The sequence below is a fragment of the Streptomyces sp. NPDC051636 genome (genome assembly GCF_044453765.1).
Classification (GTDB): Bacteria; Actinomycetota; Actinomycetes; order Streptomycetales; family Streptomycetaceae; genus Streptomyces.
Genome location: NZ_JBITDA010000012.1, coordinates 1 through 227,940, shown reverse-complemented (window position 1 = coordinate 227,940; position 227,940 = coordinate 1). Strand labels below are relative to the sequence as shown.

Annotated in this window: 204 protein-coding genes, 1 tRNA gene and 8 pseudogenes (1 of these 213 only partly in view); 135 read left to right on the top strand and 78 right to left on the bottom strand. The window is 71.9% G+C overall.

The annotated features are described in order from the left end of the window. Both ACIBBH_RS22565 and ACIBBH_RS22560 read left to right on the top strand, forming a co-directional pair. On the top strand, positions 1-733 hold the 3' portion of the coding sequence (locus ACIBBH_RS22565; protein WP_399407239.1) for a FecCD family ABC transporter permease. Its footprint begins 323 nt before the window's first position; only the last 733 of its 1,056 coding nucleotides appear in the window; the start codon falls outside the window, past its left edge; it ends in the stop codon at positions 731-733. After that, positions 730-1,593 (top strand): ABC transporter ATP-binding protein, encoded by an 864-nt coding sequence (locus ACIBBH_RS22560; protein WP_399407237.1) that lies wholly within the window; start codon positions 730-732, stop codon positions 1,591-1,593. The genes ACIBBH_RS22565 and ACIBBH_RS22560 overlap by 4 nt, the downstream gene beginning before the upstream one ends. On the opposite strand, the gene ACIBBH_RS22555 is transcribed toward ACIBBH_RS22560, so the two are convergent. Further along, the gene (locus ACIBBH_RS22555; protein WP_399407235.1) at positions 1,577-1,924 is read right to left on the bottom strand and encodes an SCP2 sterol-binding domain-containing protein; all 348 of its coding nucleotides are present in this window, start codon (positions 1,922-1,924) and stop codon (positions 1,577-1,579) included. The two genes, ACIBBH_RS22560 and ACIBBH_RS22555, sit on opposite strands and share 17 nt — an antisense overlap. Positions 1,925-1,966: 42 nt before the next feature. Between ACIBBH_RS22555 and ACIBBH_RS22550 the strand changes: the two genes are divergently transcribed. From ACIBBH_RS22550 to ACIBBH_RS22525, 6 genes are all read left to right on the top strand, one after another. Then, a complete protein-coding gene (locus tag ACIBBH_RS22550) occupies positions 1,967-2,254 on the top strand; it encodes a hypothetical protein (protein WP_399407233.1) in 288 nt (95 codons plus the stop codon). 7 nt (positions 2,255-2,261) lie between these two features. Further along, positions 2,262-3,077: a TlyA family RNA methyltransferase gene (locus ACIBBH_RS22545; protein ID WP_399407231.1), complete on the top strand. Its 816-nt coding sequence runs from the start codon at positions 2,262-2,264 to the stop codon at positions 3,075-3,077. Next, the gene (locus ACIBBH_RS22540; protein ID WP_399407229.1) at positions 3,074-3,979 is read left to right on the top strand and encodes an NAD kinase; all 906 of its coding nucleotides are present in this window, start codon (positions 3,074-3,076) and stop codon (positions 3,977-3,979) included. Before ACIBBH_RS22545 ends, ACIBBH_RS22540 begins: the two co-directional genes overlap by 4 nt. A 58-nt stretch (positions 3,980-4,037) precedes the next feature. Further along, on the top strand, positions 4,038-5,780 hold the full coding sequence (gene recN, locus ACIBBH_RS22535; RefSeq protein ID WP_399407227.1) for a DNA repair protein RecN: 1,743 nt from the start codon (positions 4,038-4,040) through the stop codon (positions 5,778-5,780). Positions 5,781-5,783: 3 nt separating this feature from the next. Beyond that, entirely contained in the window at positions 5,784-6,539 is a 756-nt protein-coding gene (locus tag ACIBBH_RS22530; protein WP_399407225.1) for a hypothetical protein, read from the top strand. Positions 6,540-6,768: 229 nt separating this feature from the next. Further along, positions 6,769-7,905, top strand: a complete 1,137-nt coding sequence (locus ACIBBH_RS22525; protein WP_399407223.1) for a glycosyltransferase family 4 protein — start codon at positions 6,769-6,771, stop codon at positions 7,903-7,905. On the opposite strand, the gene ACIBBH_RS22520 is transcribed toward ACIBBH_RS22525, so the two are convergent. The 3 genes from ACIBBH_RS22520 to ACIBBH_RS22510 are packed head-to-tail and all read right to left on the bottom strand — an operon-like array spanning position 7,862 to position 12,804. Next, positions 7,862-9,553: a PucR family transcriptional regulator gene (locus ACIBBH_RS22520; RefSeq protein ID WP_399407221.1), complete on the bottom strand. Its 1,692-nt coding sequence runs from the start codon at positions 9,551-9,553 to the stop codon at positions 7,862-7,864. The two genes, ACIBBH_RS22525 and ACIBBH_RS22520, sit on opposite strands and share 44 nt — an antisense overlap. Positions 9,554-9,605: 52 nt before the next feature. Next, entirely contained in the window at positions 9,606-10,943 is a 1,338-nt protein-coding gene (locus ACIBBH_RS22515) for an FAD-binding oxidoreductase (RefSeq protein WP_399407219.1), read from the bottom strand. 58 nt (positions 10,944-11,001) lie between these two features. Beyond that, the gene (locus tag ACIBBH_RS22510; protein ID WP_399407258.1) at positions 11,002-12,804 is read right to left on the bottom strand and encodes a glycoside hydrolase family 15 protein; all 1,803 of its coding nucleotides are present in this window, start codon (positions 12,802-12,804) and stop codon (positions 11,002-11,004) included. Positions 12,805-13,326: 522 nt separating this feature from the next. Here ACIBBH_RS22510 and ACIBBH_RS22505 point away from each other — a divergent pair. From ACIBBH_RS22505 to ACIBBH_RS22455, 11 genes are all read left to right on the top strand, one after another. Further along, the gene (locus ACIBBH_RS22505) at positions 13,327-14,994 is read left to right on the top strand and encodes a CTP synthase (RefSeq protein WP_399407217.1); all 1,668 of its coding nucleotides are present in this window, start codon (positions 13,327-13,329) and stop codon (positions 14,992-14,994) included. 98 nt (positions 14,995-15,092) lie between these two features. Continuing rightward, on the top strand, positions 15,093-15,719 hold the full coding sequence (locus tag ACIBBH_RS22500; protein ID WP_399407215.1) for an NUDIX domain-containing protein: 627 nt from the start codon (positions 15,093-15,095) through the stop codon (positions 15,717-15,719). A gap of 171 nt (positions 15,720-15,890) precedes the next feature. Continuing rightward, the gene (locus ACIBBH_RS22495; RefSeq protein WP_399407213.1) at positions 15,891-17,957 is read left to right on the top strand and encodes a tetratricopeptide repeat protein; all 2,067 of its coding nucleotides are present in this window, start codon (positions 15,891-15,893) and stop codon (positions 17,955-17,957) included. Between the two features lie 136 nt (positions 17,958-18,093). Beyond that, positions 18,094-19,218: an alanine dehydrogenase gene (ald, locus tag ACIBBH_RS22490; protein ID WP_399407211.1), complete on the top strand. Its 1,125-nt coding sequence runs from the start codon at positions 18,094-18,096 to the stop codon at positions 19,216-19,218. A gap of 402 nt (positions 19,219-19,620) precedes the next feature. Then, on the top strand, positions 19,621-20,757 hold the full coding sequence (locus tag ACIBBH_RS22485) for a ParA family protein (protein WP_399407209.1): 1,137 nt from the start codon (positions 19,621-19,623) through the stop codon (positions 20,755-20,757). Then, on the top strand, positions 20,742-21,299 hold the full coding sequence (locus tag ACIBBH_RS22480; RefSeq protein WP_399407207.1) for a hypothetical protein: 558 nt from the start codon (positions 20,742-20,744) through the stop codon (positions 21,297-21,299). Before ACIBBH_RS22485 ends, ACIBBH_RS22480 begins: the two co-directional genes overlap by 16 nt. An 18-nt stretch (positions 21,300-21,317) precedes the next feature. Beyond that, on the top strand, positions 21,318-22,454 hold the full coding sequence (locus ACIBBH_RS22475; protein ID WP_399407205.1) for a segregation/condensation protein A: 1,137 nt from the start codon (positions 21,318-21,320) through the stop codon (positions 22,452-22,454). Continuing rightward, entirely contained in the window at positions 22,451-23,125 is a 675-nt protein-coding gene (gene scpB, locus ACIBBH_RS22470) for an SMC-Scp complex subunit ScpB (protein ID WP_399407203.1), read from the top strand. The genes ACIBBH_RS22475 and scpB overlap by 4 nt, the downstream gene beginning before the upstream one ends. Beyond that, the gene (locus ACIBBH_RS22465; RefSeq protein ID WP_399407201.1) at positions 23,125-24,189 is read left to right on the top strand and encodes a pseudouridine synthase; all 1,065 of its coding nucleotides are present in this window, start codon (positions 23,125-23,127) and stop codon (positions 24,187-24,189) included. The genes scpB and ACIBBH_RS22465 overlap by 1 nt, the downstream gene beginning before the upstream one ends. Positions 24,190-24,228: 39 nt before the next feature. After that, on the top strand, positions 24,229-25,254 hold the full coding sequence (locus tag ACIBBH_RS22460; RefSeq protein WP_399407199.1) for an ADP-ribosylglycohydrolase family protein: 1,026 nt from the start codon (positions 24,229-24,231) through the stop codon (positions 25,252-25,254). 3 nt (positions 25,255-25,257) lie between these two features. Then, positions 25,258-26,010 carry a DNA polymerase beta superfamily protein gene (locus tag ACIBBH_RS22455; protein ID WP_399407197.1) on the top strand — a complete coding sequence of 251 codons (753 nt, stop codon included), beginning with the start codon at positions 25,258-25,260 and terminating at the stop codon, positions 26,008-26,010. Here ACIBBH_RS22455 and ACIBBH_RS22450 read toward each other — a convergent pair. Both ACIBBH_RS22450 and ACIBBH_RS22445 read right to left on the bottom strand, forming a co-directional pair. Then, a pseudogene (locus ACIBBH_RS22450) lies at positions 25,936-26,678 on the bottom strand (DNA polymerase beta superfamily protein). The gene ACIBBH_RS22455 and the pseudogene ACIBBH_RS22450 sit on opposite strands and share 75 nt — an antisense overlap. A gap of 22 nt (positions 26,679-26,700) precedes the next feature. Next, a complete protein-coding gene (locus ACIBBH_RS22445) occupies positions 26,701-27,096 on the bottom strand; it encodes a Rieske (2Fe-2S) protein (RefSeq protein ID WP_399407195.1) in 396 nt (131 codons plus the stop codon). Between the two features lie 172 nt (positions 27,097-27,268). Here ACIBBH_RS22445 and aroH point away from each other — a divergent pair, with 172 nt between their 5' ends. From aroH to der, 5 genes are all read left to right on the top strand, one after another. Continuing rightward, entirely contained in the window at positions 27,269-27,631 is a 363-nt protein-coding gene (aroH, locus tag ACIBBH_RS22440; protein ID WP_399407193.1) for a chorismate mutase, read from the top strand. Further along, on the top strand, positions 27,628-28,713 hold the full coding sequence (locus ACIBBH_RS22435) for a prephenate dehydrogenase (protein ID WP_399407191.1): 1,086 nt from the start codon (positions 27,628-27,630) through the stop codon (positions 28,711-28,713). The genes aroH and ACIBBH_RS22435 overlap by 4 nt, the downstream gene beginning before the upstream one ends. A gap of 117 nt (positions 28,714-28,830) precedes the next feature. After that, on the top strand, positions 28,831-29,517 hold the full coding sequence (cmk, locus tag ACIBBH_RS22430) for a (d)CMP kinase (RefSeq protein WP_399407189.1): 687 nt from the start codon (positions 28,831-28,833) through the stop codon (positions 29,515-29,517). 62 nt (positions 29,518-29,579) lie between these two features. Beyond that, positions 29,580-30,170: a lysophospholipid acyltransferase family protein gene (locus ACIBBH_RS22425; RefSeq protein WP_399407256.1), complete on the top strand. Its 591-nt coding sequence runs from the start codon at positions 29,580-29,582 to the stop codon at positions 30,168-30,170. A gap of 109 nt (positions 30,171-30,279) precedes the next feature. After that, entirely contained in the window at positions 30,280-31,761 is a 1,482-nt protein-coding gene (gene der / locus ACIBBH_RS22420; RefSeq protein WP_399407187.1) for a ribosome biogenesis GTPase Der, read from the top strand. 60 nt (positions 31,762-31,821) lie between these two features. Here der and ACIBBH_RS22415 read toward each other — a convergent pair whose 3' ends face one another. Then, on the bottom strand, positions 31,822-32,217 hold the full coding sequence (locus ACIBBH_RS22415) for a hypothetical protein (protein ID WP_399407185.1): 396 nt from the start codon (positions 32,215-32,217) through the stop codon (positions 31,822-31,824). Between the two features lie 66 nt (positions 32,218-32,283). Continuing rightward, entirely contained in the window at positions 32,284-33,072 is a 789-nt protein-coding gene (locus tag ACIBBH_RS22410) for a hypothetical protein (protein ID WP_399407183.1), read from the bottom strand. A gap of 537 nt (positions 33,073-33,609) precedes the next feature. Between ACIBBH_RS22410 and ACIBBH_RS22405 the strand changes: the two genes are divergently transcribed. From ACIBBH_RS22405 to ACIBBH_RS22390, 4 genes and pseudogenes are all read left to right on the top strand, one after another. Continuing rightward, complete coding sequence (locus tag ACIBBH_RS22405) at positions 33,610-34,296, top strand: transglycosylase family protein (RefSeq protein ID WP_399407181.1); 687 nt, start codon at positions 33,610-33,612, stop codon at positions 34,294-34,296. A 90-nt stretch (positions 34,297-34,386) separates the two neighbouring features. Continuing rightward, a pseudogene (locus ACIBBH_RS22400) lies at positions 34,387-35,366 on the top strand (helix-turn-helix transcriptional regulator). A 14-nt stretch (positions 35,367-35,380) separates the two neighbouring features. Next, positions 35,381-35,560 (top strand): hypothetical protein, encoded by a 180-nt coding sequence (locus ACIBBH_RS22395; protein ID WP_399407179.1) that lies wholly within the window; start codon positions 35,381-35,383, stop codon positions 35,558-35,560. A 31-nt stretch (positions 35,561-35,591) separates the two neighbouring features. Next, positions 35,592-35,807, top strand: a complete 216-nt coding sequence (locus ACIBBH_RS22390) for an I78 family peptidase inhibitor (protein WP_399407177.1) — start codon at positions 35,592-35,594, stop codon at positions 35,805-35,807. Positions 35,808-35,924: 117 nt separating this feature from the next. Here ACIBBH_RS22390 and ACIBBH_RS22385 read toward each other — a convergent pair whose 3' ends face one another. Together ACIBBH_RS22385 and ACIBBH_RS22380 are read right to left on the bottom strand one after the other, a co-directional pair. After that, a complete protein-coding gene (locus ACIBBH_RS22385) occupies positions 35,925-36,947 on the bottom strand; it encodes a phosphatase PAP2 family protein (protein WP_399407175.1) in 1,023 nt (340 codons plus the stop codon). 238 nt (positions 36,948-37,185) lie between these two features. Further along, entirely contained in the window at positions 37,186-38,490 is a 1,305-nt protein-coding gene (locus ACIBBH_RS22380; protein WP_399407173.1) for a mannosyltransferase family protein, read from the bottom strand. Positions 38,491-38,751: 261 nt separating this feature from the next. On the opposite strand from ACIBBH_RS22380, the gene ACIBBH_RS22375 reads away from it, so the two are divergent. Together ACIBBH_RS22375 and ACIBBH_RS22370 are read left to right on the top strand one after the other, a co-directional pair. Continuing rightward, the gene (locus ACIBBH_RS22375; protein WP_399407171.1) at positions 38,752-40,353 is read left to right on the top strand and encodes an MFS transporter; all 1,602 of its coding nucleotides are present in this window, start codon (positions 38,752-38,754) and stop codon (positions 40,351-40,353) included. Between the two features lie 195 nt (positions 40,354-40,548). Beyond that, positions 40,549-41,739: an acyl-CoA dehydrogenase family protein gene (locus ACIBBH_RS22370; RefSeq protein ID WP_399407169.1), complete on the top strand. Its 1,191-nt coding sequence runs from the start codon at positions 40,549-40,551 to the stop codon at positions 41,737-41,739. A 41-nt stretch (positions 41,740-41,780) separates the two neighbouring features. Here the strand turns inward: ACIBBH_RS22370 and ACIBBH_RS22365 are convergent, their stop codons facing one another. Then, on the bottom strand, positions 41,781-42,218 hold the full coding sequence (locus ACIBBH_RS22365) for a cell division protein SepF (protein WP_399407167.1): 438 nt from the start codon (positions 42,216-42,218) through the stop codon (positions 41,781-41,783). A 312-nt stretch (positions 42,219-42,530) separates the two neighbouring features. Between ACIBBH_RS22365 and ACIBBH_RS22360 the strand changes: the two genes are divergently transcribed. Then, on the top strand, positions 42,531-43,700 hold the full coding sequence (locus tag ACIBBH_RS22360) for a DUF5685 family protein (RefSeq protein ID WP_399407165.1): 1,170 nt from the start codon (positions 42,531-42,533) through the stop codon (positions 43,698-43,700). A gap of 16 nt (positions 43,701-43,716) precedes the next feature. Here ACIBBH_RS22360 and ACIBBH_RS22355 read toward each other — a convergent pair whose 3' ends face one another. Further along, complete coding sequence (locus ACIBBH_RS22355; RefSeq protein ID WP_399407163.1) at positions 43,717-44,667, bottom strand: ABC transporter substrate-binding protein; 951 nt, start codon at positions 44,665-44,667, stop codon at positions 43,717-43,719. 404 nt (positions 44,668-45,071) lie between these two features. Here ACIBBH_RS22355 and ACIBBH_RS22350 point away from each other — a divergent pair, with 404 nt between their 5' ends. The 10 genes from ACIBBH_RS22350 to ACIBBH_RS22305 all read left to right on the top strand — a co-directional run bounded on the left by ACIBBH_RS22350 (position 45,072) and on the right by ACIBBH_RS22305 (position 58,239). Continuing rightward, positions 45,072-45,929: an amino acid ABC transporter permease gene (locus ACIBBH_RS22350; protein ID WP_399407161.1), complete on the top strand. Its 858-nt coding sequence runs from the start codon at positions 45,072-45,074 to the stop codon at positions 45,927-45,929. After that, positions 45,926-47,689: an FAD/NAD(P)-binding protein gene (locus ACIBBH_RS22345; protein WP_399407159.1), complete on the top strand. Its 1,764-nt coding sequence runs from the start codon at positions 45,926-45,928 to the stop codon at positions 47,687-47,689. The genes ACIBBH_RS22350 and ACIBBH_RS22345 overlap by 4 nt, the downstream gene beginning before the upstream one ends. A 38-nt stretch (positions 47,690-47,727) precedes the next feature. Beyond that, positions 47,728-48,489: an amino acid ABC transporter ATP-binding protein gene (locus ACIBBH_RS22340; RefSeq protein WP_399407157.1), complete on the top strand. Its 762-nt coding sequence runs from the start codon at positions 47,728-47,730 to the stop codon at positions 48,487-48,489. A gap of 32 nt (positions 48,490-48,521) precedes the next feature. Further along, positions 48,522-49,601 (top strand): LLM class flavin-dependent oxidoreductase, encoded by a 1,080-nt coding sequence (locus ACIBBH_RS22335; protein WP_399407155.1) that lies wholly within the window; start codon positions 48,522-48,524, stop codon positions 49,599-49,601. Beyond that, positions 49,598-50,725, top strand: a complete 1,128-nt coding sequence (locus ACIBBH_RS22330) for an LLM class flavin-dependent oxidoreductase (protein WP_399407153.1) — start codon at positions 49,598-49,600, stop codon at positions 50,723-50,725. Before ACIBBH_RS22335 ends, ACIBBH_RS22330 begins: the two co-directional genes overlap by 4 nt. Before the next feature lie 41 nt (positions 50,726-50,766). Then, positions 50,767-51,078, top strand: coding sequence for a hypothetical protein (locus tag ACIBBH_RS22325; RefSeq protein ID WP_399407151.1), 312 nt, complete (start codon positions 50,767-50,769; stop codon positions 51,076-51,078). Between the two features lie 255 nt (positions 51,079-51,333). Beyond that, entirely contained in the window at positions 51,334-52,233 is a 900-nt protein-coding gene (locus ACIBBH_RS22320; RefSeq protein ID WP_399407149.1) for a S1 family peptidase, read from the top strand. Between the two features lie 234 nt (positions 52,234-52,467). Then, positions 52,468-53,547: a S1 family peptidase gene (locus ACIBBH_RS22315; protein WP_399407147.1), complete on the top strand. Its 1,080-nt coding sequence runs from the start codon at positions 52,468-52,470 to the stop codon at positions 53,545-53,547. Positions 53,548-53,734: 187 nt separating this feature from the next. Next, a complete protein-coding gene (locus tag ACIBBH_RS22310) occupies positions 53,735-57,268 on the top strand; it encodes a DNA polymerase III subunit alpha (RefSeq protein WP_399407145.1) in 3,534 nt (1,177 codons plus the stop codon). Continuing rightward, a complete protein-coding gene (locus ACIBBH_RS22305) occupies positions 57,265-58,239 on the top strand; it encodes a DNA polymerase thumb domain-containing protein (RefSeq protein ID WP_399407143.1) in 975 nt (324 codons plus the stop codon). The genes ACIBBH_RS22310 and ACIBBH_RS22305 overlap by 4 nt, the downstream gene beginning before the upstream one ends. A 17-nt stretch (positions 58,240-58,256) precedes the next feature. On the opposite strand, the gene ACIBBH_RS22300 is transcribed toward ACIBBH_RS22305, so the two are convergent. Beyond that, entirely contained in the window at positions 58,257-58,631 is a 375-nt protein-coding gene (locus tag ACIBBH_RS22300; protein WP_399407141.1) for a cupin domain-containing protein, read from the bottom strand. Between the two features lie 108 nt (positions 58,632-58,739). Between ACIBBH_RS22300 and ACIBBH_RS22295 the strand changes: the two genes are divergently transcribed. Beyond that, a complete protein-coding gene (locus ACIBBH_RS22295; protein WP_399407139.1) occupies positions 58,740-59,186 on the top strand; it encodes a MarR family winged helix-turn-helix transcriptional regulator in 447 nt (148 codons plus the stop codon). A gap of 170 nt (positions 59,187-59,356) precedes the next feature. Next, positions 59,357-60,226, top strand: coding sequence for an esterase/lipase family protein (locus ACIBBH_RS22290; protein ID WP_399407137.1), 870 nt, complete (start codon positions 59,357-59,359; stop codon positions 60,224-60,226). Positions 60,227-60,434: 208 nt separating this feature from the next. Here ACIBBH_RS22290 and ACIBBH_RS22285 read toward each other — a convergent pair whose 3' ends face one another. Continuing rightward, positions 60,435-60,569, bottom strand: a complete 135-nt coding sequence (locus ACIBBH_RS22285; RefSeq protein WP_399407135.1) for a hypothetical protein — start codon at positions 60,567-60,569, stop codon at positions 60,435-60,437. Between the two features lie 158 nt (positions 60,570-60,727). Between ACIBBH_RS22285 and ACIBBH_RS22280 the strand changes: the two genes are divergently transcribed. Beyond that, positions 60,728-61,321, top strand: a complete 594-nt coding sequence (locus ACIBBH_RS22280) for a class I SAM-dependent methyltransferase (RefSeq protein WP_399407133.1) — start codon at positions 60,728-60,730, stop codon at positions 61,319-61,321. Positions 61,322-61,343: 22 nt separating this feature from the next. On the opposite strand, the gene ACIBBH_RS22275 is transcribed toward ACIBBH_RS22280, so the two are convergent. Together ACIBBH_RS22275 and ACIBBH_RS22270 are read right to left on the bottom strand one after the other, a co-directional pair. Beyond that, a complete protein-coding gene (locus tag ACIBBH_RS22275; protein WP_399407131.1) occupies positions 61,344-61,844 on the bottom strand; it encodes a DUF402 domain-containing protein in 501 nt (166 codons plus the stop codon). Next, entirely contained in the window at positions 61,825-62,754 is a 930-nt protein-coding gene (locus ACIBBH_RS22270) for a GNAT family N-acetyltransferase (protein WP_399407129.1), read from the bottom strand. Before ACIBBH_RS22270 ends, ACIBBH_RS22275 begins: the two co-directional genes overlap by 20 nt. 70 nt (positions 62,755-62,824) lie before the next feature. On the opposite strand from ACIBBH_RS22270, the gene ACIBBH_RS22265 reads away from it, so the two are divergent. Continuing rightward, entirely contained in the window at positions 62,825-63,196 is a 372-nt protein-coding gene (locus ACIBBH_RS22265; protein WP_399407127.1) for a GntR family transcriptional regulator, read from the top strand. A gap of 31 nt (positions 63,197-63,227) precedes the next feature. Here ACIBBH_RS22265 and ACIBBH_RS22260 read toward each other — a convergent pair whose 3' ends face one another. After that, positions 63,228-64,004: a DUF72 domain-containing protein gene (locus tag ACIBBH_RS22260; protein ID WP_399407125.1), complete on the bottom strand. Its 777-nt coding sequence runs from the start codon at positions 64,002-64,004 to the stop codon at positions 63,228-63,230. 28 nt (positions 64,005-64,032) lie between these two features. Next, a complete protein-coding gene (locus ACIBBH_RS22255; protein ID WP_399407122.1) occupies positions 64,033-65,142 on the bottom strand; it encodes a DUF5925 domain-containing protein in 1,110 nt (369 codons plus the stop codon). A 131-nt stretch (positions 65,143-65,273) separates the two neighbouring features. Between ACIBBH_RS22255 and ACIBBH_RS22250 the strand changes: the two genes are divergently transcribed. Next, positions 65,274-66,704 (top strand): xylan 1,4-beta-xylosidase, encoded by a 1,431-nt coding sequence (locus tag ACIBBH_RS22250; RefSeq protein ID WP_399407120.1) that lies wholly within the window; start codon positions 65,274-65,276, stop codon positions 66,702-66,704. Positions 66,705-66,725: 21 nt separating this feature from the next. Here the strand turns inward: ACIBBH_RS22250 and ACIBBH_RS22245 are convergent, their stop codons facing one another. The 6 genes and pseudogenes from ACIBBH_RS22245 to ACIBBH_RS22220 all read right to left on the bottom strand — a co-directional run bounded on the left by ACIBBH_RS22245 (position 66,726) and on the right by ACIBBH_RS22220 (position 75,155). Next, positions 66,726-70,463 carry a lipopolysaccharide biosynthesis protein gene (locus ACIBBH_RS22245; protein WP_399407118.1) on the bottom strand — a complete coding sequence of 1,246 codons (3,738 nt, stop codon included), beginning with the start codon at positions 70,461-70,463 and terminating at the stop codon, positions 66,726-66,728. Next, the gene (locus ACIBBH_RS22240; RefSeq protein ID WP_399407116.1) at positions 70,456-71,256 is read right to left on the bottom strand and encodes a polysaccharide deacetylase family protein; all 801 of its coding nucleotides are present in this window, start codon (positions 71,254-71,256) and stop codon (positions 70,456-70,458) included. The genes ACIBBH_RS22245 and ACIBBH_RS22240 overlap by 8 nt, the downstream gene beginning before the upstream one ends. A 211-nt stretch (positions 71,257-71,467) precedes the next feature. Next, a pseudogene (locus ACIBBH_RS22235) lies at positions 71,468-72,445 on the bottom strand (glycosyltransferase); the annotation flags it as partial. Continuing rightward, on the bottom strand, positions 72,442-73,263 hold the full coding sequence (locus ACIBBH_RS22230; protein WP_399407114.1) for a glycosyltransferase family 2 protein: 822 nt from the start codon (positions 73,261-73,263) through the stop codon (positions 72,442-72,444). The pseudogene ACIBBH_RS22235 and the gene ACIBBH_RS22230, both read right to left, overlap by 4 nt. Positions 73,264-73,633: 370 nt before the next feature. After that, positions 73,634-74,728 carry a GNAT family N-acetyltransferase gene (locus tag ACIBBH_RS22225; RefSeq protein ID WP_399407112.1) on the bottom strand — a complete coding sequence of 365 codons (1,095 nt, stop codon included), beginning with the start codon at positions 74,726-74,728 and terminating at the stop codon, positions 73,634-73,636. Between the two features lies 1 nt (position 74,729). Next, positions 74,730-75,155 carry a hypothetical protein gene (locus ACIBBH_RS22220; RefSeq protein WP_399407110.1) on the bottom strand — a complete coding sequence of 142 codons (426 nt, stop codon included), beginning with the start codon at positions 75,153-75,155 and terminating at the stop codon, positions 74,730-74,732. Between the two features lie 304 nt (positions 75,156-75,459). Between ACIBBH_RS22220 and ACIBBH_RS22215 the strand changes: the two genes are divergently transcribed. Next, complete coding sequence (locus ACIBBH_RS22215; RefSeq protein WP_399407108.1) at positions 75,460-76,266, top strand: SGNH/GDSL hydrolase family protein; 807 nt, start codon at positions 75,460-75,462, stop codon at positions 76,264-76,266. 25 nt (positions 76,267-76,291) lie between these two features. Here the strand turns inward: ACIBBH_RS22215 and ACIBBH_RS22210 are convergent, their stop codons facing one another. The 4 genes from ACIBBH_RS22210 to ACIBBH_RS22195 all read right to left on the bottom strand — a co-directional run bounded on the left by ACIBBH_RS22210 (position 76,292) and on the right by ACIBBH_RS22195 (position 82,649). Continuing rightward, a complete protein-coding gene (locus ACIBBH_RS22210) occupies positions 76,292-77,917 on the bottom strand; it encodes a serine/threonine-protein kinase (RefSeq protein WP_399407254.1) in 1,626 nt (541 codons plus the stop codon). A gap of 27 nt (positions 77,918-77,944) precedes the next feature. Continuing rightward, positions 77,945-79,483, bottom strand: coding sequence for a sulfite exporter TauE/SafE family protein (locus tag ACIBBH_RS22205; protein ID WP_399407106.1), 1,539 nt, complete (start codon positions 79,481-79,483; stop codon positions 77,945-77,947). Then, positions 79,480-81,006, bottom strand: a complete 1,527-nt coding sequence (locus ACIBBH_RS22200) for a tetratricopeptide repeat protein (RefSeq protein ID WP_399407104.1) — start codon at positions 81,004-81,006, stop codon at positions 79,480-79,482. Before ACIBBH_RS22200 ends, ACIBBH_RS22205 begins: the two co-directional genes overlap by 4 nt. Positions 81,007-81,107: 101 nt before the next feature. Next, positions 81,108-82,649, bottom strand: coding sequence for a DUF4331 domain-containing protein (locus ACIBBH_RS22195; protein ID WP_399407102.1), 1,542 nt, complete (start codon positions 82,647-82,649; stop codon positions 81,108-81,110). 220 nt (positions 82,650-82,869) lie between these two features. Here ACIBBH_RS22195 and ACIBBH_RS22190 point away from each other — a divergent pair, with 220 nt between their 5' ends. The 3 genes from ACIBBH_RS22190 to ACIBBH_RS22180 all read left to right on the top strand — a co-directional run bounded on the left by ACIBBH_RS22190 (position 82,870) and on the right by ACIBBH_RS22180 (position 84,621). Beyond that, positions 82,870-83,412 carry a sigma-70 family RNA polymerase sigma factor gene (locus tag ACIBBH_RS22190; protein WP_399407100.1) on the top strand — a complete coding sequence of 181 codons (543 nt, stop codon included), beginning with the start codon at positions 82,870-82,872 and terminating at the stop codon, positions 83,410-83,412. Beyond that, entirely contained in the window at positions 83,409-84,230 is an 822-nt protein-coding gene (locus ACIBBH_RS22185) for an anti-sigma factor domain-containing protein (RefSeq protein WP_399407098.1), read from the top strand. Before ACIBBH_RS22190 ends, ACIBBH_RS22185 begins: the two co-directional genes overlap by 4 nt. A gap of 115 nt (positions 84,231-84,345) precedes the next feature. Further along, positions 84,346-84,621 (top strand): hypothetical protein, encoded by a 276-nt coding sequence (locus ACIBBH_RS22180; protein WP_399407096.1) that lies wholly within the window; start codon positions 84,346-84,348, stop codon positions 84,619-84,621. A gap of 48 nt (positions 84,622-84,669) precedes the next feature. On the opposite strand, the gene ACIBBH_RS22175 is transcribed toward ACIBBH_RS22180, so the two are convergent. The 3 genes from ACIBBH_RS22175 to ACIBBH_RS22165 are packed head-to-tail and all read right to left on the bottom strand — an operon-like array spanning position 84,670 to position 87,646. Further along, the gene (locus ACIBBH_RS22175) at positions 84,670-85,866 is read right to left on the bottom strand and encodes a CaiB/BaiF CoA transferase family protein (RefSeq protein ID WP_399407094.1); all 1,197 of its coding nucleotides are present in this window, start codon (positions 85,864-85,866) and stop codon (positions 84,670-84,672) included. Between the two features lie 44 nt (positions 85,867-85,910). Next, positions 85,911-86,693 (bottom strand): ABC transporter permease, encoded by a 783-nt coding sequence (locus ACIBBH_RS22170; protein WP_399407092.1) that lies wholly within the window; start codon positions 86,691-86,693, stop codon positions 85,911-85,913. Further along, entirely contained in the window at positions 86,690-87,646 is a 957-nt protein-coding gene (locus ACIBBH_RS22165) for an ATP-binding cassette domain-containing protein (RefSeq protein WP_399407090.1), read from the bottom strand. The genes ACIBBH_RS22170 and ACIBBH_RS22165 overlap by 4 nt, the downstream gene beginning before the upstream one ends. 64 nt (positions 87,647-87,710) lie before the next feature. Here ACIBBH_RS22165 and ACIBBH_RS22160 point away from each other — a divergent pair, with 64 nt between their 5' ends. Continuing rightward, on the top strand, positions 87,711-88,430 hold the full coding sequence (locus ACIBBH_RS22160) for a TetR/AcrR family transcriptional regulator (protein ID WP_399407088.1): 720 nt from the start codon (positions 87,711-87,713) through the stop codon (positions 88,428-88,430). Here the strand turns inward: ACIBBH_RS22160 and ACIBBH_RS22155 are convergent. The 3 genes from ACIBBH_RS22155 to hmgA are packed head-to-tail and all read right to left on the bottom strand — an operon-like array spanning position 88,427 to position 91,747. Beyond that, positions 88,427-89,593 carry a type ISP restriction/modification enzyme gene (locus tag ACIBBH_RS22155; protein ID WP_399407086.1) on the bottom strand — a complete coding sequence of 389 codons (1,167 nt, stop codon included), beginning with the start codon at positions 89,591-89,593 and terminating at the stop codon, positions 88,427-88,429. The genes ACIBBH_RS22160 and ACIBBH_RS22155 overlap by 4 nt on opposite strands. A gap of 26 nt (positions 89,594-89,619) precedes the next feature. Continuing rightward, positions 89,620-90,369, bottom strand: a complete 750-nt coding sequence (locus tag ACIBBH_RS22150) for a GntR family transcriptional regulator (protein WP_399407084.1) — start codon at positions 90,367-90,369, stop codon at positions 89,620-89,622. A 28-nt stretch (positions 90,370-90,397) separates the two neighbouring features. After that, a complete protein-coding gene (gene hmgA, locus ACIBBH_RS22145) occupies positions 90,398-91,747 on the bottom strand; it encodes a homogentisate 1,2-dioxygenase (protein ID WP_399407082.1) in 1,350 nt (449 codons plus the stop codon). 151 nt (positions 91,748-91,898) lie between these two features. Here hmgA and ACIBBH_RS22140 point away from each other — a divergent pair, with 151 nt between their 5' ends. From ACIBBH_RS22140 to ACIBBH_RS22095, 10 genes and pseudogenes are all read left to right on the top strand, one after another. Next, the gene (locus ACIBBH_RS22140) at positions 91,899-92,468 is read left to right on the top strand and encodes a hypothetical protein (RefSeq protein ID WP_399407081.1); all 570 of its coding nucleotides are present in this window, start codon (positions 91,899-91,901) and stop codon (positions 92,466-92,468) included. Positions 92,469-92,546: 78 nt separating this feature from the next. After that, the gene (locus ACIBBH_RS22135; RefSeq protein WP_399407079.1) at positions 92,547-93,164 is read left to right on the top strand and encodes a TetR family transcriptional regulator; all 618 of its coding nucleotides are present in this window, start codon (positions 92,547-92,549) and stop codon (positions 93,162-93,164) included. Between the two features lie 443 nt (positions 93,165-93,607). Next, positions 93,608-95,860 (top strand): molybdopterin oxidoreductase family protein, encoded by a 2,253-nt coding sequence (locus tag ACIBBH_RS22130; protein WP_399407077.1) that lies wholly within the window; start codon positions 93,608-93,610, stop codon positions 95,858-95,860. Positions 95,861-95,993: 133 nt separating this feature from the next. Further along, complete coding sequence (locus ACIBBH_RS22125; protein WP_399407075.1) at positions 95,994-97,412, top strand: CitMHS family transporter; 1,419 nt, start codon at positions 95,994-95,996, stop codon at positions 97,410-97,412. 41 nt (positions 97,413-97,453) lie between these two features. Next, positions 97,454-98,682, top strand: a pseudogene (locus ACIBBH_RS22120) (MFS transporter). 102 nt (positions 98,683-98,784) lie between these two features. Further along, positions 98,785-99,504: a hypothetical protein gene (locus ACIBBH_RS22115; RefSeq protein ID WP_399407074.1), complete on the top strand. Its 720-nt coding sequence runs from the start codon at positions 98,785-98,787 to the stop codon at positions 99,502-99,504. Next, the gene (locus ACIBBH_RS22110) at positions 99,491-100,132 is read left to right on the top strand and encodes a class F sortase (RefSeq protein WP_399407072.1); all 642 of its coding nucleotides are present in this window, start codon (positions 99,491-99,493) and stop codon (positions 100,130-100,132) included. Before ACIBBH_RS22115 ends, ACIBBH_RS22110 begins: the two co-directional genes overlap by 14 nt. Positions 100,133-100,507: 375 nt before the next feature. After that, positions 100,508-101,845 carry an ABC transporter ATP-binding protein gene (locus tag ACIBBH_RS22105; protein WP_399407070.1) on the top strand — a complete coding sequence of 446 codons (1,338 nt, stop codon included), beginning with the start codon at positions 100,508-100,510 and terminating at the stop codon, positions 101,843-101,845. 84 nt (positions 101,846-101,929) lie between these two features. Further along, a complete protein-coding gene (locus ACIBBH_RS22100) occupies positions 101,930-103,318 on the top strand; it encodes an aldehyde dehydrogenase family protein (RefSeq protein ID WP_399407068.1) in 1,389 nt (462 codons plus the stop codon). 14 nt (positions 103,319-103,332) lie between these two features. Beyond that, entirely contained in the window at positions 103,333-104,415 is a 1,083-nt protein-coding gene (locus tag ACIBBH_RS22095) for a zinc-binding dehydrogenase (protein WP_399407066.1), read from the top strand. A 3-nt stretch (positions 104,416-104,418) separates the two neighbouring features. On the opposite strand, the pseudogene ACIBBH_RS22090 reads toward ACIBBH_RS22095, so the two are convergent. Together ACIBBH_RS22090 and ACIBBH_RS22085 are read right to left on the bottom strand one after the other, a co-directional pair. Beyond that, positions 104,419-104,697, bottom strand: a pseudogene (locus ACIBBH_RS22090) (DMT family transporter); the annotation flags it as partial. Positions 104,698-104,775: 78 nt separating this feature from the next. Then, complete coding sequence (locus ACIBBH_RS22085) at positions 104,776-105,429, bottom strand: TetR/AcrR family transcriptional regulator (RefSeq protein WP_399407064.1); 654 nt, start codon at positions 105,427-105,429, stop codon at positions 104,776-104,778. A gap of 90 nt (positions 105,430-105,519) precedes the next feature. On the opposite strand from ACIBBH_RS22085, the gene ACIBBH_RS22080 reads away from it, so the two are divergent. From ACIBBH_RS22080 to ACIBBH_RS22070, 3 genes are all read left to right on the top strand, one after another. Beyond that, a complete protein-coding gene (locus ACIBBH_RS22080; RefSeq protein WP_399407062.1) occupies positions 105,520-106,671 on the top strand; it encodes an acyl-CoA dehydrogenase family protein in 1,152 nt (383 codons plus the stop codon). A gap of 18 nt (positions 106,672-106,689) precedes the next feature. After that, positions 106,690-107,031: a YiaA/YiaB family inner membrane protein gene (locus ACIBBH_RS22075; protein ID WP_399407060.1), complete on the top strand. Its 342-nt coding sequence runs from the start codon at positions 106,690-106,692 to the stop codon at positions 107,029-107,031. Between the two features lie 72 nt (positions 107,032-107,103). Next, complete coding sequence (locus ACIBBH_RS22070; RefSeq protein ID WP_399407058.1) at positions 107,104-107,727, top strand: TetR/AcrR family transcriptional regulator; 624 nt, start codon at positions 107,104-107,106, stop codon at positions 107,725-107,727. A gap of 6 nt (positions 107,728-107,733) precedes the next feature. On the opposite strand, the gene ACIBBH_RS22065 is transcribed toward ACIBBH_RS22070, so the two are convergent. Continuing rightward, positions 107,734-108,195: a MaoC family dehydratase gene (locus ACIBBH_RS22065; protein WP_399407056.1), complete on the bottom strand. Its 462-nt coding sequence runs from the start codon at positions 108,193-108,195 to the stop codon at positions 107,734-107,736. 121 nt (positions 108,196-108,316) lie between these two features. Between ACIBBH_RS22065 and soxR the strand changes: the two genes are divergently transcribed. Then, positions 108,317-108,781: a redox-sensitive transcriptional activator SoxR gene (gene soxR / locus ACIBBH_RS22060; protein WP_399407054.1), complete on the top strand. Its 465-nt coding sequence runs from the start codon at positions 108,317-108,319 to the stop codon at positions 108,779-108,781. A gap of 30 nt (positions 108,782-108,811) precedes the next feature. On the opposite strand, the gene ACIBBH_RS22055 is transcribed toward soxR, so the two are convergent. Further along, a complete protein-coding gene (locus ACIBBH_RS22055; RefSeq protein ID WP_399407052.1) occupies positions 108,812-109,522 on the bottom strand; it encodes a 3-keto-5-aminohexanoate cleavage protein in 711 nt (236 codons plus the stop codon). Between the two features lie 80 nt (positions 109,523-109,602). Then, positions 109,603-110,205, bottom strand: coding sequence for a hypothetical protein (locus tag ACIBBH_RS22050; RefSeq protein WP_399407050.1), 603 nt, complete (start codon positions 110,203-110,205; stop codon positions 109,603-109,605). A 262-nt stretch (positions 110,206-110,467) separates the two neighbouring features. Here ACIBBH_RS22050 and ACIBBH_RS22045 point away from each other — a divergent pair, with 262 nt between their 5' ends. Continuing rightward, entirely contained in the window at positions 110,468-113,251 is a 2,784-nt protein-coding gene (locus ACIBBH_RS22045) for a penicillin acylase family protein (RefSeq protein WP_399407048.1), read from the top strand. Between the two features lie 36 nt (positions 113,252-113,287). On the opposite strand, the gene ACIBBH_RS22040 is transcribed toward ACIBBH_RS22045, so the two are convergent. Then, positions 113,288-114,601, bottom strand: a complete 1,314-nt coding sequence (locus ACIBBH_RS22040) for a serine-threonine protein kinase (protein ID WP_399407046.1) — start codon at positions 114,599-114,601, stop codon at positions 113,288-113,290. An 81-nt stretch (positions 114,602-114,682) separates the two neighbouring features. Then, positions 114,683-115,924 carry an exo-beta-N-acetylmuramidase NamZ domain-containing protein gene (locus ACIBBH_RS22035; protein WP_399407044.1) on the bottom strand — a complete coding sequence of 414 codons (1,242 nt, stop codon included), beginning with the start codon at positions 115,922-115,924 and terminating at the stop codon, positions 114,683-114,685. Positions 115,925-116,107: 183 nt separating this feature from the next. On the opposite strand from ACIBBH_RS22035, the gene ACIBBH_RS22030 reads away from it, so the two are divergent. Genes ACIBBH_RS22030 through ACIBBH_RS22020 form a run of 3 tightly spaced genes read left to right on the top strand, consistent with a single transcriptional unit; the run spans position 116,108 to position 119,176 of the window. After that, positions 116,108-116,893, top strand: a complete 786-nt coding sequence (locus ACIBBH_RS22030; RefSeq protein ID WP_399407042.1) for an SDR family oxidoreductase — start codon at positions 116,108-116,110, stop codon at positions 116,891-116,893. Continuing rightward, a complete protein-coding gene (locus tag ACIBBH_RS22025; RefSeq protein ID WP_399407040.1) occupies positions 116,890-118,557 on the top strand; it encodes a class I adenylate-forming enzyme family protein in 1,668 nt (555 codons plus the stop codon). The genes ACIBBH_RS22030 and ACIBBH_RS22025 overlap by 4 nt, the downstream gene beginning before the upstream one ends. Positions 118,558-118,582: 25 nt before the next feature. After that, the gene (locus tag ACIBBH_RS22020) at positions 118,583-119,176 is read left to right on the top strand and encodes a TetR/AcrR family transcriptional regulator (protein ID WP_399407038.1); all 594 of its coding nucleotides are present in this window, start codon (positions 118,583-118,585) and stop codon (positions 119,174-119,176) included. A gap of 272 nt (positions 119,177-119,448) precedes the next feature. Here the strand turns inward: ACIBBH_RS22020 and ACIBBH_RS22015 are convergent, their stop codons facing one another. The 5 genes from ACIBBH_RS22015 to ACIBBH_RS21995 all read right to left on the bottom strand — a co-directional run bounded on the left by ACIBBH_RS22015 (position 119,449) and on the right by ACIBBH_RS21995 (position 125,369). After that, entirely contained in the window at positions 119,449-119,655 is a 207-nt protein-coding gene (locus tag ACIBBH_RS22015) for a hypothetical protein (RefSeq protein ID WP_399407261.1), read from the bottom strand. An 11-nt stretch (positions 119,656-119,666) separates the two neighbouring features. Next, positions 119,667-121,031, bottom strand: a complete 1,365-nt coding sequence (locus ACIBBH_RS22010) for a diaminopimelate decarboxylase (protein WP_399407036.1) — start codon at positions 121,029-121,031, stop codon at positions 119,667-119,669. Between the two features lie 232 nt (positions 121,032-121,263). Further along, positions 121,264-122,892, bottom strand: a complete 1,629-nt coding sequence (locus tag ACIBBH_RS22005) for a PucR family transcriptional regulator (RefSeq protein ID WP_399407034.1) — start codon at positions 122,890-122,892, stop codon at positions 121,264-121,266. Positions 122,893-123,126: 234 nt separating this feature from the next. After that, positions 123,127-124,341 (bottom strand): acyl-CoA dehydrogenase family protein, encoded by a 1,215-nt coding sequence (locus ACIBBH_RS22000; RefSeq protein ID WP_399407032.1) that lies wholly within the window; start codon positions 124,339-124,341, stop codon positions 123,127-123,129. Between the two features lie 5 nt (positions 124,342-124,346). Continuing rightward, positions 124,347-125,369 carry a phosphotransferase family protein gene (locus ACIBBH_RS21995; RefSeq protein ID WP_399407030.1) on the bottom strand — a complete coding sequence of 341 codons (1,023 nt, stop codon included), beginning with the start codon at positions 125,367-125,369 and terminating at the stop codon, positions 124,347-124,349. A 345-nt stretch (positions 125,370-125,714) separates the two neighbouring features. On the opposite strand from ACIBBH_RS21995, the gene ACIBBH_RS21990 reads away from it, so the two are divergent. Next, on the top strand, positions 125,715-126,689 hold the full coding sequence (locus ACIBBH_RS21990; RefSeq protein WP_399407028.1) for an NADP-dependent oxidoreductase: 975 nt from the start codon (positions 125,715-125,717) through the stop codon (positions 126,687-126,689). A 19-nt stretch (positions 126,690-126,708) separates the two neighbouring features. Here the strand turns inward: ACIBBH_RS21990 and ACIBBH_RS21985 are convergent, their stop codons facing one another. Genes ACIBBH_RS21985 through ACIBBH_RS21970 form a run of 4 tightly spaced genes read right to left on the bottom strand, consistent with a single transcriptional unit; the run spans position 126,709 to position 128,900 of the window. Continuing rightward, positions 126,709-127,032, bottom strand: coding sequence for a DUF202 domain-containing protein (locus tag ACIBBH_RS21985; protein WP_399407026.1), 324 nt, complete (start codon positions 127,030-127,032; stop codon positions 126,709-126,711). After that, positions 127,020-127,412: a YidH family protein gene (locus tag ACIBBH_RS21980; protein ID WP_399407024.1), complete on the bottom strand. Its 393-nt coding sequence runs from the start codon at positions 127,410-127,412 to the stop codon at positions 127,020-127,022. The genes ACIBBH_RS21985 and ACIBBH_RS21980 overlap by 13 nt, the downstream gene beginning before the upstream one ends. Positions 127,413-127,433: 21 nt before the next feature. After that, positions 127,434-127,946: an NUDIX hydrolase gene (locus tag ACIBBH_RS21975; protein WP_399407022.1), complete on the bottom strand. Its 513-nt coding sequence runs from the start codon at positions 127,944-127,946 to the stop codon at positions 127,434-127,436. A gap of 42 nt (positions 127,947-127,988) precedes the next feature. Continuing rightward, the gene (locus tag ACIBBH_RS21970; RefSeq protein ID WP_399407020.1) at positions 127,989-128,900 is read right to left on the bottom strand and encodes a DMT family transporter; all 912 of its coding nucleotides are present in this window, start codon (positions 128,898-128,900) and stop codon (positions 127,989-127,991) included. A 549-nt stretch (positions 128,901-129,449) separates the two neighbouring features. Between ACIBBH_RS21970 and ACIBBH_RS21965 the strand changes: the two genes are divergently transcribed. From ACIBBH_RS21965 to ACIBBH_RS21955, 3 genes are all read left to right on the top strand, one after another. After that, a complete protein-coding gene (locus ACIBBH_RS21965; protein ID WP_399407252.1) occupies positions 129,450-130,358 on the top strand; it encodes a hypothetical protein in 909 nt (302 codons plus the stop codon). Positions 130,359-130,479: 121 nt separating this feature from the next. Next, positions 130,480-131,205 (top strand): molybdopterin-dependent oxidoreductase, encoded by a 726-nt coding sequence (locus ACIBBH_RS21960; protein WP_399407018.1) that lies wholly within the window; start codon positions 130,480-130,482, stop codon positions 131,203-131,205. Next, complete coding sequence (locus ACIBBH_RS21955; RefSeq protein ID WP_399407016.1) at positions 131,189-131,815, top strand: cytochrome b/b6 domain-containing protein; 627 nt, start codon at positions 131,189-131,191, stop codon at positions 131,813-131,815. Before ACIBBH_RS21960 ends, ACIBBH_RS21955 begins: the two co-directional genes overlap by 17 nt. Before the next feature lie 91 nt (positions 131,816-131,906). Here the strand turns inward: ACIBBH_RS21955 and ACIBBH_RS21950 are convergent. The 3 genes and pseudogenes from ACIBBH_RS21950 to ACIBBH_RS21940 form a co-directional block, all read right to left on the bottom strand. Beyond that, a pseudogene (locus ACIBBH_RS21950) lies at positions 131,907-132,047 on the bottom strand (hypothetical protein); the annotation flags it as partial. A gap of 264 nt (positions 132,048-132,311) precedes the next feature. Beyond that, positions 132,312-133,709 carry a GntP family permease gene (locus tag ACIBBH_RS21945; RefSeq protein ID WP_399407014.1) on the bottom strand — a complete coding sequence of 466 codons (1,398 nt, stop codon included), beginning with the start codon at positions 133,707-133,709 and terminating at the stop codon, positions 132,312-132,314. Positions 133,710-133,751: 42 nt separating this feature from the next. Then, positions 133,752-134,273: a gluconokinase gene (locus tag ACIBBH_RS21940; protein ID WP_399407012.1), complete on the bottom strand. Its 522-nt coding sequence runs from the start codon at positions 134,271-134,273 to the stop codon at positions 133,752-133,754. A 140-nt stretch (positions 134,274-134,413) separates the two neighbouring features. On the opposite strand from ACIBBH_RS21940, the gene ACIBBH_RS21935 reads away from it, so the two are divergent. Then, a complete protein-coding gene (locus tag ACIBBH_RS21935; RefSeq protein ID WP_399407010.1) occupies positions 134,414-135,115 on the top strand; it encodes a FadR/GntR family transcriptional regulator in 702 nt (233 codons plus the stop codon). A 222-nt stretch (positions 135,116-135,337) separates the two neighbouring features. On the opposite strand, the gene ACIBBH_RS21930 is transcribed toward ACIBBH_RS21935, so the two are convergent. Both ACIBBH_RS21930 and ACIBBH_RS21925 read right to left on the bottom strand, forming a co-directional pair. Then, complete coding sequence (locus ACIBBH_RS21930) at positions 135,338-135,733, bottom strand: YchJ family protein (RefSeq protein WP_399407008.1); 396 nt, start codon at positions 135,731-135,733, stop codon at positions 135,338-135,340. 224 nt (positions 135,734-135,957) lie between these two features. Beyond that, positions 135,958-136,045, bottom strand: a tRNA-Leu gene (locus tag ACIBBH_RS21925). A gap of 211 nt (positions 136,046-136,256) precedes the next feature. Here ACIBBH_RS21925 and ACIBBH_RS21920 point away from each other — a divergent pair. From ACIBBH_RS21920 to ACIBBH_RS21910, 3 genes are all read left to right on the top strand, one after another. Next, a complete protein-coding gene (locus ACIBBH_RS21920; protein WP_399407006.1) occupies positions 136,257-137,582 on the top strand; it encodes a M20/M25/M40 family metallo-hydrolase in 1,326 nt (441 codons plus the stop codon). 146 nt (positions 137,583-137,728) lie between these two features. Continuing rightward, entirely contained in the window at positions 137,729-137,962 is a 234-nt protein-coding gene (gene chpH / locus ACIBBH_RS21915; RefSeq protein ID WP_399407004.1) for a chaplin ChpH, read from the top strand. Positions 137,963-138,074: 112 nt separating this feature from the next. Next, on the top strand, positions 138,075-138,884 hold the full coding sequence (locus ACIBBH_RS21910; protein WP_399407002.1) for a chaplin family protein: 810 nt from the start codon (positions 138,075-138,077) through the stop codon (positions 138,882-138,884). Between the two features lie 96 nt (positions 138,885-138,980). Here the strand turns inward: ACIBBH_RS21910 and ACIBBH_RS21905 are convergent, their stop codons facing one another. Then, positions 138,981-139,169 carry a DUF5703 family protein gene (locus tag ACIBBH_RS21905; protein WP_005485166.1) on the bottom strand — a complete coding sequence of 63 codons (189 nt, stop codon included), beginning with the start codon at positions 139,167-139,169 and terminating at the stop codon, positions 138,981-138,983. Positions 139,170-139,216: 47 nt separating this feature from the next. Here ACIBBH_RS21905 and ACIBBH_RS21900 point away from each other — a divergent pair, with 47 nt between their 5' ends. Beyond that, positions 139,217-139,912, top strand: a complete 696-nt coding sequence (locus ACIBBH_RS21900; protein ID WP_399407000.1) for a hypothetical protein — start codon at positions 139,217-139,219, stop codon at positions 139,910-139,912. Positions 139,913-140,101: 189 nt separating this feature from the next. On the opposite strand, the gene ACIBBH_RS21895 is transcribed toward ACIBBH_RS21900, so the two are convergent. Then, a complete protein-coding gene (locus tag ACIBBH_RS21895; RefSeq protein WP_399406998.1) occupies positions 140,102-142,582 on the bottom strand; it encodes a helix-hairpin-helix domain-containing protein in 2,481 nt (826 codons plus the stop codon). Beyond that, positions 142,579-143,562: an aldo/keto reductase gene (locus ACIBBH_RS21890; RefSeq protein WP_399406996.1), complete on the bottom strand. Its 984-nt coding sequence runs from the start codon at positions 143,560-143,562 to the stop codon at positions 142,579-142,581. Before ACIBBH_RS21890 ends, ACIBBH_RS21895 begins: the two co-directional genes overlap by 4 nt. Before the next feature lie 164 nt (positions 143,563-143,726). Here ACIBBH_RS21890 and ACIBBH_RS21885 point away from each other — a divergent pair, with 164 nt between their 5' ends. Beyond that, the gene (locus ACIBBH_RS21885; protein ID WP_399406994.1) at positions 143,727-144,782 is read left to right on the top strand and encodes an LLM class F420-dependent oxidoreductase; all 1,056 of its coding nucleotides are present in this window, start codon (positions 143,727-143,729) and stop codon (positions 144,780-144,782) included. A gap of 231 nt (positions 144,783-145,013) precedes the next feature. Beyond that, on the top strand, positions 145,014-145,802 hold the full coding sequence (locus ACIBBH_RS21880) for a ferritin-like domain-containing protein (RefSeq protein WP_399406992.1): 789 nt from the start codon (positions 145,014-145,016) through the stop codon (positions 145,800-145,802). A gap of 9 nt (positions 145,803-145,811) precedes the next feature. Here ACIBBH_RS21880 and corA read toward each other — a convergent pair whose 3' ends face one another. Beyond that, the gene (gene corA / locus ACIBBH_RS21875; protein WP_399406990.1) at positions 145,812-146,807 is read right to left on the bottom strand and encodes a magnesium/cobalt transporter CorA; all 996 of its coding nucleotides are present in this window, start codon (positions 146,805-146,807) and stop codon (positions 145,812-145,814) included. Positions 146,808-146,869: 62 nt separating this feature from the next. On the opposite strand from corA, the gene ACIBBH_RS21870 reads away from it, so the two are divergent. From ACIBBH_RS21870 to mshC, 4 genes are all read left to right on the top strand, one after another. Beyond that, complete coding sequence (locus ACIBBH_RS21870) at positions 146,870-147,556, top strand: histidine phosphatase family protein (protein ID WP_399406988.1); 687 nt, start codon at positions 146,870-146,872, stop codon at positions 147,554-147,556. A 118-nt stretch (positions 147,557-147,674) separates the two neighbouring features. Continuing rightward, on the top strand, positions 147,675-148,265 hold the full coding sequence (locus ACIBBH_RS21865) for a DUF3090 domain-containing protein (protein ID WP_399406986.1): 591 nt from the start codon (positions 147,675-147,677) through the stop codon (positions 148,263-148,265). Then, the gene (locus tag ACIBBH_RS21860; RefSeq protein WP_399406984.1) at positions 148,229-149,047 is read left to right on the top strand and encodes an SCO1664 family protein; all 819 of its coding nucleotides are present in this window, start codon (positions 148,229-148,231) and stop codon (positions 149,045-149,047) included. Before ACIBBH_RS21865 ends, ACIBBH_RS21860 begins: the two co-directional genes overlap by 37 nt. 104 nt (positions 149,048-149,151) lie before the next feature. Then, the gene (gene mshC, locus ACIBBH_RS21855; protein ID WP_399406982.1) at positions 149,152-150,381 is read left to right on the top strand and encodes a cysteine--1-D-myo-inosityl 2-amino-2-deoxy-alpha-D-glucopyranoside ligase; all 1,230 of its coding nucleotides are present in this window, start codon (positions 149,152-149,154) and stop codon (positions 150,379-150,381) included. A gap of 99 nt (positions 150,382-150,480) precedes the next feature. On the opposite strand, the gene ACIBBH_RS21850 is transcribed toward mshC, so the two are convergent. The 6 genes from ACIBBH_RS21850 to ACIBBH_RS21825 form a co-directional block, all read right to left on the bottom strand. After that, positions 150,481-151,461, bottom strand: coding sequence for a PAC2 family protein (locus ACIBBH_RS21850; protein WP_399406980.1), 981 nt, complete (start codon positions 151,459-151,461; stop codon positions 150,481-150,483). Between the two features lie 176 nt (positions 151,462-151,637). Continuing rightward, a complete protein-coding gene (locus ACIBBH_RS21845; RefSeq protein WP_399406977.1) occupies positions 151,638-152,309 on the bottom strand; it encodes a FadR/GntR family transcriptional regulator in 672 nt (223 codons plus the stop codon). Positions 152,310-152,513: 204 nt separating this feature from the next. After that, positions 152,514-154,130, bottom strand: coding sequence for an FAD-dependent oxidoreductase (locus ACIBBH_RS21840; protein ID WP_399406975.1), 1,617 nt, complete (start codon positions 154,128-154,130; stop codon positions 152,514-152,516). 39 nt (positions 154,131-154,169) lie between these two features. After that, on the bottom strand, positions 154,170-155,708 hold the full coding sequence (gene glpK / locus ACIBBH_RS21835; protein ID WP_399406973.1) for a glycerol kinase GlpK: 1,539 nt from the start codon (positions 155,706-155,708) through the stop codon (positions 154,170-154,172). A 102-nt stretch (positions 155,709-155,810) separates the two neighbouring features. Further along, on the bottom strand, positions 155,811-156,605 hold the full coding sequence (locus ACIBBH_RS21830) for an MIP/aquaporin family protein (protein ID WP_399406971.1): 795 nt from the start codon (positions 156,603-156,605) through the stop codon (positions 155,811-155,813). 340 nt (positions 156,606-156,945) lie between these two features. Beyond that, complete coding sequence (locus ACIBBH_RS21825) at positions 156,946-157,710, bottom strand: IclR family transcriptional regulator (RefSeq protein ID WP_399406969.1); 765 nt, start codon at positions 157,708-157,710, stop codon at positions 156,946-156,948. Positions 157,711-157,992: 282 nt separating this feature from the next. Between ACIBBH_RS21825 and metH the strand changes: the two genes are divergently transcribed. From metH to ACIBBH_RS21805, 4 genes are all read left to right on the top strand, one after another. Then, entirely contained in the window at positions 157,993-161,508 is a 3,516-nt protein-coding gene (metH, locus tag ACIBBH_RS21820) for a methionine synthase (RefSeq protein WP_399406967.1), read from the top strand. Positions 161,509-161,638: 130 nt separating this feature from the next. After that, entirely contained in the window at positions 161,639-162,340 is a 702-nt protein-coding gene (locus ACIBBH_RS21815; RefSeq protein WP_399406965.1) for an HAD family hydrolase, read from the top strand. Positions 162,341-162,772: 432 nt separating this feature from the next. Then, positions 162,773-164,377, top strand: coding sequence for an ABC transporter substrate-binding protein (locus tag ACIBBH_RS21810; RefSeq protein WP_399406963.1), 1,605 nt, complete (start codon positions 162,773-162,775; stop codon positions 164,375-164,377). Positions 164,378-164,446: 69 nt separating this feature from the next. Further along, on the top strand, positions 164,447-166,027 hold the full coding sequence (locus ACIBBH_RS21805; RefSeq protein ID WP_399406961.1) for an ABC transporter substrate-binding protein: 1,581 nt from the start codon (positions 164,447-164,449) through the stop codon (positions 166,025-166,027). Positions 166,028-166,104: 77 nt separating this feature from the next. Here ACIBBH_RS21805 and ACIBBH_RS21800 read toward each other — a convergent pair whose 3' ends face one another. Together ACIBBH_RS21800 and ACIBBH_RS21795 are read right to left on the bottom strand one after the other, a co-directional pair. Next, on the bottom strand, positions 166,105-166,776 hold the full coding sequence (locus ACIBBH_RS21800; protein ID WP_020141342.1) for a response regulator transcription factor: 672 nt from the start codon (positions 166,774-166,776) through the stop codon (positions 166,105-166,107). 14 nt (positions 166,777-166,790) lie between these two features. Further along, positions 166,791-167,786, bottom strand: coding sequence for a RecB family exonuclease (locus ACIBBH_RS21795; protein WP_399406959.1), 996 nt, complete (start codon positions 167,784-167,786; stop codon positions 166,791-166,793). A gap of 185 nt (positions 167,787-167,971) precedes the next feature. On the opposite strand from ACIBBH_RS21795, the gene ACIBBH_RS21790 reads away from it, so the two are divergent. The 3 genes from ACIBBH_RS21790 to ACIBBH_RS21780 all read left to right on the top strand — a co-directional run bounded on the left by ACIBBH_RS21790 (position 167,972) and on the right by ACIBBH_RS21780 (position 171,527). Beyond that, on the top strand, positions 167,972-169,732 hold the full coding sequence (locus ACIBBH_RS21790) for a site-2 protease family protein (protein WP_399406957.1): 1,761 nt from the start codon (positions 167,972-167,974) through the stop codon (positions 169,730-169,732). 52 nt (positions 169,733-169,784) lie between these two features. Then, positions 169,785-170,687 (top strand): tRNA (adenine-N1)-methyltransferase, encoded by a 903-nt coding sequence (locus ACIBBH_RS21785; RefSeq protein WP_399406955.1) that lies wholly within the window; start codon positions 169,785-169,787, stop codon positions 170,685-170,687. Positions 170,688-170,945: 258 nt separating this feature from the next. Further along, entirely contained in the window at positions 170,946-171,527 is a 582-nt protein-coding gene (locus ACIBBH_RS21780) for a hypothetical protein (protein WP_399406953.1), read from the top strand. A 77-nt stretch (positions 171,528-171,604) separates the two neighbouring features. Here ACIBBH_RS21780 and ACIBBH_RS21775 read toward each other — a convergent pair whose 3' ends face one another. Further along, positions 171,605-171,910 (bottom strand): ferredoxin, encoded by a 306-nt coding sequence (locus ACIBBH_RS21775; protein WP_399406951.1) that lies wholly within the window; start codon positions 171,908-171,910, stop codon positions 171,605-171,607. Between the two features lie 243 nt (positions 171,911-172,153). On the opposite strand from ACIBBH_RS21775, the gene arc reads away from it, so the two are divergent. From arc to prcA, 6 genes are all read left to right on the top strand, one after another. Further along, positions 172,154-173,920: a proteasome ATPase gene (gene arc / locus ACIBBH_RS21770; protein WP_399406949.1), complete on the top strand. Its 1,767-nt coding sequence runs from the start codon at positions 172,154-172,156 to the stop codon at positions 173,918-173,920. Between the two features lie 232 nt (positions 173,921-174,152). After that, positions 174,153-175,664, top strand: coding sequence for a depupylase/deamidase Dop (gene dop / locus ACIBBH_RS21765; protein WP_399406947.1), 1,512 nt, complete (start codon positions 174,153-174,155; stop codon positions 175,662-175,664). Between the two features lie 199 nt (positions 175,665-175,863). Beyond that, positions 175,864-176,082, top strand: a complete 219-nt coding sequence (locus tag ACIBBH_RS21760) for a ubiquitin-like protein Pup (protein ID WP_361440735.1) — start codon at positions 175,864-175,866, stop codon at positions 176,080-176,082. Positions 176,083-176,113: 31 nt separating this feature from the next. Next, positions 176,114-176,707 carry an endonuclease VII domain-containing protein gene (locus tag ACIBBH_RS21755; protein ID WP_399407250.1) on the top strand — a complete coding sequence of 198 codons (594 nt, stop codon included), beginning with the start codon at positions 176,114-176,116 and terminating at the stop codon, positions 176,705-176,707. Continuing rightward, complete coding sequence (gene prcB, locus ACIBBH_RS21750; RefSeq protein ID WP_399406945.1) at positions 176,659-177,504, top strand: proteasome subunit beta; 846 nt, start codon at positions 176,659-176,661, stop codon at positions 177,502-177,504. The genes ACIBBH_RS21755 and prcB overlap by 49 nt, the downstream gene beginning before the upstream one ends. Positions 177,505-177,563: 59 nt before the next feature. After that, positions 177,564-178,310: a proteasome subunit alpha gene (gene prcA / locus ACIBBH_RS21745; RefSeq protein ID WP_399406943.1), complete on the top strand. Its 747-nt coding sequence runs from the start codon at positions 177,564-177,566 to the stop codon at positions 178,308-178,310. A gap of 54 nt (positions 178,311-178,364) precedes the next feature. Here the strand turns inward: prcA and ACIBBH_RS21740 are convergent, their stop codons facing one another. Further along, positions 178,365-179,384: a LacI family DNA-binding transcriptional regulator gene (locus ACIBBH_RS21740; protein WP_399406941.1), complete on the bottom strand. Its 1,020-nt coding sequence runs from the start codon at positions 179,382-179,384 to the stop codon at positions 178,365-178,367. 111 nt (positions 179,385-179,495) lie between these two features. Here ACIBBH_RS21740 and ACIBBH_RS21735 point away from each other — a divergent pair, with 111 nt between their 5' ends. The 17 genes and pseudogenes from ACIBBH_RS21735 (at position 179,496) to ACIBBH_RS21655 (ending at position 196,238) form a co-directional block, all read left to right on the top strand. Then, entirely contained in the window at positions 179,496-180,755 is a 1,260-nt protein-coding gene (locus ACIBBH_RS21735) for an MFS transporter (RefSeq protein WP_399406939.1), read from the top strand. Between the two features lie 9 nt (positions 180,756-180,764). Continuing rightward, entirely contained in the window at positions 180,765-182,126 is a 1,362-nt protein-coding gene (gene pafA / locus ACIBBH_RS21730) for a Pup--protein ligase (RefSeq protein WP_399406937.1), read from the top strand. A gap of 160 nt (positions 182,127-182,286) precedes the next feature. Further along, positions 182,287-183,285 (top strand): FKBP-type peptidyl-prolyl cis-trans isomerase, encoded by a 999-nt coding sequence (locus tag ACIBBH_RS21725; RefSeq protein WP_399406935.1) that lies wholly within the window; start codon positions 182,287-182,289, stop codon positions 183,283-183,285. Positions 183,286-183,380: 95 nt separating this feature from the next. Beyond that, positions 183,381-183,761, top strand: coding sequence for an FKBP-type peptidyl-prolyl cis-trans isomerase (locus ACIBBH_RS21720; protein WP_399406933.1), 381 nt, complete (start codon positions 183,381-183,383; stop codon positions 183,759-183,761). Positions 183,762-183,890: 129 nt separating this feature from the next. Beyond that, complete coding sequence (locus tag ACIBBH_RS21715; RefSeq protein ID WP_399406932.1) at positions 183,891-184,844, top strand: helix-turn-helix transcriptional regulator; 954 nt, start codon at positions 183,891-183,893, stop codon at positions 184,842-184,844. A gap of 18 nt (positions 184,845-184,862) precedes the next feature. After that, positions 184,863-185,912 carry a helix-turn-helix transcriptional regulator gene (locus ACIBBH_RS21710; protein WP_399406930.1) on the top strand — a complete coding sequence of 350 codons (1,050 nt, stop codon included), beginning with the start codon at positions 184,863-184,865 and terminating at the stop codon, positions 185,910-185,912. After that, a complete protein-coding gene (locus ACIBBH_RS21705) occupies positions 185,909-186,202 on the top strand; it encodes a hypothetical protein (RefSeq protein ID WP_399406928.1) in 294 nt (97 codons plus the stop codon). The genes ACIBBH_RS21710 and ACIBBH_RS21705 overlap by 4 nt, the downstream gene beginning before the upstream one ends. A 10-nt stretch (positions 186,203-186,212) precedes the next feature. Next, the gene (locus ACIBBH_RS21700) at positions 186,213-186,407 is read left to right on the top strand and encodes a hypothetical protein (RefSeq protein ID WP_399406926.1); all 195 of its coding nucleotides are present in this window, start codon (positions 186,213-186,215) and stop codon (positions 186,405-186,407) included. Positions 186,408-186,667: 260 nt separating this feature from the next. After that, complete coding sequence (gene tatA / locus ACIBBH_RS21695) at positions 186,668-186,946, top strand: Sec-independent protein translocase subunit TatA (protein WP_399406924.1); 279 nt, start codon at positions 186,668-186,670, stop codon at positions 186,944-186,946. 46 nt (positions 186,947-186,992) lie between these two features. Then, positions 186,993-187,943: a twin-arginine translocase subunit TatC gene (gene tatC / locus ACIBBH_RS21690; RefSeq protein ID WP_399406922.1), complete on the top strand. Its 951-nt coding sequence runs from the start codon at positions 186,993-186,995 to the stop codon at positions 187,941-187,943. A gap of 84 nt (positions 187,944-188,027) precedes the next feature. Beyond that, positions 188,028-190,880: a DEAD/DEAH box helicase gene (locus ACIBBH_RS21685; protein WP_399406920.1), complete on the top strand. Its 2,853-nt coding sequence runs from the start codon at positions 188,028-188,030 to the stop codon at positions 190,878-190,880. Between the two features lie 129 nt (positions 190,881-191,009). Then, positions 191,010-191,320 (top strand): annotated as a pseudogene (locus tag ACIBBH_RS21680) (TetR/AcrR family transcriptional regulator); the annotation flags it as partial. A gap of 334 nt (positions 191,321-191,654) precedes the next feature. Next, positions 191,655-193,280: a sensor histidine kinase gene (locus ACIBBH_RS21675; protein WP_399406918.1), complete on the top strand. Its 1,626-nt coding sequence runs from the start codon at positions 191,655-191,657 to the stop codon at positions 193,278-193,280. Beyond that, a complete protein-coding gene (locus ACIBBH_RS21670; protein WP_132853723.1) occupies positions 193,277-193,684 on the top strand; it encodes a roadblock/LC7 domain-containing protein in 408 nt (135 codons plus the stop codon). Before ACIBBH_RS21675 ends, ACIBBH_RS21670 begins: the two co-directional genes overlap by 4 nt. After that, positions 193,681-194,094, top strand: coding sequence for a DUF742 domain-containing protein (locus tag ACIBBH_RS21665; protein ID WP_399406916.1), 414 nt, complete (start codon positions 193,681-193,683; stop codon positions 194,092-194,094). Before ACIBBH_RS21670 ends, ACIBBH_RS21665 begins: the two co-directional genes overlap by 4 nt. After that, entirely contained in the window at positions 194,075-194,695 is a 621-nt protein-coding gene (locus tag ACIBBH_RS21660) for a GTP-binding protein (protein WP_399406914.1), read from the top strand. The genes ACIBBH_RS21665 and ACIBBH_RS21660 overlap by 20 nt, the downstream gene beginning before the upstream one ends. A 49-nt stretch (positions 194,696-194,744) precedes the next feature. Beyond that, positions 194,745-196,238, top strand: a complete 1,494-nt coding sequence (locus ACIBBH_RS21655; protein WP_399406912.1) for a cytochrome P450 — start codon at positions 194,745-194,747, stop codon at positions 196,236-196,238. Here ACIBBH_RS21655 and ACIBBH_RS21650 read toward each other — a convergent pair. The 4 genes and pseudogenes from ACIBBH_RS21650 to ACIBBH_RS21635 form a co-directional block, all read right to left on the bottom strand. Continuing rightward, a complete protein-coding gene (locus ACIBBH_RS21650) occupies positions 196,213-197,235 on the bottom strand; it encodes an RluA family pseudouridine synthase (protein ID WP_399406910.1) in 1,023 nt (340 codons plus the stop codon). The two genes, ACIBBH_RS21655 and ACIBBH_RS21650, sit on opposite strands and share 26 nt — an antisense overlap. A 110-nt stretch (positions 197,236-197,345) precedes the next feature. Then, positions 197,346-197,849, bottom strand: a pseudogene (locus ACIBBH_RS21645) (amino acid permease); the annotation flags it as partial. 62 nt (positions 197,850-197,911) lie between these two features. Continuing rightward, positions 197,912-198,757, bottom strand: a complete 846-nt coding sequence (locus ACIBBH_RS21640) for a siderophore-interacting protein (protein ID WP_399406908.1) — start codon at positions 198,755-198,757, stop codon at positions 197,912-197,914. Between the two features lie 86 nt (positions 198,758-198,843). After that, positions 198,844-199,773 (bottom strand): 5'-3' exonuclease H3TH domain-containing protein, encoded by a 930-nt coding sequence (locus ACIBBH_RS21635; RefSeq protein WP_399407249.1) that lies wholly within the window; start codon positions 199,771-199,773, stop codon positions 198,844-198,846. Between the two features lie 153 nt (positions 199,774-199,926). Between ACIBBH_RS21635 and ACIBBH_RS21630 the strand changes: the two genes are divergently transcribed. The 4 genes from ACIBBH_RS21630 to ACIBBH_RS21615 all read left to right on the top strand — a co-directional run bounded on the left by ACIBBH_RS21630 (position 199,927) and on the right by ACIBBH_RS21615 (position 204,640). Beyond that, the gene (locus tag ACIBBH_RS21630; RefSeq protein WP_399406907.1) at positions 199,927-201,009 is read left to right on the top strand and encodes a glycine betaine/L-proline ABC transporter ATP-binding protein; all 1,083 of its coding nucleotides are present in this window, start codon (positions 199,927-199,929) and stop codon (positions 201,007-201,009) included. Further along, complete coding sequence (locus tag ACIBBH_RS21625; RefSeq protein WP_399406905.1) at positions 201,002-202,828, top strand: ABC transporter permease/substrate binding protein; 1,827 nt, start codon at positions 201,002-201,004, stop codon at positions 202,826-202,828. The genes ACIBBH_RS21630 and ACIBBH_RS21625 overlap by 8 nt, the downstream gene beginning before the upstream one ends. 486 nt (positions 202,829-203,314) lie before the next feature. After that, complete coding sequence (locus ACIBBH_RS21620) at positions 203,315-203,884, top strand: helix-turn-helix domain-containing protein (RefSeq protein ID WP_399406903.1); 570 nt, start codon at positions 203,315-203,317, stop codon at positions 203,882-203,884. 36 nt (positions 203,885-203,920) lie between these two features. Next, positions 203,921-204,640 carry a helical backbone metal receptor gene (locus ACIBBH_RS21615; RefSeq protein WP_399407247.1) on the top strand — a complete coding sequence of 240 codons (720 nt, stop codon included), beginning with the start codon at positions 203,921-203,923 and terminating at the stop codon, positions 204,638-204,640. Here the strand turns inward: ACIBBH_RS21615 and ACIBBH_RS21610 are convergent. After that, entirely contained in the window at positions 204,552-204,971 is a 420-nt protein-coding gene (locus ACIBBH_RS21610; protein WP_399406901.1) for a hypothetical protein, read from the bottom strand. The two genes, ACIBBH_RS21615 and ACIBBH_RS21610, sit on opposite strands and share 89 nt — an antisense overlap. Before the next feature lie 25 nt (positions 204,972-204,996). On the opposite strand from ACIBBH_RS21610, the gene ACIBBH_RS21605 reads away from it, so the two are divergent. Next, on the top strand, positions 204,997-205,929 hold the full coding sequence (locus ACIBBH_RS21605; protein ID WP_399406899.1) for a LysR family transcriptional regulator: 933 nt from the start codon (positions 204,997-204,999) through the stop codon (positions 205,927-205,929). Between the two features lie 12 nt (positions 205,930-205,941). Here the strand turns inward: ACIBBH_RS21605 and ACIBBH_RS21600 are convergent, their stop codons facing one another. Both ACIBBH_RS21600 and ACIBBH_RS21595 read right to left on the bottom strand, forming a co-directional pair. After that, a complete protein-coding gene (locus ACIBBH_RS21600) occupies positions 205,942-206,628 on the bottom strand; it encodes a gamma-glutamyl-gamma-aminobutyrate hydrolase family protein (protein ID WP_399406897.1) in 687 nt (228 codons plus the stop codon). Between the two features lie 67 nt (positions 206,629-206,695). Continuing rightward, on the bottom strand, positions 206,696-207,430 hold the full coding sequence (locus tag ACIBBH_RS21595) for a FadR/GntR family transcriptional regulator (protein ID WP_399406896.1): 735 nt from the start codon (positions 207,428-207,430) through the stop codon (positions 206,696-206,698). A 94-nt stretch (positions 207,431-207,524) separates the two neighbouring features. Between ACIBBH_RS21595 and ACIBBH_RS21590 the strand changes: the two genes are divergently transcribed. Genes ACIBBH_RS21590 through ACIBBH_RS21580 form a run of 3 tightly spaced genes read left to right on the top strand, consistent with a single transcriptional unit; the run spans position 207,525 to position 211,073 of the window. Further along, positions 207,525-208,895 (top strand): glutamine synthetase family protein, encoded by a 1,371-nt coding sequence (locus tag ACIBBH_RS21590; RefSeq protein WP_399406894.1) that lies wholly within the window; start codon positions 207,525-207,527, stop codon positions 208,893-208,895. A gap of 8 nt (positions 208,896-208,903) precedes the next feature. Then, positions 208,904-210,283, top strand: a complete 1,380-nt coding sequence (locus ACIBBH_RS21585; protein ID WP_399406892.1) for an aldehyde dehydrogenase family protein — start codon at positions 208,904-208,906, stop codon at positions 210,281-210,283. Positions 210,284-210,290: 7 nt separating this feature from the next. Beyond that, the gene (locus ACIBBH_RS21580; RefSeq protein WP_399406890.1) at positions 210,291-211,073 is read left to right on the top strand and encodes a 3-oxoacyl-ACP reductase; all 783 of its coding nucleotides are present in this window, start codon (positions 210,291-210,293) and stop codon (positions 211,071-211,073) included. Between the two features lie 25 nt (positions 211,074-211,098). Here ACIBBH_RS21580 and ACIBBH_RS21575 read toward each other — a convergent pair whose 3' ends face one another. After that, the gene (locus ACIBBH_RS21575) at positions 211,099-212,301 is read right to left on the bottom strand and encodes an amino acid deaminase/aldolase (protein WP_399406888.1); all 1,203 of its coding nucleotides are present in this window, start codon (positions 212,299-212,301) and stop codon (positions 211,099-211,101) included. 207 nt (positions 212,302-212,508) lie between these two features. Between ACIBBH_RS21575 and ACIBBH_RS21570 the strand changes: the two genes are divergently transcribed. The 3 genes from ACIBBH_RS21570 to ACIBBH_RS21560 all read left to right on the top strand — a co-directional run bounded on the left by ACIBBH_RS21570 (position 212,509) and on the right by ACIBBH_RS21560 (position 216,327). Beyond that, the gene (locus ACIBBH_RS21570; RefSeq protein ID WP_399406886.1) at positions 212,509-214,164 is read left to right on the top strand and encodes a hypothetical protein; all 1,656 of its coding nucleotides are present in this window, start codon (positions 212,509-212,511) and stop codon (positions 214,162-214,164) included. Next, complete coding sequence (gene mycP / locus ACIBBH_RS21565) at positions 214,161-215,336, top strand: type VII secretion-associated serine protease mycosin (RefSeq protein WP_399406885.1); 1,176 nt, start codon at positions 214,161-214,163, stop codon at positions 215,334-215,336. Before ACIBBH_RS21570 ends, mycP begins: the two co-directional genes overlap by 4 nt. A gap of 211 nt (positions 215,337-215,547) precedes the next feature. Next, a complete protein-coding gene (locus tag ACIBBH_RS21560; protein WP_399406883.1) occupies positions 215,548-216,327 on the top strand; it encodes an SseB family protein in 780 nt (259 codons plus the stop codon). 1 nt (position 216,328) lies between these two features. Here the strand turns inward: ACIBBH_RS21560 and ACIBBH_RS21555 are convergent, their stop codons facing one another. Next, complete coding sequence (locus ACIBBH_RS21555; RefSeq protein WP_399406881.1) at positions 216,329-216,706, bottom strand: DUF1844 domain-containing protein; 378 nt, start codon at positions 216,704-216,706, stop codon at positions 216,329-216,331. A 367-nt stretch (positions 216,707-217,073) separates the two neighbouring features. Here ACIBBH_RS21555 and infC point away from each other — a divergent pair, with 367 nt between their 5' ends. The 10 genes from infC (at position 217,074) to ACIBBH_RS21505 (ending at position 227,849) form a co-directional block, all read left to right on the top strand. Continuing rightward, complete coding sequence (gene infC, locus ACIBBH_RS21550; RefSeq protein WP_399406879.1) at positions 217,074-217,766, top strand: translation initiation factor IF-3; 693 nt, start codon at positions 217,074-217,076, stop codon at positions 217,764-217,766. Positions 217,767-217,877: 111 nt separating this feature from the next. After that, complete coding sequence (gene rpmI, locus ACIBBH_RS21545; protein WP_004933563.1) at positions 217,878-218,072, top strand: 50S ribosomal protein L35; 195 nt, start codon at positions 217,878-217,880, stop codon at positions 218,070-218,072. A 98-nt stretch (positions 218,073-218,170) separates the two neighbouring features. Beyond that, the gene (gene rplT / locus ACIBBH_RS21540; protein WP_004933571.1) at positions 218,171-218,554 is read left to right on the top strand and encodes a 50S ribosomal protein L20; all 384 of its coding nucleotides are present in this window, start codon (positions 218,171-218,173) and stop codon (positions 218,552-218,554) included. Positions 218,555-218,674: 120 nt separating this feature from the next. Then, the gene (locus tag ACIBBH_RS21535; RefSeq protein WP_399406877.1) at positions 218,675-219,532 is read left to right on the top strand and encodes a TrmH family RNA methyltransferase; all 858 of its coding nucleotides are present in this window, start codon (positions 218,675-218,677) and stop codon (positions 219,530-219,532) included. A gap of 50 nt (positions 219,533-219,582) precedes the next feature. Continuing rightward, the gene (locus ACIBBH_RS21530; RefSeq protein ID WP_399406874.1) at positions 219,583-220,722 is read left to right on the top strand and encodes an ATP-binding protein; all 1,140 of its coding nucleotides are present in this window, start codon (positions 219,583-219,585) and stop codon (positions 220,720-220,722) included. A 129-nt stretch (positions 220,723-220,851) separates the two neighbouring features. Further along, entirely contained in the window at positions 220,852-221,976 is a 1,125-nt protein-coding gene (gene pheS / locus ACIBBH_RS21525; RefSeq protein WP_399406872.1) for a phenylalanine--tRNA ligase subunit alpha, read from the top strand. Further along, positions 221,976-224,480, top strand: a complete 2,505-nt coding sequence (gene pheT / locus ACIBBH_RS21520; RefSeq protein WP_399406870.1) for a phenylalanine--tRNA ligase subunit beta — start codon at positions 221,976-221,978, stop codon at positions 224,478-224,480. Before pheS ends, pheT begins: the two co-directional genes overlap by 1 nt. 188 nt (positions 224,481-224,668) lie before the next feature. After that, positions 224,669-225,757, top strand: a complete 1,089-nt coding sequence (locus ACIBBH_RS21515) for a PP2C family protein-serine/threonine phosphatase (RefSeq protein WP_399406868.1) — start codon at positions 224,669-224,671, stop codon at positions 225,755-225,757. A gap of 166 nt (positions 225,758-225,923) precedes the next feature. Then, positions 225,924-227,264 carry a transcriptional regulator gene (locus tag ACIBBH_RS21510; protein ID WP_399406866.1) on the top strand — a complete coding sequence of 447 codons (1,341 nt, stop codon included), beginning with the start codon at positions 225,924-225,926 and terminating at the stop codon, positions 227,262-227,264. Positions 227,265-227,321: 57 nt separating this feature from the next. Next, the gene (locus ACIBBH_RS21505) at positions 227,322-227,849 is read left to right on the top strand and encodes an NUDIX hydrolase (RefSeq protein WP_399406864.1); all 528 of its coding nucleotides are present in this window, start codon (positions 227,322-227,324) and stop codon (positions 227,847-227,849) included. The last annotated feature ends 91 nt before the right edge of the window (positions 227,850-227,940 follow it).

Sequence of the window (227,940 nt, the reverse complement as noted above, 5' to 3'; positions counted from 1 at the left end):
CAGCCCGGACGTGCTCGGCCTCTCGCAGGGCTCCACGGCCGGGGCGCTCACCGTGATCGTGCTGCTGTCCGGAAACGCCACCCAGGTCACCGTCGGAGCGCTGATCGGCGGCCTGGTGACCGGGTTCGCCATCTATCTGCTCGCCTGGAAGCAGGGCGTGCACGGCTACCGGCTGGTCCTGGTCGGCATCGGCGTCTCCGCCGTCGCCACGGCGGTCAACGGCTACCTGCTCACCAAGGCCGACCTCGTCGACGCGGCCCGCGCGGTCGTGTGGATGACCGGTTCCCTCAACGGCCGCGACTGGGACCAGGTCTGGCCGCTGCTCGCCCTGTGCGCCGTGCTCGTACCGCTCGTCCTCGCCAACGCGCGCGGGCTGCGGATGACGGAGATGGGCGACGACATCTCGTACGCGCTCGGGGTGCGTGTGGAGCGCGTACGGCTGGTGCTGATGGTCTCCGCCGTGCTGCTGACCGCCGCCGCCACGGCCGCCGCCGGCCCCGTCAGCTTCGTGGCGCTGACCGCGCCCCAGCTCGCACGGCGCCTGACCCGCTCGCCCGGGCCCAGCCTGGTGCCCTCCCTCTGCATGGGCGCCACCCTGCTGGTCACCGCCGACTGGGCCGCGCAGCGCGCCTTCGGCGCCGACCAGCTGCCCGTGGGCGTGGTCACCGGCGTCCTCGGCGGCCTCTACCTGCTGTGGCTGCTGGTCACCGAGCGCAGGGCGGGCCGGATATGAGCACCACCGGCGAGACGAACAACCGAAGGAGCACCGTGAACCGCCTGTCCGCCGAGAACGTCACCCTCGCCTACGACCAGCGCGTCATCGCCGAGCAGCTGTCGGTGGAGATCCCCGACAACTCCTTCACGGTGATCGTCGGCCCGAACGCGTGCGGCAAGTCGACGCTCCTGCGGGCGCTGTCGCGGATGCTGAAGCCGAGCGAGGGCCGGGTGCTGCTCGACGGGCAGGTCATCCAGTCGATGCCCGCGAAGAAGGTCGCGCGCACGCTCGGTCTGCTGCCGCAGTCGTCCATCGCGCCGGACGGGATCACCGTGGGTGACCTGGTGGGCCGGGGCCGTTACCCGCACCAGGGGATCCTCAGGCAGTGGTCCGCCGAGGACGAGCGGGTCGTGCGGGAGTCCATGGCGCAGACCGGGGTCGCCGAGCTGGCCGACCGGTACGTGGACGAGCTGTCCGGCGGTCAGCGGCAGCGCGTGTGGATCGCGATGGCGCTCGCCCAGCAGACCCCGCTGCTGCTGCTCGACGAGCCGACCACGTACCTGGACATCCAGCACCAGATCGACGTACTCGACCTGTGCGCCGAGCTGCACGAGACCCAGGGCCGCACCCTGGTCGCCGTCCTGCACGACCTCAACCACGCGGCCCGGTACGCCACCCACCTCATCGCCCTGCGCGGCGGCCGGGTCGTCGCCGAGGGCACGCCGGACGACATCGTCACCGCCGCACTGGTCGAGGAGGTCTTCGGCCTGCGCTGCCAGGTCATCGACGACCCGGAGACGGGCACGCCGTTGGTGGTGCCGGCGGCGCGCAGGGCGCGGGCCGAGGCGCTGAAGGCGGCCGCTACAGAAGCTTCCTGAGGCGGAACACGTCGAGCAGGCTCGCCTCCAGCTTCACCCGGCCCGAGCCCCACGCCTTCGCGAAATTCAAATCGCCGCCGACCATCGCGACCAGGTCGTCGCCGGTCATCGTCAGCCGGATCTCGGCCTTCTCCCGCGGAGGGCCCTGGAGGGTCTCGTCGACCTCGATCCGGCCGCCGGTGAGCCGGCCGACGAAGGTGACGTCCAGGTCCGTGATGCGGCAGCTCACCGAACGGTCCATGGCCGCGGCCGCGCGGACGTCGCCCTCGGCGCCCTGCATGTTGTCCGAGAACTTCTCCAGTGCGGCACGGCACTCTTCAATCGTTGCCATCGCGACCGACGGTACCGCAGCGGTTCGAGGTAGCGTCTGGGCATGAGCGAGTCTGTGCCCGAGGCGGAGGTGCGCGAGGAAGCGGAGGTTGCGGTCGAACCCGAGTACGCCCCCGCCGTCCCCGCACCGCTGAACGTGCCCCGCACCCCCACCGGCAACGCCGACGTCGACGCCCAGCTGGAGCGGCTGGCCGACGCCGACCACCTCGCCACCGACGGACACGTGGAGGTGTACGAGGATGTACACCGGGGGCTGCGCGACGCGCTCACCGCGCTCGACGCCCGTCCGGGACCTCCGGCGCCCCCGTCGGCTTATCAGAGCAGGAGCTGAACCGAACGTGGCAGGAGTCGCACGCCGCCGTCTGGACGCGGAGCTGGTCCGCCGGAAGCTCGCGCGCTCGCGCGAGCACGCCAGCCAGCTGATCGCCGCCGGGCGGGTCACCGTCGGCAAGACCGTCGCGACCAAGCCGGCCACGCAGGTGGAGACCGCGGCGGCCATCGTGGTCTCGGCCGACGACAGCGACCCCGAGTACGTCTCCCGGGGCGGCCACAAGCTCGCCGGCGCGCTGAAGACGTTCGTCCCCCAGGGGCTGGCCGTCGAGGGGCGGCGCGCGCTGGACGCGGGCGCGTCCACCGGCGGCTTCACCGACGTCCTGCTGCGGGCGGGCGCCGCGCACGTCGTCGCCGTCGACGTGGGATACGGACAACTCGCCTGGTCTCTGCGCAGCGATGAACGCGTCACCGTCAAGGACCGTACGAACGTACGCGAGTTGACGCTTGAAGCGATCGATGGGGAACCTGTGGATCTTGTCGTGGGTGATCTGTCCTTCATCCCGCTCGGGCTGGTGCTGCCGGCCCTGGCGCGGTGTGTGAAGCCGGACGCCGACCTGGTGATGATGGTCAAGCCGCAGTTCGAGGTGGGGAAGGAGCGGCTGGGCAGCGGGGGCGTCGTGCGCAGCCCGCAGCTGCGGGCGGAGGCCGTGCGGGGCGTGGCCGAGAAGGCGTGGGAACTGGGGCTCGGGGTGAAGGGTGTCACCGCCAGTCCGCTTCCCGGGCCCTCCGGGAACGTCGAGTACTTTCTGTGGCTGCGTTCCGGGGCACCCGCTCTGGACCCGGCCGACGTTGACCGTGCAGTGGCGGAGGGGCCGCGTTGACACAGAACCGAGCTCGTACTGTTTTCCTGCTCGCGCACACCGGGCGGCCCGCGGCCATCCGCAGTGCCGAGCTGGTGGTCAAGGGGTTGCTGCGGTCCGGCATCGGGGTCCGCGTCCTGGAGGCGGAGGCGGCCGACCTGCCGCTGCCTGAGGAGGTGGAGCTCGTCGCGGAAGCGACCCCGCACAGTCTCGACGGGTGCGAGCTGCTGATCGTGCTCGGCGGTGACGGCACGCTGCTGCGCGGCGCCGAGTTCGCGCGGGCCTCCGGGGTGCCGATGCTCGGCATCAACCTCGGGCGGGTCGGGTTCCTCGCGGAGGCCGAGCGGGACGACCTCGACAAGGTCGTGGACCGGGTGGTGACGAAGTCGTACGAGGTCGAGGAACGGATGACCGTCGACGTCGTCGTGCACCGCAACGGGGACATCGTGCACACGGACTGGGCGCTGAACGAGGCGGCCGTGCAGAAGGTGTCCGCCGAGAAGATGCTCGAGGTCGTGCTGGAGATCGACGGGCGGCCGGTCACGGGGTTCGGGTGCGACGGGATCGTTCTGTCGACTCCGACCGGGTCCACGGCGTATGCGTTCTCCGCGGGTGGGCCTGTGGTGTGGCCGGAGGTGGAGGCGCTGCTGATGGTGCCGATCTCGGCGCACGCGCTTTTCGCGAAGCCGTTGGTGACCTCTCCCAATTCGGTGCTCGCGGTGGAGGTTCTGCCGAACATTCCGCCGGGGGTGCTGTGGTGTGACGGGCGGCGGACCGTCGAGCTGCCGCCCGGGGCGAGGATCGAGGTGCGGCGGGGGGCCGTGCCGGTGCGGTTGGCCCGGCTGCACCACGCTTCGTTCACGGATCGGCTGGTGGCGAAGTTCGCGTTGCCGGTTTCCGGGTGGCGGGGCGCGCCGCACTAGCCGTCCGTCCACTCACCCGGGTGACAGGGCACCTCGCACTTGTGTGGCCGGACCTCGTATGGTCTTCTCCGTGTTGGAGGAGATGCGGATACGGTCGCTCGGAGTCATCGACGACGCTGTCGTCGAGTTGTCGCCGGGGTTCACCGCCGTCACCGGTGAGACGGGTGCGGGCAAGACCATGGTGGTCACCAGCCTGGGGCTGCTGCTGGGCGGCCGGGCGGATCCGGCGCTCGTGCGGATCGGGGCCGCCAAGGCGGTCGTGGAGGGACGGATCGCCGTGCCCGCGAACGCCTCCGCCGCCGTACGGGCCGAGGAGGCCGGGGCCGAGCTGGACGACGGGGCGCTGCTGATCAGCCGTACCGTTTCGGCCGAGGGGCGGTCTCGGGCGCACCTGGGCGGGCGCAGTGTGCCCGTGGGGGTGCTCGCCGAGCTGGCCGACGAGCTGGTGGCCGTGCACGGGCAGACCGACCAGCAGGGGCTGCTGAAGCTGTCCCGGCAGCGGCAGGCGCTCGACCGGTACGCGGGCGACGCCGTCGCGGTGCCGCTGGCCAAGTACGGCGAGGCCTACCGGCGGCTGCGGGCGGTCTCCGCCGAGCTGGAGGAGATCGTCACCCGCGCGCGTGAGCGGGCCCAGGAGGCCGACATGCTGCGCTACGGGCTCGACGAGATCGCGGGCGTGGAGCCACGGGCCGGGGAGGACGTGGAGCTCGCGGAGGAGGCCGAGCGGCTGGGGCACGCGGAGGCGCTGGCGTCCGCCGCCACGGCCGCGCATGCCGCTCTCGCGGGCAATCCCGAGGACCCCGAGGGCATCGACGCTGCCACGCTCGTCGCGGGTGCGCACCGGGCCCTGGAGGCCGTGCGGTCGCACGACCCGGCGCTGGCGTCCCTCGCGGACCGGATCGGGGAGATCGGGATCCTGCTCGGTGACGTGGCGGGCGAGCTGGCGGGGTACGCCGACGACCTGGACGCCGATCCGCTGCGGCTGGCCGCCGTGGAGGAGCGCAGGGCCGCGCTGACCGCCCTCACGCGGAAGTACGGGGACGACGTCAACGCCGTGCTGGCGTGGGCCGAGCAGAGCGCCGCGCGGCTGACCGAGCTGGACGGCGATGACGAGCGGATCGGTGAGCTGACCGCCGAACGGGACGCGCTGCGGGCCGAACTGAGCGGGCTGGCGCAGGCGCTGACGGACGCGCGGACGGAGGCCGCCGAGCGGTTCGCCGCCGCGGTGACCGCCGAACTCGCCTCGCTCGCCATGCCGCACGCGCGCGTGTCCTTCGACATCCGGCAGACCGAGGACCCGGAGGGCGTCGAGGTCGGCGGGCGTACGGTCGCGTACGGGCCGTCGGGCGCGGACGAGGTCGAGCTGCTGCTCGCGCCGCATCCGGGTGCGCCGCCGCGGCCCATCGCCAAGGGCGCGTCCGGCGGTGAGCTGTCGCGCGTGATGCTCGCCGTGGAGGTCGTCTTCGCGGGGACCGACCCGGTGCCGACGTACCTCTTCGACGAGGTCGACGCCGGTGTCGGCGGCAAGGCGGCGGTCGAGATCGGGCGTCGGCTGGCGCGGCTCGCGAAGACCGCGCAGGTCGTGGTCGTCACCCACCTTCCGCAGGTCGCCGCCTTCGCGGACCGGCAGCTGCTGGTCGAGAAGACCAACGACGGCTCCGTCACCCGGTCCGGCGTGAAGGTGCTGGAGGGCGAGGAGCGCATCCGCGAGCTGTCCCGGATGCTGGCCGGCCAGGAGGACTCGGAGACGGCCCGCGCCCACGCGGAGGAACTGCTGGCGACGGCCCGGGCGGACGGGTAGCGGATGGGAATCACCGGCCGTGGCATCGGTTCCCTCGCACTCGCCGCCGGGCTCACCCGCGCCGGGACCGCCGTCCTGCGCGCCAAGGCGCCCGGCGGGCGGGACCGCTGGGAGCGGAAGAACTACGCCGGGCGGACCGTCGAGCTGTACGCGGGGCCCGCGAGTGCCCTGGCGGCGGTGGCCGGGGCGGCGCGGGTGCACCCCGCCGCCGGGTTCGCGGTGCTGGCCGCCGGGGCCTGTGGCGCCTATGACGACGTGGCGGGAGCCGGTGACCCCCGGCGGGGCTTTGGGGCGCATCTGTCGGCGCTGCGGGACGGTGAGGTCACCAGCGGGGCGGTGAAGCTGTTCGGGATCTCGGCCGCCGGGCTGGTGGCGGGGGCGGTGCTGAAGGAGCGGTTCCTCGACAAGGTGCTGGCCGGGGTGGTGATCGCCGGGGCCGCGCACGCGGTGAACCTCGTGGACGTCCGGCCGGGGCGGGCCGCCGGTGCGGTCGCCGGGCTCGGGGCGGCCGGGTTGGTGCGGAGGGGGCCGGGGGCAGAGCTGGCCGCCGTCGCCACCGGGGCGGCCGTGGCCGTGCTGCCCGACGACCTCGGCGAGCGGGCGATGATCGGCGACACGGGGGCGCATGCGCTGGGTGCCGCTCTGGGTGCCGCCGTCGTTGCGGGCAACCAGCGGGCGGGACTGGTGGCGTACGCCGCCGCGGTGGTGGCCGCGGCCGTGTACGGCGACCGCGTGACCGACTGGGCGCGCTCGCTGTGAGGCTCGCGCGCATGGGCGGTTGTTCACTCGTGTGGGTGATGCTCACGCCTCCAGAGGCCGTGCGTGGCGCGGTCGGCGCTCCGGGGCGTGTCCGGAACACCCGTACGTCCTGGCATCCTTGGCAGGGAACCCAGTCCGTGTAGGAGGCGCGCGCGGTACACCCCTCCGCCCGATACCTTCTGTGCGTCCCTTCGTGACCGCCCGACGCCGAACCAGGAGCCCCGGCCACGTGAGCCCCGCGAGCAGTACCTCACCGCACGGTCAGTCGCCGCTGCGTACCGTGCAGGTCCTGGGCGGGGGCAACGCCGGGAGCAGCGCGCACGTACGCTCCCTGGCCGCCGGACTGGTCGCGCGGGGCGTGCGCGTCACGGTGTGCGCCCCCGTCGAGGCGGATCACACGTACGACTTCACCGGGGTCGGCGCCGACCACGTGCACGTGCCCCGCAGCAGCGACCCGGCCTCCGTGGCCGCGCTCCGGGCCGCCTGCGCGGAAGCCGACCTGGTGCACGCGCACGGGCTGCACGCCTCCTTCCGGGCCGTGCTCGCGCTCGGCGGCCGGCGCACCCCCCTCGTCGTCACCTGGCACAACCGGGCGCACGCCGAGGGTGCGCGGGCGCATCTGCTGCGGCTGCTGGAGCGCCGGGTGGCGAAGACGGCCGCCGTGGTGCTCGGCACCACCTCGGACCTGGTGGACCGGGCGCGCCGCACCGGGGCCCGGGACGCCCGGCTCGCCGCCGTCACCCTGCCCCGGTCCCGCCCGTCCGTGGACCACGAGGACCCCGACCGGCTGCCGCCGAAGGTGCGGGCCGAACTCGGCGCCACCGGACGTCCCTTGCTCATCGCGGTCGGCTCCCTCGACCGGCACCGGGGCTACGGCGTCCTGCTGGACGCGGCCCGCCTGTGGTGCCGTCTCGATCCCATGCCGCTGCTCGTCATCGCGGGGGAGGGGCCGTTGCGCCCGGTGCTCCAGCGGCGGATCGAGGACGAGGAGCTTCCCGTCCGGCTCATCGGGCGCCGCGACGACGTCGGCGAGCTGCTCGCCGCCGCCGACATCGCGCTGCTGTGCAGCAGTTGGGAGTCCCGCTCCGTTCTCGCCCAGGAGGCCCTGCACGCGCGCGTGCCGCTCGTCGCGACCGCCGTCGGCGGCGTCCCCGACCTCGTGGGCGACGCGGCCGAACTCGTCCCGTACGCGGACGCGGAGGCGCTCGCGGACGCCGTGGTCCGGCTGCTCGGGGACCCCGAGCGGTGCGAGGAGCTCAGGGACAGAGGTGTACGGCAGGCGGCCACCTGGCCCACGGAGGACGAGACGGTCGCCCAAGTCCTCAGCGTTTACGACGAGTTGACCCAGCCAAGGCCGCTTCCCTGAGACTCTGGGGAACGTGCCGGCGGGCCCGCAGCGCCAGGCTCAACGCCAGGACCGTCTGCGGGTCGTCGAGGTCGGTGCCCAGCAACTCTCCGATGCGGGCGAGGCGGTTGTAGAGCGTCTGGCGGTTGAGGTGCAGCTCGCGGGCGGTCTCGGCCTTGCGTCCCGCATGGGCGAGGTACGTCTCCAGGGTGGGCAGCAGCGGCGGCTTGGAGCGGTGGTCGTGGTCGCGCAGCGGGCCGATGGCCCGGTCCACGAACGCCGCCAGGTCCGGGTGGTCGCGCAGCCGCCACAGCAGCAGATCGATGTCCAGGCGGCGGGCGTCGTACCAGGGCCGGTCGGTCAGGCCCTGGGCCGCCGTCGCCGTCTCCGCCGCGTGCCGGAGACCGGCCGACGCGGCCGCCCAGCCGCCGGCCACCCCGACGACCACGACCGGCGGCCGGGCCCCGGGCCGCTGCATCCCCGCCCGCTCCACCCCGGCCCGCAGCGCCGCGGCGACCCGGTCCGCGACCGCCGACCGCTCCGACTCCGAGCGCAGGCCCAGCAGGAGGGGCACGCGGCCCTCGACGGGCCGTACGCCGAGCAGTACGGGGACCCCGACCGAGGCCAGCTCCTCGGCGACCGCGCGCGCGAGGACCGCCCAGCCGCCCCCCGGCGACAGTGTGTCGCCGAGCCGCATCACCACGGGCAGCAGCGGGCTGCCGCCCGGCTTGAAGCCCAGTACCCGGGCCTGCGCCGGGGCGTCCTCCGCCGCGATCCGGCCCTCGGCGAGGTCGGTGAGGAAGTCGCCCCGGCCCCGCGCCGCCAGCTCCTCCTCCTGGCGGGCCTGCATCAGCACCACGGCCAGGATCCCGGCGGCCCGCTCGGCGGCGATGCGGTGCACGGGGGCGAGCGGGCCCCGGACGGGCAGCAGGGCCAGCCGGGCCCGTACCGACCCCGTGCCCGGACCGCCGCCCGGCACGTCCACCAGCACCGATCCGGCCGGCGGCGGGGTGTCCTTGTGCGGACCGCGCAGCCCCTCCCACACCTGCAGGGGATCCGCGCCCTCGGGCCCGGCCCCGGCGGCGTACAGCAGCCGTCCGTCCGTCGTCTCCAGAAAGACCGGGTTGCCGCTGAAGTCGGCCAGGATGCCGAGCACCTGCGGCACCCCGCCGCCGCCGAGCAGGGCCTCGGTGCAGCGGCGGTGCACCTCCTCCGCCCGCTGGAGCAGCGCGTAGTGGCCGTTGACGATCTCGGTGTGGATCTCCTCGGTGACGGCGACGAAGGGCACCTCGCGGTGCAGCTGGACGAGTGGGAGCCCGGCGCCGCGTGCGGTGTCCACCAGGGCGGCGGGCAGCCGGGTGAAGCGCGGGCCCAGCTCCACTACCAGGGCGGCGATGCCCCGCTCGGCGAGGGTGCGCACGAACGCCCGCTGCTCGGCCGGGCGGGTGCCCAGCCCGTAGCCGGTGGTGAGCAGCAGCTCGCCGCCCTTCAGCAGCGAGGCGATGTTCGGCACCTCGCCCGCGTGCACCCAGCGGACGGTGCGCCCCAGCCGGTCGGCGCCCGCCAGGATCTCCGGGAGCCCGCTGCGCAGCCCGGGCAGTTCGAGCGCCCGCTGCACGGTGATCCCGGCGCCCTGGGTATCGAACGTGGTGTCCGTACGGCTGTCCATGCAGCGGACGCTACCTGCGGGAACGCCCGAAGGACATCTCCTGGTCCGCCGGCTACACCGGCTTGATGTTGTGGTTGAAGCGGAAGACGTTGTCGGGGTCGTACGTCCGCTTCACCTTCTCCAGGCGCAGCAGGTTCCCGGCGCCCAGACCCGCCCTGACCCGGTCGGGTCCCTCGTCGCCGACAAGGCTGAGGCAGACGGCACCGGTGCTCCAGGACCGGACGTCGGCGCGGGCGTCCCGTACCCAGGCGGCGGCCCGCTCGTCGTCGGCCGGGTCGGCCCAGCGGGCGAAGGGACGCACCACCCAGGGCGCGTCCCGGTACGCCACCGGGTACGCGGCGGGTCCGGTGGCGACCGCGCCGCCGAGAGGGAAGAGCATGTGCCGGGAGCCGCTCGGCACCGGCATGGCCTCCGCGCGGGCGCTGAAGACGTCCACCAGCTCGTCGGGCAGACCCGTCAGGCACTCCGCCGACCAGTGGGCGCGCAGCCCCGCAGGGGCGTCCAGCAGACGCCGCGCCTCGGCGCCCACCAGCTCCGCCTCGTGCGGCAACGCGAGCAGCGGCTCGGCGAGCTTGCGCAGATCCGCCTCACCGCCCGCGTACGTCAGCAGCGCACCGCACACCGGCCTGTCCGCGGTCAGGTACACCACCGCGCCGCCCACCTGGTCGGGGCCGGTGCGGATGATCTCGCGGAAGGCGCGGACCACCTCCCGGCCGAACTCGGGGAGGTGCAACAGCAGCGCGACGGAGAACTCCGGCAGCTCGTGCAGCTCCAGGGTGAGTGCGGTGGCGATGCCGAAGTTGCCGCCGCCGCCGTGCAGCGCCCAGAACAGTTCCGGATTCTCGTCGGGGTTGGCGTGGACCCGTTCGGCGTCGGCGGTGACCAGCTCGACGCCGATCAGGTTGTCGACGGCAAGGCCGAGGGCCCGGTCCAGCCAGCCGGTGCCGCCGCCCAGGACGAATCCCGCGACCCCGATGGCCGAGTCCCGGGCGCCGGCGGTGGCGAGGCCGTAGGGCCGCGTGGCCCGGTCCAGGTGGCTCATCGTGGCGCCGCCTTCGACCCGTACCGCCTCCGCCGCCGGATCGACGGTCACCTTGTGCATCCGGCGCAGGTCCACTACGAGCGCCCCGTCCCCCAGCGCCGAGCCCGCGACGCCGTGCCCGCCGCCGCGCACGGCGATGTGCAGGTCCAGGTCCCTGGCGAAGCGCACCGCCCGTACGACGTCGGCCTCGTGCGCGCACCGCGCGATCACCGCCGGCCGCCGGTCGACCATGGCGTTGAACACGGTGCGGGCCTCGTCGTAGCCCGGTTCCCCCGGGGCGAACACGTCGCCGGTCAGATCCTCGCGCAGCGCGGCGAGGGCCGCGCCCGCCTTCGAGCGGGAAGCCATGGCCGCCCCCTTCCGGCAAGGGAGCAATCGTCGGCTTCCAGCCTAAGCGGGCGCGCGCTCAGCCGCCGTACGCCCCGGAAGCCGTCAGGCGCAGGGCCGTGTCGATCAGCGGCACGTGGCTGAAGGCCTGCGGGAAGTTGCCGACCTGGCGCTTGCGGCGCGGGTCCCACTCCTCGGCGAGCAGGCCGAGGTCGTTGCGCAGGGACAGCAGCTTCTCGAACAGCTTGCGGGCCTCGTCCACGCGGCCGATCATCGCGAGGTCGTCCGCCATCCAGAACGAGCAGGCCAGGAAGGCGCCCTCGTCGCCCGGGAGGCCGTCGACGCCCTCGTGCTCGCCCACGGTGGGGTAGCGCAGGATGAAGCCGTCCGGCGTGGACAGCTCGCGCTGGATCGCCTCGATGGTGCCGATGACACGCTTGTCGTCCGGTGGCAGGAAGCCCATCTGCGGGATCAGCAGCAGCGAGGCGTCCAGCTCCCTGGAGCCGTAGGACTGCGTGAAGGTGTTGCGCTCCTTGTCGTAGCCCTTCTCGCACACGTCCCGGTGGATGTCGTCGCGCAGCTCGCGCCACCGCTCCAGCGGGCCGTCGGCGTCACCGGACTCGATCAGCTTGATCGTGCGGTCGACGGCGACCCAGGCCATCACCTTGGAGTGCACGAAGTGGCGGCGCGGGCCGCGCACCTCCCAGATGCCCTCGTCCGGCTCGTCCCAGTGGTCCTCCAGGTAGCGGATCAGCTTCAGCTGGAGCAGGGAGGCGTAGTCGTTGCGGGCCAGGCCGGTCATGTGGGCCAGATGCAGGGCCTCGGTGACCTCGCCGTACACGTCCAGCTGGAGCTGGTGCGCGGCGCCGTTGCCGACTCGGACCGGGGCGGAGTTCTCGTATCCGGGCAGCCAGTCCAGCTCGGCCTCGCCCAGCTCGCGCTCGCCCGCGATGCCGTACATGATCTGCAGGTTCTCGGGGTCGCCGGCGACCGCCCGGAGCAGCCACTCACGCCAGGCGCGGGCCTCCTCGCGATAGCCGGTGCGCAGCAGGGAGGACAGGGTGATCGCCGCGTCGCGCAGCCAGGTGTAGCGGTAGTCCCAGTTGCGGACGCCGCCGATGTCCTCGGGCAGCGAGGTGGTGGGGGCCGCGACGATGCCGCCCGTGGGGGCGTACGTCAGCGCCTTCAGCGTGATCAGGGAGCGGATCACCGCCTCGCGGTACGGCCCGTGGTACGTGCAGTGCTCGACCCACTCGCGCCAGAAGTTCTCCGTCGCCTCCAGCGACTGCTCGGGCTCCGGCAGGGCCGGCGGCTCCTTGTGCGAGGGCTCCCACGAGATGGTGAACGCGATCCGGTCACCCGGCGCGACCGTGAAGTCCGCGTAGGTCGTCAGCGACTTTCCGTAGGTCTCGGCGGTGGTGTCGAACCACACGGAGTCCGGGCCCGCGACGGCCACCGTGCGCCCCTCGTGCTTGTGCACCCACGGCACCACCCGGCCGTAGGAGAACCGCATCCTGAGTGCCGAGCGCATCGGCACCCGGCCGGAGACGCCCTCGACGATCCGGATCAGCTGCGGGGCGCCGTCACGCGGGGGCATGAAATCGGTCACGCGGACCGTGCCGCGCGGGGTGTCCCACTCCGATTCCAGGATCAGCGAGTCGCCACGGTAGGTGCGCCGGGCGGCCGTGGGCGGCTCGGCGTCGGCCGCGTGGGCGGGGCCGAGGCGCCAGAAGCCGTGCTCCTCGGTGCCCAGCAGACCGGCGAAGATGGCGTGCGAGTCGAAGCGGGGCAGGCACAGCCAGTCCACTGTCCCGTCCCGGCAGACCAGGGCAGCGGTCTGCATGTCTCCGATGAGTGCGTAGTCTTCGATGCGCCCGGCCACGTGCATCTCCAGTCGAACGGCCACGTCGCCCCCCGGCAGAAGGGGGCTGTCGCTAGTGCGGTCAAGGGGTCGTTGTTGTGCGTCGTTGAGCGGTGAAGCAAAGCAGTCCGCCGAGCCCTGAGGCAAAACGACAGTCTTTGCTCAACGAACTGACGAGCTCTCGTTGTTCCGGTTGCTTACGGGCGGGGGTGGTGCCGTGTTTTCCGGAGGGGCTCGGCAGCGAGTGTCCGAGCAGGATACGACGCACGTAGATGATCTGCGTGCCGCTCCGGGCAACCCGTGTGAGCCGAACGAGTGAGCCACGGGTGAGAAACCCCTGCTAGCCGCATGTCCGTGTCGGCCCGTGCGCGGAGCGTGGCCGGAGGCCATCCCGCCGCGGCGCTGATACCCTGGTAGCCCGTGGACCGGTGGGCACGAAACCCCCGAACCGCAGCGACGGCGCCTCCGCGAGAAATCCCTGATTCTCCGGGCCGGCGGCCGTACCGCACTCCATACCGCGACCACGGGAGCCCCCTCTTGGCCATGCCGCCCGCTGCTTTCCGAAACAGCACAGCCACGACGACCAAGCACATCTTCGTCACCGGGGGTGTCGCCTCCTCTCTCGGCAAGGGCCTCACCGCCTCCAGCCTCGGCATGCTGCTCAAGGCGCGGGGCCTGCGCGTCGTGATGCAGAAGCTCGACCCGTACCTGAACGTCGACCCGGGCACGATGAACCCCTTCCAGCACGGTGAGGTCTTCGTCACCAACGACGGCGCCGAGACCGACCTGGACATCGGACACTACGAGCGCTTCCTTGACCGCGACTTGAACGGCACCGCCAACGTCACTACAGGCCAGGTCTACTCGACGGTCATCGCCAAGGAGAGGCGCGGCGAGTACCTGGGTGACACGGTGCAGGTCATCCCCCACATCACCAACGAGATCAAGCACCGCATCCGGCGCATGGCGACGGACGAGGTGGACGTGGTGATCACCGAGGTCGGCGGCACGGTCGGCGACATCGAGTCGCTGCCCTTCCTGGAGACCGTCCGCCAGGTCCGCCACGAGGTCGGCCGGGACAACGTCTTCGTGGTGCACATCTCGCTGCTGCCCTACATCGGCCCCTCGGGCGAGCTGAAGACCAAGCCTACCCAGCACAGCGTGGCCGCGCTGCGGAACATCGGCATCCAGCCGGACGCGATCGTGCTGCGCTGCGACCGCGAGGTTCCGACCGCGATCAAGCGCAAGATCTCCCTGATGTGCGACGTCGACGAGGCCGCCGTGGTCGCCTGCCCCGACGCCCGCTCGATCTACGACATCCCGAAGACCGTGCACGGTGAGGGCCTGGACGCCTATGTCGTCCGCAAGCTGGACCTGCCGTTCCGCGACGTGGACTGGACGACCTGGGACGACCTGCTGGACCGCGTCCACAACCCCGACCACGAGATCACCCTCGCCCTGGTCGGCAAGTACATCGACCTGCCCGACGCCTACCTGTCGGTCACCGAGGCCCTCCGCGCCGGCGGCTTCGCCAACCGGGCCCGCGTCAAGATCAAGTGGGTCACCTCGGACGACTGCAAGACCCCGGCCGGTGCCAAGGCGCAGCTCGCCGACGTCGACGGCGTCTGCATCCCGGGCGGCTTCGGCGACCGCGGTGTGCTCGGCAAGGTCGGCGCCATCCGCTACGCCCGCGAGAACAAGATCCCGCTGCTCGGTCTCTGCCTGGGCCTGCAGTGCATCGTGATCGAGGCCGCGCGGAACCTGGCCGACATCTCGGACGCCAACTCCACCGAGTTCGACCCGGCCACCGCCCACCCGGTGATCTCCACCATGGCCGAGCAGCTCGACATCGTCGCGGGCGAGGGCGACATGGGCGGCACCATGCGCCTGGGCATGTACCCGGCGAAGCTGGCCGAGGGTTCGATCGTGCGCGAGGTGTACGACGGCAAGGAGTACGTCGAGGAGCGGCACCGTCACCGCTACGAGGTGAACAACGCCTACCGCGCCGAGCTGGAGAAGAAGGCGGGCATCCTCTTCTCGGGCACCTCGCCGGACGGCAAGCTCGTCGAGTACGTGGAGTACCCGCGCGACGTCCACCCCTACCTGGTCGCCACCCAGGCGCACCCCGAGCTGCGCTCGCGGCCGACGCGTCCGCACCCGCTGTTCGCCGGGCTCGTGAAGGCCGCGGTCGAGCGGAAGAATTCCAAGTAACACACCAGTTGTACGGTGGCCGGGGTGCATACCTTCAAAAGGTGAGCACCCCGGCTTTCCTCTGGCCGGTCTTTTGAAAGCGTGTGGAAGGACAGGGCATGACGATCAAGGACACCCCCGAGGAGTGGGAGATCCGCGCGACGGAGACCCCCTTCGTGGGCAACAAGACCTCCGTCCGCACGGACGACGTGGTCATGCCCGACGGCTCGGTGGTCCGCCGCGACTACCAGGTCCACCCCGGTTCCGTGGCCGTCCTCGCCCTGGACGACGAGGACCGCGTCCTGCTCATCAGGCAGTACCGCCACCCGGTGCGGCACAAGCTGTGGGAGATCCCGGCCGGCCTGCTCGACGTGCCCGGGGAGAACCCGCTGCACGCGGCGCAGCGCGAGCTGTACGAGGAGGCGCATGTCAAGGCCGAGGACTGGCGGGTCCTGACCGACGTGTACACCACCGCCGGCGGCTGCGACGAGGCCGTACGGATCTTCCTCGCCCGCGGTCTGTCCGAGGCCGAGGGGGAGCGCTTCGAGGTCGAGGACGAGGAGTCCGACATGGAGCACGCGCGCGTGCCCGTCGACGAGCTCGTCCGCCGGGTGCTCGCCGGCGACCTGCACAACAACTGCCTCGTCGTCGGTGTTCTCTCCCTGGTCGCCGCCCGCGCCGGCGACGGCCTCGACGCGCTGCGCCCGGATCAGGCGCCGTGGCCGGCGCGTCCCTTCGAGTCCTGAGCCCGGCCGCCGCCTCCGCCGGCCGAACCGGTATGACGATCGCCTGATCCGATCGGGGGACGTCCCCGCCGTGCTCCGCCCGGACCGTAGCAGAGCGTGAACTAGGCTCTGCAAACGCCCGAACCGGAGTCCCGGCGGGCGCCGGTGTGCGGTTGGACGGGAGTGTGGCCCGTGGCGGAACAGGCGGTGGACACAGACGGCGTGCGGCGGTCCGGCGGCGCGGCCACGCAAAGCCGTTTCCTGGGCCGCACACGGGAGTTGAAGGAGCTGCGCGCCGACATCGAGCGCGCGGGCCTGGACACCCTCTCCGGCCGCAAGGCCCCCCGCGCGCGCGTGCTCCTCATCGCCGGCCGCCCCGGATCCGGACGTACCGCCCTCGCCGAGGAGCTCGTACGGCAGGTAGCCGACCGTTACCAGGACGGTGTTCTGCGGGCCCGTCTCAGCGACCCCGACGGCACCCCCGTGCCTGTCGAGCACACCGCGCGTGAGCTGCTCACCGCTCTGGGCCTGCCCACCCCGGCCGGTGCCGCCGAGGAGGAACTGACCGAGGCGCTGCGGTCGGCCCTGGCCGAGCGGCGGGCGCTGCTCCTGCTGGACGACGCGGCCGGCGCCGAGCAGGTCGACGCGCTCCTGCCCAGCGCCCCGGAGTGCCTGGTCGTCGCCGTCTCCGGCGGCCCGCTCACCGGGATCGCGGACGTCCGCCCGTGCACCCTGGGCGGCCTCGACACCAAGTCGGCGCTGGAACTGCTGACCCGCTACACCGGCTCGGTCCGCATCACCGTCGACCCGCGCGCCGCCGAGACCCTGGTCGAGGTGTGCCAGGCCCAGCCGGCCGCGCTCACCCTGGCGGGCGGCTGGCTCGCCGCCCGCCCCAAGGCGGCCGTCTCCGACCTGGCCAAGCGCCTGCACGCCGAGACCGACGACGGCACGCCCCTGTTCCGCGTCTTCCGGCTCGTCCACGACCAGCTGCCCGGCCAGGCCGCCCGGATACTGCGTCTGCTCTCCCTGGCCCCCGCCGGCCTGGTCGACCCGCACACCGCCTCCGCCCTGGCCGGCTGCTCGGTCAGCGGCGCCCGCACCACCCTGGACGACTTCGTCGCCCTCGGCCTGCTGCGGGCGGTGGACTCCCCGCTGCCTCAGTACGAGGTCCCCGGCTGCCTGCACCCCCTGCTGAGCGCGCTCGCCGAGACCCAGGACCGCCCCGGCGAGCTCCAGCTGGCCCGCGCGCGCATGCTGGAGCGGACCGTGCGGCTGCTGCAGTCCTGCCGGGCGATCACCGAGACGGACCACCCCGAGCTCCGCGAGAAACTCCAGGGCATGCCGCGCGAGCTGCGCTTTCCCACGCCGAGGGCAGCGGAGGAGTGGCTGCGCATCCGCCGGCCCGCCCTGCTGGCCGCCGCCCGCCTCGCGGTCGCCGACGGCGAGCTGGACACGCTGGCCCGCCGCCTGATGTCCCAGCTGGTCAGGGCCATGGCGGCGCACTTCGGCACCCAGGCCGCCGCCCCCGACCTGTACGGCGTGCACCGCCTCGTCCTGGACGTGGCCGAGCGCCGGAACCTGCCCCGGGAGAAGGCCGCGGCGCTGCTGAACCTCGCCGACGTGGACGCCCGGACCGGCCGCACCCGGGACGCGCTGGCCCGCTACCGGGCCGCGCTGGACGCCGGACGCGAGGCGAACGACCCGTACGCGACCGGCCGCGCGATGGAATCCGTAGGGGGTGCCTACCAGGAGCTGGGGGACTACGACCGGGCCGCCGACTGGTTCGGCCGGGCGCTCGCCCAGCGCCTGGCCCGGGGCGAGCGTGCGGACGCCGCCCGGCTGTACGGCCGTATCGCCGGCGCCCACACCTTCGCGGGCCGCTACGGCGAGGCGCTCAGGAACTGGCGGGCGGCCGCCGCCGTGCACCGCAAGGACGGCGATGTGGCCGCGCACGCGCGGGCGTTGAGCGAGGTGGCCCGGGTCCAGGAGTACGCAGGGCGGCCCGCGGAGTCGCTGCGCACCTGCCAGGAGGCGGTGGAGTGGGCGCGCCGCGCCGACGACGTCCGTCTGCAGGCCGCGCTCCGGCTGCGGCTCGCCGACACCCTGGAGCATCTCGGCGACCCGGTCGCCGCCCGACTGCACCGCTCGGCGGCCGAGCGCATGCTGGGGGAGGAGGCCCAGGAGGGCCCCGGTGACGAGAAAGAGCCGGAACACGACGCTAACGCCTGCGAAATCCGTAGTGCATCCGGCGAAGATTGATGCAATGAAAGGCTAGACAGCTCGAACGCCTTCATTAAACTGGCTCTGCCGCACGTTCTCCTGCGGTGTCTCCCGGTGTGCCCCCGCATGCCCGGGTATGTCTGTCAATGCCCCCACACCCTCTGAGCCAAGGACCGTGATCGACGTGAAGGTCGGCATCCCCCGCGAGGTCAAGAACAACGAGTTCCGGGTGGCCATCACCCCCGCCGGCGTGCACGAACTCGTACGCCACGGCCACCAGGTCGTCGTCGAGCGGAACGCCGGTGTCGGCTCCTCGATCCCGGACGAGGAGTACGTGGCGGCCGGCGCGCAGATCCTGGAGACGGCCGACGAGGTCTGGGCCACCGCCGACCTGCTGCTGAAGGTCAAGGAGCCCATCGCCGAGGAGTACCACCGCCTCCGCAAGGACCAGATCCTCTTCACCTACCTGCACCTGGCCGCCTCCAAGGAGTGCACGGACGCCCTCCTGGAGTCCGGTACCACGGCGATCGCGTACGAGACCGTCGAGCTGCCGAGCCGCGCCCTGCCGCTGCTCGCCCCGATGTCCGAGGTCGCGGGCCGGCTGGCCCCGCAGGTCGGCGCCTACCACCTCATGGCCGCGAACGGCGGACGCGGTGTGCTGCCCGGCGGTGTCCCGGGCGTGCCGGCCGGCAAGGCCGTCATCATCGGCGGCGGCGTCTCCGGCTGGAACGCCGCGCAGATCGCCATCGGCCTGGGCTTCCACGTGACCCTGCTCGACAGGGACATCAACAAGCTCAAGGAAGCGGACAAGATCTTCGGTACGAAGATCCAGACCGTCGTCTCCAACGCCTTCGAGCTGGAGAAGGCCTGCCTCGACGCCGACCTCGTCATCGGCGCCGTGCTCATCCCGGGTGCCAAGGCCCCGAAGCTGGTCACCAACGAGCTGGTGTCCCGGATGAAGCCGGGAAGTGTCCTTGTCGACATCGCGATCGACCAGGGCGGTTGCTTCGAGGACTCCCACCCGACCACGCACGCCGAGCCGGCCTTCCGGGTCCACAAATCGGTCTTCTACTGCGTCGCCAACATGCCGGGCGCGGTGCCCAACACCTCGACCTACGCGCTGACCAACGCCACGCTGCCGTACATCGTCGAGCTGGCCGACAAGGGCTGGGTCGAGGCGCTGCGCCGCGACGCCGCGCTGGCGAAGGGTCTCAACACCCATGAGGGCAAGGTCGTTTACCGGGAGGTCGCGGAGGCGCACGGCCTGGAGCACGTGGAGCTGGAGTCCCTGCTCGGCTGAGCGCCGGTCGCCAAGTCGCCCACGGGCAAAAGGCGATACGTCAACACCGGTCGTCAACGCCGCGCACCCGGCCGGACCTTGCCCGGCAAGGTCCGGCCGGATGTGTGTATGGTCACTTTGCGACGTGCGGTCAACTCGCCTCGAACGTAACCCTTCGACCGATTCGCACACCGGTGAAACCTGCCGTGCGACGGTCGTACGCCCTTGACAGCGGGATGTTTCATTGCCGACACATCCCGTCGGGTCCGGCGGATTGTGTTGCTGCGGACCGCCGACACGCCATAGAGTCGCCAACCGTCGGCATGGTGCCACGCTGACCTGTCTAGAAGTTTCCTGGTCACCAAGGAGGTAAGACGACTTGTGAATGAGTCGACATTTTCTCCCGGGGGTGGTCAACCAGGAATGCCTGCGCGGGGCCAAGGCTCCACGGGGCTCGAGGCTGTCGGCTCCGTCGCTGTCCGAACCTTCGCAGCCCACCAGAGCCAGAGCAGCCCCCACACGGCTCTGTCAGCACACCAGAGCATGGATGGCCATCACGTGAACGCCATGGCCGGCGACGGAAGTGGCGCGCCCCACAACCACTTCGCCGACTACGACGAACTGCCCGAAGGGCACTTCTACGACCCCGACGCCGAGTACGAGCCGGATCCCGAGTACGCGGCCACGCTGGCGCCCGACGCGGCCCGCCAGCGCCGTGAGCGCATCGGTCCGACCGGACGCCCGCTGCCGTACTTCCCGATCCCGGGCCCGCTGACCGACCACGGCCCCGCGAAGATCATCGCGATGTGCAACCAGAAGGGCGGCGTCGGCAAGACCACGTCGACCATCAACCTGGGTGCCGCGCTCGCGGAGTACGGCCGGCGCGTGCTGCTCGTGGACTTCGACCCGCAGGGCGCGCTGTCGGTCGGTCTCGGCGTCAATCCGATGGAGCTCGACCTCACGGTCTACAACCTGCTCATGGAGCGGGGCATGTCGGCCGACGAGGTCCTCCTCAAGACGGCGGTCCCCAACATGGACCTGCTGCCCAGCAACATCGACCTGTCGGCCGCCGAGGTCCAGCTGGTCTCCGAGGTCGCGCGCGAGTCGACGCTCCAGCGGGCGCTGAAGCCGCTGCTGCCCGACTACGACTACATCGTGATCGACTGTCAGCCCTCGCTCGGTCTGCTCACGGTGAACGCGCTGACGGCCGCCCACAAGGTGATCGTCCCCCTGGAGTGCGAGTTCTTCGCCCTCCGCGGTGTCGCGCTGCTCACCGAGACCATCGAGAAGGTCCAGGAGCGGCTCAATCCGGACCTGGAGCTCGACGGGATCCTCGCCACCATGTACGACTCGCGCACCGTGCACAGCCGTGAGGTGCTCGCGCGTGTCGTCGAGGCGTTCGACGACCACGTCTACCACACGGTCATCGGGCGCACGGTCCGCTTCCCGGAGACCACGGTCGCCGGTGAGCCGATCACCACCTACGCCTCCAACTCCGTCGGTGCCGCCGCCTACCGCCAGCTCGCCAGGGAGGTGCTCGCCCGGTGTCACGCCGAGTGAGTCTGCCCGGGGCCGACGAACTGTTCCGTACGACAGGGGGGATGGCGCTCCAGGCGTCCACTCCCCGGCGCCAGGCCAACGGCGAGGCCCGGGTGCCGGCTCCCGCGGGGGAGAGCGACGACGCGGCCGCTGCCGCCGAGGACGTGCCGCAGTCGGTGCCCGTCCAGGGCGGCGACGGTGAGGGCGCGGAGCATGTGGCGGCGGACGCCGAGCCTGCCGAGGCCGGGGAGTCCCGCACCCGTCCGGCACGGCGTCAGGCGGCGCAGGAAGGTTCTTCTGCCGCCTCCGCTCAGCCGCGCAAGCGCGGGCGGGCGGCGGCCCGGCGGCCCAGCGGGCGCGAGCGGCACGACGAGAAGATCACGGTGTACGTCTCCGCCGAGGAACTGATGGACCTGGAGCACGCCCGCCTGGTCCTGCGCGGCGAGCACGGCCTGGCCGTGGACCGCGGCCGCATCGTCCGCGAGGCGGTGGCCGTGGTGCTGGCCGACCTGGAGTCCCGGGGGGACGCGAGCATCCTGGTACGGCGGCTGCGCGGGCGGTAGCGGTAGCCTGCCGGGGCCATGACCTCGAACGACACTCCGCCCCCCGGCGCAGCCGCCGGCCGTCGGCGTGCGCTGGGGAGAGGCCCCGGTGCGGCCCCGGTGCCCGCGGCGGCACCGCAGGGGGTACAGCCGCCGCCGGCCGCGGAGCCCGAGGCGTATGCGGAACCAGAGCCGGGGGCCGTCGCTTCGGCACCCGATGCCGTTGCTCCGGAACCCGAGATCGTCCCTTCGGAGCCCCTGGCCGTCCGGCCCGAGCCCACGCCCGAGCCCGTACGTGAGCCGGGACCCCGAGCACCGCGGGAACCCCAGGAACCCCGCGAACCCCGCGAACCCCAGGAACCCGGCGACGGGGTCTTCAAGGTCCGGCTCGCCAACTTCGAGGGGCCCTTCGATCTGCTGCTCCAGCTGATTTCGAAGCACAAGCTGGATGTCACCGAGGTCGCCCTGTCCAAGGTCACCGACGAGTTCATGGCGCACATCAGGGCGATGGGGCCGGACTGGGACCTGGACCAGACGACCGAGTTCCTGGTCGTCGCGGCGACGCTGCTGGACCTGAAGGCGGCCCGGCTGCTGCCCGCCGCCGAGGTCGAGGACGAGGCCGACCTGGCGTTGCTGGAGGCCCGGGACCTGCTGTTCGCGCGGCTTCTGCAGTACCGGGCGTACAAGCAGATCGCCGACATCTTCAACCAGCGGCTGGAGGAGGAGGGCCGCCGCTGTCCGCGTACCGTCGGCCTGGAACCCCACCACGCCGAGCTGCTGCCCGAGGTGGTCATCAGCATCGGCCCCGGAGGGTTCGCCAAACTCGCGATCAAGGCGATGCAGCCCAAGCCCGAGCCCCAGGTGTACGTGGACCACATCCACGCCCCCCTGGTCAGCGTGCAGGAGCAGGCCGGGATCGTGGTCGCGCGCCTGCGGGAGCTGGGCGAGGCCAGCTTCCGGGCGCTGGTGGAGGACACCGACGACACCCTGACCGTCGTGGCCCGCTTCCTCGCGCTGCTCGAGCTGTACCGGGAGAAGGCGGTCGCGCTCGATCAGGAGACCGCCCTCGGGGAGCTGATCGTGCGCTGGACCGGCGGGGAGGCGGACACCACCCCGATGGTCACGGACGAGTTCGACCGGCCGCCCGAGGAGCCGAAGGAGGAGAAGAAAGCGTGAGTGAGAAGACCGCAGAGCTCCCGGCAGGGCCGCGTACCGTCGCCGACCTCGAGCTCAAGCCCGCCCTGGAGGCCGTCCTCATGGTCGTGGACGAACCCGCGACCGAGGAACACCTGGCGAAGATACTTCAGCGGCCCCGGCGCAGGATCGCGGACGCGCTGCGCGAACTGGCCGACGAGTACACCGTCCAGGGCCGCGGCTTCGAGCTCAGGCTCATCGCCGGCGGCTGGCGCTTCTACACCCGGCCCGAGTACGCGGCCGCCGTCGAGGGCTTCGTCCTGGACGGCCAGCAGGCCCGCCTCACCCAGGCCGCGCTGGAGACCCTGGCCGTCGTCGCCTACCGCCAGCCGGTCAGCCGCAGCCGCGTCTCCGCCGTACGCGGAGTGAACTGCGACGGCGTGATGCGCACCCTCCTGCAGCGCGGTCTGGTCGAGGAGGCGGGCACGGAACCCGAAACAGGTGCGATCCTGTACAGGACGACGAACTACTTCCTGGAGCGGATGGGCCTGCGTGGCCTGGACGAGCTCCCGGAGCTCGCGCCCTTCCTCCCGGAGGCGGAGGCGATCGAGGCCGAGACCCAGGAAGCCGTACCGTCGTTCGATCCGGATGCCCCGGACCCGGACGACGGTTCCGGGACGAACATGCCTAATACGACGACGACGGAACTTTGATGCGAAGCAGCGGCAGCGGCAAGAGCGGTGGCGGGCGCGGTAACTACCGCGGCGCCGGCAACAACAGGGACGACAAGCAGGGGCAGGGCCGTCCCCGCAAGCCCCGCCCCGAGGAGCGCCGCTACGACGTGGGCCCCGGCGCCACAAAGGACGGCCCCAAGGCCGGACGCGGCGGTGCCGCGCGCGGCGGCGCCAAGGGCGGGCCGAAGAAGCCCCAGCAGGGCGGCCGTACGGCCCCCGCGCGCTCCCGTGAGTACGAGACCCGGGTCGAGGAGCGCAACCGGGAGCGGTACGCGGGGAAGAAGGACATCAAGCTGCCCAAGACCTTCCCGGGCGCCGAGCAGGAGGGCGAGCGGCTGCAGAAGGTCCTCGCACGCGCGGGCTACGGCTCCCGGCGTGCCTGCGAGGAGCTGATCGAGCAGGCCCGGGTCGAGGTCAACGGCGAGATCGTCCTGGAGCAGGGCCGGCGGGTCGACCCGGAGAAGGACGAGGTCAAGGTCGACGGCCTGACGGTGGCGACCCAGTCGTACCAGTTCTTCTCCCTCAACAAGCCCGCCGGTGTCGTCTCGACGATGGAGGACCCCGAGGGCCGCCAGTGCCTCGGCGACTACGTCACCAACCGTGAGACGCGCCTGTTCCACGTCGGCCGCCTGGACACCGAGACCGAGGGCGTCATCCTCCTCACCAACCACGGCGAGCTGGCGCACCGGCTGACCCACCCCAAGTACGGCGTGAAGAAGACCTACCTCGCGCACATCGTCGGCCCGATCCCGCGCGACCTGGGCAAGCGCCTGAAGGACGGCATCCAGCTCGAGGACGGCTACGCGCGCGCGGACCACTTCCGCGTCGTCGAGCAGACCGGCAAGAACTACCTCGTCGAGGTCACCCTCCACGAGGGCCGCAAGCACATCGTCCGCCGCATGCTCGCCGAGGCCGGCTTCCCCGTCGACAAGCTGGTCCGCACCGCCTTCGGCCCCATCACCCTGGGCGACCAGAAGTCGGGCTGGCTGCGCCGCCTGTCCAACACGGAGGTCGGGATGCTGATGAACGAGGTCGACCTCTAGGGTTCGTGCGGTAGCGCGCAGCAAGGGGAGGACGCCGGCATGACCATCACCACGACCTCGGGGAAGCGCCCCGCCACCGGGGCGCTGATCGGGCTCGCCCTCGGTGACGCGCTCGGCTTCCCGACGGAGTTCAACGACGTGCCGTCGATCCTCGCCAAGTGCGGGCCCTGGCGGGAGATGGAGCTGCCGAGGCGGGCCTTCGTCTCCGACGACACGCAGATGACGCTGGCGCTGGGGCGGGGGCTCAGGACGGCGATGGACCGGGGGCATCTCGCGCCGAAGCGGCTGGAGCGGCCGGTGCGCGAGGAGTTCGTCGACTGGTACCGGTCGCCGGAGAACAACCGCGCCCCGGGCCGCACCTGCCTGACCGCCTGCGGCCTGCTGAAGGAGGAGGGGCGGCGCTGGCAGGAGGCCAGCCAGGTCGGGTCCAAGGGCTGCGGGGCCAACATGCGGGTGGCTCCCGTCGGACTCGCTCCGGGCCTGAGTGACGAACAGCGTGCCGGTGCCGCCCAGTTGCAGTCCGCGCTCACGCACGGGCATCCGACCGCGCTGGCCGCATCCGACCTCACCGCGCACGCCGTACGGCTGCTCGCCCAGGGGGTCGAGCCGGGCGGGCTCGTGGGAATGCTCCGGGCGTACGCCGAGGACAGTCGTACGCGCTACGACCACACCTGGCTCGGCGACCTGTGGACCCACGCGCACGATCCGTCCCCCGAGCACTTCATCACGCGCGGCTGGGACGAGTGCCTGGAGATCCTGGGCCGGCTCCAGGAGGCCGTGGGCACGGTGTCGCCGGAGGCCGACCCGTGTCTGGCCACCGGCGAGGGCTGGATCGCGGAGGAGGCCCTGGCCACCGGCCTGCTGTGCTTCCTGCTCTTTCCCGAGGAGCCGGTCACCGCACTGCGCCGGGCCGCCTGCACCTCCGGCGACTCCGACTCCATCGCCTGTCTCACCGGGGCCTTCGCGGGCGCCTACCTCGGTGCGGACGCCTGGCCGGCGGAATGGGCGGAGCGGATCGAGTACCGGGGTGAGCTGCTGGCGCTCGGAGCGCTCTGGGACGCTTAGGTAATGATCGACGATCTCGACATGGACCTGACGCCCGTCATAGCCGAGCAGCCCGACCCCCTGCTGTTCGCCACAGTCTCCGGCGCGCACCTGTACGGCTTCCCCTCGCAGGACTCCGACCTCGACCTGCGCGGCGTCCATCTGCTGCCCGCGGCCGACCTGGTGGGACTGCGGGAGCCGGAGGAGACCCGGTCGCGGATCTGGGTGCGGTACGGCGTCGAGATGGACCTCGTCACGCACGACCTGCGCAAGTTCGTGAGGCTGATGCTGCGCCGCAACGGTTACGTACTGGAGCAGCTCCTCTCCCCCCTGGTCGTGTACACCACCGAAGCGCACCGCGAGCTGGCCGCGCTCGCGCCCGGCGTCCTGACCAGCCACCACGCCCACCACTACCGGGGCTTCGCGGCGACGCAGTGGCAGCTGTTCGACAAGACCGGCGAGCTCAAGCCGCTGCTGTACACCTTCCGGGTCCTGCTCACCGGCATCCACCTGATGCGCAGCGGCGAGGTCCAGGCCCATCTGCCGACCCTGCTCGGCACCGGCTCGGACGCGCCCGCCTACCTGCCCGACCTGATCGCGGCGAAGGCGGAGCGGGAGCACGGCAGCGCCGAGGTGGACCACGCGCGCGTGGCCGCCGACATCGAGCGGCTGCACATCGTGCTCGACGAGGCCCAGGCCGCCTCAGACCTGCCCGACGCCCCCACCGCGTACGACGCCCTGCACGACTTCGTGGTCCGGGTCCGGCTGGCCGGCTGAGGCGCGGCGGACGCGGACGAGGAAGTCCTCCACCCGGCGGTGGTCCGGCTCGGCCGGGAGCGGGGTGCGGTGGGACCACGCGTCCGTCTCCGCCGCCAGGCGGGCCATCCAGGCCTCGGTCTGCGGCCAGGGCACCTCGCCCCGCTTCACCGCCAGCAGCGCCTCGCGCCGGTCGCCGACGTCGATCATCAGCTCGCCGGTGCGCAGCAGGTCGCGGGCGCTCAGCAGCAGGCGCAGCAGGTGCATCGCGTGTTTCCAGCGCGGGGCGCCATGGGTACGGACGTCGGCGTCGAGCTTCCTGAGCTGGCCCAGGGCGTACCGGGTGAACGAGTCGTGGACCCGGCGGGAGAGGAATGCCCCGCGCAGGGACAGCAGTTCGCGGCCGGTGGTGTCGACGTGCTCCACCAGGGGCGAGTGCAGGACTCCAGGATGTTGGGATTCGCGCGCAGCGCCAGCGCGCAGAAGCGCTCCAGCTCCCAGCTGAACCGCTCCTCGCCCGGCCCCTCGACATGCGTCGGCGGCTTCTCGAACCGCCAGAACAGCGCGGTGGGGGCCAGGAACACGCCCCTGCGGTCGGTGTCGCTGCCCTCCGTCGCCAGACCGAAGGCGCGCGAGCCCATCACACAGGCGTAGATCGTGTGGTCACGTACCAGGTCCTCGGGGCGCATGCCGGGGAGCGTACGCGGATCCTCACACCAGGCGGATGGATTTTCCGTCCACCTTGATGTCCTTGGCGGGCAGCGGCCTGGTCGCCGGGCCGTGGGCCACCGCGCCGTCGGCGATGTGGAACCTGCTGCCGTGGCAGGGGCAGTCGATGGTGCCGTCCGCGACCCGGTCCACCGTGCAGCCCTGGTGGGTGCAGATCGCCGAGAAGGCCTTGAACTCGCCCTTCTCCGGCTGGGTGACCACGACCTTCCGGTCCTTGAGCACCTTGCCGCCGCCGACCGGGATGTCGCCGGTCGCCGCCAGGCGCTGCCCGTCGGAGGTCTGCGTGGACGAGCCGTCGCCGCTGTTCTTGCCGCACCCTGCGAGGAGCGCCGCCGCGCCCGTCGCGAGAAACGTGCGCCGCGTCGGGGGGTGGGTCATGTCGTCACTCCGAACTCCGAACGTGCCGCGAATGTGTGTTTCGTAGTCGGGTGGCCCAGCGCGCAGGGGGGCGTTCGCCGTCTCAGCCGGCGGGCGCCGGACGTCGGTCCGGGCCTCTCTGACTAGGCTGGACGACCAAGAGCCGATACGCACGTCAGCAAGGAGCAGCGCCGTGGCGGTACGAGCGGTCCGGGGGGCCGTCCAGCTGGACAGGGACGAGGCCGGGCACATGGACGAGCAGGTCGGTGCCCTGCTCACCGCCATCCTGGAGCGGAACGGGCTGACCCCGGACGACCTGATCAGCATCTGGTTCACGGCCACACCCGACCTGCACAGCGACTTCCCGGCGGCCGCCGCCCGTAAGCTCGGCATCGTCGACGTGCCGCTGATCTGCGCCCAGGAGCTGGACATCGAGGGCGCCATGCCCCGCGTGGTCCGCGTCCTCGCGCACATCGAGTCCGACAGGCCCCGCGCCGAGATCGCCCACGTCTACCTCGGCGCCGCGGCCGCCCTGCGCAAGGACATCGCCCAGTGAGGACCGCACTCGTCATCGGCACCGGGCTCATCGGCACGTCCGCCGCGCTGGCCCTGTCGCAGCGGGGTGTCGTCGTCCACCTCACCGACCACGACCCGGAGCAGGCCCGTACGGCCGCCGCACTCGGCGCCGGCACCGACGAGGCCCCCTCCGGTCCCGTCGACCTGGCGATCGTCGCCGCCCCGCCCGCCCACGTCGCCGCCGTCCTCGCCGACGCCATGCGCCGGGACGTGGCCCGCGGCTACGTCGACGTGGCCAGCGTCAAGGGCGCCCCGCGCCGCGAGCTGGAGGCGCTCGGCCTCGACCTGTCGACGTACATCGGCACGCACCCCATGTCGGGCCGGGAGAAGTCCGGCCCGCTGGCCGCCACCGGCGACCTCTTCGAAGGGCGCCCCTGGGTCCTGACGCCCACCCGGGACACGGACACCGAGGTGCTGAACCTCGCCCTGGAGCTCGTCTCGCACTGCCGGGCGGTGCCGGTGGTGATGGACGCCGACGCCCACGACCGCGCGGTGGCGTTGGTGTCCCACATGCCCCACCTGGTCTCCAGCATGGTCGCCGCGCGCCTGGAGCACGCCGATGAGTCGGCCGTACGGCTGTGCGGGCAGGGCATCCGGGACGTGACCCGGATCGCCGCCTCCGACCCCCGGATGTGGATCGACATCCTGTCCGCGAACCCCGAGCCGGTCGCCGACCTGCTCGCCGACGTCTCCGCCGACCTCGACGAGACCGTCCGCGCCCTGCGCGCCCTGCAGTCCTCCGACCAGTCCGAGCGCCGTGAGGGCACCGCCGGCATCGAGGACGTCCTGCGGCGCGGGAACGCGGGGCAGGTCCGGGTGCCGGGCAAGCACGGCTCCGCGCCGCGGGCCTACGAGGTCGTGGCGGTGCTGATCGACGACCAGCCGGGGCAGCTGGCCAGGATCTTCGCCGACGCGGGACGGGCCGGGGTCAACATCGAGGACGTACGGATCGAGCACGCGACGGGGCAGCAGGCCGGTCTGGTCCAGCTCATGGTGGAGCCGAAGGCGGTGCCCGTGCTGACGGCCGCGCTGCGGGAGCGAGGGTGGGCTCTGCGGCAGTAGGGCACGCGGCGCCGGTGTGGCCGCCCGTCCGATCGGGTCACCCACACCCAGTAACCTTGTGCAGGGCGCTCTTGCTCCCCGCACCCCGCCCACACCGCACCAGGAAGGTGTCCCCCCGTGGAAAACGGCGCCGCTCAGCCCGTGATTGTCGCCATCGACGGCCCCGCCGGCACGGGCAAGTCGAGCACGTCGAAGGCCGTGGCCGCGCAGCTCGGCCTGAGCTACCTGGACACCGGTGCCCAGTACCGGGCGATCACCTGGTGGATGGTGACCAACGGGATAGACCTGGAGGACCCGTCGGCGATCGCCGCCGTGGCGGGCAAGCCGGAGATCATCTCGGGCACCGACCCGGCGAACCCGACGATCGCGGTCGACGGTGTGGACGTGGCCGGCCCGATCCGCACCCAGGAGGTCTCCTCCAAGGTCAGCGCGGTCAGCGCGGTGCCCGAGGTGCGGGCCCGGATCACCGAGCTGCAGCGCTCGCTCGCCGCCTCCGCCGAGACCGGCATCGTGGTCGAGGGCCGGGACATCGGTACGACCGTGCTGCCGGACGCCGACCTGAAGATCTTCCTCACCGCCTCTCCGGAGGCCCGTGCCGCCCGCCGCAGCGGCGAGCTGAAGGGCGCGGACGTCCACGCCACCCGCGAGGCGCTGATCAAGCGGGACGCGGCCGACTCCAGCCGCAAGGCCTCGCCGCTCGCCAAGGCGGACGACGCGGTCGAGGTGGACACCACCGAGCTCACCCTCGCGCAGGTCATCGAGTGTGTCGTCACCCTCGTCGAGGAGAAGCGGGCGGGGAAGTGACCCAGCGGTCCGTTCCTTCGGAGAAGGGCGCCGAGGTCGGGCGGCGCATCGGCGTCGGCCTGATGTACGGGTTGTGGAAGCCGCGCGTGCTGGGCGCCTGGCGGATGCCCGCGACCGGCCCGGTGATCCTCGCCGTGAACCACTCCCACAACATCGACGGCCCGATGGTCATGGGCGTGTCGCCCAGGCCGACGCACTTCCTGATCAAGAAGGAGGCGTTCGTCGGCCCGCTCGACCCGTTCCTGACCGGCATCGGCCAGCTGAAGGTGGACCGCGACACCACCGACCGCACGGCCATCACACGGGCCCTCGGCGTGCTGGAGAACGGGGGAGTACTGGGCATCTTCCCGGAGGGCACCCGGGGTGAGGGCGACTTCGCCTCGCTGCGCGCCGGGCTTGCGTACTTCGCGGTGCGCAGCGGGGCGCCGATCGTGCCCGTCGCCGTACTGGGAAGTTCCGAACGGCGCGGGCGGTTGATAAAGGGGCTGCCTCCGCTGCGTTCCCGGGTCGACGTCGTCTTCGGCGACCCGTTCGAGGCGGGCGACGGCAGCGGGCGGCGTACGCGCCGGGCGCTGGACGAGGCGACCGAGCGCATCCAGAAGCAGCTCACCGCGCACCTGGAGAACGCCAGGCGGTTCACGGGCCGCCGGTAAAACGCGGGGCGTCCACGGGGGCGCCGGGCGACACTTGAGTAGTGGATCCGCCGGGAGAAAACCGGGCGCTCCACCGATCACCACGAATGAACGACGAGGTACGGACTTCATGAACGACCACATCCAGCCCGACGGCTCGGCCGAGCACGAGTACGAGCACGGGGCGCTCGGCGACGCCGAGTACGCGGAGTTCATGGAGCTCGCCGCGGAAGAGGGCTTCGACCGCGAGGACGTCGAGGGCGCCATCGAGGCGGCGGGCCACGGCCCGCTGCCCGTGCTCGCCGTCGTCGGCCGTCCGAATGTCGGCAAGTCGACCCTGGTGAACCGGATCATCGGCCGCCGCGAGGCGGTCGTCGAGGACAAGCCGGGCGTCACCCGCGACCGCGTCACCTACGAGGCCGAGTGGGCGGGCCGCCGCTTCAAGGTCGTCGACACCGGCGGCTGGGAGCAGGACGTCCTCGGCATCGACGCCTCCGTGGCCGCGCAGGCCGAGTACGCGATCGAGGCCGCCGACGCGGTCGTCTTCGTCGTCGACGCCAAGGTCGGCGCGACCGACACCGACGAGGCGGTCGTACGGCTGCTGCGCAAGGCCGGCAAGCCCGTGGTGCTGTGCGCCAACAAGGTCGACGGCCCGAGCGGCGAGGCCGACGCGGCCTACCTGTGGTCCCTGGGCCTCGGCGAGCCGCACCCCGTCTCGGCCCTGCACGGCCGCGGCACCGGCGACATGCTGGACGCCGTCCTGGATGCGCTGCCGGAGGCGCCCGAGCAGACCTTCGGTACCGCCGTCGGCGGCCCGCGGCGCATCGCGCTGATCGGCCGCCCGAACGTCGGCAAGTCCTCGCTGCTGAACAAGGTGGCCGGCGAGGAGCGCGTCGTCGTCAACGAACTGGCGGGCACCACCCGCGACCCGGTCGACGAGCTGATCGAACTGGGCGGTGTGACCTGGAAGTTCGTCGACACGGCCGGCATCCGCAAGCGCGTCCACCTCCAGCAGGGCGCCGACTACTACGCCTCGCTGCGCACCGCGGCCGCCGTCGAGAAGGCCGAGGTCGCCGTCATCCTGATCGACGCGTCCGAGAACATCTCGGTCCAGGACCAGCGGATCGTCACCATGGCCGTCGAGGCGGGCCGCGCGGTCGTCCTCGCCTTCAACAAGTGGGACACCCTCGACGAGGAGCGCCGCTACTACCTGGAGCGGGAGATCGAGACGGAGCTCGGCCAGGTGGCCTGGGCGCCGCGGGTCAACGTCTCGGCGCGCACCGGCCGGCACATGGAGAAGCTGGTCCCGGCGATCGAGACGGCCCTGGCGGGCTGGGAGACCCGGGTGCCGACCGGCCGCCTCAACGCCTTCCTCGGCGAACTGGTCTCGGCCCACCCGCACCCGATCCGGGGCGGCAAGCAGCCGCGCATCCTGTTCGGCACCCAGGCCGGCACCAAGCCGCCGCGGTTCGTCCTGTTCGCCTCCGGCTTCATCGAGGCGGGCTACCGGCGCTTCATCGAGCGGCGGCTGCGCGAGGAGTTCGGCTTCGAGGGCACGCCGATCCACATCTCGGTGCGGGTGCGCGAGAAGCGCGGCGCGAAGAAGAAGTGACCGACGCGGCGAGAGGGCGGCCCCTGGCTCATCAGGGGCCGCCCTCTCGCCGTTCGTGCGTCAGAACCCCCGGCGCCGGCCGGGTGGCAGCGCTGCCGGGACATGGTGCATCCCGCTGTCCTGCCGCCCGAGCGTCCCGACCCGCTGCCACGGAGAGTGCTGCTGCTGCCCGGCGCCGTGCCGGGCGCTGGACGCACCCGCGCTGTACGCGCTGTAGGAGTTCGAACCGTACGACCCGCTGCCCGCGCCGTGCGGAGCGCTCCCGAAGGCGGTGAACCCGAGCTCCTCCTCGCCGCTGCGGTCGCCCGGCAGCGTGCGGAAGGTCCTGACCCACTCCGCGTAGAGCGTGTCGTAGATCGGCGTGGCCGATGGCCCACCCGAGACCTCCTGCTCCGACCGGGCGCATGGAATGGAGGAGAAGGACGGGCGGCGGGGAGGAACGTCGTATGCGTGCACGTATGTCCAAACGAACCCGAGCCTTCGGAGATGCGGCCCGGGGTCATGCCTTTAGGGGCGCGCGGCTCACGTCCCGGCGAGCGGCAGCGCCGCAGCGACCAGCTGCCCGTTGGCCGCCGCCTTGTCCAGCGCGTCCCGCAGCAGGTCCTCGCGGGGCTGACGCCCGATCGAACCGACCGGCGCGGCGAACATCAGCACCTGCTGGTGCTTGTTCGCGGCGGCCCGCCACCCGTCCGTCACCTGCAGCGGCTGGTGCGCCTGCCACCAGGCCACCGGCCGGCCGCCGTTGGCGCTCGGCTGGAGCACCGCGTGCAGCTGACCGACCGCCAGCAGCACCGACCACCCGTGCAGCACCGGCGGCACGGAAACCAGTTCGGTCACCGGCATGAACCCCTGCTCGATGAGCAGCGGCAGGAAGTCGTCACCGGCCCCGGTCGTCCCGGGCCGCACGATCGGCGCGGTCGGCTCGACCACGAGCGCGGGGTGCAGCTCACCGGCGATCAGTACGAGTCCGCTGGTCACCCCGAGCAGGGCCTGCTCGGGCACGGCCTTCTCCGGCTGACCGGCCGAGGCGTGCGCGTCGCCGCTGATGGAGCGGACGGCGCCCTGCAACTGCTCCTCGGTGACCTGGACGACCTGCGAGGGCAGGCAGCTGGCGTGGGCGAAGGCGAGGACGGCGGTCTCCTCCCCGATGAACAGGACGGTGCTGGTGCGCTCCTGCTCGGAGTCGCCCGGGGTGCGGCAGGACGTGCAGTCGTAACTGCCCGGGGCGTTCTCTCCGGCGAGCAGCCGGTCGGCTTCTTCGTCGCCGATCTCGGCGCGTACGGCGTCACTGACGTCGAGCATGCGCGGCACGGTGGCTCCCTCGGATGCGGTGCTGGGTCGACCGGGTGGCTCCCGGCCCATGAGCCCCGGGGGGTTCCGGGCTCATGAAGGAGACAACGTGCGATCTGTGGCGGGAGTCACGCCTCGAGGGGAACGGAATCGAACCATCCACCGCACAGGGTCACAGCCGGTGCGGAATTGTCTACTCCCCGTCAACTGGTTCCATTGTCAAGGGACTTGATTTGGTGAAGTGGGTCACAGGTAGCCCGAGTGGCTGGTCGACAAATCAGGAAATCGGCGAATGAAGTGGGTGACCGAAAATCGCCGATACTCACGGTAACAGTGAACTGGCCAGGCAGGACGGTGAGTTGGTTGCTATCGGCTCGCCGGGCTCCCTACATTCCTCCGCCGTGTGCAACGAGCACCGCCCGGGTACGTCCGCCGGCCAGAGCAGGCAGGCACCACCGCAGCACCGGCTGAGGCGGACGGGGCGGAGCGCGCGAACCGCGTCCATGCGCGGGACCGCGCCCCGCCTGGGGGACCCCGGGTCCGTGGAGAGGGAATTACATGTCCGAATGTGCCGATACCACCCGCAGCACCGCTCGTAAGGACAGCGCTCGCAAGGACAGCGCCCGCAAGGGCCGTACGGCGGCGGTCCTCGCCGGGGCGGCGCTGCTCGCCCCGCTCGGACTGCTGGCGGCGACCGGCAACGCCGACGCGGCGGACAACGGAGTGTGGGACCGCATCGCCCAGTGCGAGAGCGGCGGCAACTGGCACATCAACACCGGCAACGGCTACTACGGCGGGCTCCAGTTCTCCGCCTCCACCTGGCGCGCGTACGGCGGCACGGCCTACGCGCCGACCGCCGACCAGGCGACCAGGGCACAGCAGATCGCCGTCGCCACCAAGGTCCAGCGCGCCCAGGGCTGGGGTGCCTGGCCGGTTTGTTCGGCCCGGGCCGGGGCCTCCGGCGCCGCACCGGCGGCGGCCTCCTCCGGCACGGCCACCACGAAGTCGGCCCCGTCGAAGCCGTCGAAGGCACCGGAGCGCTCGACGGGCCACACGAACCGCGGTACGTCCCGCACCACGTCCGGCAGTTCGTCCGGCGGGAACTACACCGTCCGCGAGGGCGACACGCTGAGCAGGATCGCCGCCCGGCACGGCACCACCTGGCAGCGGATCTACGCCGCCAACAAGTTGGTCATCGGCGGGGACCCCAACCTGATCGTGCCCGGGCAGCGCCTCACGATCTGAGCCGGGCCGCACGGGCTCAGCCGGGCCGCTGTCCTCATGAGCTCCACATGAGGACAGCGGCTGTCCGCATCGGCTGGCAGACTCGGCCCCATGTTGGAGACCTCCGCACGCCTGCTGCGCCTGCTCTCGCTGCTCCAGGCCCACCGCGAGTGGTCCGGCGCCGAGCTGGCCGACCGGCTCGGCGTCACCGCGCGCACGGTGCGCCGGGACGTGGACCGGCTGCGGGAGCTTGGCTACCCGGTCAACGCCAGCCCCGGCACCGGCGGCGGCTACCAGCTCGGGGCGGGGGCGGAGCTGCCTCCGCTGCTCCTGGACGACGACGAGGCGGTCGCCGTCGCCGTGGGGCTGCGTACGGCCGCCGGGCAGGGCATCGAGGGCATCGGCGAGACCTCCGTACGGGCCCTCGCCAAACTGGAGCAGGTGCTGCCGGGCCGGCTGCGCCGCCGGGTGGGCGCGCTCAACGCGTTCACCGTGCCGATGCTGCGCGGGCCACAGCCCTCCGCCGTCGACCCGGCCGTCCTGACCGAACTGGCCGACCTGTGCCGGGACGCCGAGCGGCTGCGCTTCGAGTACCGGGCGCACGACGGCAGCACCGGCCGCCGCACCGTCGAGCCCCACCGCCTGGTGTGCACCGAACGCCGCTGGTACCTGGTCGCCTGGGACCTCGACCGCGCCGACTGGCGGACCTTCCGCGTCGACCGCGTCACGCCCAGGCCGCCGCACGGGCCCCGCTTCACCCCCCGTGAACCACCCGCCGAGGACCTCGCCGCCTATGTCTCCCGCGGGGTCTCCACGCGCGCGTACGCCTCGCACGCCGCCGTCCGGCTGCTGGTGCCCCTGGCGGAGGCGGCCGGGCGGATCTCGCCGTCCGCCGGGACGCTGGAACCCGACGGCGCGGACGCCTGCGTCCTGCGTACCGGCGCCGCGAGCCTGGACACGTGATGATGCTCGGCTTCGAGTTCGAGGTGCTGGAGCCCATCGAGCTCACCGGTGCGATCAGGACGGCTCGCGACCGGCTGTCCCGCGCCCTGGGAGATGCTCCGCACGGGGGTTCTGTGCCGAAATCGTGAATTTATTACCCGATGTGAGCCTGCGCGACATCGCGTGGATCGAAAGGGAATGGCACTTTCCGCCGGGCTATTCGACGCACCGGATCGGCGTGCGGGAATTACGTTCGATTGCACCGGTAAGCCGCACGGAAACCCCCGTACGTGTGACGGAGTTCGGCCGGAACGCCTGTCGTGATCCTGTGACAGAAGTGTGACCGGGGAGGGATACCCGGCTAGCGTGGCCGTATGGCACCGATTCCCACTCCGTCACCGGAGCCCCAGGACAGTCCGGAAGGGTACGTCGGCCTCGACACGGCGCGTGCCGAGCGGCTCGCGCGGGAGCGGGGCTGGTCGACGGTGCGGTCGCTGCCGCCCGGCGCGATCATCACCATGGAGTACCGGGCGGGACGGCTGAACTTCGAGGTGCGGGACGGCCGGGTGGCGCGCGCCTGGAAAGGGTGAGCCGCGAGAACGACGACGCGCGGACGACGGCGAAGGCCCCGGTTCCCGAGTACGGGAACCGGGGCCTTCGCCGTGCGCGGGTGGCCGTGCGTACCTGCCCCGCTGTCTCGGTGGCGGTCAGCCGCCCGAGAGGGGGCGGGCCGCCGGGGCCGCGCCGCGCGGGACGCGCTCCGGATGCGGCGGGCGGCGACTGCCCGCCGGGGTGACCGGCGTGCGCTCCGAACGGACCGCGTGCGGGCCGCCCGCCCGGTGGACCGGCGCCCGGGGCGAGCGGACCGAGGAAACCGGCTCGCGGGCCGGCGCCGCCTCCTCGGCGGGGACGGTGCGCGGCTTGAGGACCACCGGGGTGACCGGGACCGGCACGGGCGCGGTGCGGCCGCGGCGGTCGCGCCAGCGGTCGCGCAGGTCGAAGAGGGCGACCTCGGCCCGGGCGATCAGCGGCTCGCACCACGGCAGTGCCAGCAGGATCAGCAGCCCCGCGGCCCAGCCCAGGAGTACGTCGCTCAGCCAGTGCGTACCGAGGTAGACGGTGGCCATGCCGACGCCGAGCGAGGTCACCGCCGACACGGCGGACAGCCAACGGCGGGCTCTCGGGGTGGAGGCCAGATATGCCAGGATTCCCCAGGTCACCACCGCGTTCGCGGTATGGCCGCTGGGAAATATATCGCCGCCCAGGCCCATCTCGTTCGAGCCGATCACGGTGGCGTAGTGCGGCCCGAGCCGTCCCATGCCGATCTTGGCGGCGCCGACCGTGATGTTGAGCAGCAGCAGCGAGGCGCCGAGGGTCAGCAGCGGGCGGATGGTGTGCTGCCGCCAGGAGCGCCAGCCCAGCCAGGCCGCGACCATCACGGCGGTGGGGCCGCGCTGGCCGAGCACCACGTAGTAGTCGACGAACCAGTGGATACCCGACCACTGCTGGTACGGCCGGAAGAACATGACCTGCCAGTCGAGCCGGACCAGCCAGGAGGTGGTCACCACGGCCCACACGATCGCGAGGTAGAAAGCCAGGGTCGCCGAGAACAGCACGACCCGGTGCCGGCTCATCCTCGGCACATCGATGTGGGCCGGCCGTTCCGGCTCACGGTCCAGCCTGGCGAACACCCGGTCCAGACGACGGGTGAGGTTTCGTTCGGTACGCACCCAATCGACGTTACAGCGAGTGAGCTCTCTCTCCGGTCGAATCAGTGGCTTTGTGATGACGATGTGATGTGGGAAACCTCTCAGGAGGGTTCCTAATTCTGAGGATTCGACAATCCTCTCCAACCCTCTCCCGTAATTCCTTTGATCATGCCGGTCGCTGGTTTTGTGGCGCTTATGAATTCGTTTACCGAATGGTGGTGTGGAATTCTCCGGGCGCTCATCGTCCGGGCCGGATCGATCACGGCGGACCGGAGCCGTTCAGCCAGAACGCCCCGTAGGCCGCCGAAGCCACCGCCACCAGGCCGGTGACCAGCGCGGATCGCGGGGTGCGCAGCCGGGCGAGGCTCAGAGCCAGGGGCAGCAGCAGCGGGAAGGCCGGCAGCAGCAGGCGCGGCTTGGAGCCGAAGTAGCTCGACGCGCACAGGGCGAGCATGACCACGACACCCGTGTACACCGGCAGCGGCAGCGGCTGGCGCTGTCGTACGCCGATCACGTACAGCCAGATCACCAGCCCGACCCCGGCGATCAGCGCCAGCCCGGCGAGGGCGGACGGAAATGACGTGAACTTGTCGGCCACGAAGCGTGCGAAGGCGTATCCGCCGTCGAACCCGTTGCGCCAGCCGGCCTGGACGTCCAGATAGCCGAGCGGGCCCTTGCCGGTGCGGTGGCCGACCCAGAGGACGTAGGCGGCGGCGCCGAGGGGGGCGAGGAGCATGCCGAGGGCGCGGGGCCATGAGAGTGCGCCGGTGGTGGGGCGAGGGGCGCGCGGCGTGGCGGGTGCGCCGGTGGTGGGGCGAGGGGCGCGCGGCGTGGCGGGTGCGCCGCCCGCCGGGCCGGGGGTGTACTCCCTCGAGCCAGGGGCGCGTTCCTCGTCCCGTGCGCCGTGCGCGCGGGACGCGCTGCGATCCCGCACGAACGAGACCGCCCCGGCCGCCCACACCGCCGCGACCACCGCGAGCCCCACCGGCCGGGTCAGCCCGGCCAGCGCGGCCAGCGTCCCCGCGGTCACCCACCGGCCGGTCAGCACGGCGTACAGCGACCAGGCCGCGAGCGCGGTGAACAGCGACTCGCTGTACGCCATCGACTGCACGATCCCGACCGGCAGCACCGCCCACAGCAGCACCGCGCAGACCCCGGCCCGCCTGCCGTACACCTGGTCCGCCACCGCGAAGACGCCCCAGGCCGCGGCGAGCGAGGCGAGCAGGCTGACGACGAAGCCGGCGTCGGCGTACGACAGCGGGGCCAGCGCGTGCAACAGCCGCTCCAGCCATGGCAGCAGCGGGAAGAAGGCCAGGTCGGAGTGGACGTCGCCGTTCGGCAGGCGCACCTCGTAGCCGTAGCCCCGCTCGGCGACCCGCGTGTACCACAGCGCGTCCCACCGGGCGGTCAGCAGCGTGTACGCGCTCTTGCCCCGCGCCGCGCTCCACACCGCGAGCACGAGCAGGCCCACGACGCGGACGGCGGCGTACCCGAGGAGGGCCGGGGCCGCCCGGCGCAGGGGCGTGACGCGGGGTGGTGCCCCGCGCGTCGCAAGATCGGTCACGGGCCCGATTATCGACCGGGTGCGGAACCGGACGGTTCACCGGGGCGTGGTCAAGGACAGTGGCTGTGGCGTACGCCACATGTCTTCCGTGGGAGTGTGAGAGGTCCGCCACGTGTCTGCGGAACGAACTCGCGTACGCTGCTGAGTCACTCGCGTTCGTTTGCGCGGGCCGGAGACCCCACCGCTCCTCCGGCCGAAGTCGCGGGGAATCCCCACCCCCGCGAGCCCGCCGAACCGAGGAAACTTCTGGGAGGTACGTACATGTCCGGGACGACCACGGCTGCCGCCGCGCTGCGCCGTCGGGCGGCCGGGGCCGGTGCCAACCGCTGGGTCGTCCTCGTCGTCCTCTGCGTCAGCCTGCTCCTCGTCGCCCTCGACGCGACCGTACTGCACGTGGCGGTGCCCGCCGTCACCGAGGACCTGAGGCCCGGCGCCATCGAACTGCTCTGGATCGTCGACGTCTACCCGCTCGTCTGCGCCTCGCTGCTGATCCTCTTCGGCACGCTCGGCGACCGGGTGGGCCGCCGGCGGATCCTGCTCCTCGGGTACGCGCTGTTCGGCGTCGCCTCCGCCGTCGCGGCCTTCGCGCCGAGTGCCCAGGTACTGATCCTGGCCCGGGCGCTGCTCGGCGTCGGCGGCGCGATGATCATGCCGGCCACGCTGTCCATCCTCCGTCAGGTCTTCCCCGACCGGCGCGAGCGGGCGCTGGCGATCGGCATCTGGAGCGCGGTGGCCGCGGTGGGAGCGGCGGTGGGGCCGCTGCTCGGCGGCTTCCTGCTCGAGCACTTCTGGTGGGGCGCGGTGTTCCTGGTGAACATCCCCCTGATGCTGGTCAGCCTGCCCGTCGGGCGGATGCTGCTGCCCGAGTCGACGGGGGAGCGGGACGGCCCCTGGGACGTGGTCGGCGCGCTGATGGCGGCGGGCGGGCTGTTCGGGGTCGTGCTCGGCGTGAAGCGGCTCGGTGGCGGCGAGCCGGTGCTGAGTGTGTTCACGGTGGCGCCGCTGGTGATTGGCGCGGTGCTGCTGTTCCTCTTTGTACGCCGTCAGCGGCGGCGGCCGTATCCGCTGGTGGATCTGGGGATGTTCGGGCGGCCCGCCTTCAGTACGGCGGTGGGGTGCATCGTGCTGGCGATGCTCGCGCTGGTGGGGCTGGAACTGATCGCGGCGCAATACCTGCAGCTGGTGCTCGGGCTGTCGCCGCTCGCGACCGGGCTCCGTCTGCTGCCGCTGACCATCGCGGCGATGGCGGCCGGGCTGGCGGGGGCGCGGATGCTGCGGCGCTTCGGGCCTCGCCGGATGGTGTGCTCCGGGTTCTGCCTGACGGCGGCGGCCGTGCTGACGCTGACCGGGATGGGCGGGCGGGACAACGCGGGCCTGTTGCTGTTCGGGTTCGTGCTGCTGGGCTTCGGGCTGGAGACGACGCTGTTCGGGGCGTACGAGTCGATGCTGAGCGAGGCGTCGGCCGAGCAGGCGGGGGGCGCCGCGGCGATCGGGGAGACCTCGTACCAGCTGGGGGCCGGGATCGGGATCGCGCTGCTCGGCAGCGTGATGAACGCGGCGTACGCGCCCCGGCTGGCGTCCGTGCCGGGTGTTCCGGCGTCGGCTTCGGCGTCCGCGGGGCATTCGCTGGGGGAGGCCTATGAGGTCGCCGGGCAGTTGGGCGGGGGTGTCGGGGGTGCGCTGCGGCGGGCGGCACGGGACTCCTTCGTGCACGGGCTGCATGTGACGCTGCTGGTGAGCGCGGTGCTTTTGCTCCTCGGGGCGGTGATGGCGGTGCGGTTGCCGCTGGTGATGCAGTGCGAGGGGGCCGGCGTGCAGGTGCCGGCGCCCCGCGAGCCGGAAAGGTCCCGCGTGTCGGCGTGACCGCTGCGCTCGGCTTCGCGGGGGTCTCCCGCCCGCCCATCACCCGTGCGCGTCGGCCGAGGGACGGACGTTTCCTGCGGCGGTCGACGCCGCCGGCGGCGTACTGCCGGCGCGCGGGGGTGGACGGACCCGGCGGCACGTCGTAACGTCGGGGCGGAAATCTTGACTAGCAGTGCTAGTTTTATCGGAGGGTCTATGTCCGCGTCCTCGAAGTTGCCCCCGTTCGACCCGGCCGACCCCCTCGGCATCGATGACCTGCTGAGCCCGGAGGACCTGGCGATCCGGGACACCGTGCGCGGGTGGGCGGCGGACCGTGTCCTGCCGTATGTCGCCGAGTGGTACGAGCAGGGCGAGCTTCCCGGTATCAGGGAGCTGGCGAGGGAACTCGGTGGTATCGGGGCGCTCGGGATGTCGCTCACCGGGTACGGATGCGCCGGGGCCAGTGCCGTGCAGTACGGGCTCGCCTGCCTGGAACTGGAGGCCGCCGACTCGGGGATCCGGTCCCTTGTCTCCGTGCAGGGGTCGCTCGCCATGTACGCCATCCACCGGTTCGGGAGCGAGGAGCAGAAGCAGGCCTGGCTGCCCCGGATGGCGGCCGGCGAGACAATCGGCTGCTTCGGGCTCACCGAGCCCGACCACGGCTCCGACCCCGCCTCCATGCGCACCCACGCCAAACGCGACGGCGGCGACTGGGTGCTCAACGGGCGGAAGATGTGGATCACCAACGGGTCCGTCGCCGGCGTCGCCGTCGTATGGGCGCAGACCGACGACGGCATCCGCGGATTCGTCGTCCCCACCGGCACCCCCGGCTTCGCCGCGCCCGAGATCAAGCACAAGTGGTCCCTGCGCGCCTCCGTCACCAGCGAGCTCGTCCTCGACGACGTGCGCCTGCCCGCCGACGCCGTACTCCCGGAGGTCGTCGGGCTCAAGGGCCCGCTCAGCTGTCTCTCCCACGCCCGCTACGGGATCGTCTGGGGAGCCATGGGAGCGGCCCGGTCCTGTTTCGAGGCCGCGGTCGACTACGCGAAGTCACGGGAGCAGTTCGGGCGGCCGATCGGGGGCTTCCAGCTCACCCAGGCCAAACTCGCCGACATGGCGGTCGAACTGCACAAGGGGATTCTGCTCGCCCACCACCTGGGGCGGCGTATGGACGCCGGCCGCCTGCGTCCCGAGCAGGTCAGCTTCGGCAAGCTCAACAACGTCCGCGAGGCCATCGACATCTGCCGTACGGCGCGGACCATCCTCGGTGCCAACGGGATCTCACTCGAATACCCCGTGATGCGGCACGCCACCAACCTCGAGTCGGTGCTCACCTACGAGGGCACCGTCGAGATGCACCAGCTCGTGCTGGGCAAGGCACTCACCGGGCTCGACGCCTTCCGGTAGAACGCTGCGGGGGGGGGGGAGGGCCGGTGAGCGGCCCTGCCTCAGCTCTGGTTGAAGAAGCCGTCCGAGCGGTGGGACCCCGCCTCACCGCTGATGATCTCCGTGTCGGCGGGGGTCAGCAGGAACACACGGTTGGAGACGCGGTCGATCGAGCCGCGCAGGCCGAAGATGAGCCCGGCCGCGAAGTCGACCACGCGCTTGGCGTCGGCGGGCTCCATGGCCGTGAGGTTCATGATCACCGGGACCCCTTCCCGGAACAGCTCGCCGATGGCCCGGGCGTCCCGGAAGCTGTCCGGGGTGACCGTGCCGATGCGGCGGCCCTTCTCCTCGGCGACGTCCGTCGCCACCTTCACCCGCGGGTCGGTGACCCAGGCATCCCCGGGCTCGGTCCCCTCGGAGTAATCGTCGTCGTAGTAACGCTCGTCATCGTTGTCGTCAACGAGGCCGAGCCACGCACTCGCCTTGCGTACCGATCCCATGGACGCCTCCTCTCACAGCGGTCATTCTTGCTTTCCGCATCCCTATGGTCATCCATGATGCGGACGGTGCGCCAAGTGGATAGACGCCGCGCGGGGGGTTTGTGACGGTACTGGTGCACAGCGAATCCGTCGAGAGCCCGTGTGCCCCAAGGGTCGTGCTCTACACGGCTGCTGACTGGGAGTGAAATATGATTGTCGGCGGCGTACGGGTGACATGTAGTGCGTCCGGGTGAGCGCGGCGGCTGCTATCAACCGACAGTCGGCCGATACGATGCCGCAGCTCAACATCGCATCACACCGCGGGGGATCGTCGTGTTCGGAATCGTCAGGCCCTGTAGTCACCGGCTCGGGGAAAGCCTCAAAACCCAGTGGATGGCCCATTTGTGCGGGCTGTGCCTCGCATTGCGCGGGGATCACGGGCAATTCGCGCGAATCGTGACGAACTATGACGGTCTTCTCATATCGGTTTTGACGGAGGCTCAGGCCCGGCCAGACAGTCGCCTGCGGCGTACGGCCGGCCCGTGTCCGTTGCGCGGGATGCGCACCGCCTCCGTGGCCCGGGGCGAGGGCGCGCGGCTCGCGGCGGCCGTCTCGCTGGTGCTGGCCTCGGCCAAGGTGCGCGACCATGTCGCCGACGGGGACGGACTGCTGGCCCGCAGGCCGGTCGCGCGCGCCGCCCGCCGGGTCGCCGTCAACTGGGGACGCGCGGGCGTCCGCACCGGTGCGGACGTCGGGTTCGACACCGCCGTGCTCGTCGACGCCGTCGACCGGCAGCTCGGCATCGAGGCCCTCGCGGGCCCGGGGACGCCGGTCCTGACCGTGACCGAGCCGACCGAGACGGCCACCGCCGCCGCCTTCGCGCACACCGCCGTCCTGGCCGGGCGGCCGGGCAACGCCGCCCCCCTCGCCGAGGCCGGCCGGCTCTTCGGACGGCTGGCCCACCTCCTGGACGCCGTGGAGGACCGCGCGGCCGACGCCGCCTGCGGCGCCTGGAACCCGCTCACCGCGACCGGTACCTCCCTCGCCGAGGCCCGACGGCTCGCCGACGACGCCCTGCACGGCATCCGGCTCGCTCTGCGGGAGGTCGAGTTCGAGGACGGGAAGCTGGCGCACCTGTTGCTCGTGCACGAGCTGCGGCGCTCGGTGGACCGGGCGTTCGGGACCCGGTCCTGCGGGCACGCCCCCGAGGCCTCCTTCGGTCCGCCCCCGGGTCACCACGCGCCCCAGGCGCCGGGCAACCCGTACGGCAACCCCTTCGGCGGCGAGCCGCCGCGCCCGGACAAGCGGGGTTTCTGGGCCGGGTGCGCCGTCGCCCTCGGACTGTGCTGCACCTGCAAGGTGTGCTGCGCCGACGAGTACGAGGGGCCCTGGTCGCGGAAGAAGCGGAAGGGCTGCTGCAACGACTGCGACTGCTCGTGCTGCGAGGCCTGTAAGTGCTGCGAGTGCCTGGAGTGCTGCTCCTGCTGCGACTGCGGGCTGTGACGGGACCCCGGCCGTTTCAGTTCCTCGGTTCCGGTGGGGAGACCTGCGACTCGCTGATCGCCGAGCCCGTCGTACCCCACTTCTTCAGGATCTTCTCGTACGTCCCGTCGGCGATGAGCCTGTTCACCGCCGCCCGGAAGGCCGGTGCCAGTTTCGTGCCCTTCTTGAAGGCGAAGCCGACGTCGAGGCGGTGGTACTCGTTGAGGAACCTCAGGCCCGGCTGGTGGGTCACGGCGTAGCGCAGGCCGTTGATGGTGTACATCACGATGTCGCTGCGGCCCTGCTGGAGGGAGGACCAGATCGCGCTGGACTCGGCGTAGGTCTGCACGTGGTACGCCTTCTTGCCCGCGTCGGCGCAGACCTTCTCGTTCTCCTCCAGGGTGGCCTCGAAGGTCGTGCCGGCGCCGGTCGCGACGTTCAGGCCGCACAGCTGCCTGAGGTCGGTGACCTTCGGCAGCCTGCTGTCCCTGCGGGTGGCGAAGCCCTGGCCGTCGTTGATGTAGGTGACGAAGTCGATGTTCTTGCGGCGTTCGTCGGTGACGCCGAAGTTGCTCGCGCCGAAGTCGTACTTGCCGCTGCCCAGGGCGGGCAGGATCGCCTCGAAACTCGCCTGCTCCACCTTGAGCCTGATGCCCAGTACCTTCGCGACGGCCTTGGTGAAGTCGACGTCCTGGCCCGTCAGCGTCTTGCCGTCGTCCAGGTAGGTGGTGCCGGGCGGGGTGCCGTTGACGCTGATGGCGGCGGTGAGGCCGGTGGTGCCTGCGGGCAGCAGCTCGGCGGCCGCCTCGTCCTTCCGGACGCCGGAGACGACGTCCGTGGTGGGGACCTTGTCGGCCTGGGCCGCGGCGCCCACGGCGTCGGCGGAGTCGCCCGAGCCCGAACCGCATGCCGTGAGCAGCAGCGTTGCCGAGGTGATCAGTGCAAAAGGCACGAAATGTCGTTTACGGGTATGCGTGGGCGTACGCATCGTGAGCGGTCTCCTGGAAGCGGAAGGCATGCGGAGCGCGAGGGGAGGGGTGCGCGTGTGAAGGCGAAGGAGGGAGAACGCGGAAGGCGCCCCGCCGGATCACGGGATCAGGGCGCGCAGTGGGGTCGGCTCAACAGGAACAGGACCACACGCGACCGAAGTCGATGTGGGAGCGGGTGACCAGCCACTGCTGTGGATGCATGGGCCAAGTGGAACAGGCATCCGGTTCCGCGTCAACCGACTTGAGACGAGCGGCTCACATGACGGACGGCCTTGACAGTGAGGGGAAACGGCCCCGTAGAGTCGATGGACGGCCCTGCTGAGGGGCTCGGCCGTAGCGCGCCGCACGGCGCGTCCGTGTGAAGGCACCCACCCGTGTTCGACCTGCGTCACGGAGCCTTCCCATGTCTTCCGACACCCTCGCCAAAGTCCCCGCCGCACCTGACATACCGGAGCGGGCGGACGTCCCACGGATCGTGCCGCGGCGGCGCACCGGCCAGTGGACCGCCGCCGCCGTCGTTCTCGCGCTGCTCGGCCTCGCGGTCAACTCCCTCCTGCGCAACGAGGCGTTCCAGTGGGACGTCGTCGCCGACTACTTCACCTCGGGCTCCATCCTGCGCGGCCTGTGGCTCACGCTGTGGCTGACCGCGGTGGTGATGGTCCTCGGCTTCGCCCTGGGGACCCTGCTCGCCGCGTTCCGGCTCTCCGCCAACCCCGTGCTGCGGGCGGTGAGCTGGGGGTACGTGTGGCTGTTCCGGTCCATCCCGATCCTGGTGCAGCTGCTGCTGTGGTTCAACATCGGGGCGCTGTACCCGCAGGTCTTCGGCGTGAGGACCGTCAACCTGCTCGGCCCGGTCGCCGTCGCCGTCGTCGGCCTCACCCTGCACGAGGCCGCCTACGCCGCCGAGGTGGTGCGCGGCGGCATCCTCTCCGTCGACCACGGCCAGATCGAGGCCGCCCAGGCGCTCGGCCTGAGCCGCCGGCGCCGCCTGCGGCGGATCGTGCTGCCGCAGGCCATGCGCTCCATCGTGCCGCCCGCCGGGAACATGCTGATCGGCACCCTCAAGGGCACCTCCATCGTCAGTGTCATCGCCGTCAACGACCTGCTGTTCTCGGCGCAGTTGATCTACCACCGCACCTACCAGGTCATCCCGCTGCTGATGGTGGCCACGATCTGGTACACCGTCGTCACCTCGGTGCTCAGTGCCGGCCAGTACTACGTGGAGAGGCACTACGCGCGCGGTTCGGAGCGCACCCGGTGAGCGCCTTCAGGCCGTCGCTGGTGATCGTCGGCGCCGGGCCGCGGGGGACCGGTCTGCTGGAGCGCATCGCCGCCAACGCGCCCGGGCTGTACGCCGGTCGAGGCCTCGACATCCATCTCGTCGACCCGCACCCGCCGGGCGCCGGACGCATCTGGCGGGCGGCGCAGTCCCCGCTGCTGTGGATGAACTCGCACGCCGAGGACGTGACCATGTTCACCGACGAGACGGTGGAGATGGCCGGCCCCGTGCGCGAGGGCCCCACCCTGCACGAGTGGGCGGGCCTGGACGGACGCACCTTCGCGGACCGGCGGATCCAGGGCGACTACCTGCGCTGGGTGTACGACCGGGCGGTGGCCGACCTGCCGCCGGGCGTCACCGTGCACCACCACCCCCGGCGCGCCCTGCGGGTCAGCGGCCCGCGCGAGGGCCGCCAGCAGGTCTGGCTGGAGGGCCGCCCGCGCCCGCTCCTCGCCGACCTCGTCGTCCTCACCCTCGGCCACCTCGACGCCGAACCCGACGCCGACCAGGCCGAGTTGACCGCGTACGCCGGTACCCACGGCCTGGTCCACCTTCCGCCCGACTTCACCGCCGACAGCGACCTGACGGTGCTGAAGCCCGGCGAACCCGTCCTCGTCCGCGGCTTCGGGCTGGCCTTCGTCGACCTGATGGTGCTGCTCACCGAGGGACGCGGCGGAAGGTACGAGGGGGGCGCGTACCTGCCCTCGGGACGGGAGCCGGTGGTGTACGTCGGCTCCCGGCGCGGAGTCCCGTACCACTCCAAGATCGGCTACGACTGGACCGGCGAACGGCCCCCGCTGCCCCGTTTCTTCGGGCCCGCCGAGACCGGGGAACTCCTCGCCCGGCCGGAGGGCTTCGACTTCCGGCGGGACGTGTGGCCGCTGGTGGAGAAGGAGCTGGGCTTCGCGCACTACCACCGGCTGTTCACCGCCCACCCCGAGCGGACGGCCATCGCCTGGACCGACTTCGAGGAGAAGTACACGGCCGGAGACGCCGCCGATCTCCAGGCCCTCGTCGCGTCCGCCGTGCCGGACCCCGCCGACCGGCTCGACCTCGCCGCGCTCGACCAGCCGCTGGACGGGGTGCGGTACGCCTCGCACGAGGAGTTCCAGGACGGGCTGCGGGAGTACATCGAGGGCGACCTGAACCGCCGCCACGACGCCCGGCACAGCGCCGACCTGGCGGTCTTCCTCGGGCTGCTCTCCGTCTACGGGCAGCTGATCCGGCTCGGCTCCGTCGGCCCCTGGTGGCACGGCTTCTTCAGCTACCTCGCCTCCGGGCCGCCCGGACCGCGGCTGCGGCAGATGCTCGCCCTGTCCCGGGCGGGCCTGCTGCGGTTCGCCGGCGCCGGCATGACCGTCACCGCCGCGGACGGGGTGTTCCGCGCGTCCAGCCCCACCGTGCCCGGCTTCTCCGTCGAGGCCCGGGCGCTGGTCGAGGCGCGGCTGCCCGAGCCCGCCGTCGGGCGGGCCCGCGACACCCTGCTGCGCGAGCTGCACGCCGACGGGGCCGCCGAGACCCCCGACGGGCTGCTCCGGGTGGACCCCGCCGACGGACGGATCCTGGACCGGGCCGGCCGGCCGCACCCCCGGCGCTTCGCCCTCGGCCCGTACACCGACGGCCGCACCCCCGGCGCCTTCACCCGGCCGCGCACCGGCGGGCCCGCCTTCCGGCAGAACGACGCCACCGCCCGGGCCGCGCTGGAGTTCCTGCGGGACCTGGCGTGTCGCGCCGCCGCATGAGCCGTCCCGTCCACCAACCGACCCCGAGGAGTCCCGCGATGAGCGTCATGGTCGACATCAGGTCCGTCCACAAGAGCTTCGGCCCGCTCGAGGTCCTCAGGGGCGTCGACCTGCAGGTGCGCGCCGGTGAGGTCACCGTCGTCCTCGGCCCCTCAGGCTCCGGCAAGTCGACGCTGCTGCGCACCGTCAACCACCTGGAGAAGGCGGACCGGGGCGCGATCAGCGTGGACGGCGCCCTGGTGGGCTATCGCCGGTCCGGCGACAAGCTGTACGAGCTGCCCGAGCGCGAGGTGCTCAGGCAGCGCACCCGGATCGGCTTCGTCTTCCAGAACTTCAACCTCTTCCCGCACCTCACCGTGCTGGAGAACCTCATCGAGGCACCGGTGTCCGCGCTGAAGCGGCCCCGCAAGCAGGCCGTGGAGCAGGCCCGCAGGCTGCTCGCCCGGGTGGGTCTCGCCGACCGGGCCGAGGCCTACCCCAAGCAGCTGTCGGGTGGTCAGCAGCAGCGCGTCGCCATCGCCCGCGCGCGCGCCCTGGAGCCGAAGCTGCTGCTCTTCGACGAGCCGACCTCCGCGCTCGACCCCGAGCTGGTCGGTGAAGTCCTGGACGTCATCAGAGACCTGGCCCGCCACGGCACCACGATGATCGTCGTCACGCACGAGATCGGCTTCGCCCGCGAGGTCGCCGACACCGTCGTCTTCATGGACGGCGGGCGGATCGTCGAGCAGGGCACGCCCGCCGACGTACTCGACGCTCCGCGGCACGAGCGGACGCGGGCGTTCCTCTCGAAGGTGCTCTGAGACTCGATCGCTCAGTGAAAGGATTCCCCCACATGACCGCACCGCCCGGCCGGGCGCTGCTGCACCTGGCCGCCGCCGTCGACCAGCCGTCGGCGTACGACGCCGGCTCCTACGTCGAGCTGGCCCGGCTCGCCGAGAGCGGCGGGCTCGACTTCGTGACCCTCGACGACACCTTCGCGCGGCCCGGCCTCGACGCGCTCGCCGTGCTGTCCCGGGTGGCGCCCGCCACCCACCGGATCGGCCTGGTCCCGACCGTGACGACCACGCACACCGAGCCCTTCCACGTGCAGGCCGCCGTCGCCACCCTCGACTGGGTCAGCCGCGGCCGGGCCGGCTGGCGGATCGACGTCTCGACCACCGAGGGCGAGGCCCGCCTCTTCGGCCGCCGCCATGCCGCCCCCGCCGACGCCCTGTGGCGGGAGGCGGGCGAAGTCGCCGACGTGGCGGCGCGATTGTGGGACAGCCGGGAGGACGACGCCGGGATACGGGACGTGGCGACCGGCCGCTTCGTCGGCCGGGACAAGCTGCACCACGTCGACTTCACCGGCTCGGCCTTCTCGGTCAGGGGCTCCTCGATCGTGCCCAGGCCCCCGCAAGGGCACCCCGTCCGCGTGGTCGACGCCACCGAGGATCCCGCCCGGCCGACCGCGGCCCGGTACGCCGACGTCGCCCTCGTCCGCGCGGCGAACCCCGCCCAGGCCGCCGCCGTACGCGACCAGCTGCGGGCCGCGGCCGCCGAGTCCGGGCGGGACCCGGACACCCTCCGCGTCCTGGTCGCCCTGGTCGTCGACCTCGGCGACGGCGAACACGCGGCCGAGCCGGGCCACGGCGGGGGCGGCCCCCGGCAGACCGCGCAGGGCCCGCTGTACCGGGGCGGCCCCGTCGACCTCGCGGAGCTCATCGCAGCCTGGCACGCGGACGGCGTCGTCGACGGCTTCCACCTCACCCCCGCCGAGCCCCGCCGTGACCTGGAGCGGCTCGTCAACGGCACCGTCGCGCTGCTCCAGCACCGCGGCCTGTTCCGCACCTTCTACCCGGGCAGCACGCTCCGGGAGCACCTGGGCCTGGCCCGCCCCGCCAACCAGTACGCCGTGACCGGGGGAGCGTCATGACCGTACGGCTCCGGAAACGGATGCATCTGGCGGCGTGCTTCCCCGGCGTCGACAACACCTCCGTCCGGGCCGGCCCCAGCTCGAAGCCGCGGATCGAGTTCTCCTCCTTCGAGCACCTGGCCCGCACCGCCGAACGCGGCCTGTTCGACTTCTTCTTCCTCACCGGAGGACTCCGGCCGCCCGGGCACAACGGCCGGATCGAGGACCTGGACGTGGTCGGGCGGCCCGAGTCGCTCGCCGTGCTGAACGCCCTCGCCGCCGTCACCGAGCGGCTCGGGCTCGCCGCCACGGTCGACGCGACCTTCAGCGAGCCGTACGAACTCGCCCGCCGTCTCGCCACGCTCGACCACCTCAGCGGGGGCCGGGCCGCCTGGCACGTGGTGACCTCCCCGGACGCCCGCACCGGCGAGAACTTCCGGCGCGGCGGCTGTCCGGACCGCGCCGAGCGGTACACCCGGGCCGCCGAATTCGTCGCGGTGGCCCGGGAGCTGTGGGACTCCTGGACGCCGGACGGGCTGCCCAGGCCGTTCGCGCACCGGGGGCGGCACTTCGACATCGCCGGCGAGTTCACCGTGCCGCGCTCGCCGCAGGGGCACCCGGTGGTGATCCAGGCGGGGGACTCGGACGAGGGCCGGGAGTTCGCCGCGGCCGGCGCCGACGTGGTCCTCTCCGGGTGGGGGTCCGGGGGGCATTCCCCAAAAGAGCACGGTACCCGGCACGGGTCCCTGGAGGCGGGACGTTCCTTCTACGCGGACGTCAAGCGCCGTCTGGAGAAGTACGGCCGCGCACCGGACGACCTGAAGATCATGCCCGGCGTCACCGTCGTCCTCGGCGACACCGCCGCCGAGGCGCGGGAGCGGGCCGCCGAGACCGTCGGCGAGGCCGGCGGCCGCCAGTCCTTCGTCGGCACGCCGGACGCGGTGGCCACCGGGCTCGCGGAGTACGTGCGCCGGGACGCCGCCGACGGCTTCGTCCTCGTCCCCCACCTCACGCCCGGCGGACTCGACGAGTTCGTGGACCGGGTGGTGCCGCTGCTCCAGGAGCGTGGCGCGTTCCGCACCGCCTACGAGGGGACCACGCTGCGCTCGCACCTCGGGCTGCCCGCCCCGGAATGGAAGGGATGAATCCCTGCGAATGCCGATCAGCACGGGGAAGGTCTGATCACATGACGACGGACGCAGCCGAGAAGGGGAAGCGGTGGGACGAGGACCGTGCGGACGCCGTGTCCGCGCCCTGCGGACCGCCCGCCCTCATCGGCACGCACTGGATGGAGGACTATCCGGAGGGACGACTTCCGGACATCCCCGGCCCCTGGACCGTGGACGGCGACGCGGTGGTGCTCACCGCCACCGGCGCCGACGGCCTCACCGTGGACGGACGGCCCTTCTCCGTCACTGACCACTCCATATGCCTTTTCCCGCCACCGGGGAACACGCTGGGCGCCGCCGTGGCGGCGGGGGAGCGGCGACCGCGCTGAACCCTCCCCTTTTCGGCGGCCCATGACAGGGTGTCAACCCCCGAATCGCATCAAGAACGCACACACTCGGCACAGATCGCACACAGTCGCACGGCCGAAAGGTGCCCTTGCGCCTACCGGCCGTTCGGCCGAATACTCCCCCCAGCGCTTGTCAGGGGCACGGCGTGTCCGGAATCCGGGCGTTGACACCCTGGCTGCGCCTCACGGGCCCCGACCCCACGCGGGCCCCCGACTTCCCCTGGGAGGGAACGAAAAGTGAGGATCAAGCGCACCACCCCCCGCAGCCCCATCGCGAGACGGACCCGGCTGATCGCCGTGGCCACCGGCTTCCTGGCCGCAGCCGCGTTCGCCGTCCCCAGCGCGAACGCCAGTGACGCGCAGACCTTCAGCGCCAGTCAGCTCAGCACGGCGAGCAGTTCCGTGCTCAAGGCGGACATCCCCGGCACGGCCTGGGCGGTCGACAGCCAGACCAACCGCGTCGTCGTCACCGTCGACAGCACCGTCTCCGCGGCCGAGATCGCCAAGATCAAGAGCCAGGCCGGTGCCAACGCCGGTGCCCTGACCATCAAGCACACCCCCGGCAGGTTCAGCAAGCTGATCACCGGCGGCGACGCCATCTACGGCGGTTCCTACCGCTGCTCGCTCGGCTTCAACGTGCACAGCGGGAGCACCTACTACTTCCTGACCGCCGGTCACTGCGGTGAGGTCGCCTCGACCTGGTACAGCAACTCCGGCCACACCACCGTCCTGGGCACGAACGTCAGCTACAGCTTCCCGGGCAACGACTACGCGCTGGTCCGCTACACCAACTCCTCGGTCGCGCACCCGAGCGCGGTCGGCAGCCAGACCATCTCCAGCGCGGCCACCCCGTCGGTGGGCACGACCGTCTACCGCCGCGGCTCGACCACCGGCACCCACAGCGGCCGGGTCACGGCGCTGAACGCCACGGTCAACTACGGCGGCGGTGACGTCGTCTCCGGCCTGATCCAGACCACGGTCTGCGCCGAGGGCGGCGACAGCGGCGGCCCGCTGTACGCGGGTTCCGTGGCCTACGGGCTGACCTCCGGCGGCAGCGGCAACTGCACCTCCGGCGGTACGACCTTCTTCCAGCCGGTCACCGAGGCGCTGAGCGCGTACGGGGTGAGTGTCGGCTGACGATCCCTCCAGGCCGGCTCTCACGGGTCGGCTCCCGGATCGGCTCCGGGTGAGCCCCCGCACGCAACCCCCGCGTGCGGGGGCTCACTCTTGCCCCTGGGGAGCACACGCGCCTGCTGAAGTCGGCCTTGCGTGCTCCCTGTGCGGTTCGGAAGAGTGGGCGCCCGTCAACCAGCCTGCCGGTCCGCGAGTTCCCCACGACTCCCGGACCGGCCCCCCACAGGAGGACGTGAGTTGAGGCACCGACGCATACCCCGGCGGCGGGCAGTCGTGGCGGGCGCGGGCATCGCCGCACTGGTCGCCGCGGGAGTCACCTTCCAGAGTGCGAACGCCGGCGAGCCCTCGAAGACCGCCGCGCCGCAGATCCTTTCGGCCCCGGCGGCCGGAAAGCTCGCCACCACGCTCGTCGACGAGCTCGGCGCCGACACGGCGGGCGCGTACTACGACGCGAAGGCGAAGAGCCTCGTCGTGAACGTGCTCGACGAGACCGCCGCCAAGACCGTCGAGGCTGCCGGCGCCAAGGCCAGAGTCGTCGCGCACTCGCTCGCCGAACTCGACGGCGCCCGCACCACGTTGAAGCGGGAGGCCACCATCCCCGGCACCTCGTGGGCCACCGACCCGGTCACCGGCAAGGTCGTCGTCACGGCCGACAAGACGGTCTCCGGGGCGGAGTGGGCCAAGCTCACCGAGGTGGTCGACGGGCTCGGTGGCACGGCCGAACTCAAGCGTGTCGCGGGGGAGTTCAAGCCCTTCCTCGCGGGCGGCGACGCGATCAGCGGCTCCGGCGGGCGCTGCTCGCTCGGCTTCGACGTGGTCAAGAACGGGCAGCCCTACTTCCTGACCGCCGGGCACTGCACCGAGGCCATCTCCACCTGGTCGGACTCCTCCGGCAACGTGATCGGCAAGAACGAGCAGTCCAGTTTCCCGGGCAACGACTACGGCCTGGTGAAGTACACCTCCGACACCGGCCACCCGAGCGAGGTCGACCTCTACAACGGCTCGGCCCAGCAGATCACCGGCGCGGCCGAGGCCACCGTCGGTATGAAGGTCACCCGCAGCGGCTCGACGACCCACGTCCACTCCGGCACGGTCACCGGCTTGAACGCCACCGTGAACTACTCGGAGGGCACGGTCAGCGGTCTCATCCAGACCGACGTGTGCGCCGAGCCCGGTGACAGCGGCGGCTCCCTCTTCTCGGGCGGCAACGCCATCGGCCTGACCTCCGGCGGCAGCGGCGACTGCACCACCGGCGGCGAGACCTTCTTCCAGCCGGTCACCCAGGCCCTGTCGGCGACCGGAGCCCGGATCGGCTGATCCGCCGAGCGCACGGCCTCCGGCACGTCCCGCCCCTCGCGCGAGGGGCGGGACTTTCACGTTTGCGCAGGTGGGACGCGCCCGAACGCCTGTCGTACAGATGTTCGGGGATGGGGGTATGGTGGGGGTGCGAGTAGGGAACTGATGTTCGAGAGTCGGTCGGGGCTCACGAGTACGGGAGGTGCGTGTGCCGGGTTTCACGCATCTGCACACCGTCTCCGGGTTCTCCCTGCGCTACGGCGCCTCGCACCCCGAGCGGCTGGCCGAGCGCGCCTCCGAACGCGGCCTGGACGCCCTCGCCCTCACCGACCGCGACACCCTCGCCGGCACGGTCCGCTTCGCCAAGGCCTGCGCGAAGGCGGGCGTCCGCCCGCTGTTCGGCGCGGAGCTGGCGGTGGGGGAGCCGGAGGGGGCTGCGCGAGGGGACGTACGAGGGGGTGGCTCCGCAGTCCGCCGGGACGATGCCGTACAAGGCGAGGGCGATGGACATCGAGCCGGTGCCGTACGACGAGACGCGGCCGTCTCGACGGAACGGCGCCGTACCCCCGTCCGGGGTGGTGCCTTCATCGACGAGTCGACACCCCGCGTGACCTTCCTCGCCCGGGACGGGGCCCGCGGCTGGGCCGACCTGTGCCGGCTGGTCACCGCCGCCCACACCGCCGAGGGCACCCCGTTGCTGCCCTGGTCCGACAACCACGCCGACGGCCTGACCGTCCTGCTCGGGCCCGCCTCCGACGTCGGCCGCGCCCTCGCCGCGGGCCGCCCCGACCGGGCCGCGAAGCTCCTCGTGCCCTGGCGCGAGGCCTACGGCGACGCCCTGCGTCTGGAGGCCGTCTGGCACGGCCGCAAGGGAACCGGCCCCGGCTCCCTGCGCCTGGCCGCCCGCACCGTCGGCTTCGCCGCCGAGCAGCGGATCCGGCCCGTGCTCAGCAACGCCGTACGGTACGCCGACCCCGGCCAGGGCCCGGTCGCCGACGTCCTGGACGCCGCCCGCCGGCTGGTCCCCGTCGATCCCGCCAAGGAGCTGGACTCCGGCGAGGCCTGGCTGAAGGACGCGGAGGCGATGCTGCGCGTCGCCGAGCGGGTCGTGGAGGCCGCGGGCTACCGGCGCGACACCGCCCACCGCCTGCTGGAACAGACCCGGGCGACGGCGGCGGAGTGCCTGGTCGACCCCGAGGACGACCTCGGCATCGGCACCGTCCACTTCCCCGAACCGCACCTGGTCGGCGCCGGCCGCCGCACCGCCCAGCGGGCGCTGGCCTCGCGGGCGGCGGCGGGGATGGTGCTGCGCGGCTACTCCGGGAAGCGCGCGTACTGGGAGCGGATGCACCGGGAGCTGGACATCATCGCCCACCACGGGTTCGCTTCATACTTCCTGACGGTCGCTCAGGTCGTGGACGACGTACGGGACATGGGTGTCCGGGTCGCCGCCCGGGGCTCCGGCGCGGGCTGTCTCGTCAACCACCTGCTCGGCATCGCGCACGCCGATCCCGTCGAGCACGGGCTGCTGATGGAACGCTTCCTGTCGAAGGAGCGGGTCGTGCTGCCCGACATCGACATCGACGTGGAGTCCGCACGCCGTCTGGAGGTCTACCGGGCGATCATCGACCGGTTCGGCGCCGAGCGGGTCGCGACGGTCGCCATGCCGGAGACGTACCGGGTCCGGCACGCGATCCGGGACGTGGGCGCGGCCCTGTCCATGGATCCGGCCGAGATCGACCGCATCGCCAAGTCCTTCCCGCACATCCGGGCACGTGACGCGCGCGCGGCTCTGGAGGAGTTGCCCGAGCTGAGGGAGCTGGCGGGGGAGTACCAACGAGAAGGGGCGAGGTACGGCAGGCTCTGGGAGCTGGTCGAGGCCCTCGACGCCCTCCCGCGCGGAGTCGCCATGCACCCCTGTGGAGTGCTCCTTTCCGACGCCTCCCTCCTGACCCGTACGCCGGTCATGCCGACCAGCGGCGAGGGCTTCCCCATGTCGCAGTTCGACAAGGACGACGTGGAGGACCTCGGACTGCTCAAGCTGGACGTGCTGGGCGTGCGGATGCAGTCGGCGATGGCGCACGCGGTCGCGGAGGTGAAGCGGGCGACGGGCACCGAGGTCGACCTGGACGCCCTGCCGCCCGGCGACCCTGCGACGTACCGGCTGATCCGCTCAACCGAGACGCTGGGCTGCTTCCAGATCGAGTCGCCGGGCCAGCGGGACCTGGTGGGGCGGCTCCAGCCGGCCACTTTCCACGACCTGGTCGTCGACATCTCGCTGTTCCGGCCCGGTCCGGTCGCCGCCGACATGGTGCGGCCGTTCATCGAGGCCCGGCACGGGCGGGCGCCGATCCGCTGTCCGCATCCGGATCTGGAGCGGCCGCTGAGGGAGACCTACGGGGTCGTCGTCTTCCACGAGCAGATCATCGACATCGTCGACATCATGACCGGCTGCGGACGCGGCGAGGCGGACCGGGTGCGGCGCGGGCTGTCGGATCCGGAGTCGCAGGGGCGGATCAGGTTCTGGTTCGCGCAGCACGCGGCGGCGAACGGCTACGACGCGGAAACGATCCAGCGGACCTGGGAGATCATCGAGGCCTTCGGTTCCTACGGCTTCTGCAAGGCGCACGCGGTCGCCTTCGCCGTGCCCACGTACCAGTCGGCGTGGCTGAAGGCGCATCACCCGGCCGCCTTCTACGCGGGGCTGCTCACGCACGACCCCGGGATGTACCCGAAGCGGCTGCTGCTGGCGGACGCGCGGCGGCGCGGGGTGCCGATCCTGCCGTTGGACGTGAACGTGTCGGGGGTCGCACATCGGATCGAACTGGTGTCTGAATCTGACGGGGTGTGGGGGCTGCGCCTCGCCCTCTCCGACGTGCACGGCATCAGCGAGGCCGAGGCGAGGCGGATCGCCGACGGGCAGCCCTACGCCTCGCTGCTGGACTTCTGGGAGCGGGCCCGGCCCAGCCGGCCGCTCGCTCAAAGGCTGGCCCAGGTGGGTGCGTTGGACGCCTTCGGCGCCAACCGCCGCGACCTGCAACTGCACCTGTCCGAGCTGCACCGGGGCGCCCGGGGCGCGGGCGGCGGCCAACTCCCGCTCTCCGGCGGGCGGAAGACCGCCCCGGCCGGGCTGCCCGACCTCACCTCTCAGGAGCGGCTCAGCGCCGAGCTGGGCGTGCTGTCCATGGATGCCTCACGCAACCTGATGGACGACCACCGGGAGTTCCTGCGGGAGCTCGGCGTGGTCTCGGCGCGCCGGCTGCGCGAGGCCCAGCACGGCGAGACGGTACTGGTCGCGGGCGCCAAGGCGGCCACCCAGACCCCGCCGATCCGGTCCGGCAAGCGGGTCATCTTCACCACCCTGGACGACGGCACGGGCCTGGTCGATCTCGCCTTCTTCGACGACTCGCACGACGCGTGCGCGCACACCGTCTTCCACTCCTGGCTGCTGCTGGTACGCGGGGTGGTGCAGCGGCGCGGCCCGCGCAGCCTCAGCGTGGTGGGATCGGCCGCCTGGAACCTCGCCGAACTGGCTGAACTGCGCGCCGAGGGCGGCCTCGACGAGGTGGCGGCACGGCTGGCGGAGCCCGCGCCCCAGCGGCAGGGGGAATCGGCCGCGGGCCGGACGATCCGCATGCCCACGGGGTACGAGATGCACCCCTGGGCCGATCTGCGCCCCGCGGGCGAGAACCCGGCGGGTGGGAAGAAGTTGTGGCACCAGAGTCCGGGGAGTGCGGGATGACCATCCTCTGCGTACGTTTCCAGCTGCCGCCGATGTACGAGGTGACGTTTCCTGAGCTGCTCGGCCTCCTTGAGGAGTTCACCCCGGTCGTCGAGGCGCTGCCACCGGACGGAGCGCTGGCCGATCTGCGGGGCGCCGAGCGCTACTTCGGGCGCACCGCCGTCGAACTGGCGGCGGTGATCCGCGTCCGCGCCGTCGCGCTGTACGGCGTCGACTGCGTGACCGCGGCCGGTCCGGGCCCGCTGCTGGCCCGCATGGCCCTGCGCGACGCACGGCCGGGGGTGACCTGCGCGGTCCCCGAAGACCCGGCGGCCATCAGGGAGTTCCTCGCCGACCGCCCCGTGGCAGCGCTCCCCGGCGTCGGCACCGCCACCGCCCGCACCCTGTGCGAGTACGGTCTCGACACCCTCGGCCGGGTCGCCGCCGCGCCCCTGTCCACGCTCCGGCGCCTGGTGGGCGCGAAGACGGGCCGCGACCTGCACGAGAAGGCGAACGGCGTCGACCGCGGCCGAGTGGTCCCGAACGCGGTCTCCTGCTCCTTGGCCGCCGAACGCCCCTTCGTCCTCGACGAGTTGGACCCGGACCGCCACCGCAGGGCGCTCCTGTCCGCCGCCGAGGAACTCGGCGCCCGGCTGCGCGCCCTGGAGAGGGTCTGCCGCACCCTGACCCTCACCGTGCGCTACGCCGACCGCGCTTCGACCACCCGCAGCCGCACCCTCAGGGAGCCGACCGCGCACTCGGCGGTACTGACGAGGACGGCGTACGGCATGTACGAGGCCCTCGGCCTCCAGCGCGCCAGGGTCCGCGCCTTCACCCTGCGCGCCGAGGGCCTCTCCGCCGCCGACCAGGCCTCCTGCCAGCTCACCTTCGACCCCGTGGACGAGAAGGTCCGCCGCATCGAGGAGGTCGCGGACCGCGCGCGGGCGAAGTTCGGACCCCGGGCGGTGATGCCGGGGACGCTGGCCGCGTGACTCGTCCGCGTCCCGGCTCAGTTGGCCCACGGCGGCACGATGCGCGTGCCGTCGGCCAGCTCCGCCTCCAGGCCGACGGAGGTGGTGACCCAGGAGACCGCGGTGTGGTCGGTCGGGTTCTCGACGCCCAGGGTTGTTCCAGGGTTGACGATCACCGTGTCGCCCGCCGTGATCCGCTCGGTGCGGCCGTCGAGTGTGACCAGCAGTTCGCCGATGAGCAGGTGGAGGATCTCCTCGCGGTTGACGGTGTGGGCGGGGGCCGTGATCCCGGCCGGGAACTCGCCGCGCCAGGCGCACAGCTCCTTGCTGCCGGTGAGGGGGGTGGCGTACGAGACGAAGCGGGCGCCGTGGATCTCGTGGGTCTTGGCTTCGGACGAGCGGATGACGGGCATGGCCGGGCCTCCGGATGGGGCGGATCGGGATCAGATGGTCAAGCAGCTTGACTATATCTTCATAGTCAAGCTGCTTGACCGATTCGTCAAGGGTGTTTCAATGCCTCCGTGCAGAACACCGAAGCCATGGCCCTGTCCGCAGCCCTGCTCGCCGCCGCCGGCGAGCTCACACAACGCATCCATGACGGGGTCGCGGCCCGCGGGTTCGAGGGGCTGCGGCCCGCGCACGGCTTCGCCTTCGCGCGGCTCGCCCCGGACGGGGCGACGGTGACCGACCTCGCGGCTCACCTCGGGGTCACCAAGCAGGCCGCCAGTCAGCTCGTCGACGAGATCGTGCGCAAGGGGTACGCCGAACGGCGCCCGCACCCCGAGGACGCGCGCGCCCGGCTGATCGTGCTGACCGGGCGCGGCTGGGCCTGCACCCGCGCGGCGGAGGAGGCGGCGGCCGAGGCCGTGGGCGAGTGGGTCGAACTGCTGGGCGAGGGTGAAGTCCGCGTGTTGTGGGGGCTTTTGGGGCGTGTCGCTCCCTACGGTCCGATCAGGCCTGCCTGGTGAGGGTCCACTGACGGTCGAGCGAACCGCTGGTTATCACTGGAAGTTTTTACTGACACGCAACTTCACACTTCTGCTACTCATCCGTAACTTGACGAGTGAACAGCATCCCGTGATCCGGATCACAGGGCGTAAGGCCGTCGAACTCCCTTGAGCCGCAAGGAGATCACCCGATGCTGCCCTGGAAGAGAGTGCTCAGACCCCTGGCCGCGCTGCTCCTGACCGCCGCCGTCGTCACCGTCCCCGCCGCCACCGCCCACGCCTCCACCGCCACAGCGACCTCCGAAAGTGGCTGGAACGACTACTCGTGCAAGCCGTCCGCCGCCCACCCCCGCCCCGTCGTCCTGGTCCACGGCACGCTGGGGAACTCCGTCGACAACTGGCTGTCCCTCGCCCCGTACCTGAAGGACCGCGGGTACTGCGTCTACTCCCTCGACTACGGAAAGCTGTCCGGCGTCCCCCTCTTCTACGGCCTCGGCCCCATCGACAAGTCGGCGGAGCAACTCTCGGCCTACGTCGACAAGGTGCTCGCCGCGACCGGCGCCACCAAGGCCGACCTCGTCGGCCACTCGCAGGGCGGCATGATGCCCCGCTACTACCTGAAGTTCCTCGGCGGAGCCGCCAAGGTGAACGCCCTCGTCGGCATCGCCCCCGACAACCACGGCACCACGCTGAACGGCCTCACCAACCTGCTGCCGTACTTCCCCGGCGCCGAGGACCTGATCAAGGCCACCACCCCCGGCCTCGCAGACCAGATCGCCGGGTCCGCCTTCCTCGCCAAGCTCAACGCGGGCGGTGACACCGTCCCCGGCGTCCGCTACACGGTCGTCGCCACCAAGTACGACGAGGTGGCCACGCCCTGGCACGACCAGTACCTGAGCGGCTCGAACGTCACCAACGTCCTGCTGCAGGACCTGTGCCCGCTCGACCTCTCCGAACACGTCGCGATCGGGCTGTTCGACCGGATCGCCTTCCACGAGGTGGCCAACGCCCTCGACCCGGCGCACGCCACCGCCACCACCTGCGCGTCGGCGTTCAGCTGACCCTCGCCGGGGCCTGTCCGGCCTGAGCCGCCGTACAGGCCCCGGAAAATCCCGTGGGGAGTGATCCGAAGCTAGCCCCAAGAAAGCGGGAAATCGCCTGCTGAGGGCGGTCGGCGGAGAACCTTATGGTTGCGTTAAGGGAGTGCTCAGGCTGCGATCAGGTAGGTACCGTGCGGCTTGACCGGCGCGCCTCACCGGCCCCGGCGTCTCACCCGTCCGGCCACCAGGTGCGTGCGATGTCCTTGCGCACCTCGGGTCGCCCCGCAGGGTGCTCCTCGGCTTCCTCGCGGAGCCGGCGGGCGTCCGTCCTCTTCGGGGGCTTCTGCACGGTCATGCGGCGCATGGCTGCCTCCTTCGGTGCCTACCGGGCTCCGTGATGTCACGGGGTAGACCCTTTCGGGGAGAGTTCCTCATCGGTGCTGGTCTGTCAGTGGCGGCTGTCACGATTCGGTTGTCAGTGGCGGGTGTCACTCTTGGGGCATGGCAAACAGGAGTGATCGGGTGAACACGCTCCGTGTCGACTGGGACGCCGAGGCCGTCTCCTTCGACGGGGAGCCGGACCACGGGCTGCGCGACCCGGAGGTGCGCGCGGCCTGGGCGGCCAGGCTCGAGGGTTGGCTCCCCGACCGTGCCTGCGACGTCCTGGACCTCGGCTGCGGCACCGGCAGCCTGTCGCTGCTCGCCGCCGAGCGGGGGCACCGCGTCACCGGTGTCGACCTGTCCCCGCCGATGGCGGAGCAGGCCCGGGCCAAGCTGGCCGGGCGTGACGCGGTGGTCCTGGTCGGAGACGCGGCGGTCCCCCCGGTCGGTGAGCAGCGCTTCGACGTCGTGCTCGTACGGCACGTGCTGTGGACGCTGCCCGACCCGGCCCGCGCCCTGCGGCACTGGCGTGGGCTGCTGCGGCCGGGAGGACGGTTCGTGCTGGTGGAGGGGGTGTGGGGGACGGTCTCCCCGGTCGGTATGTCCGCCGACCGGGTCACTGGCCTGCTGGAGCCGCTTGCCGGGCACGTGCGCGTGGAGCGGCTGTCGGGTGACGCGCCGCTGTGGGGGAAGGCCGTGGACGACGAGCGGTACGCGGTGGTGGCGACGGTGTGAGCCCGACCCGACGGTGCCCGTGTCAGGACAGCAGGGCGCCGAAGCCGTCCCCGCGGGCCAGCGCCTCCAGTTCGTCGAGTGCGGACACGGCGGCAGCGGCGGCCTCCGGGTCCGTCCGTGCTAGGCCGCTCTCGGCGAACTCGTCCTCGTCCAGCCGTCGTACGTCGTGGCCGTCGGCGGAGCGCCACAGGTCCAGGTCGAGGTCCTCGACGACCAGTTCCGTGCCGGTCAGGACCGCCGGACGGGTGATGTCGCAGTACCAGCCCTTGACCGCACCGTCCGCGGCGCGGACCTCCTTCACCGCGTACCAGCGGTCCCGCCAGTAGTACTCGGTGAAGACGTCGCCCGGCTCGAAGCGTACGAAGCCGAAGTCGCGGACGCCGGCGCCCGCCCAGGGGGCCCGGACGGTGACGCGGGTGCCGTTGTCCTCCATGAGCATGCTCTTGTACCGGATCTTCGTGCGGCCGGCCTTGGTCAGGACGACCTCCACCTGGCCCCGGGCCTCAGCCGATTTCGCGGACATGGCGCACCTCCGTCGCGCAGATATCGTACCCGAGCCACTTGTTGATCGCGATCATGGGTTCGTTGCCCGCGTCGTTGCCCGTGAAGGCCTCGGTGCAGCCGGCGGCGCGGGCGCGGTGCAGGGAGTGGAGCTTGGCCAGCTTGGCCAGGCCGCGGCCGCGGTAGGCGCGGGCGGTGCCGGTCATCGCGGTGGAGTATCGGGTGCCGCCGTCCGTGTAGGCCACACTGAAGGCGGCCGGGCGGCCGTCGACGACCGCGGCCACGGTCAGGTCGCGGTCCAGCAGCGGATGCTCCCAGTACTGCTCGACCCAGGCCTCGTAGTCCGTGAGCGCGGAGCCGGTGTCGCTCGGTTCGTCCGCCGTCGTCTCCGCGTCCAGTTCGAACAGCGGGCGCGGGTCGTCCGCGAAGTCGGCGGCGGTGCGCAGCTCGACGCCCGGCGGCGGGTCCTGGAGCGGCGGAAGGGCGCTGTGCGCCAGGTCCAGCCGCAGGAAGTGCGCCGAACGCCTCCTTGTGTAGCCGTGCCGCTCGGCGAAGGCACGGTTGCCCGGCTCGTCGAGGATCCAGGAGAACAGCTTGGTCGCACCCCGGGCCACCAGGTACTCCTCGGCGGCCCGCACCAGGAGCCGGCCGGCACCGCGGTGGGTCCGGTCCGGACGCACGTAGATGTTGAGGAAGCCCTGTCCCGGCTCGGGGCTCTCCTGGACCAGGCCGACCTGGGCCGTGCCGATCACCTCGCCGTCCTCCTCCGCGACGAGCGACCGGAAATGGGCGTCGGGGTGGGTGTGGGTGACGGCGTGGCGGACGGCTTCCGCGGTGAACAGGATGTACGGAAGGGCGAGCCGGCGAACCCGGGCGAAGCCCTCGGTGTCGGCCTGTACTTCGACGCGCAGGTCGCGCACGATCACGGTCATGGGGCCGCACGCTATGCGGGACCGCGCCCGGATGCCTCTCATTTTCCGGCGGGTGCGGGACAATCGGCCCGTGACCTTGAAGATCCACATCGACGACAGCGCGCCGCCGTACGAGCAGGTGCGGGCGCGGATTTCCGAGCAGGCCCGGTCCGGCGAGCTGCCGGTGGGGTACCGGCTGCCGACGGTGCGGGGGCTGGCCGAGTCGCTGGGGCTCGCGGTGAACACGGTGGCCAAGGCGTACCGGGCGCTGGAGACGGACGGGGTGATCGAGACGCGGGGCCGCAACGGGACGTTCGTGGCTGCCGCGGGCTCGGCGGCGGTGCGGGAAGCGGCGGCTGCCGCTCAGGCCTACGTGGAGCGGGTCCGGCGGCTCGGGCTGGACGAGGCCGCGGCGCTCGCCGCCGTGCGGGATGCCCTGCGGGCGGCTTACGGGGAGGGGTGAGGAGGGGACGTGGCGGAGGGGGCTGAGGAGTTCAGCGCCGACTCTGCGTCAGCTGACCCGGCGTGCGCGTCACCGTCAGCCCCGCCCTCTTCGCCACCCTCCCGAAGGCCACCGCGTCCGCCACCGCCGCGCCCCCCGGGTCGTTGTTGAAGTACGCGTACACGTCGAGGGCGTCGGACCAGGTGGTCGCGATGCGGTCGGCCCACGTCTCCAGAGAGCGCCGGCCGTAGCGCGGCCAGGGCTGGGCACGGCCCTGGTGGAAGCGGACGTACCCCCAGTCGGCGGTGCGCCAGAGCGGGGTCACCGGGCGGGCGAGGACGTCGGCCCAGCACAGGGCGGCGCCCCGGGACTCCAGTACCCGGCGGACCGCAGGCGTCCACCAGGAGTCGTGGCGGGGCTCGACCGCGATCCGGGTGCCGGCGGGGAAGCGGGCGAGGCAGGCGTCCAGCAGGGCCGGGTCGGCGCGCAGGGTCGGCGGGAGCTGGAGGAGGACCGGGCCCAGGCGGTCTCCGAGGCCCGCCGCGTGGGACATCAGGCGGTGCACCGGTTCCTCGGGGTCCTTCAGGCGCTTGATGTGGGTCAGGTACCGGCTGGCCTTGACCGCGACCACGAAGTCCGGGGGCACGCGGTCGCGCCAGGACTCGAAGGTCTCCCGGGACGGCAGCCGGTAGAACGCGTTGTTGATCTCCACGGTGGCGAAGAGCCGCGTGTACTCCTCCAGCCACAGCCGCGTCGGAGTCCCGGTGGGGTACACGAGGTCCCGCCAGTCCTTGTACTGCCACCCCGAAGTCCCGACGAACAGGGTCATACGACCATCAAAGCACCTGAACCGCGCGCTACAGATACAGCCCCGCGTCCGCCCCGTCCCGCGCCCCCGGTACCGACGTCGGCGACGTGCCCCGGCGCAGCGCGTACAGCTCCGCCAGCGTCGCCCCGTCCCGGCCCACGGCACCCTCCCGGTCGGGGACCTCGCTGCCCAGCCAGGCCACCGCCTCCGGCCGGGTCAGCCTGCCGACCTCGATGCGGGCCAGGCAGCGGCCGGGGCGGACCACGGCGGGGTGCAGCCGTTCCAGGTCCTCGTTGGTGGTGACGCCGACCAGGACGTTGCGGCCCTGGCCGAGCAGGCCGTCGGTGAGGTTCAGCAGACGCGACAGGGCCTGCCCGGCGGTGTGCTTGGCCTCGCCGCGGATCAGCTCGTCGCAGTCCTCCAGCAGAAGCAGCCGCCAGCGGCCCTTGCCCGCCGCGTCCTCCTCGCCGATCGCGATGTCCATCAGATAGCCGACGTCGGAGAAGAGCCGCTCCGGGTCCAGCACGCAGTCCACCTGGCACCAGTCCCGCCACGAGCGGGCCAGCGTGCGCAGCGCCGAGGTCTTGCCGGTGCCTGGCGGGCCGTGGAGCAGCAGCAGGCGGCCCGCGATGTCCTCGGGGGTGGTCTTCATCAGGCGGTCCATCGCATCCGCCACCGGCGCCGTGTAGTTGGCGCGGATCTCCTCCCACGTACCCGCGGAGATCTGGCGGGTGGTGCGGTGCGGGCCGCGCCTGGGGGAGACGTACCAGAAGCCCATCGTCACGTTCTCCGGCTGCGGCTCCGGTTCGTCGGCCGCGCCGTCCGTGGCTTCGTTCAGCACCTTCGCCGCCAGCTCGGCGGTGGTCGCGGTCACCGTGACGTCCGCGCCCCGGTTCCAGCGGGAGACCAGCAGGGTCCAGCCGTCGCCCTCGGCGAGCGTCGCGCTGCGGTCGTCGTCGCGGGCGACGCGCAGCACGCGGGCGTCGCGCGGCAGCAGGGTCACGCCGGAGCGCACACGGTCGATGCTGGCCGCGTGCGCGTACGGCTGCTCGCCCGTCGCGAAGCGGCCGAGGAACAGCGCGTCGACGACGTCGGACGGCGAGTCGGAGTCGTCGACGTTGAGCCGGATCGGCAGAGCGTCGTGTGGGTTCGCAGACATGCCGCCATGATCCGGCACGCGACCGCCCCACGCACCCGGTTTCCGCCGTGCCGCACCCTCCGTCCTGTTGCACAGCAGTGCTCTGCGGATATCTCCCCCAAGGAGGATTTGCACCCCTACTGTTGTCCTTGATGGGACGTCATGGGTGGAAAACGGGGGCTCGGCGGTGGCGGCTCACCGCCCTGCTCGGTGTGGGTGCGGCAGCTCTGGCCCTGGTGGTGACCCTGATCAACACGCTCCCCGGCAGCGGCAGCACCGCGGGGACCTCGCGCGACGGGGACCGGGTGCACGGCACGCCGGCCACCCCGGCCGAGCGGCCCCGACCGTACGTGGGCTGGGGCTTCACCCACACCCAGTACAGCGCCGACGAGAGCAGCGCGACGGCCACCGGGCGTGTAGAGGCGCTGCTCACGAGGAACGGCGGGCTGCCGCAGAACCAGCACATCATGGGCTGGGGTGCCGACAACCCCGAGCCCGTCGAGGGCCGTTACGACTTCGCGGCGATGGACCGGCGCATCGACTTCGTCCGCGCCTCCGGCGGCACCCCGGTGATCACGCTGTGCTGCTCCCCGGACTGGATGAAGGGCGGCCGGGCCGGCGCCGACAACACCGACTGGAGCCAGGCCGCCCTGGAGACCGCCCCGACGCCCGCCCACTACCAGGACTTCGCCGACCTCGCCGCGACGGTCGCGAGGCGCTATCCGGACGTACGCCACTTCATCGTCTGGAACGAGTTCAAGGGTTTCTGGAACAACGCCGAGGGCCGCTGGGACTACGAGGGGTACACCCGGCTGTACAACCTGGTCCACAAGGCGTTGAAGAAGGTGAACGAGGACATCATGGTCGGCGGCCCGTACCTCGTCATGGACAGCGTCGACCCCCGCCAGAAGGAGAACGCCTCCACCACCCTCAAGGGCCCCTGGGGCGCCTTGGACCAGCGGGTCCTGGACGCCTTCGGTTACTGGAACGCGCACAAGGCGGGCGCCGACTTCGTGGTCGTCGACGGCTCCAGCTACACCAAGGACGACGACCTGCTGCCCGACGAGTTCGCGGCCACCGACAAACTCACGGCCGTGAGCGAGTGGGTGCGCCGGCAGACCCACGACCTGCCACTGTGGTGGGCCGAGTACTACGTCGAGCCCGCCGACGGCAACGACGACCGCAAGGCCTGGTCCGAGCCGCACCGCGTCGCCGTCCAGGCCACCGGAATGATCGCCATGGCCAGGGGCGGCGCCGGCTCCGGCTTCTACTGGAACCCGGAGGAGGAGAAGGGCACCGACTGCCCCGGCTGTCTGTGGACGCCGACCGGCAGCGCGCGCGGGGGCGCGGAACTGCCCATGTACGACCTGGTCGTGCGGTTCGGTCGCGCCTTCCCGCCGGGCACGCGGTACGAGACCGTGTCCGTCGCCCCGGACGACGTCCCCAACGTGCGTGTCCTCGCCACCGACAAGACGGTCCTGGTGGTCAACACCCTCGGCCGGCCGATCAGCGCGAAGGTCGACGGCAGGCGGTTCGAGATGAAGGCGTACGAGGTGAGGTGGCTCGACCGCCGAGACCGGTGAGCCACCCCCCTCCGTGGCGGATCACTTCATCGTCGCGAACCGCTGCACCAGCGAGGCCAGCAGCACCGCCAGCAGCGGCAGCGAGAACCAGAAACTGCCCTGCAGCCGGCGCAGTTGACGCACGCTGGGCCGCGCCGCGACCCGGACCACCTCGCGCGCGGTGAGCAGCAGGACCAGCGCGACGGCGGCGAGCGCGCCGACCACCGACCACGGGGTCCAGGTCACCTGCGGCCCGATCGGCCCCGGATCCGGCTTCGGCACCTTGCCCGCGGGCTGCTTGCGCAGCGCGTACAGGGTCACGTCGTCGTCGGACAGGACCCGCGTCAGCTCCTGCCGGTTGTCCAGGTTCCGGATCAGCCGGGACTCCCAGGCCGCCGGGTAGCCCACGTCCATCCGGAGGTACGTGACCTGGCTCCTGTTGATCATCAGGTACGAGTTCGGCCCCGCGTCCTTGAGCGCCTTGACCAGGCCCGACACCAGCACCGGGTCGGTCGGCGCGAGCGTCGGCACGTAGTTCACGCGCTCCATGTCCTGCGCGCCCCACGGCATGGCCGGGGTCACGTTGTTCACCGTGTCGTTGCTCAGCCACAGCAGGCGCAGCGTCGGCCTGTCGTGGGCGTACACGTAGTCCATGGCGGCGACCTCGCCGGGCCTGATCCGCTCGAAGGGCTCGTTGCCCCACCGGGCCACCAGGAAGCCGCCCATGAGCAGCAGGCCCGCCACGAGCGCGGCCAGCGGGGCCAGGGTGACGCGGTCCTTCTCGCGCTCCTTCGCGGTGACGCCGGTGCGCGGGAAGAGGGCGAGTCCGGCCAGCAGGCCGGCGCCGGGCAGGGCGAACATGAAGACGCGCAGGGCCATCTCGCCGCCGTAGGACTGCATGCCGAAGCCCAGGAACGGCACGAAGGTGAGCACCAGCAGCGACCGCTCGCGGTACTTGCCGGCGCGCCGCCGCCACCAGCCCCAGCAGGCGGACACCATCACCCCGCCGGCCAGCAGCACCCGCGTGTACAGCACCAGCTTGTGCGTGGAGTCGCCGCCCTGGATGCGGCCGGATACGGACGTCGACACGTTGCTGCCGACGCCGCCGACCCCGCCGAACAGTTCGTCGAAGTGCCCGGACCAGTACGGCTCGGCCATGAAGCCCACCCACACCGCGACCAGCACCGCGAACAGGATGGGCAGGCCGCGCAGTTCGGATCTGCCGATCAGCACCAGCGCCGCGAGCACGCCCAGCATCACGAACGGGGTGAGCTGGTGCGCCGGGACGCTCGTCGCGTACAGGCCGATCAGCACCATGAGCAGCACGGCCCGTTGCCGCCGGTCGGCCGGCTCGACCTCCGCCTCGCCGGGACGGTACCGGCCCCACAGCAGGCGCGGCGCGCGGAACCAGACCAGCAGGATCGCCACGAAGACCAGGTACAGCAAGTACGTGAAGCCCTGCGGGGAGAAGTAGTCCTGGCCGACCCAGCCGCCCAGCACGAAGATCCATACGCCGGTCCACTTGGCCCGCCAGCTCGCCCGCAGGGAGCGGGTCAGCAGGAACATCGGCGCCAGGTACGCGAGTTGGATGGCGGTCGGCCACCAGCGGATGACCCCGGTGAAGTCGTTGATCCCGCAGGCCCTGGCGACGAACGCGGCCACCGCGAAGAAGCCCGGCCAGCTCCAGCGCGCGTCCAGGTCCGGTACGGCGGACCCGGTCCGGTCGATGTAGTCGATGAACCCGAGGTGCTGCCAGGCCGTCGCGAACCGCGGCTCGGTCTCGATCACGGCGGGCAGCGCGTGCAGCGACACCACCGTCGCCAGCAGCGTCGCCAGCAGCAGCGTCCGGTGCTCGCGGCCCAGCCACAGCAGCGAGGCGAACACCGCGATCAGCAGCGCCGCCCCGGCCAGCGTCGGCAGCGGGAGCACGGAGAACAGGCCGAGCCCGCCCATCTCGTCGAGGTCCGCCTCGCCGAGCCGCAGCGCGGGCACCCAGTACAGCAGGAGCGCGGCGATCAGCAGACAGCCCAGCACGACACCGGGGCGGGTGGGCAGGAGGCGTGCCGCCGGTTTCGGGAGGGCCTCCTCCCGTGCGGTCGCCTCGAACGGCGCGTCCGCCTCCGCCTCCCCGGGCAGCGAGGAGTCGGCGGGTCCCAGCGACGCCTCCGCGCCCGGCTCCCTCGCCGGCTCCCGGCTCAGCGCCCAGGCCGGCCGGTGGCCGGCGCGCACCACGGGCGTGCCCGTGGGCGGGGTGCCCGGTCCGGGGCGCACGTCGGGACGGCGCTCCTGGTGGTCGAAGTCGACGTGGATGCCGAGGGCGAGGGTGTCGCCGTCCAGCGCCCAGGCCGGTCCCCGCCTGCGCGGTCCGGCGGTGGCGGGGACCTCGCGCGCCCCCAGGTCGGCGAGGTCCCCGTCCGGCGCCGCCGCCTCGGGAACCGGGGCCGGGGCGGCTGTGACGGTCTTCCACAGCTTCGGCGCGGCGATGGCCACGATCACCGCGAGGCTGGATATCTCGGCGACACCCGCGCCGGTCAGGCCCATGCGGGGGAGCAGCAGCAGCGTCAGGCCGAGCACCAGCACGCACAAGAGGCCCTGCAGCCAGGCGAGTCCGGCGGTGCGGCTCTGTGCGCGCAGTACCGCGAAGTACGTCTCCATCACCACGCGCAGCAGCGCGCCGGCCGCCAACCAGCGCAGCAGCGGGGTCGCCGCGTGCGCGTAGCCGGCGCCGAAGACGCCGAGGATCCACGGCGCCCCGAGGAACAGCAGTCCGCAGATCGGCAGCATGATCCGCGCCATCCGCTTCAGCGCCGCCCGGGTGTCGGCGGCCAGCCGCCCCGGCTCGTGCGAACCCTCGACGGTGAGGGACGCGCCCATGTTGATGGCGAGCAGGTTGACCGTGCCGCCGATGGTGGTGGTGATGTAGAAGTAGGCGTTGTCCTCGGAGCTGACCCGGGCGGCGATGATCACCGGGACCAGGTAGACCACGGCCAGGGAGAACAGCGAGCCGGTGTAGTCCCCGGCGAGGAACCTGCCGATCTCCTTCAGCGTGGGCGGCCGGGTGTGCTCCTCGGTCGCCTTGATGTGCCGGGGGACCAGCTTGCGGAACACCAGCACGCCGAGCGGCACCACGGAGGTGCCGATCGCCAGCACCCAGGAGACGAAGACGCCGGTCGTGGGCATGGTGGCGGCGAGGCCGACCAGGAGCGTCAGCTTCACCGCGGAGAACACCGTGTTGCCGACCGGCACCCAGGGCGCGCTGCGCAGCCCGGTCAGCACCCCGTCCTGCAGGGTGAGCAGGTTCCAGGCGGCGATGGCCATGATGAAGCCCAGGCCTTTGACGGAGCCGTGCAGGAACCGGTACGACGGCCCCCACGTGTCCAGGGTCAGCAGGAAGACCCCCGCCGCGAACGCCACGACGACCGAACTCGCCATGTAGGTACGGGCGATGAGGCGTCCGGTGGAGCGCCCCGCCACCGGGATGAACCGGGCCAGGGCGCCGGTCAGGGTCACCGCGGTCAGCCCCGCGAGGAGCTTCATCGCGGCGATCGCGGCCGAGCCCTGGCCCACCGCGGACTCGGAGTAGTAGCGGGCGGCCAGCAGCCAGTAGCCCAGGCCCAGCACCGCGGAGATGCCGGTGTTGAGCATCAGCGCGTAGGCGTTGCGGAACAGCTGGTTGCCGCCGGGGGACCGGCCGCGCGCGGGCAGGCGGAGACGGCGCCCCGGCTGCTCGGGCGCCTCGGTCCCAGGAGATGCGGCCTCGGTGGTGGTCGTGTCAGACACGGGAACGGATGGCCTTCCGGCGGACCTGGCGGGCTCTGCGGACAACGGCGTACCCCTTGGTGAGGGCACGGTCCCGGGCGAAGGCGCGGGCGATGGAACGGCCTTCGAGCAGCCGCGCGAACTCCTCCGCGTCCGTGCCGCGGCGCACGGTGACGCGCCGCAACGCGTACGGCCCCTGACGGCGGCGGGCGAGCGCGTTGCCCACGGCGAGCGCCTGGGCGAACCCGGCCGCGCGCACGGCCCGGCGCACCCGGCGGCTGGAGTGGCCGTAGGGGTACGCGAAGGAGGCGGGCAGGCCGCCCAGTTCGTCGGCGACGATCTCCTTGCAGCGCGTGAGCTCGGACCGCAGCGAGTCGTCGTCGAGCTGGTCGAGCTGCGGGTGGGTGTGGCTGTGGCCGCCGACCTCGAGGCCCGCGCCCGCCAGGTCCCGCACCTGGTCCCAGTCGAGCATGGTGTCCAGGCCGCCCCCGGTGTCGTACGCGCCGCGGATCCAGCCCGTCGAGACGAACAGTGTGGCCGCGAAGCCGTGCTCGGCGAGCACGGGCAGGGCGTGCCGGTGCACGCCCTCGTAGCCGTCGTCGAAGGTGATCAGGACCGGACGCCCGGGCAGCGGCCGATCCGACCGCCAACTCGCCGCCAGCTCCGCCGTGCTGACCGGGGTGAGACCGAGGTCGCCGATCATCGCCATCTGCTCCGCGAACGCCTGCGGGTCGACCGACAGGGCACGGGTGGCGTCGTTGGGCGCGGTCGCCACCGAGTGGTACATCAGGATCGGCACGGGCGCGTCAGTCATGCGTCGCCTCCTCTGCCGGCTCGACCGGTACGGGCGCCTCGGGCAGGGCCTCCCGCTCGGCCTCCGCCACGGCCTCCGCGACGTTTTCCGCGCCTGCCCGCCGGGCTGTCGCCGCCCCTGCTCGCGGAACTGTCCCTGCCCCTGTCCCGACTCGCCCGGCCGATACCGCATCGGCCGGGGGACCTGTCCGCGTCCCGGTCCGCACGGCCGTGTCCGCCTCTGCCGGTGGCACGGAGAAGGTCATCCCGCCCCGCCGTGCCCGTACGCTCCCCACCGCATAGCCGCCCGCCGCCGTGAGCACCCCGGCGACGATCGCGCCCGCCCGTCCCGCGCCGCCCGGCCGGGCCAGCAGGGCGTCCCGCAGGCCACGAGCGACCCCGGCGGGCAGTACGCGTGTGGCGTACCGGCGTTCGGATTCGAGCCCCTTGCCGGCGCCCACACTGCGGGTCACCAGTGCCTTGGACAGGCCCTCGGCGTAGGCGCGGGTGCGGAAGTACCCGAAGCGCTCGCGGGTCTCGGGCACCCGGTGGTGGATCACCGCCCGGTCGTCGATCAGCAGGACCGCGTCGGGCCGGGCGCGGGTGAGCCGGATGCACAGTTCCGTCTCCTCGCAGCCCAGCGGACGCCGGTCGCCGTCCCGGCCGATGCCGGTGGCGAAGCCGCCCGCCGCGTCGAACGCCGTACGCCGGAAAGAGGCGTTTCCGCCGAGCACGTTGCGCACCCGGACCCGCCCGGGCGGCAGGCCGCGGTAGGTGCAGCCGACCACCCAGTCGAACTCCTCCGGGAACCAGGCCGGACGCCGGCCCGACGCCCACACCGGCTCCGTACGGCCGCCGACGGCCATCACCCGGGGATCGGCGTACCCCTCGGCGAAGCGGCGCAGCCAGTCCCGCTCGGCCACGGCGTCGTCGTCGAGGAAAGCGATCACCTCGCCGCGCGAGGCGGAGATGCCGGTGTTGCGGCCGGCGGACAGGCCGCGGGGGCCCGCGTTGGCGAGCACCCGCACGTCGCCGGCCTCCTTGTACTCCCCGGCCAGCCGGTCCAGCAGCGCCGGATTGTGGTCGACGACCAGGAGCGTCTCCAGCGCCTGATACGACTGCGCGCGCACCGAGGAGACCGCCGCGAGGATGTCCTCCCAGCGGTCCTCGGTGTACACGCAGATCACGACGGAGATGTCGGGATCGCTCAAGACACCTCTCCCTGCCCGGCGTCCAGCATCGGCGAGTGGTGGGCCATGCGGCGCAGGGCGCGCCGGTTGGAGCGCTCCCGCACGATCACCTTCAGCACCCGCAGCCCGTCCCGGACGGCCCGCAGATTGCTCGTGCCGTGGATGCGGAGGTACTCGTGGCTGGGTATCTCCTGCACCTTCAGCCCCGCTTTGACGACCCGGATGTTCATCAGGGTCTCGACCTCGAAGCCGGTGCAGTCGAGGTCGATCTTGTCGAGGCAGTGCCGCCAGAACGCGTTGTAGCCGTAGCAGAGGTCGGTGTAGCGGGCGCCGAACTTGCGGTTGACGACCGCGCACAGCACCCGGTTGCCGAGCCTGCGGATGAACGTCATGTCGTCCGTGCCGCCGCCGTTGGCGAAGCGCGAGCCCTTGGCGAAGTCCGCGCCCGAGACCAGGGCCGAGACGTAACTGACGATCTCCTGGCCGTCGGCCGAGCCGTCCGCGTCGACCATCACGATGATGTCGCCGGTGCACGCCTCGAACCCGGTGATAAGTGCGTCGCCCTTTCCCCTGCCGCGCTGTTCGACGACCTTGACGTCCGCCCACAGTTCACGCGCGACCTCGACCGTGTCGTCCGTGGAATTTCCGTCCACGAGAACGACCTCGTGTATCCAGTCCGGAAGCGTCTTGAAGACGTAGGGGAGATTCTCCGCCTCATTCATGGCCGGAATCACCACGCTCACCGGCGGCGCGATGGCCAGGTGAGAGGAGATGGGCCGGTAGATGGTGGCGATTAAAGGATCTTGGCCCGAATTGGGCGGGCGCAGAACAGAACTCATGACTGGAGTCCCTCTCGTCCGGTGGGCCGCCCGCCCCTGGGCGGCCCGGCTTTGTGTCCGGTTCGAAAGGGGGGTTCTCACTCACGGCACGGCGAAATGGAACTCCGAGCACGCGGGTGAGCTGGCAAAGCTGGCCGGCCCGCCGGAAATCGGCAGCCGGTCGCGCGGCACGGCTCGGTCACCGAACGCGGTCACCGAGCACGGCACCCCCCTACCGCGCCCCGCGCCGGAACGTCGCGGTCCTCGAGCCCTCCCCTTGAGCCGCATGACGACGGACCGATGCGGGTGAGATGTCTGACGGTATTGACAATTGATCCCGTATGGCAAGGCCTGGAACGAAGCCTCACGTTTTTGTTGGTTTGGACATTACCTACACTCTCGAACGGATTTTGCCCATCCGTTTGAGAATTCTGTCCGCCGGCTCGAAGAGTTCCGGCCGTGACAGCACCATGTTGCGCAGCGCCCGGACCGGGGCGCGCCGCGCCCGGTGCCCGACCGCTATCGGGTGACGTCTTGTCACCCATCCCTCGGCCACGGCGAGTTCGCGTGTCTTGAGGGAGTCCTTGTATTCCTTCTGGCCCCGGCCGAGATCGAGATAGGCGATGCCGTCGGCGGCGGCGGCCTCGGCCATCCGCAGGTGCAGGACCAGCCCCGGCGAGTACTTCGCGAACGCCGGGTCGTACGCCGGGAACCAGCAGGCCAGTATCCGCTCGGTGCGCAGCCCGAAGTGGGCGGCGACCGGCCGGCCGCCCGCGTACAGCACCGACAGGATCCCGGCGAACGGTTCGGAGCGGGTGTGGAAGAGCCGGGTCACCAGCCGGGTGATCCACTCGTGCGCGAAGCGGTCGCTGCGCCCCGTGCGGCGGTACTGGGCGGACTTCCACGCCATCAGTGTGCGCAGCGCCTCGGGGTCGAGCTCGTCGTGGACGTACGTGACGGCGCCCGCGTCCCTGCCGAGTTTTCGCTCCTTGGCGAGCGTGGTCCGGGTGAACTTCGGGGACCGGGCGCGTAGTTGGCCGAGATAGGCCTCGTAGCCCCGGTCGACGTCCATGACCGGGGACGGGAAGGTGCCGGAGGCTCCCGCCTCGAACGGCTGCTGGCCTTCCACCAGGTGGTCGAACTCCCATACGGCGAGGCCGCAGGCCCTGAGCAGTTCCTGGGCGTCCCAGGTGAAGCCGGGCCGGTGCACCAGGCCCTGGCAGTCCGAGACGCCGAGGCCGACGGCCCGGCCCACGCCGGTCGCGGATCTCTGGTACGGGAAGAACGCGGCGGGTTCACCGTCCTCGCGGACCACCGCGATCCGCACCCCCCGTCTGCACCGGCCCACCGCGAGTGCGAACTCCGGGGACAGGAACGGGTTCGCCAGTTCGGGGAGGCCGTGCAGATGGGCCTTGGCCTGCAGCGCCGTCCAGGCCGCCCGCTCGGCGGCGCCCAGCTCACCGGGGCGGTACACCCTGATGTCCACGTCACACGCCCTGTCTTCTCGACGTACGGCCGAGCGGCCGCCGCAGCAGGACCAGCAGGAGAAGGAGGAGGCTGAGCGCGGTGACGGCGACGACCCCGCCGCGCACCGACCAGCGGTGCACGGCCAGCATGCCCTGCGCCACCAGCATGTTCACGACCACCGCACCGGCCACCGAGGCGAGCACCCGGCCGAACGGATCCAGCCCCCGCAGCGCCGCCGCTATGGCCGCCGCCGGCGCCGCGAGCAGGAAGAACAGCGTGCACGGGCCGCGCAGGAACCAGCCCGAGCCGGTGAGCGCGAGCAGCGCGCCGACCCCGCCGACGGCCGTCGCGGCCCCCGCGAGCAGCGGCGACAGGTCCCTCCCAGGCCCTGGCCGCGCCCGCTCGGTGCTGTCTGTTGCAGCTGACTTGATGCGTATGGTCTGCATTGGCGACTTTGCCCCCCGAAGCGCCGGATGCCGGGCTTCAATGTCGCGCAGCCCCACGGCGGCCGTCAAGATGCGGAAGCCGCCCGCGCCGGTTCTTGTCCGGCTCTGAACATGCATGGGGAGGCGTCACTCGAACGCCGCTCGAACGCCGTTCGGATGCCGCACAGATGAACGTAAGCAAACAGACAGAGAGCGCCCCCAGCCGATCCTGTTGAGGTGCCAAAAGTCTTGGCATGGACACTTCCCGTCAACACGCGTAGTTGCTACGACAGTTGTGGCAGAGATCCTGCTAAAGGGAGGTTCCATGAGACGTTCCCGATTTACGGCATTCACGACCTCGCTCCTCCTCGCCACCGGCCTCGCCCTCACCGGGGCCGCCACGGCGCAGGCGTCCCCCCTCGCCGCGACCGGCGGTTACGTGGCGCTCGGCGACTCCTACTCCTCCGGAGTGGGCTCGGGCAGCTACATCAGCTCCAGCGGCAACTGCAACCGCAGCACCAAGGCGTACCCGTACCTGTGGAACGCCGCCCACGTCCCGTCCTCGTTCGCCTTCAACGCCTGCTCTGGCGCGAAGACGGGCGACGTCCTCTCCGGCCAGCTCGGCTCGCTCAGCACCTCCACCGCCCTGGTCTCGATCACCATCGGCGGCAACGACGCCGGTTTCGCCGACGTCATGACGACCTGTGTCCTGCAGTCCGACAGCGCCTGCCTCTCCCGCATCAACACCGCGAAGGCGTACGTCGACTCGACGCTGCCCGGCAAGCTCGACAGCGTCTACTCGGCGATCAGCGCCAAGGCCCCGTCCGCCCGAGTGGTCGTGCTCGGCTACCCCCGCTTCTACAAGCTGGGGACGACCTGCGTCGGCCTCTCCGAGACCAAGCGCGCCGCGATCAACGACGCGGCCGACTACCTGAACACCGCCACCCAGAAGCGCGCCCTCGACCACGGCTTCGTCTTCGGTGACGTCCGCACCACCTTCACCGGCCACGAGCTCTGCTCCGGCAGCGCCTGGCTGCACAGCCTCGACCTGCTCGACATCGGCGAGTCGTACCACCCGACCGCGTCCGGCCAGTCCGGCGGCTACCTGCCGGCGCTCACCGGCGCGGCCTGAGCCGCCGCCGTCAGGGAACGCCTCGTCAGGGCGAGACCGAAGGCGAGGAGGAGACCCCGTCCGTCGGGGTCTCCGACGTCGCGCAGGTCACCGAGAACGGCACCTGGCCCGACGTCGTGCGCACCGGACCGCGCACCTCGACGCCGATCGCGTTCTCCAGCGTCCCGCTCTCGGAGTACGTCGTCACGCTCACCCTGGCCGGCCTGGACTTGCCGCCGCCCGCCGGGAACGACAGCGTCTTCCACCCCGCGTCGGAGACCGAGCCGTTCCTCACCACCCACCGGTACTCGACCTGCGTGGGCAGCCGGCCCACCGTGAACGTCGCCGTGAAGGCGGGCGCCTGCGCGCTCGGCGGCGGACAGGCCCCGGAGTACTCCGTGTTCGTGCCGGTCACGGTGACGCGCACGGACTGTGCCGGGATCGTGCCGGCCGGACTGCTGCTCGGGGCGGGCGGCGGGGCACCGGTGTGCGAGTCGTCGGTGCGGGTCGCAGCGGGCGAACTCAGGCTGCTGCCCCGGTCGGTGCTCACGCCGCCGTTGTTCTTGTCGCTCCCGCTGCCGCGGCCGAGCAGCGCGTACGTCAGCCCGGCCAGCGCCAGCGCCACGGCGACCAGGCCCGCGACCATGACGACGGCGGAGCGCCGGTCGCGGTCCGGCCGCCCGGCCGGGGTCGTCGCGGTGGGCGCCGGGGTCGGTACGGGCCCGGCCGGTACAGGCCTCGGCGGGGTCGGCGACGACGGCTGCCGCGGACGGGTCGCGACCGTCGGCGCGTACGCCCCTACGAACACCGTGTCCGCACGCGGTGCGCCGCCCGCCGCGATGAGCCGCAGGTCCTGCTCGGCCGGTTCGGCCGGCAGCCGCTCCGCCGGATCCTTGCGCAGCAGCCCCTCGATGACGGGGGCGAGCGGCCCGGCCCGGCGCGGCGGCGGCAACTCCTCGTCGACGACCGCGCGCAGGGTGCTCAGGGGCGTGTCCTGACGGAACGGGGAGCTGCCCTCGACCGCCGCGTACAGCAGCACACCCAGCGACCACAGGTCCGACTCCGGGCCGGGTGTGCGCCCGAGCGCCCGCTCCGGGGCGAGGAACTCGGGTGAGCCGATCACCTCGCCGGTCATGGTCAGCGCGGAGCTGCCCTCCACCACCGCGATGCCGAAGTCGGTGAGCACCACCCGGCCGTCGTTCGCCAGCAGCACGTTGGCCGGCTTCACGTCCCGGTGCAGCACCCCGGCGGCGTGCGCGGCGCGCAGCGCGGCCAGCACCTCGGCGCCGATGTGCGCGGCGCGTTGCGGGGTGAGCGGGCCCTCCGCCTCCAACTGGTCGGCGAGGGACAGCCCGCGCACCAGCTCCATGACGATCCAGGGCCGGCCGCCCTCCACCGCCACGTCGTACACCGTCACCACGTTGCGGTTGGCGACCCGCGCCGCCGCCCAGGCCTCCCGCTCCAGCCGGGCGTACATCCGCTCGACGTCCGGTCCGGGCAGCCCGGCCGGGGCCCGCACCTCCTTGACGGCGACCTCCCGGTGCAGCACCTCGTCGCGGGCACGCCACACCGTTCCCATGCCGCCCTCGCCGAGCGGGGACAGCAGACGGTAGCGGCCCGCGATGACACGTTCACTGCCCGGCTGTTCGGACACGGGTGCCCCCCACGGCATCTGGCGTGAATTCTCCACAAAAGTAGCTCATCCGAGTGCGGATGCCGCCCCCTTGAGCACCAGTCCGGCGCCCAGCACCAGCACGACGAACGCGGACGCCAGGGGCGTGGTCCTGCGTACCAGAGCCGCCGCGGGACCGGCCGTCCAGCGGGGGCGCCTGTCCAGCACCCGGTTCATTCCGCTACCCAGCTTGACGACGGCGAACCCGGCCGCGGTGAGGGTGAGCGCCAGCCCCACGCCGTACGCGACGACCAGCAGCAGACCGAACCACGCCTGCCCGAGGGCCGCGGCGCCCACGAGCACGACGACCGCGGAGGGACTGGGCACGAGCCCGCCCGCGAACCCGAGCAGGATCGTGCCGCGGAGGGTGGGGGCGGTGGAGTGGGTGTGGGTGAAGCCGCCGTGGGTGTGCTCGACGGCGGGGCCGTGATGGTGGTGGTCGTGCTGGTGGCCGGGGCCGTGGTCATGGCTGTGCTCGTGGTCATGGTCGTGGTGCTCATGGGTCTGCCCGTGCCCGTGCTCATGGGTGTGCCCGTGCCCGTGCTGCCGGTTGCGCAGCGCCCGTCGTACGAGACTCGCCCCCGCGAAGGTCACCAGGGCGCCGCTCGCGATGCCCAGCCAGGCGATCACCGAGGGGGTCGCGGCCGAGCCGGCCGTGACGAGGAGCCCGAGGGCGACCACGCCCAGGGTGTGGGTGACCGTGACCGAGGCGGCCAGCGGCAGGACGTCCCGCAGGCGGGCCCGGCCGCCCCGGGCGGCTGCCGTCGCGGCCATCAGGGTCTTGCCGTGGCCCGGTGCGAGGGCGTGCATCGCGCCGAGGCCGATCGCGATGAGCAGGGCGAGGGCGGCGAAGCCGACGGTGAGGTCGTGGCGGGCGACGAGGTCGTCCAGGGCACGGGTCCAGCGGTCGGCGCCGCGGGGCAGGACCGAGGCGGCGGGGGCGTCCTGGTGCTCCTCGGTGAGGGCCGGGCCGCCGGGCCGCACGCGCACGGAGGCGGTGGCCGTGTCGGCGGGGGAGGAGAGCAACTCCTTGGGATACGTGGTCAGTTCCCGCGAGACCGATGTCTTCGGCACGTCCGACGAGGTGAGCGTCATATGGTCGCCGCGTGCGGTGATCTCCCGCCAGCCGGGCCCCGTGGACGCGCCCGCGCTGTGGAAGCCGAGGGTCACGCTGTCCCCCTTGGGGAGCGGGGCGGTGAACCGGCACTCCACCCGCAGGGTGCTGAGCCCGGCCTGGCCGGGCCGCAGGCTCGCGTGATGGGTGCCGCTCGTCAGGGCGGTCGCATGGCCGTCGACCGTGAGCCTGCTCCCCTCGGCGGCCTCGGCGCACCGCTGTCGGGCCCACCCGGTCAGGCCCAGCCGCTTGAGGTCGGGCTTGGCCTGGGTGGCCGGGATCTCGGCGAGGTCCTCGACGTGGTCGACGCGGAGCTGTCCGGGGGCGGCGACGAGGCCGTCGTACCGGTTGACGGTGAAGTTGCCGAGCGGGTGGGCGCTCGCGGCCGTGGCGGGGAGCAGCGCGAGCGCGCCGGCGGCCACGGCGGCGGCGAGCAGGCGGCTGGGCTTCACTTCGACTCCTCCAGCGCCTTGCGGGCCTCGCGGGCGCCGAGCGGGGAGAAGCCGGGGTTCAGCTTCAGGGCCGCGGCGAGGGAGGCGCGGCCGTCCTGCCGGTGGCCGGTGGCCAGCTCGATCATGCCGCGGTGGTAGAGGAAGGAGGCGTTGCGGTAGCCGGTGCCGGTGGCCCGGCGGGCGTAGTCGAGGGCCTCCCGGTCGTGGCCGTTGACGTGCAGGGCCCAGGCGAGGGCGTCCGCGGTGTGCACGGTGTGGCGGCGGGCCCACTCGGCGCGGGCCGCGCGCAGGGCGGCTGCCTTGTCGCCGTGGTCGGCGGCGGCGAGGGCGGTGTCGAGGTCGGCGTTGACGCCGTTGGCCTTGGCCAGGGCGATCCAGGCGTCGACGAGGGCGTACTGGTCCTGGGCCTCGGCCCTGTCGCCGTCATGGCCGCGCGCTTCGTACAGCTCGCCGAGTTCGACGAGGGGGCCGGGCAGCGGACAGCGGGCGACGACGAGCTCCATGCCCTTGATGGCGGCGGCCCGGTCACCGCCGGCGGCCTGGGCGCGGGCGCGGCCCTCGAGGGCGGGCAGGTAGTTCTCGTCGGCGGCCAGCGCGCGGGCGTAGTAGTGCAGGGCCGTCTTGTCCTCGCCCTGGCTCCAGGCGAGTTGGCCGAGCTGGGCGGAGACGTACGCGACGTCACCCGGCGTCGTGGCGGTGGACAGCGCCTGCTCCAGCACCCGGCGGGCGGTCTTCACGTCGCCGCGCAGCTCGCGCACGTACGCGTACCGCGTGAAGACCGGCACCCCGGGTTTCCGCTCGTCGGCCGTGTCGGCGGCCTTCGACGCCTCGTCGTACCGGCCGAGTTCGACGAGGGAGTCGATACGGGAGGACAGGGCGCGCTCGCTGTAGGGGTTCTGCTTCAGGGCCTGATCGGCGTAGGTGAGGGCCTGTGCGAACCGGTGCCGGGCGGCGGCGAGCGCGGCGCGCCCCGCCAGCGCCTGGTCGTTGTCCGGGGCCAGCTCCAGCGAGCGCTTCAGGGCCTTCTCGGCCTGCGGATACCGGGAAGGGTCGCCCTTGGTCCGCGCCTGCTCGACATAGGCGAGCCCGAGGGTGGCCCAACTTCCGTAGTCCTTCGGCTGGGCCCGCAGATGGGTCTGCAGCGCGGCGATGCTCGCGTCGAGGTCACCACTGGCCAGCAGCCCCGGCGAGACCGCGCCGGAGGCGGCCGCCACGGTCGCCGGCGACCCGTCCCGCGCGGCACCGACAGCGATCGCAGCTCCGGTCAGCGCGACCGCCAGCAGCGCCGCACATCCCGCGAGCCGAGCGGCCCGCCACCTCCGCCCGGCGGCACCGACCCGGCGCACGGCGGCGACGCGATCGTCGGTCTGAGGGAGTTCGTCCCCGGCCGCGGTGGGTCCGGCACCGGTGTCCGGGAGTTCGCCCCCGCCCACAGCGGACGGGGACGAGCCGCCCGGCAGGTCGCCCTCGGCTGCGTCCGCCGGCCGGGCGGTGGGCTCGTTGTCGTTCGTGCGCGGGGACATGCCCTCTCCTGGGTCGCCTGGTCGTTGCGGGAAGTCGTGGGGCGGCGCGGCCCGCGCCGTGGGGGAATGGTGCGCGGGCCGCGCCAGTCGGGGGGTGCGGATCAGTACGGGCGCTGCATCCGGCGGCGCCACCACGCGAACGCCGTGCCGATGAGCAGGATTCCGGCCGCGCCCGAGGCCGCCGACCCGGCGATCAGGACCGTGTTGCCGGAGCCGCCGCCGGAGGAACCGGCCGGCTTGAGCGCGTCGCCGAGCTGGCTGCGTACGTCCGTGCCGCTGGTCGTGCCCTTGGCGAGCTTGCCGCGCGAACCGGCCGTCGGCTCGGCCACGTACGGGAAGTACTTCTCGAAGCTCTTGTCGTTCTTGTCGACCGCGTCGCCCAGGTCGTTCTTGGCGCCGACCAGTTCACCCTCGACGACCTGCAGCGCCTCGTCGATCACGTCGTCGGTGAGGCGACGGCCGTTCGGGAAGCCCGCGTTGTCGCCGTCGAGGACGCCGAGCCGCTTGGGGTGCATGGCCGGCTTGATCGAGGTGTTGAGGCGCAGCTCCTCCGAAGCCCGCACGTTCGGCGGCTGGTTCAGGCCCTTGACGCCCTTCAGGAAGACGTCGACCAGGTCGTTGCGGGGCTCACTGGGAGCGTCGATCTTGTAGATCGACTGGATGAGCTTGGGCAGCTCGGGGTTGGTGACGTTCTTCAGGAACTGCGCGTCGTCCCACGGCGCGGACGCGTTGAACTTGTCCTTGTCCTTCAGCGGGTTGACGACCTCGTTGACCAGCGGGTTGCCCAGGCGCGAGACCTGTGTGTAGTACCCCTGCGCGTTCCGGCGCTGCGTCGTCGACCAGATGCCGACGACCGGCTGCTTGTCCGACTCGCGGATCAGGTCGTTGGGCACCTGCAGGGCGATCGTGTTGACGTTGTAGCCCTTGAGCGTGTCCCGGCCGACCTCGGTCAGGTTCCCGCCGTACAGCAGGTCGAAGACGCGCAGATCCAGGAAGAACGGGTCGTCCGCCTGCCCGGCGAAGGTCGAGGCGCCGTTCGCCGTCTTGTAGATGGCCTGCGAGCGCAGCTTCGCGTAGTCCGGCATCGACGCCTTGCCGACGTTGGACGGAGCCACCGGGACGTCGTCCGCGAGCTTCGTCTTGTACACCACCTTCTGGTTCTTCAGCCGGACCAGGTCGATGTCGTACGTCTGCGTGATGTTGAGGTCGGGGTCGTCCAGGCTGGTGACCGGACCGGTGTTGTAGAGGAAGGTGTTGTCGTTCTTGCGGTGCGTCTTGAAGGTGTAGCGGAACAGCAGCTCGCCCTGCGCGTCACCGTTGTTGTCGACGTGGATGTCGTACTGGGCGTCGTCCGCGAACGTGAAGAAGTTCGGTCCGCCGGCCGGGTCCTCCATCGGGATCCAGTTCGCCACGATCGTCGTCGTGTCGGGCTTGTCCGGGCTGACGAACGCGTACACGTCCGTGTTGTCGTACTGCGGGGTCCCCGAGATCAGCGGGGCCTCCCGGTGGCTGGAGGCGGAGGCCGCCCCGGGCTCCAGCGTGGCGACGCCGGCGGCTGCGAGCCCGCCGGCGGCCAGCGCACCACAGATGAGGGTGACAAGGCCCTTGCGTCCCGCACCGCTCCTGGAAAATAGAGGTGTCATGCCGTCCGTCCTCAGTCCCAACTTGCCTGACGGACAGGTATACGGAGCGGAGTGCCCGATCGGATTGGTCCGAGGGAAAAAATCTTTTCGACTTCCTGACCCGCGTTTTCGGCCTGCCCATACGTAACCCCTGCCGGAGGTGCGTTCGTTGCGCATGGCTGGTGTGACGGGAGCTGGTGTGAGGGGATGGGGCCGGTGCGGCCGGCGAGAGGGGGACCGGGTGGAGGCGGACGAACTCCTGGTGCTGGTGGCGGGCGGTGACCAGAAGGCCTTCGAGCAGCTGTACGGCATGGTGTCCGGGCCGGTGTACGGGCTGGTGCGCCGCGTGGTGCGCGACCCCGCCCAGTCGGAGGAAGTGGCCCAGGAGGTGCTGCTCGAACTCTGGCGCTCCGCCGCCCGGTTCGACCCGGCCCGGGGCAGCGCCCTGTCGTGGGTCCTCACCCTCGCCCACCGTCGCGCCGTCGACCGCGTGCGCAGCGCCCGCGCGGCGGGCGAACGGGATCAGCGGGAAGCGCTGCGGGCCGGGGAGCCCGCCTTCGACCACGTCGCCGAGGAGGTCGAGGCGGGCCTGGAGCGCGAGTGGGTGCGGCGCTGTCTGGACCGGCTCACCGCCCTGCAACGGCAGTCCGTCACTCTCGCCTACTACGACGGCTACACCTACCGTGAGGTGGCCGAGCGGCTGTCACTGCCGCTGGGTACGGTGAAGACGCGGATGCGCGACGGACTCGCCCGGCTGCGCCAGTGCCTGGGAGGTGTCGCATGAGCCTGCTCGACCGTCTCCTCGGCCGCGACGACCTGCACTCGCTCGCCGCCCCCTACGCCCTCGACGCCCTGGAACCCGCCGAGCGCGTCCGCTTCGAGAAACACCTGAAGAACTGCGACCGCTGCACCGCCGAGGTGCGCGAACTGTCCGAGGACGCCGTACGCCTGGCCTGGTCCGCGGCCGCCCCGCCCCCGGCCGCGATGCGCGACCGGGTGCTGGCCGCCGTCCGCGTCACCCCGCAGGAACCGGCCGCCCCGGTCCGCGAGCGCACCCCGCAACTCCCCCCGCACGTGTGGGGCACCCAGCCCCCGCCGGCCCGCACCCGTACGCCCCGCACGCGCTCCCGTCCCCTCTTCGTCCCGTTCGCCACCGCCACGGCCGCCGCGGCACTCGTCGTCGCCGGGCTCTTCGCGGTCCAGGCCGGCCGGACTCAGGACACCCTCGACGCCGAACGGGCGCAGGCACGTGAGATCGCCCACGTTCTCGCCGCCTCCGACGCCCGCGCGACCAGCGGCAAGGACGCGCAGGGCCGAAGTATCGGAGTGATCGCTTCCGCATCCGAGGGGCAGGCCGTCGTCACTCTCGGCGGATACGGCACACCGCCCAGCGGGCGGGTACGCCAGCTCTGGCTCATGCGCCCCGGGGCGCAACCGCGCTCCCTCGGGCTCTTCGACGGCGACACGCCCTTGGTCGCGAGCGGTCTCACCAAGTCGGCGACATCACTCGCCGTAACCGTGGAACCCGGCGGTGGGTCAGCACAGCCCACCACCCAGCCCATTGCCCAACTCGCGTTGAAATCGGTCGGATTCGGAGAGTAATCGTCAACAGCCTTGCGGGGAAGGTGAATCCTGTGACCGTGATACACGAGTGCCTCGCCGGGGCGATAGGGTTAGCCTGCCCGGGCCGGGTGGACTCGTACGGGTGGGGAGTGACATGGAGCAGATAACAGTGCGCAGCAGGGCGCGGGTCCCTGCGATCACCTGCGGCAGCAGCGCGACCAGTTCGCGTCTGGACCGCCATCTCTCGGTGCTGGCGGGTCCCGCCATACCGCAGCGGGAGACGGTCGAGGCGACCACGCTGATGCTTGAGCTGACCGCACGTGAACCAGCGCACGAGCGCAGCGGGAGGGGCGCCCGGGTGAGCAGGGTCTCGCTCTTCGCCCCCCTGCGCCGACTGCGCCGTTCACTCTTCGGCGGCAACAAGCACTGAGTCCCGCCCGCGCCAGGGCCTGCCCGCCGGATCATGCCGACGCGGGCCCTAGGCGACGACACCGTCCCCGCGCAACGCTGCGATCTCGGCGTCCGTCATCCCCACGGCACGCAGCAGCGCGCCGGTGTGCTGCCCGAGCGCGGGCACGTCACCCATCCTTGCCTCGTCCCCGCCCGGCAGGGTGATCGGCGGCAGCAGCGCCCGCAGGGGCCCGACCTGCGACCCCACCTCCCGCCACCGCTCCCGGGCCGCCAGCTGCGGATGCCCGGCCACCTCCCGCAGGTCCCTCAGCCGCGCGCACGCGATGCCGGCGCGCTCCAGCCGGGCCAGCGCCTCGTCTGCCGTCAGCGCGCCCAGCGCCTTCGCGACCAGTTCATCGGTGCGCGCCCGGTTGGCCACCCGCGCCGCGTTCGTCGCGTACGCCGGGTCCGTGCCCAACGCGGGCCGCCCGATGACCTGTTCGGCCAGTCGTCGCCACTCCCGGTCGTTCTGCACCGACAGCAGCACCCGCCCGCCGTCCGCCGTCGGGTAGGCGTCGTACGGTGCGATGACGGCGTGCGCGAGCCCGGTGCGCGCCGGGGGAGTGCCGCCGTGCATCGTGTGGTGCAGCGGGTGGCCCATCCACTCGGTGAGCGCGTCCAGCATCGACACCTCCACCGGCCCGCCGCGCCCGGTCGTCCCGCGCCGCACCAGCGCCGCCAGCACACCCGAGAAGGCGTACATGGCCGCCGCGATGTCCGCCGCCGGGATTCCCGCCTTCACCGGCTGCCCGGGCGTCCCGGTCACCGACACCAGCCCCGCCTCGCACTGGACGAGCATGTCGTACGCCCGCTTGTCCGCGTACGGCCCCGAGGATCCGTACCCCGAGATGTCCACGGCGACCAGCCGCGGATGCGCCGCGCACAGCGTGGCCGCGTCCAGGCCCAGCCGGGCCGCCGCGCCCTGGGCGAGGTTCTGCACGAAGACGTCCGCGTCCGCGACCAGCCGCCGTACGAGGTCCAGGCCGCGCGGGTCCTTCAGGTCCAGGGCGATGGACTCCTTGCCGCGGTTGCACCACACGAAGTGCGAGGCCAGCCCGCGCGCCGCGGTGTCGTAGCCGCGCGCGAAGTCGCCGCCGTCGATCCGTTCCACCTTGATGACCCGGGCGCCCAGGTCGGCGAGCTGCCGGGTGGCGAAGGGCGCGGCCACGGCCTGTTCGACGGCGACGACGGTGATGCCCTCCAGGGGCAGGGGCAGCTGATCCATGGGGTGGATCATCACCCGGGAGCGGCGATTTTGTCAGCAGCCGGTCACCGCTCCCCGCGCGCGTACCGGCGCACGGCGAGGGGCAGGAACACCGCGATCAGCGCGCCGCTCCAGGCCAGTGAACCCGCGACGGGGTGGACCACCGGCCAGGCGGCACCCTCCGGCACGGGTGCGTTGCCGAACAGGTCCCGCAGGGCCGTGGTCACCGCGCTGATCGGGTTCCACTCGGCGAGTGTGCGCAGCCAGCCCGGCAGGTTGTCGGTGGGGATGTAGGCGTTGGACAGCAGCGGCAGGACGAAGGTCGAGGCGCCGAGCTGCCCGGCGGCCTCCTCGCTGCGAGTGAGCAGCCCCAGGAAGACCCCGATGCCGGTGCACGCGAACCGGAACAGCAGCAGCAGGCCCACGGCACCCAGCGCGCCCGGCACCGACCCCTCGACCCGCCAGCCCACCGCGAGCCCCACCAGCAGCAGCGGCACCGTGCCGACCGCCGTGACGACCAGGTCCGCCACCGCCTGCCCGAGCGGGACCGCCGCCCGGCTCACCGGCATCGTACGGAAGCGGTCCATCACGCCCCGGTGCGCGTCCTGGGCGGCCTGGAACATCCCGGTCATGATCCCGCCCGCCGCGGTCGCCACCAGCAGGCCCGGCACCAGGAACGACCGGTACTCCCGGCCGGGCATCGCCAGGGCGCTGCCGAAGACGTACCCGAAGAACAGCAGCATGTTGATCGGCATGACCTGGGTCAGGACCGCGAGGCCCGGGCTGTTGCGCACCCGCCGCAGCTGCCGGCCGACCATGGCGGCCCCGTCGTACGCCAACGCGCTCATGCGACCAGCTCCTCGCTGCCGGTGGAGTCCCCGGTGAGCCGGAGGAAGACGTCGTCCAGGGTCGGCTGCCGCAGACCCGCGTCGGCCAACGGCACGGCCGACGCGTCGAGTTCACGCACGAGGCGGGGAAGGGTCAGAGTGGGATCGCTGGTGACCGCGCCCACGGCGTTCCGGTCGCGGTCGAACACCGGCTCACCGCCGGTGAGCCGGCCGAGTACGGCCGCCGCCTTGCCCAGGGCGTCGGGATCCGCGACGACGACTTCCGCGTACGCGCCGATGAGCGTCTTGAGCTGGGCCGGCGAACCGTGGTGCGCGACCCGCCCGCGGTCCACCACGGCGATGTCGTCGGCGAGTTGGTCGGCCTCCTCCAGGTACTGGGTGGTGAGGAGCACCGTCGTGCCGTCCGCCTTCAGCTCGCGCACGGCGTCCCGGATGTGATTCCGGCTGGCCGGGTCCAGCCCGGTGGTGGGCTCGTCGAGGAACAGCACGTCCGGGCGGCGTATCAGGCTCGCCGCGAGATCCAGGCGGCGCCGCATCCCGCCCGAGTAGGTGGACGCCGGCCGGTCGGCGGCCTCGGTCAGCCCGAACCGCTCGAGCAGCTCCCCGGCCCGCTCGGCCGGCCCCCGCACCCGGAGCAGCCGGGCACACAGCCGCAGGTTCTGCCGTCCCGTGAGGTCCCCGTCGACCGAGGCGTACTGCCCGGTGACACCGATCCGGCGCCGCACGGCCGCCGCCTCCCGTACGAGGTCGTGCCCCGCGATCCGCGCCGAGCCGGCGTCGGGCCGCAGCAGCGTGGTCAGCAGCCGTACCGCCGTCGTCTTCCCCGCTCCGTTCGGACCCAGCAGCCCGCAGACCGTGCCCTCGGCCACGGCCAGGTCCAGCCCGCGCAGGGCGTGCACGGCGCCGAAGCTCTTCTCCAGCCCTTCACTAAGTACGGCGTACGTAGTAGTCATGCGCCGACCATAGCGCACTACGTACGATGTACGTAACTACGATGGTGGGGCGAGGTGATGATCGATGGCAGGCCGAGGGGCCGTACCCGAAGTGATCTGGGCGCGCCCCGAGCGCACCGGGCGAGGTCCGCGACCGGCGTACACCCGCGCCGACATCGCGGCCGCCGCCGTACGGATCGCCGACGCGCAGGGGCTGGACGCGGTGTCGATGCGGCACGTCGCGGCGGAGCTGGGCTGCGGCACCATGTCGCTGTACAACTACGTCCCCCGCAAGGAGGAGCTCCACGAGCTGATGGTGGACGCGGTCAGCGCGGAGCACGAGCTGTGGGAGCCGAGCGGCGACTGGCGGGCGGACATGCTCCGGGTCGCGCACCAGACCCGCGCCCTGCTGCACCGCCACCCCTGGATGCCCCGCCTGATGTCCCCCGTCTACGGTTTCAGCCCGCACGCCCTGCGCTACATCGAGCACTGCCTGGCCTGCCTGGACCCGCTGGAGGCGTCCTACGGCACCAAGATCGAGCTCGTCGCGATGCTGAACGGCGTGGTGACCACGTACGTCCGCAACGAACTCGACACGGCCGAGCGCGTCCGCTCCCTCCCCTGGTCCGAGGACGAGGAGAACGCGGTCCGCATCGCCTACCTGGGGAGCCGGATCGCCTCCGGTGCGTATCCGCGGATGGCGGCGGCGTTCACGGAGGATCCGGGGCCGGTCGATCTTGAGGCGGTGTTCCGGCGGGCGTTGGAGCGGGTGCTCGACGCGTTTGCGCCGCGCGAGCCGGGCTAGAGCAGAGCGAACTGGCCCTCCGGGCCCTCCTCGTGGTGGTCGAGGACGGAGGCGGGGCGGCGGGACGAGTCCGGTGGCGGGAGTACGCCCGCCTTGTGGAGGCCGGTGGCCGTGATGGGCGTCGTCATCTCCAAATCGGCGTGCCGCGGCTCCAGTTCCGCCATCAGCGCCAGGACCGTGATCAGCTCCAGCAGTTCCGACGTCCACGCCTGCGGCCACGTCGCCGGGCGGATCGCGGACAGGGTGCCGGGCTCCGCGGGCGTGGTGCGGGCCGTGAACCACTGTTCCAGGACCCGGGCCCCGGCCACCTCGAAGTCCCAGGACTGTGGCGGCACCGGCGAGATGCGGCCCTCGTCGAGGTGGAGGGTCTCCTCGTCGCGGTCGTAGTGGAGGGTGAGAGGACGGGCGGGGAGGGGTGCGCGGACGTAGGGGCGGCGGCCGCCGGGGAGTTTGGGACGTTCGCCGTCGCGGCGCATCAGCCAGAGCATGCGGTGGCCCAGCCGCACGCCCCGGGACCAGAGTTCGGCGTCCGCGGTGAGCGGGACGGTGAGGTCCGGGCGGGTCGTGGCCAGGATCCAGGCGAGGACGTCGAGCGGGGCGGGGGCGGCGCCCAGGCGGGTGGCCAGGTGCTCCAGCAGGCCCGGTGCGAGGTTGGGTTCCGCGGCCCCGGGGCGCCGGTACAGCGGGCGGATGCGGCCGGGGCGCAGCAGGGGGAGGCGGGAGGTCGCGAAAAGCGGGGAGCCCAGGCCCGGAGTGTCCCCGGGGGTCTCCACCGTGAAGACCTGGTGGGCGTCCGCCACCCGCCACAGCTCGGGGCGGGCCGTGTCGAGCAGGCGGTGGTCCGGGATCAGCCACTGCTCGTCGAAGGGGGCCGCGAGCACGCGTACCGGCTCCGGGCAGGGGCCCGAGGCCCGCACCAGCTTCTCCGTGCCGCTGGACTGGCCCGGCAGCTGTCCCACCGCCGAGTGCGGCGTCCGCGACCGCGTCGGCTCGAACAGGGCCTCCCGGTCGGGGCCCTCGGCCTTCAGCAGGGCGTCCCAGCGGGCCTTCAGGGAGGCCGGATCGGGTGCCGTCGGCCAGGCGCGGCCCGGCCGCAGCGGTGCGACGGACCACGGCATGAGGTCCGCCAGCAGCGGAGCGTCGTCGTGCGTCACGCTGGGCATCGTACGACCTGTCGCGGAGCGTGTGGTCAGGTGGCGTCCAGGGTGACCGTGAAGGAGAAGCGGTCGCCGCGGTAGTGGATGACCGCCACGTCCAGCACCCGGCCGGCGGCGTCGTACGTCACACCCGTGTAGTGCAGTATCGGGCTGAGCAACGGCACTTGGAGCAGCCGCGCCGTCTCCGGGTCGGCCAGCCGGGCCTGCACCGTGTCCGTGATGCGGCAGATGTCCGCCCCGACCACGTCCCGCAGCACCTTCGTCATCGGCCAGCGGACCAGGTCGTCCGGGTCGATGCCGGGGGCCAGTTCGGGGCGGACGTAGTTGTACGCGTGGTTGGTGGGCTCGCCGGACTTCTCGTCGCCGCGCAGCCGGTGGTACGTCGCCACCTCCGCCAGGTCCGGGAAGTACTCGGCGAGTTCGGCCGGCACGGGCCCGCGGCCGTGGTCCAGCAGCTCGGTCGTCATGCCGGACTGCTGGGCCACGATCGCGTCCACCGAGCCCAGCAGCCGCACCGGGGCGCCCCGCCGGACGTCCGGCTCGATGAACGTGCCGCGCCGGCGGTGCCGGGTGATCAGCCCCTCGTCCTCCAGTTCCTTCAGCGCCTGCCGCATGGTCAGCACGCTCACCCCGTAGTGCTCCGCCAGCCGCTCCTCGGTGGGCAGGCGCAGCGGGTCCCGCGGCGAGCGGCCGAGGATCGAGGCGCGCAGCGACTGCGACACCTGGTACCAGAGCGGCAGCTTGCGGTTCAGGACGACGGAGTCCGGGGCGAAGGAGGTCACGGGGCTATCCGTACCTGTCGGGAACCGTTCAGTGCAACGGACGGAAGTGCCGCTCCAGGCCCCGCCAGACCTCGTCGTACCCCTGCTGCAGGTGGCCGGCGTCCGCCGCCTGCGGGGTGAGCGTCACCGGCCAGCGTGTCTCGAACATGAACGCCAGCCCGTCGTCGACCTTCTGCGGCAGCAGTTCGGCCGCGCTCGCCCGGTCGAAGGTCTCCCGGTCCGGCCCGTGCGCCGACATCATGTTGTGCAGCGAGCCGCCGCCCGGCACGAAGCCCCCCTCTCCGGCCGTCTTCGCGTCGTACGCGCCCTCGATCAGGCCCATGTACTCGCTCATCACGTTCCGGTGGAAGTACGGCGGCCGGAAGGTGTCCTCGCCCACCAGCCAGCGCGGCGCGAACACGACGAAGTCGACGCCCGCCAGACCCGGGGTGTCCGAGGGTGACGTCAGCACCGTGAAGATGGACGGGTCGGGGTGGTCGTACGAGATGGTGCCGATCACATTGAAACGGCGCAGGTCGTAGACGTACGGCACATGGTTGCCGTGCCAGGCGACGACGTCGAGCGGTGAGTGGTCGTACGTCGCCCGCCAGAGGTTGCCGCAGAACTTGTTCACCACCTCCACCGGGCCCTCGTCGTCCTCGTAGGCGGCGACCGGCGCCCGGAAGTCCCGGGGGTTGGCGAGGCCGTTGGCGCCGATGGGGCCGAGGTCGGGGAGGCGGAAGGGGGCGCCGTAGTTCTCGCACACATAACCCCGGGCCGTCGGGCTCTGCCCACCGTGCGACGCGGTGTCGAGGAGCTCCACCCGGAAGCGCACCCCGCGCGGCACCAACGCCACATGTCCCGGCTCCACATGCAGCAGCCCGAACTCCGTGCGCAGCAGCAGCCCGCCGCGCTCCGGCACGATCAGCAGCTCCCCGTCGGCGTCGCTGAAGACCCGGTCCATCGAGGAGTTGGCGTGATAGAGGTGCACGGCCATGCCGGTGCGCTGGGTGGCGTCGCCGTTGCCGCCCAGGGTCCACAGGCCCGCGAGGAAGTCCGTCCCGGCCGGCGGTTCGGGCAACGGGTTCCAGCGCAGCCGGTTGGGGTCGGGGACCGTCTCCGTGAAGGGCGCGGTGCGGATCGCGCCGTTGTCGGTCCGCGTGAACGCCGGGTGGGCGGCCGAGGGGCGGACGCGGTACAGCCAGGAGCGGCGGTTGTGCGCCCTGGGCTCGGTGAACGCCGTACCGCTGAGCTGCTCCGCGTACAGGCCGAGCGGCGCGCGCTGCGGTGAGTTGCGGCCCTCGGGCAGGGCGCCGGGCACCGCCTCCGAGGCGTGCTCGTTGCCGAATCCGGACAGGTAGGCCAGTCCCTCCGCGGTCTTCCGCGCGTCCCCGCTCATGATCGCTCCCTTGCGAACCCGATTCCTATGCAACACCGTAGGATTGCGTTTTCGCGGACGCAAGAGGGACGGGCCTCCTCCCTGGGCCGTACGGCGGGAACCAGACTTGAGGCGGATCCGGGCCGGCGGCGTGGTGTTCTACAGTCCCGGCATGTCGTGGACGCGCGGACTGCTCGCCGCGCTCGTGGTAGGCCTCCCGCTGCTGCTAGGACCGGCGGGTTGCGCTACCGGCGAGGCGCACGGGCGGAAGGACGGGGAGTCGCCCTCACCAGTGGGGCGGCTGCTCGACGAAACGGACCGGGAAGGACGGCACTACCGTGAGGTCGGCAAGGACAGGGCCCCCGATGTCGACGTCGAGGTGACGCCCGACGCCGGCGGCAGCTGGGACGTGCGGCTGACCGTGCACAACTTCCGCTTCTCGGCGCCGGGCGCGCAGCGGGAGGCGGTCGCCGGGCGGGGGCTGGCCTGCCTCTTCGTCGACGGCGGCCAGGTCACCCGGCTGCGAGCCCCCGAATACCGGCTCGCCGCCCGCCTCGTCCCGCACGGCACCCACCACGTCACCGCCCGCCTGTACGCCGACGACGGCACGGTGTGGGCGGTGCACGGCAAGCCGGTCGAGAGCACCGCGGACATCACGGCGTCCGGGGCGGAGACGGCGCCGGCGCCGACGCCGGCCGCGAGCCCCGGAGATGTGACGAGCACCACACCGACGGTGGGATGACCCGGGCGAGATGAGTGCATCGGCCACCCGTCTCCGTACTGGGGGGCGAGGTTCCCCGGCCCCCGGCGGAAAGGCATCATGAAACCCGTGTCCCACGCGACCCCGCTCCGCCGTGCGCCCGTGCAGCGGCGCAGCGCCGAACGGCTGACCAGGATCCTCGACGCCTGCGCCGACCTCCTCGACGAGGTCGGCTACGACGCCCTGAGCACCCGGGCCGTGGCGCTGCGCGCCGGCGTGCCCATCGGCTCGGTCTACCGATTCTTCGGCAACAAGCGGCAGATGGCCGACGCGCTCGCGCAACGCAACCTCGAGCGGTACGCCGAGCAGGTCACCGAGCGCCTGAAGGTCGCGCGGCGGGGCGACTGGCGGGCGGCCGTGGACGCCGTCCTGGACGAGTACCTGGCCATGAAGCGGACCGCGCCCGGGTTCTCCCTGATCGACTTCGGCAACCAGATCCCGGTCGGCGCCCGCCACTCCGAGCCCAACCACCGGGTCGCCGACCGCCTCACCGACCTCCTCTCCGGCTACCTCGGCCGCGACCCCGACGAGGCCCTGCGCCGCACCTTCCTGGTCGCCGTGGAGGCCTCCGACACCCTGGTCCAGCTCGCCTTCCGGGTGGACCCGGAGGGGGACGAGGCGATCATCGCGGAGACGCGGGAGCTGCTGCGGGCGTATTTGGCACGGGTGCTGGACTGAGCCGAACCGACGGGGGCTTGTCACTCCCGGGCGCGCGGCTTCCGCGGCCGGGACCTTCCCGGCCGGCCTGTCCGTTGGAGGCCTGTCCGTCGGGTGTCTGCCGGGCTGGGGTGCTGGGCCGGGTTTTTCCCGGTCGGGGGCTCGCGGTCGGGGCGTTCCGGGCGTCCTCGGGCGGGGCTGCCGCCTGGGTGGGTGGTATCCGGGCCGGGTCGTCGGCGGGCGGTTTCCCGGGTGGGGCTCCTTGGGCCGGGCCGCCCTGAGCGGGGCCCGTCGCTGCCGGGTGCGCGGCCCTCCGCGGTCGGGACCTTTCCGAGCCGGGCCCCCGGGTCGAGTCGCTGCCGCCGGGCGGCTCCCGTAGCCGAGGCCTCCCCATTGGGCATACCGGTCGGTATGCTCGGCGCAGTCGAGGCGTCAGCGCCGCCGCCAGCCCACCAGGAGGACCCTTGTCCCGCACCGCCCTGCGAATCTGCCCCTTGTGCGAGGCCACCTGCGGGCTGACCCTCACGATCGAGGGCGCCCGTGTCACCGGTGCCCGCGGTGACCGCGACGACGTGTTCAGCAAGGGGTTCATCTGCCCCAAGGGCGCTTCCTTCGGCGCCGTCGACGGTGACCCCGACCGGCTGCGGACGCCGCTCGTCCGCCGGGACGGCGAGCTGCGCGAGGCGAGCTGGGAGGAGGCCTTCGACGCCGTCGCCGCGGGGATCCGCCCCGTCGTCGAGCGGTACGGGGCGGACTCCGTCGGCGTGGTCCTCGGCAACCCCACCGTGCACACCATGGCCGGCGCGCTCTACCCGCCGGTCCTGCTCGGCGCCCTGCGCACCCGCAGCCTGTTCACCGCCTCCACGGTCGACCAGATGCCCAAGCACGTCTCCAGCGGGCTGTTGTTCGGGGACGCGGGCGCGATCCCCGTACCGGACCTCGACCACACCGACCACCTGCTGCTGATCGGCGCCAACCCGCTGGAGTCCAACGGGAGTCTGTGCACCGCCCCCGACTTCCCCGGCAAGCTCAGGGCGCTCAAGGCCCGCGGCGGCACCCTCACCGTCATCGACCCGCGCCGCACCCGCACCGCCAAGCTGGCCGACCGGCACATCGCGATCCGCCCCGGCACCGACGCCCTGCTGCTCGCGGCCATGGCCCACGTCCTGTTCGAGGAAGGCCTCGCCGACCTCAAGGACCTCGCGCCCCATCTCCAGGGAGTACCCGAACTCCGCGAGGCCATGAGGGACTTCACTCCCGAAGCCGTCGCCGGCGCCTGTGACGTCGAGGCCGCCGATATCCGTACCCTCGCCCGCGAACTCGCCGCCGCCCCCACCGCCGCCGTCTACGGCCGCATCGGCAGCTGCACCGTCCCGCACGGCACCCTCGCCAGCTGGCTCGTGGACGTCCTCAACATCCTCACCGGCAACCTGGACAGCCCCGGCGGCGCCCTCTTCCCGCATGCGGCGACGGACAAGACGCCCCGCCCCGCCGGACCCGGCCGGGGCTTCGCGCTCGGGCGCTGGCACTCCCGCGTGCGCCGACACCCCGAGGCCAAGGGCGAGTTGCCGCTCTCCGCGCTCGCCGAGGAGATCGACACCGTGACCGAGGAGGGCGAGCCGATCCGTGCCCTCATCGCCGTCGCCGCCAACCCCGTGCTGTCCGCGCCCGACGGCGACCGGCTCGACAAGGCCCTGGACTCCCTGGACTTCATGGTCAGCGTCGACCCGTACCTGAACGAGACCTCGCGCCACGCCCATGTCGTACTGCCCCCGCCGCCGCCCTCGCAGAGCCCGCACCACGACTTCGCCTTCAACGCCCTCGCCGTACGCAACCAGGTCCGCTACACCCGCCCCGCCGTTCCCCTGGAGCCCGGCCGGATGGCCGAGACCGAGATCCTGGCCCGGCTGATCCTCGCCGCGACCGGCATGCACGGCGCCGACCCGGCGGCCGTCGACGCCATGGTGATCGACCAGACCCTCGGCAAGGCGGTCCAGGACCCGCACTCCCCGGTGCACGGCCGCGACCCGAAGGAACTCGCGGCACAGCTCACCGGCGTGAGCGGCCCCGAGCGGCGGCTGGACATGATGCTGCGACTCGGGCCCTACGGCGACGGCTTCGGCGTACGGCCGGACGGGCTCAGCCTGGCCCGGCTCCTCGACCATCCGCACGGCATCGACCTCGGCCCGCTCCGCCCGCGCCTGCCGCAGCCCCTGAAGACCACCAGCGGCAAGATCGAGCTGCTGCCCCAGCCCCTCGCCGACGACCTGCCGCGTCTGCGCGAGGCCCTGCGCGAGCGCGCCGACGGGCTCGTCCTGGTCGGCCGCCGCCATCTGCGCTCCAACAACAGCTGGATGCACAACGTGCCGGCCCTCACCGGCGGCACCAACCGCTGCACCGTGCACATCCACCCCGAGGACGCGGAACGCCTCGGCGTGCGCGACGGGGCGGCCGTACGCGTCAAGGGCGCCGGGGGAGAGGTGACCGCCCCGGCCGAGGTCACGGACGGCGTGCGCCCGGGCGTGGTGAGCCTGCCGCACGGCTGGGGCCACGACCGGCCCGGCACCCGCCTCAGCCACGCCGCCACCGACCCCGGCGTCAACGTCAACCAGCTCCTCGACGGCAGCCTGCTCGACCCGCTGTCGGGCAACGCGGTCCTCAACGGGGTGCCCGTCGAGGTCGCCGCCGTGACCGAAAAGCTCACCCCCGTGACCTGAGCAAAGCTGTGACCTGGAGTTTTGCTCTTATTGCTCGCACGTCAACGTCTTGTTAACGCCGTTTGAGCGGACCTAACGTCATCGCACCGCCTGCCCGGTGGGATGTTCAAGGGCGAACGTTAGGTATCCACTCATGCTGACCATCCTCGGCTTCGCCATGATCGCGACCTTCCTGGTCCTGATCATGCTGAAGAAGATGTCGCCGATCGCGGCGCTCGTGCTGATTCCCGCGCTGTTCTGCGTGTTCGTCGGCAAGGGCGCCAAGCTCGGCGACTACGTCCTCGACGGCGTCACCAGCCTCGCCCCCACCGCGGCGATGCTCATGTTCGCGATCGTCTACTTCGGTGTGATGATCGACGTCGGCCTCTTCGACCCGATCGTTCGGGGCATCCTGAAGTTCTGCAAGGCCGACCCGCTGCGCATCGTCGTCGGTACGGCGGTCCTCGCCGCGATCGTCTCCCTCGACGGCGACGGCTCGACCACCTTCATGATCACCGTCTCGGCGATGTACCCGCTGTACAAGCGCCTGAAGATGAGCCTGGTCGTGATGACCGGCGTGGCCGCCATGGCCAACGGCGTGATGAACACGCTGCCCTGGGGCGGCCCGACCGCCCGCGCCGCCACCGCGCTGAAGCTGGACGCCAGCGACATCTTCGTGCCGATGATCCCGGCCCTCGCCGTGGGCCTGCTGTTCGTCTTCGCGCTCTCGTACGTCCTCGGCCGCCGCGAGCGCAGCCGTCTCGGCGTGCTGACGCTGGACGAGGTGCTGGTGGAGGAGAAGGAGACCGAGGCGGTCCTCGTGGGCGCCGGTTCCGGCACCGGCACCGCCACCGGTTCCGGCAAGGGTGCCGCCCGCACCGCGGGCTCGGGCGCCGACGTCCCGCCGGCCGGCGACGAGCCCGAGGAGGGCCTGCAGGGCCTGGACCCGAACCGGCCCACCCTGCGCCCCGGGCTGTACTGGTTCAACGCGCTCCTCACGGTCACCCTGCTCACCGCCATGATCATGGAGTGGCTGCCGATCCCGGTGCTGTTCCTGCTCGGCGCCGCGCTCGCGCTCACCGCCAACTTCCCGCACATGCCCGACCAGAAGGCCCGCCTCGGCGCGCACGCCGAGAACGTCCTCAACGTCGCCGGCATGGTCTTCGCCGCCGCCGTCTTCACCGGCGTCCTGCAGGGCACCGGCATGGTCGACCACATGGCCAAGTGGCTGGTGCACAACATCCCCGACGGCATGGGCCCGCACCTGGCCTTCGTCACCGGCGTGCTGAGCATCCCGCTCACGTACTTCATGTCGAACGACGGCTTCTACTTCGGCATCCTCCCGGTGCTCGCCGAAGCCGGCCACGCGCACGGCGTCTCCTCCCTGGAGATCGCCCGCGCCTCCCTCGTCGGCCAGCCGCTGCACATGTCGAGCCCGCTCGTCCCGGCCGTGTACGTCCTGGTCGGCATGGCCAAGGTCGAGTTCGGCGACCACACGAGGTTCGTGGTGAAGTGGGCGGCCCTGACCTCGCTGGTGGTACTCGTCGCGGGAATCCTGTTCGGCACCATCTGACCTGCCGGCCTTCCAGGAACGACAACCAGGAGGACTCCACCATGGGGCCCGGTGGGAACCGCGGCCGGCTGCTCCGCCTCGTCATCGCCTCCGACTTCGCGCAGGGGGCGGTGTCGATGGCCCGGCCCGCCGTCTCCTACCGGGCCCTCGCGCTGGGCGCGGAGAAGCGCGCGGTCGGTGTGATCGCAAGCGTCTGCGCGCTGCTGCCGCTCTTCGCCGCCGCACCGACCACGGCCGCTGCGCGCCCCTGCTGCCGGTCGGCGTGGTTCTGATATCCGGCGGCTGCGCCCTCAGCGGCCTCACGGGCTCCCTGTGGGTTGTGGCCCTGTGGAGCGGGGTGATGGGCCTCGGCCATCTCTGTTTCGTGACCGGCGCCCAGTCCCTCGTCGCCCGTCAGTCCGCCCCGCACCAACAGGACCGCGACTTCGGCCACTTCACGATCGGCCCCGCGCATCGGCCGGCTGATCGGCCCCATCGCCGCGGGCGCCTTGACCGGGGGCCCGGACACGGCGGACTCCAGCGCGCCGGCACTCGTGGTGGCGGGCGCGGGAGCGGCGGCCGCCTTCACGTCGCTGTGGCGCATTGGGGACCGTACGGCGGTCAAGTCCCGTACCGGACAAGGCAAGCGCGTCCCCGCCGACCGTATCCTGCGCGCCCGGGGCGTGCCCGCGGGCATGCTCATCAGCCTCTCCGTGCTGTCGGCCACCGACATCCTCACCGCCTATCTGCACGTGGTCGGCGAGTACCGGGGCATCGCGCCGTCGGTGATCGGCGTGCTGCTGAGTCTGCGCGCCGGGGCCACCATCGCCTGCCGGCTCGTCCTCACCCCGCTGCTGCGGCTGCTCGGCCGTCCCCGCTGCTCACCGTGACCTGTCTGCCGGCGGCCGTGCTGTGCGCGGGCGTCGCGCTGCCGGTGCCGGTGCGGGCGCTCGGCCTGATGCTCGCGGCGCTCGGCTTCTGTCGGGGCGTCGGGCAGCCGCTGTCGATGACGACGGTCGTGCCGGCCGCTCCCGACGACGCCCGTTCGACGGCCCTCGCCCTGCGGCTGACCGGCAACCGCCTCGGCCAGGTCGCCGCGCCGGCCGCCGCGGGCCTGGTCGCCGGGATCGCGGGTGTGGCGGCGCCGTTCGTGATGCTCGGGGCGCTGTTGCTGCTCTCGGCGGGCAGCGCCGTGCGCGCCGGGGCCCCGGTGCGGGTGCCGGAGAGCGAGGAGCCTGCCGTTCGGGAGCGTGGGACGGAGCCTCCGTTGCGCCGGTCGGGCGATATCTGACGGCGCGTCGGACGCCGATGCCGCGAGGCGGAGGGCGGATGTGAGAGAGAGTCAAGTGGAAGAGCGATTTGTATGAAAATCGTCTGACTCGGAGGAATGCGCATGCCCACCTTGACACTCCCACCTGCCGTCGGCACCCGGCTCGGCGCCACGGCCCTCACGGTCCTCACCGCGGCGGGGGCCACCTGGCTGGCCGCGCCGACTGCCGTGGCCCAGGGCGAAGCGGGCGACATCAGGATCCACCGGGTGGGTGTGCCCTTCGGAGTCTCGAAGGACGACCCCGTGGTCTGCAGGTTCTATCTCGACGCCGTCAACTTCGACTCGCTGCCGAGCGTCGCCTACACCATCCAGGCGCAGCCGCCGCTGCCCACCAGTGCCACCGTGACCGGCACCATCGCGCTCGGGCCCGGCTCCGGCGCCGGGCACACCGACCCGATGGGGCTGGCCGACGGGCAGTACCGGCTCACGTGGACCGCGGGCGCCACGCCCAGGGAGAAGATCTTCCGCGTCGACTGCCACGACAGGCAGGAGCCCGGGCGGCCCGGGTCGCCGGGGGACCCGGGCCGTATCGAGGACCACAACGGTACCGAGGACCACAACGGTACCGAGGACCACGGCACCGAGGAACACGGCCAGGAGGCCGGTGTCATCGGGCACGAGGGCAACGGCCCGAGGGGCGGCGTCCACGCGGGCGGTGGCGGTCTCGCCGACACGGCGGGGGCGTACACCCCGCTGACCGCGGCCGCGGCCGTGGGGCTGGTCGTGGTCAGCGGAGCCGTGTACTTGCGCCTGATCCGCCGGCGCCCCCATGGTGCCGCGTAGGCGCAGACGCAGGCCCTGGCACCGGACCCGCGCGTACCGCCTCGTCAGGACGGCCGTGCTCGTGACCGTCATGGTGACGGTGGTCCGGTGCGGCGGGCACGAGGAGCCGGCCGGAGGGCCGGGTGCCGGGCGCGCCGCACAGGCGCGCCCGGCGCCCCCGCCCCGGCCGCTCCCCCGGTCCCCGGCGACCACCCTGCGGGTCCCGTCCCTGGAAGTCGACGCGCCGATCGTCGGGGTACGGCTCGGCCCCGACCACCAACTGGAGACACCACCGCTCGACAAGCCCAACCTCGTCGGCTGGTACCAGGACGGCCCCACCCCGGGTGAGACGGGCACGGCCGTCGCCGTCGGCCACCGCGACACCAGGACCGGCCCCGCGGTCTTCTCGGCCCTCGCGCAGATCCCCGACGGCAGCCGCATCGAGGCCCGCCGCGCCGACGGCCGCACCGCCGTCTACACCGTGGACCGCGTCCGCGTCTTCGACAAGGCCGGCTTCCCCGACAAGGAGGTGTACGGCCCAAGCCGCCGCCCGGAACTCCGCGTTCTCACCTGCGGTGGCCTCTTCAACCGCAGAACGGGCTACACCAGCAACGTGGTCGTCTTCGCCCATCTGACGGCGACGCGCTGAGGGGGCCGGGGGCCGCACCGGCGGGTGTGCCGTGCGCACCTCGGGGGCGCCCGTACAGGGGCGGCCGGCGCTCGCGCAGCAGCGCGACGGCCTCCGGCACGGCTCGCGGCCGGCGCTTGGCGCCGCCCCGCAGGCGCCCTCCCCGGCTCGCCGCCCGTGTCGCCCATCGGCAGCCGCCCGGCACCGCGCGAAGTCGGCCCGCCCCCGCACGGCCCCCACCCCTGAAGCCCGCCGTCCGCTTTCTCACGTGCCGGACCGGACCTCCCGATCCCGCCCGATCTCTTCCCCCCGGCGGGCACATTCCGTTAACTTCCGTGACTCACAGGCCCCGTACGACCCGCACGAGGCTCCGGATCGCCCCCGGGGGCAGCTGTCATGACACGCGCCATCTCTCTGCACGACGTGAGCAAGGCCTACGCGCGAGGCGTCCGCGTGGTGGACCGGCTGTCGCTGGACATCGCGCCGGGGGAGTTCCTTGTGCTGCTCGGGCCGTCCGGCTGCGGAAAGTCCACTGTGCTGAGAATGATCGCCGGGCTGGAGGAGATCGACGAGGGCGAGCTGCTCCTCGACGGCGAGTGCGCCAACGACCTCCCCCCGTCCGGCCGGGACATCGCGATGGTCTTCCAGAACTTCGCCCTGTACCCGAACATGACCAGCCGCGACAACATCGGCTTCCCGCTGCGCATCGAGACCCCCGGCGCGGACCCCCGCAGCCGCGTGGACGCCACCGCCCGGATGCTCGGCATCGAGGACGTCCTCGACCGCTTCCCCAGTCAGCTCTCCGGCGGCGAACGCCAGCGGGTCGCCATGGGAAGGGCCATCGCCCGCCACCCCTCCGCCTTCCTGATGGACGAGCCCCTCTCCAACCTCGACGCCAAGCTGCGCAACCACCTGCGCGCCGAAATATCCCAGCTGACCAGGGAGTTGGGCGTCACCACGGTGTACGTCACGCACGACCAGGCCGAGGCCATGTCGCTCGGCGACCGGGTCGCCGTGCTGCGCGGCGGTCTGCTCCAGCAGGTCGGCACCCCGCGCGAGGTGTACGCACTGCCCCGCAACGTCTTCGTCGCCGCCTTCATCGGCACGCCGCGCATCAACCTGGTACGCGGTGTCGTACGCGCCCCGCTGGACGGCGCGATGACCATCAGCCTCGGCAAGCAGGCACTGCCCCTGCCCGAACCCCTCTGCGTCGACCACCGCCTGCTGCGCGTGCAGCAGGGCCGGGAGGTGATCGTCGGCCTGCGCTCGGAAGCGGTCCGCATCGCCAGGCACGGTGCCGCCCGCCCCGGAGAGGTGCCGCTCACCGGTCTGGTGCGGCACGTGGAGTTCCAGGGGCACGAGATGCTGGTCCACTTCGACACCGGCTCGCGGCCCGCCGTCGTACCGGACCTGGAGGCGCCGCGCCCGGTCGCCCGCCCCTCCCGGCGCCGCCGCGAGGGTCCCGGCGTCCTGGACCGGCTCAGGGAACGGGCGGGCTCGCTGCGCGCCGGCCCGGTCGTGGTCCTCGAACACCCGGCCGACGCGGACCCGGACCCGGCTCCGCCGGAGGGCCGCCTGCCCGGCGACCTGGTGGTGCGCACCACCCCCGACCTCCGGCTCCGGCACGGCATGCAGATCCCCCTCCTCGTCGACCTCGCCCACCTCTTCGTCTTCGACCAGCACGGCGACCGCATCTGCCCGTCCCCGGCCCGGCTGCCGGACCTGGAAGAGTAGGCCTCCAAGGGGCACGCTGGCGCGCAAAAACTATCGCCGCTAGTTTGTGAGCCGGACGACACGCCCCCGCCGGGAGGAAGCATCATGAAGCCACACGACGGCCTGTACATCGACGGCGCCTGGCGCCCCGCCGCCGGCAAGGACCTGATCGATGTCGTGAACCCCGCCGACGAGCAGGTCATCGGCCAGGTCCCGGCCGGTACCGCCGAGGACGTCGACACCGCCGTGCGCGCCGCCCGCGCCGCCCTCCCGGCCTGGGCCGCGACGCCCCCGGCCGAGCGGGCCGCCCGCCTGGCCGCGCTGCGGGACGTGCTCGTGGCCCGCCGGGAGGAGATCGCCGAGACGATCACCGCGGAACTGGGCGCACCCCTGAAGCTGTCCCAGACCGTGCACGCCGCCGTGCCGATCGCGGTCGCCGGCTCGTACGCCGAGCTGGCCGCCACCCACGCCTTCGAGGAGAAGGCCGGCAACTCGGTCGTCCACCTCGAAGCGATCGGCGTGGTCGGCGCGATCACCCCCTGGAACTACCCCCTGCACCAGATCGTCGCCAAGGTCGCCCCGGCGCTGGCCGCGGGCTGCACGATCGTCCTGAAGCCGGCCGAGGACACCCCGCTCACCGCCCAGCTCTTCGCCGAGGCCGTGCACGAGGCGGGCGTACCCGCCGGGGTCTTCAACCTCGTCACCGGCCTCGGCCCGGTCGCCGGCCAGGCCCTCGCCGAGCACCCGGACGTCGATCTGGTCTCCTTCACCGGCTCCACCGCCGTCGGCAGGCGGATCGGCACGATCGCGGGCGGCGCCCTGAAGAAGGTCGCCCTCGAACTCGGCGGCAAGTCCGCCAACGTGATCCTGCCGAGCGCCGACCTCGCCAAGGCGGTCAACGTCGGCGTCGCCAACGTCATGACCAACTCCGGCCAGACGTGCAGCGCCTGGACCCGCATGCTGGTGCACACCGACCGGTACGACGAGGCCGTGGAACTGGCCACGGCCGCCGCCGCCAAGTACGGCGACCGCATCGGCCCGGTGGTCAACGCAAAGCAGCGCGACCGGGTGCGCGGTTACATCGAGAAGGGCGTCGCCGAGGGGGCCCGCCTGGTGGCCGGCGGCCCCGAATCGCCCCGCGCGAAGGGCTACTACGTCAGCCCCACCGTCTTCGCGGACGTCACCCCGGAGATGACGATCGCCCAGGAGGAGATCTTCGGCCCGGTCCTCACGGTCCTGCGGTACGAGGACGAGGAGGACGCCCTGCGCATCGCCAACGGCACGGTCTACGGCCTCGCGGGCGCCGTCTGGGCGGGCGACGAGGCCGAGGCGGTGGCCTTCGCCCGCCGCATGGACACCGGCCAGGTCGACATCAACGGCGGCCGCTTCAACCCCCTCGCCCCCTTCGGCGGTTACAAGCAGTCCGGAGTCGGGCGCGAACTCGGCGCGCACGGACTCGCCGAGTACCTCCAGACCAAGTCCCTCCAGTTCTAAGGGAGTCCCACCTCATGGCCGTACGTGCCGCCGTTCTGCCCACCGTCGGTGCCCCGCTGGAGATCACCGGCATCGATCTGCCGGACCCGGGCCCCGGCCAGGTCCGGGTGCGCCTCGCCGCCGCCGGGGTCTGCCACTCCGACCTGTCCCTGTCCAAGGGCACCATGCGGGTGCCGGTCCCGGCGGTCCTCGGCCACGAGGGCGCGGGCACGGTCGTCGCCGTCGGCGAGGGCGTCACGCACATCTCGCCCGGGGCCGCCGTCGTCCTCAACTGGGCGCCGTCCTGCGGACGTTGTCACGCCTGCACGCTGGGCGAGGTCTGGCTGTGCGCCAACGCCCTGAACGGCGCCGCCGACGTCTACGCCCGGACCGTCGACGGCACCGACCTCCACCCCGGCCTGAACGTCGCCGCGTTCGCCGAGGAGACGGTGGTCTCCGCGTCCTGCGTGCTGCCCCTCCCGGACGGCGTCCCGCTCACCGACGCAGCCCTCCTCGGCTGCGCCGTCCTCACCGGCTACGGCGCCGTCCACCACTCCGCGCGGGTCCAGCCGGGCGAGACCGTCGCGGTGTTCGGCGTGGGCGGCGTCGGCCTCGCCACGCTCCAGGCTGCCCGGATCGCCGGGGCCGCGCGGATCATCGCCGTCGACGTCTCCCCTCAGAAGGAGGAACTGGCCCGCGGCGCCGGCGCCACCGACTACGTCCTCGCCTCCGAGAACACCCCCGGCGAGATCCGCGCGCTCACCGGCAAGCAGGGCGTCGACGTCTCGGTGGAGTGCGTGGGGCGTGCGGTCAGCATCCGCGCCGCCTGGGAGTCCACCCGCCGTGGCGGACGTACGACGGTGGTCGGCATCGGCGGCAAGGACGAGCGGGTCACCTTCAACGCCCTGGAGATCTTCCACTGGGGCCGCACCCTGTCCGGCTGCGTCTACGGCAACTCCGACCCGGCCCGCGACCTGCCCGTACTCGCCGAGCACGTACGGGCGGGCCGCCTGGACCTCGGCGCGCTGGTGACCGAACGGATCGCCCTCGACGGCATCCCGGCCGCCTTCGAGAACATGCTGGCGGGCAAGGGCGGCCGGGCGCTGGTGGTGTTCTGACGCTCAGGACACCCGCTCGGGCCGCGGCGCCGGCTCGGCAGCCGCGACCCGGGCCGTCCGCGCCCGGGACCGGGACACCGCCACACCCGCCAGGCACAGCACCCCGCCCGCCAGCGTCAGCGGCCCCGGCACCTCACCGAGCGCCGCCCAGGACATCAGCACGACCAGCGCGGGCACGGCGTACGTGGTCGCGCCCATGCGGCCGGCGGTCGTACGGGCGAGGGCGTACGCCCAGGTGGTGAAGGCGAGGGCGGTCGGGAAGACGCCCAGGTAGAGCATCGAGCCCCGGTGCCCGGGGGTCCCTGGTGGTCATGCACCCCAGGGTGCGGCACGGACACTTCGGCGGGCGCCGAAGAGTCTTCAGGACCTGTCCTGCGCCGTCTGTCCGACCTGCTCGTACTGCCGCACCAGCCCGTCCAGCAGTGCCGTCAGCCCCGTCTCGAAGGCGCGCTCGTCGATCTTCTCCTGCTGGTCGGCGAGCAGGTGGGCCTGGCCGAGGTGGGGATAGTCCGCGGGGTCGTACGCGCTCGCGTCACCCACGAAGCCGCCGGCGAAGGAGCCGAGCGCGGAGCCCATGATGAAGTACCGCATCAGCGCGCCGATGGAGGTCGCCTGCGCCGGCGGCCAGCCCGCGTCGACCATCGCGCCGTAGACGGCGTCGGCCAGGCGGAGCGCGGCCGGGCGGCGGCCGGGGCCGCGGGCCAGGACCGGGACGATGTTCGGGTGGTCGCGCAGGGCGGCCCGGTAGGAGACGGCCCAGTCGTGCAGCGCGGTCCGCCAGTCCCGGCCGTCCTCGAACATCGACAGGTCGACCTGCGCGCTCACCGAGTCGGCGACCGCCTCCAGGATCTCGTCCTTGGTGCGGAAGTGGTTGTAGAGCGAGGGACCGCTCACGCCCAGCTCGGCGGCGAGCCGGCGGGTGGAGACGGCCGCGAGGCCCTCCGCGTCCACGAGTTCCCGTGCCGTCGCGACGATCCGGTCGGTACTGAGGAGGGGCTTGCGCGGTCGGGCCATGGCGCACATAGTAGGGCTGCGAACAGAAACTAGCAGTGCTAATTTAAATGTACGGCTTTCAAGGTACGTCTTCTGTGGGGTGATCTCGTCGTGAACCTGGAGCTCAGCGAGGAGCAGACCGCTGTGCGGCGGCTGGCCCGGGACTTCGTGGACCGCGAGATCGCCCCGCACGTCGTCGCGTGGGACCGCGCCGAGGAGGTCGACCGGGGCATCGTGAAGAAGCTCGGCGAGGTCGGCTTCCTCGGGCTGACCATCGACGAGGAGTACGGCGGCTCCGGCGGCGACCACCTCGCGTACTGCCTGGTCACGGAGGAGCTGGGGCGCGGTGACTCCTCGGTGCGCGGGATCGTGTCCGTCTCCCTCGGCCTGGTCGCCAAGACCGTCGCGGCCTGGGGGAGCGAGGAGCAGAAGCGGCGCTGGCTGCCGGGGCTCACCTCGGGCGAGTACGTCGGCTGCTTCGGCCTGACCGAACCGGGCACCGGGTCCGACGCGGGCAACCTCACCACCCGCGCGGTCCGCGACGGCGACGACTACGTCATCAACGGCACCAAGATGTTCATCACGAACGGCACCTGGGCCGACGTCGTCCTGCTCTTCGCCCGCTCCACGGACGCCCCCGGCCACAGGGGCGTCTCCGCCTTCCTCGTGCCGGCCGACACCCCCGGCCTCACCCGGCGTGCCGTCCACGGCAAGCTCGGCCTGCGCGGCCAGGCCACCGCCGAGCTGGTCCTCGACGGCGTCCGTGTCCCCGTCTCGGCGATGCTGGGCGAGGAGGGCAAGGGCTTCTCCGTGGCCATGTCCGCGCTCGCCAAGGGCCGGATGTCGGTCGCGGCGGGCTGCGTCGGCATCGCCCAGGCCGCGCTGGACGCGGCGGTCCGCCACGCCGGGGAACGCGAGCAGTTCGGCAGGACCATCGCGCACCACCAGCTCGTCCAGGAACTGATCAGCGACATCGCCGTCGACGTGGACGCGGCCCGGCTGCTGACCTGGCGGGTCGCCGACCTCATCGACCGCGGGCTGCCCTTCGCCGTGGAGTCCTCCAAGGCCAAGCTCTTCGCCTCCGAGGCGGCCGTCCGCGCCGCGAACAACGCCCTCCAGGTCTTCGGCGGCTACGGCTACATCGACGAGTACCCGGCCGGGAAACTGCTGCGCGACGCCCGCGTGATGACCCTCTACGAGGGCACCAGCCAGATACAGAAGCTGCTCATCGGGCGGGCGCTGACCGGCGTTTCGGCGTTCTGAGCGCGTATCCCCGAGTACGTGTCCGAGTATGCGGGCGGATGTGAGCGGGCCACATCCGCCCAGGCTTGTCCCACGAGTGACACACCGGTCAAGCAGCAGAGCACGGCCGCCTTCTACGGCCAGGCCGTCGCGTCCTTCTCCATCGCCACGGCGGCGACCGCCGTCGGTATCGTCAGGCTCGACGCCGACGCCCGGGTGCGGGGTTTCGTCGGCATCGCCGTCCTGCACCTCGTCACCTCGGCGTTCACGCTCGCCAAGGTGATCCGGGACCGGCAGGAGGCGGGGCAGATCGTCAGCCGGGTGGACCAGGCGCGGCTGGAGAAGCTCCTTGCCGAGCACGACCCCTTCGAAAAGGTCTGAGCGGGCACACTAAGCGCTCGCTCAGCTTCGGCGGTATGGTGGAGTTCCTGTACCGAGAGGGGCGAGCGAGCGATGAGTACGGCGGAGGAGACGACCGGCGGCGAGATCGAGCCGTGGGAAGAGGTCACCCCTGACGCGGCCCGGCGACTGCTCGTGGCCGCCGTGGAAGCCTTCGCCGAGCGCGGCTACCACGCGACGACGACCCGCGACATCGCGGGCCGCGCGGGCATGAGCCCGGCCGCGCTCTACATCCACTACAAGACCAAGGAAGAGCTGCTCCACCGGATCAGCCGGATCGGCCACGACAAGGCCCTGGAGATCCTGCGGACGGCGGCCCGGCGCGAGGGCAGCGCCACGGAACGGCTCGCCGGCGCCGTCGGCTCCTTCGTCCGCTGGCACGCCGGGCGGCGGACGACCGCCCGGGTCGTGCAGTACGAACTGGACGCGCTCGGCCCGGAGGCCCGCGCCCAGATCCTCGCGTTGCGCCGCCAGGTCGACGCGGAGGTGCGCGGGATCATCGAGGACGGCGTGAACTCCGGCGAGTTCCACGTCCTCGACGTCCACGGCACCACCCTGGCGGTGCTGTCCCTGTGCATCGATGTCGCCCGCTGGTTCAACGTGGACGGCCCCCGCACGCCCGAGGAGGTCGGCGCCCTGTACGCCGACCTCGTGCTGCGGATGGTCGGGGCCGAGTAGGAGCGCTCAGAGGTAGTAGCGGGCCACCGACTCCGCGACGCAGACCGGCTTGTCGCCACCCTCGCGCTCCACGGTGAAGGCCACGGTGACCTGGACGCCGCCCGTGACGTCCTCGACGCCGGTGATCTTCGCCGTGGCGCGCAGCCGGGAGCCGACCGGGACGGGGGCGGGGAAGCGGACCTTGTTCGTCCCGTAGTTGACGCCCATCTTCATGCCCTCGACCTTGATCAGCTGGGGGCCGAAGAGCGGCACCAGCGACAGGGTGAGGTAGCCGTGCGCGATGGTCGTCCCGAACGGGCCCGCGGCGGCCTTCTCCGGATCGACGTGGATCCACTGGTGGTCGCCGGTGGCCTCCGCGAACAGATCGATCCGCTTCTGGTCGATCTCCAGCCAGTCGGTGTGACCCAGCTGCTCGCCCACGGCCGCCTTCAGGTCGTCGGCGGAGGTGAAGATCCTCGGTTCTGCCATGTCCAGGCCTCTCACGTCACGGAGTCACGGGTCCATATGCCTAAGCGACTGCTTAGCATGGTCGGTGTCGGATCCGATGTCAACGAGGGGGGAGCGGGGCCGGGTGGGTAGGCTCACAGGAGTGCCCCAGATCCCCGAGAAGATCCACGAGCTGACCGTCGGGCAGTTGTCCGCGCGCAGCGGCGCCTCCGTCTCCGCCCTGCACTTCTACGAGTCCAAGGGCCTCATCAGCAGCCGCCGCACGCCGGGCAACCAGCGCCGCTACACCCGTGACACGCTGCGCCGCGTCGCCTTCGTGCGCGCTGCCCAGCGCGTCGGCATCCCGCTGGCCACGATCCGCGAGGCCCTCGCCGAACTCCCCGAGGAGCGCACTCCGACCCGCGAGGACTGGGCGCGCCTGTCCGAGGCCTGGCGCTCGGAACTCGACGAGCGCATCAAGCAGCTGAACCGTCTGCGCGATCACCTCACCGACTGCATCGGCTGCGGCTGCCTGTCCTTCAGCGCGTGCGTGCTGTCCAACCCGGACGACGCGTACGGTGAACGGCGGGCGGGTTCCCGGCTGCTGGTGGAATCTCCCCGGCGCTGACGCGGGCGCACGTGCGTGGCTGCGGGCGGTTCAGGGTCCCGGCCGGAGCGCCTCCGCCACCAACTGGGCGTTGGAGAACGCCCGTTGGCCATCGGGCAGGAACAGCGTGTCCTCCAGGCCTGTCCGCGTCGCCAGCCCCAGCCGCCCCGCCAGCCGCAGCACCGGCCACGTCCCGCCCTCCTCACCGTGCAGCAGCACCGGTCGGCCGAAGGCCCCGTCGAGCTCGGCGAGCAGCGCCCGTGCCGTCGCCTCCGCGGTGTCCGGGTCCGGGTCCGTCACCTCGGCCAGTACCCGCAGCACCTCGGGGCCGAGCGGTGAGGCCGCGAAACGGGCCGCCCCGTCCGTGCCGGACCAGATGCCCGCCTCCACCCCCACCCCCATGGTGATCAGCTGCTCGACGAGCTCTTCCGCGCCCGGCTCGTGCCAGTTGACGGAGGCGAAGTCCGGCAGCACCGACCAGCCGCGCACGCGGTCCAGCCGGGTCGCCGGGTCGGGGGCGGTCCAGGCGCCCGTGGTCACACCGACCGGCACCGGCACCCGCGCCCGTATCGCGTCGACGGTCGCCGCGACCACGCGCGGGGAGAGGCTGTCCTGCCCGCACGGCGTCCTGGGATGGACGTGGACCTCCGTGGCACCGGCCGCGACGGCCTCGGCCGCGGACTCGGCCAGCGCCTGGGGAGACAACGGTACGCACGCGCCGTCGGTGGCCCCGCGGCGCCCGTTGAGACACACCTGCACCATGTCTCGATGGTGCCGGCCGCCACTGACAACGGCCCGTCAGCAGGAGGGGGTGCGGCATCCCCGGCGCACCCCCGCTTGGTTCAGGCCGACACGAGCAGCCGCCCGCGCCTGGCGTACACCAGCGCCTCGGGCGTGAGCACGGGCCGCGGGACGAGGATTCCGCAGTCCGCGCAGACCGGACCGGACGAGGGTTCGTGGTCCAGGCCGTACTTCCAGAAGAGGCGCTCCCCGTCGCACACCGGGCAGGCCGAGCCCGGTTCCCGCTCCAGGGCGGCGATCAGCCGTCGCAGCACCTCCGCGAGAGGCTCGTCGGGGTGGACACGAGGGTCGTCGCACCAGGCGACGCCGAAGCCGCCCCAGGTCAGCCGGTGCCAGTCGTCCACGCTGCCCGGCCGGCGCAGCCCGTCGTGCTTCTCCTTCTTGCGGCGCTCGGCGAACTCCGCCTCATAGGCGAGCCAGACCGCCCGCGCCTCCTCCAACTCCTCCAGCGCGGCCACGAGCCGCGCAGGATCGGGGGACCGGTCCTCGGGACCGAACCCGGCCCGGGAGCACAGATGGTCCCAGGTAGCCCTGTGCCCGTAAGGAGCGAACCGCTCCAGGCACTTGCGCAGTGAATAGCGCCGAAGCGCCAGATCGCACCGCGGATCGCGCACCTGTCTCGCCAGACTCCGGAAACCGGCCATCGCCCTGCACCTCCGTCACATCTGCACCTGTACTTCGGTCACTTCGGCGTCGTCGTACGGAGTTGTCGTACCGACGTCGACGAGTAGACGTATCGACACCCGATCCGGCTCCATACGTTTTCCGATGCCCTCCCATAAAGCGCCCCGTGTTGACCGCCTGGAGAAACCCGAAGGGGACTCCAGAAAGTGACGCATGTTCATCTTCAATCTCGGGGATACCGGCGGTAACGTCCCGCTCCACCCCCGTTCCCCAGGAGCTGCCATGGCACGGCGCGTCCCACGCACCACCCTCCACAGACTGAGAACTCCCCGCAGGTTCCACGGGTTCCTGAAGTCGGCATCGATATGCGTCCTCATCGCCGGTCTTCTGTCCCCGCTGACCCAGGCGACCGCCACCGCGGCCACGGCCTCCAACGACTACTGCGGCGGCCAGTGTTCCGACATCCTGCCGCCGGGCGAGAACGGCAACGCCACCCTCGCCCAGATCCTGCTCAACCAGGCGTTCGGCACCCAGCCCAGCCATGCCGAGGACCAGCTCGGCCCCTACGCCAACCTGGCCACCGGCTACTCGACACTCACCGACGCGACCATCAATACGTTCTTCAACGACGCTTCGTTCGGGGTGCCCTCCGATCAGGTCGCCTCCACCGAGAAGCCGGCCGGCCGCAGCGACGTGACGATCGTCCGCGACAAGAAGACCGGTGTGCCGCACATCACCGGTACCACCAGATACGGGACCGAGTTCGGCGCCGGGTACGCAGCCGCTGAGGACCGGCTGTGGCTGATGGACGTCTTCCGGCACGTCGGCCGCGGCCGGCTGACCTCCTTCGCGGGCGGCGCCGCGTCCAACCAGGGGCTGGAGCAGGAGTTCTACCGCAACGCGCCGTACACCGAGGCCGACCTGCAGGCCCAGATCGACAACGCCGTCGCGAAGAACGGCGCGCGCGGCCAGCAGGCCCTTGCCGACGCCAACGCCTACCTCGCCGGCGTCAACTCCTACATCGACGCCTCCGACAGCGGCCGTTACTTCCCCGGCGAGTACGTCCTGACCGGCCACAAGGACTCCGTCACCAACGCCGGCACCATCGACCACTTCAAGATCACCGACCTGGTGGCGCTGGCCTCCGTCATCGGCTCGCTGTTCGGCTCCGGCGGTGGCGGCGAGGTCAACAACGCGATCTCCCTGATCGCCGCCCAGTCCAAGTACGGCGTGGAGCAGGGCACCAAGGTCTGGGAGTCCTTCCGCGAACGCAACGACCCCGAGGCCGTCCTCACCGTCCACAACGGCGAGAGCTTCCCGTACGCGACCAAGCCCGACGACGCCCAGGGCGAGGCCCTGCCCGACGCCGGCTCGGTGACCCGGGAACCGCTGGTCCACGACCGTACGGGCAGCGCCGCCACCTCCCGCGCGACCGGCGCCTCGGCCACGGCGGCCAGGACGGCACTGAGCTCCGCCAAGCGCGGCATGTCCAACGCCCTGGTGGTCAGCGGCAAGTACACCAGGCGCGGTCACCCCATCGCCGTGTTCGGACCGCAGACCGGCTACTTCGCCCCGCAGTTGCTCATGCTCCAGGAGATCCAGGGCCCGGGCATCAGCGCCCGCGGCGCCTCCTTCGCGGGCCTGAGCATGTACGTCGAGCTCGGCCGCGGCCAGGACTACTCCTGGAGCGCGACGACCTCCGGCCAGGACATCATCGACACCTACGCGGTCGAACTGTGCCAGGACGACTACCACTACCTGTACCACGGCACCTGCACGGCCATGGACAAGGTCGAGCAGAAGAATGCCTGGACCCCGACGACCGCCGACGGCACCGCGGCGGGCTCCTACACGATGCGGGTGTGGCGCACGAAATACGGGCCGGTGGAGTACCGGGCCACCGTCGGCGGCAAGAAGGTCGCCTACACCACCCTGCGCTCCTCCTACCTGCACGAGGCCGACTCGATCATCGGCTTCCAGATGCTGAACGACCCGGACTGCGTCAAGGGCCCGAAGGACTTCCAGAGCGCCGCGCAGCACATCAACTACACGTTCAACTGGTTCTACGCCGACTCCCAGCACACCGCGTACCACAACAGCGGCGACAACCCGGTGCGCGCGAGCGGCGTGGACGCCGAGTTCCCGGTGTGGGGCCGGCCGGCGTACGAGTGGAAGAACTGGGACCCGGCGGCCAACACGGCCGACTACACCCCGGCCTCCGCGCACCCCAACTCCGTCGACCAGGACTACTACATCTCCTGGAACAACAAGCAGGCCGAGGACTACACCACCGCGCCCTGGGGCGACGGGTCCGTGCACCGCGGCAACCTGCTCGAGGACCGGGTGAAGAAGCTGGTCGCGGCGGGCGGGGTGACCCGTACGGCGCTGGTGCAGGCGATGGCGGACGCCGCGCTCGCCGACCTGCGGGCCGAGGACGTGCTGCCGAAGCTGCTGAAGGTCGTCAACAGCAGTGCGGTGACGGACCCCACGGCCGCGGCGGCGGTGAGCAAGCTGCAGGCCTGGGTGACGGCGGGCGCCGGGCGCACGGAGACCTCGGCCGGCTCCAAGACGTACGCCAACGCCGACGCGGTCCGGATCCTGGACGCCTGGTGGCCGCTGCTGGTGAAGGCCGAGTTCGAGCCCGGACTGGGCAGCGACCTGTACACCGCCTTCACGGGCAGCCTGCCCGTCGACGAGGCCCCGTCCGCCGGGCACGGCCCGACCGGCTCGCACGCCGGAAGCTCCTTCCAGTACGGCTGGTGGAGCTATGTCGACAAGGACATCCGGGCGGTGCTCGGTGAGTCCGTGCAGGGCGGGCTGGACCGGAAGTACTGCGGCGGCGGCAGCCTCAGCTCCTGCCGGGACATCCTGATCAGCACCCTGAGGACGGCGGCCGGGATGACGGCGGCCCAGGTTTACCCCGGCGACGACCAGTGCTCGGCGGGCGACCAGTGGTGCGCCGACTCGATCGTCCAGCGCACCCTGGGCGGCATCAAGCACGGCAGGATCAGCTGGCAGAACCGGCCGACCTTCCAGCAGGTCGTGGAGTACACCTCCCACCGGTGACGCCGGTGTCGCCGGGGAAGGGTGCCGGGGGCGGGGTCAGGTGACGCGCCCCGCCGCCAGCACCACCCGGGCCAGCTCCGGGTGCACGATGTCGCTGTGCGCGCCGGCCGGCGGTCCGCCGCGTCGCACCACCGCCGCCGTGTCGACGTTCACACAGCCCGAGGCGGGCAACGGGCCGGCCAGCGCCTCGGCGAGGGTCAGCGCCCGCGTGCCCGGCACCGCCTGGACCCCGTCATGGCCCATCGCACCCCACTTGGGGCCCAGCACCCGCCCGATGTCGAGGCTCGCGACCGACCGGGCGTCGTCCGCCATGCGGGAGGCCAGCGGGTAGAAGGTGCCCAGGGCCGAGTCGTGGGGGGAGTGGCAGCACACCAGCGGACCGTCCACGCGCTGGTGCAGATCCCGCAACGCGCCGCCCGCGCGCGGGTCATGGGGCAGCCGGGCCGCGAACGCATAGTGGGAGAAGGCCCCTTGGAGCAGCGTCACGGACTTCACCGCGCGCATCCCCTCGGGCAGCCCGCGCAGCGCGAAGGACACCAGCCGCCCGCCGAAGCTGTGCCCCACCAGATGCACCCGCACGTCCGGGGCCGCGGAAGCCAACCGCCCGATCACCGGGCCCAGTCCACGCTCCCCGACGGTGCCGGCCCGCCGCTTCATGGCGTAGTACGCCGCCTGGCGCAGCAGCTCACGGGCCCCGTGCCAGGGGTTGGGCAGCGAGAAGCCCTCGGCCCCCCCGGAGGCCCCCAGTGCCGCGAGTGCCTGCGCGAACTCGTCGCACGCCGCCACCGTGTCCCCGCACAGCATGTCCGGCTCGCCCGCCTCCGCCGTGTCCGTCGCGCACAGCGCCTGCGGGCCGTCCGGCGCCACCTCCACCAGCAGCCGCACCAGCCGCCCGAACTCCTTCAGCCGGGCCTCCTCCCGGGGCTGCCGGTCCAGCAGCCCCGCGATCCGCTCGACCACCGTCGTCCGGTCGGGGAAGGTCCGCAGCAGCGCCTGCCGGGTGTCCTTGTCGAGGGCGGGGTGCGGTGCCGCCTCGGCCTCCACCGCCGCCACGGACTTCGGCAGGTCGGGGATCGGCTCGTCCGAGAACCGCATCGACGGCCACACCACGCCCACGTACCCGATCCGGGCCTTCGGAGCGAGCTTCGGAATCGGTGCGAAGAAGGCGCGGTAGAGCGCGGTCGCGCCCGAGCGGTCGTTGTTCCAGCCGTGCGAGAAGACGATCAGGTCACGGACACCGTGGCCGGTGACCTCCGCGAGCAGCCGGTCCCGTTCCCGGCCGTCCACGTCCCCGTCCGCGTCGAAGGCCAGCTCCCAGTAGGGAGTCACACTCGTCCCATGATCCGCCATGACAGGCTCCCTCGTCCCCCGAAGCAGTGCGATGTGGGCGCATCGTCCTGCCGGAGGGCAAGGTTGGCCATACGTCGCGGCTCACCTGTAGAGGAGATATTCCTCCCGGATCCGCCGGAACGCCCCCAGCTCCTCCTGCCAGGCGCCGGCCACCTCGTCCGTGCCCGCGCCCGCGTCGATCATCGTGCGCACCCGCGCGGAGCCCGTGAGTTTGTCGATCCAGTTGTCGGACCGCCAGGCGAAGCCGCTCCAGACCTTCTTCGCGGTCACCAGCAGCGCGATCCCGGTCCGTACGGGGTCGTACGCGGCCCGGTCGTGCACATGGATCTGCACGCCCCCGACGGTCCTGCCCTGGAACTTGGAGAAGGCGGGCGCGAAGTACGCCTCCCGGAAGCGCACACCCGGCAGCCCCAGCTCGTTCGCCGCGGCCGCCCACCGCCCGTCGACGCCGTCCGCGCCCAGCAGTTCGAAGGGCCGGGTCGTGCCGCGCCCCTCCGACAGGTTGGTCCCCTCCAAGAGACACGTTCCCGAGTAGACGAGGGCGGTGTCGGGCGTCGGCATGTTGGGGCTCGGCGGCACCCAGGGCAGCCCGTACGCGTCGTAGAACTCCGACCGCTTCCAGCCCGTCATGAGTACGGTCTCCAGCGCGACCTTTCCGCCCAGGAACTCCCCGTTGAACAGCCGAGCCAGCTCGGCCACCGTCATCCCGTGCGCCTGCGCGATCGGCTGCCGCCCGACGAAGGTGGCGAACTCCTTGTGCAGCACCGGCCCCTGCGCCGACCTCCCGGTCACCGGGTTCGGCCGGTCCAGCACCACGAACCGCTTGCCCGCCAGCCGGGCCGCCTCCATGCAGTCGTAGAGGGTCCAGATGTACGTGTAGAAGCGCGCGCCCACGTCCTGGATGTCGAAGACGACCGTGTCCACGCCGGACGTGGTGAAGACATCGGCCAGCGGCTGCCCGCTCTTGAGGTAGGTGTCGTAGACCGGCAGCCCGGTCGCCGGATCGTCGTAGCGGCCCTCGGAGCCGCCCGCCTGCGCGGTGCCCCGGAAGCCGTGCTCGGGGCCGAAGACGGCGGTCAGGCGCACGCGCGGGTCGCCGTGCATGACGTCGACGATGTGACGGACGTCCCGGGAGACGCCGGTGGGGTTGGTGACGATTCCGACGTTCTGTCCGTCGAGCGGGGCGTAACCGCGGGCCGCGAGGCGCTCGAAGCCGGTCCGCAGCCGGCGGGCGGTCGCGGGGGCCGCCTCCGCCGGGGCAGCGGCCGGCGCCGCGACCGCGCCGGCGGTGGTGGCGAGCAGGCTCCGTCTGGACAGCTTCATGCGGTGACCTCCGTGAGCGCGGGTGCCCGGGCCTCGCACGCTAGCGCGCGGCCGGGCGGCACGGAACGAACCGACCGGCCAAGGGCCTGTCGGAGGCACCCCTTCCGTGCTGTCATACCGACCGGTTAGTCTGGCGCCGCAGAGCCGAGTCGCATCGGGACGAAGTCGTGTCGAAGGAGACCGATGGTGGAAGCCGTGCAGGACGCGGGAGTGGTCGTCACCGGGGCGGGCGGCGGTATCGGGGCCGCGCTGGCCCGCAGGTTCGCCGCCGAAGGGGCCCGGGTCGTCGTGAACGACCTGGACGCCGAGCGGACCAAGGCCGTCGCCGAGGAGATCGGCGGCATCGCGGTGCCGGGCGACGCCTCCGCGATCATCACCGAGGCCCGGGACGCGCTCGGCGGCACGGTGGACGTCTACTGCGCCAACGCCGGCGTCGCCTTCGAGGGCGGGAACGTCTCCGGCGAGGGGGCCGCGCCGCTCGACGAGAACGTCTGGGCGGCGTCCTGGGACGTCAACGTCATGGCCCACGTCCGCGCGGCCCACACGCTGCTCCCGGCCTGGCTGGAGCGCGGCAGCGGCCGCTTCGTCTCCACCGTGTCGGCGGCCGGCCTGCTCACCATGATCGGTGCCGCCCCCTACGCCGTCACCAAGCACGGCGCGTACGCCTTCGCCGAGTGGCTGTCGCTGACCTACCGCCACCGGGGCCTGAAAGTGCACGCCATCTGTCCGCAGGGCGTGCGCACCGACATGTTGGCCGCCACCGGAAGCGCCGGCGACCTGGTCCTGAAGCCCACCGCGATCGAACCGGAGGACGTCGCCGACGCCCTGTTCAAGGGCATCGAGCAGGACCGCTTCCTGATCCTGCCGCACCCCGAGGTCGCGGAGTTCTACCAGGCGCGGGCCACCGACCCCGACCGCTGGCTCGGCGGCATGAACCACATCCAGCGCAAGTGGGAGGAGGCCCGGTGACCGGGTCCCGTTACCAGGCGAAGCCCTGGCTGGCCCTCCTCGACGACGCCCAGCGCGGCCCGATCGACCCCGCCGACTCCCTCGTGCACGCCCTGCGCCGAGCGGTCGCCGACGTACCGGACCGCACCTTCCTCGCCTACTTCGACGCCCGCCTCACCTACCGCGAGGCCGACGAGCTCAGCGACTCCGTCGCCGGGCACCTCGCCGCCCGCGGCCTGGAGCGCGGCGACCGGGTGGCCGTGATGCTGCAGAACTCCCCCCACTTCGTGCTCGCCGTGCTGGGCGCCTGGAAGGCGGGCGCGATCGTCGTCCCCGTCAACCCCATGTACAAGTCGGGCGAGGTCTCCCATGTCCTGCGGGACGGCGAGGTTGCCGCCCTCGTCTGCTCCGACCGGGCCTGGGAGTCGTACCTGCGCGAGACGGTCACCGGCTCGCCCGTACGGATCGTGCTCACCACCAGCGAGCTGGATTTCCAGACCCGGGACGACGCGCGCGTGCTCTCCTTCGAGCGGCTGCCCCAGGCCCAGGACGCCGACGACCTGGTGACCGTCGCCCGGCAGGGCCACAAGGCACCCGAGGACCGCGACCCGGCCCCGGACGCCATCGCCCTGATCAGCTACACCTCGGGCACCAGCGGCACCCCCAAGGGCGCCACCAATACGCACGGCAACATCATGTACAACGCCGAGCGGCAGAGCACCGGCCTCGGCATGCCCGAGGCGCCCGTCTACTTCGCGCTGGCCCCGCTGTTCCACATCACCGGCATGGTCTGCGAGTTCGGCGCCTGCCTGAACAGCGCGGGCACGCTCGCGCTGGCCTACCGCTTCGAGCCCGGGGTCGTCCTCGACGCGTTCGCCGAGCACCGGCCGCACTACACGGTCGGCCCGTCCACCGCCTTCATGGCGCTGGCCGCCCAGCCGACCGTCACCCCGGACCACTTCTCCTCCTTCCGCATCATCTCCTCGGGCGGCGCGCCCCTGCCGCCCGCGCTGGTGGAGAAGTTCCGGGCCGGCTTCGGACCGTACATCCGCAACGGCTACGGCCTCACCGAGTGCACCGCGCCCTGCGCCTCCGTGCCGCCCGGCCGGAAGGCGCCCGTCGACCCGGTCTCCGGGACGCTGGCCGTCGGCGTGCCGGGCCCCGACACGGTCGTACGGATCGTCGACGAGGAGGGCGCGGAGGTCCCCTTCGGCGAGCAGGGCGAGATCGTCGTGCGCGGGCCGCAGGTGGTACCCGGCTACTGGCGGCGGCCCGAGGCCACCGCCGAGACCTTCCCCGGCGGTGAGCTGCGCACCGGTGACATCGGCTTCATGGACGAGCAGGGCTGGCTGTACGTCGTCGACCGCAAGAAGGACATGATCAACGCCTCCGGCTTCAAGGTGTGGCCGCGCGAGGTCGAGGACGTCCTCTACACCCACCCCGGGGTGCGCGAGGCCGCCGTCGTCGGGGTCCCCGACGGCTATCGTGGCGAGACCGTCAAGGCGTACATCAGCCTGCGCCCGGGCGCCGAGACGGACCCCGGCGCACTGGCCGCCTACTGCAAGGAGAGACTGGCGGCCTACAAATCCCCGCGCCAGGTGGAGATCCTGCCCGACCTGCCCAAGACGGCAAGTGGGAAGATCCTCCGTCGGGAACTGCGTTCCCGCGCGCACGACAGTCAGTAGAACGACGGAAAGGCAGGTGGCGGCAGTGCCCAGGACGACGGACGGAGACGGAACCCCCGTCCCTCAGCGGCTGCTCGCCGCCGCCACCCGGCTCTTCGCCGAGCAGGGCTACGACCGCACCTCGGTGCAGGAGATCGTCGAGGCGGCCGGCGTCACCAAGGGGGCGCTGTACCACTACTTCGGCTCCAAGGACGACCTCCTGCACGAGGTGTACGCGCGCGTGCTGCGCGTCCAGCAGGAGCGGCTGGACGCGTTGGCGGACGCCGACGAGCCGATCGAGAAGCGGCTGCGGGCCGCCGCCGCGGACGTCGTCGTCACGACGATCGAGAACCTCGACGACGCGTCGATCTTCTTCCGCTCCATGCACCACCTCAGCCCGGAGAAGAACAAGCAGGTGCGCGCCGAGCGCCGGCGCTACCACGAACGCTTCCGCGCGTTGATCGAGGAGGGCCAGCAGGCCGGCGTCTTCTCCAAGGAGACCCCGGCCGACCTGGTGGTGGACTACCACTTCGGCTCCGTCCACCACCTGTCCACCTGGTACCGCCCCGACGGACCGCTCAGCCCCCAGGAGGTCGCCGACCACCTGGCCGACCTGCTGCTGCGGGCGCTGCGGGCGTAGAACCGTCCCCGGGTGGGCCGGCCGGACAGGAGCGCCACCCGGGGCAGCCGGCACTCGATCCCGGAGAAAGACCGGGTGACGTGGTGGTGCCGGCCCCTCAGGTGCTCAAGCACGGCCCGGGCCTGGACCACTTCGAAGGCCGCTCCTTCAACGGCTGGCACCACCACGCCACCCTGGTCACCGCCGCCCACGCCTTCCTCTGCACCACTGCCACCAGCCCCTGCCCGCCACACGGCAGACCTCAAGATCGAGAACGACCCGACGCAGCCCTACTAGTCGATGATCTCCTTGAAGAAGAGCACGGCCGTGGCCGCCGAGCCGCTGCCGAGGCTCACCGTGACGGGCCACGGGTTGCCGGCCAGCGCCGCCAGCACGGTGGCGCCGATGCCGACGAGTGCGGCCAGCAGGAACACGATGGCGGCGCGCTGGGTGAGGAGCGGCCCGTCCCGGTCGGGCCGCGCACGGTCGGACTCCGGCACCTTGTTGCCCCCTAACGGACGTCACAGGCGCCGGCGTCCACCGGTTGCCGGACCTCCCCGGCCCGGCGTTCGTGGTCCGGCAGGTCCCACGGGTCCTGGGCGGCACGCAGGAGCGTGAACTCGACCCGCCCGTCCCCGCGCATCCGTACGCCGTGAACGGCGGGTTCCGGCAGGCTGTTGTAGTGGAACGGCGTCGAGAAGTAGTAGGCGCCGGTGTCCGGGACGACGACGATGTCGCCGGGTTCGAGCAGCGGCAGCGCGCGGTCGCGCGCCAGCAGGTCACCGGCGAAGCAGGCGGGCCCCGCGACGTCCTGGCGCACGGGCCGCCCCTGCTTGGCCCTGCCGCTCCCGTGGTGCGCCTCGATCCGTACGGGCCACGCCTCGGGGGCGAACACGGTCCGCGTGGCGACCTGCACGCCGGCGTGGGTGACGGCGATCGGCCGGCCTCCGGCGCTCTTGGTGTACTCGACGTACGCCGCCATGAAGCCGTTCTTGGCGAGGACCGAGCGTCCGAACTCGGTGACGACGTCGAACCCGCGCTCGAAGAGGGCCGGGGCGTGCGTGCGCAGGCACTCGGCGTACGTGTCGAAGGTGGGGTCGGTCTCGTCGTCCGCGAAGTTGACGGACAGCCCGCCGCCGATGTCGATGCCGACGACCCGGCGCTCTCCGAGAGCGGCGTCCACCTCCTCGGCGAACTCCACGGCCAGTGCCACGCCACGCGCCATGAGGTCGAGCGGGCAGCCCTGCGATCCGGCATGCGTGTGGATCCACGTCAGCCACGGGTAGTCCCGGAACGCCTGCAGCAACTGCTGTCGGACGCCCGGGTCCGCCAGCGGGACACCGAACTTGGAGGTGCTCGTGGCCGTGCTCATCGCGGCGATGGTGCCCCCGCCGACCTGGGAGTTGACCCGCACCCCGATCCTGGAGAGGGAATGCCGGCCGGCGAGTGCCCGGTCGATCCTCGCCAGTTCCTGGAAGTTGTCCGCGTTGACGGCCACGCCCAGGGCCAGGGCACGCTCGAGCTCCCCGCGGGTCTTGGCCGGCGAGTCGAAGACGATCCTGTCCGGCGGGAAACCGGCGGCCAGCGCCCGGGCCAGCTCACCTGCGGTGGCGACCTCGCAGCCCATGCCGTGCCCTTCCAGCTCGCGCAGGACGGGCACCAGGCAGTTCGCCTTGGCGGCGAAGGCGTGGACGACGGAGGCCGGGGCGGGAAGAACACGCCGAAAGGCGCGGTGCAGGCTTCCGACCGTCGCGGCGACACCGTCGAGATCGACGAAGGCGGCAAGCAGGGACTGCTCCGGGTCCAGCAGTCCCTGCCGCACGGCCTCCCGCAGGACGCGTTCACGCCGCACGGCGGCGGGGGTCTGACCGGTCATGATGAGTGAGCCTCCGGTGTCGGGATCGAAGCGCCCGGGGAGCCCCGGGCGGAACCCCAGGCTGCTCGCCGGGACCGGGCGTCGTCTTCGTCGGGTCGTCAAAGACTCCGCCGCCCAAGCGGCGGGCGAGCGCAACGACCGGACCGGGCGGCCCGCGCCGTTGTGCGCCGCGACGAAGTCCGCGCCGTGCGGTAGTGCGGGCGGCCAAGCCGCACACCGGTCGGCTCCGGTGTCACGGCCGCGGTGACGGTCCGGGCCCCGCCCCGTCACCGCGGTCCCGCAGGCGCAGCTCCAGCTCCGCCAGCAGGCGGGCGTCCGGGCTGCCGAGGTCGAGCCCCGAGACCTCCGTGATCCGGCGCAACCGGTACCGCAGGCTGTTGGGGTGGACCCCGAGCGTTCGAGAGGCGGCGGCCACGTCACCGAAGCGGTCGAGGTAGGCCCGCAGGGTCTGGACGAGGCAGCTTCCGCTGTGCTCGGCGTCGAACGCGGCCAGCCGCGCCACCGACGTCCCCGGCGGCAGCACCACGTCGCGCAGCGCCTCGGTGACCTGCATGATGCCGACCGTGTCCGCGACGTCCCCGGCCCGCGCGACCGTGCGTGCTCCCGCGTCCCGCGCGAGCGCCTTGAGAGCCAGCTCGGCCGACCGGCGGGAGGCGTCCGCCCGGGCGAGCCCCGGGGCCACGTCACCCAGCCCGACCCGCACCGGCGTGCCGGTGGTGGCCGACAGCTGTCTCGCCAGTGACTCTCCCAGGTGCGTCACCTGCTCGTCGGCCCTGCGCGGGTCGTGATCGAGCGAGCCCACCAGTACCAGGATCCTGCCGCCCGCCGGCACGACCACGGTCCGGTGGCCGAACGCGGCGCAGTGCAGGGTGAGCAGCGCGTACCGCCGCGCCGGGTCGTCGTCACCGGCGGTACCGGAGCCCGCGCCCACCGCCAGGACGGCGCACGGCTCCCGCTCCGGCAGCGAGGCGCGCTCCGCCAGCACCTCGGGGGAGCCGCGTCCTTCCAGCAGCGCGCGCGCCGCGTCCTCCACCAGACGGTCGTCCGCGCCGCGCGTACGGACGTGGAGCAGGTGCGCGGCGGCCGTCCGGGTCGCCGCCCGCAGGGCCTCGGAGGCGCCGGGGGACAGGGGCCGCCCCGCGACCGCGGCCACCCAGATGGACCCCAGCACCTCGCCACCCGCCCGGACGGCACCGACCAGACGCTCCGGGTTCTCCCCCTGGGCCCGCCGGTAGAGCACGTCGTCCGTGCCCCACAGAGCCCGGAAGAACCCGGCCTCGCGCATCGCGGCCACGCGCCACGGGGGCACGCGCCGGCCGAGGATGGTCAGCCGGCGCAGCTCGTCCACGTTCTCCTCGGTCGAGGAGTAGGCCAGTACCCGGGACTCCGTGTCCTCGATGGTCACCGCGCCCCCGACCAGCGCGGCCACCGCGTCGGCCAGTCCGTTGAGGTCGCCCAGGGCAAGGCCCCGGGTGGCGGGCACCGGCGGAGCACCCGCCGAGGCCAGCCCGGCCCGCAGCACCCCGACCAGCTGGGCCCAGGTGCACCAGGCGGTGCGGGAGAACACCGCGGTACCGCTCTCCTCGGCGACCGCCCGGAGTGCCGCGGCGGCCCGCTCGGGGCGGCCCGGGCCGAACACCACGCCGGTCGCGCCCGTCTCGCCCGCTCGGCGCAGCAGATCCACGGCGTGGGCCGACCCCGGATCGACGCCGACCGCGAGCAGCAGCTCCCGCGGCCGGATCTCGGGTTCCAGCACGTCGAGTACGGTGACGTCGGCCACGGCCACCGCCAGCCCGCCGGGAGCCGTGTCCAGCTCCAGGGCGCCCGGGCCCACGACGGACAGCAGCCGTTCCAGGGTCACCTGCGACTCCGCCGCAGCGCCCCATCCCGGCGATTCCCGCAGGTTCGTCACCGTGCCCCCATTCCCCCGCAAGCGCCACCGGCCGTTGGCGGCCGGTTCCGAAAGAGGTACGACACCACAGGCCGGGCGCGCACTCAACGGCGCACGAAGGCACGGGGAAGCACCGCGCCGAGCACGCAACAGGGCCGGTGCGGGCAGGGGGTGCCCGCACCGGCCCTCACTCGGCCCGGTGCCTCACAGGTACTTCTTCAGCTCCCGCCGCGCCAGCGACCGCTGGTGCACCTCGTCAGGCCCGTCGGCGATCATCAGCGTGCGCGCTGCGGCGTACAGCTCGGCCAGCGGGAGGTCCTGGCTGACCCCGCCCGCGCCGTGCAACTGGATCGCCCGGTCGATGATGTCGACGACCGCGCGGGGCGTGGCGATCTTGATGGCCTGGATCTCCGCGTGGGCACCCTTGTTGCCGACCGTGTCCATCAGCCAGGCCGTCTTCAGCACCAGCAGCCGCAGCTGCTCGACCGTGACCCGGGCGTCCGCGATCCAGTTGTGGACCACGCCCTGCTGGGCCAGCGCCTTGCCGAAAGCCGTACGCGACACCGCGCGCCGGCACATCAGCTCGATCGCCCGCTCGGCCATGCCGATCAGGCGCATGCAGTGGTGGATGCGGCCGGGACCGAGCCGGGCCTGGGCGATGGCGAAGCCGCCGCCCTCCTCGCCGATCAGGTTCGACGCCGGCACGCGCGCGTGGTCGAAGATCACCTCGGCGTGGCCGCCGTGGTAGTGGTCCTCGTACCCGAAGACCTGCATGGCCCGCTTCACGGTGACGCCCGGGGTGTCGCGGGGGACCAGGATCATCGACTGCTGACGGCGGATGTCCTCACCGTCCGGGTCCGTCTTGCCCATCACGATGAAGATCGTGCAGTCGGGGCTCATCGCCCCGGAGATGTACCACTTGCGGCCGGTGATGACGTAGTCATCGCCATCCCGCTCGATGTGCGTGGTGATGTTGGTGGCGTCCGAGGAGGCCACCTCCGGCTCGGTCATCGCGAACGCCGAGCGGATCTCACCGGCGAGCAGCGGCTCCAGCCACTGCTTCTTCTGCCGCTCGTCGCCGAACTGCGCGAGCACCTCCATGTTGCCGGTGTCCGGCGCCGCGCAGTTCAGCGCGGTGGGCGCGAGCTGCGGGGAGCGGCCGGTGATCTCGGCGAGGGGCGCGTACTGGAGGTTCGTCAGCCCCGCTCCGTACTCGGCGTCGGGCAGGAAGAGGTTCCACAGGCCCTGCCTGCGGGCCTCGGCCTTGAGCTCCTCGACGACGGCCGGGGTGTCCCAGGGCGAGGCCAGCGCGGCCCGCTGCTCCTCCGCCACCGCCTCGGCCGGGTAGACGTACTCGTCCATGAAGGCGAGGAGCTTGGCGCGCAGTTCCTCCGTGCGCGCGTCGAACGCGAAGTCCATGCCGGTCAGCCTTCCCGAAGCGTGGTCAGTCCGTTGTCGATGAAGACGGGGACGAGGTCGCCGATGCGGTCGAAGCCGCGCCCGACCGTCTGGCCCAGCGTGTAGCGGTAGTGGATGCCCTCCAGGATCACGGCGAGCTTGAACCAGGCGAACGCCGTGTACCAGGAGACGGACGAGACGTCGCGCCCCGAGCGCGCGGCGTACCGCTCGATCAGCTCGGCCGGGGCCGGGTGGCCGGGGGCCTCGGCGGTGGTGGAGACCGGTGATTCGGGCATGCCCAGCGGCCGGCTGTACATCACCAGCAGACCCAGGTCGGTGAGCGGGTCGCCGAGGGTGGACATCTCCCAGTCGAGGATCGCCTTGATCGTGTCGTCGGCGCCGATCAGGACGTTGTCGAGGCGGTAGTCGCCGTGCACGACGGCGGGCGCGGGCGAGTCGGGCAGCTGTCGTCCGAGGGCGGCGTGCAGCTCGTCGATGCCGGCCAGGTCGCGGTTGCGGGAGGCGTCCAGCTGCTTGCCCCAGCGGCGCAGCTGCCGGTCCAGGAAGCCCTCCGGGCGGCCGAAGTCCGTCAGGCCCACCTCGGCGGGGTCCACGGCGTGCAGCTCCACCAGGGTGTCGACGAGGGACAGCACCGCGTTCCGGGTGCGCTCCTCGCCCAGCGAGGCGAGCTGGCCGGCGGTGCGGTACGGGGTGCCCTCGACGAACTCCATCACGTAGAAGGGCGCCCCGAGGACCTCGTCGTCCTCGCACAGAATCACCGGGCGGGGCACCGGGACGGCCGTCTGGTGCAGGGCGCTGATCACGCGGTGTTCACGCTTCATGTCGTGCGCGGTGGCCAGCACATGGCCGAGCGGGGGCCGCCGTACGACCCATTTCGACGTGCCGTCAGTGACCGCGTACGTGAGGTTCGACCGTCCGCCCTCGATCAGCCGGCCGGTCAGCGGACCGGTCACCAGTCCGGGCCGCTCACGGTCGAGCAGGCCGCGCAGCCGGTCGAGATCCAGTCCGGGCGGGTGGTCGGGGCTCATGCGTCGCTCCTACGAACGGGTTAACAGGTTGCGACTCATGATGCCGACCGGTCGGTATGCCGTCCAGTGGGCAGGGTAAACGTGATCGGTGCCACGATAGGCCGACGGCCCCCCGGGTGCTGCCCAGGGGCCGTCGGACGTTGCCCGCCGGCCGGCCGGCGGTCGTCCCGGTGGCCCCGTCCTCGCCGTGGCGGTGGTCGTGTCCCTGGTGGAGGGCGGTCATGGCGCTCACCTTCGCGGGTACGGGGTGAGGTTGACGTTGGCGACGCGCAGGCAGCCACGCAAACGCCTCATATCGGGGCATCCCGGTTGCGTGGCGTGCCCGCACCCAGGAGGGTCGGTGACATGAAGGGCATCCACTACAGCCGCTACGGCGGACCCGAGGTACTCGAGTACGGCGAGGTGCGCGACCCCAAGGTCGGCCCCGACTCGGTACTGGTGAAGGTGCGCGCGGCGGCCGTCAACCCCGTCGACTGGAAGTGCCGCGAGGGCTATCTGGACGCCGTCCTGGACACCGTCTTCCCTGTCGTCCCCGGCTGGGACGTCTCAGGGGTCGTCGTGCAGCCCGGGGCCTCCGTCACCGAGTTCTCCGTCGGCGACGAGGTCATCGGCTACGTCCGCGAGGACTTCCTCTCCCGGGGCACCTTCGCCGAGTACGTCGCCGCCCCCGTGCGCACCCTGGCCCGCAAGCCGCGCAACCTCGGCTACGAGGAGGCGGCCGGGCTGCCGCTGGCCGGGCTCACCGCCTATCAGGTGCTCGTCAAGGCGCTGGAGGTCAAGCGCGGCGAGACCGTCCTGGTGCACGCGGCCGCCGGCGGGGTCGGTTCGGTCGCCGTGCAGCTCGCCGCCCACCTGGGCGCCCGGGTCATCGGTACGGCGAGCGCGCACAACCACGACTTCGTGCGCGGCCTGGGCGGCGAACCGGTGACGTACGGCGACGGCCTGGCCGAACGGGTGCGGGGCCTCGCGCCGGAGGGCGTGGACGCGGTCTTCGACACCATCGGCGGCGAGACGACGAAGACCTCGGCCAACCTGCTCGCCCCCGAGGGCCGCATGGTGTCGATCGCGGACCCGGACGTCGTGAGCTACGGCGGCCGCTACTGGTTCGTCCGCCCCGACGCGGAGGACCTCCAGCGCCTGTCCGACCTCGCGGAACAGGGCGTGGTGTCGGTGCATGTGTCCGAGACCTTTCCGCTGGAGCGGGCGGCGGACGCGCACCGGCTGAACCAGGAGGGCGGGACGCGGGGCAAGATCGTGGTGACGGTGGAGTGGTCGGAGGAGACGGTGGAGGCGGGGGAGTCGGCGGGGTCGGGGGAGTAGGGGGCGGGGAGTAGCGGCCCTACACGACGAGCGCGGCGGCGCACACCGCCGTCGCCACCGTGCAGAGCACCGCCGCCAGGGCGTGCCGGGGCGCGAGCGCCGCGGGCCGGGCGGCCGGGGCCGCCAGGGCCCGGATACGGCCGTGCGCGACCAGCAGAAAGCCCAGCCAGAGCGCGCCGCACAGGGCGCAGGCCGCGATACCGGTGGCCGACGCCCCGCCGTGCAGCGCGGTCCTCAGCGCGAGCACGGAGGCGACGGCGTACGACAGCGTCGTCCGCCGCCAGGCGAGCCGGGTCCGCTCCGGCTGCAGCCCCGGGTCCCGCCCGGCCGTCACCCCGCCCACCCGACCAGGACGACCACGACCATGGCGACGGCCACCACCGCGACGACCAGACTCAGCAGCACCGGGAACCTGGACACCGGCAGGTCCTCGCCCCGGCGCATGGCCCGCTCGCAGCGCACCCAGTGGTTCACCGCCCGCAGCGAGCACAGCACGCCCGCCCCGAGCAGCGCCAGCGCCAGCCCGACGCGCCAGCCCCAGCGCAGGCCGGGCAGGAACTGGTCCACCGCGAAACCGCCGCCGATCAGCGCGAGGGCGGTGCGCAGCCAGGCCAGGAACGTGCGCTCGTTCGCCAGCGAGAACCGGTAGTCGGGAGTACTGCCCTCGTCCCGCACCTGCTCCGGCGCGAACCACAGCCGGACGTTCCGCACGAACTCGATCACGCGGACGACCCTACCGGGGTGTCACCGGGCCGACCGGAACGCCCGCAGCCGCCCGTACGCGGCCAGCCCGTCCGGAACCCAGTCCCACTCGCCGAGCCGCCGCTCCACCTCGCCCTCGGGCAGGAAGTCGTACCAGGCCACTTCCTCGGCCTGCGGCCGCACCGGCAGCTCGCAGTGGACCTCGTACACCGCCGACCACCAGCTCTGCCCGGCCCCGTCGTCGTAGAGGAACTTGAAGAGGTACGACGGACGGGGCAGCCCGCTCACCCCCAGCTCCTCCTCCGCCTCCCGCAGTGCCGCGTCGTCGTAGGACTCCCCAGCCCCGACCACACCGCCGACGAACATGTCGTAGAGGGAGGGGAACACCAGCTTGGTCGGCGTACGCCGGTGGACGAAGACGCGGCCGGCGGAGTCCCGGGCCTGGACGAACACGCAGCGGTGACGCAGCCCGCGCGCGTAGGCCTCCCCGCGCGGGGACTGCCCGATGACCCGGTCGTTGTCGTCGACGATGTCGAGGATCTCGTCAGCGCTCATGGCCCCCATGAAAGCAGGGCTCCCGCGCGAGGGGGCGTCGGGTCAGCGCGGCTGGAGATCCCGGGCCGGCTCCCTCTCCGCCGTGCCGCGCGGCATCGCCGGATGCAGCCCCAGCAGCATGATCCCCGTCACGATCGCCGCGAGCCCCGCCGCCTCCCAGGCCAGCGCCCCGGTGTCGGTGTGCAGCCGGTCGCCGAGGAAGCCCACCCCGCAGAGGATCCCGGCCAGCGGCTGGGCGGCGGTGAGCGCGGGCAGCGACATGCGCAGCGGGGCGGTCTCGAAGGCGCTCTGCACCAGGATCAGCCCGGTGACGCCGAGCACGAGCACCCCGTACGGATGCCATCCGGTGAACAGCTCGGTGAGCCCGCCCTCGGCGAAGCGCTCCCCGCTCACCCGGGTCAGCGCGTCCTGTACGCCGTACAGCAGGCCGGCCGCGCACGCGAGCAGCACCGGACCCCAGCTCAGCCGTGAGCGCTTGGCGTACGTGGTCAGCACCAGGGCGACGCCGACCATGACGCCGATGATCAGCCAGTGCCGGAACGGATCGGCGACGGCGTTCCCGCCGCGCGGCTGACCGGCCACGATGAACGCGGTCACGCCCCCCGCGAGCAGCGCGAGCCCCGCCCAGCCCTGATGGCCCAGCACCTGTCTGGTGCGGTGCCGGGAGAGGGCGAGGGCGAACAGGAGGTTGGTGGCGAGCAGCGGTTCCACCAGGGAGATCTCGCCCCGGCCCAGGGCGATCGCGCCCAGGACCATGCCGGCCACCATCAGCCCTATGCCGCCCAGCCAGGTCGGCACTCTCATCAGGTCGAGCAGCAGACGGAACGACAGGAAGTCGCTGAGCGGTGCCTTCTGGGCGGCGTCCTGCTGAAGCACGAACCCGAAGCCCAGGCAGCAGGCCGCGCTCACGGCGAGAATGAGAACCAGAACCGACACGCTGCGTACCTCGATCATCCGGTCGGGCCACGGAGTGCGTAGTGGCCGACTGTAGCGCTCCAGGGCCGGCATTGCCCCTGGGAGTCCCGGAACCGGGCAGTTGACTCGGTCACGATGCCCGGGGACGTGCGGGCGACGGCGGGACCGTAGTGCCATGGTCCGTCGACCGGGTCGGGGACGCCATGGCGTACGCCACAGCGATGACCCGGGGCGGGGTGCCCACGGAGAGCCCCGTGGATCACAACTGCCGCACAGAAAAAGGAGGTTGAAGCGAGTAACACCTCGCCTCCGCTTGACGGAAACTGTTGGCTGCGGGTTTGCTGTGAGTGATCGGTCGGTGCCGCCCCGCGAGTCCGCCGGACGCCGACCACGAGCCCCGCCCCCCGAGGAAGGCCCGCGCTGTCCCCACCCCCACCACCCCCAGGCCGCCCACGCACACCCCGGGCCACCACCGACACCGCCGTCCTCGACACGGCAGTCGTCGCGCCCGGCAGTGTGCGGGGGGCAACGCACGGCAGTGTGCCGGAGACCGGGCCCGTGCCCGCGCCGGGCAGTGCGGGCAGCGCGATGGACACCGGCCTCACCTCACCCCCCGCCTTCGACCCCGCCTTCGACGACACCGAACTCGTCACGGCCCGCGCCGCCCTGGTCCAGGGCCGTCGGCAGGCCGTCCGTGTGCTGCTGGGGCGCACCGGGGACGACTGGGACCGGCGTGGTCACCGGGTCACCGTCCTCGCCCGGGACCCCTACGCCGCCGCCTGGGCCCGTGACTGGCTGCTCGCCGAACCCCGGTCCGCCGATGCCGCCGCGCTCCTCGCCCTGGCCCTGGTCCGGCGCGCCCTGCGGGGCAAGGAATCGCCCGGCGCGGCCCGCGAGGCCTGCCGCGGTGCGGCCATGTCGGCGCCCGCCGACCCCACCCCGTGGCTCGGTCTGCTCTTACTGGAGCGCACCTTCGGCACCGACGACACGGTGACCGGCGTCTTCGACGAGGTGCGCGACCGCCACCCCGAGCACCACCACGCCCACCACCTGATGGCCGCCCGGCTCGCCGAGCGGCACTCCGAACACGGCCCGGACCCGCTGCACGAGGTGTACGACTTCGCCGACCGGACCGCCGCCCGGGCCCCCGCCGACTCCCCGCTCGCCCTCCTGCCCGTCGTCGCACGCGCCGAGCGCTACCGCGTACTGGCCGCCGCGGGCCCGGAGCCCGACGGCCACTGGACGGGGAGCCGGGCCCGGCAGGCGACGCGCGCCGCCTTCGACTGGTGGCTGGAGTGGGAGCACGACGACCACCCGCGCCGCCACGTCGACCTGAACTTCCTGGTCCACGCCATGGCCTGCCAGGGCAGGACCGCCGAGGCCGCCGCCCTGTTCCAGCGGATCGGCCGGCACGCCACCCGGGCGCCCTGGTCGTACCCGGACCGCGACCCCTGCACCGCCTTCCGCACGGCCCGCGCCCGGATACTCGGCTTCTGACCCTCGCGGGGGAACTCCTTGCCAACCCGTCCATGAGACGTACGCGAGAAGTGGTTACGGAATCCTGACGGGAATCCGTGATCCCTGGCCCCCCGAGGCGCAGGAGTGCTCGAATGAAAAGGTGAACCCCGAACCATCCGAGGCGGAGGGCCGCCCGGTCGGCCGCCGCGTCTTCCTCGGCACCCTCGGCCTCGGCGCCCTCGGCGTGGTCGCCGCACCGGCCCTCCAGCACGGCCTGGAGTCCTTCCTCGGCAGCGTGTCCGACAAGGACCCGACGGGCCTGACCGGCCTGCTGCCGAACGGCGGCGGCTTCCGCTACTACTCCGTGGCCGCCTCCGTCCCGCACAAGGGCCTCGCGGACTACCGGCTCAGGGTCGACGGCCTCGTCGACCGGCCCCGTACCTACACCCTGGCCGACCTGCGGGCCCTGCCGCAGACCCGGCTGGTCAAGGACGTGCAGTGCGTCACCGGATGGCGGGTCCCGGGCACCCCCTTCGAGGGCGTCCGCCTCGCGCACCTGCTGGACGCGGCGGGCGTGCGCGACAGCGCGAAGGCGATCCGCTTCACCTGCTTCGACGGCACGTACACCGAGAGCCTCACCCTGGACCAGGCCCGCCGCCCCGACATCCTGGTCGCCCTGCGCATGCAGGACAAGGACATCGGCCACGACCACGGCGGCCCGGTACGCCTGTACGTGGCACCCATGTACTTCTACAAGTCCGCCAAGTGGCTCTCCGGCATCACCGTCACCGACCACGTCCGGCCGGGCTACTGGGAGAATCTGGGCTACGACGTCGACGCCTGGGTCGGCCGTTCGAACGGACGGACCGATGAGCCTACGAGCTGAGACCCCGGCCCCGCCGAGCGCCCGGATCCGCCGCTTCAGCCGGGCCGAGCGGTGGGTGCACCGGACGACGGCCGCGCTGATGGGCGTGTGCGTCGTCACCGCTGCCTGCCTCTACATCCCCCAGTTCGCCGTCCTCGTCGGCCGCCGCGAACTGGTCGTCCGCATCCACGAGTACGCCGGCCTCGCCCTGCCCGCACCGGTCCTGCTCGGCCTCGCCTCCCGCGCCTTCCGCGCCGACCTCGGCTTCCTCAACCGCTTCGGCCCGCACGACCGGCTCTGGCTGCGCGCGGCCCTGCGCCGCGACCGGCGGCCCGACTCCCGCCCCGCAGGCAAGTTCAACGCCGGGCAGAAGGTCTACGCCGCCTGGATCGCCGGAGCGACGCTGGTGATGCTCGGCACGGGACTGATGATGTGGTTCACCCACCTCACCCCGCTGATGTGGCGCACCAGCGCGACCTTCGTGCACGACTGGCTGGCCCTGACCATCGGCGTCGTCCTCGCCGGCCACATCGGCATGGCACTGGCGGACCCCGAGGCCCGCCGGGGCCTGCGCACCGGGACGGTGAGCCGGGAGTGGGCGGAGCGCGAGCATTCCCTGTGGCGGCCTTAGGAAGTGTCCGAGCCTCCTCGTGCGTGCTGCACCGTGGCCGGCCGCGTCGGTCCGTCGCCGGCGGCCACCACCCGGTCGCGGCCCGCTCGGCCGACGCCGGCGCGGCCAGGTCCAGGCCGTGCGCCGCGGCCGTGCCGACGAGGTGGGTGAGCGTCGTCGCCGCCGAGGCGACGGTGGAGCGTTCGCCGGGGAAACGGCCCGCGGCCGGCTGCTCGGTCCAGCGCGGCGCCATCTTCCCCAGCAGCCACCGATGCCGGCGGCGTACGGCGCCGGCTCACCCGGGGTGCGTCCCTCGGCCCCGGCGAGCGCGAAGAGGGCGCGAGTCCGTTGACGCGGGTGGCGGACAGGTCGAGCAGCTCCACCTCGTGGGCCACGGGGCCCGGATCGGCGCCGACGTACCCGCCGCTGCCGCCGACCGCGGTTATGTCCTCCCGTACGGTCTCGTAGGCCTCCGGCGCTCCGCTGCAGAGCACCGCGGCCGACTCACGGCCTGCTCCTAGAGGACGAGGGACAGCAGCAGGACCTGTCCGCCGGCGACCACCGAGATGATCGTCTCCATGACCGACCAGGTCTTGAACGTCTGCCCGACGCTCAGCCCGAAGTACTCCTTCACCAGCCAGAATCCGGCGTCGTTGACATGGCTGAAGAACAGCGACCCGGCGCCGATGGCGAGCACCAGCAACGCCGTGTGCGTCGTCGACATGCCGGCCGCCAGCGGGGCCACCAGACCGGCCGCCGAGACGGTCGCCACCGTCGCCGAACCGGTCGCCAGCCGGATCGCCACCGCGATCAGCCAGGCCAGCAGCAGCGCCGGGATCGACCAGCCTTTTGATATGTCCAGGACCATCTGGCCCACGCCGCAGTCGATCAGCGTCTGCTTGAAGCCGCCGCCCGCGCCGACGATGAGCAGGATGCCCGCGATCGGCATCAGGCCCTTCTCGACGGTCTGCGAGATCCGCTCCCTGGTGAACCCGGCCGGCCGGCCGAGCGTGAAGATGCCGACGATGACGGCCGCGAGCAGGGCGATCAGCGGGGAGCCGACGACGTCGAAGACGCGCTGGGTGGTGTTCGCGGGGTCGTCCACGATGAGGTCGACCAGCGCCTTGGACAGCATCAGCACGACCGGCAGCAGCACGGTGCCCAGCGTCGCGCCGAAACCGGGGCGCCGCTCCAGCTTCTCGGAGGCGCGCGGCGGGAGCATCCGGTCCGGCACCGGTACGTCCACCCAGCGGGCGGCGGCCTTCGAGAACAGCGGCCCGGCGATGATCACCGTGGGGATGGCGACGAGGATGCCCAGCGCCAGCGTCACTCCGAGGTTGGCCTTGACCGCGTCGATCGCGACCAGCGGACCGGGGTGCGGCGGCACCAGCCCGTGCATCACGGACAGACCGGCCAGCGCCGGGATGCCGATCCGCATGAGCGAGTAGTTGCCGCGCTTGGCGACCATCAGCACCACCGGGATCAGCAGCACGATGCCGACCTCGAAGAACAGCGGCAGACCGATCACGGAGGCGATCAGCACCATCGCCCACGGCATGGCCCGGCCGCTCGCCTTGGCCAGGATCGTGTCCACGATCTCGTCCGCGCCGCCGGAGTCGGCGAGCAGCTTGCCCAGGATCGCGCCGAGAGCGATCAGCACGCCCACGCCGGCGACCGTGGTGCCCAGGCCGGTGGTGAAGCTGGTGATGGTCTTGTCCAGCGGCGCCCCGGCGAACGCCCCCAGCGCCAGTGACCCGATGGTCAGCGCCAGGAAGGCGTGGAGCTTGAACTTGGTGATGAGCAGGATGATCAGGGTGATGCCCGCCAGGACGGCGATGCCCAGCTGGGCGTGGCCGGCCGAGGTGATCGGCGCAGGCGTGTCCGCTGCCAGCATCTCGACGCTGAGTCTGGTCACGGGGTTCCTTTTGCGGTTACGGGGACGGGGGAGCGGCGGGGATTACTCGACGACCGGGTCGGGCAGGGCGGCGAGCGCCGTCACGGCCCGGTCGGTGATGGCCTCCGGGCTGCCGGAGACGTCGACGACGACGCCCGCCTCGTCCGCCCGCAGCGGTTCGAGGGTGGCGAACTGGGAGTCGAGCAGCGCGGCCGGCATGAAGTGGCCCTGGCGGTGCGCCATACGGTCCGCGATCAGCGACCGGTCGCCCGCCAGGTGCACGAACACGACCCCGGGAGCCGCGGCCCTGAGCCGGTCGCGGTACGACCGCTTCAGCGCCGAGCAGCTGACCACCCCGCCGAGCCCGGCCCGCCCGTCCGCCCAGGCGCCGATGGCGTCCAGCCACGGCCACCTGTCCGCGTCGCCGAGCGGGGTGCCGGCCGCCATCTTGGCGATGTTGGCCTGCGGGTGGAAGTCGTCGCCCTCGGCGTACGGGACGCCCAGCCGGGCGGCGAGCAGCGGCCCGATCGTGGTCTTGCCCGTGCCCGCGACGCCCATCACCACGACGACGTGGGGGGTACGCATCTCTGCCTCGCTGTCTTCGCCGACATCTGACGTCATCGGACGCCGACGACACTGAAACCGATTAGATACGACTAGTTCAAGGTCTGCGGACAAATAAGTCTGACTTTTTGGCTCCGTGATCCACCGCGTACGCTGTGTGCATGAGCACACCGGGCCGGGGGCTGCACGGCCGTGTACTGGAGACCCTCGGCCCCGCGATCACGGCAGGCGAGTACCCGCCGGGCAGCGTTCTGCGCACGGACGAGCTGGCGCAGCGTTTCGACGTGTCACGCTCGGTGATGCGCGAGGCGGTACGGGTCCTGGAGTCCATGCACCTGGTCGAGTCCCGCCGCCGAGTGGGCGTCACGGTCCGCCCGAGGGCCGAGTGGAACGTCTACGACCCGCAGGTCATCCGCTGGCGCCTGGCGGGCGCCGACCGCCCGCACCAGCTGCGCTCGCTGACCGTGCTGCGCTCGGCCGTCGAACCGGTCGCGGCGGGCCTGGCCGCGAAGCACGCCACGGCCGAGCAGTGCGCCGAGCTCACCCGGTGCACCCTCGGCATGGTGGCCAACTCACGCGGCCACAGGCTTCAGGAGTACCTGGTCCACGACATCGCCTTCCACCGGGTGATCCTCACCGCGTCCGGCAACGAGATGTTCGCCCGCCTCGGTGACGTCGTCGCCGAGGTCCTGGCAGGCCGCACCCACCACGAGGTCATGTTCGAGGACCCCGACCCGGCCGCCGTCACCCTCCACGTCCAGGTCGCCGAGGCGGTCCGCGCGGGCGACGCGACCCGCGCGGAGCAGCTGACCAGGGAGATCACCGTGGGCGCCCTGCAGGAGCTGGACATCCTGGCGCCGTAGCCCCCGGGCGTCCCACCGGCAGCCCCGGGACGGTCCCCTTACCACCCGGGAGATCATCTCTGCCCGGACGGCATCCGGCACATGATCAGCTCCTCTGGCCCGGTGGCGGCGAAGCGGCGGAAGAGGCGGCCACGCTGTTCCGCCAGAAGTACCGGCCGGTACCGACACTGTGGGCGGGACTGCTGCACATGGGCCCGTGACCGCGGCCGGCGCACTGCCCGGCTACTCGACGAAGTCCCCGTCCACATAGACCCAGTCGCCCTCGACCCGTTCGAAGCGGCTGCGCTCGCGCAGCGTGCCGCCCCGGTAGGAGGCCCGGAACTCGACGGTCCCAGTGGTGTGGAACGCCGATCCGCCCGCCGTCCCGAGGATCTCCAGCCCCGTCCACCGCATCCCCGGATCCAGTTCCAGCCGCTCGGGCCGGGTCCGCGGATGCCAGGTCCGCATCAGATAGCCCGTGTCCTCCTTCACGAACGCGCTGTACCGCGACCGCATGAGCGCCTCCGCCGTCGGTGCGGCGGCCCCGGAGTGGTAGCGGCCGCAGCAGGCCTCGTAGGTCTCGGGAAGGCCGCAGGGACAGGCGGTCGGCTCGGTGCGGCGGGAGGTGCGATGGACCATGGTCACATTGTGCAGTCACGGGCCTGTACGGCACTCCGCGCCCCTGATCTCCGCCGCCGGGACGCGCTGTACGGCGATGCGTCGCGGCCGGAGGGCGGGCCGCGGCGACGGGTCGCCACCGAACTCCCCGACCGCAGCCGGGCGTCCGGGCACGGCCGGCCGCGTGGACGTTCGGCACCGCCGCCCTGACATGCGAAAGACCCCTGATCAACAGGGGTCTCGGCTGGTGTCCGAGGGGGGACTTGAACCCCCACGCCCGATAAAGGGCACTAGCACCTCAAGCTAGCGCGTCTGCCATTCCGCCACCCGGACAAGGTGTCTGTCGTGCGGGGTTTCCCTCGCGGCGACGGAGGAAACATTACCAGGCTTTCGGAGGTGGCCGATCACACCCCGTCCCCGGCGCCGGTCGCGGGTGAACGGCGTGTGACGGGCCGGGCCGGGTCTTGGGGCCGGAGCCGGCGGGAGGGAGGATGAAGGGGACCAGCAGCAGTGACCACCAGCAGTGACAGCGGGAGGAAGCAGCGTGAGCGAGACGGACACGGCCAAGGGCGTCACCGGCGAGGACGAGGTCGTGGACCTCTGCCGCGAGCTGATCCAGATCGACACCAGCAACTACGGCGACCACTCGGGTCCCGGCGAGCGCACGGCCGCCGAGTACGTCGCCGAGAAGCTCGCCGAGGTGGGGCTGGAACCGAAGATCTTCGAGTCGCACCCGGGGCGGGCGTCGACGGTGGCCCGCATCGAGGGCGAGGACCCGTCCCGGCCCGCGCTGCTGATCCACGGTCACCTGGACGTCGTCCCCGCCAACGCTGCCGACTGGACCCACGGCCCCTTCTCCGGCGAGGTCGCCGACGGGTGCGTGTGGGGGCGCGGCGCCGTCGACATGAAGGACATGGACGCGATGACGCTGGCGGTCGTGCGCGACCGGCTGCGCAGCGGGCGCAGGCCTCCCCGGGACATCGTGCTGGCCTTCCTCGCGGACGAGGAGGCGGGGGGGACATACGGGGCGCGGTACCTCGTCGACAACCACCGCGAGCTCTTCGACGGCGTCACCGAGGCGATCAGTGAGGTGGGCGGGTTCTCGTTCACGGTCAGCGAGCAGCGGCGGCTGTACCTGATCCAGACCGCAGAGAAGGGCATGCACTGGATGAAGCTGACCGTGGCCGGCACTGCCGGGCACGGGTCGATGATCCACCGGGACAACGCGATCACCGAACTGTCGGAGGCCGTGGCGCGCTTGGGCCGGCACAGGTTCCCGGTGCGGGTCACCAAGACCACCCGGGCCTTCCTCGACGAGCTCGGCGACGCGCTCGGCACCGAGCTGGACCCCGAGGACATGGAGTCGACGCTCGCCCGGCTCGGCGGCATCGCCAAGCTGATCGGCGCGACCCTGAGCAACACGGCCAACCCCACGCAGCTGGGCGCCGGTTACAAGGTCAACGTCATTCCGGGCGAGGCCACCGCCCATGTCGACGGGCGCTTCCTGCCGGGGCACGAGGAGGAGTTCCTCGCCGACCTCGACCGGATCCTCGGGCCGAAGGTGAGGCGTGAGGACGTGCACTCGGACAAGGCCCTGGAGACCAGCTTCGACGGGGCGCTGGTGGAAGCCATGCAGTCCGCGCTGCTGGCCGAGGACCCGGCCGCCAAGGCCGTCCCGTACATGCTCTCCGGCGGCACGGACGCCAAGTCCTTCGACGACCTCGGCATCCGGGGCTTCGGCTTCGCGCCGCTGAAGCTGCCGCCGGAGCTGGACTTCGCCGGCATGTTCCACGGTGTGGACGAGCGGGTGCCGGTCGACGGGCTGAAGTTCGGCGTGCGGGTGCTCGACCGGTTCATCGACGCGTCGTGAGGCAATGGGCCGGCGTAATCGGGCGCCCGTGCGAGATCGACTGAGAAGGGTGAAGGCGACCATAGGCTCGTAGCTTCATTACTCCCTCCTCGTTACAGGTAATGCGATCAGCGACACGAGATCGCTTTTGCCAACAAGGAGGAATAATGATCAAGAAGGTCGTCGCCGCCGCGGCTGCCACCGGTGGTCTGGTTCTGGCGAGTGCGGGTCTGGCCGCCGCCCACTCCGGTGCCCAGGGTGCCGCCGAGCACTCCCCGGGCATCGCTTCCGGCAATGTCGTCCAGGCGCCCGTTCACGTGCCGGTGAACGTGTGTGGCAACACGATCTCGGTGATCGGGCTGCTGAACCCTGCCTCCGGCAACGCCTGCATCAACAACTGACGTCGACTCTCCGAGGGGCGTCCATGCCATCGGCCCCGGAGTGCGCGCCCTGCGCTCCGGGACCGACGGGTCTTTCGTGAAACCAGGATTGAAGGCAGGGGGGAATTCAGCAATGCGACAGGGCACCCGCAAGGGCCTGATGACCATGGCGGCCGCGACCGGTGTGATCGCCGCCGCCAGTGGCTACGCGCACGCCGACGCGAACGCGAGCGGCTCCGCTTCCCACTCGCCGGGCGTACTGTCCGGCAACACCGTCCAGGCGCCGGTGCACGTGCCGGTGAACGTCTGCGGCAACACCGTGAACGTGGTCGGGATCCTCAACCCCGCGGTGGGCAACAACTGCGCCAACGACAGTGGCGACGGCGGCTCCGGAGGGCAGGCCGGCTCCGGCGGCTCCCAGGCCGGGGGACATACCAGTGACTCATCCGGCGTCGGCTCGGGCAACCACGTCCAGGTGCCGATCGACGCACCGGTGAACGTGTGCGGCAACAGCGTCAGCGTCATCGGCGCAGGCAACTCCACCACGGGCAACGACTGCGCCAGCGGCGGCGGCCACCAGACCCAGCCTCCCGGCGACGGGCACGGGACGCCTCCGGGTGGCGGCGGTGGTACGACCCCGCCCGGGAAGCCGGGCCAGCCGGGTCAGCCGGGCAACCCGGGGCATCCGGGCCAGCCGGGCACGCCTGGCCACCCGGGCAGCCCGCAGCAGCCGGGCACGCCGGGTCACCCCGGCCACCCCGGTACGCCGGGCGGCGCCTCGCACGTCGACCAGCTGGGAGGCCGTGTCGCCGCCCAGCCGCCGGCCGCCGCGCAGCTCGCCCACACCGGCAGCGACGTGCCGCTGGGCGTCGTCCTGCCCGCGGGCGCGGGCGCGCTGCTGGCGGGCGCGGTCCTCTACCGCAAGGGCCGGGCCTCGGCGTGACGCACACCCGGTGACCCGGCGGCGACCCCGGAGCACCGGTGGAAAACGGAGCGGGCCCCGCATCGGCGGGGCCCGCTCCGGTTCAGTCGCCCTGCCTCACCACGTGGCGCGCACCTGGCGGATGATCCGTCGGCGCAACCGCACCCTGCGGCTGCCATCGCGCAGCAGGCTCAGTCGGTCCAACTCCCAGTGTCCGTACTCGGCATGGTCCGTCAGCAGGCGTGTGGCGTCCTTGCGGGACACCCCGCGAGGTACGTACACGTCGACAAATTCGTATTCCGGCATCGCATCTATTGTGCGGGCTGGGGCCCGGTACGGATAGCGTCTGCACTATGTCTGATGCTGCGCAGCCCACCGCTGCCGAGGTACGCGCCGCCGCCGAGGCCGTCAAGACCGCGCTCGACCGCCACCTGGCCGCGGTCGAACGCAGGTCGGGTGAGGACGACCCGGCCGTCTACGAGGCGTTCAACCAGCTGGCGGCGGCCGCCGAGGCGTACGACGAGCTGCTCTACGACCGCTACGACGAGGTCACCCCCTTCGAGATCCCCACCGCGGAGGACTCACTGCCGCCGTACGCGGGCCCCGAGGAACCGAACGCGGTCAGCGTGCTGATCCGCCGCGACTACGCCGTGGCGGAACCTCAGCGGCTGCGGGCGCACGCCCAGCGGGTCGAGGCGGCGGACTACGAGGACGGCGGAGACGCCTCCGGCACCGTCCACGGGGCGCTGGGCATCCTGTTCGGAGAGTTCGAACCGGACGAGATCGCCTCCCGGCACAAGGAGTTCGGCCTGGAGGAGGGCGACTCCACGCTGTGGGTCACCGCCGTGGAGGAACCGCCCGAGCCCGGCGAGTGGCTGGAGGCGCCGTTCGAAGGGGTCGATCCGCAGCGGGTGCTCTGCCGGTTCGACGTCAGCGCGGTGTTCGACGACGAGAGCGATGACGACGACAGCGCCGAGGCCGACGATCTCCAGGACGAGCTCGGCCTCGACGAGGACGAGGACCTGGAGCCGCTGGACGCCGATCGCTGACGCGGCCGGGCGGCGGTGCCGCACGGGCCTGGGCCCTGTCGCCGCATTCCCGCCTGCCCCGCGATGCCCGGCACGCACTCCCACGCTCGAATGCGCTCGCGCGGGGGCACCCCGATCGCCGCCGCCCTCCGGGCGGACGACGGGGAGGTGACGACCGGTCCAGGACCGGTCCGGCACCGCCGGCACGGATCAGCCGGCCGCCGGGACCTGCGTTCTCAGCAGCACCGGCAGGCGCGTCGTCCGCGGCTTGGCCGGGACCTCGGCGACGGCTCTGGGCAGCGCCTGCTCCACGCCGTGCACCACGGACAGGTGCCGGCTCGCCCGGCCGAAGGCCGTGTACACCCACGGCCGGCTGAGGGCCTGGGCCGCATCGCCGGGCAGCACCACGACCACCGCGGGCCAGCGCCCGCCCACCGCCTGGTGCGCGGTCAGCGCCCACCCCTGCCGCACGGACTGCTCCACCCGCTCCCTCGGTACGACCACGGGGGCGCCCGCGCACGACAGGTGCAGCCCGTCGGCGTCGGCCCTCACCACCTGGCCCGGCAGCGTACGGCCCGGGGCGGGGGAGTAGGCGATCCGGTCCCCGGGGTCGAAGCCCCCGAAGCGGCCGGGACCCGGGTTGAGCCGCTCCTTGAGCGCCGCGTTCAGCGCGCGCGTGCCGGCGGCGCCGCCGTGGCCCGGGGTGATCACCACCGTCTGCTCGGGCGGGACGCCGATGGCCCGCGGCACGGAGTCCGCGACCAGCTGCACGGTCCGGTGCACGGCCTCGCCCGCGTCCCGGACCGGCACGATGACGACCTCCTTGCCGGGCGCCTGAACCTGGTTCAGCTCGCCGACGCCGATACCGGAGACCAGCTCGCCGAGCGGGCCGGGATCGGGGGTGCGCGAGGCGACCTGCGGGCACACGCGGGCGGCGAGCAGGTCGGCGAAGACCCGGCCGGGCCCGGCCGACCACAGCACCGCCGGATCCCCGCTCAGCACCAGCCGGGCCCCGTCGGGCAGCGACTCCACGATCATCGCCGCGCTCTCCACGTCGAGCTGCGGGGCGTCCAGCACGATCAGGAGGTCCAGGTCGAGGGCACCGTCCGCGTCCCGGCCGGGCCCCTCGGCGCCGGCCAGCAGGCCGTGGACGGTGACCACGGACGCGGCGCCCTCGCCCTCGGCGTCGGCGTCGAGCAGGGCGGCGAAACGCTGCCGTCCGTCCGGTGTGTGGCAGGCCGCGACGGCCCGCAGACCGGCCGCCCGGGCCGCGGTGAGCAGGACCGCCGGTTCGGCGCGCGCCGCCTCGCCGCCCGTGTGCAGCACCAGGCCGTGCCCGGCGGCGGCACGGAGCAGGTCGGCCGCGCCGCCGGACGCGGCGACCGCCTCCCAGCCCTCGGTGGCCTCCTTGGGCAGGGAGTTGACCAGGCGGGCCAGACCGTCGGCGAGGCTCTCCTCGGCGAGCGCGTACCGCTCCAGGCCGACGAGCACGCGCACCGGCCGCTGCTCGTCGCTCTCTTCCCCGTCCTCCTGCGCCGGCAGGGCCGGGGTGCCGGGCTCCTCCAGGGCGTCCTGGAAGACCAGGGCCTCGCCCTCCGCGATGGCGCTCTGCACGGCCGCGTCCGGGTCCGGCACGCTCCGCTGGGCCAGCGCGGCGGTGAGCGCCGGCATGTCCAGGGCGGTGTGTCCGGCCAGGGCCGCCTGTTCCAGCAGCCATCCGGTCACCGCGCGGCCCCGCCGCTCGTCGTCCGGGCCGCACTCCGCGCCGAGCAGCGCCCGCGCGAAGCCGTCGGCCTGCTCGGGGCGCACTCCGGCGACCCGGAGCAGTTGCCAGGGGTCCGCCCGCAGCGCGGCGTCCGCGCCCTCACCGAGGGCCGCGGCCACCTGGGGCGCGAGCGCGTCGGGTGCCCCGCCGTCGGTCAGTACGCGCCGTACGGCGTCGACGGTCTCCGGCGCGGGGGCGGTGGACGCGGCGGCCGGGGCGGCCTGCGGCCGCCGCGCGGGCTCCGCGGCCGGCCTGCGCGGGGCCGCCGCCGGTTCGCTGAACACCCTGGCCGCGGGCTTCTCGCCGCTCTCCACCGCCCGCACGGCCGCCAGCAGATCGGCGGCCTTCCCGCTGAGCTTGGCCCCGCTCGCGATCGGCGCCGCCTTCTCCGCCTTGCGCCGCTCGATCCGCTCCCGCTCGATCCGCTGCGCCGCCAACTCGGCTTCCGCCTCGGACATCTTCGGGGCGCCGTCCTCCCCGGCCGACTCGCTCCCGCTCACGGCGCCGGCCATGTCGTCCTGCCCGGCGGGTTGACCCGGTTCGGTCACGGCGCCGGCCGTGTCGGCCCGCCCGGCGGGTGGACGAGGCCCTCCGGCATCGGCGCCGGACGCGTCCTGCTCGGCCGGTCCATCCAGGTCTCCCGCATCCGTGCCGGACCCGGCGGGACCCTCGACGGCCCCGCCGGGCCCGGTTCCACCAGCCGCGCCGGTCGCGTCAGCCGCGGGGGCCGAGGCTCCGGCATCCCCGGGGACCGCGCCGGAGCCCTCAGCCCTTCCTGCCGACCCGCCGGAGACCCGGGCGTCGGCTGCCCCGGCCGCGGTGTCCCTTCCCCCTGCTCCTCCGGTTCGTCCGGTGGGCGCGGCGGATTCCCCCGCCCCTCCTGCCGATCCGTCGGAGACCCCCGTGATCTCCGGGTCCGTGCTCACAGCGTGCTCCAGTCGTGATCGGGATAGCGGTGCACGGGCGCCGACACGTCGTCGAGCGCCCGGCAGATCTCGTCAGGAAGACTAAGGGCCTCCACTGACAATGCCGCCGTGAGCTGCTGCGCGTTGCGCGCGCCGATGATCGGGGCGGCCACCCCGGGCCGGTCCCGGACCCAGGCGAGGGCGACCTGGAGCGGGCTCACCGCGAGCCCGTCCGCCGCCGTCGTCACCGCGTCCACGATGCGGGTCGCCGTGTCGTCGAGATACGGCGCGACGAACGGCGCCAGGTGATCGGAGGCGCCGCGCGAGTCCGTGGGCGTGGAGTGCCGGTACTTGCCGGTCAGCACCCCGCGCCCGAGCGGGGAGGACGGCAGCAGCCCCACGCCGAGGTCGAGCGCGGCGGGCAGCACCTCGCGCTCGACGCCGCGCTGGAGCAGGGAGTACTCCATCTGCGTGCTCGCCAGCCGGGTCCGTGTCCCAGGCGCCGCGAGCTGCCAGGTCGCCGCCTTCGCCAGCTGCCAGCCGCAGAAGTTGGAGACGCCCACGTAGCGGGCACGCCCGCTGCTGACGGCCAGGTCCAAGGCGTGGAGGGTCTCCTCCAGCGGGGTGTCCGGGTCGAAGGCGTGGACGTGCCACAGGTCGACGTAGTCCGTGCCGAGGCGGGCCAGCGAGGCGTCGAGCGCGGCGAGCAGGTGACCGCGCGAGCCGTCGAAGCGGCGGTCGGGGTCGGGCACGCTCCCCGCCTTCGTGGAGATGACCAGGTCCCGGCGCGGCACCAGCCCCTCTATCAGCTGCCCGAGCAGATACTCCGCCTCTCCGTCGCCGTACACGTCCGCGGTGTCGACGAGGGTCCCGCCCGCCTCCCAGAACGCCTTCAGCATGTCCGCGGCGTCGTGCTCGTCGGTGTCCCGGCCCCAGGTGAGGGTGCCGAGCCCGATCCGGGACACGCGCAGGCCGGTACGGCCCAGATGCCTCTGCTCCATGCTGGCCGAGATTACTGGCCAGAACTGGTGGCGTGGGTGCCTGTGGATAACCGATTTCCCGGCTTCGTTCCAGCCCAGGAGCCCACCAGGGGACCCCATCGTCCCGCCACCCGCGCTAGGGTCGCCCCCACAGGGACGTTACTCATGGGTAAGGGGAATCGGCCATGCAGCTCGGGATCAACCTCGGATACTGGGGCGGCGGAATGGACGCCGACAATCTGGCCGTCGCGCAGGAGGCCGAACGGCTCGGCTATGCCGTCTGCTGGGCCGCCGAGGCGTACGGCTCCGACGCGGCCACCGTACTCAGCTGGGTCGCCGCGAAGACCGAGCGCATCGACGTCGGGTCCGCCATCTTCCAGATCCCGGCCCGGCAGCCCGCGATGACCGCGATGACCGCCGCGACGCTCGACTCGCTCTCCGGCGGCCGCTTCCGGCTCGGGCTCGGCGTCTCCGGACCGCAGGTCTCGGAGGGCTGGTACGGCGTCAAGTTCGACAAGCCGCTGGCCCGGACCCGCGAGTACGTGGAGATCGTACGCAAGGCGATGACGCGGGAGCGGCTGTCGTACGAGGGGGAGCACTGGACGCTGCCGCTGCCCGGCGGGCCGGGCAAGCCGATCAAGCTGACCGTGCACCCGCAGCGCGAGCACATCCCGCTGTACATCGCCGCCATCGGGCCGAAGAACCTCGAGCAGACCGGTGAGATCGCCGACGGCGCCCTGCTCATCTTCCCCTCGGCCGACCACCTCGAGGACACCGCGGTCAAGTACCTGCGGGCCGGCCGGGAGAAGGCCGGCAAGAGCCTCGACGGGTTCGACGTCTGCCCGACCCTGCCGCTCGCCGTCGGCGACGACAAGGACGTCGCCCGGCTCGCCGACACCTTCCGCCCCTACACCGCCCTGTACGTCGGCGGCATGGGCAGCCCCAAGCAGAACTTCTACAACCAGCTCGCCCAGCGCATGGGGTACGAGAAGGAGGCCGCCGAGATCCAGCAGAAGTACCTCTCCGGCGACAAGCAGGGCGCCGCGGCCGCGATCCCGCAGGACCTCATCGACCGCACCACGCTGCTCGGTTCCGTGGACCGCATCGCCGACCGGATGAAGGCCTACGCCGCGGCCGGGGTCACCACTCTCTCCCTCGCTCCCGCGGGCTTCACGCTCGACGAGCGACTCGCCTCCCTCCGCGCCGGCAGCGAAGCCCTGGAGCGCGCCGGGCTCGCGTAACACCACGCATACGGCGAGGGGAGTTTCAGCGGCCGTGGTGGGGGCTCGGGGGGTCTTCCCCGCCACGGCCGTCACGGGGAACAACGCGCCCGGGCCCGTGCGGTTACGCCCCCACCGCTCCCCGGTGTGCTCCTTCTTCCGGCCCAGTGCTCCGGCAGAGCTGTTGCAGCACCCGCGATGCCGCATTTGACTCGTTCTTTGAGGAATCCTGCGGAAAGGTGCCCCCCCATCATGCTTTCGGCCAAGAGTCTGTTCCAGGAGATCCTCGACGACGACGAGGCCTTCCGGCTCTTCTGCTCCATCGCGGCCAGCGGGGAGGCACAGGGCGGCTGGGAGAACGGGCGGATCGCCGCGCTCGTTCCCGAGGGCGAACGCGCGCTGGTCCCCAAGATCACACGGCACGGCGCGGACGAGGACAAGCACGGGCGGATCTTCAACGCCCTCATGCGCAGGCGCGGCCTGGAACCCGTCCCCGTCCCGCCCGAGGCCGACTACACGATGCTCCTGGAGAGGCACGGCATCGGGCTCGCCCACGACAAGCTCCGGCGGGACGAGCCGCTCAGCGTGCAGGACATCATCGTCTACCTGGCGCACAGCCGGGTCACCGAACAGCGCGCCGCCGAACAGATGGTCATGCTCCGCAAGTACTTCGCCGACCACCCGGAGGTCGGCAAGGCCGTCCGCATGATCTCCGACGACGAGGACAACCACCTCGCCTACACCCACGAGGAGCTGCTGCGCTTCGCGGCCTCCGGGTACGGCCCGCTGATCCAGCGGACCCTGCGCGAGTGCGCCCTCGCCGAGATCCGCGTCTACCGGGACGTCAGCCTCGCCGTCATGGCCCACATGGGGCGCGTCCTCGGCTGGTCGAAGGCGAGGTCCGCGGCGCTCGCGGCCGGCATCCACGCCCTGTACGCCTACGAGCGTCTGGGGGCCTGGCGGCGCATGGTCTCGCTGCGGATGCCGGAGCGCCGCGACGCCCTGGGCGGACCCGCGACCACCGCGCCCGACTACGCCTGAGACGGCCGGTCACAGCCAGCCGCGCCGCTTGAAGAGGCGGTACAGCAGCACTTCCAGGGCGGCCATCAGCAGGATCACCGCCGGGTACGACCACACCCAGCGCAGCTCCGGCATGTGGTCGAAGTTCATGCCGTAGATCCCCGCGATCATCGTGGGGATCGCGGCCATGGCCGCCCACGCGGAGATCTTCCGCATGTCGTCGTTCTGCCGGACGCTCATCTGCGCCAGATGCGCCGACAGGATGTCCGACACCAGCCGGTCCAGGCCCTCGACGGACTCGTTCACGCGCGTGAGGTGGTCGCTGACGTCGCGGAAGAAGGGCCGCGCCTTGTCGTCCACGAAGAGCACCCCGCCACCGAGCGCCCCGGTGCCTGCCAGCCGCGCCAGCGGCAGCGCCAACGGCACGGTCGCCCGGCGGAACTCCAGGACCTGCCGCTTGAAGGTGTAGATCCGGGAGGCGGTGTTGCGCGAGCCGCCCCGGTCCGGCGAGAACACCTCCGCCTCCAGTTCCTCCAGGTCGGTCTGCAGCTCGGTCGCCACCTCCAGGTAGTGGTCCACGGTGGCGTCGGCGATCCCGTACAGCACGGAGGTCGGGCCCTTCTCCAGCATCTCCGGCTCCTCCTCCAGACGCCGCCGCACGGCCGCCAGCGGCGAACCCCCGCCGTGCCGGACGGTCACCACGAAGCTGTCACCGACGAAGATCATCACCTCGCCGGTGGAGACGGCGTCGCTCTCCGGCTCGTACACGACCGGCTTGAGCACCATGAACAGCGAGTCGTCGTACACCTCCAGCTTGGGCCGCTGATGGGCCTTGAGGGCGTCCTCGACCGCCAGCGGGTGCAGCCCGAACTCCTGGGTGACGAGGTCGAATTCCTTCTCCGACGGCTCGTGCAGCCCGATCCAGACGAACCCGCCCGCCGCACGCGCCTCGTTCAGCGCGTCGGACAGGTCCTCGGGCCCCTCACCGCGGTGCCCATGACGGTAGACGGCACAGTCGACGATCAAGACCCCCACCCTCCCGTCGCCCGCACCCCGCCGCACGGCCGCGTGCGCCTACGCTGGTCCGCATGCCCACGCTGATCCTCGTAAGGCACGGACGTTCCACCGCCAACACCGCCGGACTGCTCGCCGGCTGGACGCCCGGCGTCGCCCTGGACGAGCGCGGCGCCGCGCAGGCCGCCGCGCTGCCCGGGCGGCTCGACGGGCTGCCGGTCTCGGAGGTCGTCACCAGCCCGCTGCAGCGCTGCCAGGAGACCGTCCAGCCGCTGCTCGCCGCCCGGCCCGGCCTGCGCGCGCACACCGACGAGCGGATCGGCGAGTGCCATTACGGCGACTGGTCCGGCCGCAAGCTCGCCGAGCTCAAGGACGAGCCGCTGATGGAGGTGGTGCAGGCGCACCCGTCGGCGGCGGCGTTCCCCGGCGGCGAGTCCATGCGGGCGATGCAGACCCGCGCGGCCGAGGCCGTGCGGGAGTGGAACGCGCGCGTGGAGCGCGACCACGGCGCCGACGCCGTGTACCTCATGTGTTCGCACGGCGACATCATCAAGTCTCTCGTCGCGGATGCCCTCGGGCTTCATCTCGACCTCTTCCAGCGGATCTCCGTCGAACCGTGTTCCATCACCGCGATCCGTTACACCCGCCTCAGGCCGTTTCTCGTCCGTCTCGGGGACACCGGGGATTTCGCCTCCCTCGCGCCGCGCGAGGAACCCCCCGGGGATGACGCACCGGTGGGTGGTGGTGCGGGCGCACCGTGATCGTCGGGCGCAGTAGGGTGAAGCGTCGCGTTCGCACAGAGACCCGCACGCACTCTCGATCGCACTCCCCACCCAGCATTTGCCGACCCAGTTTTTCTCGATCCAATGGAGACAGGACGTGTCCCGTCAGGTGTTCCTCTACGACCCGCCGGACCGCTTCGTGGCCGGCACGGTCGGACTGCCCGGGCGCCGTACGTTCTTCCTCCAGGCCTCCGCCGGCTCCCGGGTGACCAGCGTGGTCCTGGAGAAGACGCAGGTCGCCGCGCTCGCCGAGCGCATGGACGAACTGCTCGACGAGGTCGTACGCCGCAGCGGCGGCCAGGCCCCGGTCCCCGCGATGGCCCCGTCCGAGGTCGCCGACACCGCCCCGCTGGAGACCCCCATCGAGGAGGAGTTCCGCGTCGGCACCATGGCACTGGCCTGGGACGGCGAGGAACAACGGATGATCGTCGAGGCCCAGGCGCTGGTGGAGCTGGACGCCGACTCCGACGAGGACCTCGCGGAGGCCGAGGAGCGGCTGCTGCAGGACGAGGAGAACGGCCCCCCGATGCTGCGGGTCCGGCTCACCGGCGCACAGGCCAGGGCCTTCGCCAAGCGCGCCCTCGACGTCGTCAACGCGGGGCGCCCGCCGTGCCCGCTGTGCAGCCTGCCGCTCGACCCGGAAGGACACGTATGTCCGCGCCAGAACGGATACCGCCGCGGAGCGTGACCGGCGCCGCCCTCCTCGCCGAGGGCGAGCTGACCGTGCGCGGACGCATCCGCGACGCCTCCAACGCGGCGCTGTACTGCACGGTGGCGTACGACGGCCAGGAGGCGGCCTGCGTGTACAAGCCGGTCGCCGGGGAGCGTCCGCTGTGGGACTTCCCCGACGGCACCCTCGCCGAGCGCGAGGTGGCCGCGTACGAGGTCTCCGAGGCGACCGGCTGGGGCCTCGTGCCGCCGACCGTGCTGCGCGACGGACCGTACGGCGAGGGAATGGTCCAGCTGTGGGTCGAGGCGGCCCCCGACGCCGAACTCCTCGCCCTCGTCGACGGCGAGGAGCCGGAACCGGGCTGGAGGGCCATCGGCTTCGCCGAGGTCGGCGAGGGACGGACCGCGCTCCTCGTGCACGCCGACGACGAACGGCTGCGCCGCCTCGCGGTGCTGGACGCGGTGATCAACAACGCGGACCGCAAGGGCGGCCACCTGCTGCCGACCGCCGACGGACCGCTCTACGGCATCGACCACGGCGTCACCTTCCATGTCGAGAACAAACTGCGCACGCTCCTGTGGGGCTGGGCCGGGGAGCCGCTCACCCCGGAGGCCGTCGAGGTCCTCAGGGGCCTGAAGGACGCCCTGGGCGACGAGGGCGCGCTGGGTCCGCGGCTGGCGCGGCTGCTCACCCCGGCCGAGATCGACGCCACACGCGCGCGTGTCGAGGCGCTGCTGGCCTCCGGGAAGCATCCCGAACCGAGCGGGGAGTGGCCGGCGATTCCGTGGCCGCCGGTGTGAACGCCGCGGAAGCACATCCGGCGCCGGAACACAAGATCGCCTTTTCGGACATGTGGCCTGGTCCGGTTCGTATGCGGGACTTGTAGGCGGTTAGGCTCATGTACATGCATGCCTGGCCCGCTTCCGAGGTCCCCGCCCTGCCTGGTCAGGGCCGCGACCTGAGGATCCACGACACCGCGACCGGCGGTTCGGTCACCCTCGACCCCGGTCCCGTCGCCCGTCTCTACGTCTGTGGCATCACCCCGTACGACGCGACCCACATGGGTCACGCGGCGACCTACAACGCGTTCGACCTCGTTCAGCGCGTGTGGCTCGACACCAAGCGGCAGGTTCACTACGTCCAGAACGTCACCGACGTCGACGACCCACTGCTGGAGCGAGCGCAGCGCGACGGCGTCGACTGGGTCGCCCTCGCCGAGAAGGAGACGGCCCTCTTTCGCGAGGACATGACCGCCCTGCGGATGCTCCCGCCGCGGCACTACATAGGCGCGGTCGAGGCGATACCGGGCATCGTGCCGCTCGTGGAGCGGCTGCGCGACCTGGGCGCGGCCTACGAGCTCGAGGGCGACATCTACTTCTCCGTCGAGTCCGACCCGCACTTCGGCAAGGTCTCGAACCTCGACGCCGCTGCCATGCGGCTGCTGTCCGCCGAGCGCGGCGGCGACCCCGACCGGCCGGGCAAGAAGAACCCGCTCGACCCGATGCTGTGGATGGCCGCCCGCAAGGGCGAGCCCAGCTGGGACGGCGGCTCGCTGGGCCGGGGACGTCCCGGTTGGCACATCGAGTGCGTCGCCATCGCCCTGGACCACTTCGGCATGGGCTTCGACGTCCAGGGCGGCGGCTCCGACCTGGCCTTCCCGCACCACGAGATGGGCGCCTCGCACGCCCAGGTGCTCACCGGCGAGTTCCCCATGGCCAAGACGTACGTCCACGCCGGGATGGTCGCGCTGAACGGCGAGAAGATGTCCAAGTCCAAGGGCAACCTCGTCTTCGTCTCCCGGCTGCGCCGCGACGGCGTCGACCCCGCCGCCATCCGGCTCACCCTCCTCGCCCACCACTACCGGGCCGACTGGGAGTGGACCGACCAGGTGCTGACGGACGCCCAGGCGCGGCTCGGGCGCTGGCGCGCCGCCGTGTCCCGCCCCGACGGGCCGCCCGCCGAGGCGCTCGTCGAGGAGATCCGCGCGGCCCTCGCCGACGACCTCGACGCCCCGGCCGCCCTCGCCGCCGTCGACCGCTGGGCCGCGCTCCAGCAGGAGCGGGGCGGCACCGACACCGGCGCCCCCGGCGTCGTGAGCCGGGCCGTGGACGCGCTGCTGGGCGTGGCGCTGTAGCCCGCCCCGCTGTCCCTGCCTGCCCAACGGCGCTTCTCGAAGGGGCGGTACGCGCGACGCGTACCGCCCCTCGGTCTTCCCACAGCGGACTTCGGCGAGTCAGTCCTCCGACGAGTCGTCGTCCTCGGCGCTCGGTTTGGGCGGCTTCGGCGGCCGGGTGCGGCCGCTGGGGTTGTCCCTCAGGTACGAGGACGGCGGCCCCTCCCCGCCGTCGGCCGTCGCGTGCCCGCCGGGCGTGCCGCCGTCCCGCCGGCGCAGGTAGCGCTCGAACTCCCGGGCGATCGCCTCGCCCGACGCCTCCGGCAGCTCGGCGGTGTCCCGGGCCTCCTCCAGAGTCTGGACGTACTCGGCGACCTCGCTGTCCTCGGCGGCCAGCTGGTCCACGCCCACCTGCCAGGCGCGCGCGTCCTCGGGCAGCTCGCCCAGCGGGATGCGCAGGTCGAGCAGGTCCTCCAGGCGGTTGAGCAGAGCCAGCGTCGCCTTCGGGTTGGGCGGCTGCGACACGTAGTGCGGGACGGCCGCCCACAGCGACACCGCGGGGACGCCGGCGTGCGTGCAGGCCTCCTGAAGGACGCCGACGATGCCCGTCGGGCCCTCGTACTTGGTCTCCTCCAGGTCCATCCGGCGGGCCAGGTCCGGGTCGGACGTGACCCCGCTGACCGGCACGGGACGCGTGTGCGGGGTGTCACCGAGCAGGGCGCCCAGGACGACCACCAGCTCCACGCCCAGCTCGTGCGCGAAACCCAGCAGCTCGTTGCAGAACGAACGCCAGCGCATGGACGGTTCGATGCCGCGGACCAGCACCAGGTCGCGCGGCTTCTCGCCGCCGACCCGGACCACCGACAACCTTGTCGTCGGCCAGGTGATCTTGCGTACGCCGCCGTCCATGAACACCGTGGGGCGGTTCACCTGGAAGTCGTAGTAGTCCTCGGCGTCCAGCGCCGCGAACACCTCGCCCTTCCACTCCCTCTCCAGATGCGCGACCGCGGTGGAGGCGGCGTCGCCGGCATCGTTCCAGCCCTCGAACGCGGCCACCATGACCGGGTCGATCAGCTCGGGAACCCCCTCGAGCTCGATCACCCAGTGCCTCCTTCCGACGTGCCCTCGCGTACGTCCCAACCTTACGGCGTCCGACGGGGGCGCCCGCAGCCCCCTTGCACGGGGGAGTGAACGGATCACTGCCCCGATCACCAACCCGGAACACCCCTTGGGGGAGGGGAGCCTTACCGGTCTCGCACGGGCGTCTCACAGGGCCTTCACAGAGTGCTGCGCAGCCACTGCTCCACGCTCGCGATGTGCACGGTCGCCCAGGAGCGGGCCGCCTCCGCGTCCCCGTCGCGCAGGGCACCCAGGATCGCGCGGTGCTCGCGCAGGGTGCGACCGACCGCGTCCTCCTGGGTCAGACCCCGCCAGATCCGGGCCCGGGTGGTCGGCCCCGACAGGCCGTCGAGCAGCGAACACAGCACCGAGTTGCCGGAGCCGCGCACGATGCCCCGGTGGAACTCCAGGTCGCAGGCGACGAGTTCCTCCACCGAGGGCTCGGCGCCCAGGGCGTCCAACTGGGCGCTCAGCGCGTCCAGTAGCGGCTCGCTGATCCGGGAGGCGGCCATCGCCGTGGCGGCCGGCTCCAGGATCCGGCGCACCGCCAGGAACTCCAGCACCGTGTCGTCGCGGTGGAAGTCGACGACGAAGCTCAGCGCCTCCAGCAGCAGTTGGGGGTCCAGGCTGGTGACGTACGTCCCGTCACCCTGGCGCACGTCCAGGATCCGGATCAGCGACAGCGCCCGCACGGCCTCCCGCAGGGAGTTGCGGGACAGCCCCAGCTCGGCGGCGAGTTCACTCTCCTTGGGCAGCCGGTCGCCGGGCCGCAGCGCACCCGAGACGATCATGCCCTTGATCTTCTCGATCGCCTCGTCGGTGACCGCCATGGCGGGCCTCCTGTCGTTCAGGCCTCCGATGTGTCAGCACATTATGGGGGCAGATCACGGGACAGGACGGCCCGGCCGGGCGCACACGAAAGGGGCGGCTCCATCGGCGAGGAGCCGCCCCTTTCGTGGTTCCGGCCCCGGTGCGGAAGGGGCCGTCCCTCACACAGGCCGGCCCCGGTCAGGGAGGTGGGGCCGGCCCGGGCTCTACTTCTTGTCCAGCAGGTCCTGGACCTTCGCGCGGACCTCGTCCGTGGCCAGGCCCCGGATCGTCAGCGTCGTACGGCGGCGCAGCACGTCGTCCGGGGTCTCGGCCCACTCGTGGTCGCGGGCGTAGACGACCTGGGCCCAGATCTCCGGAGCGTCCGGGTGGACGCGCTCGCCGAGTTCCGGGTTCTCGTTGGCCAGGCGGGCGATGTCGAAGGCCAGGGAGCCGTAGTGGGTGGCCAGGTGCTTGGCGGTGTCCGCCGCCATGCGCGGGCCGGGTGCCGGGTGGTCCACCAGGAGGCGGTGGGCGACCGCGCGCGGGTTGGCGACGCCGGGCAGTGGCAGCTTCTTCGGCAGCGACGAGATCGGCTCGAAGTCGTCGCCCAGCGGGTGGCCCGGCAGCGACTCCAGCTTCTGCATCACGGTACGGCCGATGTGCCGGAAGGTCGTCCACTTCCCGCCCGCGACGGACAGCATGCCGCCCTTGCCCTCGGTCACCACGGTCTCGCGCTTGGCCTTCGCGGTGTCGCCGGGGCCGCCCGGCAGCACGCGGAGACCGGCGAAGGAGTACGTGATCAGGTCACGGCCGAGCTGCTGGTCGCGGATGGAGAACGCGGCCTCGTCCAGGATCTGGGATATGTCCTTCTCGGTGACCGCGACGTCCGCCGGGTCGCCCTCGTACTCCTCGTCGGTGGTGCCGAGCAGGAGCATGTCCTCCCAGGGGAGGGCGAAGGTGATGCGGTACTTGTCGATCGGGGTCGCCAGCGCCGCCCGCCACGGGGAGGTGCGCTTCAGGACCAGATGCGCGCCCTTCGACAGGCGGATGGACGGCGCGGCACTCGGGTCCTCCATCCTGCGCAGGTGGTCGACCCAGGGGCCGGTCGCGTTCAGGACCAGGCGGGCGTTCACGCCGAACTCGTCGCCGGACGTACGGTCCCTGAGGTCGGCGCCCGTCACGCGGCCCTGGGTGAAGCGCAGGCCGGTGACCTCGGCGTGGTTGAGGACGACCGCGCCCGCCTCGACGGCCGCGCGGACCGTCATCAGCGCCATGCGGGAGTCGTTCATCTGGTCGTCGCCGTACACGGCCACGGCCTTGAGGTTCTCGGTGCGCAGCTCGGGCACGTCCTGCGCGGCCTTCGACGGCGAGAGCAGGTGGCCCACGCCGTCACCGAACGCGGAGAGCGCGGAGTAGGCGAAGACGCCCGCCCCGAGCTTCGCCGCGCCGTGCGGCCCGCCCTTGTACACGGGGAGGTAGAAGGTGAGCGGGTTCGCCAGGTGGGGGGCCACCTGGCGGGAAACCGCACGGCGCTCGAAGTGGTTCTCCGCCACCAGCTTCACCGCGCCGGTCTGCAGGTAGCGCAGACCGCCGTGGAGCAGCTTGGAGGAGGCGGAGGACGTGGCGCCGGCGAAGTCGCCGGCGTCGACCAGAGCCACCCTGAGGCCGGACTGCGCGGCGTGCCAGGCGGTGGAGATGCCCAGGATGCCGCCGCCGATCACGAGAAGGTCGTACGACGCCTTGGAGAGCTGTTCCCTGGTCTCGGCCCGGCTCGGGAGGGAGCCGGAGGCCGGGCGTGTCCCCAGGGCAGGCACGGACTGCAGGGTGGACTGAGTGGTCATTTCGGGTTCTTACTCCTCGTCAGCCGACGTCAGCTCTCGTCAGCTCTCGTCCTCGATCCAGCCCATGGTCCGCTCGACGGCCTTGAGCCAGTTCTTGTACTCACGGTCGCGGGTCTCCGCGTCCATCTGGGGGGTCCACTCCGCGGCCCGGCGCCAGTTGGCGCGCAGTTCGTCGGTGCTGGACCAGAAGCCGACGGCGAGGCCGGCGGCGTAGGCGGCGCCGAGGCAGGTGGTCTCGGCGACCATCGGGCGCACCACGGGTGCGTCCAGGACGTCGGCGAGGGTCTGCATCAGCAGGTTGTTGGAGGTCATGCCGCCGTCGACCTTGAGGGTCACCAGCTCGTCGCCGGAGTCCTTGACCATGGCGTCGGCGATCTCCCGGGTCTGCCAGGCGGTGGCCTCCAGGACGGCGCGCGCGAGGTGCGCCTTGGTGACGTACCGGGTCAGGCCGGCGATCACACCGCGGGCGTCGGAACGCCAGTGCGGGGCGAAGAGGCCGGAGAAGGCCGGTACGAAGTAGGCGCCGCCGTTGTCCTCGACCGAGAGCGCGAGCGTCTCGATCTCGGCGGCGGTGGAGATCAGGCCCATCTGGTCGCGCATCCACTGCACCAGGGAGCCCGTGACGGCGATCGAGCCCTCGAGGGCGTAGACCGTCGGCTGGTCGCCGATCTTGTAACCGACCGTGGTCAGCAGACCGGCGTAGGAGTTGATGATCTTGTCACCGGTGTTCATCACCATGAAGGTGCCGGTGCCGTAGGTGGACTTGGTCTCGCCCTCGGCGAAGCAGGTCTGGCCGAACAGGGCCGCCTGCTGGTCGCCGAGCGCGGAGGCGACCGGGATGCCGCCGAGCAGGTCGCCGAGCTTGCCGCCGGTGACCTCGCCGTAGACCTCGGCGGAGGAGCGGATCTCCGGCAGCATCGCCAGCGGGACACCGATGGACTCGGCGATCTTCTCGTCCCACTGCGTCGTGTGCAGGTTCATGAGAAGGGTGCGGGAGGCGTTGGTGACGTCGGTGACGTGCTTGCCGCCGTTGACACCGCCGGTCAGGTTCCAGATGACCCAGGTGTCCATGGTGCCGAAGAGGATGTCGCCCGCCTCGGCGCGCTCCTTGAGGCCCTCGACGTTGTCGAGCAGCCAGCGGGCCTTGGGGCCGGAGAAGTAGGCGGCCAGCGGGAGGCCGGTCTCGCGGCGGAAGCGGTCCTGGCCGACGTTGCGGCCCAGCTCCTTGCAGAGGGCGTCGGTGCGGGTGTCCTGCCAGACGATGGCGTTGTGGACGGGCTCACCGGTGTTCTTGTCCCACAGCACGGTGGTCTCGCGCTGGTTGGTGATGCCGATGGCCTTGATGTCGTCGCGGGTGATGCCGGCCTTCTGGATGGCTCCGGCGACGACTTCCTGGACGTTGGTCCAGATTTCGTTGGCGTTGTGCTCGACCCAGCCCGGCTTCGGGAAGATCTGCTCGTGCTCCTTCTGGTCGACGGAGACGATACGGCCGTCCCGGTCGAAGACGATGCAGCGCGAGGAGGTCGTGCCCTGGTCGATGGCGGCGATGAACGGGCCGGCAGTGTGGGCGTCGGTCACTGTGTGCTCCTGAGGAATCCGTGGTTGAGGGCGTTACGTACGGCGCGTGCTCGAGGCTCGGGGACCGAGCGCTCATGAGGGCTCATGAGCGCTCGGTGCTCTTTAAGCGAATGCGACGTTGTAGATGCCTGCAGCGATCGCGCCGCCGATCAGCGGACCGACCACCGGGATCCAGGCGTAGCCCCAGTCGGAGCCCCCCTTGTTGGGCAGGGGCAGGAGGGCGTGCACGATGCGCGGACCGAGGTCACGGGCCGGGTTGATCGCGTAGCCCGTGGGTCCGCCGAGGGACAGACCGATGGAGACGACCACCAGCGAGGTGATCAGCGCACCCAGGGTGCCCAGGCCGTTGCCCTTGTCGTTCAGGCCCTGCGTGAGGACGGCGAGCACCAGCACGATGGTGCCGATGATCTCCGTGGCGAGGTTCTGCACCGCGTTCCGGATCTCCGGACCGGTGGAGAAGACGCCCAGGACCGGGCCGGCGCCCTTCTCCTGGGCTTCGACGGCCTTGGCCGCCGTGGCCTGCGCGCCCGGACCGCCGACGATCTCCTTGTCGGTGAGGTGGGCGTGGAACTGGCCGTAGTAGACCACCCAGACCAGGGTCGCGCCGATCATGGCGCCGAGCACCTGGCCGCCCCAGTAGGTGGGGAGGTTGGTGAAGTCCTTGTCCTTGATCGCGAGCGCGAGGGTCACGGCCGGGTTCAGGTGGGCGCCGGAGAGCGGCGCCGAGGTGTAGACAGCCGTCAGAACGGCGAAACCCCACCCGAAGGTGATGGCGAGCCAGCCGGCGTTACGGGCCTTGGAGGCCTTCAGCGTGACGGCGGCGCACACGCCACCGCCGAGCAGGATGAGTATGGCGGTACCGATGGTCTCGCCGATGAAGATGTCGGAGCTGGACACCCGCGACTCCTTTGTCCTTCGTCCAGGGAAGCCGAACCCCGGGTCCCTCCGGGGATTGGCGCCCTCGGGGGTGAGAGCGATTCCGGCCTTTGGCGTTGTCACACTCTAGCGCGTATTGCCGGTAGGTGTTCGACAATGCCGACCGATGGACGGGAGTCTTGCTCCGGCCTCAGGCACGCGTCAAGAGTTCTGTTATCGAATATGCGATCGTTATTGATCGCCGTGAGTTATCGATCTTCTGGCGCGGAAAGCGCGGTTTTGCGCGTTATGTCCTTTTCAGGGTATGGCGACAGCCGGAACGCCGCCCTGCGTCCCGGTCCGCCCCCGACCTGCTCCGCGCTCAGAACCGCCCGGCGCCCAGGTCCCGCGACACCGCGCGGGCGCAGTCCCGTACCGCCGCGATCAGCTCGGGCTGCAACTCCCCGTCCCGGCACAGCCGTTCCACGGCGCCGGTGATCCCCACGGCGCCCACCGGCATCCGCCTGCGGTCGTGGATGGGCGCGGCGACCGAGGCCACGCCCTCCCACGTCTCCTCCACGTCGGCCGCGTAGCCACGCGCGCGCGTGATGTCGAGGATGTGCTCGAAGGCCGCCAGGTCGCACACGGTGCGCTCGGTGAACGCCTTCCGGTCGGCCTCCAGCGCCTCGCTGTGCGCGACCGGGTCGTACGCCGACAGCACCTTGCCCAGGGCCGTGGAGTGCAGCGGCTGCATGGCCCCGATCTCCAGGACCTGCCGGCTGTCGTCGGGCCGGAAGACGTGGTGCACGATCAGGACGCCCTGTTGGTGCAGCACGCCCAGGTAGACGCTCTCCCCGCTGGAGCGGGCCAGGTCGTCGGTCCACACCAGCGCCCGTGCCCGCAGCTCGTGCACGTCGAGGTAGGTGGTGCCCAGGCGCAGCAGCTCCGCGCCCAGCTGGTAGCGCCCGGAGGTGTCCTCCTGCTCCACGAAGCCCTCCTGCTGGAGGGTGCGCAGGATGCCGTGGGCCGTGCCCTTGGCGAGGCCCAGCGAGGAGGCGATGTCCGAGAGGCCGAGCCGTCGCTCGCCGCCCGCGAGCAGCCGCAGCATCGCGGCCGCCCGTTCGAGCGACTGGATGTTCCGTGCCATCGCCGTACTGCCTCCGTCCCTTCGACCGTCGGCGGCACCGTCGCCTGACGCCGTTCGGCAATGTCGAACACTACCGGTCCATGTCGACCTCCCGCCAATGGTCGGTCGGTACTTGTTACGTCACCCGTGACTCCGGCGTGGCTCAAGCGCCGCACTGGTCCGTCTCGTGGACGCCCCTGCCCATCCAAGCCGACTCCGGGCTACGCTGGCGCCGTGCGTCTTCCCGGGCCTGACCGGGCGACCGCATAGCCGACAGCCGTCGCATCCCAGGGAGCCCCTTTCATGGCCTCGTCGCCGCTGACCCCATCCGCTGACAGTCGGACCCGCGCGTCCGCCCTCCGTCAGGCGCTCGCCACCCGGGTGGTGGTGGCCGACGGAGCGATGGGCACCATGCTCCAGGCGCAGGAACCGACCCTCGAGGACTTCGAGAACCTCGAGGGCTGCAACGAGATCCTCAACCTCACCCGCCCCGACATCGTGCGCTCCGTCCACGAGGCGTACTTCGCCGTGGGCGTGGACTGCGTGGAGACCAACACCTTCGGGGCCAACCACGCGGCCATGGCGGAGTACGACATCGCCGACCGCGTCCATGAGCTGTCCGAGGCCGGCGCGCGGATCGCCCGGGAGGTGGCGGACGAGTACGCCGCGCGGGACGGCCGGCAGCGCTGGGTCCTGGGCTCGATCGGTCCCGGCACCAAGCTGCCGACCCTGGGCCACGTCGCGTACACCACGCTCCGCGACGGCTTCCAGGAGAACGCCGAGGGACTCCTCGCGGGCGGCGCGGACGCCCTGATCGTGGAGACCACGCAGGACCTGCTCCAGACCAAGGCCTCCGTCCTCGGCGCCCGGCGGGCCATGGAGGCCACCGGTGTCGAGGTCCCCCTGCTCGTCTCGATGGCCTTCGAGACCACCGGCACGATGCTGCTCGGCTCGGAGATCGGCGCCGCGCTGACCGCCCTCGAACCGCTCGGCATCGACATGATCGGGCTGAACTGCTCCACCGGCCCCGCCGAGATGAGCGAGCACCTGCGCTACCTCACCCGGCACTCGCGCATCCCGCTGCTGTGCATGCCGAACGCGGGCCTGCCCGTCCTGACCAAGGACGGCGCGCACTTCCCGCTCGGCCCGGAGGGCCTGGCCGACGCCCAGGAGAACTTCGTACGGGACTACGGCCTGTCCCTGATCGGCGGCTGCTGCGGCACCACCCCCGAGCACCTGCGCCAGGTCGTCGAGCGGGTCCGTGACCTCACCCCGCCCGAGCGCCACCCGCAGCCCGAGCCGGGCGCCGCCTCCCTCTACCAGGCCGTCCCGTTCCGCCAGGACACCTCCTACCTGGCGATCGGCGAGCGGACCAACGCCAACGGCTCCAAGAAGTTCCGCGAGGCCATGCTCGAGGGCCGCTGGGACGACTGCGTGGAGATCGCACGCGAACAGATCCGCGAGGGCGCGCACATGCTCGACCTGTGCGTGGACTACGTCGGCCGCGACGGCGTCGCCGACATGGAGGAGCTGGCCGGCCGCTTCGCCACCGCCTCCACGCTGCCGATCGTGCTCGACTCCACCGAGGTCGACGTCATCAGGGCGGGCCTGGAGAAGCTCGGCGGCCGCGCGGTCATCAACTCCGTCAACTACGAGGACGGCGACGGCCCCGAGTCGCGGTTCGCGAAGGTCACCCAGCTGGCCAGGGAGCACGGCGCCGCCCTGATCGCGCTCACGATCGACGAGGAGGGCCAGGCCCGCACGCCCGAGAAGAAGGTCGAGATCGCCGAGCGGCTGATCGAGGACCTGACGGGGAACTGGGGTATCCACGAGTCGGACATCCTCATCGACACCCTGACCTTCACGATCTGTACCGGTCAGGAGGAGTCCCGCAAGGACGGCATCGCCACGATCGAGGCGATCCGCGAGCTCAAGCGCCGCCACCCCGATGTGCAGACCACCCTCGGCCTGTCGAACATCTCCTTCGGCCTGAACCCGGCCGCCCGCATCCTGCTGAACTCGGTCTTCCTCGACGAGTGCGTCAAGGCGGGCCTGGACTCGGCGATCGTGCACGCGTCGAAGATCCTGCCGATCGCCCGGTTCTCCGAGGAAGAGGTCCAGACGGCCCTCGACCTCGTCTACGACCGCCGCAGCGAGGGCTACGACCCCCTCCAGAAGCTGATGCAGCTGTTCGAGGGTGCCACCGCGAAGTCCCTGAAGGCGGGCAAGGCCGAGGAGCTGGCCGCGCTGCCGCTGGAGGAGCGCCTCAAGCGCCGCATCATCGACGGCGAGCGCAACGGCCTGGAAGCCGACCTCGGCGAGGCCCTGCAGACCCGGCCCGCCCTGGACATCGTCAACGAAACGCTCCTGGACGGCATGAAGGTGGTCGGTGAGCTGTTCGGCTCCGGCCAGATGCAGCTGCCCTTCGTACTCCAGTCCGCCGAGGTGATGAAGGCCGCGGTGGCCTATCTCGAGCCGCACATGGAGAAGTCGGACGCCGAGGGCAAGGGCACGATCGTGCTGGCGACCGTGCGCGGTGATGTGCACGACATTGGTAAGAACCTGGTCGACATCATCCTGTCCAACAACGGCTACAACGTGGTCAACCTGGGCATCAAGCAGCCCGTCTCCGCGATCCTGGAGGCCGCCGAGGAACACAGGGCCGACGTCATCGGCATGTCCGGCCTCCTGGTGAAGTCCACGGTGATCATGAAGGAGAACCTGGAGGAGCTCAACCAGCGCGGCCTGGCCGCCACGTACCCCGTCATCCTCGGCGGCGCCGCCCTCACCCGCGCCTACGTGGAGCAGGACCTGCACGAGCTGTACCAGGGCGAAGTCCGCTACGCCCGGGACGCGTTCGAGGGCCTGCACCTGATGGACGCCCTCATCGGCGTCAAGCGGGGTGTGCCGGGGGCGAAGCTGCCGGAGCTGAAGCAGCGCCGGGTGCGGACGACCGCCACGGTGGAGGTCGAGGAGCGGCCCGAGGAAGGCCACGTACGCTCCGACGTCGCCACCGACAACCCCGTCCCCGCTCCGCCGTTCTGGGACACCCGGGTGATCAAGGGCATCCAGCTCAAGGAGTACGCGAGCTGGCTGGACGAGGGCGCGCTGTTCAAGGGCCAGTGGGGCCTGAAGCAGGCCCGCACCGGCGACGGACCGACGTACGAGGAACTCGTCGAGACCGAGGGCCGCCCCCGCCTGCGGGGCCTGCTGGACAAGCTCCAGACGGAGAACCTGCTGGAAGCGGCCGTGGTCTACGGCTACTTCCCGTGCGTGTCCAAGGACGACGACCTGATCATCCTCGACGAGCAGGGCAACGAGCGCACCCGCTTCACCTTCCCGCGTCAGCGGCGCGGCCGGCGCCTGTGCCTGGCGGACTTCTTCCGCCCGGAGGAGTCGGGGGAGACGGACGTCGTCGGCCTCCAGGTCGTCACCGTCGGCTCCCGGATCGGCGAGGAGACGGCCAAGCTCTTCGAGTCGAACTCCTACCGGGACTACCTCGAACTGCACGGGCTGTCCGTGCAGTTGGCCGAGGCGCTCGCCGAGTACTGGCACGCCCGCGTCCGTTCCGAACTGGGCTTCGCCGGTGAGGACCCGAGCGACATCGAGGACATGTTCGCGCTGAAGTACCGCGGCGCCCGTTTCTCCCTCGGCTACGGCGCCTGCCCCAACCTGGAGGACCGTGCCAAGATCGCCGAGCTCCTCCAGCCGGAGCGCATCGGCGTCCACCTGTCGGAGGAGTTCCAGTTGCACCCCGAACAGTCCACGGACGCCATCGTGATCCACCACCCGGAGGCGAAGTACTTCAACGCCCGCTGAGCAGGCCGAGTACAGGCCTCAAGCGATAAACAAGGCGCTTCACCGGCGAGAGTCGTACACTGGTCGATCCACCGCAGGCCGGTTCCCCGTACGGGAACCGGCCTGATCGTCCCTTGCAGGAGGTGCGCCGATGACCAGCACGGTCCCCGCGCTCGGAACCCGTACGGCGGAAGGCTCTGCCCTCCAGGCGGTGCTGCTCGACATGGACGGCACCCTGGTGGACACCGAGGGCTTCTGGTGGGACGTCGAAGCCGAGGTCTTCGCCCGTCTCGGCCACACCCTCGACGAGTCCTGGCGTCATGTCGTGGTCGGCGGGCCCATGGCCCGCAGCGCGGGCTTCCTCATCGAGGCCACCGGCGCCGACATCACCCTCGCCGAGCTCAGCGTGCTGCTCAACGACGGCTTCGAGGACCGCATCGGGCATGCCCTGCCGCTGATGCCGGGCGCCGCCAGGCTGCTGGCGGAGCTGTACGAGCACCAGATCCCGACCGCCCTGGTGTCCGCCTCGCACCGCCGGATCATCGACCGTGTGCTGACCTCGCTGGGACCCCAGCACTTCGCCCTGTCCATCGCCGGCGACGAGGTGTCGCGCACCAAGCCGCACCCGGACCCGTACCTGCTGGCGGCCGTCGGACTGGGCGTGGACCCGGCCAGGTGCGCGGTCGTCGAGGACACCGCGACCGGGGTCGCCGCGGCCGAGGCAGCGGGCTGTCAGGTGGTCGCGGTGCCGTCGGTCGCCCCCATCGCCCCGGCCGCCCGGCGGACCGTCGTCACCTCCCTCGAAGAGGTCGACCTGGCCTTTCTGCGCGGCCTGATGACGGAAATGCGCTAGACGTTCACCCAGCGTACAAAACCCATTGGACAAAATCCCGTCGCAGTACACCCAAGTACGCGCAACGCGATTCGAAGCGGGCCGCCCGGCCGAATTCCACTACTCGTCAACCGAGTTGGGGATGTGATGTTCCCCACTTGTTGATGAGTTGACAGTCGAGCCGATATATGCTTGTGACCCCCGCTCAGAGGGGCTCGACGCGCCCTTGTGTCCCGATTCATGGAAGGCTGCACTAATCCTGCCACTGTCGGGTTTTCGGTGTGTCCGCAAGCGGTTTCACTGCGTGATGGGAAGCCAACTCCGGCGGCCGTGAACCCTCCTGCGGGTGCGGACTAATCTCGTCGCGAGAACATCGCCCTTACCCCCGTGATCCGCTGCGACACCCCTGCATGCCGGGTACACGGAGTCGAACAGCCCTGGAGAAACCCGAGCATGAACCGCAAGACTTTGGTGCTGCCGGCAGTGGCCGGCCTGCTCGCGCCGGTTCTCGCCGCGTGCGGCGGAACCGACAGCGAGAGCAAGAGCGGCGACGCGATCGTCGTCGGCACCACGGACCGGTTCACGGCCACGAAGGACGCGCCGGCCCCGCTCGACCCGGCCTACGCCTACGACGTCGGCACCTGGAACATCCTGCGCCAGACGGTGCAGACCCTGATGATCCAGCCCAAGGGCGAGGGCGAGCCCGTGCCCGAGGCCGCCGAGAGCTGCGGCTTCACCGACAGCGGCAACGAGCGCTACGCCTGCAAGCTCCGTGAGGGCCTGAAGTTCGCCAACGGCGACGCCATCACCGCCGAGGACGTGAAGTACTCGATCGAGCGGGCGCTGCGCATCAAGGCCGACAGCGGTGTGTTCGCCCTGATGTCGACCATCGACACCATCGAGACGCAGGGCGACCGCGGGGTGATCTTCCACCTCAAGACCGCCGACGCCACCTTCCCGTACAAGCTGTCCACCCCGGTCGCGGGCATCGTGAACCCGAAGGACTACGCGGACGACAAGCTGCGGGACGGCTTCGACATCGACGGCTCCGGCCCCTACGCCTTCCAGGCCGACGTCAGGAACGACGAGATCGTCACCGCCACCTTCACCAAGAACCCCAATTACAAGGGGAGCCTGAAGGTCAGCAACGACAAGGTGCAGATGCGCTCCTTCACCGACGCCGGTGCCATGGGTACCGCGATCGACAAGGGTGACATCGACGTCATGACCCGCACCATGACGCCCGCCCAGATCGACAAGCTCGGCGCCGGCTCCGACGAGAACGCCGAACTCGTCGAGATGCCGGGCCTGGAAATCCGCTACCTGGCCTTCAACACCGACGCCGCCACCGTGAAGGACAAGGCGGTCCGTCAGGCGATGGCCCAGCTCATCAACCGCGGCGAGCTGGTCTCCAAGGTGTACGGCTCCCAGGCCGAGCCGCTGTACTCGCTGGTCCCGGCCACCCTCACCGGCCACTCCAACTCGTTCTTCAACAAGTACGGCGACCCCAGCGTCTCCAAGGCCAAGTCGCTGCTGACCGCAGCCGGCGTCACGACCCCGGTCAAGCTGACCCTGCACTACACCACCGACCACTACGGCTCCGCCACCAAGCAGGAGTTCCAGGTCCTGCGCAAGCAGCTCAACGACAGCGGGCTGTTCGACGTCAGCATCAAGGGTTCGCCCTGGGCCACCTTCCGGCCCGCCGAGCAGAAGGGCGGGTACGACGTCTACGGGATGGGCTGGTTCCCCGACTTCCCGGACGCCGACAACTTCCTCGCGCCGTTCCTCGACAAGGACAACTTCCTCGGCTCCCCGTACGCCAACAGCAAGATCCGCAACACCCTGATCCCGCAGTCCCGCCGCGAGGCCGACCGGCTCACCGCCACCAAGAGCCTGACGGAGATCCAGGACATCGTCGCCGAAGACGTCCCGGTCCTGCCGCTGTGGCAGGGCAAGCAGTACGTCGCCGCACGGGACGACATCACGGGCACCTCCTACGCCCTCAACTCCTCGTCTACGCTTCAGCTGTGGGAGCTCGGCCGCGGTGTGAGCAGCTGACCCCTCGCCTCCTCCGGGGCCTGTGACCGCGGTCCCGGAACGACGAGAACCAACGACAAGGCACATGCAGTGAACATGCGCAACCAGTGGCCAGTCCTGCCCATCGTGGCGGGGCTGGCCTCCGGCCTGTTGACCGGCTGCGGCTCGGACACCGGCGACTCCGGGGGCACCGGCTCCACCGTGGTGATGGGGATGTCCGACGACGTCCTCGCCACCGACCCCGCCTCCGGTTACGACCCCGGCTCCTGGCTGTTGTTCAACAACGTCTTCCAGTCGCTGCTGAGCTTCCCCAAGGGCGCGACGCAACCCCAGCCGGAGGCGGCCAAGGAGTGCTCCTTCGCCGGCTCCCAGGCCAAGGTCTACACGTGCACGCTCAAGGACGGCCTGAAGTTCAGCAACGGTGACGCCCTCACCTCCGAGGACGTGAAGTTCTCCTTCGACCGCACGCTGAGGATCAACGACGCGGCCGGTCCGGCGATCATGTTCCCGATGCTCGACAAGGTCGAGACTCCGGACGCGAAGACCGTGGTGTTCCGGCTGAAGGTGCCGGACGCCACCTTCCCCAGCAAGATCGCCTCCGGTGCCGGCTCCATCGTCGACCACCGCCAGTACGACGCCGACGCACTGCGCAAGGACAACAACGCCGTCGGCTCGGGCCCCTACCAGCTGGACTCCTTCGGCGACGGCGAGGCCGTCTTCTCCGTGAACCCCCACTACCAGGGCACCGCCCAGGTGAAGAACTCGGGCGTGACCCTCAAGTTCTTCCACGGCGACCAGAGCGCCCTGAAGAAGGCCCTCCTCGACGACGAGGTCGACATCGCCTACCGCGGCCTGACCGCGGGAGCCATCGCCGACATCGCGAAGCAGGACAACAGCAGCGGCGTCGAGGTCATCGAGGGCAGCAGCGCCGAGGTCCAGCACCTGGTCTTCAACATGGACGACCCGGTCGCCGGAAAACCCGGCGTCCGCAAGGCCATGGCCTACCTGATCGACCGCGACGCCCTGATCAAGAACGTCTACCAGGGCACCGCGGCCCCGCTGTACTCGATCATCCCGGCCGGTATCGCGGGCCACAACACGGCCTTCTTCGACACTTACGGCGCCCGCCCCTCCCGGTCCAAGGCCGCCGCCGCGCTCCGGGCCGACGGCATCTCCGCCAAGGTGAAACTCACCCTCTGGTCCACGCCCTCGCGCTACGGCCCCGCCACCGACCAGGAGCTGAAGGCGATCGCCGCCCAGCTCAACGCCAGCGGCCTGTTCGACGCCGACGTCAAGTCCGTCGCGTACGACCGGTACGAGAAGGACATCGCCCACGGCAAGTACGGCGTGTACGTGAAGGGCTGGGTGCCCGACTACCCGGACGCCGACAACTTCACGTCCCCCTTCTTCGGCAAGGGCAACGTGCTGAGCAACGACTACGCCAACAGCACGATCACCGACTCCCTCATCCCGCGCACGGCCGCCGAGCGCGACCGCTCCGCCACCGACGAGGAGTTCGGCCGGCTCCAGGACATCGTCGCCGACGAACTGCCCATCCTGCCCGTCTGGCAGGCCAAGCAGTACGCGGTCGTCCGCGACGGCGTCTACGGCCTGGAGTACTGCCTCGACGCCTCGACCGTGTTCCGCTTCTGGGAACTCAGCAAGGACTGACGGCCCGACGCACGGACACGGAAGGGCGCCCCTCTCCGCCGAGAGGGGCGCCCTGCGCGCTCGTTGGCACTGCTCCGCTACTGGGCGCCGGGGCGCACCAGCCCGCTCTCGTACGCGTACACCGCCGCCTGCACCCGGTCCCGCAGCCCCAGCTTGGTCAGCACATGGCCCACATGCGTCTTCACGGTGGTCTCGCTGACGAACAGATCGGCGGCGATCTCGGCGTTGGACAGCCCCCGCGCGACCAGCTTCAGCACCTCGACCTCCCGGTCGGTCAGGGTGTGCAGCGTGTCCGGCACCGGCTCGTCACCCGAGGGCAGGTGCGTGGCGTACTTGTCCAGCAGCCGGCGCGTGATGCTCGGCGCGAGCATCGCCTCCCCGGCCGCGACGACCCGGATGGCCTGCACCAGCTCGTTGGCGGGCGCGTCCTTGAGCAGGAAGCCGCTCGCCCCGGCCCGCAGCGCCTCCACCACGTACTCGTCCAGGTCGAACGTCGTCAGCACCAGCACCTTCGCCGGCCCGTCCCGCCCGGGACCGGTGATCTGCCGGGTCGCCTCCACCCCGTCCATCCGCGGCATGCGGATGTCCATCAGCACCACATCCGGCTGCAGGGCGCGCACCTGGTCGAGGGCCTGGAGGCCGTCTCCGGCCTCACCCACGACCGCAATGTCCTGCTCCGCCTCCAGGATCATCCGGAACCCGGTACGCAGCAGCGGCTGGTCGTCGACCAGTAGGACGCGGATGGCCACGTAAGTCTCCTTCGCTAGTCCGCGCCCATTCTGCCCTGCGGCACCGCCCCGGACTCGGCCGCCCTCACCGGGAGCGGATACGGCGGGGGAGTGCCGCCGAATTCCGGACAGTGCGCCTGGTGGTCGCACCAGCCGCACAGCTTCGTCGGACGCGGCCGCCACTCACCGGTCTCGGTCGCCTGCCGGATCGCCTCCCACAGCGCGAGCAGCTTGCGCTCGACGCGCTCCAGGTCGGCGAGGACCGGGTCGTACGTCAGCACCTCGCCGCTGCCCAGATAGACGAGCTGGAGCCGGCGCGGGATCACGTTCTTCAGCCGCCAGACGACCAGGGCGTAGAACTTCATCTGGAACAGTGCGCCCTCGGCGTACTCGGGCCTCGGTGCCTTGCCGGTCTTGTAGTCGACGATCCGCACCTCGCCGGTCGGCGCCACGTCCACCCGGTCGATGATCCCGCGCAGCCGCAGCCCCGACTCCAGCTCGGCCTCCACGAACAGCTCACGCTCGGCCGGCTCCAGGCGCGTCGGGTCCTCCAGGGTGAACCAGCGCTCCACCAGCCGCTCCGCCTCGCCCAGCCAGCGTGCCAGCCGCTCGCCCTCCGGATCGTCGGCGAACAGCTCCACGACCTCCGGCCTGGTCTCCCGCAGCCGGTCCCACTGGGCGGGGATCAACGACTTGGCCCGGGGCGCGGTCCGCTCGGCGGCCGGCGCGTCGAAGAGCCGCTCCAGGACCGCGTGCACCAGCGTGCCCCTGGTGGCCGCCTCGCTCGGCTTCTCCGGCAACCGGTCGATCACCCGGAACCGGTACAGCAGCGGGCACCGCATGAAGTCACTGGCCCGCGAGGGCGACAAGGAGGAGGGCCCCGTCACGACGGGCGCGGTCACGGCCACCGCCGTGGAGACCGCGTCCGCGGTGTCCGCCGTGCCCGCCTCCGCCGGGGCCGTGAGCAGCGGATCCCCCTCCGCGCCCGCGCCGCCCCCGGCCTCTGCCGTGCCCTCGATGCTGCTGTCCATGACCACAGACCATACGGCCCGCCACTGACAGTCACCCAGCCGCGGGCCCCGCCTGTGGACAACGGCGGGCCGAACACGAGGGGTGCCGGGGCGGAACGTGTGACGACGGCCGCATACCATCGACCTCGAGACCCTTCCGCCCGCCACCCGGCAGGCGCGGAAGACGCTTCGAACGAGGGGACACCGTGGACGTGAGCGGCGCGAGCGGGCAGCCGCGGTCCGGCAACGACGAGCCGACCGAGCACCCCGCGAGTCCTACGGCCCCGGCCGCCGACCACCCCGGGCCCCGGTCCCACGACGCCCCGACCCCCTCGGCCGGCCCCGAGCAGCCGACCACCGCCGCCGAGCCCCGGCCACAGGACGGCGACACGGAACCCCACGGCCAGGAGTCCGCGTCGGCCGCGAACGACGGCCCGCCGTCCGCCCCCACCGCGGACCCCGGCGACGAGCCGCCCGCCCGCCCCGCCACCGGCACCCGGGACGACCACGAACCCGCCGACACGGCCGCCCCCGCCGCAAACCCGGCGCCGCCCAGCGCCGCGACCGGCAGCGGAAACGGCACCACCCGGCGCCCCGAGGCGGAGCCCACCCCCGACGGCACCGCCTCCCCCACGCCGCCGCAGCACCGTACGACCCCGGAAACCGCGCCCGGAGCACCCGCCCACGCGGCCCCGCCCGAGGACGCGCCCCGGCCCCCGGCCACCACGGCGCACGCGAGCGACACCACCAGCCGCACCCACGCCGACACCGGCACCACCAAGGCCCGCCCGCCCCGGCGCCCCCGCGAACCGGGTGGCGGCCTGCTCATGGGGCGGCCCTTCGGCGTGCCGGTGTACGTCGCGCCCAGCTGGTTCCTGGTCGCCGCCCTGATCACCTGGGTGTTCGGCGGACAACTCGACCGCGTACTGCCCGAGCTCGGCGCGGCCCGCTACCTCGTCTCCCTCTTCTTCGCGGTCGCCTTCTACGCCTCCGTGCTGATCCACGAGCTCGCCCACACGGTCGCCGCCCTCCGCTTCAAGCTCCCCGTCCGCCGCATCCAGCTCCAGTTCTTCGGCGGCGTCTCCGAAATCGAGAAGGAGGCCGAGACCCCCGGACGGGAGTTCGTGCTGGCCTTCGTCGGCCCGCTGCTCTCCCTGCTCCTCGCCGGCCTGTTCTACCTCGCCATGCTGCCCGTCAAGCCCGGCACCGTCCCCGGCGTCCTGCTCGCCGGCCTGATGGTCTCCAACCTCATCGTCGCCGCCTTCAACCTCCTGCCCGGCCTCCCGCTGGACGGCGGCCGCATGCTCCGCGCCGTCGTCTGGAAGATCACCGGCAGGCCCATGAGCGGCACGATCGCGGCGGCCTGGGTCGGCCGCGCCCTCGCCGTCACCGTCCTGATCGGCCTGCCGCTGCTCACCCACTCCGGCGCACTCGGCGCCACCGCCGAGGACAACGTCGGCATGGACACCGTGACCAACGCCCTGCTCGCCGCGATCCTCGCCGCGATCATCTGGACCGGCGCCGGCAACAGCCTCCGCATGGCCCGGCTGCGCGAACACCTCCCCGAACTACGCGCACGCAACCTCACCCGCCGCGCCGTCCCCGTGGAGACCGACACCCCGCTGTCCGAGGCCCTGCGCCGCGCCAACGCCGCCGGCGCCCGCGCCCTCGTCGTCGTCGACGCCGAGGGCAACCCCCTCTCCCTCGTCCGCGAGGCCGCCATCGTCGGCGTACCCGAACACCGCCGACCCTGGGTCACCGTCAGCGGCCTCGCCCAGGAACTCACCGACGGCATGCGCGTCTCCGCCGAACTCGCCGGCGAGGACCTCCTCGACACCCTGCGCGCGACCCCGGCGACGGAGTACCTGGTCGTAGAGGACACCGGCGAGATCTACGGCGTCCTCTCCGCCGCCGACGTGGAACGCGCCTTCGTCAAGGCCATGGCCCGCCCCACCCCGTCCACGTAGACCCGCCACCCGGATGGTCGGCGACCCCCGCAAACGCCGGTAGGCTGGTCACATGTCCGAACCGACCGGTGCCGCCCGCAGGCGCGGGCCCTTCAAGGTCGGGGACCAGGTACAGCTGACCGACCCCAAGGGCCGCCACTACACGTTCACGCTCGAGGCCGGGAAGAACTTCCACACCCACAAGGGTTCCTTCCCGCACGACGAACTGATCGGCGCTCCCGAGGGCAGCGTTGTCCGCACCACCGGAAACGTCGCCTACCTCGCGCTGCGCCCCCTGCTCCCCGACTACGTCCTGTCCATGCCCCGCGGGGCAGCCGTCGTCTACCCCAAGGACGCGGGGCAGATCCTCGCCTTCGCCGACATCTTCCCCGGCGCCCGCGTCGTGGAGGCCGGCGTCGGCTCCGGCTCGCTCAGCAGCTTCCTGCTGCGCGCCATCGGCGACCACGGCATGCTGCACAGCTACGAGCGCCGCGAGGACTTCGCCGACATCGCCAGGCAGAACGTCGAGCGTTACTTCGGCGGCCCGCACCCGGCCTGGCGGCTCACCGTCGGCGACCTGCAGGACAACCTGTCCGACACCGACGTCGACCGCGTCATCCTCGACATGCTCGCCCCCTGGGAGTGCCTGGAGGCCGTCTCCAAGGCCCTGGTGCCCGGCGGCATCCTGTGCTGCTACGTGGCCACCACCACCCAGCTCGCCCGGACCGTGGAGTCCATCCGTGAGATCGGCTGCTTCAACGAGCCGACCTCCTGGGAGACCATGATCCGCAACTGGCACATCGAGGGCCTCGCCGTCCGCCCCGACCACCGCATGATCGGCCACACCGGCTTCCTCCTCACCGCCCGCCGCCTCGCCGACGGAGTCGAGCCCCCCATGCGCCGCCGCCGCCCTGCCAAGGGCGCCTACGGCGAGGACTACGCCGGCCCCAACGCCGACGGTGGCGCCGGCCGCTAGGGCAGACAGCCGTCCCCTTTGCGGCATTGCCGCCCCCGTCGCGGCTTTTCCGCCCTTGCTGCACCAACGCACAGGCGCCGTGGCGAAGTTCCCGGGCACGGCCCGGAACTTCGCCACGGCGCCCACTCGTTGACGGAGCACCAGGAATCGAGCGTCCCCAGGCCTCGAAATCCCCTGACCCCGCCGTTCCCCCGCACTGTGACGTGTGGCACCATGCTGGCCACCCCACCGGCACAGCCCTCCCAGGAGACGCTCCTAGTGCAGCAATCCGCCGTCCCGGAACTCGCTCACACCCACACCCGCCCGATCCACTGGGTCGCCACCGCCACGGCCGTCGCCGGTGTCGTGGCCCTCTCCTCGATCCTCCAGCCCGGCTCCGCCACGGCCGCCCAGCCCGCCACCGGCACCGAGGCCACATCGGCCCCCGCGGTCGCCGCACCGCCCACCACCACAGGCGTCACCTTCCCCCTGGACTGCGGCCAGGTGAAGACCATCGTGGCCAAGAAGGCGACCGGCGACCTGGACGGCGACGGCAGACCCGAGACCGTCGCCGTCGTCCACTGCGACTCCGCCATGGGCACCCCGCCCGACGGCGTCTACGTCCTCACCCACTCCGCCGGCACCAAGAAGCCCCGCGTCGTCGCCACCCTCGTCGACCCCAAGGACCGGCTCACCGTCACCGACTTCACCGTCCGCGCCGGAGCCGTCACCGCAACCCTCCTCGGCTACTCCACGGAGGACGTACCGAGTTGCTGCCCCGACCTGAAGACACCCACCAAGTGGCAGTGGAAGGGCGACGCGTTCATCCGCTCCACCCCCGCCGAAGCCCACAGCGTCTGAAACCGGCACCCCACGGGCGATCCGGCACGGCAGCCGTATGAGAAATCAGACAATGCTCACGGCAAGTGCCCGCCACGTCACTCCGCGTCGGGACCGTAGACCTCCACTTTGTCCAAAACCCGGCGCACATGGATGCACTCGCCCGGACACTCCTTCGCCGAGTCCACCACATCCGTGACAAGCGGCAGCGGTACGGGCGTTGCGGCCCCCCTGGCCTGCAGCAGCTCCTCGTCCGGGCCCTTCACGTAAGCCAGGCCGTCGATGTCCAGCTCGAACACCTCCGGCGCGTACTGGGCGCAGATCCCATCGCCCGTACACAGATCCTGGTCGATCCAGACCTCCAGCGCCTCGCCGCCGCTTCGGGTCTCCTGCTGCACGGTCATCTCTCCTGCCGTTTGGACGCCGAGCCGACGGGAATCCGGCCAGCTCTGACGGGTGTTGAACGCCTCGACCCTACCTCCGGCGGCTTCCCAGGCGTGTTCGGTGGGTATCCCCCTGGTGCGAGGGAGAGCGCAAGGGTGAAGATCGGACACTCCTTGACAGACTTTGTGATCTAGGGGTTTCAATCGACACCCGCCCAGGTAGGGTCTGGAAGCGTCCAGCTCCCCTTGGAGGAGGTGAGGACCGTGGCAGCCCACGACGACGACATGAACCGCGGCATCCGCCCGGGACGAGGGTCCGACGACCCCGCCGGGCAGATCGCCTACCTTGAGCAGGAGATCGCCGTCCTGCGACGCAAGCTCGCCGACTCTCCGCGGCACACGAGAATTCTCGAAGAGCGGATCGTCGAGCTGCAGACCAACCTGGCCGGCGTGTCCGCCCAGAACGAGCGACTCGCCAACACGCTCCGTGAGGCCCGCGACCAGATCGTGGCCCTCAAGGAGGAGGTCGACCGGCTCGCCCAGCCGCCGGCCGGCTTCGGTGTCTTCCTGGAGGCGAACGAGGACGGCACCGCCGACATCTTCACCGGGGGCCGCAAGCTCCGGGTGAACGTGAGCCCGAGCGTCGAAGTCGACGACCTCAGGCGCGGCCAGGAAGTAATGCTCAACGAAGCGCTCAACGTGGTCGAAGCCATGGAGTTCGAGCGCGTCGGGGACATCGTCACCCTCAAGGAGATCCTCGAGGACGGCGAGCGCGCCCTGGTGCTCGGGCACACCGACGAGGAACGGGTGGTACGGCTCGCCGAGCCGCTGCTGGACGTCACCATCCGCCCCGGCGACGCCCTGCTGCTCGAACCCCGCTCCGGCTACGTCTACGAGATCGTCCCCAAGAGCGAGGTCGAGGAACTCGTCCTCGAAGAGGTCCCCGACATCGGCTACGAGCAGATCGGCGGCCTCGGCGGCCAGATCGAGGCCATCCGCGACGCGGTCGAGCTGCCATACCTCTACCCGGACCTGTTCAAGGAGCACGAACTGCGCCCGCCCAAGGGTGTGCTGCTCTACGGGCCCCCCGGATGCGGCAAGACGCTCATCGCCAAGGCCGTCGCCAACTCGCTGGCCAAGAAGGTCGCCGAGGTCACCGGCCAGGCCGCCGGCAAGAGCTTCTTCCTCAACATCAAGGGCCCCGAGCTCCTGAACAAATACGTCGGCGAGACCGAGCGGCAGATCCGCCTCGTCTTCCAGCGGGCCCGGGAGAAGGCCAGTGAGGGCACCCCCGTCATCGTCTTCTTCGACGAGATGGAATCCCTCTTCCGCACCCGTGGCTCCGGCGTCAGCTCGGACGTGGAGAACACCATCGTCCCGCAGCTGCTCGCCGAGATCGACGGCGTGGAAGGCCTGCAGAACGTGGTCGTGATCGGCGCCTCCAACCGCGAGGACATGATCGACCCCGCCATCCTGCGCCCCGGCCGGCTTGATGTGAAGATCAAAATCGAGCGTCCGGACGCCGAAGCGGCCAAGGACATCTTCGGCAAGTACCTCACCGAGCGTCTCCCGCTCCACGCGGACGACCTCGCGGAACACGGCGGCGACAAGGCCACCACGGTCCAGAGCATGATCCAGACCGCGGTCGAGCACATGTACGCCGAATCCGAGGAGAACCGCTTCCTGGAGGTCACCTACGCCAACGGCGACAAGGAAGTCCTCTACTTCAAGGACTTCAACTCCGGCGCCATGATCGAGAACATCGTCGGACGCGCCAAGAAAATGGCGATCAAGGAATTCCTGGAACACAACCAGAAGGGACTCCGCGTCTCCCACCTCCTCCAGGCCTGCGTGGACGAGTTCAAGGAGAACGAGGACCTCCCGAACACCACCAACCCCGACGACTGGGCCCGCATCTCCGGAAAGAAGGGCGAAAGGATCGTCTACATCCGCACCCTCATCACCGGAAAGCAGGGCGCGGACACCGGGCGCTCCATCGACACGGTGGCGAACACCGGTCAGTACCTGTAAAGGCAGGGCGGCTGCGGGTGCCCTCCACGGGTACCCGCAGCCGACTGTTTTTCGGGTCACGGCTGGAGCAGGCAATGACGCAAATGATCTCCCCACCAGCGCAAAGGCGTTCTAGGCTCTTTCCTACCGCCGAGTCGCACAGTGCGGGGACGGGCACCGCACACGCACCGGAGCACCAGCGGTACTTGAGCGGCGTCCACGACCGAGGGCGCCGCCGGGCAAGGAGGGCCGCATGACCGTACGGCGAGTAATGGGCATCGAGACGGAGTACGGCATCTCCGTCCCCGGCCACCCCAATGCCAATGCCATGCTCACCTCGTCCCAGATCGTCAACGCCTACGCCGCGGCGATGCACCGGGCCCGCCGGGCCCGCTGGGACTTCGAGGAGGAGAACCCGCTGCGCGACGCGCGAGGCTTCGACCTCGCCCGCGAGGCCGCCGACTCCAGCCAGCTCACCGACGAGGACATCGGGCTCGCCAACGTGATCCTCACCAACGGCGCCCGCCTCTACGTGGACCACGCACACCCCGAGTACAGCGCACCCGAGGTCACCAACCCCCGCGACGCCGTCCTCTGGGACAAGGCCGGCGAACGGATCATGGCCGAGGCCGCGGAACGCGCCGCCCAGCTCCCCGGAGCACAGCCGATCCACCTCTACAAGAACAACACCGACAACAAGGGGGCCTCCTACGGCACGCACGAGAACTACCTGATGAAGCGGGAAACCCCCTTCTCGGACATCGTGCGCCACCTCACGCCCTTCTTCGTCTCCCGCCAGGTCTTCGCCGGCGCCGGTCGCGTCGGCATCGGCCAGGACGGCCACGAACACGGCTTCCAGCTCAGCCAGCGCGCGGACTACTTCGAGGTCGAGGTCGGCCTGGAGACGACCCTCAAGCGCCCGATCATCAACACGCGCGACGAGCCGCACGCGGACGCCGAGAAGTACCGCCGCCTGCACGTGATCATCGGCGACGCGAACCTCTCGGAGATCTCGACCTACCTCAAGCTGGGCACGACCGCCCTGGTCCTGTCCATGATCGAGGACGGCTTCATCGCGGTGGACCTGGCGGTCGACCAGCCGGTACGCACCCTCCACCAGGTCTCTCACGACCCGTCGCTGAAGCGCCTGGTCACGCTCCGCAGCGGCCGCACACTCACCGCCGTCCAACTGCAGATGGAGTACTTCGAGCTCTCCCGCAAGTACGTCGAGGAGCGCTTCGGCGCCGACGCCGACGAGCAGACCAAGGACATCCTGTCCCGCTGGGAGGACACCCTCAACCGGCTCGAGAACGACCCCATGAGCCTCGCCGGGGAACTCGACTGGGTGGCCAAACGGGAGCTCATGGAGGGCTACCGCCGCCGCGACAGCCTCGACTGGGACGCCGCCCGGCTGCACCTGGTCGACCTCCAGTACGCCGACGTACGCCCCGAGAAGGGCCTGTACAACCGTCTGGTGGCCCGCGGGCGCATCAAGCGGCTCCTGGACGAGACCGAGGTGGAGCGGGCCCGCACGAAGCCGCCGGAGGACACCCGCGCATACTTCCGCGGGCGCTGCCTGGAGCAGTACGCCGACGACGTCGCCGCGGCCTCCTGGGACTCGGTGATCTTCGACCTGCCCGGCCGCGACTCCCTCCAGCGCGTCCCAACCCTGGAACCGCTTCGCGGAACGCGAAATCACGTCAAGGAGCTCCTGGACCGCTGCCGCACGGCAGAAGACCTGGTCAGGGTCCTCTCAGGCGGCTGAGCGGGCCTGACCGGGTACTCGAACCGCCCCGGGCGTTCAGGGTGGAAACCCCGGCGCCAGGGAATCATCGAGGTGGCCCCCGTACGTTGGAGAAACTGCGGGGCCGATGTCGGACCCGGCTTGTAGGGTCTGATCATCACCGATCGGCAGGATTGCCGACCTGTCGACCATGTCGGGCGAACTGAGCGGGGTGAGGGTTATGGCGACCAAGGACACCGGCGGCGGCCAGCAGAAGGCGACGCGCTCCACCGAGGAGGTCGAGGAGCAGACGCAGGAAGCGCAGGGCTCCGAGGACCTCAAGGAGCGGCACGAGAAGCTGAGCGATGACGTGGACTCCGTCCTGGACGAGATTGACGATGTCCTGGAGGAGAACGCAGAGGATTTCGTTCGAAGCTTCGTTCAAAAAGGTGGCGAGTAACCTTCGAATTGAAGGCAGCGGGGCGCAAGAGTTGGCAAATCAAGAGGGGTGGAAGCGTTGCGTGCGGTGTGGCGAGGACAAGCCGCACGCAGCCTTCGCTCGCAGGCGGTCTCACCTGGACGGTCTGCAACGGCACTGTCGAGAGTGCGCGTCGGACTATCACCGCAAGCGGCAGGAGAGTCTGGGGCGGAAGGTCCGCCCCAGGGCGGACGTGCCCGAGGGGCACAAGCTGTGCCTGAAATGCGGCGAGATAAAACCGTGGAGCCAATGGCACCGCAATGCAACGGCGCCCGAGGGGCTTTCGACGCGTTGCAAGGCATGCCGGGCAGTCGAGGGGCGAGCGGGACACCTGGAGCGGCAGTACGGCATAACGGAAGTCGAGCGCGACGAGTTGATCGCCGCCCAAGGGGGCGTCTGCTGCATATGTCTTGCGGCTCCGCCCGCACATGTGGATCACTGCCATGAGACGGGTAGGGTCCGTGGCGTACTGTGCTTCAGCTGCAACGCCGCACTGGGGCAGTTCAAGGATCAGCCCGAGGCCATAAGGCGGGCTGCTGCATACGTGGAAGGAAACGCGTGGAAGCCAACACTCGTAGCACCGGGCGTCTACCAGCTGCCTTCCTGACGCCAGGATCCTCTTCTTTCATGGACTTCCTCTCCGAGCACCAGCCCGAGCTGCTGCCCGGCAACCGTCAGCTCCCCCCGACCCAGGGTGTGATCGAGGCGCCGCACGGCACCACCATCGTGGCCGTGACCTTCCCGGGCGGTGTCGTGCTCGCCGGTGACCGCCGGGCCACCATGGGCAATGTGATCGCGCAGCGGGACATCGAGAAGGTGTTCCCGGCGGACGAGTACTCGGCCGTCGGTATCGCCGGCACCGCCGGTCTCGCCGTGGAGATGGTCAAGCTCTTCCAGCTGGAGCTGGAGCACTTCGAGAAGGTCGAGGGCGCTCAGCTGTCCCTTGAGGGCAAGGCCAATCGCCTGTCGACCATGATCCGTTCCAATCTCGGCATGGCCATGCAGGGCCTGGCCGTGGTGCCGCTCTTCGCCGGTTACGACGTGGACCGCGACAGGGGCCGTATCTTCTCCTACGACGTCACGGGCGGCCGTTCCGAGGAGCACAACTACGCCGCCACCGGCTCCGGCTCGATCTTCGCGCGCGGTGCCATGAAGAAGCTGTTCCGCGAGGATCTGACCGAGGAACAGGCCACGACCCTCGTGGTGCAGGCCCTCTACGACGCGGCAGACGACGACTCGGCGACCGGTGGTCCCGATGTCGCCCGCCGGATCTACCCCATCGTCACCGTGATCACCGAGGACGGCTTCCGCCGGCTCACCGAGAACGAGTCCTCCGAGATCGCCCGCGCGATCCTGGAGCGGCGGCTGGAGCAGCCCGACGGCCCGCGGGCCGCGCTGCTGTAGGCCCCGGCCCTCCTTGCCCAGGTGATCCAGTGACTTCCACAGAAAGGGACGGATAACCGGTGTCGACGCCGTTCTATGTCTCACCCCAGCAGGCCATGGCCGACCGGGCGGAGTACGCCCGCAAGGGCATCGCCCGTGGCCGCAGCCTCGTGGTGCTCCAGTACGCCGACGGCATCGTGTTCGTCGGTGAGAACCCGTCCCGCGCGCTGCACAAGTTCAGCGAGATCTACGACCGGATCGGCTTCGCGGCCGCCGGCAAGTACAACGAGTACGAGAACCTGCGGATCGGCGGCGTGCGCTACGCCGACCTGCGCGGTTACACCTACGACCGGGACGACGTGACGGCCAGGGGTCTGGCCAACGTCTACGCCCAGACGCTGGGCACGATCTTCTCCAGCGCGGCCGAGAAGCCGTACGAGGTGGAGCTGGTGGTCGCCGAGGTGGGGGAGACCCCGGAGGGCGACCAGATCTACCGCCTTCCGCACGACGGCTCGATCGTGGACGAGCACGGCTCGGTCGCGGTGGGTGGCAACGCCGAGCAGATCAGCAGCTTCCTGGACCAGCGCCACCGCGACGGCATGTCGCTCGCGGAGGCGCTGAAACTGGCCGTGCAGGCCCTGTCCCGTGACACCAACGGCAGCGAGCGGGAGATCCCCGCCGAGCGGCTGGAGGTGGCGGTGCTGGACCGTACGCGTCCGCAGAAGCGCAAGTTCAAGCGCATCGTCGGCCGCCAGCTCGCCCGTCTGCTGGAGGTGAACGGTGCGAGCACGGAGGCGGAGAGCGCCGAGGAACCCGACGAGACATAGCCCGTCCCGCTCCTGATGTGCCCCGGCCGACGCAACGGCCGGGGCACAGGCGTGTCAGGAGGTGCTGCGTGGTGGCGCCGTGGAGCCCCGTACCACCAGTTGCACCGGGATGTCGCCACCCTCGGGCTCCCGGCCCTCCAGGACCGCGAGGAGGGCCCGCATGCCCCGCTCCCCGAACAGTTCCGCGTCCAGCCGTACGGTCGTCAGCTCGGGGTCGATGGCGGTGGCGAGGGCGAGGTCGTCGAGGCCGGTGACGGAGATGTCGTCGGGTACGCGCAGGCCGAGGCGGCGCAGGGCCTTGTAGGCGCCCGCGGCGAGTTTGTCGTCGTCGCAGACGAGGGCGGTCGGGCGAGGGGCGGGGCCGGACAGGGCGGCTTCGGTGGCGGTCAGGGCGCCTTCGATGGAGATGGGGGCGTGAATCGTACGTACCTCGGTGCCCGCGACGGTGCCCACCCGCGCCGCCAGCTCGCGCGCGCGTACCTCGAATGTCCAGGAGGCCACGTCCGCGGCGAGGTGCAGGAAGTGCCGGTGGCCCAGTCCCAGGAGATGTTCGACGACCTGTCGTACGCCGTCGGTGATGTCGAGGTTGACGGTGGCGGCTCCCAGGCTGCCCCCGGGGTCGCTGTCGAGCATGACGAGGGGCAGCTGGTCGCCGCGGATGGCGGTGAGGGCGTCGGCGGCCATGGAGGAGGCGATGACGCCGTCGAGGGCGGCCTGGGCGGAGGCGAAGGGATTGCGGGCGGGGCCGATGCCTTCGGGGGAGGGGTACAGGACGACTCCGAAGCCGTGCTGGGCGGCGACGCGGGCGGCGCCGGTGTAGACGCCGGCGAAGAACTCGGTGGTCAGGGCCGGTACGACCAGCAGGACGGTGCGGGTGCGGCCGAGGCGCAGATTGCGGGCGGCGAGGTTGGGGCGGTAGCCGAGGTCCTGGGCGGCCTGGCGTACTCGTTCCGCGGTGGTCTGCGAGACCCGGCCGCGCCACTTGTCGCCGAGGACGAGTGAGACGGCCGCCTGCGAGACGCCGGCGGCCTGGGCGACGTCCCGGCTCGTGGGGCGCGTGCTGCTGCGTGCCACCGTGGGTGCGCTCCTTAGGGCTGGGTCTGCGCCGGTCCTTCGTCTGGACGCGTGACAGCGCACATGGTACGTATGGGCGTCGACGTTATACGTAAAACCTGGAGGCAGCGGATGGCCGCGGGATACCTGGAAATCCTCAGGGCGAGGCACGCGGTCCGGCTGCTGACCGGCACGCTGGTGGGCCGCCTGCCGAACGCCACGGCCGCCATCGCGCTGGTGCTCTTCGTCCGTGCCGAGGGCGGCACGTACAGCCTCGCCGGGGCGCTGGCGGCCGTCTACGGCACGGCCACCGCCGTGGGTCAGCCGGTGCTGGGGCGGCTGGTGGACCTGTTCGGACAGCCGCGCGTCCAGCTGCCGGCCGTGATCGCCTCGGCCCTGGCCATGACCGTCTTCGCCTTCTCCGGCACCGGCCCGCTGCCGCTCGCCTGTGCCGCCGTCGCCGCGGCCGGGCTGTTCACCCCGCCCCTGGAGGGCGGGCTGCGTGCCCTGTGGCCCTCCGTGCTGCGCCGGGAGGACCAGGTGCACACGGCGTACGCGATGGACGCCGTGGCCCAGGAGGTCATGTTCACGGTCGGACCGCTGCTGGTGACGCTGTGCGTGTCGCTGTGGTCGGAGCGGGCCGCGCTGCTCGTCCTGAACGCCGTCGGCGTGCTGGGCGCGCTGTCCGTGGTCGTCTCGCCGCCCTCGCGCGCGTGGCGCTCGGCGCCCCGCGAGGCGCACTGGCTGGGTGCCCTGCGCTCGCCCGGCCTGCTGGTCCTGCTGGGCGCCTTCCTGTTCGTGGGCATCGCGCTGGGCTCGATCACCGTGGCGTCGGTGCCGTACGCGGACGAGCACGGGGGCGACGCGGTGTACGGCTGGCTGATGGCGGCGCTGGGCCTGGGGGCGCTGGTGGGCGGCACGGTGTACGGGGCGCGACGGTGGAGCGGTGTGCCCGAGCGGCGACTGAGGGTGCTGGTCGGTCTTCTGGCGGTGTGTTACCTGCCGCTGATGCTGATGCCGGGCGCGGTGGCGATGGTGCTGCTCACGGTGGTCTCCGGGGTGTTTCTCGCGCCGTGCATCGCCTGCGCGTTCATCATCGTCGACCGGCACGCGCCGAGCGGTACGGTGACCGAGGCCTTCTCCTGGCTTGTGACGACGTTCACAGTGGGCGCGTCCGTGGGAACGGGCCTGGCCGGTCCGGTCGTCCAGGCGGGCGGCGCGCTGTGGGGATTCGCCGTGCCGGGCGCCGCGGGGGCGGTGTCGCTGCTGGTCCTGCTGGCCACGGGGCGGGTCCTCGCAGCTCCCGCCGGGAGCGCGGTCGTTGCGGCTTCATCGGAAAATGATCCAAATCGTGCTGCCGAACCCCGTTTCAGCTCGGGGGATCGGGCGTAATGTTCACTCATGGACCGCCGCATTTTCGGGCTGGAGAACGAGTACGGCGTCACGTGCACGTTCAGGGGACAGCGCCGCCTGTCGCCTGACGAGGTGGCGCGGTACCTCTTCCGCCGTGTCGTGTCATGGGGCCGCAGCAGTAATGTCTTTCTGCGTAACGGCGCCCGGCTCTATCTCGACGTGGGATCACATCCGGAATACGCGACACCCGAATGTGACAATGTGACCGAACTGGTCACCCACGACAAGGCCGGCGAGCGCATTCTCGAAGGACTCCTGGTGGACGCGGAACGACGCCTGCACGAGGAGGGAATCGCGGGCGACGTCTACCTCTTCAAGAACAACACCGACTCGGCGGGCAACTCCTACGGTTGCCACGAGAACTATCTGGTGGCCCGGCACGGGGAGTTCTCCCGGCTCGCGGACATCCTCATCCCGTTCCTGGTGACGAGGCAGCTGCTGTGCGGTGCGGGCAAGGTCCTGCAGACGCCGCGCGGTGCCGTCTACTGCGTCAGCCAGCGGGCGGAGCACATCTGGGAGGGCGTCTCCTCGGCGACGACCCGCTCCCGGCCCATCATCAACACACGTGACGAACCGCACGCGGACGCCGAGCGCTACCGCCGGCTGCACGTCATCGTGGGCGACTCGAACATGTCCGAGACGACCATGCTGCTCAAGGTCGGCGCCACCGACCTGGTACTGCGCATGATCGAGGCGGGCACCGTGATGCGCGACCTCACCCTGGAGAACCCGATCCGGGCGATCCGCGAGGTCAGCCACGACATCACCGGCCGCCGCAAGGTGCGCCTGGCCAGCGGCCGCGAGGCCTCCGCGCTGGAGGTGCAGCGGGAGTACTACGAGAAGGCCGTGGACTTCTGCGAGCGCCGCGGCATCCGCAGCGGCACGGTCGAGCAGGTCCTGGAGCTGTGGGGCCGCACGCTGGACGCGATCGAGACCGAGGACCTCGACCGCATCGGCACCGAGATCGACTGGGTGATGAAGTACAAGCTCATCGAGCGGTACCGGGCCAAGCACAACATGACGATGTCGCATCCGCGGGTCGCCCAGATAGACCTCGCTTACCACGACATCCACCGCCGTCGTGGCCTGTACTACCTGCTGGAGAAGAAGGGCCAAGCCACCCGGATCTGCAACGACTTGAAGATCTTCGAGGGCAAGTCGGTTCCCCCGCAGACCACTCGGGCCCGGCTGCGCGGCGATTTCATCCGCCGGGCGCAGGAGCAGCGCCGGGACTTCACGGTGGACTGGGTGCACCTGAAGCTCAACGACCAGGCGCAGCGCACCGTGTTGTGCAAGGACCCGTTCCGTTCGGTGGACGACAGGGTGGAGAAGCTGATCGCCGGAATGTGATCCGGGCGCTGCCGGGCCGGGCGTTTGCGGATAAAGCGTTTCTGCACACGAATGCCGGAACGTCACACGGGCGCCGTACGTTTCCCGTACGGCGCCCTTCTCACGCCGTAGAGTTGCGCGCACGCCATCCACAAGATCGACCGATTACGAGGCTCCCCCCGTGCGCCGACGCTCACTTCTCCTTGCCGCCGTACCCGCAGGACTGGTCACGCTCGCCGGATGCGGCGACGACTCGTCCGACTCGAGCAAGGCGACCGCGTCGCCGTCGGCGTCCGCCTCCCCGCCGCCGAAGATCGTGGACGGGCCGGTGCCGGCCATCACCGCGGGCGTGAAGTTCGGGGAGAAGCCGACGGTCGCCAAGGGTGCGGGCGACCCGTCGAAGAACCTCGCGGTGAAGACGGTGATCGCGGGCAGCGGCCGCACGATCGCGGAGAACGACTTCGTCCGGGCACACTACCTGGGCCAGATCTGGGACACCGGGAAGGTCTTCGACAACTCCTACGACCGCAAGGCGCCGCTGGTCATGCAGCTCGTTCAGGGCGGCCCCATCGACGGCTGGCGGTACGGTCTGGCGGGCAGGAAGGTCGGCAGCCGGGTCGAGCTGGCCGTCCCTCCGACCTGGGGGTACGGCAAGTCGGGCAACCCGGACGCGGGCATCAAGGGCACCGACACGCTGGTCTTCGTCGTCGATCTGCTGGACTCCTTCAACTCGAAGAGCTCCAGCAAGGGCAAGGTGGTCGCGCAGACCGACGCGGCCCTGCCGACGGTGGGCACCAAGACCGACGGCAGCGCCCCCTCGATCAAGGTCCCCAAGACGGACCCGCCGAAGAAGCTCGTGTCGCACTACGTCCTGGAGGGCGACGGCGACGAGGTCAAGGCGAGTCAGGCCGTCCTGTGCCAGTTCAAGGGCGTGGTCTGGGACAGCGGCAAGACGTTCCAGGCGACGTACGGCACGGGGCGGCTGAGCCAGTTCTCGCTGGAGCAGATGCAGCAGGTCGTCAAGGGACTGGCCCAGGGCCTCACCGGCAAGAAGGTCGGCAGCCGCGTCCTGATCGTGGTGCCCCCGGACCTGGCCTACGGCAACACCCCGCCCAGCGGCGGACCCGTGAAGAAGGGCTCCACCCTGGTGTTCTCCGTGGACATCCTGGCGGCGATGTAGCGCCGCAGGCGGTGGCCCGCCCGTCGCGGGCGGGACCGGCCGGGAGATGAAAGACTGTCCGCGTTCCGAGTCGTACACAAGCAGGAGCTTTAGACGTGAGCATCGACAAGCCCGAGATCGACTTCCCGGGCGGCGAGCCCCCGGCTGACCTCGAGATCAAGGACATCTGGGAGGGGGACGGCGAGGTCGCCGAGGCCGGCGACTTCGTGAAGGTCCACTACGTGGGCGTCGCCTTCTCCACCGGTGAGGAGTTCGACGCCTCCTGGAACCGCGGCACCCCGCTGGACTTCCAGCTCGGTGTCGGCCAGGTCATCCAGGGCTGGGACAAGGGCGTGCAGGGCATGAAGGTCGGCGGTCGCCGCCAGCTGGTCATCCCGGCGCACCTCGCGTACGGCGACCGTGGCGCCGGTGGCCGGATCGCTCCGGGCGAGACGCTGATCTTCGTCTGTGATCTGGTGGGCGTTGCCAAGCGCTGACCGATCCTGGTCGAACGAGGGCTCATGCTGTGCGCATGGGCCTTCGGCTTTTGTATCGGCTTTTGCCGCGACACTCCGGAGCGGTACGGTCATCGGTTGGAACCACCATAGGGAAGGCGAAGGGCGTCGATGGCCATTGCCAAGGCCGAGCGGCTGATGAACCTGGCGCTGTGTCTGCTGGGAACACGGCGGCCGCTCAGCAAGCGCGAGCTGCGCGAGTCCATTGAGGCCTACCTGGAAGCCGGCTCGGACGACTCCTTCAGCCGGATGTTCGAGCGCGACAAGGACGACCTGCGCGAGCTCGGCCTGGTCATCGAGACCGTAGAGAACCTGGACGGCGAGGTCGGCTACCTCGCCCGCCGCGACAGCAACCGCCTGCCGCCCATCACCCTGGACGCCGAGGAGGCCGCCGCCCTGGGCCTGGCCGCCAAGGTCTGGCAGCAGGCCCGGCTGGCCGGCGCGGCCAGCGGCGCCCTGCAGAAGCTGCGCGCGGCCGGGCTGCCCGAGGACGTCGACCCGTACGAGGCGCACGGCGCCCTGGAGCCGCGCATCCCGGTGCACGAGGCCGCCTTCGAGCCGCTGATGCTGGCCTGCCGCGACCGCCGCCCGGTCCTCTTCGACTACCGCAAGGCCTCCGCCGCCCACCCGGAGCCCCGGCACGTGGAGCCGTGGGCGCTGGAGTGCTGGCGCGGCCACTGGTACCTGGCGGGCTGGGACCGCGACCGGGGCGCCGAGCGCGTGTTCCGGCTGTCGAGGATCACCGGCAGGGTGCGCACCCGCGGCAGCGGTTTCACCGCCCCGGTCCCCGACGTGGTCACCGTCCGCGAGACCGTCGCGAGCTGGGCGGGCGAGATCGCCGACCGTACGGCGCTGATCCGGCTGCGTCCGGGCGCCGGTTACCCCCTTCGGGCGAAGGCCACCTCGGTCCGGGAACTCGGTGACGGCTGGGACGAGTTGCAGATTCCGTACGGGCACGGGCTGGATGCCTGGCTGGTGGAGTTCGGTCCGGACGTGGTGGTCCTGGAGCCCGCCGAGCTGCGGGCCGACGTGGTGGACCGGCTGCGTGCCGTGGCCAAGGGCTGAGGGGGAGCGAGCAGGACAGTGGCAGGCAAACCGGTCAGGCCCGTGAACGCCATCGACCAGACCCGGCGGATGCTCTCCCTGGTGACGTATCTGCGCGAGCGCCCCGGGGCCCGGGTCGCGGACGTGGCGCGCGCCTTCGGGATCACCGAGGACGAGCTGGTCTCCGACCTCGACGTGCTGCCCATGTGCGGCACCAGCTTCCGCGGCGGCGATCTGCTCGACATCGACACCGACGGTGAGCGCATCTGGTGGCACAATCCCGCTGCCCTGGGCGCGGAGGCCGCCGAGCCGCTGAGGCTCGCCGCCGACGAGGCCACCGCCCTGCTGGTGGCCGCCCGCGCCGTGGCCACCCTGCCGGGACTGCGGGAGGGTGACCGGCAGGCGCTGCTGCGGGCGACGGCCAAGGTGGAGACCGCGGCCGGTGAGGCGGCGGGCGCCAGCTCCCGGCTGTCGGTGACCTTCGAGTCCGAGGGCGGCGTCTTCGCCGACGTCGACCGGGCGATCTCCGAGCGCCGCCGGCTGTGGATCCGCTACTACTCGCCGGCCCGGGACGAGGTCACCGAGCGCGAGATCGACCCCATCCGCCTGGTCAGCGTCGGCCACACCTATGTCGAGGCCTGGTGCCGCCGCTCCGAGGCGCGCCGCACCTTCCGGCTCGACCGGGTCGCCGAGATCCGGATCCTCGACGAGCCGTCCGCCCCGCCCGAGATGGAACTGCGGGACCTCTCCGAGGCCCTGGTGCAGCCCGCCGCCGAGGACCCGGAGGTCGTCGTCGAGGTCGGCCCCGGAGGCCGCTGGGTCGCCGAGTATTACCCGCACGACAGCGCGGATGAGCTCCCCGACGGCGGACTGCGTATCACTCTGCGCACCCCCGATCCGGCCTCGCTCAGACGGCTGGCGCTGCGTCTGGGCCGCGACGGCCGGATCGTCTCGCCGCCCGAGCTGGCCGCCAGCGCCCGCCAGGCGGCGACCGAGGCGCTGGCGGCGTACGACGCGGCGCAGGGTGACCGTGCGGTGGACGGCGGCGTTCACGACGGGCTGTACGACAGGCAGGAGCGAGGGCTTTGAGCGAGTCTCCGGTGTCCGGTACGAGGGAAATGACGGTCGCGGCCGCCTTCGCCGGGATGAAGAGAGTGGTCCCCGTGGTGTTCAGGGCGGGCTGCCCGGACTGCCGGGGCCGTTTCGAGCTCTCCGCGAGCGCCCTGCGCCTGGCGATCGGCGCCAGCAGCCGGACGACCTTCTACTCCTTCACCTGCCCCGAGTGCGGCGCGTCCGTCCGCAAGCCCGCGGGGGAACGCATCGTCGAGCTGCTGACCGGAGGCGGGGTCAGGACACTGCGGCTGCACTCCACCGTCTAGGCTCGGCGTCATGTTCTGGCCGATGTTCGCGGTAGCTGTGGGTTTCCTGGGTCTCGCCGTCCTCGGTGTGCTGGCGGTCCGGGTCTTCCTGGAGGCGCAGCGCCTGGGCAGGCAGGTCGCCGAGTCCGCGCGCCGTATCAACAGGGCGGCCGAGGACCTGGAGCGGGCGTCGGTGAGCGCCGCCCGGGCCGCGGACTCGCTGTGAGTCCTGCTGCGACGGCCCTGTGAGTCCTGGGCCGCAAGCGTTTTGGGGCACTTCGCCCTGTCACGCGGGCCACTGCGGCAGGTACGCTGCTGGTCGTGGTCCGGAAAACGAGGCCCGTACTGCAGACCGGGAGTACGCACGGGGATTGCCTCACGTTTACCCCAGAGCGTTACGATCGCTGTCAGCACGATCTCTCGGACACATGTCCGACTGCTCGGACAGCACCCCACCCAGCCGCCTCGGTGAGAAGGTAAAGACTTATGTTCGGAAGGCTCGGCGCCCCCGAGATCATTCTCATCCTCGTCGTCATCATCCTGCTGTTCGGCGCGAAGAAGCTTCCGGACATGGCCCGCTCGCTCGGCAAGTCCGCGCGCATCCTCAAGAGCGAGGCCAAGGCGATGAAGGAAGAGGGCAACTCCTCCGCCCAGGCGTCCGGCACCGGCGAGCAGCCCCCGGCGCAGCGCACCATCCAGGCCGCTCCCGGCGACGTGTCCACCTCGCGCCCGGTCAACGAGCCGACGGACACCACCCAGCGCTGACGCAGGGCCGGAGTCTCCGGCCTGCCGCACGAGATGAGGACGTGGGTTGCTCAAGCCTGCCCGCAAGAAGGAGAGGGATCCCGAGGGGCGGATGCCCCTTGTGGATCACCTTCGTGAGCTCCGCAACCGGCTCGCGAAGGCGTTGCTGGCCATCGTCGCCGTCACGGTCGTGGCAGCCTTCTTCTACAACGACATCATCAACTTCGTCACCAAGCCGGTGCTGGACTCGGTCGGCTGCGCGAAGACCTTCGAAGAGCTGGCGAAGTCGGACGACAAGACCCAGCAGTGCGCGCAGATCACGATCAACGGCCTGCTGACGCCCTTCACGCTGGCCCTGAAGGTGTCCCTGATGGCCGGTGTGGTGCTGGCCACCCCGGTGTGGCTGTACCAGCTGTGGGCCTTCGTCGCCCCGGGCCTGCACAGGCACGAGAAGAAGTACGCCTACGCCTTCGTCGGCACCGGCGTCCCGCTCTTCCTGGGTGGCGCCTACTTCGCCTACGCGGTGCTGCCCACCACGGCGAAGGTCCTGATCGGCTTCACGCCGCACGGCGTGAACAACCTGCTGCCGCTGGACGACCTGCTCGACCTGGTCACCCGCATGGTGATCGTGTTCGGTCTCTCCTTCGAGCTGCCCCTGCTGCTGGTCATGCTCAATCTGACCGGGGTGCTGAGCGGCAGGCGCATGCTCGGCTGGTGGCGCGGGATGATCATGGGCATCACGGTCTTCGCGGCCGTGGCCACGCCCAGCACCGACCCCATCTCCATGCTGGCGCTCGCCGGGCCGATCTGGGTGCTGTACTTCGCCGCGGTGGCCTTCTCGCTGCTCAACGACAAGCGCAAGCGCCGCCGCGAGGCCGAGGGTCCAGACGACGACGAGGCCGCCGAGCTGGACCTGACTCCGGAGGACGTCGGCGAGGTCGAGCCGGTCTCCGCCGGCCGGGCGGTGCCCGAGCAGGCGGGCACGGACCGGGTCAACGGATACGACGACGTGACCTGACGGGCCTGTCCACCGGACCGAGACAGGTGCCCGCGTCCCGGGGACGCGGGCACCTGTCGTTGTGGTTGTCCCACGTTCCGGATAATGATCGTCCTGTTGTCAGTGGGGCCCGGTAACCTCGAAAGCACGATGACAGAGGACCTCTCACCGGCCGAGCGGTACGCGGCAGCCCGGAGACGGGCAGCCGAGCAGGCCACCGCGCTCGCGTCCTTCCGCGAGATGTACGACTTCGGCCTCGACCCCTTCCAGATCGAGGCCTGCCAGGCACTCGAAGCGGGGAAGGGCGTGCTGGTGGCCGCCCCCACCGGCTCCGGCAAGACGATCGTGGGCGAGTTCGCCGTCCACCTCGCCCTCCAGCAGGGCAAGAAGTGCTTCTACACGACACCCATCAAGGCACTGTCGAACCAGAAGTACGCCGACCTGTGCCGCCGCTACGGCGCGGCCAAGGTCGGCCTGCTCACCGGCGACAACAGCGTGAACTCCGACGCGCCAGTGGTCGTGATGACCACCGAGGTGCTGCGGAACATGCTCTACGCGGGCTCGCAGACCCTCCTGGGCCTCGGGTACGTGGTCATGGACGAGGTGCACTACCTCTCCGACCGCTTCCGCGGCGCAGTCTGGGAAGAGGTGATCATCCACCTGCCCGAGTCGGTGACCCTGGTGTCACTGTCGGCGACCGTGTCGAACGCCGAGGAGTTCGGCGACTGGCTCGACACCGTCCGCGGCGACACCGAGGTGATCGTCTCCGAGCACCGGCCCGTGCCGCTGTTCCAGCACGTGCTCGCCGGGCGGCGGATGTACGACCTGTTCGAGGAGGGCGAGGGCCACAAGAAGGCCGTCAACCCCGATCTCACACGGCTGGCCCGCATGGAGGCCAGCCGCCCGTCGTACCAGGACCGCAGACGGGGCCGCGCCATGCGCGAGGCCGACCGGGAGCGGGAGCGCAGACAGCGCTCGCGGGTGTGGACGCCGAGCCGTCCCGAAGTCATCGAGCGGCTCGACTCCGAGGGCCTGCTGCCCGCGATCACCTTCATCTTCAGCCGCGCCGCCTGCGAAGCAGCCGTCCAGCAGTGCCTGTACGCGGGCCTGCGCCTCAACGACGAGGAGGCGCGGGAGCAGGTGCGCGCCCTGGTGGAGGAGCGCACGGAGTCGATCCCGGCCGAGGACCTGCACGTCCTGGGCTACTACGAGTGGCTGGAAGGCCTGGAGCGCGGCATCGCCGCCCACCACGCGGGCATGCTGCCGACCTTCAAGGAGGTCGTCGAGGAGCTGTTCGTCCGCGGCCTGGTCAAGGCGGTCTTCGCCACCGAGACCCTGGCGCTCGGCATCAACATGCCCGCCCGCTCGGTGGTGCTGGAGAAGCTCGTCAAGTGGAACGGCGAGCAGCACGCCGACATCACCCCCGGCGAGTACACCCAGCTCACCGGCCGCGCCGGCCGCCGCGGCATCGACGTCGAGGGCCACGCGGTCGTGCTGTGGCAGCGCGGCATGAGCCCCGAGCACCTGGCCGGCCTCGCGGGCACGCGTACGTATCCGCTGCGCTCCAGCTTCAAGCCGTCGTACAACATGGCGGTCAATCTGGTCGAGCAGTTCGGCCGGCACCGCTCGCGTGAGCTGCTGGAGACGTCCTTCGCGCAGTTCCAGGCCGACAAGTCGGTCGTCGGGATCTCCCGGCAGGTGCAGCGCAACGAGGAGGGCCTGGAGGGCTACAAAGCCTCCATGACCTGCCACCTCGGCGACTTCGAGGAGTACGCCCGACTGCGCCGCGAGCTGAAGGACCGCGAGACGGAGCTGGCCCGGCAGGGCGCGGCCCAGCGGCGTGCCGAGGCCGCCGTCGCCCTGGAGAAGCTCAAACCGGGTGACGTCATCCACGTACCGACGGGCAAGTACGCGGGTCTGGCGCTGGTGCTGGACCCGGGCCTGCCCGCCGGGCGTTCCAACGGCCACCGCGGCTTCGAGTACCAGGACGGTCCGCGCCCGCTGGTGCTGACCGCCGAGCGGCAGGTCAAGCGGCTGGCGTCGATCGACTTCCCGGTGCCGGTCGAGCCGCTGGAGCGGATGCGGATCCCGAAGTCCTTCAACCCGCGTTCGCCGCAGTCCCGCCGGGACCTCGCCTCCGCGCTGCGCACCAAGGCCGGGCACGTCCCGCCGGAGCGGGCCCGCAAGAAGCGCTCCCAGGCCGCCGACGACCGCGAGATCGCGCGGCTGCGCACGGCGATCCGGGCACATCCGTGTCATGGGTGCAACGACCGTGAGGACCACGCCCGTTGGGCCGAGCGGTACCACCGGCTGCTGCGGGACACCTCGCAGCTGGAGCGGCGTATCGAGGGCCGGACCAACACCATCGCGCGCACCTTCGACCGGATCGTGGCGCTGCTGACCGAGATGGACTACCTGCGCGGCGACGAGGTCACCGAGCACGGCAAGCGGCTGGCCCGGCTCTACGGCGAACTCGACCTGCTGGCCAGCGAGTGCCTGCGCGAGGGCGTCTGGGAGGGTCTGAGCCCCGCCGAACTGGCCGCCTGTGTCTCGGCGTTGGTGTACGAGGCGCGGGTCGGCGACGACGCGATGGCGCCCAAGCTGCCGTCCGGCAAGGCCAAGGCCGCGCTGGGCGAGATGGTGCGGATCTGGGGTCGGCTGGACGCCCTGGAGGAGGAGTTCCGGATCACCCAGACCGAGGGCGTCGGCCAGCGCGAGCCCGACCTGGGCTTCGCCTGGGCCGCGTACATGTGGGCCTCGGGCAAGGGGCTCGACGAGGTGCTGCGCGAGGCGGAGATGCCGGCGGGGGACTTCGTGCGGTGGTGCAAGCAGGTGATTGACGTGCTCGGGCAGATCTCGGCGGCTTCTCCTGCCGAGGGGTCGACCGTGGCGAAGGTGGCGCGTAAGGCGGTTGATCAGTTGCTGCGGGGTGTGGTCGCCTACTCGTCTGTGGGGTGACGGTTTGCCGGGCGGGCACGGGTGGACTGTGGCTGGTCGCGCCACGCGGCGGAACCGCGTCTCGACGCGGCCCCGCGCCGCTGGCCCTTCCGTCTACCCGGCGTTCAGATACGACCGCCAACTTCCGTGCGAACGGACGTGGAGCTGCTGTGCGGCGGGCCGCACAACCTCGGCGGGCTGTACCCGCTGCCCTAGGTGCGCACCGAGCGGTTCGCCGGCTCCACGCCGTACGGGCCGAATTCAGGGATGCCTGCCGGCAGTTGATCGGCGCGGCGGCCGCCGGTGCGGCGCTCGCCAAGAGTGAGCTGGACCTGCGGACCGATCTGGTCTTCGGGCTGATCGAGGGCGTCATCCTGGTGCGCCGCTCCGAACCGGACCGGCCTGTCCCGGAGTTCGCCCGGGCCACGGCCGACGCGGCACTGCGGATCGTCGGCGTCTGAGCCGGCGTCCGGGGCGGTCTCCGTCACCGCCCGAGTGACTCTTCACTCGTTACGGTGAGTTATCTTCGTACGCCTGTCCAGCGCTACGCACTGTGTGCGAATGTTGGCTGAGCGTGCAAATGGGGCCGAGCGTACTCCTGTGGCGTAGGCGATTTCAGGTGCTTGCCGAATATGACATGGCGATGATCCGGTCGGACTAAGCTCGCCCGCGGCGCACCGGGTTGAGATGAATTCGTGCGCTTGTTCCCAAACATGCGGAAGATCCAGACAGCTCCATGAACCTTCCCCCCGCAAGCTCCCCCGACACCCCGCCGATTCGTCACAGAGGGCATACATGGTGAGTGTTCAACCGCCTCCCAGCGGCCGCGAACTGTCGTACGCGCGCGTGCTGCTGCTGCCGGCCATACTGATGGCCGCAGCGACCGGAGCCGCCGTCGCCGTGGTCGCGGTGCCGGCCCGGACCGCGGTCGGCCTGTGCGGTGCCGTCGCCACGCTGCTGGTGATCGCGACGGCGGCCGAAGCGGTGCGCCGCGGTCGCAAGCTCCGCGACGCGCGGGCGGAGCACGCCCGTCACGCCGCGTATCTGGAAGGGCGCATCGCCGCCCAGGAAGCGGACCTCCTCCGCTTCCGCACGGAGATCGTGCCGACCGCGCTGTACCGACTGCACGCCGGAGAATCCCCCAGAGAGGTGATGCACAAGGTCCTCGACGCGGACCCCGAACCGCGTCACCTCCCCGACGCCCTGCGCGACCTGCTCAAGGCCGTGCTGAAGATCGTGGACGAGGAAGAGACGGCGCGCGACGCCGCGCAGCAGGCGTTCGTGAACATCGCCCGCCGCGTCCAGGCCATCGTCCACCAGCAGGCCAACGAACTCCGCGAGATGGAGGAGGACCACGGCCGCAACCCCGAGGTCTTCGACGACCTCCTGCGCATCGACCACGGCACCGCGCTGATCGGCCGCCTCGCCGACTCCATCTCCGTCCTCGGCGGCGGCCGTCCCGGCCGTCAGTGGCCCAACCCCGTCGCCCTCTACAGCGTGCTGCGCGGCGCCATGTCCCGAATCCTGGAGTACCGCCGGATCGACCTGGCCTCCATCGCCCACGTGAACATCAAGGGCACCTGCGTCGAACCGGTCATCCACGCCGCGGCCGAACTCCTCGACAACGCCACCCGCTACTCGCCGCCGCAGACCAAGGTGCACGTCACCGCCACCGAGGTGCAGACCGGCGTCGCCATCGAGATCGAGGACGCCGGCGTCAGCCTCAACGAAGAGGCCCGCGCCCGGATCGAGAACATGCTGGAGGCGGCCAAGGCGGGCGTCGACCTGCACACCCTCGGCACGACCCCGCGCCTGGGCCTGGCCGTCGTCGGCCGGCTCTGCACGCAGTACAACATGCAGGTCTCGCTGCGGGCCTCCGCCTACGGCGGCGTCCGCGCCGTCCTCATCGTGCCCAGCAGCATGATGACCACCGAGCCCGCCCCCGGACTCGCCCACGGCATCGGCGCCACCGCCGTCCCGAAGGCCGAACTCGGCGCCCTGGAGGGCCCCAAGCGCGCGCCCAAGAAGCGGCGGCCCACCAGCCCGCGCATCCCCGCCGGGATCTCCATGGAGGACGACGTCCCCGAGGTCACCGAGTGGACGGCCAACGGCCTGCCGCAGCGCCGCAGCAGGGTGAAGATCCCGCTCAGCCAGCGCCTCGCCGAACAGGCCGCCATCGAGCGGGCCGAACGCGAGGGCAAGCCCACCATCTGGTCGCAGCACAAGCCCGAACCCGACCCCGAGAAGAAGAAGGACGACCGCGAACCCGGACTGTGGGTCGAGGCCTTCTGGGAGGGACTCAAGAAGGACAACCCGGGCGTCCACCCGACCGACTTCACGCGGAACCCGACCGCGTACCTGCACCTGATCAACGATTCGGCCACCCACACCGAGGCCGACGACGAGGGGGACCTCAAGTGATCCAGCAGCGAGCCAACTTCGACTGGATGCTCAAGGAGCTCGCCGACGGCGTACCGGGCATCGAGATGATCGTGGTGCTCTCCGCCGACGGACTGCGCATCGCCCGCTACGGCGGCGACCCCGACGCCGCTGACCGCGTCGCCGCGGCCTGCGCCGGCGTGCAGAGCCTGGCGGGCGCCGTGGCCCAGGAACTCCCCGGCAGCGACGGCGACATGAAGCTGGTCGTCATCGAGATCGACGGCGGCTACTTCTACCTGATGGCCGCCGGAGCCAACGCCTACCTGGCGGTCCTCGCCGACGTCGTCTGCGAGCCCGGCCGGATGAGCGGCATGATGCGCGACCTCGTCGTCCGGATCGGCGCCCATCTCACCAGTCCGCCCCGGCGGAACGGGCAGACCGTATGACTCCTCCGCAACGCAGCCGGCGCTACCCCAAACAGGAACCGCTGCCGGAACCCCCGAAGGCGGGCGAGCAGACGGGCACGCCCAAGAAGAACCCCGAGCGGTTGTACGTCATCACCGGCGCCACCGACGGCGGGCGCGCCGAACTGGACCTGGTGACGTTAATCGTGGCGCGCGCCGATCCTCCGCCGTCCGTCCCACCGGAGCAGGCGGCGCTGCTCCGGCTGTGCACCGCCCCCCTGTCCGTGGCCGAACTCTCGGCCTACCTCAACCTGCCGTTCAGCGCGATGACCGTACTGATCACCGAGATGATCACGGCGGAACTGGTGCAGGTGCGCGCCCCGATCGTCCGCCAGGCGCTCCCCGACCGTTCACTTCTCGAAGCGGTGATGCATGGACTTCAAAAGCTCTGACACCGTCCCGGGCCCACGGACCGAGGACCATCTGCCGCACACGGCCCAGGCCGCGGTGAAGATCGTGATCGTGGGCGGCTTCGGAGTCGGCAAGACCACCATGGTCGGCTCGGTCAGCGAGATCAGACCGCTGACCACCGAGGAGACCATGACCCAGGCCGGCATCGGTGTCGACGACGACTACGGCTCCGAGTCGAAGACGGCCACCACCGTGGCCATGGACTTCGGCCGCATCAGCATCACCGAGAAGCTGGTGCTCTACCTCTTCGGCACCCCCGGCCAGGAACGCTTCTGGTTCCTGTGGAACGGGCTCTTCGAGGGCGCCCTCGGCGCGGTCGTGCTCGTCGACACCCGGCGCCTGGAGGTCAGCTTCGACGTCATGGGGCGACTGGAGGAGCGCGGCGTGCCCTTCGTCGTCGCCATCAACTCCTTCCCGGACGCACCCCGTTACCCCGTCGAGGAACTGCGCACCGCCCTGGACCTCTCCCCGGAGATCCCCATCGTCGAGTGCGACGCCCGCCGCCGGGCCTCCAGCCGCGACACGCTGATGACCCTCGTGCGCTTTCTGCACTCGCTCGCCATAACCGGCGCCCTCACCTGACCCCTCCCGTCTCCCCACACCCCGGATCCCCTTTTCGAAAGCGACCACTGTGACGCCTGAACCCCACTCCCTGACCGGCACGGACGATCCCGCGCCCGGCGTGCCCCCCGGCTGCCCGGCGCACCGCCTCGGGCCCGGAGGACTGCACCGGCTGTACGGCCCCGAGGCGGACGAACTGGGCGAGCTGTACGAGAAGCTGCGGGCGGAACACGGACCCGTGGCGCCGGTGCTGCTCCACGACGACGTGCCGATGTGGGTGGTCCTCGGACACACCGAGAACCTGCACATGGTGCGCACGCCCTCGCAGTACTGCCGGGACAGCCGCATCTGGACCCCGCTCCTGGAGGGCGTGGTCAAGCCCGACCATCCCCTCATGCCGCACATCGCCTGGCAGCCCATCTGCTCGCACGCCGAGGGCGACGAGCACCAGCGGCTGCGGGCGGCGGTCACCGGCGCCATGACGACCATCGACCACCGCGGTCTGCGCCGCCACATCAACCGCTACACGCAGCGCCTGGTCAACGAGTTCTGCGGGCAGGGCCGCGCCGACCTGGTCAGCCAGTTCGCCGAGCACCTGCCGATGGCGGTGATGTGCGAGATCCTCGGCATGCCCGAGGAGTACAACGACCGGATCGTGCAGGCTGCCCGCGACATGCTCAAAGGCACCGAGACCGCCATCACCAGCAACGCCTACATCATGGATGCCCTGATGCGGCTCACCGCCCGTCGCCGTGCCCGCCCGGAGGAGGACTTCACCAGCCATCTCATCAACCACCCGGCGGGACTCACCGACGAGGAGGTCGGCCAGCATCTGCGCGTCGTGCTGATCGCCGCGTACGAGTCCACGGCCAACCTTCTCGCCAACGTGCTGCGGGTGGTGCTCACCGACCCGCGTTTCCGTGCCCAGCTCAACGGTGGGCAGATGACGGTGCCCGAGGCGGTGGAGCAGTCCCTGTGGGACGAGCCGCCGATCAGTGCCGTCCTCGGCTACTTCGCCAAACAGGACACGGAACTGGGCGGCCGGCGCATCCGCAAGGGTGACGGGCTGCTGTTCGCGCCCGCGCCGGGCAACGTCGACCCGCGGGTGCGCCCCGACCTGTCCGCCAACATGCAGGGCAACCGCTCCCACCTCGCCTTCGGCGGCGGCCCGCACGAGTGCCCCGGCCAGGACATCGGCCGTGCCATCGCCGACGTCGGTGTCGACGCGCTGCTGATGCGCCTGTCGGACGTCCAGCTGGACTGCGCCGAGGAGGACCTGCGCTGGCGGTCGTCGATCGCCTCACGGCATCTGGTGGAACTGCCGGTGCGTTTCGAACCGAAGCCGCAGCAGGACGTGATGCTCAAGCCCAGCCCCGCGCCCGTCCCACCGCAGCGGGCCACCTGGCAGATCGGCACCAAACCCACGGAGCCCACGCCGGCCCCCGCCCCCGCCCCCGCCCCCGCCCCCGAGGCGGTGGCACCGCAGCCCGCTCCGGCGCCCGCGGAACCGGTCCGCAGGCTCGGCGTCTGGCAGCGCGTCAGGCGCTGGTGGCGCGGGCACTGACCGTCCCGGCCGGCCCCGGCTGCTCCGCGGTCGCCGACCCCGCCTGCCCGGCAGCCCACTCCGCGGGCGCGGACCAGGCCCGGAGCACCCGCCCGCTGACGAACCGGTGCCCCACACCCGTGACCGGATCGGTGAACTCCAGCCTCCGCGCGAGCAGTTGCAGCGGACGCCGGAAGTCACCGGCCGGCACGGGACCGGTCACCTCCGGGTACAGCGGATCGCCGAGGAGGGGTACGCCCAGCGCGCTCATGTGCACCCGCAGCTGATGGGTCTGCCCGGTGGCCGGGACCAGCCGGTACCGGCCCAGCCCGTCCCCCTCCCGGTGCTCGATCAGCTCCACCCGGGTCACCGCGTTCGGCTCGCCCGGCACCTCCCGCGCGGCCTGCACCCCGCGTTCCTTGACGATCCGGCTGCGCACGGTCCGGGGCAGGGCCATACCGGGGACGTACGGGGCGACCGCCTCGTACTCCTTGCGCACCAGCCGGTCGCGGAACAGCGACTGGTAGGCGCCGCGGTCCTCGGGCCGTACCGTGAACAGCACCAGCCCGGCCGTCAGCCGGTCCAGGCGGTGCGCCGCCGTCAGTGTCGGCAGGTCCAGCTCACGCCTCAGCCGCGCCAGCGCGGTCTCGGCGACATGGCTGCCGCGCGGGGTCGTGGCGAGGAAGTGCGGTTTGTCCACGACGACGATCCGTTCGTCGCGGTACACCACCCCCAGCGGGAACGGCACCGGCACCTCGTCGGGCAGCTCCCGGTGGAACCACACGTACATCCCCGGCACGTACGGCGCGTCGGCGGCCACCGCCCGCCCGTCGGCCCCGACGACCAGCCCCGCGTCCAGCATCCCCTCGACCACGCCGGGCCCCGCCCCGCTGAGCCGCTCCACCAGATGCTCGCCCACCGTCGCCCACGCTTCGCCGGCGGGCAGCCGCACCCGCACGGGGTCCACCCCATGGCGCTGCGGCAGGGGAGAGGGCGGGGTACGGGTCTTGCGTCTCATCAGGGAACCAGCGTAGGTGCCGGGCCCCGGCTACGCGGGCACCGCCTCCGCCGCCTCCGGCTCCACCAGCGCGTACGCGCCCGGTACGCGCGACAGACCGCGCCCGCGGCGACCGTCGCGGGCGCCGGCAGGACCACGCCGAGCACGGCGGCGTTCGCGGCGCCGCCGGCGGAGACCGGCCAGGGGCCGTGGCCGATCAGCTGGAAGCCGGACCAGAGCGCCGGCAGCACCATTTGCAGGGCCAGGGCCGCCGCCGCGACCACCACCATCTGCCGGATCACCATGATCCAGCCGGTGAACCAGCCGAAGGACGGGGCCGACAGTCGCGAGGACCACTGGTGGATCGCGCCCGAGATCGGGTAGCGCGCGGCCGGTTCGGCGAAGCACGCGGCGACCATGAGCCGGCCGGTCGGCACGGCCGGCCAGGCCCGGAAGAAGACCGGCCCGCCGAAGGAGTACCCGAAGGCGAAGAACTGGAAGACGGTCGTCAGTACGGAGATGAGGGAGGATCCGGCGGCGAACGAAGCGTACCGGCCGAGGCTGCGGTGCGGCTCCGGGCGGTGGCCGAACTCCCCGGAGGGAACGGTAGTCCTCACCTCCCGCCGCGAGGGCAGGAACGCGGCGGTGGCGGCACCTTCAGAAGGTGCCGCCACGTGCGAAGGTGCCCTCGCTCGGCTCAGGCCGCGGCGGCGCCGCCCTCCTGCTCCGCCTCGACGCGCGCGTTCCACTCGCGCTTGGAGGCCTGCCAGCCGTCCTCGTTGTGGCCCAGGCGCCAGTAGCCGGAGACCGACAGGTCCTCGCGCGGAATCGCGCGCTCGACGCGCAGCAGCCGGCGCAGCTCCTTCACGAAGCCCGCCTCGCCGTGCACGAAGGCGTGCACCCGGCCCTCCGGGAACTCGAGAGCCTTTACGGCCTCGACCAGCGCCGCACCGATCGGCCGGTCGCCGCGGTGCAGCCAGACCACCTCCACGCCGGAGTCGATCTTCTGCTCCTCCTCGGGGCCGGAGACCTCCACGAAGGCGTGCGCCCTGGCGCCCTCGGGCAGCGTCTCCAGGGAGCGGGCGATCGCAGGCAGGGCGCTCTCGTCACCGGCGAGCAGATGCCAGTCGGCTCTCGCGTCCGGGGCGTACGCCCCGCCGGGGCCCATGAAGCGCACGGTCTCGCCGGGCTGGACGCGCGCCGCCCACGGCCCGGCCAGGCCCTCGTCGCCGTGGATCACGAAGTCCAGGGTGAGCTCGCGCTGTTCGGGATTCCAGCCGCGCACGGTGTACGTCCGGGTCACCGGCCACTGCTCGCGCGGGAACTCCGCACGGATCCGCTCCATGTCGAAGGGCTCCGGGTAGGTCACGCCCGCGGCCGGGAAGAGCAGCTTCACATAGTGGTCGGTGCAGGTGTCCGCGGCGAAGCCCGCCAGGCCCTCGCCCCCGAGCACCACCCGCTGCATGTGCGGGGTCAGCCGTTCGGTGCGTACAACCTGGGCGGAATGGGGCTTGCGCGGGTTGCGTCCCGGACGTTCTGCCATGACGGCCTCCCAGCTCCTTGGTTAGGTTCACCTAAGTTAGCATTCGGGGCGGATGAGAGCGCACCCCCGGAAGACCGTCGCGCACGTCACACCCCGAGCGTCGTCAGCAGCCGCTGCAGGGAACCGCCCAGCCCCCAGCGCACCGACAGCTCCTCCAGCCCCGCCGCGTCGCGCGGCGCGCGCGGCAACGTCGTGTCGACGTCCGGCAGCGGGACGTCGGCGGCGACCCGGACGACCGCCGGCGCGACGGCCACGTACGGGCGGGCCTCGTCCAGCCGCTTGCGCTGCGACGGCGTGAGCCTCGCCTTCGGGTCGTCGACCGCCGCCATGATCCCGGCCAGATCGCCGAACTCGGCGAGCAGCTTGGCGGCCGTCTTCTCGCCGATGCCGGGAACGCCCGGCAGGCCGTCGCTCGGATCGCCGCGCAGCAGCGCCAGATCCGCGTACCCCCTGCCGTCGACCCCATACTTCTCCCGCAACCACGCCTCGTCGGTCAGTTGCAGCGTGCCGACGCCCTTGAGGGGGTACAGCACCCGTACCTGACGGCCGTCGTCCACCAGTTGGTACAGGTCGCGGTCGCCGGTGACGATGTCGACCGGCCCCTCGGCGCGTGCGGTGAAGGTGCCGATGACGTCGTCCGCCTCGTACCCCTCGACCCCGACCCGGGCGATGCCGAGCGCGTCCAGCACCTCCTCGATGACCGGCACCTGCGGCGAGAGCGTGTCCGGCACCTCCTCCTGGTCCGGGCCGACCTCGCGCTCCTCGGCCACCCGGTGCGCCTTGTAGGAGGGGATGAGTTCGACCCGCCACCGGGGCCGCCAGTCCGCGTCCATGCACGCCACCAGGTGGTCCGGCCGGTGGTCCTTCACCAGCCGGTCGATGAAGTCCAGCAGCCCGCGCACGGCGTTCACCGGCGTGCCGTCCGGCGCCCTCACCGAGTCCGGCACGCCGAAGTAGGCGCGGAAATAGAGCGAGGCGGTGTCGAGGAGCATCAGTCGTCCGGTCACGCCTCGCATCATGCCGTACCGGGGGGAGCTGTGAGCTGGACCACTGTTGTGTTTGCCTCCGGGGCACTTGGGAAGGCGCCGCCTCGGAGCGGGGATAGTTGCTCTTTTCAACCGACAGCGACTCTTCGTCTCCTGTCCTTGCCACCGAGACGAGAGGTACGCGTGTCAGCCAGCCTCGAGGCCGAGCATCTGTACAAGGTGTTCGGCAGACGACCGGACCGGGCAGTGGAAAGACTCCGGCAGGGGGCGGGCCGTGAGGAGCTGCGCGCCGATGGCACCACCGCCGCCGTGATCGACGCCTCCTTCACCGTGGATCCGGGTCAGATATTCGTCGTGATGGGCCTGTCCGGATCCGGCAAGTCCACCCTGCTGCGGATGCTCAACGGGCTGCTGGAACCGACCGCGGGACACGTCCGTTTCGGCGGCCGGGACCTGACCGCGCTCACCGACCGCGAACTGCGCGCGGTCCGGTCGCGGAAGATCAGCATGGTCTTCCAGCATTTCGCGCTCTTCCCGCACCGCAACGTCCGCGACAACGCCGCCTACGGCCTCGCCGTGCAGGGCGTGCCCCGCGCCGAGCGTGAACACCGCGCCGACGAGGCGCTCGCCCTGTGCGGCCTGGCCGGCTGGGAGAAGTCCTGGCCCGACGAGCTGTCCGGCGGCATGCAGCAGCGCGTCGGCCTGGCCCGGGCGCTCGCCACCGACGCCGACCTGCTCCTGATGGACGAGTCCTTCAGCGCACTCGACCCCCTGATCCGCCGCGACATGCAGGACCAGCTCCTGACCCTGCAGCAGACCCTGAAGAAGACCATCGTCTTCATCACCCACGACCTCAACGAGGCCATGCGCCTGGGCGACCGCATCGCCGTCATGCGCGACGGCCGGATCGTGCAGACCGGCAGCGCCGAGGACATCCTGCTCCGCCCCGCCGACGGCTACGTCACCTCCTTCACCAAGGATGTCGACCGCTCCCGCGTCCTGACCGCGGGCGCCGTCATGGACACCGGCGTACGCGGCGACGAGGCCGACTGCGGCTGCGAGACCGCGACCCCCGACACTCCGTTCACCGAACTGTGCGCGATCAGCGCCCGCCTGGCCCACCCGGTCGCCGTGCTCGACACCGGCCGGCGGGTCGTCGGTGTCGTACCGAGGCAGCGCCTCGTCGGCTTCCTCGGCGACGAAGACGGCGGACCCATCGCCTGCGACGGCGGGGAGAGCGGGAAGAAGGTGACCGCCCGTGCCTAGGATCCACCTCGGCGACTGGGTCGACTCCGGCGTCGACTGGCTGGTCGCCCATCTGTCCTGGCTCTTCGACGCGATCCGCGCGGTCGTCGAGGGCATGTACGGCGGCATCGACGCCGTCCTGACCGCGCCCCAGCCCCTGCTCCTGGCGGGCATCCTCGCGGTGCTCGCCTGGTGGCTGCGCGGGCTGGTCGCCGGTGTCCTCGCCTTCGCCGGGTTCGCGCTCGTCGACTCGCTGGACCTGTGGGACCGCGCCATGTCGACGCTCGCCCTGGTGCTCGTCGCCACGGTGATCGCCCTGGTGATCTCCGTCCCGCTCGGCATCCGGGCCGCCCGCTCCAAGGCGGTCAGCGCGGCCGTGCGCCCGGTCCTGGACCTGCTCCAGACCATGCCGTCGATGGTCCTGCTGATCCCGGCCATCCTCTTCTTCGGCCTGGGCACCGCCGCCGGTGTCATCGCCACGCTGATCTTCGCCCTCGCCCCCGGCGTCCGCATGACCGAGCTGGGTATCCGCCAGGTCGACGCCGAACTGGTCGAGGCCGCCGAGGCGTTCGGCACCCCGCCGCGTGACATCCTGCTGCGCGTCCAGCTGCCGCTCGCGCTGCCCACCATCATGGCGGGCGTCAACCAGGTGATCATGCTGGGCCTGTCGATGGTCGTGATCGCCGGGATGGTCGGCACCGGCGGCCTCGGCGGCGCCGTCAACGAGGCGATCGGCCAGCTCGACATCGGCTTCGGCTTCGAGGCGGGCGTCGGCATCGTCGTCCTCGCCATCTACCTGGACCGCGTGACAAGCGCGCTGGGCACCCAGCTGTCCCCGCTGGGCCGCCGCGCCGCCGCCAAGGCCCGCGCGGCGGGCGGTACCCGGCCCTGGGCCCACCGTCCGCGCCCGGCGGTCGCGGTCGTCGGCGTGGTCGTACTGGCGCTGGTGGCCGGCGGCATGGGGATCCTCGGCTCTTCCTCCGGCACCCCCCGGGCCTCCGCCACGGACGTGGGCAAGGGCAAGGAGATCCGGATCGGCTACATCCCCTGGGACGAGGGCATCGCCTCCACCTACCTCTGGAAGGAGATCCTGGAGGAACGCGGCTTCAAGGTCACCACCACCCAGTACGCCGCCGGCCCCCTCTACACCGGCCTCGCCACCGGCCAGCTCGACTTCCAGACCGACGCCTGGCTGCCCACCACCCACGCCGAGTACTGGCAGAAGTACGGCCAGCGGCTCGACGACCTCGGCAAGTGGTACGGGCCGACCTCCCTGGAGCTGACCGTCCCGTCGTACGTGAAGGACGTGAACTCCCTGGCGGACCTCAAGAGCCACGCCTCCGGGTTCCACGGCAAGATCATCGGCATCGAGCCCAGCGCGGGCATGATGGGCCTGCTCAAGAGCAAGGTGCTCAAGCAGTACGGCCTCGAGGGCACGTACGACGTCGTCGACGGCTCGACCCCCGCCATGCTCGCCGAGCTCAAGCGCGCGTACGCCAAGAAGCAGCCGGTTGTCGTCACCCTGTGGTCTCCGCACTGGGCCTACAGCGACTACGACCTGAAGAAGCTCAAGGACCCCCAGGGCGCCTGGGGCAAGGGCGACGGCGTGCACACCATCGCCCGCAAGGGCTTCGCCGCCGACAACCCCGAGGCCGGCCGGTGGCTGAAGGACTTCTCCATGACCGAGCAGCAGCTCACCGGCCTGGAGGCGCGGATCCAGAAGGCCGGCAAGGGCAAGGAGCAGGACGCCGTCCGCACCTGGCTGAAGCAGCACCCCGGGCTGGTCGACAAGTGGGCCCCGGTCGCCGAGCAGGGGCACAAGAGCCGGGCGGCCGGGTGACCTGACCGTCCCGGACCCGCCCGTGCGAGGGGTGGGCTCGCCGTACGCCGACCGGCGTGCGGTGAAGCCCGCCCCTCGTGGCGTTCGCTTGGCCTCGCCCAGGAAAAGGATCCAGCCAACCACACAGCGCCAAGGCATTACCCGGACCCGGCCGCCCGGCGACCGGCGTTTCCGACCACCGGCCGCTGTGCGAAGCGGGAGCCGGCCGGGCCCGCGTTCCCTCCGCCCGCCGCGCCGCTCACCGGCTCCGGCGGCCTCCCGGCCCCGCTGGTCAGCGGCTTCGTCCCGAAGGAGGCGTCCGCGCCGGGCGGGCCGGGGACTGGCGCGATCCATGAGGGTTGCACCGTTGCCGCGTGACATCGATGTGACGGCCGCATGAAACGGTTTGCCGAACATGCGTAGGGTGCAGAGAAGTCATCAGAAGTGGTGCGCCCGAAGCGGGGCACCCGGTCGGGACCGCGGCGCGCGAAGGAGGGAGCCGGAGCGATGGGCGACCACAAAGAACAACAGCCCCTCCGGGTGGGCGCGGCCGTCCGGCGGCGGCGCCGCGCGCTGGAGCTCACCCTCGCCGTCGTGGCCGAGCGCAGCGGCCTGTCGGTCCCCTTCCTGAGCCAGATCGAGAACGACCGGGCACGCCCGAGCAGAGGCTCCCTGGAGAAGGTCGCCGACGCGCTGCGCACCACCGCCGTCGAGCTCCTCGCCGCCGCCGACCCCGCCTGCAGCGTGGACGTCGTCCGCGCCGAGCTCCCCGAGACCGGCTTCGACCCCCGGGTGCGCTCCCTGGTGCGCGGTCACCACCAACTGCACGCCTCCGAATTCACCGGCGACCACGACGCGGGCCGTGAATTCCAGCACCGCAACGATGAGTTGATGTACGTCGCCGACGGCGCCGTGGAGATCGAGGCCGAGGGCCGCGCCTACCGCCTCGGCCGCGGCGACACCCTCTACCTCACCGGCGGCGTGCGCCACCGCTGGCGGGCGACGGTCCCGGACACCCGGGTGATCGTCGTCGCGGTGGCGGAGCACATCGAGGCGGTCAAGGACCGGTCCCGCTAGGGGGTGATCCACACGACACCCTCCAGGGTTCGCCGCCTGCGGGTCGTCTCCCTCGTGCCGTCCCTCACCGAGGCGGTCGCCGTGACGCTGCCCGGTGTCCTCGTCGGTGCCACGGACTGGTGCAGCCATCCGGTGGACCTCGACGTCACCCGTGTCGGCGGCACCAAGAACCCCCGGGTCGACCGGGTCGCCGCCCTCGCCCCCGACCTGGTGATCGCCAACGAGGAGGAGAACCGCGTCCCCGACCTCGACGCCCTGCGCGCGGCGGGCCTGCAGGTCCTGCTCACCGAGGTCCGGGACGTGCCGCAGGGCTTCCGGGAGCTGGAGCGGGTGCTGACCGCGTGCGGGGCGAGGACCCGGCCGCGATGGCTGGACGAGGCGGAGGCGGCCTGGTCGGCGCCGCCGGTGCCGGACCGCCGTACGACGGCGGTCGTGCCGGTCTGGCGGCGCCCCTGGATGGTGCTGGGCCGGGACACCTTCGCGGGCGACGTCCTGTCCCGGCTGGGCGTCGACCACCTGTACGCCGCCCACCCCGACCGCTATCCCCGCGTCCCGCTGGACGAACTGCGCGCCGCCGCTCCCGGTCTGGTCGTCCTGCCCGACGAGCCGTACCGCTTCACGGCCGACGACGGCCCCGCGGCCTTCCCGGGGCTGAGCTGCGCACTTGTCAGCGGACGGCACCTGACGTGGTACGGGCCGTCGCTGGCCGAGGCGCCGCGGGTGCTGGCCGGGGCCCTGCGAGCAGCTCTCCGCTGACCAGCCCGCGCACCGTGCCCACGCCCGCCGCCAGCCACGCGGCGACCAGCAGCAGGTACAGCCCGACCGTGAGGGCGTCGTAGACGGCGAGTCCCGTGTGCCGGGCCAGGGCCGCGGAGCCGGTGACGCAGGTGCCCACCGGGAAGGTGAACGCCCACCAGGTCATGGAGAAGCCCATGCCCCGGCGCCGGGCCCGCACCACGTGCGCGGCGGCGAGCCCCAGCCACAGCAGCGCGAAGCCCATGACCGAGTGGGGGCCGAGGTGGCGGACTGCTGCGGTAACCATGCGATCACGGTCGCGCGGGCGGACACGCGCGACCAGGGACTTCATCCCTATGGGGGCATAAGCTGGTTTTATGAGTGAGGCGAGGGGTGCGGCGCAGGAGCGGCGCGGGCCCGGATCACTGGCGTACCGGGTGCCCGATCTCGGGGCGCTGGAGCTGCTGCTGGCGGTGGCCCGGCTGGGCAGTCTCGGGGCGGCGGCCCGGGAGGTCGGCATCACGCAGCCGGCGGCCAGCAGCCGGATCCGGTCGATGGAGCGCCAGCTGGGCGTGGCCCTCGTGGACCGCTCACCGCGCGGCTCCCGGCTCACGGACGCCGGCGCGCTGGTCACGGACTGGGCGCGGCGGGTGGTGGAGGCGGCGGAGGCCTTCGACGCGGGCGCGCAGGCGCTGCGGGACCGCCGGGACTCCCGGCTGCGGGTGGCGGCGAGCATGACGATCGCCGAGTACCTGCTGCCGGGCTGGCTCCTCGCCCTGCGCGCCGAGCGCCCGGACACGGCGGTGTCCCTGCTGGCCGGCAACTCGGCGGCGGTGGCCGAGCGGCTCCTCGCCGACGAGGCGGACCTCGGCTTCGTCGAGGGCCTGACGGTGCCGGCCGGCCTGGACTCCGCCGTCATCGGCCATGACCGCCTGATCGTCGTCACGGCCCCCGCCCACCCCTGGGCCCGCCGCCGGCGCCCCCTCGCCGCGGCCGAACTGGCCGCCACGCCCCTGATCCTCCGCGAGCGCGGCTCCGGCACCCGCCAGGTCCTGGACGCGGCCCTCGGCGGCCTGGCCCGCCCCCTCATCGAGCTCTCCTCGACCACCGCCGTGAAGGCCTCGGCGGTCAGCGGCGCGGGCCCGGCCGTCCTCAGCGAACTCGCCGTGGGGGAGGAGCTGTCCATGCGCCGCCTGGTGAGCATCCCGGTGGAGGGGGCCACCCTGACCCGCGACCTGCGCGCGGTGTGGCCGACGGGGCACCGGCCGGCGGGGCCGGCGCGGGAGCTCTTGTCGCTGACCCGAGGCTGACCGGCCCGTGGCTCACGAAGCCGCGCGTACCAGCTCCCGCATCACCCGCACGTCCTCACCCATCTCCGGATGCCACTGCACCCCGAGCGCCCACCCGTCGGAGGCCGGCAGCTCGATCGCCTCGACCGTCCCGTCCTCCGCGTACGCCGACACGACGAGCCCCTCACCGAGCCGGTCCACGGCCTGGTGGTGGTAGGTCGCCACGGTCGTCTCCTCCGGCACGGCCTCGGCGTACCGGGTGCCGGGGACCGGTTTGACCGGGTGCCCGCCGAACACGCCGACCACTTCCGCGTGCCCGTCGAGGTGCTGCGCGAGCGTGCCGCCGAGGGCCACGTTCAGCAGCTGCATGCCCCGGCAGACGCCCAGCAGGGGTACGCGCGCGGCGAGTGCCGCGTCGATCAGGGCGAGTTCCCAGGTGTCCCGGGCGTGGGCGGGCGGACCCGTACGGGGGTCGCGCACGGCGCCGTACCGTGACGGGTCGACGTCCGGGCCGCCCGCGATCACCAGGCCGTCGAGCCGGGCCACGGTCGCGGCGGCCCGCCCGGGCTCGTCCGGCGGCAGCATCGCGGCCAGTCCGCCCGCCCGCTGGACGAGCCGTGGGTACCCGGCGGGCAGCAGCGCCGCCTCCAGCTCCCAGACGCCCCAGCGCGCCCCGGCCTCCAGGTACGTGCTCACACCGATCAGCGGCCGTCCGGTCACGCGGGCCTCCCAGTAATCCACTGCTCCGCAATCCAATGGTCCACACGCACACCTTTGCAGAGCCCGCTCATGTCAGGAACCCCCGCAGCAGCGCCGCCGTCCCCGCGCAGTGCTCCCGCATCATCTCCCGCGCTCCGTCCGCGTCCCCGTCCAGCACCGCCTCGACCAGCGCGGTGTGCTGCCGCTGCGAGTGCTCAAGGTTGCGCACCAGGAGCGGGATGCAGTCCAGCAGGTCGTTCACGGTCGCCCGGACGGCCGCGTACTGCGCGGTCAGCGTAGGCGAGCCGCACAGCTCGGCCAGCGTGAGGTGGAGCAGGGTGTCCAGGCGGCGGTAGTCGGCGAGCGGCGCGTCGTGGGTGCGGGCCAGCGCCTCGCGCAGCCGGGCCGCCTGCTCCCCGGCCAGTCCGTGCGCCGCGCACAGACCCGCCGCGCCGACCTCCAGCACCTCCCGGAAGCGGAGTACGTCCTCGATGTCGACCTCGGCGATCCGGCGCCGCAACTCGTCCTCGCCGCCCGCGTCCGTGCGCGGCAGCACGAACGTGCCGCCGTAGCGCCCGCGCCGTGCCTCCACCAGCCCCTGGTCCTGGAGCACCTTCAGCACCTCGCGCAGCGTCACCCGGCTGATCCCCAGCCGCTCCGCCAGCTCCCGCTCGGCGGGCAGCCGCTCCCCGCCCGGCACCAGGCCGAGCCGGACCACCTGCAGGATCTGCTCCAGCGCCTCCTCGAAGCCGTTGCCCGCCCGCACCGGCCGCAGCACCGGCGTGAGCCGGTCGTCGAGACCGCCCTCGGCATCCACTGACATCTGGCCGTGCCCCCTTCCCAAGCAATGGTTCTCGGCAATACCTTATGGCTCCCGGCCCGGCCGCAAAACGCGAAGAAGCCGAAGGAGCTCTCCCGTGGCAGACCGCACACCCCCGCTCAGTGTCGAGGAACTGCACGCCCTCGTCGCAGGCGGTGAGATCGACACTGTCGTCCTGGCCTTCCCCGACATGCAAGGCCGGCTCCAGGGCAAGCGGTTCGCCGCACGCTTCTTCCTGGACGAGGTGCTCCGGCACGGCACCGAGGGCTGCAACTACCTGCTCGCCGTCGACACCGAGATGAACACCGTCGACGGCTACGCCATGTCCTCCTGGGACCGCGGCTACGGCGACTTCGCCATGCACCCCGACCTGTCCACCCTCCGCCGTGTCCCCTGGAACGCGGGCACGGCCATGCTCATCGCCGACCTCGCCTGGAACGACGGCTCCCCGGTCGTCGCCGCGCCCCGCCAGATCCTGCGCCGCCAGCTGGAGCGGCTCGCCGAGCTCGGCTACACCGCCCAGGCCGGCACCGAGCTGGAGTTCATCGTCTTCAAGGACACCTACGAGCAGGCCTGGGAAGCGAACTACCGAGGCCTGACCCCGGCCAACCAGTACAACATCGACTACTCGGTCCTCGGCACCGGCCGCATCGAGCCCCTGCTGCGCCGCATCCGCAACGAGATGGCGGGCGCCGGCCTCACCGTCGAGTCCGCCAAGGGCGAGTGCAACCCCGGCCAGCACGAGATCGCGTTCCGCTACGACGAGGCACTCGTCACCTGCGACCAGCACGCCATCTACAAGACCGGCGCCAAGGAGATCGCCGCGCAGGAGGGCATGTCCCTCACCTTCATGGCCAAGTACAACGAGCGCGAGGGCAACTCCTGCCACATCCACCTCTCGCTCGCCGACGCCGACGGCAACAACGCCATGGCGGGCTCCTCCCAGGACCCGGGCGGCATGTCGGAGCTCATGCGCCACTTCCTCGCCGGCCAGCTCGCCGCCCTCCGCGACTTCTCCCTCCTCTACGCGCCCAACATCAACTCCTACAAGCGCTTCCAGCCCGGCTCCTTCGCCCCGACGGCCGTCGCCTGGGGCCACGACAACCGCACCTGCGCCCTCCGCGTCGTCGGCCACGGCCGCTCCCTGCGCTTCGAGAACCGGCTCCCCGGCGGCGACGTCAACCCGCACCTGGCCGTGGCGGGACTGGTGGCCGCGGGCCTGTACGGCATCGAGCAGAAGCTGGAGCTGCCCGAGCCTTGTCCCGGCAACGCCTACACCGCCGACTTCGCTCACGTCCCCACCACCCTGCGCGAGGCCGCCGACCTGTGGGAGAACAGCCCGATCGCCAGGGCCGCCTTCGGCGACGAGGTCGTCGCGCACTACCGCAACATGGCGCGCGTCGAGCTGGAGGCCTTCGACGCCGCGGTCACCGACTGGGAGCTGCGCCGCTCCTTCGAACGCCTGTGAGGCCCCTCTTGTCCCACGAGCACTCGTCCCACGAGCACGAGCTCCAGGTTCTGAACCCCGCCACCGAGGAGGTCGTCGCGACCGTCCCGGCCGCCACCCCGGCCGACGTGGACACGGCGGTCCTGCGAGCCACCCGGGCGCAGGCCCGGTGGGCCGCCCTCGCGCCGAGCGAACGGGCCCGGCTGCTGCGCCGCTTCGCCGTCACCGTCGACGACCACCTGGAGGAACTCGCCCGGCTGGAGGTCCGCGAGGCCGGACACACGCTCGGCAACGCCCGCTGGGAGGCGGGCAACGTCCGCGATCTCCTCGACTACGCGGCCGGGGGAGTGGAACGGCTGACCGGGCGCCAGATCCCGGTGGCGGGCGGCCTCGACGTCACGATCCTCGAACCGCTGGGCGTCGTCGGTGTCATCGCCCCGTGGAACTTCCCCCTGCCGATCGCGGCCTGGGGCACCGCCCCCGCGCTCGCGGCCGGCAACGCGGTGCTTCTCAAGCCGGCCGAGACGACGCCCCTGACCGCCCTGCGCCTTGCCGAACTCGCCCTGGAAGCAGGGCTGCCCGAGGGCCTGTTCCAGGTGCTGCCCGGCCACGGCCCGGTCGCGGGCAACGCGCTCGTGGAACACCCGGGCGTGGCGAAGATCGTCTTCACCGGGTCGACGGCCGTCGGCACCCAGGTGCTGGCGAAGGGCTCGGCGCTCCTCAAACGCGTCACCCTCGAACTCGGCGGCAAGAGCCCCAACATCGTCTTCGCCGACGCCGATCTGAAGGCCGCCGTCGACCCCTTCTCCTTCCTCGACAACTCCGGCCAGGACTGCTGCGCCCGCACCCGCATCCTGGTCCAGGAGCCCGCCTACGACGAGGTCCGCGAACTGCTCGCCGACGCGCTGTCCGCCGTGGTCGTGGGCGACCCGGCCGACGAGAAGACCCAGATGGGCCCGCTGATCTCCCGCCGGCAACTCGACCGAGTACGGGGATACGTTCCCGAGGGCGCCCCCGCCCTGCGCGGCAGCGCGCCCGACGGGCCCGGCTTCTGGTTCCCGCCGACCGTGCTCACCGGGGAGCGGCCCGACTCCGCCGCGGCCCGCGAGGAGATCTTCGGCCCGGTCGCCGTGCTGCTGCCGTTCACCGACGAGGAGGACGCCGTCCGCCTCGCCAACGACACCCCGTACGGCCTGTCCGGCTCCATCTGGACCCGGGACGTCGGCCGCGCCCTGCGGATGTCCCAGGCCGTGCGCGCCGGCAACCTCTCCGTCAACTCCCACTCCAGCGTCCGCTACTGGACCCCGTTCGGCGGGTTCAAGCAGTCCGGTCTCGGCCGCGAACTCGGACCCGAAGCCCTGACCGCCTTCACCGAAACCAAGAACGTCTTCATCAGCACGGAGGACTGAGCCGCACATGACCGAAGAAAACATCTGCCGCCGCCTGGCCGGCCGTACCGCCGTCGTCACCGGGGCCGGCAGCGGCATCGGCCTCGCCGCCGCGCGCCGGCTCGCCTCCGAGGGCGCGCACGTCGTCTGCGGCGACGTCGACGAGGCCCGCGGCAAGGCCGCCGCCGAGGAGACCGGCGGGCTCTTCGTGAAGGTCGACGTCACGGACCCCGAGCAGGTCGAGGCGCTCTTCAAGGCCGCCTACGACACCTACGGCAGCGTCGACGTCGCCTTCAACAACGCCGGTATCTCCCCGCCCGACGACGACTCCATCCTGGAGACCGGCCTGGAGGCCTGGAAACGCGTCCAGGAGGTCAACCTCACCTCCGTCTACCTGTGCTGCAAGGCCGCCATCCCCTACATGCGCCGCCAGGGCAAGGGCTCCATCATCAACACGGCGTCCTTCGTGGCCCGGATGGGCGCGGCGACCTCGCAGATTTCGTACACCGCATCCAAGGGCGGCGTCCTGGCCATGTCCCGCGAGCTGGGCGTGCAGTTCGCCCGGGAGGGCATCCGGGTCAACGCCCTCTGCCCGGGCCCGGTCAACACCCCCCTGCTGCAGGAGCTGTTCGCCAAGGACCCGGAGCGGGCCGCCCGCCGCCTGGTGCACATCCCGGTCGGCCGGTTCGCCGAGGCCGAGGAGATCGCCGCCGCCGTCGCCTTCCTGGCCAGCGACGACTCCTCCTTCGTCAACGCCACCGACTTCCTGGTGGACGGCGGAATCGCGGGCGCGTACGTCACGCCTCTTTAGGGGCGAACGCGCTGACGGCGGCCGGTCAGAGGAAGGTGTGCCCCTCGCCCCGGTACGTCGGCACCGTCGCCGTCACCGCGTCACCCTCGATCAGGTGCAGCACGTCGAACCGCTCGCACAGCTCACCGGCCTTCGCGTGCCGGAACCACACCCTGTCGCCGATCAGCAGGTCGTCGGCGGGCGAGCCGAGCAGCGGCGTCTGCACCTCGCCGGGCCCCTCCCGGGGGTCGTAGCGGAGCCCCTCCGGCAGGTACGGCACCGGCAGCCGGTCGCGGCCGGGGGCGCCCGAGGCGGGATAGCCGCCGCCGAGCACGGTCACGACGCCCACCCCGGGCCGCCGTACGACGGGCGTGGCGAAGAGCGCTGCCGGGCGGCCGGTGAAGGACGTGTAGTTGTCGAACAGCCGCGGCACGTACAGCCCCGACCCGGCGCCGATCTCCGTGACGGCGTCCTCCGCCGCGGTGTGCTGCACACTGCCCGTGCCGCCGCCGTTGACGAACTCCAGGTCGGGCGCCACCGCCCGGACCGCCCGCACCACCGCGGCCCGCCGCTCGGCCAGTTCCCGCCGGGCGGTGGCCTGCATCAGCCGGACCGCACGCGAGCGGAAGGGCCGCCCGGCGATCGCGTCACCGACCCCGGCGATGTGCCCCTCGTACGCCATGATCCCCACGAGCCGGAAGCCCGGACGCCGGGTCACCGCCCGCGCCAGGTCGGCGACCTGGGTGGGGGAGTGCAGCGGAGAACGCAGCGCGCCCACCCGGACCCGCCCGCCGAGCAGCTTCAGCGAGGTGTCCAACTCCAGGCAGACACGCACCACTTCGCGGCCACCGGCGCGGGCGGCGTCGATCAGGTCCAGCTGGGCCGGGCTGTCGACCATCACCGTGACGGCGGCGGCGAGCTTGGGATCGCCGGTGAGTTCCGCGTAACCGGCGCGGTCGACGGACGGATAGGCGAGCAGGACGTCGTCGAAGCCGGAACGGGCGAGCCACAGCGACTCGGCCAGCGTGAACGACATGATGCCCGCGAACCCGTCCTTCGCCAGCACCCGCTCCAGCAGGGCACGGCAGCGCACGGACTTGCTGGCGAGGCGGATCGGCTTCCCGCCGGCCCGCCGGACGAGGTCGTCCGCGTTGGCGTCGAAGGCGCCCAGGTCCACGATCGCGAGAGGGGCGTCGAGATGGGCGGTGGCCCGGTCGTAACGGGCCCGGTCGGCGGCGCGCGCAGTCATGCACGAAGCCTGCCAGACAGGATTACCGCAGGGTAGGGGGACGTTCCGGGCAGATGCCCCGGGCTCGTGGACTGGTTCCCGTTCGGCCGGGGCCAACCCGTAGAGTGACGCGCACGCACGGTGGAACCACCCCGGCCTCCGGCCCTGCGCCGGGATACCGGTCCGCGCGTGCGGGTACGCGTAACGGCACGAGGAAGCGGGGGGTGCATGAGCACGGAAGCGCGGCACGCCCCGGTTCCTCCCCACCGCCCCTCCCGGGGCCCCGCTCCGACGGGCGACGACGCCACGGAAGGGGAACCGCGGCCGGAGGGCGCGCGGGACAGCGCGCCCGCGGCGGATGCCGGTGCGGACGCGACGCGGGGGCGTACGCCGCAGACCGGTGCGGCGCCCGGTCGTACGGAGGGCGCTGACAGCGCGTCGGGTTCGCGTACGGCGGCCGGTCGAACGTCCTCGGATCCGCGTACGGCATCCGGTGGTGCCGCGTCCGGCTCGCGCGGGCCGGCCGCGCCGGTGCGCCCCGGTTCCGGTACGCCGGCGGCCCGCACCGCGGGTGACGTGCACACGAGCCGCCCCGGCTCGGGGTCCCCGGACCCGTGGCCGCGGTTCCCGTACCTGCGCCCCGCCTTCGCCGCACGCAACCCCACTCCCGCCGCCCCGCCGCCACCCGCCTCGGCCCGCTTCCCCGACGCGCCGCCGGCCATCGGCCGCGAACCGGGCCGCGAGCGCGCCGGCACCCCCGCGGGAGACGGCGCCCCACCCCGTCCCGGCAACCGCCCCGCCGTGCCCCACCCGCGTACCGGCGCCCCGGCCGAAACCCCCGCCGAGACGACCGCACGGCTGCGCCCGATCCCCTCGGCGGCGAAGCCCGAGCCCACCGCCGACCAGGCCTCCGAGGCCTCCGGCCCGACCGCGCACGGAACACGCCCCCCGTCCTCCCCCCCGGACGCCTCGCCCCGAGCGGCGACCGCGTCCGCGCTGTCCCCGGACCCCGCCCTCTCCTGGAGCGCGGCCCTGCCGGCGCGTCCCCCGATGGACGCCGGGCGGCCCGTGGTGTCGCTCGGGCAGACCGAGGGGTACGACGAGCGCGGCCGGCCCCGGCCGCTCGGGGCGCGGGTGCGACCCCGTACCGCCGCTGCCGCCGCCTGTGTCGTCCTCGGCCTCGGGCTCATCGGCGGCGCGGTGACCGGGAGCTGGCTCACCGGGGGCGGGGGGAGCCCCGGGACCGGCAGCGGCTACACCGCGGCCGCCGACCTGTGGCACAGCGTGCCCGTCGACCAGCTCTTCCCGCCCACCGTCGAGGGCACCGGCGCGGGCCCCGGCGGCGCCGACCGCACCTGGACCCGGATCGCCGTCGCCCCGGACAGCGGCTGCGCACACGCCTTCGACCGGCTGCTGAGGAAGGCGCTCGCCCCCGTCGGCTGCCGTCGGCTGCTGCGCGCGACCTACACCGACGCCACCCAGAGCTACGTCACCACCGTCGGCCTGCTCTTCACCAAGGCCGACGCCGCCGCCATGACCTCCCTGGCCCGCCGCTTCCAGAACGAGGGCCTGGACCGCCGCGGCGACCTGATGCCCCGCCCCTACGCCGCGAAGGACACCGTCGCCGCGGACTTCGGAGCCAAACAGCGCGCCTCCTGGACCATCTCCGTCCTCACCGACGCCCCCGTCGTCGCCTACGCCGTCTCCGGGTGGGCCGACGGCCGCCCCGTCGACGACCCGCAGCCCGCGGCGGAGGCCATGAGTTCCGGCGCCACCTCCGCCCCCGCCCAGGCGGGCCTCGGCAACGAGGCCCAGGGCCTCGCCGACCGCATCGAACGGCGCCTGCGCAAGACCGTCAGCTCGGCCACGGAGAGCCCCTCATGAACCGTACGGCCGGGGCGGCCCTGAGCCTCCTCCTCGCCGGCTCGCTCGCCCTCCTTCCGTCCACCGCGGCGCACGCCGACGGCATCCGCGCCCAGCAGTGGGGCCTGTCCGCGATGCACACCGGCGAGGTCTGGCGCACCACCAAGGGCAAGGGCATCACCGTCGCCGTCCTGGACACCGGCGTCGAGGAGGACCACCCGGACCTGGTGGGCAACGTGCTGTCCGGCAAGGACATGATCGGCTTCGGCGCCCGGCCCGGCGACCGCACCTGGGCCCGGCACGGCACCGCGATGGCCGGCATCATCGCCGGCCACGGACACGGGCCGGGCGACGGCGACGGCGTCATGGGCGTCGCCCCCGAGGCGAAGATCCTCCCTGTCCGGGTGATCCTGGAGGACGGCGACTCCGCGCGCGCCAAGGCCCGCTCCACCCGGGGCAACGCCCTCGCCGAAGGCATCCGCTGGGCCGCCGACCACGGCGCCGACGTCATCAACCTCTCCCTGGGGGACGACTCCGCCTCCGCCCACCCCGAACGCAGCGAGGACGAGGCCGTCCAGTACGCGCTGAAGAAGGGCACCGTCGTCGTCGCCTCGGCCGGCAACGGAGGCGAGAAGGGCGACCACACCTCCTACCCGGCCGCCTACCCGGGCGTCATCGCCGCGACCGCCGTCGACCGCTACGGCACCCGGGCCTCCTTCTCCACCCGCCGCTGGTACGCCACGGTCAGCGCCCCCGGCGTCGACGTCGTCATCGCCGATCCGGACCACAAGTACTACCAGGGGTGGGGGACGAGCGCGGCCTCCGCGTTCGTCTCGGGCGCCGTCGCCCTGATCAAGGCCGCCCACCCGGGCCTGACCCCGGCGCAGATCAAGAAGCTGCTGGAGGACACCGCCCGGGACGCGCCCAGCGGCGGCCGCGACGACTCCCGGGGCTTCGGCATGATCGACCCCGCCGCCGCCATCAGGGCCGCCGCCCGCCTGGCACCGGACGGCCTCCACGCGGCCGCCTACGGCGAGAAGTACTTCGGCTCCGGCCCGGACACCGCCGAGGCCGCCGGTGGGTCGTCGGGCTGGGCGGGTCCGCTGGCCGGCAGCACGGGCGGGGTGCTGCTCGTGGCGGCGGTCGTCCTGTGGCGGGGGCGCCGCGAGGAACACGGGCACGACGGCTACTGAGGCCGCCGTTCACCCCGGCTGTGACGCGGAGGCGGAAGCCGCCGCCTTCGCCGCCGACTCGGCCAGCGAGATTCCGTCTCCTGACCCGCGTTGCCGTTCGGCACCACCGCGACCAGGCAGTCGTCGCCGGCGACCGTCACGCGCCCGATGGTGCGCTGGGTTTCAGGGGCCGCACAAGCCCAGGAGCATCCCCCCTATAGGGTCGGTGACCGTGGCGAACAAGAACATTCCCGACTCCGGCTTCTCCGACGACGACGGCTCCGCCGACCCCCGGCTGAGCGCCGCGCTGGCCGCCTGGGACGAGGACCGCACCGCCGTCGGCCCTGTCCTGGAGGCGCTCAAGGGTGCCCGGCTGCTGGTACCCGTCGTGGCCGTGCTGGGCGAGGTCGAGGAGGATCATCAGGAGGGGCGCGAAGCTCCTTCGAAGGGCGGTGGTGGGAGACGGGAGGGCGGGCTGCGCCGCGAGAAGACCAGCGACATGGCCGTGCCGACCCTGAAGGCCGGCCACCGCACCGCCCTGCCCGCCTTCACCTCGACCGACTCCCTGGCCCGCTGGGACCCCGGGGCCCGGCCCGTCGCCGTACCCCTTCACCAGGCCCTGCAGGCCGCCGCGCACGAGAAGGCGGACACGATCGTGCTGGACCTGTCCGGTCCGGTGCCGTTCGAGCTCACAGGCCCCGCGCTGCTCGCCCTCGCCGAGGGCCGTACGACGCCCGACCCGCTGGCCGACCCGGCCGTTCTGCGGGCCGTACGCACCGCCGTGGCCGCCGAGCCCGCCGTGCTCCGCGCCCACCTCGGCCCCGGCCGGGCCGACGGCACCCTCGCCCTGGTCCTCGACCCGGCCGCCGCACCCGCCGAGGCCGCCCGCGCGGTCGCGCAGCGCCTGGCCGCCGACGACACACTCAGGGCCCGCCTGGTGCGCGGCCTCGACCTGGCACTGCTGCCGGCCGGGACGACGCCTCCGGGCGAGCCCCTGTACGTGCAGGAGTAGGTCAGCCGTAGACCGGACCCGTGTACTTCTCGCCGGGGCCCTGGCCCGGCTCGTCCGGGACGACCGACGCCTCGCGGAACGCCAGCTGCAGCGACTTCAGGCCGTCGCGCAGCGGCGCCGCGTGGAAGGAGCTGATCTCGGTCGTGCTCGCGTCCAGCAGACCGGCGAGGGCGGTCACCAGCTTGCGGGCCTCGTCCAGGTCCTTGTACTTGTCGCCCTCCTCGGTCAGCCCGAGCTTCACGGCGGCGGCGCTCATCAGGTTGACGGCGACCGTCACGATCACCTCGACCGCGGGGACCTCGGCGATGTCGCGGGTCATGGCGTCGAAGTCGGGGGTGCCGGGGGTCTCGGGGGTGTCCGAGGGGGAGGTCTCACTCATGCGGGACACGATAGGTGGCGGACGGGCACCTGCCCCAGTCGGCCTCGGTTAGCCCTTCCCCGCCCGAGCTGCTAACCTTGTGTGACGACCGGCCGAACGCCCCAAGACATCTGTCAGGGTGTCCGGCCCACAAGTGGAGGCTCCGATCTCCCACCTGACCGTCCTCCGGGACGGCGGGTCTCCGGTCAGGCGGCCGCCATCGTTCCGTACGGACGATGGAGTCGCCCGAAATCGCGCCCCGCGGTCATCGCGGCGGTGCTCCGGTATTCATTGGAGCCCCGCCTGTGATCGTCCGGGGCGTTTTTTGTGCTTCGGCGCGGTCAGGTCTTACGAATACAGACGTTACGCGGCTGTCCGCCAGACCGCCGTGTGGTGCTACCGAGGAGGATCCATCAGCGCCGAGCCCCGCATCAACGACCGGATTCGCGTTCCCGAGGTGCGACTTGTCGGTCCCAGTGGCGAGCAGGTGGGCATCGTCCCCCTGGCCAAGGCACTGGAGCTTGCGCAGGAGTACGACCTGGACCTGGTCGAGGTCGCGGCGAACGCCCGTCCGCCCGTGTGCAAGCTCATGGACTACGGGAAGTTCAAGTACGAGTCGGCCATGAAGGCCCGTGAGGCGCGCAAGAACCAGGCGCACACGGTCATCAAGGAGATGAAGCTCCGGCCGAAGATCGACCCGCACGACTATGACACCAAGAAGGGTCACGTCGTCCGGTTCCTCAAGCAGGGCGACAAGGTCAAGATCACGATCATGTTCCGTGGCCGCGAGCAGTCCCGCCCCGAGCTGGGCTACCGACTGCTGCAGCGTCTCGCGGAGGACGTCCAGGACCTCGGGTTCGTCGAGTCGAACCCGAAGCAGGACGGCCGCAACATGATCATGGTCCTCGGTCCGCACAAGAAGAAGACCGAGGCGATGGCCGAGGCTCGCCAGGCGCAGGAAGCCCGCAAGGCGGAAGCGAAGGCCCACCCCGGCCGGTCGCAGAACGCCGCCGAGGCCGATGCCGAGGCCGATGCCTCGGCCGATGCCGAGGTGCCTTCCGAGGAGCCCGCCGAGGCGTGATCCCGGGGGACGTCAGTCCCCAAGGACGTAACCGATACAAGAGCGACGCTCCACCGTGCCCGGTTTCACGACCGGGCATCGGAGCGCCACCGACGAGGAGAGAACGGCGCTATGCCGAAGAACAAGTCGCACAGCGGTGCCAGCAAGCGCTTCAAGGTCACCGGCTCCGGCAAGGTGCTCCGTGAGCGCGCCGGCAAGCGCCACCTGCTCGAGCACAAGTCGTCCCGCGTGACGCGTCGCCTCACCGGCAACGCCGAGATGGCCCCGGGCGACGCCGCGAAGATCAAGAAGCTTCTCGGCAAGTGACGCGGCGGCGCCGCCTGAGCGCCGTACGTCCGGACCGGGACCTCATCGTTTCCGGGCCGTGTGAGCACCCCCACGGCCCCGCTACAAGGAGTTAACAAGTGGCACGCGTCAAGCGGGCAGTCAACGCCCACAAGAAGCGCCGGGCGATCCTCGAGCAGGCCTCCGGCTACCGCGGTCAGCGTTCGCGCCTGTACCGCAAGGCCAAGGAGCAGGTCACCCACTCGCTGGTCTACAACTACAACGACCGCAAGAAGCGCAAGGGTGACTTCCGGCAGCTGTGGATCCAGCGCATCAACGCCGCTGCCCGCGCCAACGGCATCACGTACAACCGCTTCATCCAGGGTCTGAAGGCCGCGAACGTCGAGGTCGACCGCAAGATCCTGGCCGAGCTGGCCGTCAACGACGCCACCGCCTTCGCCGCGCTCGTCGAGGTCGCCCAGAAGGCGCTGCCGGCGGACGTGAACGCGCCCAAGGCCGCGTGACGCCGCGCCGGCGTTAGGCCGACGTGACCACAGGACCCGCAGGCTGACCGCCTGCGGGTCCTGCTGTTGCGGCATGCCGCGCGCACCGGAGAAGTACTCGTGACATCCAAAGGTGAACCGATGCCCGCCACCCCCGAGCTGATCTCTCCCCGTTCCGCCCGTGTCTCCGCCGCCCGGCGGCTGGGCAAGCGGAACTTCCGGGGGAAGGAACGCCTGTTCCTCGCGGAGGGGCCGCAGGCCGTGCGGGAGGCGGCTGGGCATCAAGCCGGCGGCCGGGCGACCCTCGTCGAGCTGTTCGCCACCGTCGAGGCCGCGGAGCGGTACGCGGACATCGTCGGAGAGGCCCGCACCGCCGGTGCGCGGATCCACCTCGCCGCCGAAGAGGTCATCGCCGACATCTCCACCACCGTCACCCCTCAGGGCCTCGTCGGCGTCTGCCGGTTCCTCGACACCCCGTTCGAGGAGATCCTCGCCGCCCGCCCCGAACTCGTCGCCGTCCTCGCGCACGTCCGCGACCCGGGCAACGCCGGCACCGTCCTGCGCTGCGCCGACGCCGCCGGCGCCGAGGCCGTCGTACTGACCGACGCCTCCGTCGACCTGTACAACCCGAAGGCGGTCCGCGCCTCCGTCGGCTCCCTCTTCCACCTGCCCGTCGCCGTCGGCGTCCCCGTCGAGCAGGCCGTGGCAGGGCTGAAGGACGCCGGCGTGCGCATCCTCGCCGCCGACGGCGCCGGCGACCGCGACCTCGACGACGAGCTCGACAAGGGCACCATGGGCGGCCCCACCGCATGGGTGTTCGGAAACGAGGCCTGGGGGCTCCCGGAGGAGACCCGCGCGCTGGCCGACGCCGTCGTACGCGTCCCGATCCACGGAAAGGCCGAGAGCTTGAACCTCGCCACGGCCGCCGCCGTATGTCTCTACGCGTCAGCCCGTGCACAGCGCGCCTCCGGAGGGTGCCGTTCCGTCACCCAGAGCTAGTAGGGTGACCAGCTCGGGGCCCTGCGCCGTCTGAGAGGTGGGGTACGGGGATGAGTGTCGTCGGCACCAGCACGGCGCCGGAGGGGCGGGACGTGCGACGCACCCCCGCGCCCCGGCACGGCGGCCTCGCGGAGCTCGACATCGACCCGGACGACCTGCCCGACGGTCTCGTCGTCGCCGACGAGAACGGCCGCGTCATCTGCTTCAACGACGCCGCCGAACGCATCACCGCGGTCCGTGCCGCCGATGCCCTCGGACAGCCCCTGGAGAAGGCCCTGCCGTTAGAAGACCTGGAGGGGCGGCGCTGGTGGCAGCTCACCGACCCCTACGGGGGGCTCGCCATCCGGGTGCGGCAGCCCGAGCGCAACCTCCTGCTGCCCGGCGTCCGCGAGGTCCTCGTGTCCGTCCGCTACGTGCGCAGCGAACCGGCCGGGCCCGTCCACCGCGTCGTCGTCACCCTCCGCGACACGGAGGCCCGCCGCCGCACCGAACGCAGCCACGCCGAGCTGATCGCCACCGTCGCCCACGAGCTGCGCTCCCCGCTCACCTCCGTCAAGGGCTTCACCGCCACCCTGCTCGCCAAGTGGGAGCGGTTCACCGACGACCAGAAACGGCTGATGCTGGAGACCGTCGACGCGGACGCCGACCGCGTCACCCGGCTCATCGCCGAACTGCTGGACATCTCGCGGATCGACTCCGGGCGGCTGGAGGTGCGCCGCCAGCCCGTCGACATCGGCGCCGCCGTCGGACGGCACATCCAGGCCTACGTCGCCGCCGGGCAGCCCGCCGACCGCTTCCTGCTCCGCATCGAGCAGCCGCTGCCCGCCCTGTGGGCCGACCCCGACAAGATCGACCAGGTGCTCAGCAACCTCATCGAAAATGCCGTGCGGCACGGTGAGGGAACCGTCACCATTGACGTCACGCCCTCGGCGTCCCCCCGCGAGGGTGAGGAAACCGGCACGTCGGTCACGGTGAGCGACGAGGGGCCCGGCATCCCGGAGGAGTCCATGAACCGCGTCTTCACCCGCTTCTGGCGGGGCAGCAAGCGCGGCGGCACCGGCCTCGGGCTCTACATCGTCAAGGGCATCGTCGAGGCCCACGGCGGCACCATCACGGTCGGCCGCGCCCCCGGCGGCGGCGCCGAGTTCCGATTTACGTTGCCCGTGGCGGCCCCGGCCTATCTGGCGTAGGGCGCACCGCGGGCGCATTCGTCTGTCTCCACCCCGTTAGACTCGGCCTTTGGCACCTTTGTGTCCTTCACACGGCCCAGGAGTCGGTGACGGGGACCTCCAGCCAGCCAATCGGAAGCACGGGAAGAGATGTCGGCACCGAATAAGTCGTACGACCCTGTAGAGGTCGAGGCGTTGAAACCGGAAGAGATCGAGCGCATGCGGGACGAGGCGCTCGCCGCCTTCGCCGCCGCGGACTCCCTCGACGCGCTCCACGAGGCCAAGGTCGCCCACACCGGCCCCGCCTCCCCGCTGGCCCTCGCCAACCGCGAGATCGGCGCCCTGCCGCCGCACGCCAAGGCCGACGCCGGCAAGCGCGTCGGCATGGCCCGCGGTGCCGTCAACAAGGCACTGGCCGCACGCCAGGCCGAGCTGGAGGCCGAGCGGGACGCCCGGGTGCTGGTCGAGGAGTCGGTGGACGTCACGCTGCCCTACGACCGCGTCCCGGCCGGCGCCCGGCACCCGCTGACCACCATGATGGAGCGGGTCGCGGACGTCTTCGTGTCCATGGGGTACGAGATCGCCGAGGGCCCCGAGGTCGAGGCGGAGTGGTTCAACTTCGACGCCCTGAACTTCACCCCGGACCACCCGGCCCGGCAGATGCAGGACACCTTCTTCGTCGACGGCCCGAAGGGCGAGGACGGCGAGTCCGGCGTCATCCTGCGCACCCACACCTCGCCCGTGCAGGCCCGCGCCCTGCTCTCCCGCGAGCTGCCGGTGTACATCGTCTGCCCCGGCCGCGTGTACCGCACCGACGAGCTGGACGCGACCCACACCCCGGTCTTCCACCAGATCGAGCTGCTGGCCATCGACGAGGGCCTGACCATGGCCGACCTCAAGGGCACCCTGGACCACATGGTCCAGTCGCTCTTCGGCCCGGAGATGAAGACCCGGCTGCGCCCGAACTACTTCCCCTTCACCGAGCCGAGCGCCGAGATGGACATGCTCTGCTACGTGTGCAAGGGCGAGTCCGTCGGAAACCCCGACCGGCCCTGCCGCACCTGTTCGTCCGAGGGCTGGATCGAGCTGGGCGGCTGCGGCATGGTCAACCCGCGGGTGCTGGTCGCCTGCGGCGTCGACCCGGAGAAGTACAGCGGCTTCGCCTTCGGGTTCGGCATCGAGCGGATGCTGATGTTCCGCCACAACGTCGAAGACATGCGAGACATGGTCGAGGGTGACGTCCGGTTCACCCGGCCGTTCGGGATGGAGATCTGATGCGGGTCCCGCTTTCTTGGCTGCGGGAGTACGTCGACCTGCCGGCGACGGAGACCGGGCGCGACGTCCAGGAGAAGCTGATCTCGGTCGGCCTCGAGGTCGAGACCGTCGAGCAGCTCGGCGCCGACCTCAAGGGGCCGCTCGTCGTCGGCCAGGTGCTGACCATCGAGGAGCTGGAGGGCTTCAAGAAGCCGATCCGCTTCTGCACGGTCGACGTCGGCCAGGCCAACGGCACCGGTGAGCCCCAGGAGGTCGTCTGCGGCGCCCGCAACTTCGCGGTCGGCGACAAGGTCGTCGTGGTCCTCCCGGGCGCCGTCCTGCCCGGCGGCTTCGCGATCTCCGCGCGCAAGACGTACGGCAAGACCTCCCACGGCATGATCTGCTCCGCCGACGAGCTGGGCATGGGCGACGACGGCAGCAAGGGCATCATCGTGCTGCCGCCGGAGCACGAGGTCGGCACCGACGCGATCGAGCTGCTGGAGCTGGTCGACGAGGTCCTGGACATCGCCGTCACGCCCGACCGCGGCTACTGCCTGTCGATGCGCGGCGTGGCCCGTGAGACGGCGATCGCCTACGGCCTGCCGCTGCGCGACCCGGCCCTGATCGACGTTCCGGCGCCGAACGCCTTCGGCTACCCGGTCCAGGTCGCCGACCCCTTCGGCTGCGACCGATTCACCGCCCGCACCGTCTCCGGCCTCGACCCGGAGGCGCACTCCCCGATCTGGCTGAAGCGCCGCCTGCAGAAGGCCGGCATGCGCCCGATCTCCCTCGCGGTCGACGTCACGAACTACGTGATGCTGGAGCTGGGCCAGCCCCTGCACGCGTACGACCGGAGCCGTGTCCAGGGCACCATCGGCGTGCGCCGGGCGGAGGCGGGCGAGCGGCTCACCACCCTCGACGGCGTGACCCGCACCCTCGACGCCGCGGACCTGGTCATCACCGACGACCGCGGCCCCATCGGCCTCGCGGGCGTGATGGGCGGCGCCAACACCGAGATCGACGACACCGAGGGCACCACCACCGAGGTCGTCGTGGAGGCCGCGCACTTCGACGCGCTCTCCATCGCACGCACGGCCCGCCGCCACAAGCTGGCCTCCGAGGCCTCCCGCCGCTTCGAGCGCGGCGTCGACCCGCAGGCCGCCTCCGCCGCGGCCCAGCGCACGGTCGACCTGCTGGTGCTCCTCGCGGGCGGCACGGCCGACGCGGGCGTCACCGAGGTGATCGCCCCGCCCGCGCCCCGCACCATCACCATCCCGGCGAACCACCCGGACAAGGTCGCGGGCGTCGAGTACGGCCGCGAGACCGTCGTACGCCGGCTGCAGGAGGTCGGCTGCGACGTCTACGGGCAGGACGAGCTGATCGTCACCGTCCCCTCCTGGCGGCCCGACCTCACCGACCCGAACGACCTGGCCGAAGAGGTCATCCGCCTCGAGGGCTACGAGAACCTGCCCTCCACCCTGCCCAAGCCCCCCGCGGGCCGCGGCCTGACCGAACGGCAGCGGCTGCACCGGCGCATCGGGCGCGCGCTGGCCGGCGCCGGATACGTCGAGGCGCTGAACTACCCCTTCATCGGTGAGCAGGTCCTGGACGACCTCGGCATCGAGGCGGACGACCCCCGCCGTACCGTGGTCACCCTCGTCAACCCGCTCTCCGACGAGGAGCCCGCCCTCCGTACGACGCTGCTGCCGGGCCTGCTCGGCGCGCTGCGCCGCAACGACGGCCGGGGCAGCCACGACCTGGCGCTCTTCGAGACCGGCCTGGTCTTCCGGCCCACCGGCGAGGAACAGGTCCCGGTCCGGCTGCCCGTCGACCGTCGGCCCACCGACGAGGAACTGGCCGGCCTCGACACCGCGCTGCCGCGCCAGCCGCGCCGTGCCGCCGTGGTGCTCGCGGGGGCCCGGGAGCAGTCCGGCTGGTGGGGCAAGGGACGCCCGGGCGACTGGGCCGACGCGGTCGAGGCCGCCCGCGCCGTCGCCCGTGAAGCGGGCGTCGCGCTGACCGTCCGCGCCGACCAGCACGCGCCGTGGCACCCGGGCCGCTGCGCCGCGCTGTACGCCGAGGTGGACGGCGCCGAGACCCTGGTCGGTCACGCCGGTGAGCTGCACCCGCGTGTCGTCAAGGCACTGCACCTGCCGGAGCGCACGTGTGCGATGGAGGTGGAGCTCGACCTGCTGGAGCGGGCCGGCAACGGCCCGGCCAGGGCCCCGCGCATCTCCTCCTTCCCGGTCGCCACCCAGGACGTGGCCCTGGTCGTGGACAGGTTCGTCCCGCACGCGGACGTCGAGGCCGCGCTGCGCGAGGGCGCCGGTGAACTCCTGGAGTCCATCCGCCTGTTCGACGTCTACGAGAACGCCGAGCAGCTGGGCGAGGGCAAGAAGTCCCTGGCGTACGCGCTCCGCTTCCGCGCGGGGGACCGGACGCTGACGGTGGACGAGGCCTCCGCGGCCCGCGACGCGGCGGTGGCCCTCGCGGGCGAGCGCACGGGTGCGGTGCTGCGGAGCTAGCAGTACGGGAAGCGCCCGGAAGGGGCGCTTCACCTGCATAAATGCAGATGTCAGGTGAGCGCTCACTCATTCGGGTGAGAAGTCCGGGTGATCCCGCCCTTTCGGGGGCATGCCGTCGACAGAATCGGACCGGCCTTTCGAGGCCGGTCCGATCCGCTCTGTCAGGGCCTGCATGGGGGGCCATCGGCATGATCCGCATCAAGGCACGGGCGCCCACCCGACGGGGGTCCGTACGCAAGCCCGACCGCCGGCCGCTGTGCCGCGCGCTCACACTGGGGCTGCCCACGGTCTGGGGAGCCTTGGCGGTCACCTACAAACTGGCCTGTCCGCTCGCCCAGCACGACGGGACCGGTGCCCGGATCGCCACCAGCGCCGTGTTCTTCGCGGTCGGCACCGGCCTGATCGTCCACGTCCGCCGGACGCTGCTGCGCGAGCTGCGGCAGGCCCGCCGGGTGGCGGGGGCCGCGCAGAGCGTGCTGCTGCGACCGCCGCCCCCACGCCTGGACGGCCTGAGCGTCGCCGCGGCCCAGCTGTCCGCCGACCGCGGGGCGGTCATCGGCGGCGACCTGTACGAGGCGGTGGCCACCGAGCACGGCGTCCGGGTGGTGATGGGCGATGTGCGCGGGCACGGCCTGTCCGCCATCGGCACCGTCGCCGCCGTGCTCGGCAGCTTCCGCGAGGCCGTGCACGACGAGCCCGAACTTGCCCGTGTCGTGCGGCGGCTGGAGCGCGCCCTGGCCCGTCACCTGCGCGAGCGGGCCCGCGCAGAACACCCCGCCGGCGGCCTGGACCCCGACCAGCCGGTCGCCGAGGAGTTCGTCACCGTCCTCCTCCTGGAGATCGCCCGCGACGGCGAGATCCGCGCCCTCAACTGCGGCCACCCCTGGCCGTACCTGCTCAGCGGCACGGGAGTCGTCCCCCTCACCCGCGCGGACCCGCTGCCCCCGCTCGGCCCGTTCCCCCTCCCGCCCGACCTCCCCGCCACCCACTGCGGCCACCTGCGTCCCGGCGAGACCCTGGTCCTCTACACGGACGGGGCGGAGGACGCCCGGGACGCCCGGGGCCGCTTCTTCTCCCTGCCGACGGTGCTGGCGGAGGCCGTACGCGACCATTCGGTCAGGCCCCAGACCCTCCTGCGCCGGGTGTTCACCGCCGTGCTCCGCCACACGGGCGGCACACCGACGGACGACATCGCGCTCCTGGTCCTGCGCAACGACCGCCGCCCCGATCCCTGGACCACCAGAGCCAACGCCGACGGCCAGGCCACCGCTGTATGAGGGGGAGCCGGCGGCCCGGCCGGCCTCTTGCGAGGCAATTCAGTCAACCGGCCGGCGACTCTCCGCAACAGCGCGCGCACAGCACGGATTCGAGCATTCCGTTCACACCCCGTGTGAAGACGAACGCACTACGCTAACGGCACCGAGCCACACCCGGGGGGCATCCATGCAGCCCAACACTCTGCTCGACGCGATCCTCGACGAGGCCGGGATCTCGCACGCCGGTCTCGCCGCCCACGTCAACCAGGCGGGCCGCGCACGCGGTCTCGCGCTCCGGTACGAACACACCGCCGTGGCCCGGTGGTTGAAGGGCCAGCGGCCACGCGGCCAGGTACCCGACCTGATCTGCGAGGTGCTCGCCGCCCGGCTGCAACGGCCCGTCACCCTGGACGACATCGGCCTCGGAGTGCCCGGCGAACCGAGCGTCCCGCACGGCACCTCGCTCTCCGGCTTCGTCGAACGCGCCACCGCCCTGTGGCGCTCCGACGAACAGCAGCGCCCGCACATCCTCGGCGCCCCCGCGGTCACCGGCACGCCCGCCGTGATGCCGGTGTGGGAATGGGAGAACCCACCCGAGGACGTGGACGTCTCGCGCGGCGGCCGGCACCGGGTCACCCCCGCCGACATCCAGATGCTGCGCGCGGCCCGCACTCACTACGAGCAGATGTACCGCAAGGCCGGCGGCATCGCGACCCGCACCCGCATCGTCGGCTTCCTCAACGCGGAGGCGGCTCCGCTGCTGCGCGGCAGCTACACCGACGCGACCGGCCGCCAACTGCACCGGGCCACCGGCGGGCTGGTGGCGATCGCCGGCATCTGCGCGTACGACTCCGACGCGCACGGCCTGGCCCAGCGCTACTTCCACCAGGCCCTGAGGCTGGCGAAGGCCAGCGGGGACCGCGGACTTGGCGCGTACGTGATCGCCCTGCTGGTCAACCAGGCTCTGTTCATGCGGGAGTACCGGCAGGCCGTCGCCTTCGCGGAGGCCGCGCTGCGCGCCGCCGGCCGCCACATCACGCCCGCCCTCGCCTCCGACCTGTACGCGATGCAGGCGAAGGCGTACGCCCACCTCGGCGACGGCACGAGCGCGCTGTCCTGCATCCGGCGGGCGGAGACGGCCGCCGAACGCATCCGGCGCGGGTACGAGCCCGACGAGACCGGCTATGTCCAGCCGGGCCTGGTCAACGTCCAGGTGGCCGAGGCGCTGCTCAGCCTCGGCGAACTGGCGGCGGCCCGGGAGCACGCGGCGGCGGCCGTGGACAACCCCGCGCACGACCGGGGCCGGGTGCACCGGCTCGCCATGCTCAGCACCATCGAACTGCGTCAGGGCAACGCGGACAAGGCGGTGGCCACGGCGGTCCAGATGGCAGAACAGGCGCGGGGGATGGAGTCCCAGCGACTGCGCGACCGACTGCGCGCGGTACGCGAGCACCTCGTGCGCAGCGGCTGTGCGGGCACCACCGAGGCCGCCGAACTCATCGACGGCGCGCTGCGCGTACCGCTGTAGGTTCAGGAGACACGCTGCTGCGATATTGCCACTTACTCGGCGGAAGGTGGCAGAACCGTGCAGTGGACGAAACAGAACGAACAAACGGTGTACGCAAACCGCTGGTTCAGCGTCAATCTCGCAGATGTCGAGCTGCCGGACGGCCGGCACCTCGACCACTTCCTCATACGGCTGCGGCCCGTCGCCGTGGCCACGGTGGTCAACGAGGCCAACGAGGTCCTCCTGCTGTGGCGCCACCGCTTCATCACGGACAGCTGGGGGTGGGAACTGGCCGCGGGGGTCGTCGAGGACGGCGAGGACATCGCGTGCGCGGCCGCCAGGGAACTCGAGGAGGAGACCGGCTGGCGGCCGGGACCCCTGCACCACCTCATGAGCGTGGAGCCGTCCAACGGCCTCACGGACGCCCGGCACCACATTTACTGGGCCGACGAGGGCGAGTACGTCGGACACCCCGTGGACGACTTCGAGTCGGACCGCCGGGAATGGGTCCCCCTCAAGCTCGTCCCCGACATGGTCGCCCGTGGGGAGGTCCCGGCCGCCAACATGGCGGCCGCGTTACTCCTGCTGCACCACCTCAGGTCCTAGGCGGTTTCGTTTGGATCATCGGGCGGACCAGAGGAAGATGCCGGCGATGTGGAGTCCGGCGAGGTAGATGGTCGCGGTCTTGTCGTAGCGG

Bases quoted from the DNA above. Each gene is read 5' to 3' on its own strand.
- ACIBBH_RS22390 (WP_399407177.1), top strand. From the start codon at position 35,592: ATGGCACCGATTCCCACTCCGTCACCGGAGCCCCAGGACAGTCCGGAA.
- ACIBBH_RS21535 (WP_399406877.1), top strand. From the start codon at position 218,675: ATGCCCGCCACCCCCGAGCTGATCTCTCCCCGTTCCGCCCGTGTCTCC.
- ACIBBH_RS21760 (WP_361440735.1), top strand. From the start codon at position 175,864: ATGGCGACCAAGGACACCGGCGGCGGCCAGCAGAAGGCGACGCGCTCC.
- ACIBBH_RS22050 (WP_399407050.1), bottom strand. From the start codon at position 110,205: ATGGCCGGTTTCCGGAGTCTGGCGAGACAGGTGCGCGATCCGCGGTGC.
- ACIBBH_RS22330 (WP_399407153.1), top strand. From the start codon at position 49,598: ATGACCGTACGGCTCCGGAAACGGATGCATCTGGCGGCGTGCTTCCCC.
- ACIBBH_RS22250 (WP_399407120.1), top strand. From the start codon at position 65,274: ATGGGACGTCATGGGTGGAAAACGGGGGCTCGGCGGTGGCGGCTCACC.
- tatA (WP_399406924.1), top strand. From the start codon at position 186,668: ATGTTCGGAAGGCTCGGCGCCCCCGAGATCATTCTCATCCTCGTCGTC.
- ACIBBH_RS21990 (WP_399407028.1), top strand. From the start codon at position 125,715: ATGAAGGGCATCCACTACAGCCGCTACGGCGGACCCGAGGTACTCGAG.
- ACIBBH_RS22325 (WP_399407151.1), top strand. From the start codon at position 50,767: ATGACGACGGACGCAGCCGAGAAGGGGAAGCGGTGGGACGAGGACCGT.
- ACIBBH_RS22455 (WP_399407197.1), top strand. From the start codon at position 25,258: ATGATCGACGATCTCGACATGGACCTGACGCCCGTCATAGCCGAGCAG.
- der (WP_399407187.1), top strand. From the start codon at position 30,280: ATGAACGACCACATCCAGCCCGACGGCTCGGCCGAGCACGAGTACGAG.
- ACIBBH_RS21555 (WP_399406881.1), bottom strand. From the start codon at position 216,706: ATGAGTGAGACCTCCCCCTCGGACACCCCCGAGACCCCCGGCACCCCC.
- ACIBBH_RS22140 (WP_399407081.1), top strand. From the start codon at position 91,899: ATGTCGTGGACGCGCGGACTGCTCGCCGCGCTCGTGGTAGGCCTCCCG.
- ACIBBH_RS22085 (WP_399407064.1), bottom strand. From the start codon at position 105,429: ATGGCCCGACCGCGCAAGCCCCTCCTCAGTACCGACCGGATCGTCGCG.
- ACIBBH_RS22515 (WP_399407219.1), bottom strand. From the start codon at position 10,943: ATGGCTTCCCGCTCGAAGGCGGGCGCGGCCCTCGCCGCGCTGCGCGAG.
- ACIBBH_RS21605 (WP_399406899.1), top strand. From the start codon at position 204,997: ATGAGTGAGGCGAGGGGTGCGGCGCAGGAGCGGCGCGGGCCCGGATCA.
- chpH (WP_399407004.1), top strand. From the start codon at position 137,729: ATGATCAAGAAGGTCGTCGCCGCCGCGGCTGCCACCGGTGGTCTGGTT.
- ACIBBH_RS22180 (WP_399407096.1), top strand. From the start codon at position 84,346: ATGGAGCAGATAACAGTGCGCAGCAGGGCGCGGGTCCCTGCGATCACC.
- ACIBBH_RS22125 (WP_399407075.1), top strand. From the start codon at position 95,994: ATGCTGACCATCCTCGGCTTCGCCATGATCGCGACCTTCCTGGTCCTG.
- ACIBBH_RS22100 (WP_399407068.1), top strand. From the start codon at position 101,930: ATGAAGCCACACGACGGCCTGTACATCGACGGCGCCTGGCGCCCCGCC.
- ACIBBH_RS22035 (WP_399407044.1), bottom strand. From the start codon at position 115,924: ATGAAGCTGTCCAGACGGAGCCTGCTCGCCACCACCGCCGGCGCGGTC.
- ACIBBH_RS22170 (WP_399407092.1), bottom strand. From the start codon at position 86,693: ATGAGCGCGTTGGCGTACGACGGGGCCGCCATGGTCGGCCGGCAGCTG.
- ACIBBH_RS22335 (WP_399407155.1), top strand. From the start codon at position 48,522: ATGACCGCACCGCCCGGCCGGGCGCTGCTGCACCTGGCCGCCGCCGTC.
- hmgA (WP_399407082.1), bottom strand. From the start codon at position 91,747: ATGAGCGGGGACGCGCGGAAGACCGCGGAGGGACTGGCCTACCTGTCC.
- ACIBBH_RS21930 (WP_399407008.1), bottom strand. From the start codon at position 135,733: ATGGTCCATCGCACCTCCCGCCGCACCGAGCCGACCGCCTGTCCCTGC.
- ACIBBH_RS21975 (WP_399407022.1), bottom strand. From the start codon at position 127,946: ATGAGCGCTGACGAGATCCTCGACATCGTCGACGACAACGACCGGGTC.
- ACIBBH_RS22350 (WP_399407161.1), top strand. From the start codon at position 45,072: ATGTCTTCCGACACCCTCGCCAAAGTCCCCGCCGCACCTGACATACCG.
- ACIBBH_RS21955 (WP_399407016.1), top strand. From the start codon at position 131,189: ATGAGCCTACGAGCTGAGACCCCGGCCCCGCCGAGCGCCCGGATCCGC.
- ACIBBH_RS21970 (WP_399407020.1), bottom strand. From the start codon at position 128,900: ATGATCGAGGTACGCAGCGTGTCGGTTCTGGTTCTCATTCTCGCCGTG.
- ACIBBH_RS21635 (WP_399407249.1), bottom strand. From the start codon at position 199,773: ATGCGAGGCGTGACCGGACGACTGATGCTCCTCGACACCGCCTCGCTC.
- ACIBBH_RS22340 (WP_399407157.1), top strand. From the start codon at position 47,728: ATGAGCGTCATGGTCGACATCAGGTCCGTCCACAAGAGCTTCGGCCCG.
- ACIBBH_RS22000 (WP_399407032.1), bottom strand. From the start codon at position 124,341: ATGGACTTCGCGTTCGACGCGCGCACGGAGGAACTGCGCGCCAAGCTC.
- ACIBBH_RS22460 (WP_399407199.1), top strand. From the start codon at position 24,229: ATGACCATCACCACGACCTCGGGGAAGCGCCCCGCCACCGGGGCGCTG.
- ACIBBH_RS22115 (WP_399407074.1), top strand. From the start codon at position 98,785: ATGCCCACCTTGACACTCCCACCTGCCGTCGGCACCCGGCTCGGCGCC.
- ACIBBH_RS22300 (WP_399407141.1), bottom strand. From the start codon at position 58,631: ATGCCCGTCATCCGCTCGTCCGAAGCCAAGACCCACGAGATCCACGGC.
- ACIBBH_RS21935 (WP_399407010.1), top strand. From the start codon at position 134,414: ATGAGCACACCGGGCCGGGGGCTGCACGGCCGTGTACTGGAGACCCTC.
- ACIBBH_RS21910 (WP_399407002.1), top strand. From the start codon at position 138,075: ATGCGACAGGGCACCCGCAAGGGCCTGATGACCATGGCGGCCGCGACC.
- ACIBBH_RS21610 (WP_399406901.1), bottom strand. From the start codon at position 204,971: ATGAAGTCCCTGGTCGCGCGTGTCCGCCCGCGCGACCGTGATCGCATG.
- ACIBBH_RS22215 (WP_399407108.1), top strand. From the start codon at position 75,460: ATGAGACGTTCCCGATTTACGGCATTCACGACCTCGCTCCTCCTCGCC.
- ACIBBH_RS22260 (WP_399407125.1), bottom strand. From the start codon at position 64,004: ATGACCCTGTTCGTCGGGACTTCGGGGTGGCAGTACAAGGACTGGCGG.
- ACIBBH_RS21620 (WP_399406903.1), top strand. From the start codon at position 203,315: ATGGGCGACCACAAAGAACAACAGCCCCTCCGGGTGGGCGCGGCCGTC.
- rpmI (WP_004933563.1), top strand. From the start codon at position 217,878: ATGCCGAAGAACAAGTCGCACAGCGGTGCCAGCAAGCGCTTCAAGGTC.
- ACIBBH_RS21795 (WP_399406959.1), bottom strand. From the start codon at position 167,786: ATGGACAGCAGCATCGAGGGCACGGCAGAGGCCGGGGGCGGCGCGGGC.
- ACIBBH_RS21940 (WP_399407012.1), bottom strand. From the start codon at position 134,273: ATGCGTACCCCCCACGTCGTCGTGGTGATGGGCGTCGCGGGCACGGGC.
- ACIBBH_RS21570 (WP_399406886.1), top strand. From the start codon at position 212,509: ATGAGCACGGAAGCGCGGCACGCCCCGGTTCCTCCCCACCGCCCCTCC.
- ACIBBH_RS22135 (WP_399407079.1), top strand. From the start codon at position 92,547: ATGAAACCCGTGTCCCACGCGACCCCGCTCCGCCGTGCGCCCGTGCAG.
- ACIBBH_RS22550 (WP_399407233.1), top strand. From the start codon at position 1,967: ATGAGCGAGTCTGTGCCCGAGGCGGAGGTGCGCGAGGAAGCGGAGGTT.
- ACIBBH_RS21900 (WP_399407000.1), top strand. From the start codon at position 139,217: ATGTCTGATGCTGCGCAGCCCACCGCTGCCGAGGTACGCGCCGCCGCC.
- ACIBBH_RS22030 (WP_399407042.1), top strand. From the start codon at position 116,108: ATGGTGGAAGCCGTGCAGGACGCGGGAGTGGTCGTCACCGGGGCGGGC.
- ACIBBH_RS21870 (WP_399406988.1), top strand. From the start codon at position 146,870: ATGCCCACGCTGATCCTCGTAAGGCACGGACGTTCCACCGCCAACACC.
- ACIBBH_RS22045 (WP_399407048.1), top strand. From the start codon at position 110,468: ATGGCACGGCGCGTCCCACGCACCACCCTCCACAGACTGAGAACTCCC.
- ACIBBH_RS22520 (WP_399407221.1), bottom strand. From the start codon at position 9,553: ATGGACAGCCGTACGGACACCACGTTCGATACCCAGGGCGCCGGGATC.
- ACIBBH_RS22285 (WP_399407135.1), bottom strand. From the start codon at position 60,569: ATGCGCCGCATGACCGTGCAGAAGCCCCCGAAGAGGACGGACGCCCGC.
- ACIBBH_RS22465 (WP_399407201.1), top strand. From the start codon at position 23,125: ATGCGAAGCAGCGGCAGCGGCAAGAGCGGTGGCGGGCGCGGTAACTAC.
- ACIBBH_RS21685 (WP_399406920.1), top strand. From the start codon at position 188,028: ATGATCGTCCTGTTGTCAGTGGGGCCCGGTAACCTCGAAAGCACGATG.
- ACIBBH_RS22555 (WP_399407235.1), bottom strand. From the start codon at position 1,924: ATGGCAACGATTGAAGAGTGCCGTGCCGCACTGGAGAAGTTCTCGGAC.
- ACIBBH_RS22275 (WP_399407131.1), bottom strand. From the start codon at position 61,844: ATGTCCGCGAAATCGGCTGAGGCCCGGGGCCAGGTGGAGGTCGTCCTG.
- mycP (WP_399406885.1), top strand. From the start codon at position 214,161: ATGAACCGTACGGCCGGGGCGGCCCTGAGCCTCCTCCTCGCCGGCTCG.
- ACIBBH_RS21965 (WP_399407252.1), top strand. From the start codon at position 129,450: ATGGACACCGGCCTCACCTCACCCCCCGCCTTCGACCCCGCCTTCGAC.
- metH (WP_399406967.1), top strand. From the start codon at position 157,993: ATGGCCTCGTCGCCGCTGACCCCATCCGCTGACAGTCGGACCCGCGCG.
- ACIBBH_RS21735 (WP_399406939.1), top strand. From the start codon at position 179,496: ATGGCCGCGGGATACCTGGAAATCCTCAGGGCGAGGCACGCGGTCCGG.
- ACIBBH_RS21860 (WP_399406984.1), top strand. From the start codon at position 148,229: ATGTCCGCGCCAGAACGGATACCGCCGCGGAGCGTGACCGGCGCCGCC.
- pafA (WP_399406937.1), top strand. From the start codon at position 180,765: ATGGACCGCCGCATTTTCGGGCTGGAGAACGAGTACGGCGTCACGTGC.
- ACIBBH_RS22290 (WP_399407137.1), top strand. From the start codon at position 59,357: ATGCTGCCCTGGAAGAGAGTGCTCAGACCCCTGGCCGCGCTGCTCCTG.
- ACIBBH_RS22195 (WP_399407102.1), bottom strand. From the start codon at position 82,649: ATGACACCTCTATTTTCCAGGAGCGGTGCGGGACGCAAGGGCCTTGTC.
- ACIBBH_RS22065 (WP_399407056.1), bottom strand. From the start codon at position 108,195: ATGGCAGAACCGAGGATCTTCACCTCCGCCGACGACCTGAAGGCGGCC.
- ACIBBH_RS22505 (WP_399407217.1), top strand. From the start codon at position 13,327: ATGCCGCCCGCTGCTTTCCGAAACAGCACAGCCACGACGACCAAGCAC.
- ACIBBH_RS21650 (WP_399406910.1), bottom strand. From the start codon at position 197,235: ATGAGACGCAAGACCCGTACCCCGCCCTCTCCCCTGCCGCAGCGCCAT.
- ACIBBH_RS21675 (WP_399406918.1), top strand. From the start codon at position 191,655: ATGGTGAGTGTTCAACCGCCTCCCAGCGGCCGCGAACTGTCGTACGCG.
- dop (WP_399406947.1), top strand. From the start codon at position 174,153: ATGACCGTACGGCGAGTAATGGGCATCGAGACGGAGTACGGCATCTCC.
- ACIBBH_RS22375 (WP_399407171.1), top strand. From the start codon at position 38,752: ATGTCCGGGACGACCACGGCTGCCGCCGCGCTGCGCCGTCGGGCGGCC.
- ACIBBH_RS21595 (WP_399406896.1), bottom strand. From the start codon at position 207,430: ATGTCAGTGGATGCCGAGGGCGGTCTCGACGACCGGCTCACGCCGGTG.
- ACIBBH_RS21665 (WP_399406916.1), top strand. From the start codon at position 193,681: ATGACTCCTCCGCAACGCAGCCGGCGCTACCCCAAACAGGAACCGCTG.
- ACIBBH_RS21580 (WP_399406890.1), top strand. From the start codon at position 210,291: ATGACCGAAGAAAACATCTGCCGCCGCCTGGCCGGCCGTACCGCCGTC.
- ACIBBH_RS22220 (WP_399407110.1), bottom strand. From the start codon at position 75,155: ATGCAGACCATACGCATCAAGTCAGCTGCAACAGACAGCACCGAGCGG.
- ACIBBH_RS21845 (WP_399406977.1), bottom strand. From the start codon at position 152,309: ATGGCGGTCACCGACGAGGCGATCGAGAAGATCAAGGGCATGATCGTC.
- ACIBBH_RS21640 (WP_399406908.1), bottom strand. From the start codon at position 198,757: ATGGCAGAACGTCCGGGACGCAACCCGCGCAAGCCCCATTCCGCCCAG.
- ACIBBH_RS22255 (WP_399407122.1), bottom strand. From the start codon at position 65,142: ATGTCTGCGAACCCACACGACGCTCTGCCGATCCGGCTCAACGTCGAC.
- ACIBBH_RS22165 (WP_399407090.1), bottom strand. From the start codon at position 87,646: ATGACTACTACGTACGCCGTACTTAGTGAAGGGCTGGAGAAGAGCTTC.
- ACIBBH_RS22185 (WP_399407098.1), top strand. From the start codon at position 83,409: ATGAGCCTGCTCGACCGTCTCCTCGGCCGCGACGACCTGCACTCGCTC.
- ACIBBH_RS21890 (WP_399406996.1), bottom strand. From the start codon at position 143,562: ATGGAGCAGAGGCATCTGGGCCGTACCGGCCTGCGCGTGTCCCGGATC.
- ACIBBH_RS22370 (WP_399407169.1), top strand. From the start codon at position 40,549: ATGTCCGCGTCCTCGAAGTTGCCCCCGTTCGACCCGGCCGACCCCCTC.
- ACIBBH_RS21810 (WP_399406963.1), top strand. From the start codon at position 162,773: ATGAACCGCAAGACTTTGGTGCTGCCGGCAGTGGCCGGCCTGCTCGCG.
- ACIBBH_RS22110 (WP_399407072.1), top strand. From the start codon at position 99,491: ATGGTGCCGCGTAGGCGCAGACGCAGGCCCTGGCACCGGACCCGCGCG.
- recN (WP_399407227.1), top strand. From the start codon at position 4,038: ATGGTCTTCTCCGTGTTGGAGGAGATGCGGATACGGTCGCTCGGAGTC.
- ACIBBH_RS21575 (WP_399406888.1), bottom strand. From the start codon at position 212,301: ATGACTGCGCGCGCCGCCGACCGGGCCCGTTACGACCGGGCCACCGCC.
- ACIBBH_RS21905 (WP_005485166.1), bottom strand. From the start codon at position 139,169: ATGCCGGAATACGAATTTGTCGACGTGTACGTACCTCGCGGGGTGTCC.
- ACIBBH_RS22240 (WP_399407116.1), bottom strand. From the start codon at position 71,256: ATGACTGACGCGCCCGTGCCGATCCTGATGTACCACTCGGTGGCGACC.
- mshC (WP_399406982.1), top strand. From the start codon at position 149,152: ATGCATGCCTGGCCCGCTTCCGAGGTCCCCGCCCTGCCTGGTCAGGGC.
- ACIBBH_RS22425 (WP_399407256.1), top strand. From the start codon at position 29,580: ATGTACGGGTTGTGGAAGCCGCGCGTGCTGGGCGCCTGGCGGATGCCC.
- ACIBBH_RS21815 (WP_399406965.1), top strand. From the start codon at position 161,639: ATGACCAGCACGGTCCCCGCGCTCGGAACCCGTACGGCGGAAGGCTCT.
- ACIBBH_RS21995 (WP_399407030.1), bottom strand. From the start codon at position 125,369: ATGAGCCCCGACCACCCGCCCGGACTGGATCTCGACCGGCTGCGCGGC.
- ACIBBH_RS21510 (WP_399406866.1), top strand. From the start codon at position 225,924: ATGCAGCCCAACACTCTGCTCGACGCGATCCTCGACGAGGCCGGGATC.
- ACIBBH_RS21880 (WP_399406992.1), top strand. From the start codon at position 145,014: ATGCTTTCGGCCAAGAGTCTGTTCCAGGAGATCCTCGACGACGACGAG.
- ACIBBH_RS21785 (WP_399406955.1), top strand. From the start codon at position 169,785: ATGTCCGAACCGACCGGTGCCGCCCGCAGGCGCGGGCCCTTCAAGGTC.
- ACIBBH_RS22200 (WP_399407104.1), bottom strand. From the start codon at position 81,006: ATGTCCCCGCGCACGAACGACAACGAGCCCACCGCCCGGCCGGCGGAC.
- ACIBBH_RS22040 (WP_399407046.1), bottom strand. From the start codon at position 114,601: ATGGCGGATCATGGGACGAGTGTGACTCCCTACTGGGAGCTGGCCTTC.
- ACIBBH_RS22055 (WP_399407052.1), bottom strand. From the start codon at position 109,522: ATGGTGCAGGTGTGTCTCAACGGGCGCCGCGGGGCCACCGACGGCGCG.
- ACIBBH_RS22070 (WP_399407058.1), top strand. From the start codon at position 107,104: ATGAGTACGGCGGAGGAGACGACCGGCGGCGAGATCGAGCCGTGGGAA.
- pheS (WP_399406872.1), top strand. From the start codon at position 220,852: ATGTCGGCACCGAATAAGTCGTACGACCCTGTAGAGGTCGAGGCGTTG.
- ACIBBH_RS21825 (WP_399406969.1), bottom strand. From the start codon at position 157,710: ATGGCACGGAACATCCAGTCGCTCGAACGGGCGGCCGCGATGCTGCGG.
- ACIBBH_RS22105 (WP_399407070.1), top strand. From the start codon at position 100,508: ATGACACGCGCCATCTCTCTGCACGACGTGAGCAAGGCCTACGCGCGA.
- ACIBBH_RS21700 (WP_399406926.1), top strand. From the start codon at position 186,213: ATGTTCTGGCCGATGTTCGCGGTAGCTGTGGGTTTCCTGGGTCTCGCC.
- ACIBBH_RS21885 (WP_399406994.1), top strand. From the start codon at position 143,727: ATGCAGCTCGGGATCAACCTCGGATACTGGGGCGGCGGAATGGACGCC.
- ACIBBH_RS21660 (WP_399406914.1), top strand. From the start codon at position 194,075: ATGGACTTCAAAAGCTCTGACACCGTCCCGGGCCCACGGACCGAGGAC.
- ACIBBH_RS21515 (WP_399406868.1), top strand. From the start codon at position 224,669: ATGATCCGCATCAAGGCACGGGCGCCCACCCGACGGGGGTCCGTACGC.
- ACIBBH_RS21530 (WP_399406874.1), top strand. From the start codon at position 219,583: ATGAGTGTCGTCGGCACCAGCACGGCGCCGGAGGGGCGGGACGTGCGA.
- ACIBBH_RS21775 (WP_399406951.1), bottom strand. From the start codon at position 171,910: ATGACCGTGCAGCAGGAGACCCGAAGCGGCGGCGAGGCGCTGGAGGTC.
- ACIBBH_RS22500 (WP_399407215.1), top strand. From the start codon at position 15,093: ATGACGATCAAGGACACCCCCGAGGAGTGGGAGATCCGCGCGACGGAG.
- ACIBBH_RS22160 (WP_399407088.1), top strand. From the start codon at position 87,711: ATGGCAGGCCGAGGGGCCGTACCCGAAGTGATCTGGGCGCGCCCCGAG.
- ACIBBH_RS21840 (WP_399406975.1), bottom strand. From the start codon at position 154,130: ATGACCACTCAGTCCACCCTGCAGTCCGTGCCTGCCCTGGGGACACGC.
- ACIBBH_RS22230 (WP_399407114.1), bottom strand. From the start codon at position 73,263: ATGAGTTCTGTTCTGCGCCCGCCCAATTCGGGCCAAGATCCTTTAATC.
- ACIBBH_RS22485 (WP_399407209.1), top strand. From the start codon at position 19,621: ATGCCTGCGCGGGGCCAAGGCTCCACGGGGCTCGAGGCTGTCGGCTCC.
- ACIBBH_RS22405 (WP_399407181.1), top strand. From the start codon at position 33,610: ATGTCCGAATGTGCCGATACCACCCGCAGCACCGCTCGTAAGGACAGC.
- ACIBBH_RS22355 (WP_399407163.1), bottom strand. From the start codon at position 44,667: ATGCGTACGCCCACGCATACCCGTAAACGACATTTCGTGCCTTTTGCA.
- ACIBBH_RS22530 (WP_399407225.1), top strand. From the start codon at position 5,784: ATGGGAATCACCGGCCGTGGCATCGGTTCCCTCGCACTCGCCGCCGGG.
- pheT (WP_399406870.1), top strand. From the start codon at position 221,976: ATGCGGGTCCCGCTTTCTTGGCTGCGGGAGTACGTCGACCTGCCGGCG.
- ACIBBH_RS22095 (WP_399407066.1), top strand. From the start codon at position 103,333: ATGGCCGTACGTGCCGCCGTTCTGCCCACCGTCGGTGCCCCGCTGGAG.
- ACIBBH_RS22305 (WP_399407143.1), top strand. From the start codon at position 57,265: ATGACCATCCTCTGCGTACGTTTCCAGCTGCCGCCGATGTACGAGGTG.
- ACIBBH_RS22010 (WP_399407036.1), bottom strand. From the start codon at position 121,031: ATGACCGGTCAGACCCCCGCCGCCGTGCGGCGTGAACGCGTCCTGCGG.
- ACIBBH_RS22475 (WP_399407205.1), top strand. From the start codon at position 21,318: ATGACCTCGAACGACACTCCGCCCCCCGGCGCAGCCGCCGGCCGTCGG.
- ACIBBH_RS22175 (WP_399407094.1), bottom strand. From the start codon at position 85,866: ATGGATCAGCTGCCCCTGCCCCTGGAGGGCATCACCGTCGTCGCCGTC.
- ACIBBH_RS21715 (WP_399406932.1), top strand. From the start codon at position 183,891: ATGGCCATTGCCAAGGCCGAGCGGCTGATGAACCTGGCGCTGTGTCTG.
- ACIBBH_RS22155 (WP_399407086.1), bottom strand. From the start codon at position 89,593: ATGCCCAGCGTGACGCACGACGACGCTCCGCTGCTGGCGGACCTCATG.
- ACIBBH_RS22445 (WP_399407195.1), bottom strand. From the start codon at position 27,096: ATGACCCACCCCCCGACGCGGCGCACGTTTCTCGCGACGGGCGCGGCG.
- ACIBBH_RS22210 (WP_399407254.1), bottom strand. From the start codon at position 77,917: ATGCCGTGGGGGGCACCCGTGTCCGAACAGCCGGGCAGTGAACGTGTC.
- ACIBBH_RS22560 (WP_399407237.1), top strand. From the start codon at position 730: ATGAGCACCACCGGCGAGACGAACAACCGAAGGAGCACCGTGAACCGC.
- ACIBBH_RS22365 (WP_399407167.1), bottom strand. From the start codon at position 42,218: ATGGGATCGGTACGCAAGGCGAGTGCGTGGCTCGGCCTCGTTGACGAC.
- ACIBBH_RS22270 (WP_399407129.1), bottom strand. From the start codon at position 62,754: ATGACCGTGATCGTGCGCGACCTGCGCGTCGAAGTACAGGCCGACACC.